Genomic DNA, 227,990 nt, shown 5'->3' with positions numbered 1-227,990 from the left:
TACTCTAGCTCAGTAGTTTTGGATGCAGTTCCCAGGTTGAGCCCAGGGCTTTCACATTCAACTTGCTGAACCACCTACGCGCGCTTTACGCCCAGTAATTCCGATTAACGCTTGCACCCTTCGTATTACCGCGGCTGCTGGCACGAAGTTAGCCGGTGCTTATTCTGTCGGTAACGTCAAAATTGCAACGTATTAGGTTACAACCCTTCCTCCCAACTTAAAGTGCTTTACAATCCGAAGACCTTCTTCACACACGCGGCATGGCTGGATCAGGCTTTCGCCCATTGTCCAATATTCCCCACTGCTGCCTCCCGTAGGAGTCTGGACCGTGTCTCAGTTCCAGTGTGACTGATCATCCTCTCAGACCAGTTACGGATCGTCGCCTTGGTGAGCCTTTACCCCACCAACTAGCTAATCCGACCTAGGCTCATCTGATAGCGCAAGGCCCGAAGGTCCCCTGCTTTCTCCCGTAGGACGTATGCGGTATTAGCGTTCCTTTCGGAACGTTATCCCCCACTACCAGGCAGATTCCTAGGCATTACTCACCCGTCCGCCGCTAAATCAGAGAGCAAGCTCTCTTCATCCGCTCGACTTGCATGTGTTAGGCCTGCCGCCAGCGTTCAATCTGAGCCATGATCAAACTCTTCAGTTCAATACTGCTTGGGTTTTGAGAAAACCCTAAACTTGGCTCAGCAATCGCAAATAAACTCTCGAATTCACGAGTGTTACTTGTGTTGCTGACAATCATTTGACTATCAGTCTTACATCACAAGCACCCACACGAATTGCTTGATTCAAGTTGTTAAAGAGCGTTTCGATCAAGCCTTTCGTCTCAACCGAGGCCGCGCATTCTACAGCAGCCTTTCAATCTGTCAAGCTGTTTTTGAAGAATTTTTCGTTTCTTCTCAACCGCCTGCGCTTCGGATCAGCAGAGCTTCTCATCAGCGGGAGGCGCATTCTACAGCGTTACAAACCGCTGTCAACACCTCCTTTCCAGCATCTTCAGTCGCTCCCGACTGAAGCGCTGACAGGTCTAAACCACCACCTTGTCAGCCCGGCGCATTCTACTTGAATCCGCCACCGTTGCAACCTTTATTTTCGTCTAACTTCTTGTTTATCAAGGAGTTTTTCGATCCGACTGCACCGGAAGTGGTGCGCATTATAGGGGACCAAAATTTAACGTCAACCCTTAAATGACAGTTTGTTGTCATATATGCCCGAAAGACTGAAATCCTTGGCCGAAAACACGGAGCCCAACCCTCGTAGCTATTTAACAACGCTGTTTTTGCCTTCTGCAGCAGCACCCCCCCTCCTCCATCGCGAGCCTCTGCCCTAACAAAGCAGCACGCCCTGCGCCTCCTCCTTATAGATAGAAGAGACCATGTACCAGGAGCATCACAGATGCATGCAGCGGCGACGCCCCCAACCAAAAGGAGAACAGGAAAGTTATTAATGCAGAGAAGGAGTCGCTGAGAGCTGGCATGAGGCAGGACGCCTCAAGAGGTATAAAGGACTCATGCCTCGCCAACCGAAGCATGAGCCTGAAAGCTCCGTGCACACTACAGGACACAGAGCGGAAGGACAGGATTACTCGGCCGTACGCCGACGACGCATCTGCAGCAGATACTGAACCGGGCCGGAGGCGGCATAGGCAACGAAGATCAGCAGCAGGATACGTGGCGGATCGCTGAACACCACAGCGAACACTAACACCACCACCAAGATGGCCACGAAAGGCACACGTCCTTTAAGGTCCAAATCCTTGAAGCTGTTGTACTTGATGTTGCTGACCATCAGGGTTCCGGCAGCTGCCACCAACAGCGCGACAACAAAAGCCATATTGGAGCCCTTGATACCGAAATCACTGAATGCCCAGACCGTACCCGCCACCAGCGCTGCAGCTGCAGGACTGGCCAGACCAATGAAGTAACGCTTATCAGCCTTGCCGACCATGGTATTGAAGCGCGCCAAGCGCAGTGCAGCACCCGCCACATAGATGAAGGCAACCATCCAGCCGACCTTACCCAAGCTACCCAGCGCCCACTCGAAGGCGACCAGGGCAGGCGCCACGCCGAAAGCGACCATATCAGACAGCGAGTCATACTCGGCACCGAAGGCACTTTGCGTGTTGGTCAGTCGCGCCACACGTCCATCCAGGCCATCGAGTACCATGGCCACGAAAATGGCGATCGCCGCGTGGTCGAACTGGCCGTTCATACCATTGACGATGGCATAGAACCCGGAGAACAACGCCGCGGTGGTGAACAGATTGGGCAGTAGATAGATACCGCGATGGCGAACCTTGCGGCCTTCGGCATCATGCCCCTCCTCCACATGCTCATCGATGGGCAGGAGACTTTCCTCGTCGGGCGCTTTGCCGGGTTCCTCGGGACGTTCGTTCATGAACACTACCTTGCAGCGATTTGAATGATTTTCGACAGAAACGGCTGACAGAGGTTCGTCGGCCGCTCCATGCAAACGAATGGGCTTTATACCAGAAGCCCGCCGCGAGCATAAAAAAACGCGGCCTAGGCCGCGCTTTTTCTCACATCGACGTCCTTAGTTCTTGGACTTGTCGACGATCTTATTGGCCGAAATCCACGGCATCATCGAGCGCAGTTGCTCGCCGATGATTTCGATACCGTGTGCGGCGTTGTTACGACGCTTGGCAGTCATCGACGGGTAGCCCGTAGCGCCTTCGCTGATGAACATCTTCGCGTATTCACCATCCTGGATGCGCTTCAGGGCGTTACGCATGGCTTGTCGGGATTCGGCGTTGATGACTTCAGGACCCGTCACGTACTCGCCGTACTCGGCATTGTTGGAGATCGAGTAGTTCATGTTGGCGATGCCGCCTTCGTACATGAGATCAACGATCAGCTTCAGCTCGTGCAGGCACTCGAAGTAGGCCATTTCCGGCGCATAGCCGGCTTCGACCAGAGTCTCGAAACCAGCTTTGACCAGCTCGACGCAACCGCCGCACAGAACAGCCTGCTCGCCGAACAGGTCAGTTTCGGTCTCGTCTTTGAAGGTCGTTTCGATGATGCCGGTACGACCACCACCAACGCCAGCAGCGTAGGACAGGGCAACGTTCTTGGCATTGCCCGAAGCGTCTTGGTAGATGGCGATCAGGTCAGGGATACCGCCGCCCTTGACGAACTCGGAACGCACGGTGTGGCCCGGGGCCTTCGGCGCAATCATGATCACGTCGAGGTCGGCACGCGGTACGACCTGGTTGTAGTGGATGGCAAAACCGTGGGAGAACGCCAGGGTTGCGCCCTTCTTGATATTCGGCTCGATTTCGTTCTTGTACAGCTGGCCCTGGAACTCGTCCGGGGTCAGGATCATGACCAGATCGGCAGCAGCAACGGCGCTGGCAACATCGGAGACTTTCAGGCCGTGGGCCTCAGCCTTGGCGACAGTAGCCGAACCTTTGCGCAGACCAATGGTAACGTCGACGCCCGAGTCCTTCAGGTTGCACGCCTGGGCATGGCCCTGGGAGCCATAGCCGATGATGGCGACTTTCTTGCCCTGGATGATCGAGAGGTCGCAGTCTTTGTCGTAAAACACTTTCATGGGAATTCCCCTGGTTTGTCTGGCCTCGTGGGCCGTTCGCTAAAGAGTTAGATGCTGAGTACTTTGTCGCCACGGGCAATGCCGGTGACGCCACTGCGCACAGTTTCTAGAATCGACGCGGTGCCGATGGCCTGGATGAAGCTGTCCAGCTTGTCGCTCGTGCCGGCCAGCTGAATGGTGTAGACGCTGCTGGTCACATCGACGATCTGCCCGCGGAAGATGTCAGTGGTGCGCTTGACCTCGGCGCGCTGAGCGCCGGTGGCCTTGACCTTCACCAACATCAGCTCACGCTCGATGTGAGCGCTTTCCGACAGGTTCACCAGCTTGACCACTTCGATCAGCTTGTTGAGGTTCTTGGTGATCTGCTCGACCACATCGTCATGGCCGATGGTGGTCAACGTCAGACGCGACAGAGTCGGGTCTTCGGTCGGCGCTACCGTCAGGCTTTCAATGTTGTAGTTGCGCTGGGAAAACAGACCAACGATGCGCGACAGGGCGCCCGGTTCGTTTTCCAGCAACAGGGAGATGATATGGCGCATGTTCAGGTCCGCTCCGTCTTGCTCAGCCACATATCGCGCATCGCACCGCCGCGGATCTGCATTGGGTAGACGTGCTCACTGGTATCCACGGCGATGTCGAGGAACACCAGACGGTTCTTCATGGCGAAAGCCTCTTCCATTTTCGGCTTGAGGTCTTTCAGGTCGGTGATGCGGATACCCACATGGCCATAGGCTTCGGCCAGTTTGACGAAGTCTGGCAACGACTCCATGTACGAGTGCGAGTAGCGGCTGCTGTATTGCATGTCCTGCCATTGGCGAACCATGCCCAACGCACCGTTGTTGAGGTTGATGATCTTCACCGGCAGGTCGTACTGCAGGCAGGTCGACAGCTCCTGGATATTCATCTGGATGCTGCCCTCACCGGTCACGCAGGCCACATCGTTATCCGGGAAGTTCAGCTTGACGCCCATCGCGGCAGGGAAACCGAAGCCCATGGTGCCCAGGCCACCGGAGTTGATCCAGCGATTGGGCTTGTTGAACTTGTAGTACTGCGCGGCGAACATCTGGTGCTGGCCCACGTCCGAGGTGATGTAGGCATCGCCCTTGGTCACTTCGTACAGGGTTTCGATGACGGTCTGCGGCTTGATGATGCTGCCGTCGCCCTTGTCATACGGGAAGATGCCGCGGTTGCCACGCCATTCCTCGATCTGCTTCCACCAGGCAGCCTGAGCATCCTTGTCCTGGGTCTCGTCGATTTCCTTGAGCGTGGCAACCATCTCGGTCAACACGCTATCGACCGGACCGACGATTGGGATATCAGCCTTCACGGTCTTGGAGATCGAAGCCGGGTCGATATCGATGTGGATGATCTTAGCGTTCGGGCAGAACTTGGCTGCGGTCTCGCCATTGATCACGCGGTCATCGAAACGTGCGCCGACAGCGAGGATGACATCCGCATGGTGCATGGCCAGGTTGGCGGTGTAGCTGCCGTGCATACCCAGCATGCCAACGAACTGACGATCATCGCCAGGGTAGGCACCCAGGCCCATCAGGGTGTTGGTCACGGGCACATTGAGTGTACGAGCCAGCTCGGTCAGTTGCGCCGAAGCACCACCGAGGACCACGCCACCACCGGCATAGATGATCGGGCGCTTGGCCGCCAGCAACATTTCTGCTGCTTTACGGATCTGCCCCGAGTGCCCGCGCAAAGCCGGGCTGTACGAACGCAGCTTCACCTTCTTCGGATAGCTGTATTCGAACTTCTGGGTCGGATCGCCCATGTCCTTCGGAATATCAACGACCACCGGGCCAGGGCGCCCGGACTGGGCGAGATAGAAGGCCTTCTTGATCACCTCAGGGATTTCCGAGGGATGCTTGATGATGAAGCTGTGCTTCACGATCGGACGTGACACACCCACCATGTCGGTTTCCTGGAATGCATCGGTACCGACCACGGTGCTAGGCACCTGACCGGAGATGATTACCATGGGAATCGAGTCCATGTAGGCAGTAGCAATGCCTGTGATGGCATTGGTCGCACCCGGGCCGGAGGTCACCAGCACCACGCCGGCTTTGCCGGTCGCGCGCGCATAGCCGTCAGCCATGTGGGTAGCGGCCTGTTCATGACGCACCAGAATATGGGTCACTTCCGGTTCTTTGAACAGGGCATCGTAAATATGCAGGAGAGCACCACCCGGGTACCCATAGATATACTTAACGCCTTCGTCACGCAGCGAGCGGACGACCATTTCAGCGCCGGATAAAAGCTCCACGTTTTTCACCTCTAGAACGCCAGATTACCGCCCGCAAACAAGAGCGGTTCGTTAGGTTTACTGCCAGGCAGAGCATGAGCGACGGTGGTCGCCGACTACGTCAGCTACTGAACTGAGCAAGTATTGGGAATGCCCCTGAATGTTGCGGAGTATTCCCACCCAGCGCGAGGTAACGCGTTGCGGGTGAAACAAGTCGGCGCGGGTGTGCACCTCATGGTCTGCTGAGAAAAGCCTGCTTGCGGCGGACCCACTACAGCGGACTCCGAATTCTTCGGATTCATGGCCCGCAAGTCAAGTAATCCGTTACAGAATCTTCCATCTATAGCTGTGACACGGCGCAGGATGACGTTCCACGAGTTTTGGTTATAGTAACCACCAGGTCCCGCAGCCAATAAAGGAAACACCATGCGTCGCATGATTCTCACGGGCAGCCTGCTGCTCGCCCTGAGCGCAACAGCTATGGCAGGCCAGGTTTACAAATGGGTAGATGACCAGGGTCGCACTCACTTCGGCTCACAGCCACCGGAAGGTCAGCCGGCCACCTCGATCAACACTGCCGTCCCGCCAGCCAAACCCGCTACACCACCACCGAGCCTGACCACACAGACCGAAGGGGAAAAGGAGCAGGAGGCCATTGACAAGAAGGTGAGGCAGGACGTGGCCAAGCAGGAAGCCGAGCGCAAGCAGTTCTGCCAGACCGTCAGAACCAACCTTGCCCAACTGCAGAACAATCCACGCCTGCGCGCAGAGGTCGGCGGCGAAACGCGTCGCCTGACCGAGGAAGAACGCCAGGCACGCATCGCCGAGAACGAGAAGGCTATTCGCGAAAACTGCAAATAAGGGTGTCTACCTGCCCGGAGTCCCGGGCAGGTCTTAAGACGACAACAGCCGGTCGAAGGCGGCCAACGCCTGCAACAAAGGCGCGACTTGCCGCTCCTGCCCCCGGTAGACCTCTTCAGCCATGTCATGAATACCGGAAGCGGTGGGCAGCGACTGCTCAGCCTCGATCAGCAGTTTCATCCGCGGCAGCATTACCCACTGCAACCATTGCTCGAACGACAGCGTATCGATGCTGAACGGCTGCGTGCTGGCCAGCGCCTGTGCGGAAGGCGGGACATGCTCCCACCAGCCCAGCGCCCGTAGCTCCCGCTCGATCAGCAGCAGCTGCTCAGCCAGCAATGGCAAGCGCCCATCCATCAGAGACTCACTCGCGCCCGCTCACGCGCCTGCGCGGCACCTGCCGCATCGCCCTGCCGCTCCAGCGACTGAGCAATCAGCCCCCACAGGCTGGCCTGCAGTGTGGGACGGCCATTGGCCAGGGTCAGCCCACGACGAGCCAATTGCTCGGCCTGGGCTGCATCCCCCTGAGCCAGACGCACCTCAGCAAGTCGGTACAGCACTTGCGGCTCACGTGGCGCAATACGCTGGGCCCGCTCAAGACTGGAAGACGCACCATTCAGATCACCGCCGCTCTGTTGCTGCTGAGCAGTACTCAGCAATGCCAGGATCGGTCCATCCAGTTGCTCATCGGCAGACAACCCACCCGCCGACGGGATACCACTCGGCGTGCTTGGCGCACTGTAGGTACCCGCACTGGAAATTGGCCCGATGGTCAGCGGCGCACTGGTGATCGGTGCAGGCTGCGCCGCACTGCCCGCAGGGAAGCTCTGGATCGGCGTGGACGATGTGCCACCCGGCACCATCACCACAACGCCGGAATCCTCAGGCAAGCTCCGAGGTTGGGTGGCGCGAGCCGGCTGCTGATAACCGCCACCACCTTCCAGTTGATCATCCGCCGCGAGCGAACCGCTGGAGTCGATAACAGGAATGGAACCCCGCGGCACAGTGGCGCAACCGCTCATCATTACCGACGCCATCACGGCGCACATCCACCACTTGCCCATTTGCATCCTCTCTGTAGGCGAACTCAATTGAGCCAGCCTTTTACCCAATCCATAACCGACTCAGATGGCGACTCTGGGCCGCCACATGCAGCACCCTGTACGGGCTCACTGCCGCGAATATACGGTATCTGTACTGCATTCGGGCAGCCGGCCGCCGAGCCCTGCCCACTGCTCGCATCCACCCAGGCCTGCGTCACGTTATCCGGTTGCGGCATGTCCAGCGGCAGCGGGTCCGCCTTGACCATGAAGCTGGTCCAAACCTGCAATGCCCCGCTCGCACCGGTCAGTGGTGTCTTGCCATTGTCATCACGCCCCAACCACACCACGGCCAGCAGATCCTGGCTGAAACCAGCGAACCAGCTGTCCCGCGAATCGTTGGTGGTGCCCGTCTTGCCCGCCAGCGTCAGATTACGCGGCAGTTGGCTGTACACAGAGCGCCCAGTCCCTTCGCGCATGACGCGCTGCATGGCGTTCTGTACCAGGTAGATCGCACCGGTATCGAAGCGCTGCTGAACCTGGAACGGATAACGCTTGAGCGGCTGCCCCTCAGCGGTCAACACACTACGGATCCCGCGCAATGGCGTGTTGAACCCGCCATTCGCCAACGTTTGGTACATCGTCGCCACTTCCATCGGCGTCAATGCCCCAGCCCCCAGCAGCATCGACGGATACGCTGGCCACTCGCGGCTGACACCCAGTCGCTCAAGGGTTTTGAGCACATTGGGCACCCCCAGTTCCAAACCCAGCTTGGCGGTCGACAGGTTGTAGGAGTTGGCGAGCCCCTGATAGAGATGAATGGTGCCATGGGCCTGGCGATCATAGTTCTGGGGGGTCCAGACCTGTCCATCCTGGCCCTTCACGGAGAACGGTTCATCCGCAATCCAGGTGGTCAAGGTGTACTGGCTCGGCCGCTCGAGCGCCGTGAGGTAGACCGCTGGTTTGATCAACGAGCCAATCGGCCGCACCGCATCGAGTGCACGGTTGAAGCCGGCAAAGCGCGGCTGACGGCTGCCGATCATGGCCTGTACTTCGCCATTCTCCGGATTGGTTACCACCATCGCGGCCTCAACCTCATCCACCCCCTTGCGCCCGCCCAGGCGCTTGAGCGTCTCACTCAGGGCTGCCTCGGACTTGATCTGCAGGATCGGATCGAAACTGGTGAAGATGCGCAGCCCTTCCTCGGTCAGGTCTTCGTCGCGGTAGTCCTGGCGTAACTGGCGCTTGACCAGATCCAGGAAACCGGGGAACGAGCTGTCCGCCAGACTGCCACGCGTCGTAACCCCCAGTGGCTTCTGCTTGGCGGCCTCCGCCTCGGCTTCGGTAACCGTGCCCTGCTGCGCAAGGAGGTCGAGTACCAGATTGCGCCGCTCCAGCGCACGCTCGGGATAACGCCGCGGGTTGTAGTAGGTCGGCCCCTTGACCATGCCGACCAACAGCGCCACTTGATGCAGTTTCAGCTCACTCAATGGCTGGCTGAAGAAATACTGACTGGCCAGGCCGAAACCGTGCACGGCACGCTGCCCGTCCTGCCCGAGGAACACCTCGTTCAGGTAAGCCTCAAGAATCTCCCGCTTGTCGTAATGCAACTCCAGCAACACCGCCATCATGGCTTCGGTAGCCTTACGCGACAGGCTGCGCTCGTTGGTCAGGTAGAAGTTCTTGACCAACTGCTGGGTCAGGGTACTGCCACCCTGACGTAACTGACCGGCAGTCGCGTTGATCCAGACGGCACGGGCGATCCCTTTCGGCGACACACCGAAATGATTGAAGAACTCACGGTCCTCAACCGCCACCAGCGTTTCCACCAGGTAGGCCGGCGCCTGTTCCAGCTTGATCAGGATGCGATCTTCGTGGTGGGCCGGATAAAGCCCGCCGATCAGCAGGGGCTCCATGCGCGCGACATCCAGCTTGCTGCCATTGGCCTGGTCGAGGCCCGCCACGTAGTCGCCGGAGAAGCGCACGCGCAAACGCTGTGCTGGCTCGGCGCCTTCGTAGAACTGGAAGCCGCGTGTATGCAGGTCGATCACATTGCCATTGACCACCGCCGCGCCCGGACCGTCAGCCGCACTCTCGCGGCGATAGCCCAGCGCATCGAGTTCAGTGAGGAAATCCTGCTTGGCCAGTTTTTGTCCGACGAACAGCTCCAGCGGCCGCGCATAAACCTTGGCCGGGACCGTCCAGCGCTTGCCGGAAAACTTCTCCTGGACCACCGCATCCAGATAAACGGCAAAGCCGGCGAGCACCACCAGCCCGACCAATGCGAGTTTCAGGACCCAGCCAAGCCAGGGACGAGAGCCACCAGAGCGGCGTTTGGCGCGAGCGCGCGGAGTTCGGGAACGTGTCATGGCCGCGCATTATACGCACTTTACCCTGGGTCGACAGGCACGCACCGGCGGTTTGCACTGCGCCGCACAGCAGCCATAATGCGCCCTCCGAAATACCAGAACAAAAGGATTGACCGTGAGCCAAGCACTGATTGCAGCCCTGCAAAACCCGGCCCTCTATCCGCATCCGGTAGACGGTTTCCAGGTTATCGAGACGCATATCTCCTGGGTTCTGCTCACCGGCCCCTTTGCCTACAAGATCAAGAAGCCGGTCAACTTCGGCTTCCTCGACTTCTCGACACTCGACGCTCGCCAACATTTCTGCGGTGAGGAACTGCGCCTCAACCAGCGCCTGACCACCGACCTGTATCTGGACGTGCTACCGATTACCGGCAGTGAAGCCGAACCACAGCTCAACGGCACCGGCCCGGCCATCGAATATGTACTGAAGATGCGCCAGTTCCCGCAGAGCCAACTGCTCAGCGACGTGCAAGCTCGCGGCGAACTGACACCCGCGCATATCGACGCACTGGCCAAGCAGATCGCTGACTTTCACGTCCAGACGCCGGCAGTCCCTGCTGATCATCCCCTCAGTGCTCCACAGTCTATCGTCGCCCCCATGCGGCAGAACTTCGAGCAGATCCGCCCCCTGCTCAACGATGCCAACGACCTGCTGCAGCTGGAGGCACTGGAAGCCTGGACCGAAGCCAGCTTCAGCCGGCTGGAACCTCTGCTGGCCAAGCGTGCCGAAAACGGTGCCATTCGCGAATGCCATGGCGATATCCACCTGGGCAACGCCACGCTGCTCGATGGCCAGGTTGTACTGTTCGACTGCATCGAGTTCAACGAACCCTTCCGCCTGATCGACACCGCATCCGACGCCGCCTTCCTGGCCATGGACCTGGAAGACCGTGGGCTCAAGCCGCTGTCGCGCCGTTTTGTCAGTGCCTGGCTGGAGCGCAGCGGTGACTACGCCGCACTCGAGCTGCTCAACTTCTATAAGGCATATCGGGCACTGGTGCGCGCCAAGGTCAATCTGTTCCGCATCGGCCAGGAACAGGATGCCGTGCAGCGCGCCGTGATCCTGCGCGTCTACCGCAGCTATGCCAACCTGGCTGAAAGCTATAGCGCCATCCCTTCGCCCTTCCTGGCCATCACCCACGGCGTTTCAGCGGTAGGCAAGAGCAACGTCGCCATGCGCCTGGTCGAAGCGCTGGGTGCCATTCGCATTCGCTCCGATGTCGAGCGCAAGCGCATTTACGGTGAGCAGCCCTCCGAGCAAAAAGGCGAGCTGCAGGCCGGCATCTATAGCTCCGATGCCAGCACCGCAACTTATGAGCGCCTGCATCAACTGGCAGACAGCGCACTGCAAGCCGGCTTCCCCGTCGTACTCGATGCAGCCTATCTGAAGCGCGAACAACGCGCCGCCGCCTGGCAGGTTGCCGAGAACAATGGTGACCCGTTTCTGATCCTCGACTGCCAGGCACCGCAGGAAGTGCTCGTCGCCCGCCTGCAACAGCGCCAGACCGAAGCAGACGATCCATCCGATGCAACGTCGGCAGTGATTGATGCCCAACTGGCCAGCCGCGAGCCATTGAGCGCAGACGAACAGGCCTACAGCAAACTCGTCAACACCCATGACAGCGGCAGCCTGGACGGCCTGGTCAGCAGCATTCGCCTGCGCCTACCCGGGCTCTGAAGGTGATCGGTCAGGCTTGCGTGGAGCTTCTATACTCAGCGCAAGCCCTGACCGGATGCCTGCCATGAGCCAACCACGCCAGCTCGACAATCCGCTGTATCGCTTGCTGCGTAGCGAAGACATTGCCAGCTTCAATACCAGCAAGCCTGCCGAGGGGCTGATCGACCTCCGTGGCGGCGACTTCCGGGGCCTCGATCTTCGCCTGCTGGACGCCGCCCAGATCGACTTTACCGACGCCTACTTCCGCGGTGCCGACTTGCGCGGGCTGGACTTGCGCCACGCCTGCCTGGAAGGAGCCAGCATTGCCCATGCGCAGATCTCCGGCGCCTACTTCCCGGTAGAGCTGACAGCCGACGAAGTGCTCATGTCGCTCAATTTCGGTACCCGGCTGCGCTACAAAACCCACTGAGCCTCCCCCCTTCCTCCGCGCATCGTGGAACAGACACTGCCGATCAACCGCCGTGCATGAGCACGCGCTTGCGCCAACGCCAAATGATGCATGCCCCGGCGTTTTATCCACAGCCCGCTACACTTGCACGCAGAGTCACCCAAGCCGCAGAGCAATGCAGGGAGGCGTAATGACCGATGAACTGCAACACCTGAAGAACCTGGGCAAGACCTCAGCGCAATGGCTGCATGCCGTCGGCATCCACAATGCCAGTGATTTGCGGCGGCTGGGTGCCGTGGACGCTTACCGCGCCGTTCGCGCCCGTGGCTTTCGGGCCTCGAAGGTACTGCTGTATGCCATCGAAGGCGCCCTGCTCGACATCCACTGGAATGATCTGCCCCCTGCCCATAAAGCCGAACTGAACGGTCAGGTTGACTCATCGCAAGCGAGCAACAAGAGCTAGCTCACAACCTCCAGTCGCCGAGATTTACCTGGATCGCGGCGCGCCCTATTGTTGGCAGGACGTGCGTGCCTTATCGTCAGCCCAGCCAGTTCAAGGAATCAGAGTCATGTACCTACTCGGGGAGCAACCGGCCTACGCCGATCAGTTGATCCAACGCCTGCAGAGCATTCCCGCACAATTGCTCGAGGGCCTGCAGCCTAGCGGTCCGCCCCTGCGCTTGGAACAGGTCGATGATCTGGCGAAGACCCTGCCTGGCAACCAACTGTTCATCATCGAAAATGGCTTGCTGCACGCGCTGGTCGACGAACGCCCGCTGTTCTATCTCCAGGAAGGTGATCTGGTGGGTCTGCGCCAAGGCATCGACCTCCCGACCTGCCGCTACAGCAGTGAGGAAGCCCTCAGCCTGGTGCCCTACTGCCGCGCCGAGGTGTTCAAGCACATCTACAGCAGCGAGGCACGTCAGGAACAGTTCGTTCAGTACCTGATCGGCCATACCGCCCTGCTATCCGATGCGCTGGCCCGCCTCAAGCAGCCGGAAATCCGCCCGGCCACCGGTTTCCAGCATTTTGCGGCCGGGGAAGAACTGATCCATCAAGGCGATGATGCCGACCACGTGTTCGTCATCATCGAGGGCCATGCCGAAGCCCATGTCGACGGACAAAAAGTCGGTGACGTGCAGAAAGACGAGATTTTCGGCGCCATGGCCGTGTTCACACGTGAGAAGCGCAGCGCCACGGTCATTGCCAGCGAACCCTGCACGGTCATGGTGATTCCCAAGGAACAATTCCTCAGCCTGATGCAGAGCAATCCGCGCATCGCGCACAGCCTGATCGAAAGCATGGCGCGGCGCATTGACCTGCTGAACAAGGAAGTCACTCAACTGCGCGTACCGCACGAGTCAGCCTGACCAACACGCACGACAACAGACCCCGGCCATGCGCCGGGGTCTTTGTTTCCGGGGCCTCGCGAGCCAATCGAAAATAATTCTCAAAAAGGCATTGACCAAATAATGAGAATTGTTATTATTACCACAACTGGTCGCGAGATCAGTCGATAAGCTGGAAATCCAAGCAGTCGGGCTTTCAGATTATCTCCTCATCAGGCTAATCACGGTTATTGACCCGGCATCTTTGCCGGGTCTTTTTTTTGTGCCGAATTTACCTGCCCCGCCAGGTTTGAAGCCTGTGCGGTAGCGCGTCGAAGCGCATCCAGACGATTTCCACACCAACACCTGCGCCTGGGCACGGTCTACCTGATAAATCTCAACAGGAAGCCCGCCATGCCATTGCTACGTCTTGCTCTTGCAATGCTGCTTGCCAGCACCTTGTTCGGTTGCAGCAGCTTTGCCCTGCGCGACCCGGTGCGTATCGATCTGGTCGGCCTGGAACCACTGGCGGGTCAGGGACTGGAAGTACGCTTTGCCGCCAAGCTGCGCGTGCAAAACCCGAACGACCAGACCATCACCTACAACGGCGTGGCCCTGGAGCTGGATATCAATGGCCAGCCACTGGCGCGTGGGGTGAGTGATCAAGGTGGAGAAGTGCCACGCTTCGGGGAAGCAGTCATCAGCGTGCCCATCTCCATCTCCGCCTTCTCGGTTGTGCGCCAGGCCTGGGGCGCAGCAGGCCACACGCCGGGGCAGAGCATCCCGTATGTGCTGCGCGGCAAACTGGCCAGCGGCCTCTTCGGCACCACACGCTTCAGTGATAGCGGCATGCTCGACTGGCCCCAGCCACTCGAAGGGCCTTATGCCCCCTGAGCCTGCTCCTCAGGATCAGCAGCTTTCTCGCCCAGGTTCTTGCCGCCCCTGGCATGGTGCTCGATGACTGCATTCAGCTCGGCGCCGAATAACAGCACAGCGGAAGAAATGTACAGATACAGCAGAAAGATGATGATCGCGCCGATGCTGCCGTAGGTGGCGTTGTAGTTGGAGAAGTTCTGCGCGTAATAACCGAAGCCCAGAGACGCCAGAATCCACACCACCACCGCCAGCACCGAACCGGGCGTAATGAAGCGAAACTTCTGCTGCACGTCCGGCGCCAGGTAATACACCGCAGCCACCACCGCGATCAGCATGGCCACGGCTACCGGCCAGCGCAGCCAGGCCCACAGCACCAGCACCGTATGCTCAAGCCCGACCTGATGCGCCAGCCAGGCCATCACCTGAGGCCCGGTGACCATCAACGCCGCAGCGCTCAACAGTAGCCCGGCCACCACGATGATGTAGATCACCGACAGCGGGATGCGCTTCCAGGCCGGCCGAGCATCCACCACGCCATATGCCTTGTTCATCGCCGCCATGGTTGAGCGCACCGCTGCGGACGACGTCCACAGCGCCAACAGGATACCTACGGAAAACAGCCCGGCCTTCTGTGTCTGCAACTGATCGATGACCGGGTTGACCAACTCCAGCGCCGCCTGTGGCAATACCAGCTCGGCTTGCTGACGCAGCCAGTCGAAGAACGGCTGCATGTCGAGCACGCTGATGATGGCGATCAGGAACAGCAGAAAGGGGAATAACGAAAAGAACAGCTGAAAGGCCAATGCCGACGCGTAGGTCGGCAACTCGTCATCAATGAACTTGGTGACCGTGTCCTTGGTGATCGCCCATAGGGAAACACCGCGTAGATCAGGAAATAACATGCCGCCTCCACGTATCCATACCCATCAGTCTGCTGGATTGGAACGGCATGATGGCAGATCGGTTCGACCGAAAACGCCCGCGCTGCAACGCGGCCAGAACAAGGACGGCCCGAAAGCGGTTAAAACCCTATACACTACGCGGCTTTTCCAGCCACCCGAGGACCCGCCGTGAGCACGCTGCCCCCCTGCCCTGCTTGTAACTCCGAATACACCTACGAGGACGGCGCCCAGCTGGTTTGCCCTGAATGCGCCCACGAGTGGTCGGCTACCGACACGGCTGACGCAGCAGCAGAAGGCGAAAAAGTGATCAAGGATGCCGTCGGCAACGTGCTGCAGGACGGCGATACCGTCAGCGTGATCAAGGACCTCAAGGTCAAAGGCTCGTCATTGGTGGTCAAGGTTGGTACCAAGGTCAAAGGCATTCGCCTGTGCGATGGCGACCACGATATCGACTGCAAGATCGACGGGATCGGCGCGATGAAGCTCAAGTCCGAGTTCGTGAAAAAGGTCTGAGCCACTCAGCCAAAAAAAGCTCGGCACATGCCGGGCTTTTTTATTTTCCGCAGGGTGCGCCCTACTGTACGGGCAGGAAGTTGAGAAACAGCAGGCTCTGCGCGTAGTTCACGCTCAGGCGGCGGTAGCGCTCGTCGAGCACATCGGTGACCAGGTCAAGCCGCGCGACGATCTTGCCGAACTCCACGGCGAAGCTCAGGTTGCGCCCGTCCACCGATATCTCGTTGGACAACAGCCAGGGCTTGCCCTGCTGGTCCATGCGCGTCGCCAGCATCCAGGTGGCCTTCTCGATATTACGGGCGGCGTTGTGGATGAACTGCGCATCCAGCGAATCGGTCATGTAGAACTCGGTGCGCCCGCCATGGGCAGTAACCAGCATGCTACCCAGCGCATAGATGAAGGCGCCGACCCGGTCGCCCTGGTACTCGGGGCTTAATGCATAGCTGAGTGCCGCCACATCCTTGCGGTCACCCAGATCGGGCAGCGGCCTGTTCTGCTCGATGGCCATCTGCACTTCATGCTCGGCAGCCTCGATGCTCGGCAGCCCGGTCTTGCGCCACTCGCGGGGATTACGCCGGTACAGCTTGTCCATCAGGCGATAGAGGCTATTGAGGTTGTTGCGCATGCCGATGGTCGCCATGCGGTCGGAGTGGGTCTGGAAAAACTCCGTGGCCTTGATCGGGCTTTTGTTGCCGACGATGGCGGCATGATCCTGGTGCCGGGCACAGCCGCTGGCACCGGCAAAAAGCAGAAGGAACACCAGCCAGGACGGCAAATAACGGGCCGTCCGCAGCGGGTAGACAACGCGACAGGCACCGGCCAATACCCCGTATCCAGGCATCACCCGCCAAATGGCTCGAGCACTTCTGTTCCCACACTCCATGAATAGAACAACCATCCGCGCCTGGGCAGTAGGGTCAAACTAACCATAAAAATATGTCGCTTGGGAATCTTCTTGCCGCAGAGCGCAACCACCATCACAGCCTGAAAGCCTGCTTGCAGCTGACTTGCCAACCACTCGATACGCCGCCAAGCCGCCACACGACAGTGCATCGCTCATCGGGTTTACACAGGATTTACACTGCCCCTTGCGATGCCGAGATCGGCGCATGGTCGAACGCAGTAACCGGACAACCACCGGTTTTGCAGAGGAGTTTCGATCATGCGTGCGCGTAATGCCCTACTTACGGTAGTGGTCGCCGGGCTGGCCTTGGTAGGCCAGCAAACCGTCCAGGCTTCAGACCGCAATGCGGCGATTGCCGGGTTGGCGGTCGGTGCCGTGGTCGGCGGCGCTATCGCCAGCCAGCATAGTCGGTCGGTACAGGTCTATGCGCCACCGCCGGCGTATTACCCGCCGCCCCAGGTGGTCTACTACCCGCCGCCAGCGGCTTACTATCCACCACCGGTTTACTACCAACCGCAACCGATCTATTACCAGCCACGGCCGGTCTACTATCGACCTGCCCCGGTGTATTCCCGCCCGTACTACGGGCCACGCTATGAACGCTGGCAGGGCCGCGACGGCGGCCGCTGGTAATCCACACAAGCCCCGCCACGGCGGGGCTTCTCTTTGCTGGTGACGGGCTCATGTGCCACATCGCCACGCACCTTTCCCTTTAACACCCACCTATTTTCAGGAAGCCGTACATGTTCAAGACCACGCTGTGTGCCCTGCTGGTAGTCAGCTCATTCTCGGTAATGGCCGACACCACGGTCGATGTCTCGAAGATTTACGGCAAGATAAAATTCGTCGACAGCTTTCCCGACTACAAGGTGAAAGTGGTGGACGCGTTCCCGGACCTGAAGGTGAAGAAGGTCGACGCCTTCCCTGATTCGGCTGGGAAGTGGAAGACAGTCGACAGCTTCCCCGATTACAAAATACAGATCGTCGACTCCTTTCCCGACTTCACCATCAAGTACGTGGACGCCTTTCCCGGCGTGAACTGAGGCGGGTCGCTCCCAAGCCACGCACATGAGCCCATCGGACTCGATAACAAGCCCCGCTCTGGCGGGGTTTGTCGTTTTCGGAACCAGAGGTTTCATCGACTCACACAGAAACACAGGCTCCACTTTGGAACTATGGCGTTTGGCCAGCAAACCGCAGTATGGTCGACCTATTCTTCAAGGACGAAACCATGGCAGCCAAACCCACCCTCCCTCGCCAGCAGAAACACCTCGCCGTATTGATCGACGCCGACAACGCCTCCGCCGCCATTGTCGAAGGCCTGTTCGAGGAAATCGCCAAGTACGGCATCGCCAGCGTCAAACGCATCTACGGTGACTGGACCGGCCCGCAACTGGGCGGCTGGAAGAAGGTGTTGCTCGACTACTCCATCCAACCGATGCAGCAGTTCGCCTACACCACCGGCAAGAACGCCACCGACAGCACACTGATCATCGACGCGATGGACCTGCTCTACACCCGCCGCTTCGACGGCTTTTGCCTGGTTTCCAGCGACAGCGACTTCACCCGCCTGGCAGCGCGCCTGCGTGAAGAGGGTTTGGAGGTGATTGGTTTTGGTGAACAGAAGACGCCGAAGCCGTTCGTATCCGCCTGCGACAAGTTCATCTATACCGAGCTACTGCGTGCCGATGCCGAATCGCACAGCGTGGATGCACCAAGCACGGTGGCGCCTGTTACGTCACAGGCGCCCGCCGTTATCACCGAGGCCAAACCCGTTACGCAGCCTGCTGTGGCCAAAGTGAAACCACAGAAAGTGCCAGTCGACTTCATCGCCAAGGTAATCGACGACAACTCGGATGAAGATGGTTGGTGCCACCTCGGCGCTCTCGGCACCAATATCAGCAAACTGCGCTCGGACTTCGACTCACGCCTATACGGCCACAAGAAACTCAGCGACCTGATCAAAGCACAGAAAGCGCGCTTTGAATTGCAGGAGCGCGGCGCCACTGCCACGGGCGGCAAATCGCTGTATGCGCGCAATCGTAAGTCGAGCAAGTAGCCTTGGGGATGGAAGCGTTAGTGCGCAGGCTCATTACTGAAGGTGGCTGGCAGCATGGTTTCGCCCTGCTGGGCGACTCACTTGGCTCTGATCGTTCCCACGCTCCGCGTGGGCATGCAGCTACAGACGCTCTGCGTCTGCGGGACGCAGAGCGTCCCCGGATGAGTTCCCACGCAGAGCGTGGGAACTATCGAACACACCCCGACATACGGGTCTCGCTACGCTCGACTTCCTTCCCTCCGGTGCCGCTCCGGGGCCGGCTTACAAGGGCCATCCCTGGCCCTTTAAGCCTCTCGCCGCATCCATGCGGCTCGCCCCCTACACAACACCTCCGCTCGGCCTACTGACGGGGGAGTTTGCGCGCATGAAGGTTTTGCGTTTCAGGCAGCCTGGAGTTGTTTATGGACCTCGCCGTAGGGCGGGTGAAAGCTGCGGAGCAAGCCCACGCGGGCTCCACCCGCCCTACTCACTTGATCGTTCCCACGCTCCGCGTGGGCATGCAGCTACAGACGCTCTGCGTCTGCGGGACGCGGAGCGTCCCCGGATGAGTTCCCACGCAGAGCGTGGGAACCATCTAAAAGAGATGAAATCGATGTTAGCCGAAGTTTCGTTAGGCTCCATTGGTGGACAAGCGAAACGTTGTCCATCCTAAGGATGCTCAAGCCTTTATCCACCCAGCCCTGCCATAACAAGCATATTTATAAATCAACCAACCAAGGAGGATCCCACATGCAGTATTTTTCTACCGACTTTCCACTGCGTCGTGGAATTAAAAAGGAAGACCTATTAGGGGAGTGCTTGAACTGGATCACAGATTCCCCTCATACATCTATCTCTCAAGAAGAAGCATCAGCACTGAACGGCAAAAGAGAATTTCAATTCAAAAAGGGAACCGAGAACCTAGAATACAACTCAGCGCACGACAATGATTGCGAGATAATTTCTTTTCGATACACAAAAACCGACAACCAACTCCATTGGATAACAACAATCAGCTTCCTCCTCATGGAGGCTAGTCAAGAAGTTTGGACCAACGTAAAATCCACATGCGAATCAAAGGACGCTTTCACTAATCTACCCACTGTTAAAAAGCCAGTCATAGCAATCCGCCTAATAGATAGATTTGGCGGAGGAATAGATGATGAGCTCTATGTAAATCATAACCCATTCATCCTTAGCGATGACGAAAGTGGATACCAACAAGCAACTCACCTTATTACCGGACAAGGCTCAAACAGATTACCTATTGTATATGTTAGCTGCGGTTACAATGGACGCCACGCTCTAATCCCTGGGCGTTTAGCTAGAAAATTGTCAGGCCTTGCCCACGTTCTTGTAGAACCCTCTCGAAGCTTCTCGGTAAAAATCAGATCAAGATCCTCGTCCAGAAATGTCTACGGGGGAGTCGTAGGTGTATATTGGCCAAATAATCAGGGTATTACACTGCATAGATATGACCGCTTATGGGGCTCTGTAAAAGAATTCGAAGAAGAAATTTATTCTCAAATAAGCAGCATTCTGTCCAAGCGCATGCCTTTAATGAAATGCACTTGGGAAGCAGTGAAAGACATAAAAAACAGAGCATCAATTGAAAAACTAAAAGCAGGAGAAACAACAACAAATGAACTAGTGGAGCTCTACGACAACGAAATACGCCAAAAGGAATACGAACTAGCAAAGGTCCGCAGTGAAGTACTTAGACTAGAAGCGACAGTCCGTTCTCTACAAGCCAAAAGCCCAGTACAAGGCGGCATTACAATCAAGACCGGAGATGAGGACGACTATTTTCCTAATGAAATATCTGAGATAGTCCTAGACGCTATCAAAGACTACTCGAGCCGTGTAAAGCAAGGAAGCAGACGTCAGCACGTAATAACCTCGATACTTGATAACAATGCACCCGAGAGAACAGCCGATGGGATTTCCAGAACCATAAAAGAAGCCTTGCGCGGCTATCGAGAAATGACCCAAAAAGTAAGATCAGCACTTGAAAGCTGCGGATTCGAGATAGATGCAGACTCTCGTCACTGGAAAATAACTTACCAAGGGGACGAGCGTTATACTTACATCCTACCTAAATCAGGAAGTGACAACAGAGGCGGACTAAATGCCGTATCAGACATTTGCGGATTAATTCTATAGCTCTCGCCCTGTAAGATAAATTTTCTTTATGAAAGAGGACCCGAAATTACGGGCCCTCTTGTCACCATGCACTCACCCAGCAGATTCACGCCACCGCTATATCCTGCTTCTTAGCAGCCTTGGCCTTCTGATACTCCCTCGCCGCCTCATGAAACGCCTGCAGCAGCGCGTTGTAATCCGCCTTCTCCCAATACCGATATTCCGGGTGCCACTGCACGCCAACAGCAAAGGCCTTCGCGCCAATCACACTGACCGCTTCGATCTGCCCATCCTCAGCCACGGCCTCGACCTGCAGGCCTTCGCCTAGGCGGTCGATGCCTTGCCCGTGCAGGGAGTTGACCCGTAGTTCGCGATCACCGAGCAGTTGATGCAGTACGCCGCCTTCGGTGAGGGTGACGCCGTGCATGGGGCCGTAGGCCACGTCGTCCGGAACGTCCTTGACCTCGCGGTGGTCGAGGCGGCCGGGGACTTTGTGCACTTCGCGGTGCAGGGTGCCGCCGTACAGTACGTTCAGTTCCTGCACGCCGCGGCAGATGCCGAGGAAGGGAATGCCGCGCTCGATGCAGGCGCGCATCAGGCGCAGTACGGTGGCGTCGCGGGGTTTGTCGGCGAGGCCGAGGCCGGGGTGGTCGTCGCCGTAGAAGCTCGGGTGGACGTTGGAAAGCGAGCCGCCAAACATGATGCCGGAGACGCTGTCGAGCACGGTTTCCATGTCCAGCTCATCGGCGAACGCCGGGATCATCAGGGGGAAGGCATCGAAGCCGGTGACAGCGCTGATGTACTTCTCACCCACCAGGTGAAACCAGCCGATGTCGCGATCGGTCAGCTGCCAGCGACACAGGGGAAGGCCAATCATGGGTTTGCTCATTGCAAGGAGTCCTCTTCATAGTCAGTTGAAGTGGGCTGCCCTTGGGAGAGCGGGCTTACGAATCACGCTAACCGTGAACTCGCTCGCCCAAGGGGTGCCGTAACCTGTGGTCACTGCACCAATGCCGCGCCCGCGCGGCTGGTTGTACGGAGTAACGCTGTTGCTTGTGTAGGAGCTGGCGGGGATGTCCAGGCCATGCCCTCGATAAAGACCAATGCCACTATCGCGGGCCTGGCCCGCACCTACAAGATAATTGCACCGCTGTATGCATCAAAAAAGGGGGCTGATCCTGCGATCAGCCCCCTTGGGGTGTTACTTAACCGTTACTCGGGAAGGCGAACTGCGCCGCCTCGTGGCTGGCACGCTGCGGCCAGCGCTGGGTAATGGCTTTGCGGCGGGTGTAGAAACGCACACCGTCCGGGCCGTAGGCATGCAGGTCACCGAACAGCGAGCGTTTCCAGCCGCCGAAGCTGTGGTAGCTCACCGGCACCGGCAGCGGCACGTTGACGCCGACCATGCCGACCTCGATCTCGTCGCAGAACAGGCGCGCCGCTTCACCGTCACGGGTGAAGATGCAGGTGCCGTTGCCGTACTCGTGATCGTTGATCAGTTGCATGGCCTCTTCCAGGCTGGCAACCCGCACGATGCACAGCACCGGGCCGAAGATCTCGTCGGTGTAGATGCTCATCTCGTTGGTGACCTTGTCGAACAGCGTGCCGCCGACGAAGTAGCCATTCTCGTTGCCGGCGACGCTGTAACCACGGCCATCGACCAGCAGCTCGGCACCAGCAGCAACGCCTGCGTCGATGTAGCCGACCACTTTGTCACGCGCGGCGGCGGTGACCAGCGGGCCCATGTCCAGGCCGCACTGAGTGCCGGCACCGATCTTCAGGGCTTTGATCTGCGGAGTGATTTTTTCGACCAGGGCATCGGCAATCTGATCACCGACGCATACGGCGACGGAGATGGCCATGCAGCGCTCACCGCAGGAACCGTAGGCCGCGCCCATCAGCGCGTTGACGGCATTGTTGAGGTCGGCGTCGGGCATCAGCACGGCGTGGTTCTTCGCGCCGCCCAGGGCCTGTACGCGCTTACCGCGTTTGGTGCCTTCGCTGTAGATGTATTCGGCGATCGGCGTCGAGCCGACGAAGCTCAGGGCCTTCACTTCCGGCGCTTCGATCAGCGCGTCGACCGCTTCCTTGTCACCGTGCACCACGCTCATGACGCCCTTGGGCAGGCCGGCTTCGAGCAGCAGCTCGGCGATCAGCAGGGTCGAGCTGGGGTCACGCTCGGATGGCTTGAGGATGAAGCAGTTGCCGCAGACGATGGCCAGCGGATACATCCACAGCGGCACCATGGCCGGGAAGTTGAACGGGGTGATACCGGCGACCACGCCCAGCGGCTGGAAGTCGCTCCAGGCGTCGATGTTCGGGCCGACGTTGCGGCTGTACTCGCCCTTGAGGATTTCCGGGGCGGCGCAGGCGAATTCGACGTTCTCGATGCCGCGCTTGAGCTCACCGGCAGCGTCTTCGAGGGTCTTGCCGTGTTCCTGGCTGATCAGCTCGGCGATGCGTGCTTCGTTCTGCTCCAGCAGTTGCTTGAAGCGGAACATCACCTGGGCGCGCTTGGCGGCCGGAGTGTTGCGCCAGGCCGGGAAAGCGGCCTTGGCCACGTCGATGGCCTGCTGCACGGTAGCACGGTCGGCCAGGGCAACCTTGCCGGTGACGGCACCGGTAGACGGGTTGAAGACGTCAGTGGTGCGGCCGTTGCCGGCAATGCGCTCGCCGTTGATCAGGTGCGGGATAGTGCTCATTGTCATCTCTCTTGAAAGGCTGTGTTCGTGTGGGCCTTGGGAGGGTTGCTCCCTTCACCTCTCCCTCCTCCGAGGGAAGAGGGGCAGGCCGTTCGTTGTTCGATTCTGGTGTCGCCGGGGTTGTAGGAGGGAGGCGCTTCATCCATCCACCGTTCGGAACCGAGGCGGATGAATAGAGCGTCTGCTCCCAATGTTCTCAGTCGATTTTGCCGAGGGTCTCGCCAACGGCGTCGAACAGGCGGTCCAGCTCTTCGGGCTTGGTGTTGAAGGTTGGCCCAAACTGCAGGCAGTCGCCGCCAAAGCGTACGTAGAAGCCAGCCTTCCACAGTTGCATGCCGGCCTCGAACGGACGGATCGACGGGTCACCATCACGCGGCGCCAGTTGCAGCGCACCGGCCAGACCGCAGTTACGGATGTCGAGAATGTGCTGGGCGCCCTTCAGACCGTGGATCGCGCTTTCGAAATGCGGGATCAGGTCAGCGGCTTGCTGCACCAGGTTTTCCTTCTCCATCAGCTCCAGGGTGGCCAGGCCAGCGGCGCAGGCAACCGGGTGGCCGGAGTAGGTGTAACCGTGGGTGAACTCGATCATGTGCTCGGGCGTGGCCTGCTGCATGAAGGTGTTGTAGATCTCGCTGGAGGCGATGACCGCGCCGAGCGGGATGGCACCGTTGGTGATCTGCTTGGCGGTGTTCATGATGTCCGGGGTGACGCCGAAGTATTCCGCGCCGCTCCACGTGCCCATGCGGCCGAAGGCGGTGATCACTTCGTCGAAGATCAGCAGGATGTTGTGCTGCGTACAGATTTCACGCAGGCGCTGCAGGTAGCCAACCGGCGGCACGATGACACCGGCCGAACCGGACATCGGCTCAACGATCACCGCGGCAATGTTGGAGGCGTCATGCAGCTCGATCAGCTTGAGCAGTTCGTTGGCCAGCTCCACGCCACCGGTCTCCGCCATGCCCTTGGTGAAGGCCAGGTGCGGTTGCAGGGTGTGTGGCAGGTGGTCGGCGTCCATCAGTTGGCCGTACATCTTGCGGTTGCCACCGATGCCGCCCAGGGCGGTGCCGGCGATGTTCACGCCATGGTAGGCACGCGCCCGGCCGATGAACTTGGTCTTGGCCGGCTGGCCTTTCAGGCGCCAGTAGGCCTTGGCCATTTTCACCGAGGTGTCGGCGCACTCGGAGCCGGAACCGGTGAAGAACACGTGGTTGAGGTCGCCTGGCAACAGGTTGGCGACTTTCTCGGCCAATTGGAAGGACAGGGCATGGCCATACTGGAAGCCTGGCGAGTAATCGAGGGTGCCGAGCTGCTTGGCCACGGCCTCCTGGATTTCCTTGCGCGAGTGACCGGCGCCGCAGGTCCACAGACCAGAGAGGCTGTCGAACACGCGACGGCCCTGGTCGTCGACGAGGATGTTGCCTTCGGCCGCGACGATCAGGCGCGGGTCGCGCTTGAAGTTACGGTTGGCGGAGAACGGCATCCAGTGCGCATCCAGCTTGAGCTGGCTGGCCAGAGAAGGGGTGGTGGTCTGCGGCATGTTCATGGCGGCACTCGCGAGCAGGGGCTTGTCAGGAAACAGCGCGGGGTAAACCCACGCCGTGGTTGCAGTGAAAGGTGCCACGGGCATAAAGTCACTAAAACCCAAATCTTCCTATCTTCAGTTTAAAGATAACTAAACAATGAGCACGCGTCGTTCCGAACCTCTGGCCCAGGTCAGTGACTTTGAAATCCGCCTGCTGCGGCTGTTCCGCAGCGTGGTCGAGTGTGGCGGCTTTTCCGCTGCGGAAACCGTGCTGGGCATTGGCCGCTCGGCCATCAGCCAACAGATGAGCGACCTGGAGCAACGCCTGGGATTACGCCTGTGCCAGCGCGGGCGTGCCGGCTTCGCGCTGACCGAGGAAGGTCGCGAGGTCTATCGCTCGACCCTGCAATTGTTCGGCGCCCTGGAAAGCTTTCGCGGTGAGGTCAACGGCCTGCACCAGCAACTGCGTGGCGAGCTGCATATCGGCCTCACCGACAACCTGGTTACCGTGCCGCACATGCGCATCACCCATGCGTTGGCGCGGCTCAAGGAACGCGGCCCGGAGGTGCGCATCCAGATCCGCATGATTCCGCCGAGCGAAGTGGAACAAGGTGTGCTCGACGGCAGCCTGCACGTTGGCGTAGTGCCGCAGAGCCATGCGCTGTCGGGGCTGGAGTATCAGACGCTGTACGAGGAGCGCTCGCAGCTGTACTGCGCCGTCGGCCACCCGCTGTTCTATGTGGACGACCGCCAACTGCCGGATGAGCGCCTGAACGCCCAGGACGCCATCGCCCCGACCTTTCGCCTGCCGCCGGAAATCCAGGCGCTGTACCAACCCCTCCATTGCACCGCCAGCGCCTCGGACCGTGAAGGCATGGCCTTCCTTATTCTGACGGGGCGTTTCATCGGCTACCTGCCGGACCACTACGCCCAACAGTGGGTGCAGCAAGGGCGCCTGCGCGTGCTCAAGCCAAACCAGCGCTTTTATGACCTGAACATGGCAGCGGTGACGCGCAAAGGGCGTCGCCCGCAGCTGATTCTGGAGAGTTTTCTCGAAGCGCTGGAAGCCACCAACACATAGGCTGGAACGCACGTGCCACTAGACCATCGGCCTCTAACAGCTGGGTTCGGGGCCGAGAAAGAATCCGATGAAAAGACGGTTTTCTGACGTTCGCGGCAGAAACGAACTCAATCACTCAATTTCATACACGTTTTTGACACCCAAGGCTTGTTTCGTGACCCGCCGTGGGGTATCTGTTCGCAATTGACCACTGCCTTGTATGGAAACATTTGATGCCCGCTGCGACTCCTCTCCTCCAATCGAATACCGGGAAACCGGCCGGACGCATTCGTCAGAAGAATGAGAAGGCGATCATCGCCGCTGCCGAGGAGCAGTTCGCTCGTCATGGTTACAAGGGCACCAGCATGAACACCATCGCCCAGGCGGTGGGGCTGCCCAAGGCCAATCTGCACTACTACTTCAATAACAAGCAGGGGCTGTACGTAGCGGTGATGGCCAGCATCCTTGAGCAATGGGACGGTTCGTTCAGCCACCTCACGGCCAAGGATGATCCGGCCACCGCGCTGGGCGGATACATCCGCGCCAAGATCGAGTTCTCGCGTACCCGTCCGCTGGCATCACGTATCTTCGCCATGGAAGTGATCAGCGGCGGGGAATACCTGAGCGGCCATTTCAATCAGGATTACCGCGACTGGTTTCGGGGCCGCGCGGCCGTGTTCCAGAGCTGGATCGACGCCGGCAAGATGGACCCGATCGACCCGATGCACCTGATCTTCCTGCTGTGGAGCAGCACCCAGCACTACGCCGACTTCGCCAGCCAGATCTGCCGCCTGACCGGCAAGAGCAGCCTGCGCAAGGCCGACTTCGAGGAAGCCGCCGACAACCTCGAACGCATTATCCTCAAAGGCTGCGGGCTGACGCCTCCAGTGCTCGGCTGAGCCTCGACCTCAGCCCAATGCGCACCCGCCCGACACACCCTGCGCATCGCCACCTAGCGCTGCAACCAGGGCGCCTGCGCCAGCAACACTGCACAGCGCTGCTGAAGGAACTCACGCAATAACAGCACCGGCTTGCTCAGCTGAGCCCGGTGCGCGCAAATCAGGTTGAGCGGCGTTGCCTCGCCGGCATAGGACGCCAGCGCCAGCTCCAGACGCCCAGCCTGCACGTCCGCCGCCACATCCAGCCAGGACTTGTAGGTAATCCCCTGCCCGGCCAGCGCCCAGCGGCGCACCACATCGGCATCATCGCTGATCCGGTTTCCGGCCACCGTGACGGTGTGTTTACGCCCGAAAGCCCAGCGGTCATGCACGCGCCCGCCCAGCATGTACAACAGGCAGTTGTGCCGCACGAGCTCATCCGGCTGCTGCGGTTTTCCGTGACGAGCGAAATACTCGGGCGTGGCGCACAAGACACGGCGATTGCCCGGCGCAACCGGTAGCGCCACCAGGGTGGAATCTTCCGGCTCACCATAGCGCAGGGCGATATCGACCGGCTGGCGGAACAGATCGGTCACCCGGTCACTGAGCAACACACGCAGGTTGAGCTGCGGGTGTTCCGCCTGGAAGGCATCGAGCCAGGGCAACAACACATTACGCCCAAAGTCGGAGGGCGCCGATAGCTGCAGAACACCACTGATGGTCGCCTTGCCCCCTGCCAGCACCTGTTTTCCATCGGCAAGGCTCTGCAAGGCTGCACCAGCATGCACGAGGAACTGCTCGCCCTCGGCAGTCAACCGCAAGCTACGCGTGGAGCGCACGAACAAACGGGTTTCCAACTGCTGCTCCAACCGCTTGAGCGCGGCGCTGGCCACCGCAGGCGAGCAATTCAACTCCCGCGCAGCGGCCGACAGGCTGCCCAGCGCTGCGGTACGTACAAACAGAGCAAGGTCATCCAGGCGAAGCATGGGGTCTCTACTTTCAACCATTTATTGAAAGAGACTCTACTTGCCGATGGTTTTTCTCGCCAGACGAATAAACGACCATGGCATCACTGTCAGAGCCTGTTCACGATCTCCTGAAGTAGAGCCAGACAAGGGCTAGGCGCCCCCGCGAAAATGACTGAGGAACGGACGGGGCCCGCACTCGGGTTTATTCCGACCGGGGGCGATCCAGGACATTTCGCCGTTTGGCTGACAGTCAGGCGATCGTGAACAGGTTCTTAAAGCCCCCTGTAGGCGAGAGCCGACTACGCTGGTGTTTCGCCTTTCTGATTCTGTGTCCTGCCCGGAGACCCGCATGAAAGCCATTGCCTATTACCAATCCCTGCCCATCGACCATGCCGAAGCCCTGCTGGATGTCGAACTGGCAGAACCAACCCCTGGCCCACACGATCTGTTGGTCGAAGTGCACGCCATCTCGGTCAACCCGGTGGATACCAAGATTCGCCGCAATGTCGCCCCCGCAGGCGGTGAGGCCAAGGTGCTGGGCTGGGACGTGGCCGGTGTCGTCAAGGCCGTAGGCGACGAGGTGCGGCAATTCCGTCCCGGTGACCGGGTGTTCTATGCCGGCGCACTCGACCGTCCTGGCGCCAACAGCCAATTGCACGTGGTCGACGAGCGCCTGGTCGGGCGCATGCCCGGCTCCCTGGATTTCGCCCGCGCCGCCGCCCTGCCACTGACTGCCATCACCGCCTGGGAGCTGCTGTTCGAGCGCTTGCAGGTGAATGAAACCAACCGCCGCGACGCCCAGAGTGATTCGCCACAGAGCCTGCTGATTGTTGGAGCAGCCGGCGGTGTCGGGTCGATTCTCGTGCAACTGGCCCGCCAGCTCACCGGGCTGACCGTGATTGGCACCGCCTCCCGCGCCGAAACCCGTGACTGGGTCCGCGAGCTGGGCGCACACCATGTGATCGACCACAGCCAGCCACTGGCCGATGAGCTCAAACGCCTGGGCATCGATCAGGTGACACACGTCGCCAGCCTGACCCATACCGACCAGCACTACGACCAGTTGATCGAGGTGCTCGCGCCACAGGGCAAGCTGGCGCTGATCGACGATCCCGCCCAACTCGACGTGGTCAAGCTCAAGCGCAAGAGCCTGTCGCTGCATTGGGAGTTCATGTACACCCGCTCGCTCTACCAGACCGCAGACATGAACGAGCAGCACCGCCTGCTCAACCGGGTCAGCCAACTGATCGACGATGGCGTGCTGAAAACCACTGTGGCCGAGCACTTCGGCACGATCAACGCCAGCAACCTGCGCCGCGCCCATGCCCTGCTGGAGAGCGGCAAATCGCGCGGCAAGATCGTTCTTGAAGGTTTCTGAGCCCTCGCGTCCGGCCTGGTAACGGGCGCTCCGACGAAGGGCCGGCAGAGCGTGCAGCAGTGGCTAGACTCAACAGGGGCGCCAGGCCATTCCCGTGGTCGGCGCCCAGCCACTCGCACCACCAGGGGGGCAAGGAATGCGCCAGGTACTGTTCTCACGGCCCATGCGTCTGGCCGGCGCCTATATCGTCTTCAGCATCCTGTGGATCGTCCTCAGCGACCGCATTCTCCTGCTGTTCACCCTTGATCCGCATACCCTGGCCAACGGCCAGACCTACAAGGGTGTGCTGTTCGTCATTGCCAGCAGCCTGCTGATACTGGCCATCGCCCGCCGCGACCAGCGAGCCCAGCGCCAGCTCGAGGAGGCCCTGCAGCAGCGCACGGCCCAATTGCAACAAACCCAACGTGAAGCCGGTCTGGCGACCTGGCGCTTCGACGGCGACGTCCACTGTTCCGCCGAAGCTCTGGCCCTGCTCGAACAGCCCGCCGCCAACCCCACCTGCAGCATCGATGAACTGCTCGCCCGGTTTTATCCGGCCGACCGCAATGCCCTGCAACGCGCGCTGAACAACCTGCTGAACGATGGCTACCCCTTGCGCGTCAATGCCCGCCTCAACCGCGCCCACAACGAGCCCTCGCTATGGCTGATGCTGCGGGCCTCGCGCCAAGCGGATGGGCAGATACAAGGCACCTTGCAGAACATCAGCACACAGAAACGCGACGAGCAGGCCCTGCGCGAAAGCGAGCAGCGTTTCCGCCAGCTGTTCGAGCAAACGCCTCGCATCGCCGTACAAGGCTACGACCGCGAACGGCGGGTGATTTTCTGGAACCAGGCCAGCAGCCAGCTCTATGGCTACAGCGTCGCCGAAGCCATGGGCCGACGCCTGGAAGAGCTAATCGTGCCACCGGCACAACGTGCGCAGGTGATTCGCGATATCGACACCTGGATGATCGGCGGACGCACCATCCCAGCCTCGGAGCTGACCCTGCAGCACCGTGACGGCCAGGAGGTGAATGTCTATTCCAGCCACCTGCTGCTGCGTAACAGCCGCAACCAGATGGAGCTGTATTGCGTCGACATCGACCTCAGCCAGCAACAACGCGCCCACCGCGAGCTGGAGGCCAGCGAGGCGCGCTATCGCGAGTTGGTCGAACACCTGCACGAGGCCATCTTCCTTACCGATAGCGATGGGCGGCTGACCCTGCTCAACCCGACGTGGGAAGCCATCACCGGGTTCAGTATTAGGGAAAGCCTGGGCCGCCCCCTGCTGGACTTCATCGAGGACAACCAGCAACGCCAGGTCGGCCGCACGATCACCCGGATACTCAGTGCTCAGGGCAATAGCTGGAAGGGGGAAACCCGCCTGCGCGAAAGCGATGGCCAGTGCCGCTGGATCACCTTGCGCCTGGACGCCGGAACACAACCCGGCCAAGGCATCCGCGGCAGTTTCAGCGACATCCACGAACGCAAGCAGACCCAGGCCCTGCAGGAAGCACGCAACGCCGTGCTCGACCAATTGCTCGCGCAACAACCCCTGCAGCGTACCCTGGATGACATGGCGCAACGCCTGGAACGCCTGAACCCCGAGTTGGTGGTATCGATCATGCTGCTGGAACAGGGCAACCTGCACCTGGTCGCCGGCCCGAGCCTGCCAAGCCTCTACAGCCGCGCCCTCGAGTCCATACCTGTGCAGGAAGGCCTCGGCAGTTGCGGGCACGCCGCGGCCACCGGCGAACTGGTGGTGGCGGAAGACCTGCAGACCCATCCCTTCTGGGCTGATTACCGGGAGCTGACCGCACAAGCCGGGCTGCATGCCTGCTGGTCTCTGCCGTTCAAGGGCGACCAGGGTGAAGTGCTGGGCACGTTCGCCATCTATTACCGCCATGTCGCCCACCCGGCGCCCGACGATGTCGTGCTGGTGACCGAATTCACCCGCCTGGCCGGCCTGGCCGTGCGTCAGCATCAGCGTGAGGGCGAACGCCTGCAGAGTGAACTGCGCTTTCGTGCGACCTTCGAACAGGCCGCCGTGGGCATCGCCCATCTGGCACCCGATGGGCACTGGCTGCGGGTCAACCAGCGCCTGTGCCGGATGTTCGGCTACAACCGCGACGAGTTGCTGGGGCTGACCTTCCAGGAGCTCACCTACGCCGAAGACCTCGACAGCGACCTGGAGCACCTGCACCGCCTGCTGTCCGGCGAGGTCACCAGCTACAGCCTGGAGAAGCGCTATCGCCGCCATGACGACAGCCTGTTCTGGGCCAACCTCAGTGCCACCCTGGTACGCCACACCAATGGCGAACCCAACTACCTGATTGCCGTGGTCGAAGACATCAGCGTGCGCAAGCAGCAGGAACAGGCTCTGCACCAGGCGGCCACGGTCTTCGCCAGTACCCAGGAAGCGGTGGCGATCATCGACGCGCGTGGACGCATCATCACCAGCAACCCAGCCTTCAGCGCCATCACCGGGCTCACTGCGCAACAGGCCATCGGCCGCCGTCTGCCACTGCGCACCGGCAACGGTCTGGAACGCACGCGCTACCGCAGCCTGTGGCGCAAGGTCGAGGAAAGTGGTCACTGGCAGGGTGAACTGAGTGGCACCCGGCAGGACGGCTCGCCCTTCCCCTTCTGGCTGACCATCAGCCGGGTGCGCGATGGCGACCCGCAACAACCGCAGTACGTGCTGACCTTCACCGATCTCAGCCAGCACCGCGACAGCCAGGAGCGACTCGCCCACCTGGTGCACTACGACACCCTCACCGACCTGCCTAACCGATTGCTGGCCAACGAACGTCTGGGCCACGCCTTGGAGCATGCCCAACGGCATAACGAACGGGTCGCGGCGCTGGTGTTCGACCTCGACCACTTCAAGACCATCAACGAAAGCCTCGGCCACAAGGTCGGTGATGAGTTGCTGATCGCAGTCGCTCGCCGTCTGCAACAGCGCTTGCGCAACGAGGACACCCTGGCGCGCCTGAGCAGCGACGAATTCCTCGTGGTATTGGAAAACCTGCAACACCCCGAAGAAGCCGCAACCATCGCCCGGACCCTGCTCGAACTGCTGGAGCGCCCGGTGCAACTGAGCAATGGCCGCGAGGCCTACCTGGGCGCCAGCATCGGCATCAGCCTCTACCCGAATGATGGCGACAGCGGCGAAGCCCTGTTGCGCAATGCCGATGCCGCCCTGCACCAGGCCAAGCAGGAAGGCCGCAACACGTACCGGTTCTATACCGAAAGCCTCACCCACCAGGCCCACAACCGCCTGACCCTGGTCAACCAACTGCGCCAGGCGCTCAAGCGCAACGAGTTCATCCTGCACTACCAGCCCCTGCTGGAAAGCCACAGCGGCCAGCCCGTAGGCGTCGAAGCGCTGCTACGTTGGAACACCGAACATGGCATGGTGCCGCCCGCTACCTTCATTCCACTGGCCGAGGAAACTGGGCTGATCGTCCCCATTGGCACCTGGGTGCTTCGCGAGGCCTGTCGGCAGATGCAGTTCTGGCGTCAGCAGGGCGTGACTCTAACGACCCTCGCGGTCAACCTGTCGCCCCGCCAGTTCCGTCAGGCCGATCTGCTCAAGCAGGTACGCGAAGCCCTGCACGACAGTGGTCTGCCTGCGCACTACCTAGAACTGGAGCTCACCGAAGGGGCGTTGATGGAAAACGTCGAGCAAGCCAGGGCCACGCTCAATGCCCTGAAAAGCCTGGGCATCCGCCTGGCCATCGACGATTTTGGCACCGGTTACTCGTCACTCGCCTACCTGCGGCGCTTCCCGCTGGACAAGCTGAAGATCGATCAGAGCTTCATGCAGGGCGTCCCCGAGGACCAGGGCAATCTGCAGATCGTCTCCACCATCATCGGCCTGGCGCGCAACCTCAAACTGCATGCCCTGGCCGAGGGTGTGGAAACCGTCGAACAGCTACAGGCCTTGCGCCAGCTGGGCTGCGATCAGTGCCAGGGGTATCTGTTCAGCCGCCCCCTGAGCGCCATCCAGTTGCTCAACTGGCTACGCAACGACCACCAGTCGGTGGGTTGACCGGGATCAGCATCACACTGGAGCACAGGTCTACACTGGAGCTTCCCCCGTGATCGTCCGGAGCCTGCGATGAACATCCTCGTCCATTCCATCACCACCGCACAGGGCACGCTCTGGAAGGTGCAACTCGATCAACACGGCGTCACCTTCCGCAGCGAAGCCGAAGCCAGAGCCTTCGTCACCACCCTGGAAGACCGCCTGCGAGCACCGCACCCGCTACCGGAACAGCGACGAGCGGGCTAGGGGCTTGGACGCCTCGCTTCACCTCAGTGAGCCACGTGGAAATATATTTCCAACCCAGCCCTTCGAAATGGCCTCTTTGAGGCAATGGCAGGCATTGCAACTGGTGGGCTGAAGCCCACCCTACAAAGTCTGAATCTCACGTAGGGTGGGCTTCAGCCCACCAATTGGCGCGTCATAAAACGCAAAAGGCGAACGTTTGCAACTGCCTCGATCCGGTCATCTATATCGAAACGTCAACAGCTCCAGGTAGCCACACGTTCAGTAATCCAGCGATGACTTGGCTGCAAACCGTGACGTATAGAGCGCCAGCAATACCGTGCCGATGCCGCACAGGAAGATGACCAGCGCCATGGGCCGCGCGCTGCCATCGTGCAGCACACCAACCAGAGAGGACGCGCCAGCGGCCACGCAAAACTGCAACGAGCCGATCAAGGCAGAGGCACTGCCCGCATGCGCGCCCTGCCCGGCCATGGCACAGGCCGTGGCATTCGGCAGGATGCACGAGAGGCTGGCCATGCAGATGAACAGCGGAATCAGCAACGGCCACAATTCCGGCAACTGCAGGCTGGCGACGCCCAGCATGCCCGCTGCCGCCAGCAGATAGAGCCATACGCCGCGCTTGAGCCAGTAGTGAGGCCCACGATGACGCAGCAGCCAACCATTGAGTTGGGCGCAGAGGATGAAGCCTGCGGCGTTCATGCCGAACAGCCAGCCATAGTGCTCCGGCGAAACGCCATAGAGGTTGATGAACACGAACGGCGAACCGGAGATGTAGGCGAACATCCCCGCCATGGCGATGCCGCCTGTCAGGCCATGGCCGATCAACTGTCGGTCCCCCAGCAGCTCGACATAACGCTTCAGCGCGCCACTCAGCGGCAAGTGCGGCGTGCTCTGATCCATCGTCTCCGGCAGCCACATGAAGACGCCAAGCAGGCACAGGCCGCTGAACACCATCAGGGCATAGAAGATCGACTGCCAGCCGAACGCTGCCAGCAGAAGGCCGCCGCCCAACGGCGCGAGAATCGGTGCCACGCCCATCACCAGCATCAGCTTGGAAAACACCTTGGCCGAGGCCAGCGGATCGCACAGGTCACGCACCACCGCGCGGGAAATCACCATGCCGGCACAGCCACCCAGCGCCTGCACGAAGCGCATGGCGATCAAGGCATCCAGGCTCTGCACCAGCGCACAACCCAGCGACGCCAGCGTGAACAGCAATACTCCCGCCAGCAGGGGTTTGCGACGGCCATAACGGTCCGCCAAGGGTCCGTAGATCAACTGGCCGAAGGCGATACCCACGAAGTAGGACGCCAGCGACAGCTGCACATGTTCGACATCGGTGGAGAAGACGTCCGCCAGTGTGGGGAAGCTCGGCAGGTAGAAATCGATGGCCATGGGGCCGAATGCGCTGAGCGCACCCAGGATGAGCAGAATGCGTAATTTCATCGTTGTTCCAAAGCAGCCACCGGGCACGTGCGACCGGCGTAAGACAACAGCGCCGCCCCGAGTTCCAGGCGGCGCCAAACAAGTCATTCACTGCTGGCGGGAGGGTTTTTTGCGACGTGCATCCAGCTTGTCGGCCAGTGATTCGACCAGCAAGTAGAACATCGGGATGACGAACGTCGCCAGCAATGTGGCCGCTAGCATACCGCCAATTACCCCGGTACCGATGGAATGACGGCTCGCCGAGCCTGCTCCGGTGCTGATTGCCAAGGGCACGCAACCGAGGATGAAGGCCAACGAAGTCATCACGATGGGGCGGAAGCGAAGACGCGCCGCTTCATACGCCGACTCGAAGATCCCCATGCCCTGCTGCCGGCACAGCACGGCGAACTCGACGATAAGAATGGCGTTCTTCGCCGCCAGGCCAATCAGGGTGATCAGGCCAACCTGGAAGTACACGTCATTCTGAATGCCGCGCAGCCACACCGCGAGAATCGCCCCGAACACCGCGAACGGCACCGCGGTGACCACCGCAATGGGTAAGGTCCAGCGCTCGTACTGCGCGGCGAGAATCAGGAACACCATGATCAGGCCGAAGACGAACGCGGTGCTGCCCGAACCCTGGGTTGCCAGCTCCTGATAGGCCGAGCCGATCCAGCCGAGGGTGTAGTCCTTGCCGAGCACTTCGTCGGCAACCTCCTGCATCGCCTCCAACGCCTGCCCGGAGCTGTAGCCCGGAGCCGGGCCGCCGAGCACCTTGGCCGCGGGATAGACGTTGAAGCGCGCATAGGTGTCCGGGCCGAGAATGCGCCGCACCTTGATCAACGAGGTCAGCGGCACCAGGTCACTGGTACTGGAGCGGACATAGACCTGCGACAGATCCTCCGGCTTACGGCGGAACTCCGACTCCGACTGCAGGCTGACCTGCCAGGTACGTCCATACAGCGTGAAGTCGTTGACGTAGTAGCTGCCGAAAGTCGACTGCATGGCCGTGAATACATCGCTGATGGACACACCCAGCGCGCGTGCCTTGGTGCGGTCCAGGTCGATGTAGTACTGCGGCACGCTGGCATTGAAGGTGCTCTGCACACCGGCCAGTTCCGGGCGTTTGGATGCCGCACCGATGAATGTCTGAACCTTCTCGGAAAGCTGCTCGACCGAACCGCCGACACGGTCCTGGATGTAACCTTCGAAGCCGCCCGTGGTGCTCATGCCAGTAATCGGTGGCGGATTGAAGGACATCACCACGCCATCCTTCTCGCTCATGCCCATGCCCATGAATTCGCGGGTCAGGTTGCGGGCATCGAGTTCGCTGGTTGTGCGCTCGGACCAGTCCTTGAGCGGCACGAAGGAAACCCCGGCATTGGTGCGGTTACCGAAGGTCAGCACATCGAAGCCGGCAAAGGTCACCACATCCTGCACGGCCGGATGTTTCATCATCTGATGGGTGAAATCGTTGGTCAGCGCATCGGTACGGGTGACCGACGCGGCCGGCGGCAGGAAGTAGGCGTTGATCACATAGCCCTGGTCCTCATCGGGCACCAGCGAACCCGGCACCCGGGCGAACAGCACCATGATCAGGGCAATCATGCCGCCAAACAGCAGCAGGCCGATCAGCGAGCGACGCAGGAAGAAACTCACTCCCGCGCTGTAGCCTGCCGTGACCTTGTCGAAGAAACGGTTGAACACCCGAAACGGCGCAATCGGCTCGCTGTGACCGGGCTTGAGCAGCAAGGCACACAAGGCCGGTGACAGGGTCAGCGCGACGATGCCCGAAATCACCACCGACACGGCAATGGTGATGGCGAACTGTTTATACATCTCCCCCGCCAGACCACCGAGAAAGCCCACCGGCACAAATACCGCACACAGCACCAGCACGATGGCGACGATAGGCCCGGTCACCTCCTCCATGGCCTTGATCGATGCCTCACGCGGGCCAAGTTTTTCCGTACGCATGACCCGCTCGACGTTCTCGATCACCACGATGGCATCGTCCACCACGATGCCGATGGCCAATACCAGGCCGAACAAGGTCAACAGGTTGATGGAAAAACCCAGCACATACATACCGGCGAAGGTGCCGATCAGCGACACCGGAATGGCCAGCACGGGGATCAGCGTGGCGCGCCAGTTCTGCAGGAAGATGAACACCACCAGCACCACCAGCAGCAGCGCCTCGAAGAAGGTCTTGATTACCTCCTCGATGGAGATCTGCACGAACTTGGTGGTGTCGTAGGGAATCTTGTAGGTGATGCCTTGGGGAAAGCGCTCGGACAGGCGCTTCATTGCCGTCTGTACCGATTCGGCCGTATCCAGGGCATTGGCGCCGGGCTGCAGGTAGATGCCGAACGCGGCGTTCTGCTGGCCGTTGAGCGAGGTGATCAGCGAATAATCCTGAGCGCCCAGCTCGATCCGCGCGACATCCTTGAGCAGCAGGCTGGCGCCGGTTTCATCGCTACGCAGGATGACGCTCTCGAATTCCTTGGGGTCCTTGAAGCGCCCTTGGGTCGTAACGGTGTAGGTAAAGTCCTGTTCAACCTGCAAAGGCTGCTGGCCGAAGCTGCCCGCGGCGAACTGCGAGTTCTGTTCGCGAATGGCATTGACCACATCGGTGGGGGTCAGGTCGTACTGCGCCAGTTTGTCCGGGCGCAGCCAGATGCGCATGGAATAGTCCTTGGAACCGAACTGGTTGACCGCCCCGACGCCGGGCAGGCGCTTGAGCTCATCGATCACGTTGATCAGCGCGTAGTTGGAGATGAACACCGGGTCCTGGCTGTTATCCGGCGAATACAGGGTGACCACCTGGAGAATGTCGGATGATTTCTTCTCCACCTTGACGCCTTGGCGGCGCACTTCCTCGGGCAGCTTGGCCAGTGCTGCCTGCACCCGGTTGTTGACGTCGATGGTGGCCTGGTCCGGGTCGCGCCCCACCTCGAAGTACACCGACAGGCTCATCGCCCCACTGGCCGCCGAGTTAGACAGCTGGTAGATCATGCCCTCGACGCCGTTGATCTGCTGCTCCAGCGGCGCGGCCACGGTCTCGGCAATGACCTGGGCGCTGGCACCGGGATAGCTGGCCGACACCGACACCTGCGGCGGCAGAATCTGCGGGTACTGGGCAATCGACAATGCACGCATGGCAGCAAGGCCGGCGAGCACGATGACAATCGAGATAACGGCGGCGAACACCGGCCGGTCGATGAAGAATTTCGAGATCACAGGCCGCGCTCCTTATTGTGGCTGCGCGGCGGGCGCCGGCTTGTCACTCACCTTTACAGCGGCATTCGGACGCACTTTGGGCAAGCCCTCGACGATCACCCGATCACCCGCGGAGATACCGGACTCGACCACCCAGCGCCCTTGCGCCGTATGCGCAGTGGTAACCGGGCGTATCCGCGCCATGCTCTCGTCATCGACGATGTAGACGAACGTGCCCTTGGGTCCTTGAGAAATGGCTCGCTCGGGCACCGTCACTGCATTGGGTTTGGTGATGCCCTTGACCCGTACCCGGATGAACTGGCCGGGTAGCAGTTTCTGGTCCGGGTTGGGCACGACGGCGCGCGCGCTGACCGTGCCGGTGCCGCGGTCGACCAGACTGTCGGTAAAGTCGACCGTGCCCTCGAGCGGGTAGCTGCTGCCGTCGCCGAAGAGGATGTCGATGCTCATGTGGCCACTGGTCGGCGCAATCAGCGTGCCGTCCTTGAGGCCGCTGCGCACCCGTTCGACGTCACGGTCAGGCGCAGCGAAGTTGACGTAAATCGGATCGAGTTGCGTGATGTTGGTCAGCAGGCTGGCGTTCGGGTCACCCGCCACCACCAGGCTGCCTTCGGATACGGTTTCCTTGCGGGTGATACCGGAAATCGGTGCCTTCACGGTGGTGTAGTCGAGGTCGATCTGCTTGGACTGCACCTCGGCCTGAGCCGCCTCGATATTGGCTTTGCTCTGCTCGAAGTTGGAGATCGCGTTGTCCAGCTCGCTCTCGCTGGCGAAGCCTTTTTTCTGCAACTCGCGGATGCGCCGCAGATCGCGCTCGGTCTGTCGATAGCGCGCCTGCTCCTGCGCCAGCGCGCCCTTGGCTCGGGCCAGTGCAGCCTGGTAAGGGCGAGCATCGATACGGAACAGCACCTGCCCCTGCTTCACCGAGCTGCCTTCCAGGTAGGTGCGCTCCTGCAGGATGCCACTGACCTGGGCACGCACTTCCACTTCACGAAAACCCGCCGTGCGCGCCGCATACTCCAGAACGATCGGCAATGACTCGACCTTGGCGACTTCCACCACCACCTCGGGCGGCGGCATGGCGGCGCCACCCTGTTCGGCAGCGACGATTCCACCACAGACAGACAGGGCCAACAGGGCAACACCGAACACAGGCGAGAGAGAGCGAAGCGGCATGGGCATCTCCGGTACAGAGCAGTCGGGCATCAGGACAGGAAGCCGGTGTTACATACATTCACGCATGTAAAAGCACATACCAAGAGTAAAAACATTACACTCAGCCTCCCCAAGAGAGCCTAGACGTAATCGTCCCGTCCGCCATGCGCAGAACCAAAGAACAAGCCGAACAAACCCGCAGCGCCATTCTCCTGGCCGCCGAGCAGCTATTCCTGGATAAAGGCGTGGCCAGCAGTACCCTGGAGCAAATCGCGCGGGCGGCTGGCGTAACGCGGGGTGCGGTGTACTGGCACTTCCAGAACAAGGCGCATCTGTTCCACGCCCTGCTCGACCAGGTGCGTCTGCCGCCGGAGCAGTTGGCGGAACGTTTGTGCGGGTGCGGCGGCAGCGACCCGCTGCTGTCACTGCGCAACCTGTGCATCGAGGTAACGGAAAACCTCGTGCGCGATCAGCAACGCCAACGCATCCTGACCATCCTCCTGCACCGCTGCGAGTTCACCGAAGAGCTACGTGAAGCCGAACTGCGCCACAACGACTTCATCAATCAGTTCATCAACCTGATGGAAGAACTGTTCAGCCGCGAAGAGTGTCGCGTTCGTCTGTATGAAGGAGTAACCCCGCGCCTGGCGGCGCGGGCAATGCATGCGCAGATCATCGGCCTGTTTACCGACTGGACGCGCGACCAGAGCCTGTTCGACCCATTGCAGGACACTGCCTGTCTGATCGACGCACAACTGCGCGGCCTGCTGCGGGATTGGCAGCCTTAGCCGCGTTCGACAATCCGCTAGCCAATCTCGGCGCCGTAGCCACTGCCACGAATCGCCTGCAGCACCTGCTCCTCGCTCTGCTTGCTGGCCACCCGTACTTCCTTGGCACCGAGATCGACCTGCACCTCGGCAGCCGGATCGTTCGCCTGCACGGCCTGGGTGATGGCGCGGATGCAGTGACCACAACTCATACCGCTGACCTTGAATACCTGCATGATGCTGTCCTCGTGTTGGTGAGCCTGCAGTTTCAAGCTTGCCATGGCGGCAAGGTCAAGCCCTTGCGACTTGTTCTCTTGCCATCCTTCAGCCACGCTGCCTGTAGCCCTTGGCGAGGAAACCATCATGCGCTCATGCATCCCCGGCCTGCTTGCCCTGCTCTGCCTGCCGTTGCTGGCTGCGGAAACACCTGCCACGGCGACCTCAACGCCTGCGCTTTCACTGTCGCCGATGACCCTGTCGACACCCATCGACTACGGCATCCTGATCGTTTCGCGCGAGCGCCTCGAAGTCTCTACGCCCTGCGATATCGGCCTGTACCTGCAAGGCAACCTTGCCGCCCGTCTGTATCAGGGGCAGTCCGTCACCCTCAACCTGCCGCCGGGCGAAGTCCGCGTTCGGCTCGGCTTGCTGGGCGGCGGACACTGCCAGCCACGCTTCGAACAACTCAATAGCCAGAACGTGCGCCTGAGTGCCGGCCAGGTGAACAAATACCGGATTGCCATGGGCGACAGCGGCCTGCAGTTGATCCCCGCGCCACTCAACTATTGAGACTGCGACAACCCACCGCTTGACCTTACCCCAGGGGCAAGGTTGATCCTGTAGACGAATCCAGTGAGGGAACCGTCTATGTCCGCCCTGCAAACCTTCGATCTACCGATTCGAGGCATGACCTGCGCCAGTTGCGCGTCTCGCATCGAACGCGCCCTCAGCCAGGTACCTGGCGTGCAACAGAGCAGTGTCAACCTGACCACCGAACAGGCGCGAGTCCAGGCCCCGGCAGACAGCCTCGACAGCCTCCTCGCCGCGGTGAACCAGGCGGGCTATCACGTGCCTCTGCAACGCATCGAACTGGCTATTGGCGGCATGACCTGCGCCAGCTGCGCCGGGCGTATCGAGCGGGCGCTGGGCAAGGTGCCGGGCGTACATCAGGTCAGCGTCAACCTCGCCACCGAACGGGCGCAGCTCGACGTGGTCGATGGGTTGCCCGTGGCCGACCTGATCGCTGCCGTGGACGCCGCCGGCTACCGCGCCAGCCAACTGACCCCGGACAAACCCGTGGACCGTGAAGCGGGCCTGCGTCGCGAGCGCTGGGCCGTGTTGTTCGCCCTGCTGCTGGCGGCCCCGCTGGTACTGCCGATGTTCGGTGAATGGTTCGGCCTGCACTGGATGTTGCCAGCCTGGGTCCAATTCGCCCTGGCCACCCCTGTGCAGTTCATCCTCGGTGCGCGCTTCTACATCGCCGCCTGGAAAGCCGTGCGTGCCGGGAGTGCCAACATGGACCTGCTGGTCGCCCTCGGCACCAGCGCCGGCTATGGTCTGAGCCTGTACCTGTGGGCCACCGCCGGCCACCACGAAATGCCGCACCTGTATTTCGAAGCCTCCGCCGTGGTCATCGCCCTGGTGCTGCTCGGCAAATACCTAGAAAGCCGCGCCAAACGGCAGACCAGCGCCGCCATTCGCGCACTCGAAGCCTTGCGCCCCGAACGCGCAACCCGGGTGATCTATGGCCATGAGGAAGATGTCGCGATCACCGCGCTGCGCCTCGGTGACCTCGTTGCAGTGAAGCCCGGCGAGCGCTTTCCGGTGGACGGCGAAGTGGTCGAAGGCAACAGCCATGCCGACGAAGCCCTGATCAGCGGCGAAAGCCTGCCCGTGGTCAAGCAACCGGGTGACCGCATCACCGGCGGCGCCATCAATGGCGAAGGCCGCCTGCTCGTGCGTGCCACCGCATTGGGGGGAGAAACCGTGCTGGCGCGGATCATCCGCCTGGTCGAAGACGCCCAGGCCGGCAAGGCTCCGATCCAGAAGCTGGTCGACCGGGTCAGCGCCGTGTTCGTCCCGGTGGTCCTGCTGATTGCCCTGGTTACCCTGTGTGGCTGGCTGATTGCCGGAGTCGGCGTGGAAACCGCCTTGATCAACGCCGTCGCCGTACTGGTAATCGCCTGTCCCTGTGCGCTCGGCCTGGCCACACCAGCGGCCATCATGGCCGGTACCGGAGTCGCCGCACGGCACGGCATCCTGATCAAGGACGCCACCGCCCTGGAGCTGGCGCATAAGGTCAGCGTGGTGGCCTTCGACAAGACCGGCACCCTGACCTCTGGCGAGCCACGCATCGTTCATCAACAGGCCGCCGTTGGCACCGATAGCGATCTGCTGCGCCTGGCGGGCGCACTGCAGCGCGGCAGCGAACACCCGCTGGCACGCGCCGTGTTGCAGGCCTGCGCCGATGGGCAGATCACCACCGCCACGCTGGAGAGCAGCCAGGTCCTCAGCGGTCGCGGCATCCAGGGTCAGGTCGAAGGCCGCACCCTGGCACTGGGCAACGCTCGGTTGCGCGATGAGCTGGCCCTGCCGGCCGGCGAACTGGCAACCCAGGCGCAAGCCTGGGAGAACGAAGGACGCACCGTGTCATGGCTGCTGGAGTTGGCACCGCAAGCGCGGGTGCTTGGCCTGTTCGCCTTCGGTGACAGCCTCAAGGTCGGTGCGGTCGAGGCGATCCAGGCCCTGCGCGAACGTGGCATTCAAAGCCACCTGATCAGCGGCGACAACGCCGGTAGCGCCAATGCCGTAGGTCGGACCCTGGGCATCGACGAGGTGCATGCCCAGGTGTTGCCAGCCGACAAGGCCGCTCACGTCGCGGCCCTGCATACCGACGGCACGTTCGTGGCGATGGTGGGTGACGGCATCAACGATGCGCCGGCCCTGGCAGCGGCGGATGTCGGCATTGCCATGGGTGGCGGCACCGATGTGGCCATGCAGGCCGCCGGCATCACTCTGATGCGGGGCGATCCACGCCTGGTCCCCGCGGCCCTGGAGATCAGCCGGCGCACCTGGAGCAAGATCCAGCAGAACCTGTTCTGGGCTTTCATCTACAACCTGATCGGCATTCCGCTGGCCGCCTTCGGCCTGCTCAATCCGATGGTCGCCGGGGCGGCAATGGCCTTGTCCAGCGTCAGCGTGGTCAGCAATGCTTTGCTGCTCAACACCTGGAAGCCGGAGAAGAACGACGATGCCTGAAGCCAGTGCACGAGAGGTGGTTGCATGAACATCGGCCAAGCCGCACGCAAGAGCGGCCTTACCGCGAAGATGATCCGCTATTACGAATCCATTGGCCTGCTAAAAGCAGCCGGACGTTCGGAGAGTGGCTACCGCCGCTATTCGGACAACGACTTGCACGGCCTGGCATTCATCAAGCGCTCACGCGACCTGGGTTTCTCTTTGGAGGAGGTCGGCAAGCTGCTGGCCCTGTGGCAGGACCGCCAACGGGCCAGCGCCGACGTCAAGGCCCTTGCCTTGGCTCATATCGGCGAACTCGACCGCAAGATCGCCGAGCTGAGCAGCCTGCGCGACACCTTGGCTGAGCTGGTCGATCACTGCCAGGGCGATCACCGCCCTGACTGCCCGATCCTCAAGGACCTGGCCTCGGCCTGTTGCAGCAGTGCATCGCAGAAAGGCTGAGCCTCAGGTACACGGCCTGCACACCTGAGGCTCGCACGGATGCGCGTGGCGCATCTCACGGAAACGAGGCTGGGTTCAGCCTTGCGACTGCAGGTAGTTTTCCAGACCGATGCGGTCGATCAGACCGAGCTGCTGTTCCAGCCAGTAGGCATGGTCTTCTTCGGTGTCCTTGAGCTGCAGCGCGAGGATGTCACGGCTCTGGTAGTCCTTGTGCAGCTCGCACAGGGTGATGCCCTTGCTCAGTGCCGCCCGTACTTCGTACTCCAGCTTGAGGTCGGCACGCAGCATGTCCGGCACCGTGGCACCGGGGGTGATCGCCTTGGGCGTCATGTCCGGCGTGCTTTCCAGGAACAGGATGCGCTGCAACAGGGCATCGGCATGCTGGGTCTCCTCCTCCATCTCGTGGTTGAGGCGCTCGTAGAGCTTCTCGAAGCCCCAATCCTGATACATGCGCGAATGCAGGAAATACTGATCACGGGCAGCCAGCTCCCCGCGCAGCAGATCTTTCAGGTATTCGATGACTTCAGGTACGCCTTGCATGTGCGGATTCCTCGGAATAAAGCGGATCAGGTGCAAAGCTTCGACCGTGAAAGGGCAACGGTCAAGCTCGAATATGCCGCACCTGGCGGAGCGATTCGCATTCCGCCAAAGCCGCATGGTTGCTAGGCCACAGGCTTTTTCAACAGCGCTGAAAACGACCGTGTCATCACACGTCTTCCAAGCCGATGACCATCAGGAGAAATGCCTCTCCATCCGCAATCATTCGGCGCAGGCGCACGCTGACATTGCACAAAATAATTGAGAATGCGTCTCACCTGAATTAATCTCATCATCCTCTTATTCCCATCCGGCTTCCAACGCCCACCATGAGCAAGCCGTCCCCCTTCCTGTCTCTTTACCTGCGCGAGCAAACGCGTCTGCTGCAACTGATCCGGCGCATCGTGGGCGATCGGAATACGGCAGAAGACCTGGCCCAGGACACCTTTCTACGCCTCTGGCACCACCCGCTGGGCGAAGGCGACCGCAGCCTGCTATTTCGCACCGCGCAAAACCTGGCCATCGATCACCTGCGGGCACGCCAGGTACGTAGCCGCCACACCCACCAGCAACAGGCGCTCGACGAGCCGTCCAGCCCCGATCTGGAAGAACAGGCGATTGCTCGCCAGGAGCTTGAGACACTGATGCAGCGCCTGCGCAAACTGCCTCGGCGGACCCAGCAGGTGTTCCTGCTCAGCCGTGTCGATGGCTTACCCTATGCCACCATCGCCGAACAGCTCAGGGTTTCCATCAGTACCGTGGAGAAGGACATGATTCGGGCCTTGCAACACTGCCAGCGGGGTGCAGCCCAATGAGATACCGCCCCACGAGATGTCGCCCAGCGAGAATGTCACAATGAGGAATGACCTCACCTCATCCGTTGTAACGGTACCGGCCTGCGGAACCCAGCCATCGTGAAGAATTCTCCCGAGCAGCAAGCCCGCCAACAGACGGCCACCGAGTGGTACGTGCGCCTGCAGAACCCGCAATTACCACCGAGCGAACGCATTGCCTTTCGCCGCTGGCTGGACAGCGAGCCGCTCAATAGCGAAGCCTTCCATGAGGTCGAATTGCTCTGGAAAAAGCTGCATGCGCCGGCGCAACAACTGGCCCTTAGCGGTTGGCACCGGCCCTCACGCCATGCTGCCCGAATGCATGGGCTACGCCGCCCGGCGCTGGCACTGGCCTGCAGCCTGCTACTGGCCCTAGGGATTGGTGTGTGGCGCGATCCCGGCCTGCTGCAACGCGCCGGGGCTGACTACGCCAGTGCGCCGGGCAAGCAGCAAACGCTGACCCTGGCCGATGGCAGCCATGTGCTGCTCGATGCCGACAGCGCACTGGATATCGACTTTCGCGCGGACCAGCGCGAGGTCCACCTGCGCCGGGGGCGTGCCTGGTTCGATGTCAGCCACGATGCGCAACGGCCATTTGTGGTGCATGGCCAACACATGCGCACACGGGTACTGGGTACTGCGTTTGCCGTGGATCGCAGCGGTCGGGAAGAACAGGTCACGGTATCGCGTGGACGGGTCGAGGTACGCGACGATGGCTCGGGGCAAACCCTGACCCTGGCACCCGATCAGCAGGCGCGCCGACACGATGGTCACCTCCAGGGCCCGCTTGCCGTGGACAGTGCGCGCACCCTCGCCTGGCAGAACGGTTTGCTGTTGTTCGACCGCGCCACGGTCGGCGAGGTGGTCAGTAGCCTGCAGCGCATGGGTTTCCCCCCGGTGGTGATCCTCGATGAGGACCTGCGCCAGCAGCGCCTGTCCGGCACGTTCCGCAACGACGATCCACAGACGTTGCTGGAGGCCCTGACGAGCAGCATGCAACTGAAAACCACCCGTATACCCGGACTGGCCGTGCTGATTCACCGTTGAGGGGCCAGCGCCTCGGTCTTTTCTAAAAAAAAGTATGAGGGAATCTCCAGGCTCGCCCGTTGTGTTGGCAGCGAATAGTTCGCATTTGCCAGACTGACCTCTTGGGGGAGACCATCATGTACAACCACCGCGCCCTGGGCAGACCGCTGTCCCGATCACTATTGGCCAGCGCTCTGCTGGCTGTAATTGCGGCACCTGGCTACGCCCAGACGCCGGTTGCAGAGACCACCACTGGCCAGCAGCATGACAGCGATCAGCGCTTTACCTTTGCCATCGCTGCCCAACCCCTGCTCGATGCCCTGGGCGAATTCACCGCCATCACCGGCATCGCCGTACTACGCACCAGCGATGAACCGCTGACCGGCTCGGCTCCCGCCGTGCATGGCCAACTTACGGCCGAACAGGCCCTGCAACGGTTACTCGCCAGCAGCGGTCTGACCTACAGCCGCACTTCGCCGCGCGCTGTGACCCTGCTGCCCGTTCCGTCGGACGGCGTGCTCAACCTGTCCGATGTCAATATCGATGCCAATCGCCTGCAGTCTGCCTGGGGCCCGGTGGATGGCTATGTGGCCAAGGCCGGCAGCACCGCGACCAAGACCGATACGCCGATCATCGAAACCCCGCAATCGATCTCGGTGGTAACCCGTGACCAGATCACCGACACCCACGCTCAAAGCCTGCGTGATGTCCTGGGCTACACCGCCGGGGTCATCGCAACAGAGGCCGACGACCGCACCACCGACACCTTCGTTCTGCGCGGTTTCCAGATCGCCAACAGCACCTACCGTGACGGCATGCGTTACATGAGCAACATCTACGACGGCACCCAGGAGCCCTATGGCATGGAGCGCGTGGAGGTACTGCGCGGGGCCGCTTCCGTGTTGTTCGGCCAAGCCGCGCCTGGCGGCATCATCAACGTCGTGAGCAAGCTGCCGACCACGGAAGAACGGCATGAGATCAAGGCCGAAGTCGGCAGTAACAACCGCCGGCAACTGGCCACCGACCATGGCGGCTCGCTGACCGAGGATGGCAGCCTGTCGTATCGCCTCACCGCGCTCCAGCGTGACAGCGACACCATGGTCGACCATGTCCCGGATGATCGTACCTACATCGCGCCCGCCCTGACCTGGCGCCCGGACGACGCCACGTCGGTGACGCTGCAGGCCACCTACCAGAAAAGTCGTACCACCTATGTCTACGGCCTGCCCGCCGAAGGCACCATCAACGGCACGCCGTTCGGCCATATCTCACGCCACCTGTTCACCGGCGTGCCTGGCTACGACAAAGCCGACGTGACCTTCTGGAACATCGGCTACCTGTTCGAACACGCCTTCAGCGATACCCTGAAGGTGCGGCAGAACCTGCGCTACTTCGAATCGGAAAACGACATGCCGGCGGTCTCGCTCGAGGCCTACGATGCCGCCACCGGCACGATCAGCCGGACGGCCCAGGACCGCCAGGACAATTCGCACAACATCCTGGCCGACACTCAACTGGAATGGCGCCAGCACAGCGGACGCTTCGAGCATGTGCTCCTTGGCGGCCTCGACTACTCAAATAAATACCATCGCAGTGAACGCTATCTCCGTACCGCCAGCCCCCTGAACCTGTACGGCCCCAGCACTGGCAGCGTGTCCAGCACCGCGACGCCGAACCTCTACAGCTCCAGGACCCGCGTAGAACAGACCGGCCTCTACCTGCAGGACCAGATCAAGTTCGACGGCAAATGGGTGCTATTGCTCGGTGGGCGTGAGGACCGGGCGCGCTCCGTCGATGAAGGCTTGTTCGTGGCGGAAAAATACACCAGCCAGGACAGTGTCTTCACAGGTCGCGCCGGGCTGGTCTACCTGGCCGATAATGGCTTGGCTCCCTTCATCAGCTACAGCGAATCCTTCGAGCCCCAAAGTGGCAACGATAATGGCAGCGCCTTCAAGCCTACCGAAGGCGAGCAATACGAACTGGGTATCCGCTATCAGCCGGCAGGCAGCAACACCCTGCTGTCCGCGGCGGTTTATCAACTGACGCAAAAGAACGTGCTGACTCCCAACCCGGTCGACGCCACTCGACAGGTACAAACCGGTGAGGTGCGGTCCCGCGGCCTGGAGCTGGAAGCCAAGACCGACCTCGGCGACCACAGCAGCATCACCGCCTCCTACGCATACACCGATGCTGAAGTAACCAAGAGCAACAGCGCCAACCTCGGCCAGAAGAATGCCGGCATGCCGCGCAACATGTTCTCCGTGTGGGGCAACCACCGTTTCGGCGAAGTCGGCCCCGGTCAGTTGCGCGTTGGCGCAGGTGCGCGTTACGTCGACAAGGTAAGCGGCCTGTTCGACAGCGCAGTCGTCTCCCCGTCCTACACGCTATTCGACGCAATGCTCGGCTACGAGATAGGCCCCTGGGACCTGACCCTGAATGCCACCAACCTGACCGATGAAGACTACGTGAGCTACACCTACGCGGCTTTCTATGGTGCAGAGCGCACACTCACCGCTGGCGTCGCTTACCGCTGGTAAGCCATACGAAAACGCCCGCAGGCGCGGGCGTTTTCATCAGACGATCCTCACGTGGCCCAAGGCGGCGGTGGCGGCTCGTCGCGGGGCGCATCCTCGGCGTTACGCAAAGCTTCCAGGCGGGCCTGCTCAGCTAGCGCGGCCTTGATCTCGCGCATGACCGCATCGACATCCGCGCTCTCCTCCGGCTCATCGAACTCGCCAGTGAGCGGGCTTTCCGGTGTCAGCTTGCCCTCTTCGTACAACGCCCACATTTCCTTGGCGTACTTGGTATAGCGCAGCTCAGGCGCGAACTGGCCGAAGTACTCGGCCATATTGCGCACATCGCGATCAAGCATGCTGAAGGCATGGTTGTTGGCGGCCGCATCCACCGCCTGCGGCAGGTCGATGATCACCGGCCCCTCCGGCCCCAGCAGCACGTTGAACTCGGACAAGTCACCATGTACCAGCCCGGCACAGAGCATCTTGACGATCTCACCGATCATGAATGCATGGAATTCGCGGGCATCTTCGGGTAACAGGTCGACATCGTTGAGACGGGGCGCGACATCCCCCCGACCATCACCGACCAGTTCCATGAGCAACACGCCATCCATGTAGTCATAGGGCTTGGGAACTCGCACACCGGCATTGGCGAGGCGGAACAACGCCGTCACTTCAGCGTTCTGCCAGGCCTCCTCCTGCTCCTTGCGCCCGTGTTTACTGCCTTTGGCCATGGCCCGCGCATCGCGGCTGTTGCGCGTCTTGCGGCCTTCCTGATACTCGGCGGCCTGGCGAAAGCCGCGTTTGTTCGCCTCCTTGTAGACCTTGGCGCAGCGCAGTTCATTGCCGCAGCGCACCACATAAACCGAGGCTTCCTTACCGCTCATCAGCGGGCGGACAACCTCGTCGATCAATCCATCTTCAAGCACGGGTTCCAGGCGTTTCGGGGTCTTCATTGCGCTGACTGAGGGTCCTATCGATGGGGGCATGGAATGGTGTCGTTATACGGCAATCCGACCGTCTCGCCCAGATTAGCGGGTCAGCAGGCTTCGCCGCAGGGCTTCGATCGCATAACGGACCTTGGCCGGCTGGGCATCTCGCCGGGGCGTGACGATATGGATGCCCAGCGGTTCGGCCTGCCAGTCCGGGAGCAGCACGAGCAATTCGCCACGCGCCAGCTCTTCACGCACCTCCGGCTCCGGCTGAACCGAGACGCCCATGCCTGCCAAGGTGAACTGGCGTACGGACAGGATATTGTTGCAAGCGACCCGGCTCTCCACGCGCAGCCGCTGCACGCTACCGTCCGGTCCCTGGAGAACGAGCTGCTGGGCACGCTCGTGGTTCAGGGTCAGCCAATCCAGCGCTGACAGATGCTCTGGCCCTTGCACAGGGCCGCAACGTGCCAGATAGGACGGTGCCACGCAGAGCAGCATGCGCCAGTCGCCCAGGTGTCGCGCCACCAGGCTGGAGTCCTCCAGTACACCAGCGCGGATGGCCAGGTCGATACGCCGCTCGACCAGGTCGATCTGTTCATCATGGAAGAACAGACGCAGGCTCAACCCCGGATGCGCGCGCAACAGCGGCACCAGCGCCTCGGTGACCATTCGCCCGGAAAATCCGACAGGGGCAGCAATGCGCAACTCACCCACCGGCGCATCCCGCAGTTCGGCCAGGCGCTGCTCGGCCTGTTCGGCCAGGGCGAGTATCTGCGCACAGCTCTGGTAGAAGCTGGCACCCGCTTCGGTCAGGGTCAGCTTGCGCGTGGTGCGGTGCAGCAGGTTGACCTGGGTCGCTTCCTCCAGCTTGCGGATCTGCTGACTGACGGCAGAGGGTGTCATGCCCAGCTCGTCAGCAGCCGCCACCATCGACCCCTTGTCGACCACGGTGGCGAACAGCGCCATACGCTTAAGCTGTTCCATTATGAAGCCCTGCTTAATTGTTCATGCTCATTTAGGCTCTTTTTCTGGCCTTTATCCAGCTGGGATGATTCATCCACCTCATCCCACCCAGGAAATACCGCCATGAAAATTGCCTTGATCGGTGCCACTGGTTTTGTCGGTACCCCGTTGCTGCAAGAAGCCCTGAACCGTGGCCACCAGGTCACCGCACTGGTGCGCCATCCGGAGAAAATACCCCAGCACGCAGCCCTGAAAGCCGTGAAGGTAGACGTACGCGACACCGACGCACTGGCCAAAGCCCTGGCCGGTCACGATGTCCTGCTCAGTGCCTATAACCCGGGCTGGGGAGAAACGGACATCCGTGCCCAGTTCATCGCCGGCAGCCGCAGCATCCTCGCCGCGGCCAAACAGGCCGGCATCAAGCGCGTCCTGGTGGTCGGCGGCGCCGGCAGTCTGTTCGTCGCACCGGGCCTGCAGCTGATCGACACGCCTGACTTCCCGGCGGCCTACAAGGAAGGCGCCGAGGGTGCGCGCCAGGCGCTGAATGATCTGCAGAGCGAGAAAGACCTGGAATGGACCTTCCTGTCCCCTCCCGCCCTCCTCGAACCGGGAACACGCACTGGCCAGTTCCGCCTCGGGGGTGATCAGTTGCTGATGAGTGGCGAGCAGCCGGCGCGCATTTCCGTCGCCGACCTGGCCGTGGCCCTGCTGGATGAAGCCGAGCAGCCACAGCACATCCGCCAGCGCTTCACCGTTGCCTACTGACAGGTCCCCGGCCCGGCCCCATGGGGCTGGGCTCTGCCCTGGAGCACCGCATGTCCCAGAGTTCATCCACCTTCATTGCCACGCTCACGCCGGGCCGTTACATCGCTCGCCTGTGCCAGCACTTTGCCCACAAACTTCCGGTCACGTTCGACGAGAAGCACGGGCGAATCGACTTCGCCTTCGGCACCTGCCTGCTGCGTGCCAGTGCAGATGGGCTGACACTGCAGGTACGCAGCCACACCACCAGCGACCTGGAAAAACTGCAGCACCTCATCGCCAGCCATTTCGAGCGTTTTGCCTGGCAGGCGTTACTTACCCTCGAGTGGCGTTGAGAACCCGGTTTGAAAGTCAGATGTGCATTGGCAGGCTGACGGGCGCGATGGAGAATTGCCCCATAGCCGTTCCGAGGAAAGCGCCATGCTCGACATCAACCACTGCTGGCAAGCCGTCTGCGACCGCGATGCTGCACAGGATGGGCAGTTCGTCTTCGCCGTGCGCAGCACCTCCATCTATTGCCGACCCAGTTGCCCGGCGCGCCGCCCGAAGCGCGAAAACGTCGACTTCTACGCCAACGCCTCCAGCGCCGAAGCCGCCGGCTTTCGTCCGTGCAAACGCTGTTCACCACAAGGCACCAGCCCGGCCGAGCAGGTAGACGCCCTGGTTATCGCGACCTGTCGCCTATTGCAGGAGCACGATGGCGCGCTGACGCTCGAGCAACTGGCCACACGCATCGGCTTGTCTGCTTCGCACCTGGCCCGTGCGTTCAAAGCACGCACCGGGCTGACACCCAAGGCCTGGGCCAACGCCCAGCGCCGCCAACGCCTCGATGCGCGTTTGCCGCAAGCCGATTCGGTGCTGGAGGCGGCACTCGAGGCCGGGTTCTCCGGTACCCGAGCGCTCTATGAGCAACCGACTGCACTCAGCCCTGCGCAACGACGCCGGCAAGGTGCGGGCGAACAACTGCGCTATGCCATCGCCCCCTGCGAGTTGGGCCAGTTGCTGCTCGCCGCCAGTGACAAGGGCGCCTGTGCCCTGCTGTTCGGTGACGATGAACAAAGTCTGGAGCAGGAGCTGCACCAGCGTTTCTCCGCCGCGACACTCCAGCGTGACCAGCAAAGCCTGCAACCCTGGCTGCAGCAAGTGCTCGCCCAGGTAGCTGAACCTGATCGAGCGGCACACCTGCCGCTGGATCTGCGCGGCAGCGCCTTTCAGCAACGGGTCTGGCAAGCCTTGCGGGAAATACCGCTCGGCCAGACTCGGCGTTATGGCGAACTGGCCGTGCAGATCGACAGCCACGCCCGTGCCGTGGCGCGGGCCTGCGCCAGCAATCCGCTGGGGCTGTTAATCCCCTGCCACCGCGTGGTCGGGGCCAACGGCAACCTGAGTGGCTACCGCTGGGGCATCACCCGCAAGGCCGCGCTGCTGGCTGCCGAGGCAGCGGTGCGAACCAGGGCTCATTAGCCCCTCTTGGCGTTTATCGTGCGGAACGCTACTGTGGCGCCCACCAAACTCCGCTCACCGGCGCCGGGGTTGGCCAAACGCCTACCGCACATACAGGATTGCACCCATGAAACAGGGAATCGCCCTCGCGTTCACCGCGGCCCTCGTCGGCTTCACCAGTCAGGCTCATGCCGTTGACCCGGTCGGTCAGCGCTATATCGACCAGTTGCTGCAAGGTGGCCCGGTATCGGTCAGCCAAGCGGCGCAGAGCATCTATCACACCGGTTACCGCGATCAGGAAGTACTCGATGTAGCTGCCGAAATCCTGGCCCAGCGCTACACCACTGCCACCAGCAACAGCGAAGCCGATGCCTACGCCTGGGTCTGCAAGGCCATCGGCAACTCCGGCAATGGCCGCTACAAGAATCTGCTGACCACGGTAGCTGAATCCGGCAACCGCAAACTGTCGCGCCATTGCGGCAAGGCCGCCGGCAGCCTGAGCGCCAGCAACCCCAGCTTCGCTGCCGGCTCGGTCAACCTCGATCGCTACCGCTCCGGCGCAGCCTCGTCAGGTGCCAAACCCGTAGCGCAAGCCGCCAAACCTGCCACTCAGCAGGCCAAGGGTTCCTTCGGCAGCGTGGTCAATGGCATGACCATGGATGAAGTCAACGCCATTCTCGGCGCCCCAACCGCGACCTACTCGCACCAGACCGGCAAGGCCTGGGTGCCTTTCAACTTCAAGGGCAAGGACATTGCACGCGTGGTCAATCTGTACAAAGGCCAGGGTCGTGTAACCTTCTCCCAGGAAAGCGTCTACTCGTCCATCTGGCGCGTAATCGAAGTCCTGCCGAACGCCAACGAGAGCGGCTACCCGTAACCGCTGCGTGACCGGGTATGCTCGCCGGTCGAGCGTACCCGTCCTGCCAACGTCTCCAGGCCCGCTTTAGCCTGACCGGAGCCTGCGATGAACATCACCGAATTTACCCAGCGACTGCATGCCATTCGCGACCGTAACGACTGGCGCCCCTTCCATTCGCCAAAGAACCTGGCGATGGCCGCCAGCGTGGAAATGGCCGAGCTGGTGGAAATCTTCCAGTGGCTCGATGAACCGCAGTCACGCAATCTCGATGCAGCTCAGTTGGAACACGCCGGCCAGGAGGTCGGTGACATCGTCCTCTACTTGCTGCTGTTCTGCGCCGAACTGGGCATCGACATGGACCAGGCGGTACGCGCCAAACTGGCCGACAACGAACGGCGCTTCGCCTAATGAGCTTCCAATGACCGACCGCCACTTCGACGAGCTGGCCACCCGTTTTGCCGAAAAGATCTACGGGGGCGCCAAGGGTGCCATCCGCCTGGCTGTCCTGCAGGCCGACCTCAAGGAAACCCTGCCTGAACGCCCGTTGCGGGTACTGGATATCGGCGCGGGCCTGGGGCACATGTCACTGTGGCTGGCCGAACGCGATCATCAGGTAACCCTGGCCGAACCCGCCGCCCCGATGCTTGAAGGCGCGCGCCAACGCTTCGCCGAAGCCGGCATCACGGCCACCTTCATCCAGGCACCGTGGCAGGAACTGCTCGGCCAACTCGACCAGCCCTATGACCTGGTGTTGTGTCATGCCGTCCTGGAATGGCTCGCCGAGCCGCATGCCATCCTGCCGGTATTGCATCAATTGACCGTACCCGGTGGCTGGCTGTCGCTGGCGTTCTACAACAAGGACGCGCTGATCTACCGCAACCTGCTCAAGGGCCACTTCCGCAAGCTGCGCAAGGCTCGCTTCGCTGGAGAGGGCCAAAGCCTGACCCCACAACAACCGCTCGATCCGCGTGAACTGGCGACGCAACTCGACGGCCACTGGACGGTCGAAACCAAGAGTGGCGTGCGCGTATTTCATGACTACATGCCGGTGGAGTTCCAGGCCAAGGCCGACCTCACCGACCTGCTGGAAATGGAGTTGGCGCACCGCCGTCACCCAACGTTTGCCGGTCTCGGCCGTTACCAGCACTGGATGTGCCGACCGCTGACCACCGACGACTAACCTACCGGCCCGTTCAAGACGCTACAGGGGGCATCCCATGCGCTACCTACTGCCGCTGTCCCTGACCATGCTGCTCGGCGCCTGCGCCAGCAGCAATCCCTATGTCGAAGAATCACTTCCCTTGCCGCCGGCACCGCCGGGTATCGAAAACCATCTCGATCTCAGCGCCTACCCAGCCGCCCCCCGTGATTATTCACGCTACCGCAACTGGAGCTGGCGCAACGGCCAACTGCCGCCGGGCAGCGCCTGGGCAGACAGCGCACTGCTCGCCGAGGCGGTAAGCAACGCGCTCGATCAACGCGGCCTGCGCCCCGCAGCCTCCAGCACGACTGCCGACGTGCAGGTGACCAGTGACCTGCGCCTGGAGCGCCGTCAGTACCAGGTTCGTGATGACTATGGCAGCTACTACGGCAGCGGCCCCTATGGTGACCGCTACGGCATGTACGGCCGTGTACCACTGACCCGCACCTACGAACAGGAAGTGGCCGTGGTGCGCATCGACCTGTTCGATGGCCGCAATGGCCAGCCCGTCTGGAGCAGCTCAGCCGAGGCACTCAGCAAGGGCAGCCAATCCGAGCGCGCTGACGCGCTGCGCGAGGCAGTGAAGAAAGCCCTGCAAGGCTTTCCTCCGTCGTAGCATCAGGATTGCCTAAGAACCTGTTTACGCTCTCCTGACTGTCGGCCATACGACGTTAAAACTAGCCTCGGATGCTCATTTACAGCTCGTAAACTCCACTTCCTCGGCCACTTTCGCCTTGCCTAGCTCTAATTCATAAGATCGTAAACAGGTTCTAAGTCGCTTGCCGAGGCGCTCGGAATACGTTTCGATAGCGCTCTAACCCGGAGGTTCTAACCATGCTCTCGCGTCTGCTGCTGATCCCTGCCCTGTTGCTGCTGGCCGCCTGCCAGAGCACCCAGATCGATCACGACTTCGACATTACCCGCGACTTCGCCGCTTACCGCGACTGGACCTGGCAAACACCAGCGCTGTCCTATCGCCCGGATGATCCACGCATCAAGAGCGACCTCACCGAGCAGCGCATTCGTGAAGCAGTCAGCCAACAACTCGACCAGCGTGGCCTGCGCCCGGTCCAGGCTGGCAAGACGGCCGACCTCAAGGTGCAGGTCTATCTGATCGTCGACCAGCGCCAGGAACAGGTCAGCACCAATTACGGCGGCGGCTATTGGGGAGGATACTGGGGTGGCTATTGGGGCGGCCCGATGATGCAGACCGAAACCCGCACCATCGAGTACAAGGTCGCCACCCTGCAGATCGACCTGCTCGACGGCAAGGATGGCAAGCTGGTCTGGCGCGGCAGCTCCGAACAGATCATGCGCAGCATGCCGCCAAGCCCGGCCGAACGCGAAGCCGCCATTCGCGAAACAGTTGCCAAGGTATTGAGCCAATATCCACCGCAATGAGCGAGGCATTCAGCCAACGCCCCGCGACTGCCGACGATCTCCATGAGGTCGTTGGTTTCGTGCAGAACGCCGACGAGCTGTTCTTCGCCTTTCCCAGAGCCACCTGGCCACTCACCGTCGGCCAACTCGAAACGGCTCGCCTTGGCCGACGCAATGCAACGGTAGCCCTGCTCGGTGGCCAGTTGGCTGGCTATGCCAATTTCTATCAATGGCAGCAAGGTGCCAGTTGTGCACTGGGTAACCTGATGGTCGCGCCATGGGCTCGCCGTCATGGCGTGGCGCACTACCTGATCGGCAGCATGGAGCAACAAGCCCGACATGACTTCGCCGCTACCCATCTTCAGGCGTCGTGTTTCAACGGCAACAGCGCCGGGTTGCTGCTTTATACCCGCCTGGGTTATGCGGTGAATGCCATCGTCGAACGCCAACATCCCAATGGCGAGCGGGTGGCTCTGGTGCAGTTTTCCAAAGCGCTAAACAGCTGACCCGCCGGATAATCTCCCCCATACTGGCCCGTCCCTTTCCCCACGGAGATAGCCATGCATCCCTGGTGGTTGCTTGCCCTGCCCTTGCTGGCGGGTGCTCTGATGCCCCTGCAGGCCGGTATCAACGGCCAACTGGCGAACAACCTGTCCAGCGTAATGAGCGCCGCATTAGTGTCGTTCGTGGTTGGCACCCTGGCCTTGCTGGCGATCGTCATCGTTCAGCGTGACCTGCCAACTCTTGCTGCACTCAAGAGCCTGAGCTGGTGGCACCTGGGTGGCGGGCTGATGGGCGCGTTCTTCATCGCCACCGCCGCCTTCACCGGTCCACGTATTGGCGCGATGCTGTTCATGTCGCTGATCCTGGCCGGGCAAATGGTCATGGCTCTGCTGCTCGACCATCAGGGCTGGGCGGGCTTTCGCGAAGCACCGATCAGCCTTGGCAAACTGGCCGGCGTTGCGCTGATCATCGGCGGTGTATGGCTGATCAGGCGCGGCTGAAGGCTTGGCCCGCTACCAAAAGGTGCCTCCCTTTGTAGCCCCTTTGAGTGTCCGAAACTTTACGACCAACGTGCTGGCAACTGGCTTCCATCGCCCATATCCCGGCGCTATGCTCAGGCCGTCGTATTTGTGATCACAGCACATGCCAAATTCAGCTCTGCCCCGGCAGACCCAGGCCTTCGCCATCTGGCGCGAAGCACAGGACACCCGCGTCCGTACCCGTCTGGGAGGTATCTATTACCTGTTGGCGTGGCTGCTGACCTGGCTGTTCAGCAGCGCGCCGAGGGACCTGCTGGCGAGCGGCCTGCTGTTCGCTGCGTTCTTTGCCCTGATGCTGACCCTGCGCTGGCTGCACAAGCTCCCTGAACAGGACAGTCCCACGGCCCAGCAACGCTGGATCGACCGTCACTGGAGCCTGATCCTTATCACCTCCCTGACGTGGGGCCTACTTCACGCATGGGCCTGGTCGGCCCCTCAATTCGAACCATCACGCCTGATCGCCACCTTGAGCACGGTTGCCTTCAGCACAGCCATGGCCTTCAACTTCCCCATGCGTAAAGGCCGCGGCATCAGCGCCATTTTCCTGCTCTATCTGCCGGGGCTGATAGCGCTGGGCGTGAACTGGGGCGAGCACCATGCACTATTGATTACCCTGGCCGTCTACCTCAGCTACCTGCTGCTGGCCCTGAATCGCAGCCATCGCGAATATCACGCCACCCTGAAAATGGAACAACAGCTGATTGAACAGCGTGAACGCTTCGACCTGCTCAGCCGCACCGATAGCCTGACCCAGCTTGGCAACCGTTTCGAATTCAACAACCTGTTCCCCGTGCTGGTTGCCAATGCCCAGCGCCAACAAGGCCAACTGTCGCTGGTGCTACTGGACATCGACTTCTTCAAGCGCATCAATGACGAATACGGTCACACCATCGGTGACCGGTGCCTGAATGCCTTTGCCGATCGCATGCGCCAGGTGTTCCGCCGAGACAGCGATGCCCTGCTACGCCTCGGCGGCGAGGAGTTCGGTGTACTGATGCTCGATACCTCGCAGGAGCAGGCCAGAGAACTGGCCGAAGAGTTTCGCCAGAACCTGGCCTGCAAAGGCCTCGCCATAGAGGAGCACCACCTCCCCCTGACAGCCAGCCTGGGGCTGGGCAGTTATGATCCCGAGCATGACAGCAGCGCCGAAGCCTTTTTCAAACGAGTCGACGATGCGCTGTATCGCGCCAAGGAAGAAGGTCGTGATCGGCTGGTGCTGGCCGGCTGAACGCATCCGACCGCGACCATGAACAGCGGAGCACGAAATGAGCTCGGCGATCACTGAGCCCATCCTGCCCGTCAGAACTTCGCCCGTAATGCCAGGTTGAAATTGCGTGGCTCGCCGTAGAAGTTCCAATAGTTGTCGTTGCCGATGGTCTGGATGTATTTCTTGTCGAAGACGTTATCCAGGTTGTACTGCAGCTCCAGGTTCTCGTTGATCTCGTAGATCGCATGCAGGCTGGTGAGCGTGTAGCCACGCTGCTGGATCTTGTAATCCTCATCGTGGTTGGTGATCTTGCTCTACGCATGGAAACTGCCGCCCACTCGCGCCTTGTTCAATATGCCCGAGAAACGATAGTCAGTTGCGATCTTGAACAGATGGCGTGGCGCCAGCGATGAGTAGTCCTCGCCCTTCTGGCTGCCTGCGATGTATTTGGACTGGGTGTAGGTGTAGCCGGCAGACAGATTCCAATCCGTCGCCAGGGCACCGTTCACTTCCAGTTCGAGACCACGGTTCCTGACCTTGTCAGAGGCTTCGTAGCAATCGTACGGGGCAAGTACTCCGCCCGCCCATTCTGATCAGCCTGGAATAGTGCACCATCGAAATCGTCCTGACGAATGGTGGCACCCACCACCAGCTCATGCCGTCTGCCGAACAGCTGGAACGGCTCGCTAACGAGCCATCGGCGCGGGTAGGCAGGGCCGACCAGTCATAATCCGAATTGCGGTCTTTCTGGTAGGTAAAGCCCAGCGTGGCGAGTGTCCGAGGCGCCAGGTCAGCCTCGAAGATGGCGTAGAAGAGCGCACCCTCCTTCTTCACATTGTCCATGTAACCACTGGCATCGTTGTAGCAGTTCACGCGCATGAGCCTTGAAGGCCAGTTTCAGTTCTTCGGTGGTCGTGTTCTATAAGGATGGCAGCCCCAGTTGCAGGGCAAGCGCGGACCCCATACGAGAATACTTTGCGTCTGTAACCTATTCCGCGCTGATCGCAGCCCTGCACCGTTCGCCGCCAGGAGCCAGCGGCTTATACTGCCGCCTCACTGCGGAGCACCCGATGAACCTCTTCAAAGACGCCTGGCGTCATACCCCGACTCATCACCGGGTCTGGGCGCTCGCCGCGCCAATGATTCTCTCCAACCTCTCAGTGCCCATGGTCGCCCTGGTCGACAGCGCCGTGGTCGGCCATCTGCCCCATGCCCATCAGTTGGGTGCCGTCGCCGTCGGCAGCAGCCTGTACACACTGCTCGTCTGGGCCATGGGTTTCCTGCGCATGGGCACCACCGGTTTTGCCGCACAGGCCTGTGGCCGTGGCGACGGCGGCGCATTGCGGCAGATTCTGCTGCAGGCCCTGTTGCTAGCCCTGGGCTTCGCGCTTCTGCTGGGATTGCTGGCCATTCCTTTCAGCGGCTGGGCACTGGGCCTGATGAACCCGTCAGCCGAGCTGGACACCCTGACCCGCGAGTTCTTCCAGGTGCGTCTGCTCGGCCTGCCGGCTGCCCTGGCCAGCTATGCACTGGTCGGCTGGTTTCTCGGCAACCAGAACGCACGCGCGCCGCTGGCCATTCTGCTGTGCACCAACCTGCTCAATGCCGCCCTGGCCCTGTGGTTCGTACTCGGCCTGGAATGGGGCGTGCTCGGTGCGGCACGTGCCTCGGTGATCGCCGAATGGAGCGGCGCCCTGCTCGGCCTGGCCCTGACGCGCCGTGCACTGCGCCGCACACCCGGACGACCGGACTGGCCAGCCCTGCGCCGCTGGGTGAGCTGGCAACCGCTGCTGGGTGTCAACCGGGACATTTTCATCCGCACCCTGGCGCTGGAGTTGGTGTTCTTCCTGATTACCGTGCAGGGCGCCCGCCTGGGCGATGCCACGGTGGCGGCCAATGCCCTGTTGCTCAACGGCCTGCTGCTGACGGCTCATGCGCTGGATGGCCTGGCCCATGCGGTGGAGGCATTGTGCGGCCACGCCATCGGTGCACGCGACCGCGATGCGCTGCGCCGCTCGCTATTGGTATCGGGCGGGTGGTCGCTGTTGGCCAGCCTGGCTTTCGCCCTGCTGTTTCTCGTCGGCGGGCACCAGTTCGTCAACCTGCAGAGCGATATCAGCGAGGTGCGTGAGGTGGCCTATCACTACCTGCCCTACCTGGCGCTGCTGCCACTCCTGGCGGTCTGGGGTTACCTGCTTGATGGCTTGTTCATCGGCGCCACCCGGGCGCGGGAAATGCGCAATGCCATGCTGCTGGCGGTTGCCCTGGCGGTACCCGTTGGCTGGCTGAGCCAGGGCTTGGGCAATCACGGTCTGTGGCTGGCGTTTTTATGTTTTATGCTGTTCAGAGGTATCAGCCTGGGAGCAATGGCCTGGCGCCTGCACCGCCGCGATGCCTGGATACCCTCGGACGTCAAACGGAGTTTTTGATGCTTTCAGCCCCTCGCCTCGCAGACGAACAGGATCGCCAACGCGCACTCGATGAACTCGAACTGCTGGACACCCCGGCCGAACACTACCTCGATACGCTGGTGCGACTGACCCGCGAACTGTTCCAGGTGGAGAGCGTGTTGATCAGCCTGATCGATCACGACCGGCAGTGGTTCAAGGCCCGCATCGGCCTGGATGCCGCGCAGACCAGCCGCGACATTTCCTTCTGCGACCATGCCGTGGCCGCGCACAGCCCACTGGTGGTCGAGGACGCCCGAACCGATCCGCGCTTTGCCGACAATCCGGTGGTTACCGGCGCACCGTTCGTTCGTTTCTATGCCGGCCAACCGCTCTACAGCCGAGACGCCCAGCCCATCGGTACGTTATGCCTGCTGCACCCGCAGCCACGTCAGTTGAGCCAGGCCGAACGCACGCGCCTGAGCGACCTGGGCACCCTGACCGAAGGGTACCTGCAGTTGCGCAGCGTCAGTCAGCACGCCGAAAAGCTGCGCTGCGATGTCGACCGCGAACAGCGCCGCGCCCTGCTCGACCCCCTGACCCAGCTGTGGAATCGCGCCGGGCTCAACCAGTTTTTCCCACGCGAATATGCCAGTGCAGTGGCGATGGGGCGGCACCTCGGGGTGATCTTCTGCGATCTCGACCACTTCAAACAGGTCAATGACCAACATGGCCATGCCGGAGGCGATCAGGCCTTGTGGCAAAGCGCGCGGCGAATGGCCACCGCATTGCGCCCGGACGATCTGCTGGTTCGCCTGGGTGGTGAGGAGTTCGTCGCCCTGGTCAGTGTCAGCGATGCCCATGAACTGCAGCTGATTGCCGAACGCATTCGGCATGAGATCGCCAGCCCACCGATGCTCCTGGGCCAGGTCGAGCACAGCATGACCACCAGTATCGGCACCGCCATCACCGAGCCGGGAGAAAGCCAGGACAGTGTGCTTCACCGCGCCGACCAGGCGCTCTACCAGGCCAAGCAGCAAGGCCGCAATCGCGTGATCCACCACAACGACTCTGTCTGAGGAGAAGCGCCATGGCCATTGCCATCGCCGCCAGCCTGCACTACCTGTCGATCTTCATCCTGTTCGCCCTGCTGACCGCCGAGCACCTGCTGTTCAAACCGCTGATGGACGCTGCCGGGGCCAAGCGTTTGCTGCGGATCGACATCGCCTATGGCATCAGCGCCGGCCTGGTGCTGGCCACCGGGGCCGCGCGCATGCTGTGGTATGGCAAGGGGCTCGACTACTACCTGAACAACGGGCTGTTCCACGCCAAGGTCGGGCTGTTCATTCTGATCGGCCTGCTCTCGATCATACCGACGCTGACCTTCTTCAACTGGCGCAACGACCTGCTCGCCGGCCGTGCGCCAACCATCACCCCGGCACAAGCCAAACGCACGATCTGGGTGATTCGCATCGAACTGCTGCTTCTGTTGTGCCTGCCAGTGCTCGCCAGCCTGATGGCGCGTGGCTACGGGATGATCGGCGCAGGCGTTTGAAAGCCACCCAGGCGTTGGCTCGATACAGCAGGGGCGCCGTGCGCCCCTTAAAGACGCATGCCCACGGCCAGACGATTGAGGCCATTCATCAGGGCAACAGCGACAGTCAGGTCGGAGATTTCCTTATCGCTGAAGTGCTCCTTGAGCGGCAGGTAATCGGCATCGGCGGCGTTGCTGCGCACCACATCGGTCAGTGACTCGGCCCAGGCCAGGGCGGCACGCTCACGCGCATCGAAGAACCGGCTCACCCGCCAACCCGCCAGGCTGTCCAGCTTGGGCTGTTCGATACCGTCCTTGCGCAGGGAGTTGCTGTGCTTTTCCAGGCAGAAAGCACAACCATTGATCTGTGAAATTCGCAGGTAGACCAGCTCGATCAACGGCCTGCCCAATGGGCTCTTTTCGAGGGCCTTGTTGGCCGCTTGCAGGCCCTGTACCGCCTCGGCGGAGAGCTCGTAATAGGGTAAGCGCAGGATGCTCATGGATGTTCTCCTAAGGACAGGGAAGAAAAGAAGGGAGCCAGGCTCAGCTCGCGGCGTGCTTCGGCAAGCGCCGCCTTGACCTGCTCGGGACCGTGGGTGAGGCCCTGCAGGTGGATGAACTCGATCTGGTGGATGCCGATGGTGCCCAGCACGTGACGCAGATACGGGCTGAGGAAGTCCGGCTGGCGTGCCTGCTCACCGCGGTAGAAGCCACCGGCGCTGACTACCACGAAGGTGGGCCGGTCGTGCAACAGCCCCACCTTGCCCGTCGCGGTGGCCGTGAAACTGCGGGATATGCGCACCACATGATCGAGCCATAGTTTGAGCGCCGCCGGTACGGTGAAGTTGTGCATGGGCGTGGCGATCAGCAGGCAATCACTGTTTTCCAGCTCGGCGATCAGTTGCTCGGAGAGTTGGAAAACCGGTGACTCGGCATCAGCCCGCCCGGTGATGGCCTGGGCAAACTCGGCCGCCAATGCGGGCAGTGGATCACGCGCCAGGTCACGCTCCAGCACCTGGGCCTGGGGATGGCGACGCAACAGGCAGCCGGCCATATCCCGTGCCAGGTGACTGCCCACACTGGAACCACCATGGGGACTGCATTCGAGCAGCAGGATGCGCCGCATCTCAGAGCGCCTCGCGAAAATGCATGCCGGCCGCCAGCAGGCCTTGGCGGAAATAGAAGCGCTGGGCCAGTGCGTTGCCAAGGCCGGTGTCCAACACCAGGTTCTTGCACCCGAGGCGCCGCGCCTCGTCTCGTGCCGTAGCGAGCAGACGCTCGCCAATCCCGGTGCGACGCTGGTCCTCGCGGGTCACCAGATCATCGACATACAGGAAGCGACCGTAGATGAGGTTCTCCTGCAACCGGCAACCAGCCAGGCCCAGCACCTCTTCTCCCTGGCGTGCGGCCAGCAGGCGGTAACCCTGCTCGGCTTGTCGCTCGACCTGGCGAACGAATTGCCCGGCATCCGCCAGGTGCGGGCGCAACTCACGCATCAGGGGGAAACAGGCGAGCAGATCGCGTTCATCGGCAAGCCAGTCGAAATGGTAGTCAGGGGCATGGGGCATGGCAGTTCTCCAGAAACGTGCTGCTACTCTAGAGGCGCAATGGCATAGTCAATAGAGCCAAGAATCAACAGAATGACTGGGACATGAGCCATGCATGACATCCGCCTCGACCCGGACCGCAACCAGGCCACCCCGGTCTACCAGCAGCTTTATCAACGTGTGCGTGATGCCATCGCCGACGGCCGTCTGCGCCCCGGCGAGCGCGTGCCGGCGATACGCAGCCTGGCCAGCGAGTTGAACATTGCCCGCGGCACGGTGGAGGCCGCCTATCAGTTGCTGATCGGCGAAGGCTATCTGCTCGCTCGTGGGCCGGCGGGTACCGTGGTGTCGCCCCAGCTCGTCCATGCACCGACCAGCAACTCACCGCTGCCCCCGGCACGCCCAGCAACGCACCTCCGGAGTTCCGTCGAAGCACAACCCTTCCAGCTCGGCCTGCCGGCACTGGATGCCTTTCCTCGTAAAGTATGGAGCCGCCTGGGGGCCCGCCATCTGCGCCAGCTCAGCGCCAACGAGCTGGATTATCCGGCACCTGGTGGCCTGTCGCAGCTACGCCGCAGCATCGCCCGTTACCTGGGCGTGTCGCGTGGCATTGCCTGCGAGCCCGAGCAGATATTCGTCACCGCCGGTTACCGCAGCGCCTTGCTGCTGATTCGCCACAGCCTGTTGCAGGAAGGCAATACCTGCTGGTTCGAAGACCCCGGCTATTTCCAGGCCCGGCAGTTGCTGGAAGGTGTCGGCATACGCCTGGCAGCCGTACCGGTGGATGACCAAGGCCTGTGTGTGGACGCCGGCATGGCGCATGCGGCGAATGCCCGCTGCGCGTTGGTTACACCGTCGCACCAGAGCCCGCTGGGCGTATCGCTCAGCCTGCCACGGCGTCTGGCGCTGCTCGACTGGGCCGAGGCTCATCAGGCCTGGATCATCGAGGACGACTACGACAGTGAATACCGCTACGTCGGCCGCCCGCTGCCGGCGCTGAAGAGCCTCGACCGCAGCGGCCGGGTGCTCTATTGCGGCACCTTCAGCAAGGTATTGTTCCCCGGGCTACGACTCGCCTATCTGGTCGTGCCACCCGCCGAAGTGGAGCGTTTCACCCACACTGCGCGCCTCTTTGACCATGGCTGCCCGGCGCTACCGCAGGCGACGACTGCGGACTTCCTCGACCAGGGCCACTTCGCCCGCCACCTGAAAAGAATGCGCAGCCTCTATGCCGAACGCCGCACGTATCTGGCCGACGCTCTGACGACGGTGTTCGGCTCACGCTTGCACGTGGAGTTGCAGGCCGGCGGCATCCATCTCCTGGCCCGGCTCGCCGATGGTGAAGATGATCGCGCCCTGGCCACGCGGGCACACGCAGCCGGGCTGGCCGTTTCGCCGCTATCCAGCTGGGCACTGCAGAAACCGTGCGGGTCGGGGCTGTTGCTTGGCTTCACCAACATCGTCAGCGCCGAGCAGGCATTGCACCTGGCTCGGCGGCTGCGTGAAGCGTTGGAGTAAACCTGCGTTACGAGGACAGGTAGGAAGAACGCGTCAGTCCCAGGCGCAAGGCGTCCAGGTATGACGTGCGCTCACGGGCGCTGAGCTTGGCGCTGGCGACCTTGTCGCGGTAGTAGTTCATCAACTCCTCCGGCGACAGGTGCACGTAGCGCAGCATGTCCTCGATGGTGTCGTGGGTTTCCACCCCGGCGTGGTACGCGCTGCCATCGGCGTTCTGGTAGATGTTCACCGAATCGGTGTCGCCGAACAGGTTGTGCATGTCGCCGAGGATTTCCTGGTAGGCGCCGACCAGGAAGATACCCAGCAGGTAGTCCTCGCCCTCGCGCACTTCGTGCACCGGCAGACTGGTCTCGATGCTCTGCTCGTCGACGTACTGGCGGATCTTGCCATCGGAGTCGCAGGTCAGGTCCTGCAGCACAGCGCGGCGCAGCGGCTCCTCGTTCAGGCGGTCGAGCGGCAGGATCGGCAGGATCTGGCCAATGGCCCAGGTGTCCGGCAGGCTCTGGAATACCGAGAAGTTGCAGATGTACTTGTCGGCCAGTTTGTCGTTGAGCTCGTCGAGCACCGCGCGGTGCGAACGCTGGCGTGCCTTGAGCTGGTTGTGCAGGCGCCGGCAGATGGCGAAGTAGCACTGCTCGGCCAGCGCCTTCTGCGCCAGCGAGAGCTTGCCGGCGGAATACTGCGCGGCCACTTCCTCGATGAAGTGGGTCGCGCGCCAGTAGCTCTCGGCAACCATCTCCGGATCGGTCGGACCCAGCAGTTCGATTAGCGCCTGCAGCACTTCGGGCTGCTCGACAGCAGGATCGATCTCCGGCTCATCGTCGTTGTGCCGCTCCACATCGGTCACCTGCACCACCAGCACGGCGTGGTGGGCGGTCATGGCGCGGCCGCTTTCGGAGAAGATGTGCGGGTGCGGCAGCTCCTGGCGATCGCAGAACTCGCGCAGCATGTCGACCACGGTGGCCGCGTAGTCGTCCATGTCGTAGTTGATCGAACTGGCGTTGCGCGAATGGGTGCCGTCGTAGTCGACACCCAGGCCACCACCGACATCGATGTGATCGACCGGCAGGCCCAGCGCGCGCAGCTCGCCGTAATAACGAATGGCCTCGCGGAAGCCCTTGCGATAGTCGGCGATATTGGCGATCTGCGAGCCCATGTGGAAGTGCAGCAGGCGAATGCCCTGATCCAGGCCCGCCTCACGGAAGCGTTCGACCACCGAGAGGATCTGCGCCGCCGACAGGCCGAACTTGGACTTCTCGCCACCGGTGTCGGCCCACTTGCTTGAGGCCAGCGAGGACAGGCGCACACGCAGGCCGATCTGCGGCTGCACCTTGAGCTCGGCCGCCTCTTCGATCACCAGCTGCACTTCGGATTCTTTCTCGATGACGATGAACACGTTGTGGCCGAGCTTCTGCCCGATCAGCGCCAGCTTGATGAATTCACGGTCCTTGTAGCCATTGCAGACAATGGTCCCACCCTTCGGCGCCAGCGCCAGCACGGCCAGCAGCTCGGGCTTGGAACCGGCTTCCAGGCCAATGGAAACATTCTGCGTGGCGATGATGTTTTCCACCACCGCTTCCTGCTGGTTGACCTTGATCGGGTACAGCGCGGTGTAGCGGCCCTGGTATTCCAGGCGCGCAATATTGGCGTCGAACGCGCCGGTGAGCTGGCGCACGCGGTCCTGCAGGATGTCGGGAAAACGCACCAGCAACGGCAGGCTCAAACCGCTTTCGCGCAACTGGTCGAGTTCGGCATACAGGTCGATGGGCGCGCTCTGCGGGCCGTTCGGGCGCACTTCCACGCGCCCGGCATCATTGATCGAGAAGTAGCCGGCGCCCCAGTGGCGAATGCCATATACGCTGCGGCTATCCGCGACTGTCCACTGGCTTCCGTCATCTTTGCGTGTACGTCTTACGGCCATCGAGGTCTCCCTGAAACAAAGGATCTGCAGCGAGCCGGATGCACCGGACCGCGCCGCAGGTTAAAGCCATAACATGACGAATGACGCAGTGTTGACCGCCCATCTCGCCGAGAAGTTTAGAAGCTGTTGCACTGGCCGCCCTGAGCCGCCACCACACGACGGCGTTTCAGCCGCCGGATTTCTTCGCCTTGAAACCGCGCTTGGTCAGCTCGTCGAGCAGCAGGTCGACATGGTCACCCTGGATCTCGATAACGCCATCCTTCAGGCCACCGCCGCAACCGCAGCGTTTCTTCAACGCGCTGGCCAGGTCCTTGAGCGGGTCAGCAGCCAGAGGCACGCCGGTGATGGTGGTGACGGTCTTGCCGCCCCGCCCCTTGGTTTCGCGGCGCACGCGGGCAATGCCGTCGCCTTCGGGAATCTGGTTCTGTTTGCAGGCACAGGCATCCACGGGCTGGCCACAGTCGGGGCAATGCCGACCACCATCGGTGGAGTAGACGAGTCCGCCCAGGGCGGCAAAGGACGCAGCTTTCTTGACCACCGGCTTTTCCTCTTGGGTTGGTCAGGATAGCGACTGGCTGACGGCTGTCAGCCGCGAGGCCCCACTCTGGCAGGGGCAGCGCAACGGGCGGGAGCCCGGTCATGAGCGCCGAGGACGGCGATCAGAGGCCGCGCAGTGTAAAGGCAAAGACGGCCCGTGCTAAGTGCCAAATTGCGCCATTGTTCAACGGATTGGCGACCTCGTTCGGCATCCTGAACGCATCGTCCGAATTCCTGCACAAAGGCACGCCATCAGGACGTTTGGCGGCTCGCTAGGTAGAGCTGCAGGGCCTGCAGTGAATCAGGGCAATAGGGGCGCTGGTCGAGGTCGGCCAGGACCTGTTCAAGACCCACGAAACGCGCCTCCAGCACTTCCTCCGGCTGCACCTGCACCGGAGCGTCGGAGACAGCGGAGAACACCGCGCCCCATAGGCGATTACCCGGTTCATCGAACAGGAAACGACCATGCGCCTCTAGCGTGGCCGCCTGAATGCCCAGCTCTTCGGCCAGTTCACGCTCGGCCGATTGCACATAGCTTTCATCGGGCCCGACCATGCCGCCAGCGGTCACATCCCAATAACCGGGATACACCGCCTTGCTCAAGGTGCGCCGATGCACGCACAGTTGCCCGGCACTGTTGAACAGCAGGATGAAGGTGCCACGACCGATCAGGCCGCGCTCACGCAAGTCGGACCGCGGCAGGCTGCCCAGCACACGATCCTGCTCATCGACCCAGACCACTTGCTCGCGGTCGGAGGCGGCACGGTGCGCCGCCTCTTGCACGGAAATGCTCAACCCTGGCTCAGCAGGGTACGCAGGTCGATGATCGCCGCGTTGGCACGGGAGATGTAGTTGGCCATCACCAGCGAGTGGTTGGCGAGCATGCCGTAGCCGCTGCCATTGAGCACCATCGGGCTCCACAGCGGCTCCTGGGCGGCCTCCAGCTCACGGATGATCTGGCGCACGCTGACGGTGGCATTCTTCTTCGCCAGCACGTCGGCGAAATCCACCTCGATGGCACGCAGGATGTGCGACAGCGCCCAGGCCTGGCCACGGGCTTCGTAGAACACGTTGTCGATCTGCAGCCAAGGCGTCCTCACCTCTTCCTCACGCACCGGAATGGCTTCGCCCTGCGGGATCGGCTGGTCCGGCTGCACATCGGTATTCAAACGCACCCGCCCGACACTGGCAGACAAGCGCTGCGACAACGAGCCCAGACGCGTGGCGGTATCGCCCAGCCAATTATTCAGGTTATCGGCACGCGCATAGAACTGTGCGTTGGATTGATTGGGGTTGCTGAGGCGAGCCAGGTAACGGTCCAGCGACTTGATCCCCTCAGCGTACTCGTCCTCGGAGGCCGGCAGCACCCAGCTCTTGTTGTCGAAGTTGAAACGCGGTTCGGCCTTGGCCAGATCCGGGTCTTCGGTGGACTGCGACTGGGAACGGGCGAAGTCCTTGCGCAGCGCACGCGACAGGTCGCGCACCTGCACCAGCACGCCATATTCCCAGCTCGGCATGTTGTCCAGCCACAGGCCGGGCGGGGCGATGTCGTTGGTCAGGTAGCCACCGGGTTTGTGCAACAGAGTGCCGGCCACTTCCTTGAGCGTTTCCACCGTGGTGTAGCCAGTCACCAGCTTGCGCTGGGCTTTTTCGGCAGCCGCCTGGGCATGCTGTTGCACCGGGAACAACGCCGGCTCCTGGCTCCAGTACCAGCCCACCAGCAACGCGGCCAGCAGGTACAGAGCAATCAGGATGCCCAGCGAGCGGGCCAGCCAGCGACCACTGGATGCGCGGCGCGGCACACTGGTGGTGCCACCTGCGCTGGCGAGAGGGTCTTCGGTGCGTGTCTTCCAATCCAGCATGGTCATGTCCTTAATCGTCGTTGAACGCCCTGGCCGATCTCTCCACGGCAGGATCGAGCCAGAAATGCGAAGCAGTGCCTGAGCCATGAAGGGGATACCGTGCAGTATCCCGGCCCGGGCACACATGCCCCGATGAATAGTCCGACCACACATTGGGCCATGCGTTGCGGTAATGCACTATAAGTCAGCCTCGGCCATTGCGCAGCGCCAAGCAGGGCTCGTCCGCCAAAAGCAACGCTCTATTGGCGCCAGATGATCGTCGGTAGTGGCAATAAAAAAACCCAGTGGTAGCATGAGGCCATCATTCAGCCGCGACGTCGAATAGCAGAAGATCAGGCCATGACCGAGCAAGAAGATCCAAGTCGCGACCGTCTCAAGCAACACTTCGCCAAGCGGGTGATCAACCAGGCTCGCCAGGTGCTGGAAGTGTGGCAGCGGCTGCAACAGGTCGAGTGGAATGCCACCGACATGGCCGAACTGGTCGAGGTCAACCTGGGCCTGCTGCGCTATGCCGAGCGCTTCGAGCAGCAAGGCCACGCACAACTGGCCGAATCCATCGGCAACTGCCTGACGGCGGTCGAGGCCAATCGCGGGCGCCTCACCAGTCACCTGATCACCGAGCTCAACCAGCTTATGCAGCGCCTCTCGCGTACGGGCCTGCGCCACGGCGACCAGTACGAGCAGACCTTCCTGCCGCCGCTGCGCAAGCCGGTATACCTCGCCCTGCAGGACGAGGAGCGCGCCGAACGCCTGGCCCAGCAACTGGAGTTCTTCGGTCTGACCGCTCAGGCCCTGGCCACCGCCAATGCCTTCCGCTCGGCGATGGTCGAGCGCCACCCGGCGGCGATCCTGATGGAAGTTGACTTCTCCGGTCCCGGCATGGGCCTGCAACTGGCCAGTGATGTGCAGCAGGGTCTGGAGCAGAAACTGCCGTTGCTGTTCTTCAGCCATGAAGACACCGACACCCCGACCCGCCTGGCCGCCGTGCGCGCCGGTGGCCAGGAGTTCTTTACCGGCAGCCTGGACGCTTCCAGCCTGATCGAACGTATCGAAGTGCTCACCCACGTGTCGCAGTACGAGCCGTACAAGGTGCTGGTGGTCGACGACTCGCGCGCCCAGGCCATCCATACCGAGCGCGTGCTGAACAGCGCCGGTATCGTCACCCGCACCCTGACCGAGCCGATCCAGGCCATGGCCGAGCTGGCCGACTTCCAGCCCGACCTGATCATCCTCGACATGTACATGCCTGACTGCAGCGGCACCGAGCTGGCCAAGGTGATTCGCCACAACGACCGCTATGTCAGCGTGCCGATCATCTATTTGTCAGCCGAGGACGATCTCGACAAACAGCTCGATGCAATGAGCGAAGGCGGCGATGACTTCCTCACCAAGCCGATCAAGCCGCGCCACCTGATCTCCACCGTGCGCAACCGCGCCGCCCGCGCGCGCAACCTCAAGGCACGCATGGTGCGCGACAGCCTCACCGGCCTGTACAACCACACCCACACTTTGCAATTGCTCGAGGATGCGCGTTTCCGCGCGCGCCGCGATGGCGAGCCGCTGACCTTCGCGATGATCGATATCGACCACTTCAAGAAGGTCAACGACACTTACGGCCACCCCATGGGCGACCGCGTGATCAAGAGCCTGGCCCTGTTTCTCAAGCAGCGCCTGCGCAAGACCGACCATATTGGTCGCTATGGTGGCGAAGAATTCGCCGTGGTCCTGCCCGATACCGATGCGGTAACCGCCGCCCGCGTACTCGACGAAATCCGCCAGCGCTTCTCGGAAATCCACTACCCCGCGCAGCCGCTCGACCTGTCCTGCACCTTCAGTTGCGGGATCGCCGAGATGAATGACGGCATGGACAGCAACACCCTCTCCAAGCAGGCTGACGAAGCGCTTTACGTCGCCAAACATGGCGGCCGTAACCGGGTGGAAATCCACCGTGACTGATCCAGTCTGAAAGCGTGACTCCCGTCACGCTGTCATCAGCCTGCAATCAAACCGCAATAACCTTCAGGACACCGCTCAAGCATTACGGTGGCCCCTGCCATGCGCCTCAAGCTGCTTACCAACCTGTCTACCGCCCTGCTGGTCGCCGCCTGCCTGGCGCTCGGCGTCACGCTCTGGTGGTCGGAGCAGGCACTGGAACGCCCCTACCTGCTGATGCAGCGCTACATGAGCTTGTCTCAACAGTTTCAGCAGCAGATTGCCGACAACATCAGCGGCTACCTGGCCAGTGGCAACGCCGTGCGCCACAACGAAGCCAGCCAGGCCATCGCCCGCCTGGAACAGGAACTTGGCGAGCTGCCCAGCGCGTTGGCAGACGAACTGCGTCCCAGCCTCTCCGACCTCAGTCAATTTGTCGCCAGCGACCTGCTCGCCGCCGGCAAGCTGGCGGGTGACCCGCAAGGCCTGCTGTTGCAAGCCGAACGCGAAATCGGTGCCAGCCTCGACCAGCTTGCCCAGTACAGCCAGGAAGGGAATACCGCTGACGCTGCACGCTACCAGCCCCACCTGTTCAAGGCCGCCCAGCATCTGGCCCGCCTGGGCCATGCCCGCGACAAACTGGTCAGCAGCGGACGCAGCGAACTGGCCGCGGACGTCGACCGCGAACTGGCCGCTCTTGGCCAGCAGGCCAGCCAGATCGACAGTCTGCCGCTGCTCGGCGTGAGCGCCAGCCAGGACAGTGCGAGCAGCTCTTTCGCCGACCTGCTGGGCCTGGACACCAGTAACCAGGACGAACAGGCGGAAGACCGTGGCATCGCGCTCAAACGCGAATTGGGCAGCCTGCTCAAACGCTACCCAACCGAACTGCAACGCACCCGGGAACTGATCGAAACCCGTGGCGAGCTGACGCGCAGCACGACCGCCAAGGTCGACCACCTGCAGCAGGCACTGGCCGCGCTCGAGCCTGCGGTACGCGCCGAACAGCAACGGATACAACGTGAAGTACGCCTGGTTCAGGGCCTGATGATCGGCCTGATTCTGCTGGTAGCCTTGATGCTCGACCGTATCCAGCGGCGCCTGAGCACCGTACTCAGCCAGTTGGCGCCGGACCTGTCGGCCTGGGCCGCTGGCGACTTCGCCACGCCGATCGCCCTGAACTCGACGACCCGCGAGATGCGCGATATCGAAGACTCGCTGAATCACCTGCGCCGCTACCTGGTCGAGCTGGTCGGCACCATTCATCAGCATGCCGAACAAGTTGCCGGCAGCAGCCGCACCCTGGCCGACCTCAGCCAGGGCCTGCATGGCGGCGCTGAACGCCAGCTTGCCGACACCGCGCAGATCCGCGATGCCCTGGGTGAACTGGAAAACACCATCCAGCAGGTTGCCGACGACGCCAGCGAAACCGCCACCGCCAGCCGCTCGGCCAGTCGCGCGGTCGAACAGGGGCAGCAGGTGATCGAGCAGAGCCTGACAGGCCTGCACGCGCTGGTCGACGAAGTGCAGAGCAATGCCCTGTCGATCGAACAACTGGCTGAAGAAACCGCCACCATCGGCCAGGTGCTGACGGTAATTCGCAGCGTGGCCGAACAAACCAACCTGCTCGCGCTCAATGCCGCCATCGAAGCTGCCCGCGCCGGAGAAATGGGCCGTGGCTTCGCCGTGGTCGCCGACGAAGTGCGCTCACTGGCGCAACGCACCAGCGGCGCCACCGATGAAATCCAGCAACTGATCACCCGCCTGCAACATGCCGCGCAGAAGTCCGTCTCGGCCATGCGCGCTCAGGTCGAGCATGCCGAAGCCACCGCCAGCCAGGCCGAACAGGCTGATGGCGCACTGGATGAAGTGGTGGCGTCGATCCGTACCATCACCAGCATGGCCGAACGCATCGCCGAAGCCACCGCCCAGCAGGGTGGCGCCGCCAGCGAGATTCGTGGACACAGCGAACGCATCCACCAGCTCGGTGGCGCCAACCTCGCACGCATCGGCGAAGGCCGTAGCCAGGGTGAACAGTTGCTGGAGCTGGGCGGCCAATTGCATACCGCCGTACAGGCATTCCGGTTATGACGGCGCGGCCAGGCAATATCTGCTGACAGGCTGCGCCAACCCGCCGCCTGGGGTCGCCCCGCCAACTTGGGTATGATGCGGACCAAGTCCGTCGTGCGAGGCCATCATGCGCCGTCTGCTGCCCCTGTTATTACTTGTGCTATTCACCCTGCCGGTCCAGGCCGGCCTGTTCGACAAGCTGCCCAGCGCACCACTGGGCGCACCGTTGAACAACAGCACCGACTTTCTCCCGGTGCGCGAAGCCTTCCGCCTGAGCGTGGCCGATAGCTCGGCCACTTCGGTAAAGCTGCGTTTCACCGCCGCCGAAGGCTATTACCTGTACCGGCATAGCTTCAAATTCCGCATCGAGCCAAGCGACCTGGCCAAGGGCGAGGCCGTGATTCCGCCCGGCGAAGCCAAGCACGATGACTATTTCGGCGATGTCGAGGTGTACTACGGCATCACCGACATCGAACTGCCGCTGAACAATCCCTACGACCTGCCGCTGACCGTGCATGTCACCTATCAGGGCTGTGCGGACAAGGGCCTGTGCTATCCGCCGGAAACCGAACGTCTGGAGATTGGTGATGCCGCCCCGCAGACCGCTGCCGCAGCGCCCGTCACCCGGCAGTCGGCTGCTGTCACCTGGAGCTGGCGTGACCTGGCGCTGTTCTTCGCTGCCGGGCTGGGCCTGACGTTCACCCCTTGCGTCTTGCCGATGCTGCCGATTCTCTCCGGTGTGGTGTTGCGTGGCCGTCCGAGCAACCGACGCGGTCTGGTGCTGTCGCTGGCCTACGTCTTGCCGATGGCCGCCTGCTATGCCGTGCTGGGCGCACTGATGGGCCTGTTCGGCGCCAGTCTCAACCTGCAAGCCCTGCTGCAATCCCCCTGGATACTGGGGCCGTTCGCCCTGTTCTTCACCCTGTTCGCCCTGGCCATGTTCGGGGTATTCGAACTGCGTCTGCCCGCGTTCATCCGTGATCGACTGGATCGACGTGCAGCCCAGACCCAAGGTGGAACCATTGCCGGCGCCGCCACCCTCGGCGTGCTCTCCAGCCTGATCGTCTCACCTTGCATCACCGCGCCTCTTACCGCCCTGCTGCTGTACATCAGCAGCACCGGCGATGCCGTCGGCGGCGGCCTGCAGTTGTTCGCCCTGGGGCTGGGCATGGGCACACCATTGGTACTGTTCGGCGCCGGCGGCGGGGCCTTGCTGCCGAAGTCAGGGGCCTGGCTGGTCACTGTGCGCAACGCTTTCGGCGTGTTGCTTCTGGGCGTTTCCGTGTGGTTGCTCGAACGCATCCTGCCCGGCCCGCTCAGCCTGGCGCTCTGGGGCTTGCTGGCAGCGGGCGTGGCGGTGTTCCTCGGTGCTCTGGAGTTCACCCCCAAGGAAGCCGGGCGCAAGCTTGCCCAAGTGGCCGGCCTGGCCCTGCTCGTTTATGCACTGGCGGCCTGGTTCGGCGCCCTGCAGGGTAACGACGACCCATTGCGCCCACTGGGCCAGTTCACCGGCGTTGCCGCCTCCAGCTCCAGCACAGCAACCGCCGGCTGGCAGACCGTGAACACACCGGCAGACCTGGACGCCGCCCTGGCCGCAGCCAAAAACGCCGGCCAACCTCTACTGCTCGACTGGTATGCCGACTGGTGCATCAGTTGCAAGGTCATCGAGCGTGAAGTGTTCACGGCTCCACAGGTCACCAGTCAGTTCGGCGCCTACCGCCTGATCCGCTTCGACATCACCGACAGCACCGCGGAACAACGCGCCCTGCTCGATCGCTATCAACTGTTCGGACCACCGGCGATCCTGCTGTTCGACGCCCAGGGCAACGAGATGCAGGACCTGCGGGTAATCGGTGAAATCAATGCCGATAACTTTGCCGAACGCCTGCAACAGGCTGCAACAAGACTGAAGTAACCTTTCAGTCATCTCCGGCAAAAATCGTCCATCGTGCAGGTGACTGGACAGTCTCCTGCACTTTCGGCAAAGTGCCGCCTTTCACGCTTTCCGCTTGGCGCCCATAACAAGGACACACACATGGCCACCTTCCTGGTGCTGCACGGCCCCAACCTGAACCTGCTGGGCACTCGCGAACCGGACGTCTATGGCGCCGTGACGCTGGCCCAGATCAATCAGGACCTCGAACAACGTGCCCGCGCCGCAGGCCATCACCTGCTTTATCTGCAGAGCAACGCCGAGTACGAACTGATCGACCGCATCCATGCGGCCAGGGACGAAGGCGTCGACTTCATTCTGATCAATCCGGCCGCTTTCACACATACCAGCGTTGCATTACGTGACGCATTGCTGGCGGTGAGCATCCCATTCATCGAAGTGCACCTGTCCAACGTGCACAAACGCGAAGCCTTCCGCCATCACTCCTACTTTTCCGACGTTGCCGTTGGAGTGATCTGCGGCCTTGGCGCCAGCGGTTACCGGCTGGCCCTGGAGGCCGCGCTCGAACAACTTGAACGACCCTGACCCAACTGGGAGTTGAACACCAATGGATATCCGTAAAGTCAAAAAACTGATCGAACTGCTGGAAGAGTCCGGCATCGATGAACTGGAGATCCGCGAGGGCGAAGAGTCCGTGCGCATCAGCCGCCACAGCAAGCAGCCAGCCTACGCCCAACCGATCTACGCACCGGCACCCGCTCCAGTTGCCGCCGCCGCTCCAGTTGCCGCTCCGGCCGTCGCCGATGCCGCGCCCGCCGCTGCCAAGCTGAATGGCCACGTGGTGCGCTCACCGATGGTCGGCACCTTCTATCGCGCCGCCTCGCCAACCTCGGCTAATTTCGCCGAAGTCGGTCAGACCGTGAAGAAAGGCGACATCCTGTGCATCGTCGAAGCCATGAAAATGATGAACCACATCGAGGCCGAAGCCAGCGGCGTGATCGAGTCCATCCTCGTGGACAACGGCCAGCCGGTTGAGTACGACCAACCCCTGTTCACCATCGTTTGATGCGCGGGGAGCCTGCGATGCAGAAGCTGGAAAAAGTACTGATCGCCAACCGTGGCGAAATTGCCCTGCGTATCCTGCGTGCCTGCAAGGAACTGGGCATCAAGACGGTGGCCGTTCACTCCACCGCCGACCGTGAGCTGATGCACCTGGGCCTGGCCGACGAATCCGTCTGCATCGGTCCGGCGCCCGGCAATCTGTCCTACCTGAACATCCCGGCGATCATCAGCGCCGCCGAAGTCACTGGCGCCACCGCCATCCACCCCGGCTACGGCTTCCTCGCGGAAAACGCCGACTTCGCCGAGCAAGTGGAAAATTCCGGTTTCGCCTTCATCGGCCCGAAAGCCGACACCATTCGCCTGATGGGCGACAAGGTGTGTGCCAAGGACGCCATGATCAAGTCCGGCGTCCCCGTGGTGCCCGGCTCCGAAGGCCCGCTGCCGGAAGACGAGGAAACCGCACTGGCCATCGCCCGTGAGGTCGGCTACCCGGTGATCATCAAGGCCGCCGGCGGCGGCGGTGGTCGCGGCATGCGCGTGGTGCACAAGGAAGAAGACCTGATCAAATCGGCCAAACTGACCCGCACCGAAGCCGGTGCTGCGTTCGGCAACCCGATGGTCTACCTGGAAAAATTCCTCGGCAACCCGCGTCATGTCGAAGTCCAGGTGCTGTCCGACGGCCAGGGTAACGCCATCCACCTGGGTGATCGCGATTGCTCGCTGCAACGTCGCCACCAGAAGGTGCTGGAAGAAGCGCCTGCCCCGCTCATCGACGAGAAGGCCCGCGCCGAAGTGCTCAAGCGCTGCGTCGACGCCTGCATCGAGATCGGTTATCGCGGCGCCGGCACCTTCGAGTTCCTCTATGAAGACGGCCGTTTCTACTTCATCGAGATGAACACCCGCGTGCAGGTCGAACACCCGGTCACCGAAATGGTCACCGGCATCGATATCGTCAAGGAAATGCTCAGCATCGCCGCTGGCAACAAGCTCTCTTACAAGCAGAGCGACGTGGTCATCCGCGGCCATGCCCTGGAGTGCCGGATCAACGCCGAAGACCCGGATAACTTCATGCCCTGCCCAGGCAAGGTCAAGCACTTCCACGCCCCAGGCGGCTTCGGCGTGCGCGTCGACTCGCACCTGTACAGCGGCTACTCGGTACCGCCGAACTACGACTCGCTGATCGGCAAGCTGATCACCTACGGCAAGGATCGTGACGAGGCCATGGCCCGCATGCGCAATGCCCTGGACGAGATCGTCGTCGACGGCATCAAGACCAATATCCCCCTGCACCGCGACCTGGTCGTGGACAAAGGGTTTGCCAAGGGCGGCGTGAATATTCACTACCTGGAAAAGAAACTGGGTATGGATAAGCACTGAGCCTGATCGGCTATGCTGCATGACAAGGGCTGCCACTTCGGCAGCCCTTTTCGTTTCCGGCCAGCGCAGGCGCTGGTAGCCCACTCACCCCTCAAGTAAGCTTGCCCGCCCATTACGCCGGCCCCGGCCCGCCGCACCACCGAAGAGGTTCCAGCATGCCCTGGTTACAAGTCCGTCTCGCCATTACCCCCGAACAGGCGGAGACCTACGAAGATGCCCTGCTGGGCGTTGGCGCGGTGTCGGTGACCTTCATGGATGCCGAAGACCAGCCAATCTTCGAGCCGGACCTGGGCACCACGCCCCTGTGGAGCAACACCCACCTGCTCGCCCTGTTCGAGGCCGATACCGACACCAGCAACCTGGTCGCCCACCTGGAGCTGCTGACTGGCGCGCCCCTGCCAGAACACCAGATCGAGCACATCGCCGACCAGGACTGGGAACGCAGCTGGATGGACAACTTTCAGCCGATGCGTTTCGGCCAACGCCTGTGGATCGTCCCAAGCTGGCATGCCGCACCGGAGCCCAATGCCGTCAACCTGCTGCTCGATCCCGGCCTGGCGTTCGGCACCGGTACCCACCCGACCACCGCGCTGTGCCTTGAATGGCTGGACGGCCAGGAACTGACAGGCTGCACCGTGCTGGATTTCGGCTGCGGCTCGGGCATCCTCGCCATTGCCGCCCTGCTCCTTGGCGCGCCCCATGCTGTGGGCACCGATATCGACCCGCAAGCGCTGGAAGCTTCGCGCGACAATGCTTCGCGCAACGGCATCGACCCGGCACGTTTCCCGGTCCACCTGCCGGCCGACCTGCCGCAGCAGACAGCCGATGTCGTAGTAGCGAACATTCTCGCAGGCCCACTGGTCGCTCTGGCACCGCAGATCATCAGCCTGGTCAAGCCTGGCGGACGCCTGGCGCTGTCGGGCATCCTGGCCGAACAGGCGGAAGAGGTACGCAGCGCCTACCAGAACGCCTTCACGCTCGACCCAACCGCCGAGAAAGACGGCTGGGTGCGCATAAGCGGCATCAAACGCTGAGCGGCGCGCACAGTCTTGCACTTTCCTCTGTCTGCTTGGGTAAACTAGCGCCTCGCGCCACCCGGACCACCGCATGACCGACAGTTTCGTCACCCAGTGCCCACATTGCCGCACCAGCTTCCGCATCAGCCGCGCTCAATTGAACGCGGCACATGGTGCGGTGCGTTGTGGCGCCTGCATGCATGTGTTCAACGCAGCACAGCAGCTACTGGTTGACCAGACTCGCGCAAGCAAACCAGCGCCTCAGGCAGCGAGACCCACAGCACCGACCGCTCATCCTCGCCCGCCTGCGGCAACAGCGACGACCAGTACACCGCCACCGCCTGCCGTCCCCACCGCCAGCAAGGTTGCCGTTGAGCCGCGCACCAGCGAACCCAAGCAATCGGTCGATACCCTGTGGATTCACGACGATCTCGATCTCGACAACCTTGACCTCGACGAAGAGCTGGCCAAGCTGGAAGAGCAAGAAATGCAGCTCTCCCAGGACTTTCTGTCGCTCAAGGATGCACCCGAATCACCCTCTCCCCTGCTCGATACGCAGGAAGAGACCCGCGACCCGCACAATGAAGACTGGGCCGAGTCCCTGCTACGCGCCGAACAAGGTGACGTACGCCTGGAAACCCGCCCCTTGTCGCCCGCTCGTCCGGCGTCAGTCGCCAGTGCAACAGTCGCCAGCCCGCCGCCCCGCACGGCACCGTCGATTACCCTCGACAACGCACGGCACCTGGATGATCTCGACGAAGATCCACCCCTTACGCCGCTGAAGGCGGAACGCGAAGAGGCCGAACTCAGCGCCCGCGATGCTGATGAAATCGACGACCGGGACTACAGCCTGCCGAACGAGCCGACCAGCAAAGGCAAGCGCAATGAGCCTGCACTGCGCAATGACAGCCTGCTCGACCTGGAAGAAGAGCCCCTGCAACTCGACTGGCAGGAAGTGAAAAAGCCCTGGGGACGCTGGTTCGGCTGGGTGTTGCTCAACCTGCTGGCCGTCCTGGCCCTGGGCAGCCAGTACGTCACCTACCATTTCGAGGAACTGGCCCGACAAGACCAATATCGCCCCTGGTTCGAACAGCTGTGTCCAGAGATCGGTTGCACGCTGCCCTCCAAGGTCGACATCGAACAGATCAAGAGCAGCAACCTGGTGGTGCGCAGCCACCCGGACTTCCGTAACTCGCTGGTGGTCGATGCGATCATCTACAACCGTGCATCGTTTGCCCAGCCGTTCCCGCTGCTGGAACTGCGTTTCGCCGACATGAGCGGGCAGCTACTTGCCAGCCGTCGCTTCAAGCCCAGCGATTACCTGGGCGGCGAACTCGCCGGACAGGCGGAAATGCCACCGCAAACACCGATTCATGTGTCCCTGGAAATCATCGATCCGGGCACCAAGGCCGTGAATTACAGCCTCAGCTTCCACTCGCCGGAATGACCCTCAGGCGCCGAATTTCCGGCACCTGAAGCGTCCAACCTGCCTATCGGCGATAACCGGACAGCTGCTCATAATTTGTTCAAAACAGCCTTTATCCGGTCATCGAGAGCGGGTATCATGCCCTCCCTTTTTCGCACTCCCCTGAAGCCGTTTTCCGTGAACAGGCAGGCATCGCCATTCCCGTGACGGCTTCAACACAACAGGGATGATCCCATGTCGGTGGTACGCATCGGCCCATACACGCTGCCCAACCCGCTGATCCTCGCCCCCATGGCGGGCGTCACCGATCAGCCGTTCCGTCAGCTGTGCCACCGCCTCGGCGCTGGCCTGGTCGTATCGGAGATGGTCACCAGCGACGTACGCCTGTGGAACAGCCGCAAATCCCGCCTGCGCATGGTCCACGATGGCGATGCCGAACCCCGTTCCGTGCAGATTGCCGGCGGTGACGCCGAGATGCTCGCCGAAGCCGCCCGTCGCAATGTCGAGATGGGCGCGCAGATCATCGACATCAACATGGGCTGCCCGGCCAAGAAGGTCTGCAACAAGGCCGCCGGCTCGGCGCTGATGAAAGACGAAGCCCTGGTCAGCGCGATTCTCGATGCCGTGGTCAAGGCCGTCGATGTGCCCGTGACCCTGAAGATCCGCACCGGCTGGGATCGGGCCAACAAGAATGGCATCACCGTCGCCAAAATCGCCGAGCAGGCCGGCATTGCTGCCCTGGCCGTGCATGGCCGCACCCGCGCCGACCTGTACACCGGTGAGGCAGAGTACGAGACCATCGCCGCGATCAAGCAGGCGGTGTCGATCCCGGTGTTCGCCAACGGCGACATCGACTCGCCGCACAAGGCCAAGGCCGTGCTCGAAGCAACGGATGCCGACGCCCTGCTGATCGGCCGCGCCGCCCAGGGTCGCCCGTGGATCTTCCGCGAGATCACCCACTTTCTCGCCACCGGTACCGAGTTACCGGCCCCGAGCCTGTTCGAAATAGAACGCATCCTGCTGGAGCACATGATTGCCCTGCATGCGTTCTATGGTGATGTGATGGGCGCGCGCATCGCTCGCAAGCATGTTGGCTGGTACCTCGCCACCCTGCCTGGCGCCAGAGCATTCCGAGCCGATTTCAACCGTCTGGAAACCCCGGACGAGCAGTGCGCCAGTGTTCGGCTGTTTTTCGCCGAGCGTCATAACAAGGGAACCGAGGTGGCCGCATGACAAGGATGACCGAGCTGACTTTTGATGCATCTACATTTGATGGGGCCGTACCCGTGAGCGACAACGCCAATCTCAAGCAGCACCTGAGCACGCCCAGCGAACAAGGGCACACCCTGCGCGGCAGCGTGGAAAAGGCGCTGCACAACTACTTTGCCCACCTCGAGGGAGCGGACGTCACCGACGTCTACAACTTGGTTCTCACCGAGGTCGAGGCGCCGCTGCTGGAAACCGTGATGAACTACGTCAAGGGCAACCAGACCAAGGCCTCCGAACTGCTCGGCCTGAATCGCGGCACCCTGCGCAAGAAGCTCAAGCAATACGACCTGCTGTAATCCTCGAATGCATGAAAAAGGGCGGCCCCGCAGGTCGCCCTTTTTTACTGATTTCCCTGCTCTGATGGACTCTGCAATGACCGACCAGACCACCCGCCTTCCCGTTCGCCGCGCGCTGATCAGCGTTTCCGACAAGACCGGTATTCTCGACTTCGCCCGCGAGCTCGTCGCTCTGGGCGTCGAGATCCTGTCCACCGGCGGTACCTACAAGCTGCTCAAGGACAACGGGATCGCTGCCGTGGAGGTCGCCGACTACACCGGCTTTCCGGAGATGATGGACGGTCGCGTGAAGACCCTGCACCCGAAAATCCACGGCGGCATTCTCGGCCGCCGCGCCCTCGACGGCGCAGTAATGGATGAGCACGGCATCAAGCCGATCGACCTGGTCGCGGTCAACCTGTACCCCTTTGCAGCCACCGTTGCCAAGCCGGACTGCACCCTGCCGGACGCCATCGAGAACATCGATATCGGCGGCCCGACCATGGTTCGCTCCGCCGCCAAGAACCACAAGGACGTGGCCATCGTGGTCAACACCAGTGACTACGCCGGTGTACTGGAGGCGCTGAAAGACGGCGGCCTGACCTACGCCCAGCGCTTCAACCTGGCACTCAAGGCCTTCGAGCACACCTCGGCCTACGACGGCATGATCGCCAACTACCTGGGCACCATCGACCAGGATGCCGACACCCTGTCCACCGCCAACCGCGGCCAGTTCCCGCGCACCTTCAACGCCCAGTTCATCAAGGCGCAGGAAATGCGCTACGGCGAGAACCCGCATCAAGACGCAGCGTTCTACACCGAGCATGCTGCCGAGGCTTGCATTGCCACCGCCGTCCAGCTGCAGGGCAAGGAGCTGTCGTTCAACAACGTCGCCGACACCGATGCCGCGCTGGAATGCGTGAAGAGCTTCGTCAAGCCGGCCTGCGTCATCGTCAAGCACGCCAATCCCTGCGGCGTGGCCGTGGCCCTGGACAGCGAAGGCGGCATCCGCCAGGCCTATGAACTGGCCTACGCCACTGACACCGAATCGGCCTTTGGCGGCATCATCGCTTTCAACCGCGAACTGGACGGTGCCACTGCCCAGGCCATCGTCGAACGCCAGTTCGTCGAAGTGATCATCGCGCCGAAAGTCAGCACCGAGGCCCGTGCTGTGGTCGCTGCCAAAGCCAATGTGCGCCTGCTCGAATGCGGTGAGTGGCCAGCCGAGCGCAGCGCCGGCTGGGACTTCAAACGCGTCAACGGCGGCCTGCTGGTACAGAGCCGCGACGTCGGCATGATCACCGCCGATGACCTGAAGATCGTCACCCAGCGCGCGCCGAGCGAGCAGGAAGTGCACGACCTGATCTTCGCCTGGAAAGTGGCCAAGTTCGTCAAGTCCAACGCCATCGTCTACGCCAAGAATCGCCAGACCATTGGTGTCGGCGCCGGCCAGATGAGCCGCGTCAATTCCGCACGCATCGCCGCGATCAAGGCTGAGCACGCCGGCCTGCAGGTGCAGGGCGCGGTCATGGCCTCGGACGCCTTCTTCCCGTTCCGCGATGGCATCGATAATGCGGCCAAGGCTGGCATCACTGCGGTGATCCAGCCGGGCGGTTCGATGCGCGACGCGGAAGTCATCGCCGCGGCCGACGAAGCAGGCATCGCCATGGTGTTCACCGGCATGCGTCACTTCCGCCATTGATTGGCATGGCCGCGCTGGAGCAGGCGTCTGCGTTGTTGCGGACGACTTCGCTAATGCTCATTGCCAGTCGGCAACTGCGCTTATCGAAGCCATCCGCGCCTAGCATCCACCAGCTCCATCGCGGCCCGATAGCTTGTTAGCAGCAGAATTTCGTAGGGTGGATAACGCTCTGCTTATCCACCGAACGGGCCACCGGCCCGCCTCCACAAGGAGCCAGCAATGAACGTATTGATCATCGGCAGCGGCGGTCGTGAACACGCCCTGGCCTGGAAAGTCGCCCAGGACTCACGTGTCGCCAAGGTGTTCGTCGCACCAGGCAACGCCGGCACCGCCACAGAGGCCAAGTGCGAGAACGTCGCCATCGACGTGCTGGCCATCGAGCAATTGGCCGACTTCGCCGAGAAGAACGTGCAGCTGACTATCGTTGGCCCGGAAGCGCCGCTGGTGAAAGGCGTGGTTGACCTGTTCCGCTCGCGCAATCTGGATATCTTTGGCCCTACTGCGGCCGCTGCCCAGCTGGAAGGCTCCAAGGCCTTCACCAAGGACTTTCTCGCCCGTCACGCGATCCCTACCGCCGACTACCAGAACTTCACCGAAGTCGAGCCGGCCCTGGCCTACCTGCAAAAGGTCGGCGCACCGATCGTGGTCAAGGCCGACGGCCTGGCGGCCGGTAAAGGCGTGATCGTCGCGATGACCCTGGACGAAGCCGAAGACGCCGTACGCGACATGCTCGCCGGCAACGCCTTTGGTGAGGCCGGTTCGCGCGTCGTCATCGAGGAGTTCCTTGACGGCGAAGAGGCCAGTTTCATCGTCATGGTCGACGGCGAGAACGTGCTGCCGATGGCCACCAGTCAGGACCACAAGCGTGTTGGCGACGGCGACAGCGGCCCGAACACCGGCGGCATGGGCGCCTACTCGCCGGCACCCGTGGTTACCGCCGAGGTGCACCAACGCGTAATGGACGAAGTGATCTACCCAACCGTGCGCGGCATGGCGTCCGAAGGCAATGTCTACACCGGCTTCCTGTATGCCGGCCTGATGATCGACAAGGCTGGCAAGCCGAAAGTCATCGAATTCAACTGCCGCTTCGGCGACCCGGAAACCCAGCCGATCATGGTGCGCCTGGAAAGCTCCCTGGTGCTGCTGGTCGAGGCCGCGCTGGCCAAGGCACTGGACAAGGTCGAGGCGACCTGGGACCCGCGCCCAACCGTGGGCGTGGTGATCGCTGCCGGTGGCTACCCGGCCGACTATGCCAAGGGTGATGTGATCGACGGCCTGGCCGATGCTGCCGCCCTCGAAGGCAAGGTCTTCCATGCCGGCACTGCGCTGAACGCCGCAGGTGAGATCATCACCGCCGGTGGCCGGGTCCTGTGTGCTACGGCAATCGGCAAGAGCGTGTCCGATGCCCAGCAGCAAGCCTACCGTCTGGCGGAAAAGATTCGCTGGAATGGCAGCTTCTACCGTAACGACATCGGCTACCGTGCCATTGCTCGTGAACGCGGCGAAGGCTGAGACCACGACTGTCTGGCAAAAGGCAGCCCAGCGGCTGCCTTTTGTCCATAGCCCGTGGCTATAATCAGGTACTCACCATCGAAGGGATTTCGCCAGTGCAACGGCTCAGGATCGCCACCGGATTCATCGCCAGCCTGTTGCTGGCAGTGCTCTGCTTGCCAGCTGCGCATGCAGACACAGCCCTGAGCGAGCCACAACCGCAAGAAGTCTGGTCCATTCTGGTCGACCCGACCGCACAGCTCGGCTTCGAGGACATTCGCAACCAGTCCTCTCACTTCCAGCCTATCGACAAACGCGCCATCACCTTTCCGTCCTCGACGCAGGCCATCTGGCTGCATATCAAGACCCCGCCCTACCAGCAGCCGCATTGGCTTTGGCTGTTCGCACCACGCGTGCAATTCCTGGACTACTACCTGCTGCGCAATGGCGAGCTGGAACAACAGATCAACACGGGTGAATCACGCTCGGTCAACTCACGCCCCCTGCCCTCGCGAGCCTACCTGTTCTCCCAACCCAATGACGGGCAACCGCGTGAAGCCTATATCCGCATGACCTCGAATCATGTGGTGATGCTGTGGTTCAAGGCCATCGACGAACGCGGCCTGGTCATGCAGGAACGGCCTGCCTACCTGTTCGGCGCCCTGCTCGGCGGCTTGCTGCTGCTGACGCTGTTCAATCTGCTGCGCCTGGCCTACTCACGTAACGCCAGCCACTTCTGGCTGGCCTGCCTGCATGTTGCGCTGGCCCTGTGCGCCACCTGTAACGTTGGCTTGCTGGCCGTATGGATTCCCGAGCTGGGCTACAACCAGTCGTTGATCGCCGACCTGTCGGCGTTGAGTACCGCCATCTGCCTGCTGGCCTTCACCCTCTGCTTCTTCCACAACACCCCAGCACAGCACAGCCGCCTGCGTTATCTATTGATCGTCGAATTGGTGGCAATCATCGGCGTGTCGCTGCTGATCCTGTTTACCGGGCTGTTCTGGTACAACTGGCTGGTCTATCTGCTGATGATGGTGTCCGCCATCACAGTACCGATCATCGCCTTCGTACACTGGCGCAGTGGCTATCAACCAGCTCGCCTGGTGGCGATCGGGCTCACCATCTTCAACCTGGGTTTCGCCTGCTTCGCCCCGATTCTGCTGGGCTTCGACCAGCTCAATCCAGGCTGGCTGGTACTGGGTCTGTTCAGTGTGGCCATGCTCTGCGGCCTGATCCTCAGCACTGCGATGACAGAACGCCAACGGCAGATCCAGCGCGAAACCCTGGCCCTGCGCACCAGCGAAGCCGCCACCAGCGCCGAGCTACGCGCCAAGGCGGAGTTCCTGGCCAAGATCAGCCACGAGATCCGCACACCCATGAACGGCGTGCTGGGCATGACCGAGTTGCTGCTCGGCACGCCGATGTCAGCCAAGCAGCGTGACTATGTGCAGACCATCCACAGCGCCGGCAACGAGCTGCTGGCCCTGATCAACGAAATTCTCGATATCTCCAAGCTGGAATCCGGACAGATCGAACTGGACGACGTGCAGTTCGACCTCAACGCCCTGGTCGACGACTGCCTGGATATCTTCCGCGCCAAGGCCGAACAGCAGAAGGTCGAGCTGATCAGTTTCATGCAGCCGCAGGTGCCGCGCGTCATCAGTGGCGACCCGACCCGCTTGCGCCAGGCCCTGCTCAGCCTGCTCGACAATGCCTTCCGGCAGACCAACGAAGGCGAAGTGCTGCTGGTCGTCGCCCTTGATACGCAACATGAAACCCCGCGCCTGCGCATTGCCGTACAAGACAGCGGCCGGGCACTGGAGGCCAGCGAACAGGACGCGCTGCTCAACGCCGAGCTGCACAGCACCGACTTCCTCTCCGCGAGCAAGCTGGGCGGCCGACTGGGGCTGATCATCGCGCGGCAACTGGTACGTCTGATGGGCGGCGAGTTCGGTATCCAGAGTGGCGACAAACAGGGCAGCACCCTGTGGCTGAGCCTCCCCCTGGACAGCGCGCGCCTGGAACACCATAACGCCGATCTCGACAGCCCGCTGCAAGGCGCTCGTCTGCTGGTGGTGGATGACAACGAGACCTGCCGCAAGGTCCTCGTGCAGCAGTGCAACGCCTGGGGCTTGCAGGTCAGCGCCGTACCGTCGGGCAAGGAAGCACTGGCCCTGCTGCGGACCAAGGCGCACATCCGCGAGTTCTTCGACGTGGTCCTGCTCGATCAGGAAATGCCCGGCATGACCGGCATGCAGCTGGCGGCAAAGATCAAGGAAGACCCCAATCTCAATCACGATATCCTTGTGATCATGCTCACCGGCATCAGCAATGCGCCCAGCAAGATCATCGCGCGCAATGCCGGAATCAAACGCATCCTGGCCAAGCCCGTGGCCGGCTACACGCTCAAGACCACGCTTGCCGACGAGTTGGCGCAGCGCAAGAGCGGCAGTTTCCCGCAGTCCTCCAGCCCGAGCAGCGAAGCACCACCGCTCACCGTTCCGGCCGACTTCAAGATCCTGGTCGCCGAAGACAACAGCATCTCCACCAAGGTCATCCGCGGCATGCTGAACAAACTCAGTCTGCAGCCGGACACCGCCAGCAATGGCGAGGAAGCCCTGCGCGCCATGCAGGCCACGCAGTACGACCTGGTACTGATGGACTGCGAAATGCCCGTGCTCGACGGTTTTTCCGCCACGGAACAACTGCGCGCCTGGGAGTTGCGCGAGCATCGCCCACGCACGCCGGTGGTGGCGCTTACCGCCCACATCCTCGCCGAGCATAAGGAACGGGCACGCCTGGTCGGCATGGACGGCCACATGGCCAAGCCGGTGGAAATGTCGCAACTGCGCGAACTCATCGGCCAGTGGGTAGCGGAAAAGGAACGTAACCGCACACCGGATGCTCTCCCTAGCTGATACGGCCTCCAGGCCGTTATGCTGACGCCCACTGCCCCTGTCGAGCTCAACCCATGTCATCCGAGTTGTTTAGTCTGTACCTGAAGATGCTGGTGCTCTACAGCCCATTCTTCGTGTTGTCCTGCTTCATCAGCCTGACCCCGGGCTACACCACTCGGGAGCGCAAGAAGCTGGCCTGGAAAGTGGCCCTCGGCACCCTGATCGCCAGCACCCTGTTGTATCTCTTCGGGCAAATCATTTTCGACCTGTTCGGCATCACGGCCGACGCATTCCGCATCGGTGCCGGCAGCGTGTTGTTCATCTCGGCACTGGGCATGGCCCAGGGCAAGTCAGTGGTGCAGAGCGACAACATTCACCAGGACGTCACCATCGTGCCACTGACCATTCCCCTCACCGTCGGCCCGGGAACCATCGGCGCCCTGCTGGTGATGGGCGTCAGCCATCCACACTGGGACGACAAACTGGTCGCGGTCGGCGGCATCACCCTGGCCAGCCTCACCGTCGGCTGCATTCTGTACCTGTCCCATGGTTTCGAACGCTTGCTCGGCGAGAAAGGCCTGCAAATCGTCAGCCGCCTGATGGGGTTGTTCGTCTGCGCACTGGCGGCGCAGATCATCTTTACTGGCGTACGCGGTTACCTGCTTCCCGCCTAGGTGTAACAGCGCACCAGCAATGCGCGAATTCGCGTGCATGCTGGGTCGCTCAGATATTTTTTGCACCAGAACAGCGCACACCTTGGGCCCCACGAGCGCCTAACTCCGCTTACCCCAAGGTCTGCGTTGCTTGGCATGGATACTGCGAAAGAGACCTGCCAATAGCATGGTCGTCCTTTATCCCACCATGAATGCTCCCGTCACTCCTGCGCTGTTTACTCCCAACTGGCATGCCGAGCTGGAACTGGGCTATGCCCGCGTAGCAGACAGCACCCGGCCGATACATCGGCGCCATTGTGGTCCGCTGCGGGTGCAGAAGCACCTGTATGCCGAGGGCCCTGAAGTCTGCCAGCACATCATCGTCCATCCACCCGGCGGCATTGCCGGCGGTGATCGACTGAATATCAGCGCCAACGTTGGCGAAAACGCCTGGGCACAACTGACCAGCCCCGGAGCAGCCAAGTGGTACCGCGCCGGCGGGCCGGCCTTCCAGCAGGTCGAGCTGCGTGTCGCCGCCGGTGCGACCCTGGAATGGCTGCCCCAGGAAAGCATCGTCTACGCTGGAGCCCAGGCCGAGCTGAGCACACGCATCGACCTCACCAGCGACGCCCGCCTGTTCTACTGGGACATGATCGCCCTCGGCCGGCCTGCCGCAGGCGAGCGCTTCGACAGCGGCTATTTCCAATCGCACCTGGATATCCGCCGCGACGGCCAGTTGCTCTGGCACGAACGCCAGCGCATCACGGGCGACGACGGCCTGCTCGACTCGCCCATCGGCCTGGACGGCCACCCGGTGTTCGCCACGCTGCTGCTCAGCGGCACACTCGACGCCGACCTGCTGGAGCGCTGCCGCGAGCTGTCGGCAGTCACCAGCGGCCAGTTGCGCGGTGACCTCAGCCAGTTGCCTGGCCTGATCGTTGCACGTTGCCTGGCCAGCGAAGCCCTGCACGCACGGGCCTGGCTGATCGAACTGTGGCGCCTGCTGCGTCCGACACTGCTCGGCCGCGAGGCCGTGCCACCCCGTATCTGGAGTACCTGATGGATCGCACTACGCAGGGTGGAAAACCGCGCAGCATTTTCCACGGGGTGACCATCCACCACCGCACGGTGGATAAGAACAACGACATCCACCCTACGCCGCACCTCACAACGAATTCAGGCGCTGCACAGCACGCGCCCGCACCACTGGAGCAAGACGATGGATCTGAGTCCACGCGAGAAAGACAAACTGCTGATCTTCACTGCCGGCTTGGTCGCCGAACGCCGCCTGGCGCGCGGGGTGAAGCTCAACTACCCGGAGGCCATGGCCTACATTTCCGCCGCCCTGCTCGAAGGCGCCCGCGATGGCCGCAACGTGGCCGACCTGATGCACTTCGGCACCACCCTGCTCAGCCGCGAACAGGTAATGAAAGGCGTACCGGAGATGATCCCAGAGATCCAGATCGAAGCCACCTTCCCCGACGGCACCAAGCTGGTCACTGTCCACCAACCGATTGCGTAACCCGTAGAGCGGGGGTACCCGCCCTACCGCGCATGACCTTATGGGTTCCTGGAATTACCGATGACCATCCACGACGCAACGCAAGCCGACCTGCCCGGCATCCTGGCCATCTATAACGACGCGGTGCTCAACACCACGGCGATCTGGAACGAGACCGAGGTCGGCCTGGCCAACCGCCGCGCCTGGCTGGCCGAGCGCCACGCCACCGGTTTTCCCGTGCTGGTAGCGACCAACGACGCCGGCGAGGTGCTCGGCTACGCCAGCTATGGCACCTGGCGCAGCATCGAGGGCTTTCGCCACACCGTCGAACACTCGGTCTATGTGCGCAACGACCAGCGCGGCCAGGGCCTCGGCCCGGCGCTGATGCAGGCACTGATCGAGCGCGCCCGCGCGGCCAAGCTGCATGTGATGGTCGCCGCCATCGAGCGCGAAAACGCCGCCTCCATCCACCTGCACGAACGCCTCGGTTTCGTCACCACGGGGCAGATGCCCCAGGTCGGGCGCAAGTTCGGCCGCTGGCTGGACCTCACCTTCATGCAACTCATCCTGGAGTGAAACGCAGATGATTCCCGGCGAATACCAGATCCAGAACGGCGAGATCGAACTCAACGCCGGACGCCGCACCCTCAGCATCAACGTGGCCAACAGCGGCGACCGACCGATCCAGGTTGGCTCGCATTTCCACTTCTTTGAAACCAACGACGCGCTGACCTTCGACAGGCCGAGTACGCGGGGCATGCGTCTGAATATTCCGGCCGGCACCGCAGTGCGCTTCGAGCCAGGGCAATCGCGCGACGTCGAGCTGGTCGACCTGGCCGGCGAGCGCCGGGTATTCGGCTTCGCCGGGCGAGTGATGGGGGAGCTTTAGCGCCACGCTGCGCCCCTGCGCCCCTGCGCCGATAGTTCCCCACGCACCGCGTGGGAACTTATAACGGGACGCTCTGCACCCCAGCGACGCAGAGCGTCGCAAGCTGCATGCCCACGCTCCGCGTGGGCACGATCAATCCTACGAATCCGAGGACCGGGATGAAAATCAGCCGCCAAGCCTACGCCGACATGTTCGGCCCCACCGTCGGCGACAAGGTGCGCCTGGCCGACACCAACCTGTGGATCGAGGTGGAGAAGGACTTCACCACCTACGGCGACGAAGTGAAGTTCGGCGGCGGCAAGGTCATCCGCGACGGTATGGGCCAGAGCCAGCTCTGCGCCGCCGAGGTGGTCGACACGGTGATCACCAACGCGCTGATCATCGACCACTGGGGCATCGTCAAGGCCGACGTCGGCCTCAAGGACGGCCGCATCAAAGCCATCGGCAAAGCCGGCAACCCAGACATCCAGCCCGATGTGACCATCGCCGTCGGCGGCGCCACCGAAGTCATCGCCGGCGAGGGCATGATCCTCACCGCCGGCGGCATCGATACGCACATCCACTTCATCTGCCCGCAGCAGATCGAAGAGGCGTTGATGAGCGGCACCACCACCATGATCGGTGGCGGCACGGGCCCGGCCACCGGCACCTTCGCCACCACTGTGACCCCCGGCCCGTGGCACATGGCCAATATGCTCAAGGCCGCCGACGCCTTCCCGATGAACATCGGCTTCACCGGCAAGGGCAACGTCTCGCTGCCGCAGCCGCTGATCGAGCAGATCGAAGCCGGCGCCATCGGCCTCAAGCTGCACGAGGACTGGGGCACCACGCCCGCGGCCATCGACAACTGCCTGAGCGTGGCCGACCAGTACGACATCCAGGTGGCGATCCACACCGACACGCTCAACGAGTCCGGCTTCGTCGAGACCACCCTCGGCGCGTTCAAGGGCCGCACTATCCACACCTACCACACCGAGGGTGCGGGCGGCGGCCACGCCCCGGACATCATCAAGGCCTGCGGTTTCCCCAACGTGCTGCCCAGCTCGACCAACCCGACCCGGCCGTTCACCCGCAACACCATCGACGAGCACCTGGACATGCTCATGGTCTGCCACCACCTGGACCCGAGCATTGCCGAGGACGTAGCCTTCGCCGAGAGTCGCATCCGCCGCGAGACCATCGCCGCCGAAGACATCCTGCACGACCTCGGCGCGTTCTCGATGATCAGCTCCGACAGCCAGGCCATGGGCCGCGTCGGCGAGGTGATCACCCGCACCTGGCAGACCGCCGACAAGATGAAGAAGCAGCGCGGCGCCCTGCCGGGCGACGGCCCGGGCAATGACAATTTCCGGGTGAAACGCTACATCGCCAAGTACACCATCAACCCGGCGATCACCCACGGCATCAGCCACGAAGTCGGTTCCATCGAAGTGGGCAAGTTCGCCGACTTGGTGCTCTGGCGCCCGGCGTTCTTCGGCGTCAAACCGACGCTGATCCTGAAAGGCGGGGCGATTGCCGCCAGCCTGATGGGCGACGCCAATGCCTCGATCCCGACCCCGCAGCCAGTGCACTACCGCCCGATGTTCGGCAGCTACGCCGGCATGCTGCACGCCACCAGCCTGACCTTTATCAGCCAGGCGGCGATGGACGCTGGCGTGCCGAAGAAACTCGGTTTGCAGAAGAAGATCGCTGTAGTCAAAGGCTGTCGCGAGGTGCAGAAAGCCGATCTGATCCATAACGACTATCTGCCGACTATCGACGTCGACCCGCAAAACTACCAAGTCAAGGCCGACGGCCAGTTGCTCTGGTGTGAGCCGGCAGAGGTGCTGCCGATGGCGCAGCGCTACTTCCTGTTTTGAGCTATCAACAGGATATACATCAACCACCATAACCAGCAGAGAACAACAGCCCCAGCACTATCGGCATCACCGCCACGCTACCCAGGTTGCCGATCAGCACCATGGCAGCCACCTTGTGCGGTTCCTGCTGGAACTGTTCCGCAAGAATGTAATTGAGCACGGCCGGCGGCAGTGCAGCGAATACCCAGAGCGTGGCCAGTTGCACGCCCTGAAGATCGAGCAGATGGATCATTGGCCAGGCCAGCAGCAGACCACTGGCAGGGCAGGCGATGGCGCCGAGCAGGCCCAGGCGCCAGGCACTGAAATCCACATCCAGCAGGCGCACGCCCAGGGCGAACAGCATCAGTGGCACGCTCACCTGGCCTAGCATGTCGCATGAGGTCAACAGCCACCCTGGCAAGGGCACACCACCCAGGTTGACCGACAGGCCGGCGATACTGGCAATCACCACCGGCACACGCAGTAGGCGCCAGAGCGGCACCTTCGGGTTGAGCACATACAGCCCCACCGAGAAGTGCAGCAGCATTTCCACGACGAACAGCACCACCGCCGCCGGCAACGCTTTTTCGCCGAAGGCCAGCACCATGAGCGGAATACCCATATTGCCGGTGTTGTTGAACATCATCGGTGGCAGGAACGTGCGCAGGTCCAGCTTCAAGACACGCGTCAATGGCCACAACAACAGCCCCGAGCCCAACACGATAACCGTCCCGGCCAGGGCGAGATCGGCATAGTCCTGCAGCGGTGCCTTCTGGTCCGCCAATACCGCGAAGACCAGCAGTGGCACGAACAACTCCATGTTCAGGGTGTTCAGTACACGGATATCCGGGCTGCGGAAACGCCCGTAGAGCGCACCGCACCCGGCGATAAGGAACACGGGCAGCAACGTGGAAAGGATTTGCGCGAACATCAAGGCTCCGAACGGCAAGGCAGGCAGCGGCAAAGTTCGTTAGCTTCGCAAGTAGTTCGCCATTCGGGCAATGACAATCTGCCTGAAACACGCGCCCTCAAGCGCCTGCACGCTAGCAGCAAACGCTGGGTGGCATGGCTGCGAGCAAACTCAACGCAGTTGGCTGTCCTTGCTGCCCCGACGGTTATAGCCGCTGTAGCTGGCCTCTTTATCGTGCTCGCTCTGACAGGTCACGCACAGGTGGACACCTGGCACGGCCTTGCGCCGCGCCTCGGGAATCTCCACCCCACACACCTCGCAGTGCCGCAGGCTCTCGCCCTTGTGCAACTGGCTGCGGGCGCGCTGCACGGCATCCTCGATGCTGTTGTCGATCTGCTCTTGCACTGCCCCGTCGCTGGTCCAGCCACCGGCCATGACAACCTCCACATTCATGGTGCCTACCTGATCTAGACAGGCACCCCGAGGGATGGTTTTACACGCGTGACTACTCCTTCACATCCATGTATTCACGCGCCCAGACGATGTAGTCCTCGGGCTGGGTGTACTTGTGAGATAGTTCGGAGGCGCTGAGATTGGACGTGCCGGCAGTGATCTGACGCTGCTCGCGCAGGCAGTCGTAGGTCGCCTTGATCGCGGCGAAATAGGCGGCGTGACCGTCCACGGCAACGCGCACACCGAGGTCCGCGAGACGCGCATCGTCGCGCAGTGATGGATTGCCGTAGGTCACCAGCATCAGCGGCACGCTGAGGTGTTCGGCGATCTGCTCGAGATGCTCGAAGTCACGCACGCCGACCATGCAGATGCCATCGGCGCCGGCGGCCTGGTAGGCCTTGGTCCGGTTGATCACTTCCTCGACATCCAGCATCCCGGCGTGTGTGCGGGCAATGATCGCCAACTCGCTGTCGACCCGGGCCTCCAGCGCCGCACGGATCTTGCCCACGCCTTCGCCAACACTGATCAGGTCAGTGGACTTGCGCCCAAACTGGGCCGGCAACAGGGTGTCTTCGATGGTCAGCGCAGCGATACCGGCACGCTCCAGTTCGACCACCGTGCGCATCACGTTCAACGCGTTGCCGTAGCCATGGTCGGCATCGGCGATTACCGGCAGACGGGCGACTCGACCGATACGCGTGGCCTGCTCGACGAATTCGCTCAGGGTGATCAGGGCGAAGTCCGGCGCAGCCAGTACCTGCAGAGACGCCACCGAGCCACCAAGGATGCCCACCTCGAACCCCAGATCAGCGGCAATACGCGCCGACATTGGATCAAAGACGGAAGCCGTGTGATAGCAGGCACGCGCGGCGAGCAAGGCACGGAAGTCGCTGCGCAGTTGGTGATGGGAGGCTCTTTGCATAGTGAATTCCAACTACATGTGAAGTCTGGCGAGGTGAAGTCTGGTCTGTACGACCAAACGTACTAGCAAGACACATACCGAATGTGTCCAATCAGTTTGACAGGCGCCTGTTACGGCTTGTCAGTGAATAAGCCATGGCGGATTCACGCCGCCAGAACGCACGGAGTGGCGATACGCCGCCACTACATGGGGAGTGCAGGGGTGAACACGCTGGCCCCAGCCAACAAGCCGTAGGCCATCCATAGCGCCACCAGGGCATAGCCCAGGCGCGGCATCCACGTGGCGAATTGCGTCTGAAAGCTGGCAAGGGCCTGGCTTTGCCGATTGGCATAACCGAGCAGTGCAGCCGGTAGCGTACCGCTTGCCTCGCCCGTATGCACCAGGCCTACGAGTTGCGCCCTGTCGGGAACATCAAGGGACTGCAGGGCCGCCACCAGTGAGGCACCTGCCAACACACGTTGCTGCAGAGTCATGAAGTCGCGCCGCAAGCTGTTGCTGCTCAACGTCGCCGCGGCCTTGGGCAACGCATCGAACGTCGACACACCAGACTCCAGCATCAACCCCAGGCTTTCACTGTAATCACGCAGATTGCGCCGCACGTACAGCGCCCCAAGCAGCGGCAGACGCAGCAACCCCTCATCCAGCAGGCTGGCATGCGCCGCAGCAGGTTGTTCCGCGCGCTGGATAAGATGACGCACCACAAACCACAGCCCGCCGAGAACCAGCAACGGCTTGAGGACTCCCCAGACATATCCGCCCAGGGTCAGATCGCCGGCGACCAGACTGGGCAATGGCTGGACCAGCAAGGCCAACAGCAAGACCGCCGCAGGCAGCAGCAATCGCGCATGCAGGGCCTTGGCCTGCTCGGCGCGCTGTGCGTAGCCATCCGCCAGGCGTTGATAAAGTCGCGCCGGGCTGCCGGCACTCTGCGCCGCCTGAACCAGCGTCACTTCCAATGGCGAAAACAATCCCGCCAGTTGGCCGGCACGCGCCAGATCGCGCCCCTGCTGTAGATGGCGCAGCATAATGGCCACCCGCGACTGCATCTGTGGGCGCAACTGCACGATGGCCAGCGCACGTTCCACCGACACGCCAGCCTGCTCCAGCGCACCAAGCTGAGCGAACAGCTGGGCACGCTCGGCATAACTCAGCGCGGCGGCGGGTGACGGCATGGGACAGGTCCGGTTGAAACAATCCCGCAGTGTAACGGCAGAGCCTGTTTCGAGACACTGCGACGGGATCACCATGCCGACCTGCTGCCAGACTGGCTCAACACCGATGATCGGCATACAAATGCACGAGCACGCGGCGCGACTCTCGCATAAACTGCGCGGCCGTTTTTTTCACCGGAACCGCAGCAGCATGAGTCACGATCTTTCTGCCAATGCCCTGGGCATCGACTTCGGCACCTCCAACTCCACCGTCGGCTGGTGGCGGGCCGGCGTGGAGCCCCTGCTGGAACTGGAAGACGGCAAGATCACCCTGCCCTCCGTGGTGTTCTTCAACACCGAAGAGCGCCGCCCGGTCTATGGTCGCCAGGCGCTCAACGAATACCTGGAGGGCTATGAAGGCCGCCTGATGCGCTCGCTGAAGAGCCTGCTCGGCTCGAAACTGCTGAAGAGTGAAACCACGGTGCTCGGCAGCGCCCTGCCGTTCCGCGATCTGCTGGGCTTCTTCATCGGCGAGCTGAAGAAACGTGCCGAAGCCTTCGCTGGCCGCGAGTTCGAACAGGTGGTGCTCGGTCGCCCGGTGTTCTTCGTCGACGACGACCCCATCGCCGACCAGGAAGCCGCCAACACCCTGGTCGCCGTGGCGCATAAGCTCGGCTTCAAGGATGTGTCCTTCCAGTTCGAGCCCATCGCCGCGGCCTTCGACTACGAGCGCACGATCACCCGCGAAGAACGTGTACTGATCGTCGACATCGGTGGCGGTACCTCGGACTTTTCGTTGATCCGCCTGTCGCCCGAGCGCCGCGACGTGGCCGACCGCCAGAGCGATATCCTCGCCACCGGCGGTGTGCACATCGGCGGCACCGACTTCGACAAACAACTGAGCCTGGAAGGCGTGATGCCGCTGTTCGGCTATGGCAGCCGGATGAAGAGCGACGCCTTCATGCCCACCAGCTACCACCTCAACCTGGCCACCTGGCACACGATCAACGCGGTCTATGCACAGAAATCTCAGCTGGCCCTGCAGAACATGCGCTACGACATTGTCGATCCGACCGGCATCGACCGCCTGTTCAAGCTGATCGAGCAGCGCGCCGGACACTGGCTGGCCATGCAGGTGGAAGAAAGCAAGATCGCCCTGACCGAACAATCGCAGCACCGTATCGATCTCGGACGCGTCGAGAGCGATCTCGCCGTGCTGCTCGACCGCACGCTGTTCGACCAGTCCATCGCCGGCCTGCTCGAGCGCGTGCGTGATGGCGTCAGCGCACTGCTGGCCCAGGCCGGGGTTAAGGCTGAAGACATCGACACGGTGTTCTTCACCGGTGGCTCCAGCGGCATTCCAGCGTTGCGTCAGAGCATTTGTGCCCTGCTGCCCAATGCCCGCGCCACCGAAGGCAACACCTTTGGCAGCATCGGCAGCGGCCTGGCCATCGAGGCCAAGAAGCGCTACAGCTGAGCAGCGGCAATCTGTTCGCGCCGATCACGCTGCGCTATGGTGGCGGCTTCTCGCTCAAGGAGCCGCCATGCGCGCCATTACCTCGCCCCTGCTTATCGCCACCCTGCTGATCCTGAGTGCCTGCGACGGCGGCGTGACCCAAGCCAGCCTTCAGGCCGAACAGGCCAAGCAGGCGCAGCAGCAGATGACTCAACTCAAACAGCAGATCGATGCGGCCAATGCCGTGGGTGAACAGCGCCTGAAGGACCTAGAAGGCGCCACGCAATAGTTCGGGGACGGACCCAGATGAAAACGGCGCCCTCAGGCGCCGTTCTTGTCTTCAGCGTATCTGCCCCAGGGCATCCAGCAATGCCTGGTTCTGCTCCGGCGTCCCGATGGTGATCCGCAGGAACTGGGCGATACGGGCCTGCTTGAAGTGGCGCACGAGCACGCTGCGTTCGCGCAGACCAGCAGCCAGCTCCGCCGCATCATGCTCCGGGTGCCGGGCGAAAACGAAGTTGGCGGCCGAGGGCAGCACCTCGAAGCCCAGCGCCTGCAACCCCGCCACCACTGATTCACGGCTGGCGATGACCTTGGCACAGGTGGCCTCGAAGTACTCACGGTCATCGAAAGCCGCTGCAGCGCCGACGATGGCCGCGCGATCGAGCGGGTAGGAGTTGAAGCTGTTCTTGACCCGTTCCAGCGCCTCGATCAACTCAGGCTGCCCAATCGCCAGCCCCACGCGCGCGCCGGCCAACGAACGCGACTTCGACAAGGTCTGGCAGACCAGCAGGTTCGGGTACTGGCTGACCAGGCTGACCGCCGACTCGCCGCCAAAGTCGACATAGGCCTCATCCACCAGCACCACGCTGTCCGGGCTGTCCTTGAGCAACTGCTCGACGGCGGCCAGAGGCAGTAAACAGCCAGTCGGGGCATTCGGGTTGGGAAAAATGATCCCGCCGTTGGGCCGCGCATAGTCTTCGACGCGTATCTGGAACTGCTCGTCCAGGGCGATCTGCTCGAACGACACGCCATACAGCCCGCAATACACCGGATAGAAGCTGTAGCTCACATCCGGGAACAGCAGCGGCGCCTCGTGCTGGAACAACCCATGAAAGGCGTGGGCCAGCACCTCATCGGAGCCGTTGCCGACGAACACATGGTTGACCGGCACATCGTAGTAACGCGCGACCGCCTGCTTGAGCACATCGCAGTTGGGGTCCGGATACAGACGCAGGGTGTCGCCGAGTTCAGCCTGCATGGCAGCAATCGCCTTGGGCGACGGACCATAAGGGTTCTCGTTGGTATTGAGCTTGACCAGATTGGCGATCTTGGGCTGCTCACCCGGCACGTAAGGCACCAGGTTCTTGACGAAGGGGCTCCAGAACTTGCTCATTTACCCTTCTCTCCTCGAATTCGTTGGTTTACGCAGGTGGAGGCCACGAAGCCCCACCTGGCCACCGGATAATCACAAGGTGCGCACGACGCACCCTACCTTCAGGACTTGATGCGGTACTCGGCGCTGCGTGCATGAGCGGTCAACGACTCGCCACGGGCCAGCACGCTGGCGACCTTGCCCAGCTCAGAAGCACCGTCCGCCGAGCAATGGATGATCGACGAGCGTTTCTGGAAGTCGTACACACCCAGCGGCGAGGAAAAGCGCGCCGTGCCGGAAGTCGGCAGCACGTGGTTCGGCCCGGCGCAGTAGTCGCCCAACGCTTCGGCGGTGTAGCGGCCCATGAAGATCGCCCCGGCATGACGGATCTGCGGCAGGTACTGTTCGGGGTTTTCCACCGACAGTTCCAGGTGCTCCGGCGCGATGCGGTTGGCCACCTCGATGGCCTGGGCCATATCGGCGACCTGAATCAACGCACCACGGCCTTCGAGGGATGTACGGGCAATCGCTTCGCGCTCCAGGCTCGGCAGCAGGCGCGCAATGCTCTCGGCGACCTTGTCGAGGAACGCCGCGTCCGGACTGACCAGGATCGACTGCGCGTCCTCGTCATGCTCGGCCTGGGAGAACAGGTCCATGGCGATCCAGTCCGGGTCGGTCTGGCCGTCGCAGACCACGAGGATTTCCGACGGGCCGGCGATCATGTCGATGCCGACCTTGCCGAACACGTGGCGCTTGGCGGTGGCCACATAGATATTGCCGGGACCGACGATCTTGTCCACCGGCGGCACGCTCTCGGTGCCGTAGGCCAGCGCCGCCACGGCCTGGGCACCACCGATGGTGAACACGCGGTCGACACCGGCGATGCAGGCGGCAGCGAGGACAATCTCGTTGATCTCGCCACGCGGGGTCGGCACCACCATGACCACTTCCGGCACGCCGGCGACCTTGGCCGGAATGGCGTTCATCAATACCGAGGATGGATAGGACGCCTTGCCGCCGGGTACGTACAGACCGGCGCGATCCAGCGGCGTGACCTTCTGCCCCAGCACCGTGCCGTCGGCCTCGGTGTACTGCCAGGAATCCTGTTTCTGCCGCTCGTGGTACAGGCGCACGCGCTCGGCAGCGATTTCCAGCGAACCACGTTGCTCCGGCGTGATACGCGTCAGAGCCAGTTCCAGGCGCTCACGCGGCAGGATCAGGTCGGCCATCGAGGCGACATCGAGGCCATCGAATTTCTGGGTGAACTCCACCAGCGCCGCATCACCGCGCTCGCGCACGGCCTTGATGATGTCGAGCACACGCTGATTGACGCCATCGTCCGACACACTTTCCCAGCTCAGCAGATGATCCAGATGACGAGCGAAGTCCTGGTCAGCGGCGTTGAGTCGACGGATGGCGATGGGACTGGTCATAGCGGGCCTCTTGATTGGCAAATGCTCAGGCGCCCGTAGAGTACCAGCCGCTCCGTGCGGGCACCTGAGAATTCTGGCTATGACACGGATAGGCGGGCCGAAAAATGCTCCTGCATGTTCGGCATTTCCGCCGTCCTTGGCGGTCGCGCGACGCGATGTCGCGCAAAGGTATCAGCTAGGGTGTCGGGACTCGACGGCGTTGCGCAGGGTGTCGATCAGCGCCTGAATACGGCTGTGCTGCATCTTCATCGATGCCTTGTTGACGATCAGTCGCGAACTGATCGTGGCGATCAGTTCCTGGGCTTCCAGACCATTGGCACGCAGGGTGTTGCCGGTATCGACTACGTCGATGATCTTGTCGGCCAGCCCAACCAGCGGTGCCAGCTCCATGGAACCGTACAGTTTGATCACGTCGACCTGACGACCCTGTTCGGCGTAGTAGCGCTTGGCGACATTGACGAATTTGGTCGCCACGCGCAGGCGGCCCTTGGGCTCCGGCGCACCGACCTTGCCGGCAGTCATCAGCTTGCACTTGGCGATACGCAGGTCGAGCGGCTCGTACAGGCCCTGACCACCGTACTCGAGCAGCACGTCCTTGCCGGCCACGCCGATATCGGCAGCACCATGCTCGACGTAGGTCGGCACGTCGGTGGCGCGGACGATCAGCAACTGCACATCATCCAGCGTGGTTGGGATGATCAGCTTGCGGCTCTTGTCCGGATTCTCGGTCGGTACGATACCTGCCTCGGCCAGCAACGGCAGGGTGTCGTCGAGAATGCGGCCCTTGGACAGCGCGATGGTCAGCATGAACAATCCTTACTAGCCCGGCACACGGCGGATCTTGGCGCCGAGCAGCTGCAGTTTTTCCTCGATGCACTCGTAACCACGGTCGATGTGGTAGATGCGGTCGATCAGGGTTTCGCCTTCGGCCACCAGGGCCGCGATCACCAGGCTGGCCGACGCACGCAGGTCAGTCGCCATGACAGGCGCGCCCTTGAGCTCGGTGGTGCCGGTAACGATGGCCGTGTTGCCTTCGACCAGAATCTGCGCGCCCATGCGGTTCATCTCGTAAACATGCATGAAGCGGTTTTCGAACACGGTCTCGATGACCGTGCCGGTACCCTGGGCAATCGCATTCAGCGAAATGAACTGGGCCTGCATATCGGTCGGAAAGGCCGGGTACGGCGCAGTGCGCACGTTGACGGCTTTCGGCCGCTTGCCCTTCATGTCCAGCTCGATCCAGTCCTTGCCGGTGGTGATTTCCGCACCGGCTTCCTGCAGTTTGGACAGGACAGCTTCGAGGATGGTCGGATCGGTGTCCTTGAGCTTGACCCGGCCCCCAGTAGCAGCAGCAGCCACCAGGTAGGTACCAGTTTCGATACGGTCGGGCATGACGCTGTAGCGACCACCACCGAGGCGCTCGACGCCGTCGATAGTGATGGTGTCGGTACCGGCACCGCTGACCTTGCCGCCCATCGCGTTGATGAAGTTGGCCAGGTCGACCACCTCCGGCTCACGCGCGGCGTTTTCCAGCACGGTGCGGCCACGAGCCAGCGCCGCAGCCATCATGATGTTCTCGGTACCGGTCACGCTGACGATATCGAAGAAGAAGTGCGCACCGCGCAGACCGCCCTCCGGCGCCTTGGCCTTGATGTAGCCACCTTCGACGTCGATCTTCGCGCCCATGGCCTCCAGGCCACGAATGTGCAGGTCAACCGGGCGCGAGCCAATGGCGCAACCACCAGGCAAGGCCACTTCGGCTTCGCCGAAACGGGCGACCATCGGACCGAGCACCAGGATAGAGGCACGCATGGTTTTCACCAGTTCGTACGGCGCGATCAGGGTCTTGATACTGCTGGCGTCGACTTCGACACTCAGTTTCTCGTCGATGATCGGCTGCACGCCCATGCGACCGAACAGCTCGATCATGGTGGTGATGTCGTGCAGGTGCGGCAGGTTGCACACGGTAACCGGCGTATCGGCCAGCAGCGTGGCGGCCAGGATCGGCAGGGCTGCGTTCTTCGCCCCGGAAATGCGGATTTCGCCATCAAGGCGAATGCCGCCGGTGATAATCAGTTTGTCCATTCGGATCTCGTTGCCCGCAGGCTCAGGAGCGCTCGGCCCAGGCGGCCTGGCTGAAAAATTTCATGGTTACCGCGTGGATGGTGCCATCGGCAATCCAGGCATCGAGGTGGGCGTAGATCTGTTGCTGGCGCTTGACCGGGCTCAGGGCCGCCAGCTCATCGCTGATCAGGTTCAGCTGGAAATTGCAGCCTTCGCCTTCTACCTCGACGCGGGCGCCCGGCAATTTCTCTTCCAGAAGGCTTTTAACTTCGACGGCCTGCATGCTCAACCTCGGTCAACGCTGGGAATCATGGGCGAGCCAGGGCTCGCGAGCCGGCCATGATACAAAAAACCCCCTCACCTGCGAAGCCCGCTACCGGGATCACTGACGGAGGCCACCTTCAAACACGCACGATCTAGCAGTGCAGGTCGTGAGCGCCCAAGCCTCAAGCCTGCGGATTCAGCAGCTCCAACAGTCCGGAGACCCGGGCAATGCCCTGCATGTCCTCGGGAATACCCCGCACGGACAGTGATTTCTTTGCCGCACGGGCCTCGCGAATGAACGCCAGCACCAGCGAAAGTCCGACACTGCTGGACTTCACCACGCCTGAACAATCCAGCTTCAACGATCCCGCCGTGCTATGTCGAATCAGCTTGAGGCCGGCCTCAAGCAGCGCCGGGCCGGTGCGGTAGTCGAGCACGCCCTGCAGCTTCAGCTCGCCCGCCGCGCCCTCGACGATTCGAGCCTCCTCAGTCATGACCGGCAGCCTTCTGGCCTTCCTCGGTGTCCTTGGCCTTGGCGACGACTTCAGCCCATCCATCGATGGTCTTGTCGAGGTTGTTGCCATTGCGCTGCATGGTGTCCGCGAACTGGTCACGGAACAGCTTGCCGATATTGATGCCATTGATGATCACGTTACGCAGCATCCACTGGCCGTTGATCAGCACCATGGTGTAGGACACCGGATAAACGGTGCCTTTGCTATCCTTTACTTCCATGCCAACGCTGGCACGGTCAGCGCCTTCATTCTTGGCCGGCAGGACGCGAATACCCTGGTTGTCGTACTCGAGCAGGGCATTGCCGTAGAACTGCATGAGGCTGCGCTTGAAATTTTCCTCGAAGCGCTTCATCTGCTCCGGGGTGGCGCTGCGCGAGTACTTCACGGTCATGATGCTGCGCGAGATGCCATCGCTGTCGACGACCGCTCCCAGGTTCTCGTTCAAGGCGTCATAGAACGCCTGCGGATTTTGCCGATAAGTCGCCTTGTTGGCCTTGAGGTCAGCCAGCAGCTTCTCGGTGGTCTGCTGCACCACATCATGTGCGCTACCAGCTGCCTGGGCGAAGAAAGGCAGGCAAGCCAGTACGACCAGCAAGCCGCGACGCAGGATTGTCATCATGGTCCGAGTCCTCATTTGCTTTCTTTATTGACCGAATTCATCAGGAACTTGCCGATCAGGTCTTCCAGAACCAGCGCCGACTGCGTGTCATGAATGGTGCCGCCATCGGCCAGCACGCGCTCATCGCCGCCCACGCTGAGACCAATGTACTTCTCGCCCAGGAGCCCGGAAGTGAGGATCGACGCGGTGGAGTCGTCCGGCAGGTTATTCACGCGTTTTTCGATCTCCATGGTCACTCGTCCAGTGTAGCTATCGCGGTCGAGATCGATCGCCGTGACCTTGCCGATGGTCACGCCAGCCATGGTCACCTTTGATCTGACCGTCAAACCGGAGATATTGTCGAAATGCGCGTAAAGCTTGTAGGTATCGCCCGAGCTTACGGTCGACAGCCCACTCACACGCAGGGCCAAGAGCAGCAGCGCCAGCAGTCCGGCCAGGAGGAACAGGCCGACGCCGATTTCCAGGGAACGGCTTTGCATCAGAAATCTCCAAACATCAGGGCGGTCAGAATAAAGTCCAGGCCGAGAACGGCCAGCGAGGCATACACCACGGTCTTGGTGGTAGCGCGACTGATACCTTCCGAAGTCGGCTCACAGTCATAACCCTGAAACACGGCGATCCAGGTCACCACGAAGGCGAACACCACACTTTTTATTACGCCATTCAGTACATCCGTACCGAACTGCACACTGTTCTGCATGTTGGCCCAGTACGAGCCGTCATACACACCCAGCCAGTCCACAGCTACCATTGCCCCGCCCCAGATACCGACCACGCTGAAGATGGCGGCAAGCAACGGCATGGAGATGAAGCCCGCCCACAGGCGCGGCGCAATGATGTACTTGAGCGGATCCACGCCAATCATTTCCAGGCTGGAAATCTGCTCGGTGGACTTCATGTTGCCGATCTCGGCCGTCAGGGCGGAGCCGGCGCGACCGGCAAACAGCAGCCCCGTCACCACCGGCCCCAACTCACGCAGCAACGTCAACGCCACCATTTGCCCGACAGCCTGTTCCGAGCCATAGCTGGCCAAAATACTGAACCCTTGCAGGGCAAGCACCATACCGATGAACAGACCCGCCACGACGATGATCGGCAGCGACAACACGCCTACTGAGTACAACTGGCGAATCAGCAGTTGCGTACCATTGCGCAGGCCGCTGCGGCCAAACAGCGAACTGACCAGGAACAGCACCGAACGGCCGAGCACCTGAACGATATCGATGCCCGCACGCCCCAGTAGCGCGATGCGCTCCAAGAGAGACTTCCTGCGCATCAGCGCCCCCCTAACAGATCGTTTAGATAACCCGGCGCCGGGTAATGGAAGGGAACCGGTCCGTCCGGAATGCCTTTCATGAATTGCTGGATGCGGGGGTTATCGGAATTCATCAGCTCTTCTGGCGTCCCCTGCCCCAGCACCTGGCCGTCGCCAACCACATAGATGTAGTCGGCAATACTGGCTGTTTCGGCCAAGTCATGGGACACCACGATACTGGTAATGCCCAATGCATCATTGAGCAGGCGAATCAGCCGCACCAGCACACCCATGGCAATGGGGTCCTGACCGACGAACGGTTCGTCATACATCAGAATCTGCGGATCCAAGGCAATCGCCCGAGCCAACGCAACGCGTCGCTTCATGCCACCGGACAGCTCGTCCGGCATCAGCTCGATGGCACCGCGCAGACCAACGGCCTGCAGCTTCATCAGCACGATGTCGCGGATCATCTCTTCGGGCAGGCGGGTATGCACCCGTAGCGGAAAGGCAACATTCTCGAACACATCAAGGTCGGTAAACAGCGCACCGCTCTGAAACAGCACACCGAACTGCTTGCGCATGTCGAAGAGTGCGGAGCGAGAAAGGGTCGGCAGGTTCTGCCCATTGACCCACACTTCGCCGGCAGATGGCTTGAGCTGGGCAGCGATCAGGCGCAACAGGGTCGTTTTGCCACAACCAGACGGCCCCATGATCGCAGTGACCTTGCCACGGGGGATGTGGATATCGACGTTTTCAAAGATGGTGCGTGCGCCCCGCTTGAAGGTCAGCCCCTTCAACTCGACGGCGTAAGCGTTATCGGCGCTCATCCAAACTCCTTGTGCTACAGCCTGCCAAGCAATTGCGCAGAATTCCGGAAACGGCGCCGGAATGGCTGGCTGGCCGAACAGGGGGCGAAATATACCACTGCCAACCTGTCTGCCCAATGAACGGTAATGAATTCAGGCAATTTAAAGCTCCATGGCCAGGCAAACCTCGCAGGGGTGAGGTGAAGCGGCTTTCCCGGTATAATCGCCCCCTTTTCTGCCGGCTATCCTATCCGTCATGAGCCAGTCCAGCGATCTGATCCAGTCCGCCCAACGCACCATCCGCCTCGAACTGGAGGCGATTCAAGACCTGCTCGCGCGCGTCAATGGCGACTTCGTTCGCGCCTGCGAATTGCTGCTCGCCTGCAAAGGCCGCGTCGTGGTGGTTGGCATGGGCAAGTCCGGGCACGTCGGCAACAAGATCGCCGCGACGCTGGCCAGCACCGGCACCCCGGCCTTCTTCGTTCATCCGGCCGAAGCCAGCCACGGCGACATGGGCATGATCACCCGCGACGATGTGGTAATCGCCCTGTCGAACTCCGGCTCCACGGCTGAAATCGTCACCCTGCTACCGCTGATCAAGCGCCTGGGCATCACCCTGATCAGCATGACCGGCAACCCGGAATCGCCGCTGGCCCAGGCTGCCGAGATCAATCTGGATGCGCGCGTAGCCCAGGAAGCCTGCCCGCTCAACCTGGCGCCGACCTCCTCGACCACTGTCTCGCTGGTCCTGGGTGACGCCCTGGCCATCGCCCTGCTCGAAGCACGCGGTTTTACCGCTGAAGACTTCGCCTTCTCTCACCCTGGCGGTGCCCTCGGCCGACGCCTGCTGCTGAAGGTCGAGAATGTCATGCACACCGGCGACAACCTGCCCTTGGTGGCACGCGGCACATCGCTGCGTGATGCCCTGATGGAAATGACACGCAAGGGCCTCGGCATGACCGTTATCGTCGAAGAGGATGGCACCCTAGGCGGGGTCTTCACCGACGGCGACCTGCGCCGAACCCTGGACCGCGACATTGATGTCCGAACCGCCAACATCGACCAGGTCATGACCGCGCACGGCAAGACTGCACGCCCGGAAATGCTCGCGGCCGAAGCGCTGAAGATCATGGAAGACCACAAGATCAGCGCCCTGGTGGTGGTCGATGAGCAGGATCGCCCAGTCGGCGCCTTCAACCTGGGTGACCTGCTGCGCGCAGGGGTGATGTAAATGAACACGGACCTGCTGCAACGCGCCGAAGCCATCAAGCTGGCAATCTTCGATGTCGACGGTGTACTGACCGACGGCAAGCTGTATTTCCTCGTCGACGGCAGCGAATTCAAGACCTTCAACACCCTCGACGGTCATGGCATCAAGATGCTAATCAACAGCGGCGTGCGTACGGCCATCATCAGCGGCCGCAAGACCCCTGTGGTCGAACGCCGGGCACAGAATCTGGGGATTCAGCACCTGTATCAGGGGCGCGAAGACAAACTGGTGGTGCTCGACGAACTGCTTGGCGAACTCGGACTACGCTATGACGAAGTCGCTTACCTGGGCGACGATCTGCCGGATCTTCCGGTAATCCGTCGTGTAGGCTTGGGCATGGCCGTCGCCAGCGCCGACGGCTTCGTTCGCCAACATGCCCACGGAGTCACAAGCGCCCGCGGAGGCGAAGGTGCCGCCCGCGAATTCTGCGAATTGATCATGCGCGCCCAAGGCACGCTCGACGCCGCCCAAGCGGCTTATCTGTAAGGTCCACCATGCTCGCCAAATTGCGCCTGCCATTGATCGCCTGCTTCGTCGCCGCCCTGCTGGCGGCCATCGGCTACTGGAATATCCGGCCAGAAACCTTCATGGACAGGGCCGCCACGGCGGAAGCCGAAAACGCCGTGGACTTCTACGTGATCAATGCCAGCACCCGACAGTTCCAGGAAGATGGCCGAATCCACTACGACATGACGGCCGACAAACTGGACCACATGAAAGCCACGGATACCACGCTGGTAAGCAAGCCGGATATGCAGCTATATCGAGGCACCGAGTACCCCTGGCACATCCGCAGCGACAGGGCCGAGGTTGCCCCGGAGGGCAAGGAAGTCGAGCTGATCGATGCAGTGCGTATCGCGCGCACCGATGCCAAGGGCCGCCCTACCGTGATCACCAGCAGCCGCATGACCCTATTTCCGAACGAGGAATATGCGCAAACCCGGCAAGCCGTTAGAATCGAGGCCGCCAACGGGGTTACCACGGCACAAGGAATGAAAGCGTACATGAATGACAGCAGGATACTCCTACTGTCCAACGTAAGAGGCCAGCATGAGGTTCGTTAAAACCCTCCCCCTACTGATCATCAGCCTGAGCGCCGCACTGGGAAGCGTGAGCGCATGGGCTCTGCCGAGCGACCGCGACCAACCCATCCGGGTTCAAGCCGACAGTGCCGAGCTGGATGACAAGCAAGGTGTAGCCGTATACCGCGGCGGCGTCGTCATCACCCAAGGCACCATGAAGATCACGGGTGACACCGTGACCATCACCCAGAACAAGGATGGCGAGGTCGATGTCTTTACCTCGATCGGCAAGCCCGCCTATTACGAGCAGAAACCCTCTGTCGACAAGCAGATCGTCAAAGCCTACGGCCTGACCATCCAGTATTTCGCCAGCAATGACCGCATCGTGCTGATCGATCAGGCCAAGGTGATCCAGGAAGGTAACACCTTCGAAGGCGAGAAGATCGTCTATGACACCCAGCGCCAGATCGTCAACGCCGGCCGCGCCAATGGTGCCTCGGTGAGCACACCGCGCCCACGCATCGACATGGTCATCCAGCCGCGCAAGAAAGCCGGCGAGCAGGAGCAGCCTCAGTAATGGCGACACTCAAGGCGCAGCATCTGGCGAAGAGCTACAAAGGCCGGCAAGTCGTGCGCGACGTCAGCCTGTCCATCGACAGCGGCCAGATCGTCGGCCTGCTCGGCCCTAACGGCGCCGGCAAGACCACCTGCTTCTACATGATCGTAGGCCTGGTCCAGGCCGACCAGGGGCGCGTACTGATCGACGACCTCGACGTCAGCCATCAGCCCATGCATGGCCGCGCTCGCGTGGGTATTGGCTACCTGCCTCAGGAAGCATCGATCTTCCGCAAGCTTTCGGTGGCCGACAACATCATGGCCATCCTGGAAACCCGCAAGGACCTCGACCGCGCGGGCCGGCAGAAGGCGCTCGAAAGCCTGCTGCAGGAATTCCATATCAGCCACATCCGCGACAACCTCGGCATGAGCCTGTCCGGCGGCGAACGCCGTCGTGTGGAAATCGCCCGCGCCTTGGCCACCGAACCCAAGTTCATCCTGCTGGATGAACCTTTTGCAGGTGTCGACCCGATTTCCGTGGGTGATATCAAGCAGATCATTCACCACCTGAAAGCCAAGGGCATCGGCGTTCTGATCACCGATCACAACGTCCGTGAAACCCTCGACATCTGTGAAACCGCCTACATTGTCAGCGATGGCCAACTTATCGCCGAGGGCGATTCGGCCAGCATCCTGGCTAACCAGCTGGTGAAAGAAGTCTACCTGGGCCACGAATTCCGCCTCTGACACAAACACGCACTCATTGCGCGGATATTGTCAAGCCTAGGCAAGGCCATCAGTTTCGGGCATATAATTTGCTTATTGGCGGCGCTCCGGCGCCCTGTAGTGAATGGCGCACCAGCGCCGGCAAATAAGGTGCAAAGCTTCCTGCCATGAAACCCTCGCTAGTCCTCAAGATGGGCCAGCAGCTGACGATGACGCCGCAGCTGCAACAGGCCATTCGCCTTCTCCAGCTTTCAACGCTGGACCTGCAACAGGAAATCCAGGAAGCGCTGGAGTCCAACCCAATGCTGGAGCGCCAGGAAGAAGGCGAGGACTTCGACAACTCCGACCCACTGGCCGATGGTGAAGAACAACCGCGCCAGGTCGAGCAGGAACCCAGCTATCAGGAAACCACTACTGCCACCGTCGAGAATCTCGAAGAAGGCGAGTGGCACGAAAGCATTCCCAACGAACTGCCAGTCGACACCGCCTGGGAAGACGTCTACCAGACCAGCGCCAGCAGCCTACCAAGCAACGACGATGACGAATGGGACTTCACCACCCGCACCTCGGCCGGCGAAAGCCTGCAGACCCACCTGCTATGGCAGCTCAACCTCGCACCGATGTCAGACACCGATCGCCTGATCGCCGTGACGCTCATCGACTGCATCAACGACCAGGGCTACCTGGAAGAGTCGCTCGAAGAAATCGTCGAAGCCTTCGATCCGGAAATGGACGTCGAGCTGGATGAAGTCGAAGCGGTTCTGCGGCGCATCCAGCACTTCGAACCCGCTGGTGTAGGCGCACGCGACCTGCGTGAATGCCTGCTCCTGCAATTGCGCCAGCATGCCGCCGATACGCCATGGCTCAGCGAAGCCCAGCGCCTGGTCAGCGACCATCTCGACCTGCTCGGCAGCCGCGACTACAGCCAACTGATGCGGCGCATGAAGCTCAAGGAAGATGAGCTGCGCCAGATCATCGAGCTGATCCAGAGCCTCAACCCACGCCCTGGCTCGCAGATCGAATCCAGCGAACCGGAATACGTGATCCCGGACGTCATCGTGCGCAAACACAACGAACGCTGGCTGGTCGAGCTGAACCAGGAAGCGGTCCCGCGCCTGCGGGTCAACGCGCAGTACGCCGGCTTCGTCAAACGCGCCGACTCCAGCACCGACAACACCTTCATGCGCAACCAGTTGCAGGAAGCCCGCTGGTTCATCAAGAGCCTGCAGAGCCGCAACGAAACCCTGATGAAGGTTGCCTCGCAGATCGTCGAGCACCAGCGCGGCTTTCTCGAATATGGTGACGAGGCGATGAAACCGCTGGTGCTGCACGACATTGCGGAAGCCGTCGGCATGCACGAGTCGACCATTTCCCGCGTGACCACGCAGAAATTCATGCATACACCCCGTGGCATATACGAGTTGAAATACTTCTTCTCCAGCCACGTCAGCACCTCGGAAGGCGGTGAATGCTCCTCCACCGCGATCCGCGCCATCATCAAAAAACTGGTTGCTGCGGAAAACGCTAAAAAGCCGTTGAGTGACAGCAAGATCGCTGGTTTACTGGAGGCACAGGGCATTCAGGTGGCCCGTCGCACAGTCGCCAAATACCGCGAATCCCTCGGGATAGCGCCTTCGAGCGAACGCAAACGACTGATGTGACCCGCCCCTGAGGGAAGGCTTTTGCAGAACTGTACAGACATCCGACCGGATCTCCAGAACAGTCCTGCAAAAGCCTTCCAAGCCAGAGTGTTACGGTGGCAGGCCCGCTAGCCTGTCTCTTACACACGGCAACAAGGAGAAGCGGTATGCAAGTCAACATCAGTGGACATCAACTGGATGTGACCGACGCCCTGCGCGACTATGTCGGCGAGAAACTCAGCAGACTGGAGCGCCATTTCGACAAGATCACCAACGTGCAGGTGATAATGGAGGTCGAAAAGCTCAAGCAAAAAATCGAAGCGACGCTCCACATCGCCGGCGGCGAGGTGGTAGCGAACGCCGAACACGAAGACATGTATGCAGCGATCGACCTGCTCGCTGACAAACTTGACCGTCAACTGATCAAACATAAGGAAAAGCAGCTCGGACGCCTACAAGGTGCAACCGCGCGCTAAAACCTAACCCTGACATGATCCGACTTGAAAACATCCTGACCCCCGGCCGTTCCCTAGTGAACGTGCCGGGCGGCAGTAAAAAGCGCGTTCTGGAACAGATTGCCAACCTGATCGCGCGCGAATTGCCCGACCTTGATGCGCAAGACATTTTCGAAAGCCTGATTGCCCGCGAAAAACTCGGCTCCACCGGGTTCGGCAACGGCATTGCCATTCCCCACTGTCGCTTGCCCGGCTGTGCTGCGCCGATCAGCGCGGTATTGCGTCTGGATGCGGCAGTTGATTTCGACGCCATCGATGGCGCACCAGTCGATCTGTTGTTCGTTCTGCTGGTCCCCGAAGCGGCGACCGACGAACATCTGGAGCTGCTGCGCCAGATTGCCAGCATGCTTGACCGTGCCGAAGTGCGCGAGCGTCTACGCCAGGCTCAAAGCAGTGAAAGCCTCTATCAGGTCGTCGTTGCCGTGCAAAACGGCCAATAACCCCAGGGTAGGAATACTGTCATGCGCCTGATCATCGTCAGCGGTCGCTCCGGCTCGGGAAAGAGCACCGCCCTCGACGTTCTGGAAGATAACGGCTTTTACTGCATCGATAACCTGCCCGCCGGCCTCTTGCCGGAACTGGCCGAGCGACTGCTACTGCAAACAGAATTGCTGCACCCGCAGGTCGCGGTGTCCATTGACGCCCGCAACCTGCCCAGCCAGCTCCAACGTTTTCCCGAACTGCTCGACGAAGTCCGCGCCCGACATATCCTCTGCGACGTGCTGTATCTCGATGCGGAAGAAGACACCCTGCTCAAGCGCTTCTCGGAAACCCGTCGTCGCCACCCGCTGACCAACGAGAATCGCTCGCTGGCCGAGGCCATCCGTGATGAGGCGCAGTTGCTCGGCCCGATCATCGACCTGGCCGACCTGAAGATCGATACCACCAACCTGAACCTCTATCAGCTACGCGACACACTGAAGCTACGTCTGCTGAACAAGCCGGAGCCAGGCACCGCCTTCCTGATCGAGTCTTTCGGTTTCAAGCGCGGCATGCCAGTGGATGCCGACCTGGTATTCGATGTGCGCTGCCTGCCAAACCCCTACTGGAAACCTGATCTACGGGAGATGTCCGGGCTTGAGCAACCAGTGGCCGAGTACCTGGCAGCCCAGCCGGATGTCGAAGAGATGTACCAGGATATCCATACCTACCTGAACAAGTGGCTGCCGCGCTTCGCCGCCAGCAATCGCTCCTATGTCACCATTGCCATCGGCTGCACCGGCGGTCACCATCGGTCGGTCTATCTGGCCAACCGACTGGGCGAAGCGCTCAAGCCGGTTCTGAAAAACGTCCAGGTTCGCCACCGCGACCTCAGCTAAGGATTTTCTGCTTAATGCCCGCCTGTGAAATCACCATCATCAACAAACTCGGCCTGCACGCCCGTGCAGCGGCCAAGTTCGTCGGCGTGGCGGGACGCTTTCCCTGCCAGATTCGCGCCGGGCGCACGCCCGAGAGCCTCGTCGACGGCAAAAGCATCATGGCGGTGATGATGCTCGCTGCCGGCAAGGGCACCAACCTGCACCTGCATACCGAAGGCGAGCGGGAAGACGAAGCGCTGAAGGCGCTGATCGAACTGGTCAACAATCGCTTCGACGAAGGCGAGTAAGCCCCCCACCTGCAACGATCCAGAAAGCACCTGAGCGTCAGCTCAGGCCAGCGCCGTATCCAGCACCATCATCAGACAGAACCCCGCCGCCAGCCCCAGGCTCGCTTCGGTCGCGAAACCCTTGCGATGCGACTCGGGGATGATTTCATGGGTTACCGCGAACAGCATGGCGCCAGCAGCCAGCGCCAAGCCCCACGGCAACAGCAACGCCGAAATACCCACCAGCCAGGCGCACAACACGGCGAACAGCGGCTCGACCAGACCGGAAGCAGCAGCAAGCAGCAGCGCGTTGCGGCGCCCCGTCCCCGCCGCCACCAGCACCAACGCAATAATCAGGCCCTCCGGCAGGTCCTGCAGGGCGATCCCCATCGCCAGACTGTCCGCCCCGGCCAACCCTGCCCCCGCGGAGACACCCACTGCCATGCCTTCAGGAATGTTATGCAGAACCACGGCAATCACGAACAGCAAAACCCGTGGCGGCAGCGGAGGACTATCACCGGCTGCGACCTCGAATCCGGGCTGCGGCAATAAACGCCCCAAGCCGAACAATGCACTGGCACCCAGCAAAAGGCCGAGACTGACCAAGCACCCTGCGCCCCATTTGGAAAATCCTTGATCACCCGCTGATTCCAATGCCGGAATCAGCAGGGAGAACACCGTGGCAGCCAGCATCACGCCGCCACCGAAGCCCAACAGCATGTCGGTGACGCGCGGCGAAACACCCCGCATCAACAGCACCGGCAGCGTGCCCAGTGCGGTGCCCAGCGCGCACAACAGACCACCCTGCAGGGCCCGCCAGATCTGCGGCTCGATAACCTGGGTGACGAATGACGACGCCTGCACCAGTAGCAAGGTGCTGCCACCCAGCACCACGGCAAAGCCGATGACATAACGCAATGCTCGACCCTGAGCACTGGAAAAACCTTGAAGCAAGGTGCGCATGGCGGCCCTTATCTGCTGATCAGCGGCCACCTGGCACGCGGAAAGGAATAGACGATGCCAAATCAGTTCAGCGTCGCGTGATAACGCCGAGCTACCTCAGCCCAATCGATGACGTTGTAGAACGCCCCGATGTATTCAGGACGGCGGTTCTGGTAGCGCAGGTAGTACGCGTGCTCCCACACATCCAGGCCAAGAATCGGGGTATTGCCGTGCATCAGCGGGCTGTCCTGATTGGCACTGCTCTCCACGATCAGGGTTTTCTCCGGCGTCACGCTGAGCCAGGCCCAACCACTGCCGAAACGACTCAGAGCCGCCTTGGTAAAGGCTTCCTTGAAGCTGGCAAAGCCGCCCAACTGCGTCTCGATGGCATCCGCTAGCGCCCCCGCCGGTTCACCACCGCCTTGCGGCGACATCACGGCCCAGAACAGGCTGTGATTGGCATGCCCCCCACCCTGGTTGATCACCGCAGCACGCAATGCCTGCGGCACCTGGTCGAGACGACCCAGCAATGCCTCGACCGACAGCTCGGCGAGCACATTGCCTTCCAGCGCGGCGTTGAGGTTGTTGATGTAGGTCTGATGATGCTTGCTGTAGTGGATCTCCATGGTCTGCGCATCGATATGCGGCTCCAGGGCATCGTAGGCATAGGGCAACGCAGGCAAGGTGTAGCTCATGTCAAACTCCTCAGTGACGGTAACGGGCGAACTGGCCCGGTGTATGGGCAAGGCCCGCCATGGACCCCAACAAGCGGTCGGTGCGCGGATAGGCACCGTACTCACCGATGAACTGCAGCAGCTCGGTATAGGTGCGCTGGCTATGGCGCATGGCCGCCGCACGCAGGGGCTGCGGCAAGCGGTTGTCAGCCATGGCCTGTAGCAAGCGCTCATGGCTGGCGCAGAGGTTTTCTGCCGTTTCTTCCGGCTGGCCCAACTGCAAATGCAGGTCGGCCAGGTTGTGGTGGGAAATGACGAAGGCCGCCACTACCGCCTCGACGTCCTGCCAACGCTCGAACAACAGCTGCACCTCGGCCAGGGCCTGCAGGTAATACTCGCGAGCCGCCACCCAATCACCGTCGTGGAAACAGCGGTTGCCTGTTTCGATGGTTCTTTTCCAGTGCTCCATTCGAGCCACCTCCTCGGCGACATATCTGTACCGAGGCGCCGTTACAGGCCACCCTGGGTAAGCTTTTCCGGGTTGAGCAACTGTTCGAGCTGCTCACGCCCCAGGTCGGTTTTTTCCAGGGCCACGTCAATGACCGGCCTACCCTGCTGATAGGCCTGCTTGGCGATTTCCGCCGCCTTGAGGTAGCCGATCAGCGGATTCAGCGCCGTGACCAGAATGGGATTGCGCTCCAGCGCCTCGCGGAGCTTGGGCTGATTGACCTTGAATGTGGCAATGGCCCGGTCGGCCAGCAGACGACTGACATTGCTCAGCAGCTCGATGCTGTGCAGCAGATTTTGCGCGATCACCGGCAGCATCACGTTCAGTTCGAAGTTGCCCGACTGGCCGGCGATCGCGATGGTCGCATCGTTGCCAATGACCTGGGCCGCCACCATGGCGGTGGCTTCCGGGATCACCGGATTGACCTTGCCCGGCATGATCGAGGAACCCGGCTGCAGCGCCTCCAGCTCGATCTCGGCGAGGCCGGCGAGTGGTCCGGAATTCATCCAGCGCAGGTCGTTGGCGATCTTCATCAACGACACGGCCGTGGTCTTGAGCTGGCCGGACACCGCCACAGCGGTGTCTTGCGAGCCGATCAGGGCGAAGAAGTTGGCGCCAGGCTGGAACGGCTGACCAGTCAGCCCCTTGAGTTCGACGCAGAAAAGCTCGGCGAAGCGCGGGTGGGCGTTGATCCCGGTACCCACTGCCGTCCCGCCCTGTGCCAGAGCCTGCAGGCTCGGCAAGAGCATGCGCAGGTGTTCGATATTGGCCTGGATCTGCTGCGCCCAACCATCGAGCACCTGGCTCATGCGTACCGGCATGGCATCCATCAGGTGCGTGCGGCCGGTTTTCACGTAGGGCTGCACCTCTAGAGACTTCTCGCAAAGCACGGTCAGCAGATGACCGAGTGCCGGCAGCAGGCGCTCACCGATTTCGATGGCAGCACTGACGTGAATGGTCGTCGGGATGATGTCGTTACTGCTTTGTCCGCAATTGACGTGGTCGTTGGGACTGACTTTCTCGCCAAGAACTCGGCTGGCCAGGGTGGCGATCACCTCGTTGGCATTCATGTTCGAGCTGGTGCCGGAGCCGGTCTGGAACACCTCGACCGGGAAATGCTGCATGAAATCCCCGGCCAGCAGCTCCTGGCAGGCCGTGACGATGGCATCGCCCTGCGCCGGGCTGATCTGCTCCAGGTCGACGTTGGCCCGCGCGGCAGCGGTCTTCGCCAGGATCAGAGCACGAATGAATGCAGCCGGCATGCGCTGCCCCGATACCGGGAAGTTATTCACCGCGCGCTGGGTCTGCGCGCCATACAACGCGTCGAGCGGCACGGCGAGCTCACCCATGCTGTCGTGTTCGATGCGGGTGCGAGTGTCAGTCATAGGGATTTCCTTCTGCCAGTTCGGACAATGAAAGGGAGGGCAGCATGTGCAGGGTGGCCAGGCGATTACGCAGGCGATTCAGCGTGTGCTGCTGCGCACGGCCATCGGCCAGGTGCTGCAGGGCGTAAAGGGAGCGGTAGGCGTTATCCAGGCACAGGTTGCGCCAATGCCAAGGCAGCGCCGGGTCACAAGCGCTGTCGAGCAACAGGTTGAGTGTGGTCAGCGCCATGCGCCAGGGACTCAACAGGCCGTGCTCGACCAGTTGCCGACCCAATGCCCAGTGCTGCTCCAACTGACGCGGTTCATCCGGCAACAGGGCGCAGCGGATACGGAAGCCCTGCCAGTGCCAGCAGTTCAGGCAAGGCATAGTGCGGGATCGAAACATGGGAAATGCCTCACTCGACGAATATGACATTAATTCTTATTTGATAAGAATAATCAATACTGTTTGAGTGATGGCGCGCAAAAGTGCGGCGGCGAGTAGGCTCGCCGATGTTTCGTGAGGGCGTGAGGGAAGTAAAAGCCCCGGAAGATACCGGGGCTGGATGACAAGCAACGCGTACTGAACCGCTGAATCAGTAAGCACCGAAGCCTTCTCCGGTGTGTACTGGCTTGCCTTGGGCGATGCGAGCGCGGCGTTACGGAGACGACGCGAGTCAGCTACCGGCGACGGTCATCCTCTCGATCAACACCGAGCCGGTCCGCACGTTGCCGCGCAGCTCCAGGTCATTACCCACCGCGACGATCTGTTTGAACATGTCGCGCATATTGCCGGCAATGGTGACTTCCTGGACCGGGAACTGGATCTCGCCATTCTCCACCCAGAACCCAGCCGCACCGCGCGAATAATCGCCGGTGACCATGTTCAGGCCATGCCCCATGAGCTCGGTGACCAGCAGGCCACGCCCCATGCGCCGGATCAGTGCCTGCTGATCCTCGTCGCCATGGCTGACGAACAGGTTATGCACCCCGCCGGCGTTGGCAGTACTTGGCATGCCCAGCTTGCGCCCCGAATAAGTGCCGAGGACATACGACACCAACTCGCCGCCTGCGACGAAAGGCTTGGCATACGTCGCCAGGCCATCGCCATCGAAACCGGAGCTGCCCATGGCCCGCGGGATATGCGGACGCTCATCGAGGTTTACCCATTCAGGAAACAGTCGCTCCCCCAGGGTACCTTCGAGGAACGACGACTTGCGGTAGAGGCTGCCACCGGAAATCGCCCCGAGAAAACTGCCCCATAGCCCGGTGGCCAGCTCGGCGGCGAACAGCACCGGCACATCGCAGGTCGGCACCGGGCGCGCGCCCAGGCGAGCAGCCGTGCGGGTGGCCGCTCGATGCCCGATCAGGGCTGGATCAGCCAGCAACTCGCCCTGGCGGTTGACGTCATACCAGTAGTCGCGCTGCATCTGCCCGTCCACCTCGGCAATCATCACGCAGCTCAGGCTATGCCGGGTGCTGGCGTAACCACCGATGAAGCCATGACTGTTGCCGTACACCCGGCAGCCCTGGTGTGTGTTGAGCGTGGTGCCGTCGGCATTGCTGATACGTGAGTCGGCAGCAAACGCCGCCTCCTCACAGGTCAGCGCCAGCTCGATGGCCCGCTCCGGAGCCAGGGCCCAGGGGTGATACAGGTCGAGTTCCGGCAGTTCACGGGCCATCAGCGCCGCATCAGCCAGGCCGGCACAATCGTCTTCCGAGGCATGCCTGGCGATGGCCAGCGCCGCGGCAACCGTCTCGCGAATCGCCGCGGCACCCGTGGCAGAGGTGCTCGCCGACCCCTTGCGCTGGCCGAGGTACAAGGTGATGCCAAAGCCCTCGTCACGGTTGAACTCGACCGTCTCCACCTCACGCTGGCGGACCGTGGTCGACAAGCCCTGCTCCATCGACACCGCCACCTCACAGGCGCTCGCACCCTGCCGACGGGCTTCGGCGAGGATCTGCTCGACCTGCTCCTGCAAGGCCGGCAACGCCTGCGGACCTACCCCTTCTGCTGCACTCATACATCACTCCAAAACGTCAGACCGGCCGCTCATCCCACAAGCACACTGCTTGCGGCGTGAGGCTTGCCGTTACCCTTGCTGCTATCATGACGGCGTTTCCATCTGGACCGCCCCCATGGCTGATTCTTACGACGAAGACTTCTCCGGCGAGAAGAGCAAAACCCAGGTCAAGCGCGAGCTGCATGCCCTGCAGGACCTCGGTCAACGCCTGACCACCCTCAAACCCGATCTGCAGGCCAAGCTGCCGCTCACCGACGCACTGCGTAAAGCCCTGGCCGAAGCGCCGAAACACACGGCCAACGCAGCGAAAAAGCGCCACGTCCAGTTCATCGGCAAGCTCATGCGTGAACAGGACATCGAGGGCATCCTCACCCTGATCGACCAGGTCGACAGCTCCACCCGCGAATACAACGAGCGCTTCCACAACCTCGAGCGCTGGCGCGACCGCCTGATCACCGGTGACGACAACACCCTGGAGAGCTTCGTCGTCGACTACCCGGAAACCGACCGCCAGCACCTGCGCAGCCTGATCCGTCATGCCCAGCACGAAGCAGCGCGGAACAAACCGCCAGCCGCCGCGCGCAAGGTCTTCAAATACATCCGCGACCTCGATGAAACACAACGCGGATTGCGTTGACCCTACAGGTCGGGTGACGAGATAACGCCTCCAGCCCGACCATTTCTACGCATACAGCCACCAAACAAAACCGCCGACCACCACGGTCAACAGCTCAATCCCCCCGAGGGCAATCAACCAGCGCTCGCTGCGGACAGTCCTCACGGGACGTATCCGGCCCAGCGTCACGGCGATCACCGTCCAACGTCCCAACGCGAAGCAACACACGTCGAATAGCCAGTCGCACAACGCCCAAAAAGCCAGCGCAAGCGCTTCCTGCACCATCAGCCGCCCGTGCCGCCCACGGTAATCGCATCGATCTTCAAGGTCGGCTGGCCGACGCCCACCGGCACTGACTGCCCATCCTTGCCGCAGGTGCCGACGCCACTGTCCAGGGCCAGGTCGTTACCGACCATCGAGACCTTGCTCATGGCCTCCGGACCATTGCCAATCAGGGTTGCGCCCTTGACCGGCGCAGTGATCTTGCCGTCCTCGATCAGGTAGGCCTCGCTGGTGGAAAAGACGAACTTGCCGCTGGTGATATCGACCTGGCCACCGCCGAGGTTGGCGCAGTAGATGCCCTTCTTCACCGAGCGGATGATTTCCTCCGGGTCGCTCTCGCCGGCCAGCATGTAGGTATTGGTCATGCGCGGCATCGGCAGGTGCGCATAGGATTCGCGACGACCATTGCCGGTACGCGCCACGCCCATCAGGCGCGCGTTGAGCTTGTCCTGCATGTAGCCCTTGAGCACGCCATTTTCGATCAGAGTGGTGCACTGGGTTGGCGTACCTTCGTCGTCCATGCTCAGCGAACCACGGCGCTCGGCCAGGGTGCCGTCGTCGACGATGGTGCACAGGCTGGACGCCACTTTCTGGCCAATCTTGCCGCTGTAGTTCGAACTGCCCTTGCGGTTGAAGTCGCCCTCCAGGCCATGGCCCACCGCCTCGTGCAGCAGCACCCCGGACCAACCAGCGCCCATCACCACCGGCAGCGTTCCGGCTGGCGCAGCAACGGCTTCGAGGTTGACCAGCGCCTGGCGCAACGCCTCACGGGCATAACCCATGGCACGGTCTTCTGCGAGAAAATAACGGTAATCGGTGCGTCCGCCACCACCATGCCCGCCCCGCTCACGACGGCCATTCTGCTCGACGATAACGCTGACATTGAAGCGCACCAGCGGGCGGATATCCGCCCCCAGGCTACCATCGCTGGCAGCGACAAGGATGCGATCCCACACACCGGCGAGGCTGACGGTGACCTGCTTGATCCGTGAGTCGAGGGCGCGAGTTGCTACATCGATACGCTTGAGCAGCTCGACCTTCTCGGCGCGGTCGATCACATCCAGCGGATTGCCTGGCGCGTACAGCGCGGTGACCTGTGGGCTGTCGAACGCCTGCACACGCCCTTCCTGTCCGGCGCGGGAGATCGAACGGGCAGCCCGCGCGGCCTGGCTCAGCGCCGTTACGCTGATGGCGTTGCTGTAGGCGAATCCGGTTTTCTCGCCAGACTGTGCACGCACACCAACACCCTGATCGAGATTGAAGCTGCCCTCCTTGACGATGCCATCCTCGAGCACCCAGCTCTCGGAAATCTGACTCTGGAAGTACAGATCGGCAGCATCGATGCCCGGCCCGGACAGTTCGCCGAGAATCGCCGGCAACTGCTCGATGCTCAGGCCGCCGGGAGCCAGCAGGTGTTCGCTGACCGATAACAACAGGTTACTCATAACATCTCCGTAGGCGCCGGCCCAGGATCGGCCGGGGCAAAAAATCGTCGGTGGGCCAGCACCGGCATGCGCTGGCGGATGGCCGCCTGCTCGGCAGCATCCGGCGTGGTCAGCAGCAGCCCCTCGCCACTGGCTTGCTCGGCAAGCACCCGCCCCCAAGGGTCAATGATCGCCGAGTGACCGAAGGTTTCACGGCCACCCGGGTGAAAACCACCCTGCCCGGCCGCCAATACATAACATTGGGTTTCAATGGCCCGCGCACGCAGCAATACCTGCCAGTGCGCCGCGCCGGTGACCGCGGTAAAGGCCGCCGGTGCGGTAATCAATTCGGCGCCTGCCATACGCAGAGCGCTGTACAGTTCGGGGAAGCGCAGGTCATAGCATACGCTCAAGCCAAGCCGCCCAACCGGCGTGTCGGCAACCACTACGCGAGCGCCGAACGCATAGTCATCCGACTCGCGGTAACGTCCACGGCTATCTGCTACGTCAACATCGAACAGGTGCAATTTGTCGTAGCGTGCCACTCGCTCGCCCTGGTCGTCGACCAGCAAGGAGCAGGCGTAGGCCTTGCCCTGCGGCTGGTCATCGGCTGGCAGCGGCAAGGTGCCGGCGACTATCCATAACCTGAGGTCACGCGCGGTCTGTTTCAACCACGGCAGTATCGGGCCCTGACCGATGGCTTCGAGCCGGCCGATCTCGGCAAGGTCGCGACGGCCCATGGCGGCAAAGTTCTCCGGCAGCACGGCCAGGCGCGCCCCTGCAGCGGCGGCCTGTTCCAGCAAGCGTCGCGCCGAGGCGAGGTTGGCCAGCACATCGTCCTGGCTGACCATCTGAATCACCGCAAGGGACATGGCAACTCCTGGAAATGACTACGCCGCAGGACACCTGCGACGCGCTGACTAGAGCTTATCGTGCGTGGCTGAGCGTTCAATTGGGTTTTTCGAACGGCTTGTCGAATGTGATTTCCGGGTTTTGCCACGAGCCCTTGACCTCGTACTGCACACTGGCGAAACGCGCGACGCGATCCCCCAGCAGCTTGTCGACCACGAACAGCGCACCGCCGATGGCCGGCGCACCGACAATCAGGGCCGCCAAAGGCAAGTTGTTGGTCACTGGCAGAGTCACCAGCAGCTTGGCATCGATCTGGTCACGCGCCATGTCCAGCGTGCCATTGAGCTCAAGCCCGGTAGACGGGCCCTCCATCTTGATCGGCTCACGGGTCACGAATACGCCCTTGTTGGCGGACAACACCCCTTTGACCCGGTCATAGCTCAGGCCTTTGCCCAGCAGATCGGAGAAATCCAGGCGCAGCCGCCGGCCAATGGAATTGAAGTTGAGCAGGCCGAAAACCCGCAGCGCTGATGCAGAGCCCTGCACCTCGACGAACTGGCCATTACGCAGGCTGGCATCCATGGTGCCGCTGAAGCGCTTGAGGCTGAACCAGGCTGGAGAGCCAGGCCAGCGCCCGTTGGCATCCAGATGGAAGCGTTCGCTGGTCGCCGTTGGTGCGAAGCGCCAGGCCAACAAGACATCGGACAGATTCTTGCCCTCCAGGCGCCCCATGAACCAGGTATCGAACGCGCCCGGCGTACCCTCCCAACCGAGCTGCCCCTTGATGTGCAAGCCCTTGAGCTCCACGTTCAGGTCATTGAAGCGCGCACCTTGCGCGGTGGGTCGCACTTTCAGCGCCCAGGCGCCCAGGCGCTCGCTGCCCTGCATGACCCGAGTGATACGCACGTCCATGGCGGGAATCTGTCGGGGGTCGAAACCGGCCAGAGGGTCAGGCTTGTTCTCATCTTCAGCGTTGGCTTCCTTGGCTGCCGGGAAGGTCAGGTGCAACAGATCGACCTGGATCGGCGTGCCGTCGCTATCCGGCAAGCCGATATCGCCCGCCAGGAGGTCACTGTCGAGCCCGATGGTCCAGCCTGCATCCCGACGCGCCAGTTGCACCAGCAGGTTATCCACCTGAGTACCGAAGCCGTCGAAGCGACCGATCCGTACACTCGCGCCCCGGAACAGCCCGAGCGAGCCTTTCGCTTGCTGCTGCACGGAATAGCGCTTGATCACCTCCTGCCAAGCACTCAGGTCAAGCGCATCGACACGTCCGTCGACACGCAGACCGGTACTGACCGGCAGGCTGGCAGAACCTTCCCCCAAATGCAGGCGCCCACGCCCCTGCATGACCTGACCTGGCGGCGCAGCGAAAGCCAGGCTGGCCTGGTCCGCGTAATCCAGCCAGTAGCGGCGCTCGTTGCCCTGCAAGGTCATCCGCCAGACAGCGGCACGGCTGTCACCAGCAGCCTTGCCGAAGGGCGCAGGCAGATCAATGGTCGTGCCCTTGAGATCCGAGCTGATGCGCAACTGACTGTCGACCCCGTCCAGGGTCAGCCCCAGTGCGTAGGGCAGTTCCCCCTTGAGCGGCAACGCCTGGGTCACGCCCAGCCACTTGGTCAGCGTCGCCACGGGCACCCGACCATTGGCCTCGATGCGGCTGCGCGGTTTGCCACGACTGCCTTCGGCCACTGCCCGACCACGTACCGCACGACCAAAGACCTCGGCACGAATGTCGGGAGCGCTCAGTCCCTTGGCGGTATCGAAGCGAAACGCCCCCTTGAGATGGTTCAGCTCCAGCGCCGGGCTGCTCAGTTTCAGGCGCGCCTCATCGGTGGCGAAATCCACCTGCACATTGGGCGCCAGGCCTTGTGCCAATGGAATATCGAGCTTGAGCGCGCCGTTCACCGATCCTTGTCCTTCCCAGCCGGCAAAGGTCTCTGCGGTGCCGATTGGGGTTTCCTGAAGAATCTTCAACGCATCCGGTACGCTGCTTTCCAGCTTGCCGTCGAGCAGCAGGCGAGTCGTCTGTCCAGGCTGCACATGGGGAATATCCACCGCCACATCCCGCACCCGGCTATCGAGAATTTGCCCCTCGGGCGCCCTCACTCGCACCCCGGTCGGTTCGATCAGTACCTCACCACGGGCTTCGCGCAGCGCCGGCCAACCTGGCTGGAAGGCCAGCTCGGCATCGTGTACCCGGAAGAACAGGCTGATAGCGTGCGCCGCCGGATCGGCACCCTTGGCCAGAGAACCCTGGTACTGGAAGTAGCCCTCGTCGATACGCCCACCGCGAATGGCCGTGTTCAACCACTCGGCCAATTTCGGACTCATGGCCGGCGATACAGTGGGCAGGTACTTGCTTGTGAAACGCGCATCGCCATCGCTCAGGCCGACGCGCAGGTCCATGTAGTCTTCACGCTCCGGGTCCTTGAGCAGGCGGATGAGGAAGTCACCGGCGATCTTGCCCTCCTCCCCATCTACCTGCAGATACGGGCTGCGCAGGGTGAAGCCCTCCGCATCGATGTGCCAGAACAGCTGCGCCTTGGCATGCCGATACCGCCACGTTTCCGGAAACAGGTGATCGAGGTACAGACCGAAGTTCTCGCTATCAGCGCGCCCTTCACCATCGGCCAGGTCGCCGGTCACGCTACCGCTGGCATTCTCCACACCGGGAATGCCATGCCAGGGGCTGATACTCACCTGGCTCAGGTTGGCCGAATAGCGCAGGCGTCGGGCATCGCTCAGTTGCGGGCGGTAATCCAGCTGGATATTGCTCAGGGTGCCGCGTGGTTTCAGCTCGCGCAGTGCCTCAGCGGCCTTTTCCGGCAATGGCGCCAGCGCCTGGATTACCGGACCAAGGGGGTCGAGCTCCAGGCGATCGGCACTGAGCAACCACTGTTCATCGCCCTCATCACCTTTCAGCTTATGACTGAGCTTCAGGTGCACTTCGCCCCAACGTGTTTCGTCCAGGTTCATGGCCAGGGAATCGAGCAACACATCAAAACCGGCCTTGCTGCGGTTAAAGAAGGCATTTACGGCGACGTTATCGACCTTGACCGGCTTGCGTTCCTGATAAGCAGCCGTTACTTCGGGCGCATGCACGCGCAGCGCGGCACGCTGGACCTGCTCATCCTTCCAGTCCAGCCAGACTTCACCGCCGGCGCGCAGCTGCTCCAGGCGCCAGTCCCGCGTCAGATTTTTAGGTAACAACTTGGCCCAATCGCTTTGCGGCAGGCTGAGGTAGACCTCGGCCGTACTGGCGCGCCAATTCTCGGCATGCAGGCGGCTGCGTACCTGCAGGGAAACAGGCTGGCCATCGGGCAACAACAGGCGCGCATCGAGCCGTTGGCGATTGACGCCGTTGCGCAAGGTCAGATTGGCGTAGGTGAAACTCAGCGGCGGCTGTTCGAACGGTTCCAGGGTGAACTGGCTGTCGAGCAATGACAGCTGCGCAATGCTCTGCAAGGCCTGAAAAGCCTTGGCCGGGTCCATGGGTTTATTGGGGTCACTCGCCGGCAACCCTTCGACCGACCACTTTCCCTCGGCATCCTGGCGCAGGCTCAGTTGCAAGCCATCCAGCTCCAGGTTGGCAATACGCAGCTGGCGCGCCAGCAGGCTGGCCAGCAGATCAGGCACCACGCGCACCTGATCGAGACGCACGCTGCTGTCACCGCTGCCAATCAGCACGTCATGCGCCAGCAGCACCGGCGTCATGCCACGCCAGCGGCCTTCCAGACTGCCGATGCCGACCGGCATGTGCAGCGCAGCCTCGGCCTTCTCCTGCACCTCGTCACGGTACTCGGCTACCAGCGGCACCAGCTCGCGCCCCAGGCTGACGTACAGCGCCGCGCCAATCAGCAATAGCGCACAGAAGCCGAGCAGCAGCCGTAGCAAACTGGCGAAAAACCGCGCCAGCCTATTCATGCCACCCCGTTAACGAAGGTGATTGCAGCGCACTTTCGTAGGGTGCGCCGTGCACACCAGAAAGCCCGCGCAGGGTGCGGCGTACCCGAGCCTGCAACGGCATCAGAGCAGAACCACATCGTACTGCTCCTGCGAATACATGCTTTCCACCTGGAATTTAATGGTCCGACCAATGAAGGCTTCCAGCTCGCCGACGTTGCCCGACTCCTCGTCCAGCAAGCGGTCCACCACCTTCTGGTTGGCCAACACCAGGTAGCCCTCGGCCTGGTAGGCACGGGCCTCACGCAGGATCTCGCGGAAGATTTCGTAGCAGATGGTTTCCGCCGTCTTCAGCTTGCCGCGCCCCTGGCAGTGCTCACAGGGTTCGCACAGCACTTGTTCAAGGCTTTCGCGGGTGCGCTTGCGGGTCATCTGCACCAGGCCCAGTTCGGTGATGCCGATGATGTTGGTCTTGGCATGATCGCGCTCAAGCTGTTTCTCCAGCGTGCGCAGGACCTGACGCTGGTGTTCTTCATCTTCCATGTCGATGAAGTCGATGATGATGATGCCGCCCAGGTTACGCAGGCGCAGTTGCCGGGCAATGGCCGTGGCCGCTTCGAGATTGGTCTTGAAGATGGTTTCTTCGAGGGTGCGATGGCCGACGAAAGCCCCGGTATTGACGTCGATGGTGGTCATCGCCTCGGCCGGGTCAACCACCAGGTAACCGCCGGATTTGAGCGGCACCTTGCGCTCCAGCGCACGCTGGATTTCATCCTCGACACCATACAGATCGAAGATCGGCCGCTCACCCGGATAGTGCTCCAGGCGGTCGGCAACTTCAGGCATCAGTTCACCGACGAACTGGGTGATCTTCTGGAAAGTCTCCCGCGAGTCGATACGGATCTTCTCGATCTTCGGGTTGACCAGGTCACGCAGGGTGCGCAATGCCAGGCTGAGGTCTTCGTAGATCACCGACGGGGTACTGGCGCTGTTCATCTGCCCGGCAATCTGTTCCCACAGCCGGCGCAGGTAACGAATATCGGCAACGATTTCGTCAGCCCCCGCGCCCTCGGCAGCGGTACGCAGGATGAACCCGCCACTTTCCTCGATGCCTTCGGTGGCGATGCAGTCGGCAACCACCTGTTTCAGGCGCTCGCGTTCGGTTTCTTCTTCGATCTTCAGGGAAATGCCGACATGGCTGGTGCGCGGCATGTAGACCAGGTAGCGCGAGGGGATCGACAGGTGCGTGGTCAACCGCGCGCCCTTGCTGCCGATCGGGTCCTTGGTCACCTGCACGATCAGGCTCTGCCCGTCATGCACCAGAGCGCTGATGCTTTCCACCGCGCTGCCTTCACGGGTGGAGATTTCCGCAGCATGAATGAAGGCCGCACGGTCCAGGCCGATATCGATGAATGCCGCCTGCATCCCCGGCAGCACACGAACCACCTTGCCTTTATAGATATTGCCGACAATGCCACGGCGCTGGGTGCGCTCGACGTGCACTTCCTGCAAAACACCGTTTTCCACCACCGCCACGCGCGATTCCATCGGCGTGATATTGATCAGAATCTCTTCGCTCATGCATCCCACTCTGCGCGATGACGCTACCGCCCACGGCCTCGTGCCGGACTGGCAACCTCTAACTGTTGACTGACAACGACTGCCAGCAGGAAATTCCGAATGCTTCGAGCATCTGCGCCGTTTCGCACAAAGGCAAGCCGACCACGGCCGAATAGCTGCCTTCTAACTGCGTGACGAACACGCCCGCCAATCCTTGAATAGCATAACTGCCCGCCTTGTCCTGCGGCTCACCAGTTTCCCAATAGGCCTGCGCCTCACCAGGCGCCAGGGCACGCATGCGTACACGGCTGGTTACGACGTGTGCATCTTCACGCGCCACACTGACCAGCGCCACAGCCGTGAGCACCTCATGTTCGCGCCCAGACAAAGCGTCCAGCATGGCCAGGGCATCAGCACGGTCCACCGGTTTGCCAAGGATTCGCCCATCCACCACCACCGCCGTGTCGGCGCCCAGCACCACGGCAGCGTCCGTACGCTCCAGCGAGGCCAGGCCGGCCCGCGCTTTCTCCAGCGCCAAGCGTTCTACATAGCCGCTGGCTGCCTCGGCAGGCAAAGGGGTTTCATCGATGGAAGCAGACAGGGTAATGAAGGGCACGCCGATCTGCGTCAGCAACTCACGTCGACGCGGGGAACCCGAAGCCAGATATAGCGTGGCCATGCAGACATCTCCCTGTCGAAGAATGGCGGTCGCCGAAGACAACGACCGAATCAGTGAACGCCGAAACGCTGTTGCACACCACGCAGAACGGCATACACCCACGGCCAGAGCAGTGCGCTGACCACTGCAGGAAAGACGAACTCGAGGGTCGGCTGACGATTGCCGGTCAGGGCATTGAGCCATAGCTGTACCAGCTGGGCCAAGCCGAACACCACCAGCAGCACCAGGCTTTGCTGCCACATGGGAAACATCTGCAGCCGCCGATGCAACGTCAGCACCAGGAAAATGATCAGCGTCAGCACCAGGGCACTCTGCCCCAACAACGTACCATTGAGCACATCGGACAACAGGCCGAACACCCAGGCCGTCACCATGCCCACGCGGCTAGGCACAGTCAGCACCCAATACGTCAGCAGCAGCGCCACCCACAACGGGCGGCCAATGGCCATGAACTCCGGCATCGGCGCGACACTGAGCAACAGTGCCAGCGCCAGGCTGAACCAGATCACCCAGCCATTACGGGAACGCGAACCAGCCATCAGCGGGCCTCCTGATTACTGGCTGGCGCCTCAGGCCCAGCGGCAGCCGGCGCGGGTTGAGCAGGCGCTTCGTCTGGCTTGCCGTCCTGACCCGCCTGGCTGTCCGCAGCCTGCTGAGCCTCAGCGGCAGCAGTGGCGCGCTCCTCGGCAGAGCGCAGATCGGTCTCGACCAGCAGCATGTGTCGGCTGCGATTGAGGGCTGCGGTCGGCACGGCACGCACGATGGCGAATGGCTGGCCGGAATCGTGGATCACCTCGCTGACCATCGCCACCGGGTAACCCGAAGGAAAGCGCTGGCCCATGCCAGAGCTGACCAGCAGGTCGCCCACCTTGATGTCAGCGGTATCCGCCACATGGCGCAGCTCGAGGCGCTCTGGGTTGCCAGTACCGGTGGCGATGGCGCGCAGGCCATTGCGGTTCACCTGCACCGGAATGCTGTGACTGGTATCGGTAAGCAGCAGCACGCGAGCCGCGTAGGGCATGACCTCCACCACCTGCCCCATCAGCCCGCGTGCATCGAGCACCGGCTGACCGAGGAACACGCCATCCTTTTCGCCCTTGTCGATCAGGATGCGGTGGGTGAAGGGGTTGGGATCGACGCCAAGCAACTCGGTGGCGATGACCTTTTCCTCGACCAGGGCGGACGAGTTGAGCAGTTCACGCAGGCGTACGTTCTGCTCGGTCAACGCGGCGAGCTTCTGCAAGCGGCGCTGCAACAGGAGCATTTCGGTCTTGAGCTTCTCGTTCTCGGCGGCCAGCTCGTTGCGGCTACTCAGCTCCTGAGTGGCGCTCTCCCACAACCGCGTCGGCAACCCGGCCAGCCAGAACACCGGCTTGACCAGCAGGCCCATCTGCGTGCGCGCAGGTTTGAGCACCTCGAACCGCGCATCCACCACCATCAGCGCAGCCGAAAGCACGACCAGCACAAGCAGTCGCACGCCCAGCGAAGGCCCTTTGGCGAATAGCGGTTTGATGGCTGGCCCCCTGGGAACGGATTGGCGACAGGACGAAAGTAACGTAATCCGGCGACGGGCATTGCGTCGCCCACAAAACCGAAAGCCGGAAGATCAGGCTTCCGGCTTCGTTTCACATCTTGAGACTCACTCGGTGGAGAGCAGGTCCATGGTGTGACGGTCGATCATTTCCAGGGCCTTGCCACCACCACGCGCCACGCAGGTCAGCGGGTCCTCGGCGACAATCACCGGCAGGCCGGTTTCCTGGCTCAGCAGTTTGTCCAGGTCTCGCAGCAGGGCGCCACCACCGGTCAGCACCAGGCCGCGTTCGGCGATATCGGAAGCCAGCTCCGGCGGCGATTGCTCGAGGGCGCTCTTCACTGCCTGGACGATGGTCGCCAGGGATTCCTGCAGGGCTTCGAGCACTTCGCTGGAGTTGAGGGTAAAGCTGCGCGGTACGCCTTCGGCCAGGTTACGGCCACGAACGTCCACTTCGCGAACTTCGCCGCCCGGGTAGGCGGTACCGATTTCCTGCTTGATGCGCTCAGCGGTGGATTCACCAATCAGCGAACCGTAGTTACGGCGCACGTAGGTAATGATGGCTTCGTCGAAACGGTCACCACCGACCCGCACGGATTCGGCGTAAACCACACCGTTCAGCGAGATCAGGGCGATTTCCGTGGTACCGCCGCCGATATCGACGACCATCGAACCACGGGCTTCTTCGACCGGCAAGCCGGCACCGATGGCAGCCGCCATCGGCTCTTCGATCAGGAACACTTCACGGGCGCCTGCGCCCAGGGCCGACTCGCGAATGGCACGGCGCTCGACCTGGGTCGATTTGCACGGCACGCAGATCAGTACGCGCGGCGACGGCTGCAGGAAGCTGTTTTCGTGAACTTTATTGATGAAGTACTGCAGCATCTTCTCGCAGACGCTGAAGTCGGCGATCACGCCGTCCTTCATCGGACGAATGGCGGAGATATTGCCCGGCGTACGGCCCAGCATGCGCTTGGCTTCAGTACCGACGGCCACGACGCTCTTCTGGTTGTTACCGCTGGTCCGGATGGCGACCACGGATGGCTCATTCAGGACGATGCCGCGTTCACGCACATAAATAAGGGTATTGGCAGTGCCCAGATCGATGGACAGATCACTGGAAAACATGCCACGCAGTTTCTTGAACATGGGATAAGAACCCTAGGCAGAGCGTGGGGAAAACGCTGGGTAAAAAAGTGCGGCAAACTCTAACAACGCCCAGCCTTTTGGGCAAGGCGCGTGTTGTGCTAAATTGCCAGCTTTTCCGGGCTTTACGGCCCAAAATTCGCGGCGTTCGACCGCAGCATGCGGCATCTGTTCCCGCCCGCCTTCCGTAGAACCTGCCAGCCCCCTGGAGAACCCCGATGGCGCTTGAACGCACCGACGTGGAAAAGATCGCCCATCTCGCCCGCCTGGGCCTGAACGAAGCCGATATCCCGCAAACTACCGATACCCTCAACAATATCCTCGGCCTGATCGACGCCATGCAGGCCGTCGACACCCAGGGCATCGAACCACTTGCCCACCCGCTGGAAGCCACTCAGCGCCTGCGCGCCGACCAGGTCACCGAGCGCAATCAGCGCGAGGCCTACCAGGCCATCGCCCCGGCCGTGCAGGACGGCCTGTACCTCGTGCCGAAAGTCATCGAATAAAAGGAAAGGGTTCCCATGCATCAACTGACCCTGGCCGAGATCGCCCAAGGCCTCGCCGCCAAGCAATTCTCCGCCACTGAGCTCACTCAGAACCTGCTCGCCCGGATCAACCAGCTCGATCCGCAACTGAACAGCTTCATTACCGTGACCGAGGACCTGGCCCTCGCCCAGGCCAAGGCCGCCGACGCACGCCGTGCCGCTGGCGAGAATGCGCCCCTGCTGGGCGCGCCGATCGGCCACAAGGACCTGTTCTGCACGCAAGACGTGCTGACCAGCTGCGCCTCGAAAATCCTCACCGGCTTCAAGGCGCCCTACAACGCCACCGTGGTCGAAAAACTGGCCGCTGCCGGCACCGTGACCCTGGGCAAGCTGAACATGGACGAATTCGCCATGGGCTCGGCCAACGAATCCAGCCACTACGGCCCGGTGAAAAACCCCTGGGACCCGACCCGCGTACCGGGCGGTTCCAGCGGTGGTTCGGCCGCCGCCGTGGCTGCACGCCTGCTGCCCGCCGCCACCGGCACCGACACCGGCGGCTCGATTCGCCAACCGGCTGCACTGACCAACCTCACCGGGATCAAGCCGACCTACGGACGCGTTTCCCGCTGGGGCATGATCGCCTACGCCTCCAGCCTCGACCAGGGCGGCCCGCTGGCGCGTAATGCAGAAGACTGTGCCCTGCTGCTGCACGCCATGGCCGGTTTCGACGAACGCGACTCGACCAGCGTCGACCAACCAATCGACGATTACCTCGCCGCGCTCAGCCAGCCGCTGGCCGGCCTGCGCATCGGCCTGCCGAAGGAATACTTCGGTGCCGGCCTCGACAGCCGCATCGCCGACGCCGTGCTGGCGGTGGTCGAGGAGCTGAAGAAGCTCGGCGCCACGGTCAAGGAGATCAGCCTGCCGAACATGCAGCACGCGATCCCGGCCTATTACGTGATCGCCCCGGCCGAAGCCAGCTCCAACCTGTCGCGCTTCGACGGCGTCCGCTTCGGCTATCGCTGCGAAGACCCGAAAGACCTGCAGGACCTGTACAAGCGCTCGCGTGGCGAAGGCTTCGGCGCGGAGGTGAAGCGCCGCATCATGGTCGGCACCTACGCCCTGTCCGCCGGCTACTACGATGCCTACTACATCAAGGCCCAGCAGATTCGTCGCCTGATCAAGAACGACTTCGTTGCCGCCTTTAAAGACGTCGACGTGATCCTCGGCCCGACCACCCCGAACCCGGCGTGGAAACTCGGCGAAAAAGCCAGCGACCCGGTGTCGGCCTACCTGGAAGACATCTACACCATCACCGCCAACCTCGCCGGTATTCCGGGGCTGTCCATGCCCGCCGGCTTCGTCGACGGCCTGCCGGTGGGCGTGCAACTGCTCGGCAACTATTTCCAGGAAGGTCGCCTGCTCAACGTGGCGCACCAGTACCAGCAAGTCAGCAACTGGCACACTCGCGCCCCGGCCGGATTCTGAGGATTATCAAGATGCAATGGGAAACCGTAATCGGGCTGGAAATTCACGCACAGCTCGCCACCCAGTCGAAAATCTTCTCGGCCAGCTCCATTACCTTTGGCGCCGAGCCCAACACCCAGGCCAGCCTGGTTGACCTCGGCATGCCCGGCACGTTGCCGGTGCTGAATGCCGAAGCGGTGCGCATGGCCTGCAAGTTTGGCCTGGCGATCGACGCCGAAATTGCCGAGCGCAACGTCTTCGCACGCAAGAACTACTTCTACCCGGACCTGCCCAAGGGCTATCAGACCAGCCAGATGGATCATCCCATCGTCGGCAAGGGCTTCCTCGACATCACCCTGGAAGACGGCACCAGCAAGCGCATCGGCATCACCCGCGCGCACCTGGAAGAAGACGCCGGCAAGAGCCTGCACGAAGACTTCCACGGCATGAGCGGGATCGACCTCAACCGTGCCGGCACGCCACTGCTGGAGATCGTTTCCGAGCCGGACATTCGCTCAGCCAAGGAAGCCGTGGCCTACGTCAAGGCGATCCACGCGCTGGTGCGTTATCTCGGCATCTGCGACGGCAACATGGCCGAAGGTTCGCTGCGCTGCGACTGCAACGTCTCGGTTCGGCCCAAGGGCCAGGCCGAGTTCGGCACCCGCGCCGAGATCAAGAACGTCAACTCGTTCCGCTTCATCGAAAAAGCCATCAACCATGAAGTGCAGCGCCAGATCGAGCTGATCGAGGACGGCGGCAAGGTGGTCCAGGAAACCCGCCTGTACGACCCGAACAAGGACCAGACGCGCTCCATGCGCAGCAAGGAAGAAGCCAACGACTACCGTTACTTCCCCTGCCCGGACCTGCTGCCGGTGGTGATCGAGCAGAGCTTCCTCGACGACGTACGTGCCAGCCTGCCGGAACTGCCGGTGCAGAAGCGCGAGCGTTTCGAGGCGCAGTTCGGCCTGTCGGCCTACGACGCCACGGTGCTAGCCGCCAGCCGCGAACTGGCCGATTACTTCGAGGCGGTGAACGCCGTGTGCGGCGATGCCAAGCTGGCCGCCAACTGGGTGATGGGCGAGCTGTCCAGCCTGCTCAACAAAGACAACCTGGAAATCGAGCAATCGCCGGTATCCGCCGAGCAACTGGGCGGCATGATCCTGCGCATCAAGGACAACACCATCAGCGGCAAGATCGCCAAGATGGTCTTCGAAGCCCTGGCTGCCGGTGAAGGCGCAAGCGCTGACGAGGTGATCGAGAACAAGGGCCTCAAGCAGGTCACCGACTCCGGCGCCATCGAGGCGATGCTCGACGAAGTGCTGGCGGCCAACGCCGAACAGGTCGAACAGTACCGCGCCAGCGACGAAGCCAAGCGCGGCAAGATGTTCGGCTTCTTCGTCGGCCAAGCGATGAAAGCCTCCAAGGGCAAGGCCAACCCAGGGCAAGTGAACGAACTGCTGAAGAAGAAGCTCGAAGGCTAGGCCGTTCCTGTTCCACCAATCAGCGCCGGGCTTGCCCGGCGTTGTGCCATCTGCTCATTGGAATGTCATAACGCATGCCTCTGCCCATTACCCGCAAGTGCGACCGGAGCCCCCATGCTTAGAACGATCTCGCTGTTCAGCCTGACCGTCCTGCTCACGGGCTGTTCCATCTTCGGCGGCGGCAGTGGCAGCTACGACGAAACCGGCAAGGCCTCCTATTACGGCCGCGCCCACCACGGCAACAAGACCGCCAGCGGCGAGCGTTTCGACCAGAACGCCCTGACCGCCGCCCACCGCACCCTACCCTTCGGCAGCCAGGTGCGGGTCACCAACCTGGACAACAACCGTTCCGTGGTGCTGCGCATCAATGATCGCGGCCCCTACGGACGTGGACGCATCATCGACGTATCGCGCCGCGCCGCCGAACAGTTGGATATGCTGCGCAGCGGCGTGGCGCCGGTACGCGTACAACGCCTCGACTGAGTAATGGAGAAACCCATGAGCGAATCACAGAAATCCGGCGAACAGGTCCGCCGCCAGGTCATGGGCGACAGTTTCGTCGACCGCGCCCTGAACAACGCCACCGACTTCAGCCAGCCGCTGCAGGAATTCGTCAACCAGCATGCCTGGGGTGGCGTATGGAACCGTGAAGGCCTGCCCTTGAAAACCCGCAGCCTGATCACCCTGTCGGCGCTGACCGCATTGAAATGCCCGCAGGAACTCAAAGGCCACGTACGCGGCGCGCTGAACAACGGCTGCACGGTGGAAGAGATACGCGAAACCCTGCTGCACTGTGCTGTGTACGCCGGCGTACCGGCCGCCATCGACGCCTTCCGCGCGGCGCAGGAGGTCATCGATGCCTGGCGGGCCGACAACGCCTGATCAGAGTTTCCAGCAAACGCCGCGTGCCTTGGGGCCTAACGGTCACGCTTCAGCGACCCACCATGCACGGCCCCCGACTGATGAATGAAGCGCTCGCTATGCACCTCGGCCCCTGTGCTTGACTGCACAGGCGCCACACCTGCAATCAGGGGTAGCTGAAGCTCTTCACCAGCGTCAGCTCACCCGGGGTGCGCATCGGCACGATGAACGACTCCTGCTTCTCGTTCACCGTACCCTCTTCGCTGATCACCGTGATCTGGCCAGTGGTCAGCGGTTGCGCGGCCTCGCCTTCGCTGTAGCCGCCGCCGTAGTAGTTCACGTAGACCAGGTACTGGCCCTTCAGCGGAGTTGGCGAGGCGATCATTTCCGGGCCGTAGCCGGTGGTGACGTCGACATCCAGTGCCGCACCGTTGGCCAGGCTGCGACCGCCGTACCAGACATGGCCGCCGTCCGGTGTGACCAGGTGCAGGTCAAGGTCGGTGTTATCGGTATCCCAGGACAGCACCACCCGCAACTTGGCAGCCGTCTGGCCATTGCCGCCACTGTTGTAGAACTGCACGCGACGCGCCTGGCTACGGTCGGCGCTGCGCACTTCCACGCTGTTGCTGCCGGCGGAGAACACGAAGGGCCGGTCGAAGCTGCCGTCCTCCTGCACCTTGAGCGGCATGCTGATGCCATTCACCACCAGCCGCGCCGGCTCATTCGCGGACTTTGGAGAGGCCTTGATCTGCCCGCTGATACGCGCGGTATCCGCCTGGTCAGGCGCACTGTTGACCGAAGAGGCGGGGTAATTGACCTGCTGCATGAAGTGCGCGCCCTCACCAGAGCCCTGGCGCCAGCCGCTGACTGGCGTATCGAAACGCGCACCCTCAGCGGCCAGGGCTGTCGACAACGGCGCGGCCAGAAGCCATGCGATGGCGGGAAGGCGAAAACTCATGGGGTTAGCTCCAGAAGCAGATGACGGGCAAGGGACTCGACGAACACCTCGTCCTGTCCGTTGGGGTGGGCCTCGAAGGCCAGGTGCAGGTATTCGTGAGTCAGGTCCAGGCGGTCCTGCAGGGAAAACAGGCCACGGACGAAAATCCGGCGCCGCTCACGGTCGACGTAGGGTTTACCGGAAGCCAACTGACAGACGCTGAAATCCCGAGCCTCACTGTAGCCAGGCTCGGCATCCAGGGTCGGGCGCCAGCGGCGCTGCTGCGCCTGCAGCCAGGTCTGCGCCGCCGGTAGCGGCTGACAGGCGGCAACCGGCTTGTCCCAGCGACTCAGACTGGCACGGGGGAAGGCACGCAGCAGGATACTGTCGTAACGCAGGCCTGACCTGGCCTGCTCCACCGCCTGGGTCCAGGCCAGGCGATCAGGACCAGGCATCGAGGTGTGGTAGTTGACCGCACTGCCGGCCAGCACCAGATCTTCCGTCCAGGCCGCGACCTCGCGCGCATCGGCCGTAGCCGGGCGCGGCGCAACCCGCTGGCTGGCACTGCTGTCGGTGATGGCCAGGCAGTCGCCACGGCGCTCGGCGCTCTGCAACAGATAGGTGCGAATGGTCACCGCCAGTGCCCGCGCCGCCTCGACTGGCTGCGCCATGGCTTCACGATCCAGCACCCGAGCCACGTACTCTTCACGCGACAGGCGTGCGGTCAGCTGCAATGCGCTGGCAGAGCGTTCGAGAAACAGTTCGCCGGTGCTCTCGATACCCAGGCGATTGCCATTGCTGAATTCGACGTCGTAGTGCCCCTGCAAGACGCCAGGCGCTGCTGGCTGGGCATTCGGTGTACGCACTTCACGTACGGGATAGCGACTGAACAGATTGACCTCGACACAGGCGCCAGGGTCCTTGGGCCAAGGCGTCGGCAACACCGATCCGAGCACCTCGGCATGGCTGCCAAACAGCGCCATGCTGGTCCCCGGCCCACCCGCCCAGACGGGCGTGCCATCGACCAGCCAACCAGCGAAGCCACCCTGGCGCGCCTGCTCGTCATGGTCGGCCAGCCAGCTCCAGGTCTTCGCCCGCAACCGGCCACCGAGCGCAGCCACCGCCTTGCCATCCGCCGCATGCAAGACCACGTCGAGCAACACCTTGCGCGCCTGTTCCTGTGCCGGCAGCTGGGCCAGCGCAGCGAGCAGTTCGCTCACCGGCACGCGCTGTTGCGGCTGCAAGCGGTTAAGATCCTTCAACCAATCCGGCGCCTGGCGCTGGCGCCAGTAATCGGTCCAGCTGTCGGCACTCAGATCGAGTCGCGCCGGTGCGAAATACAGCCCGCAGGATTTGACCAACGCCTGCTCGCGGTCGATACGTTCGCCCGGGTTGCAGCAATACACCTCATCGCGATCCTGGCCGGTACACAGGTACGGCTCTTCCGTGCGCTGGTTGTCCACCAGGTAGGCATAGACGAACAACTTCCACAGGCTGCCCAGCGGCGCCTGCAGCGTCGCCGGCAACGGCCCCTGGGACAGCTTCTGGCTACGACTGAGCTGCATCAGCTCGGCCTGGGCACCACTGCCAACGGCCAACTGCAGCGGCGCCTCCCCCGCTCGCGCGAGCAGGGGCAGCAACGCCAGCAGCAGCCAGTACCTGCGCACGGATCAGTCGACCTTGAAGGTCGCGAACGCCGGCTTGCTCTCTACGGCCTGCTCCTGCGGTGCATACATGCGCTGGTAACGCACAGGCGGCAGGTTGAACTCGCCCTTCTGCGAGAAGCGCACCAGGTGGCGCAGCACTACTTTGCCCTGCAGGCTGTCGAGCGGCACGGCATAGAGCAGTTGACCCGGCTCATGCCGCGCCTTCTCCAGCGGTGCTGCTTCGTCAGAGCCCAGACCACTGACCTGGATACCCCAAGTGGTGCGCTCCACATCGGCACCCGGCGGCAACGGCACTTCCAGCAGACCGTAGCGCAGCGGACGCTCGGCTTCGGTTTCCAGTGTCACCTCATCGAGGTACAGCTGGTCGCTGGAAACTTCGCCATCACCCACCTTCTTCACGCTGAAGGTGAACGCTTCATCACCCGGCACCAGACGCAGCAAGCGGCGCGTGACCTTGACCGGCAACTCGCCAGGCGCGGCCTGGGCGCTGCGATAGCTGAGCGTCGCGCGCTGTTCGCTCGCGGACTCCGGCAGTTCCAGCGCCGCCGGTTGCCCTGCGCCCTGCCACTGCCAGTAGCGCTCACCTGTCGCACCGGTACGCACCAGCCAGTTCTTGTCCAGCTCGATGGCCTCATTCGCCGTCGTCTTGCCAACGGCATGTTGCAGCCAGGTCAGCGCCAGGGCGCGTTCCAGGGTCGACTGCTCGGGCGCCAGGCTTTTCAGCAGGCGCGCAGTGCGCTCGGCATCGGGCGCGGACTGGGCCAGGATCACGGTCTCAGCGAACGGGTGCACGCTGTCGGCGACCTGCACCCGGGCCAGGTCAATCTCTTCCGCGAAGTCCCTCGGCAGTGCCACGTTGGCCTCGCGTGCCAGATCGGCCGCCAGGACACGGGCGATGGCCAGGCCCAGTGAGGAATCCGGTGCGGCCATGACCAGGCTGGTTTCACCGGTGTAGTCCGGCGTCCACTCGTCATCGATAACCGCGCTGGAGAAGTCGCTCAGCAGCCCCTGCAGCAGGCTGTTGATTGGCAGTTTCATCTCCTGGGCAAAAGACAGGATCAGCGCACGCTGCAGCAACGGCGTCGTAGTCGCCTTGCTGGCATACACTTCCATGACGCGCTGCCAATGCTCGGGCGGCAGGGCGATATTCAGCGCACGGCTGGCGTGCCAGTCAGCGTAATAGGCATAGGCGGTGAGGAAGGCATCCGGCTCGGTATCTTCGCCCCACCAGGTGAACGCCGCTTGCGGGCCGGCCATCTGCACCAGGCGCAGGCGGCTGTTCTGCATGATCAGGCGCAGGCGATCACCGATGCGTGCCTCACCGGCGGCCAGTGTCGGGTAGGCCAGACTCAGCGGCAACAGGCGGCTGGCGGTTTGCTCGACGCAACCGTAGGGGTAGTCGAGCAGCTCATCCAGGCTGCCATTGAACAGGCCACGGACACTGCTATCGAGACGCAGGCGAATATCGCTGGCATCCGCCGGCAGGTTCAGCGGATTGCTGCCAGCGGCAACGCTCACGCCCTCGGTCTGCAGGTCCTGCCAGCCGGCACCCCTGGTGCGCAGGGTCACGCTCAGGGCGTCCACGGCCTTGCCGTCCTGCTGCAGCTCAGCGCTCCACTCACCGGCGGTGAGCGCGGCGGAGGGCAGCGGCAGGTAGTTGATGCCCTTGGCCAGTTTTACCTCGCGGCGCTGTTCCTCACCGGCATAACGCGTCAGCAATTCGGCCTTGGCACCGTCCTCGCCCTGGTTGAAGGCAAACACACCGAGGGTCGGTTTATCGCCGGCGCGGAAGGTGGTTGGCCCACTCCACTTCAGGTACAGCGGCTTCTCCGAACGCACGAACTGGCGTTTCTGGCCGACCTGGCCACTGTCACTGACCGCCCGCGCGGTGATGCGCCAGCGGGTCAGCGAGTCGGGCATGCGGAAGCTGAAGCTCACCTTGCCATCGGCATCGGTGACCAGATCCGGCTGCCAGGAAGCGGTATCGACCTCTTCGCGGCGCGGACGCTCGAGCACCTTGACCCCACGCTCACTGCGGTTGGCGCGGCCCGGCGCGGCTGGCGAGCCCGGCAGGGCCACGTCGTAGCTGATAAACGCCAGGCTGGCGCTGGTGCGCACGTTGTTGCGGCGCGGGTGATAGAAGAACTGATCGATGCCTGGAGCGATTTCCGGCTGCAGGGCATAGATCATCTCGTCCACCACGCTGACCGTCAGGCGCGTGGGCACCGGTTTGCCCGCGAAACGGGTGGTCAGGTCGACGGTGACCGTATCCCCCGGACGATACTGTTCCTTGTCGGCGACGATATCGATCTCGACCTGCGGCTGCGCCACCTTGATGCCAGCGTTCTGGAAGCTGTAGTCACCGCCCTTGGTGTACAGCACCGAGAAAGTCAGGTTCGGCGAGAATGCCTCCTTGACCGGAATGCGCGCGCGGTACTGGGTATCGTTGAGCTTCTCCAGTTTGAGCCAGTCAGCGCCCTTGGACAGCAGCGCAGTGGCCTCGACGCGGTCGCGCTCCAGGCTCAGCAGGGCATCGCTGATCGGCTCGGGGAAGGTGATCAGCGCCAGGGCCTCATCACCGCTGAGGTACTCGGTCTTGTCGAGGACGATTTCCACGGTGCCGGCGACCGAACGCACGCCCTCGCCGCTGACCGAATGGCCGGTGGCGCCGAGGATCAGGCCATTTCGATCCTTGAGGGTGATGCTGTAGGTGCCAGGGCGCTCGAAGGTCAGGCTGAAGTCCGGCTTGTCGGCGTCCAGTTCGGCGCTGCCTTTGCTCTGGTCTTCCAGGCGCACCCATTCGTAGCTGGCTGGCTTGAGCGTTGACGTGCCCTCGCTGCGGTAGTTGAACGACACTGCTTCACCGACGGCACTGAAGCGTTGCGGCGCACTCAGGCGATAGCGTGCGGCACCACGCTCGATGAGGATTTCCTTGCTGGCCTTGACCCGGTAGGCCGCACCGTCGCTGGCGAACACGGTCAGCAGGTAACGGCTGGGTTTGTCGGCGGCAGGCAGGTTAATGGCGGCGCGGCCCTGGCCATCGGTGGTCAGTTCAGTACTGGTCAGCTCCACCGGGAATTGCCCGAGGTACTGCAGTTCATTGTCGACCATCGACAGCTGCTGGGCGCGCAGACTCAGTTGCAGACGCGCGTCCTTGACCGGCTTGCCGTCCGGGTAGAGCAGCACCAGGTTACCGGTCACGGCTTCGCCGGTACGGAAATCGGTTTTGCTCAGGTCGAGGGCGATCTCGAAATGCGGCTTGATGTATTCGGCAACGCGGAAGGCGCTGCTGTACAGCTGGTCACGGTAGGCAAAGCGCAGCTCGTAACCACCGGCCACGGCGTTTTCCGGCAATTGGAAACGCCCCTGGCTGCCAGCCTTGGTGTCCATGTTCAAGGCCAGGGTCTGCAGTTCGGTACCGTTGGCATCAAGCACGCTGAGGCGTACCGGCGCGCTGGCCGGTGCGACCGAGTCGCGGGCATTCTTGAATTCACGACCGACGATCTTCACCTCGACCCAGTCGCCCGGACGGTACAGCGGACGGTCGGTGAAGGCATACAGCTTGGTGTCGTAGATTTCGCTGTCGTAATAGAAGTTTTCGGAGACGAACACGCCACCCTCGGCATCCTCGCCGAGCACGTAGGAGCGCTCTGGGCTGGCGTGTTTCAGGCGCAGCAGGCCGTCTTTGTCGGTGCTGCCGCTGCTCATCACGCCCAGGCCGTCGCTCCACAGCACCTTGGCATCGGCAACCACGCTGCCTTCATGCTTGCGCGCGGTCCACACCAGCAACTCGTCGCCGGCAATCTTGCTCACCGCCACGGTGTTGGAGACGAACACCACGGTGGTTGCACGGTATTTGCCGACCAGCGCCTCGACCAGGTACAGACCCGGCTTGAGCTTGCCCAGCGGGATGTACACGTTACCCGGCATCACGTTGATGAACTGGCTGGACGAGCCAGACAGGTCGACGCCCTTCGGCGGCTCGATCGACTTGGCGTCCCACAGTGGATAACGGAACTGGCTGATCATCGGCAGGCCCTTCATCGGGGCGAACTGCGGCTGAGCATCGAACTGGGTCGGCTCGGCAATCGCACGGCCCATCTTCAGTTCCGGCACTTCTTCGGTGACCTGCTGGCGCGACTCGAAAGAGAAGGCCCGCTGCATCACCCGACGCGACTTGCGGTACCAGTTGTCCCACAGATAGGCGACAGTGTTGGACAGGCCCTCACCCTTGAACTGGCCTTCGGCGACGACCCGGTGCAGGTTCTTCTGGCGCTTGAGGAATTCAAGCGGCTGCTCGATGCGGTACACCCGCACATCGACCCCGCCATAGCCTTCCATGCGATAGCGACGGTAATCGCGCCCCGGCGCTTCCAGGCGCACCTGGGCCACCTCGTCGGTGGCGAAGCTGCTGTCGGCGAGCAGGAAGAACGACTCGCCCGACATCGGCGAGTAACCGCTCGGCTCGACCGTGTCTTCGGCGTGGCTGCTGGCGAATGGCAGCAGCAATGTGGCGCACAAGGCCAACCCACCCAGCTTCGAAACAGCACCCACGGCGTTCAGCGCGCGAGGAAATGCAGTCGATAGATGCCGATAAAGTTGGGATTGGAGGCGTCGGGTATCCATCGGGTGTCCTTCCATGTCATGAGTTGTTGCACGCTGACCGAACGCATGCCGTTATCGGTCGGCGTGGTGGTGCCGGTGTGGTAAGCGATGTTGCGCCCCATCCAGATCATCAGATGTTGCTCATCGCCCTGGTCGAAGAAAATCAGATCGCCGGGGCGCGCCTGGTTCAGGTCGCGCCCGGTGAAAATACTGTTGTGCTGGATCAGCTTGATCGCATTGACATAAGGGCCGACCTTGCCGCCCCCCTGCTGCCATTGCTGGGCCAGCCGGCGCTGGGCGTCGGTCAGTTCAAGCTCGGGCGGCAGGTAGCGGTTGGACAGGCCATTGGCGCGCAGCCATTTGTCGTCGTGGACCTTGAGCGCCTCGTTGGCGGCAAAGCGCACCAGGCCGGCACAGTCCTGCTGATGCCAGCGCGGACTCGGCCCCTGGCGCAGTTGTTCCTGGGCAATGCGCACGAACCAGGCACGGAATACCTGGGTCTGCGCATGGTCCAGGGACGGACTGTCCGGCGTCGCCACGCTATCGGTCGCACGCGTCACCAGGCTGCTCAGCAGGAGCAGTATGGCAACGCCGACTTGCAAGATTCTCACAGCGGGCGCCACTCCAGTGGCAGCCATTGCCAGGCGTCGTCAGGCTTGCTGCCGGCCGGCAGGCTCAGGGCATATTGCTTGTGGCCAGCCAGGGCCCGCAGTTTGGGCAGCAGCAGCGTCTGTGCAGCGTTGCGGAATACCGGTTCCATATCGCTCGGCAGGCTGTCGAGGGTTTCCCGTTCGAACAGTGCCGCCAGGGTTTGTGGTGCCATGTAGGCCGGTACCAGGGCATCCTTGGGCAACACATCGGCCAGCGGCGGGAAGCGCTTGTCGAGGGTGGCGATGGCCTTGTCTACGAGACGATCATCCAGCGAGAACAGCACGGTCGTACCCTGGCGCGCCAGGCTGGTGCGGAAGAATCCGCGCGCGGCCAGGGCATCGGGCTCCTGAGCCTGGCTGGCCGGGTACTGGCCGAAATTGGAACTGCTGATGCGCTGCCACTTGCGCAGCTCGCCCTTGGTGGTCGACTCGATCGGGAACTTGCCGGACTCGGCATAGGGCTCCCAGGCACCGATCACCGAACCGAACAACTCGCCGATCACTTCATCCATGGCCTCGTCAGCCGGCTCCTTCAACTGACCGACCAGCAAAGGCGTATGCAGACGCGACTCGGCATACCAGCACAGCCCCGCCGCGCCACTCAGGCGCTGACTCAATGCCTTGGCCACCTCGGCTCCGGCACCCACCTTTTCCATCATCCGCTGCGCCATGTCCGGTGCTGTGGGTAACGCCACACAAGCGCTCGCTCCCATCGGCATGGCCTGCCAGACCGGGGTGAAGTCCAGCGCCGACTGATCGTCGGCCTCGTTCAGCGCCAGGTAGCTGTGCCAGCCCTTGTCGTCCATCTCGAAACGGACGCCGGCAAATGCCGGGATGAAGCGCTGGTAACCGAACGCCAGGGCTTCGGCACCCAGGGAGATACGCTGCTTGGTTTCGCCACGTTCCTTCAGGCCGAAACGCTTGGCTAGACGGTTATCGCCGTCGAGCAGCGCTTCGATGGCTTCAGTGGACACGCGAGCCTGGGTGGCACCGTCATAGTCACCTTCGAACAGCATGCCGGGGCTGGATAGCACCAGCAGCTTGTCGCCATGGCTGGCGAACAACAGCGCACGGTTGGCGTTGTAACGCAGGCGGTAGAGCGCCACGGCATCACCATCGACCCGCAACTCGCCAACCTGGCGCAACTGGGTGTCGTCAGCGGCTGCGCGAGCCAGCGGTTCGAGCACACGGGCCAGGCCACCGCGATCGAGCAGCAACAGGAAGTGCTTGAGCTTGCCGTCGGCACCACGCCACAGGGCGACATCGGCCGGTTGGTCGAGCAGTTCGTCGATCAGGCTGTCCTTGAGGGTCAGCTCATGTTCGAAGACGATCCGCCGCAGGCTGCCGGTCAGACCGAGGCGATCGGCGTTGTTCTCGTAATAGAAGACGAAGTCCTCGGTCAGGGTGTCGCGCAGCAGCGGCACGGCCAGCAAGTCACGCGGCAGGCGGCTCAGCGAGGCACTCTCGATCAGCGCATCCGGGCGCATCAGGTCGAGTTCCAGCTCGCTCTGTTCGCCCAGTTCGCGTGGCGGCTGCGGCTCGTACATCAGCCAACCGATGAACCCCGCAGCCCCCAGCGGCACGGCAATCCCCAGGCCGATCAGCCAGCCACGCAGCCCACCCGTGGACTTGGCCGACGCCGCAGTACTGGTGCCGCTTGGCTGGGCGTCAGGTGTAGTGTTCTCGCTCATGTAAACCCCAATTCATCCGTGCGACGGGAAGCTTCAGCCGCGCCTCTGGGCGCCGCATCAATAAGTGAATGTCTTGACCAATTGCAGATCGCCGATGCCACGCAATGGCACGACGAAGGTCTCGCGCTTTTCGTTCGGGGTGTTCTCGTTGAACACCAAGCTGATCTGCGCAGTAATGATTTCGTTCTGGTTGCTGCCGGCCTCGAAGTTGTAGCCCTGGCTGTTCAGGTTGCCCCAATAGTTGACGTAGACCAGGTAAGTGCCTTGCAACGGAGCCGTTATGGTGAACATCTCCGGCCCCGGGCCATCGACGCTGTCCACATCCAGGCCACCGCCATTGCTCATCACCGGCCGCGCCCAATAGGCATGCTGACCATCGGGTGTGACAACATGCAGGTCGAGCTCGGCTTTCGGGTCATCCCAGCCGAGGGCGACACGCACCCGTGCTGGCGTCTTGCTCTGATTGGCCTCGTAGAACTGCACCCGCTTGAGCGACTGCCCATCGGCGCTGACCAGCTCAACACTGTTGGACCCGGCCCCGAAATTGTACGGCCGCACGAAGCGCCCCTGCTCATCGGTGTACAGCGGCAGCGGATTGCCATTGACCACCAGCCGATGCGGCTGGCGCACACCGCCCTGCGCCTTGATCACACCTTCGATCAGGCTGCGCCCGCGCTGTGCGCCCCGGTCGATCGGCGGCGTGGGATAGGCCACCCGCGCTTCGGCATCACGGTCGACGATGCCGGAATGCCGCCAGCCGCCTACCGGCCCGTCGAGCACAGCCGCAGGATCAGCGAAAACCAGGGAAGGCGACAGCACCAGGCACGTCAGCAACAACAGGCCGCGCATGATTCTTCCTTTATCTACGGGCGCAAAGAGCGAAAGGCTATCGACTCCCATGGACGCTGACAATCGAAGCCTGCTGCAATCCGACGAAGTTTCCGAATCGGTCACAACTCCCATGCGCAGGGCTTGCGTGATGCAGCAATGGCCAGCCCTGCTCCAGGCTCATTCGAAGGCATGACAAAGCCTATCAGCATCGATGCCCACTGCCCGTTTAGACCTTGCTGCCAGCCCCCTCGACAGCCACACCAGCAACACGCTCACAGGCCTGCGTCATAACTTGCCATGTGGCTGGGTCCGCCGGGATCAGATGTTCGATACGCAGGGAGGCGACGGTGATATCCAGTGGCATGCCAAAGGTGGTGAAGGTCGACAGGAACCTCAACTCGCCCTGGGAATAGTTCAGTCGGGTAAGCAGCAACGGCGGCAATGCCTCGTCACGCAGAGTCATTGCACTGCCCTGAGGCGGTGATATTCCGAGCAGTAGTTCGGCCAGCACGGGGTTACTCAGCGCCTCACGTGCAGCACGTTGCCAGGCGACCTGGCGAATCTCTTCGGCATTGATCAGGTAATCACCCAGTCCACCAGGCACGAGCAGGGTTCTCAACAGGTTGAGTTCGCCCTCTCCGGAGTCAGCAGGCAGCCCGACCAGGTCGAAAAGCGCCCCCACGGCCGCATTGGCCGCCAATACCTGCCAGTTGCTATCCAGCACGATCGCCGGGGCCGGGTTATTGGCATGCAGGACATGCACGATGGCCGTGCGCACCACCTCCATTTCCGGATCAGCCAAGGGCAATGCGTCATAACGTGGGGCATAACCGGCCGCCAGGAAAACCGCATTGCGCGCCTCCAGCGGCGTATCCAACGCGGTGAGCACGGCGTGCAGCGTGACAGGGCTAGGCCTCGAGCGCCCCGTTTCGATACAACTCAGGTGGCGCTGCGAGATACCCGAATGCAGGGCCAGAGCCATCTGGCTCATGCGTGCGCGCTGGCGCAACTGGCGCAATTGGGCGCCAACCGCGTCAGTCTCGGAAGGTCGAATCGGGGAAGGTCTGAGCATGCCGCGACTGTGGCAGTTGCCTGCGCAGGTGTCTATGACCTCCCAGGTCATTGAGCGCCGCCAGCCACCCAACTAGCCTGACGCCATCGATCATCACGCCAGAGCACCAGGCATGAAGAACCTCCTGTTCATACTGTGTTTCAGCTTCTTCGTCGGTCATGAACTCGATGCCGTCACCCAGGCCGAATGGCAGTTGCTATACGGCTTCCGCGACTTGGATCAGGCCATCGCCGAGCCGCTCTTCGTGGGGCTGCATGTACCGATGTTCGCGCTGCTGATCGCGCTGGCGTGGAGCGATAGAACGCCAATACGCGAAGGCTCGCGACTGCTGTTGGCTGGCTTCACCGTGATCCATACCGGGCTGCACCATGCCCTGCGCCAGCACCCGCTCTACAGCTTCGACTCAGTGCTGTCGCAGGCATTGATCATCGGCTGCGGTTTGCTGGGGTTGGCCTACGTGCTGGTGTATTGCATGAGCCTGACCAAACCTCGCCGCCCGCTGCCTGCCCTGTAACCAGGCCGGCAGCACGGCAATGCTTTCCAGAACGTTCACCGGTATATCCAGATGAAAAAGCCCTACCTCGCGCTCACCGCCCTACTCGGCTTTACGGCCTACACCCTGTTCACGATGTTCCAGGCCGAGCAGTCGTTGCTGCAATTCGGTATCCAGTTGATGTCCCGCCCCGACACCGCCCAGGTCGTTATCGATCTCTACCTGATGGCCGCGCTGGCCGGCGTATGGATGGTGCGCGACACCCGCGCCAAGGGGAAATCCTTCTCCAGCGTGCTGCCCTACCTGTTACTGACTGCCGTCTTCGTCTCCATCGGTCCTTTGCTGTACATCGTGGTCAATGGCTTCAGCAAGCCGGCAGTGCGCGCAGCCGATACGTATCGATAGGCCTGAAAGTCGAACGCTCAGCGCCGTCAGATCCAACCGCCCCATTGCAGGACAAACAACCCGATGTTGGTCGACACCACCGCGAGCAAGGTGGTGATGACGATGATCGCCGCCGCCAGCTCATAGTTACCACCGGCGGCCCTGGCCATGACGAAGCTCGCGGCAGCAGTAGGGCTGGCGAAATAGAGAAACAGAATTCCCAGCTCGGCATTGCGGAAACCGCAGAGGAACGCACCCAGGGTTGCCAATAGCGGTAACACGGCGACTTTCAACAGGCTTGCATCGATAGCCAAACGCCCACTGTTACGCAGGGAGGCCAGGGACAAGGTGCCGCCAATGCAGATCAACGCCAGCGGCAAGGTCAGTTGGGCAAGGTACTCGCCTGAGGTGAGCAGCCAGCCTGGCAATGAGATGCGCCAATAGGCCAGCGGGATGGCCGCCAGCACGCCGATGATCAGCGGGTTGCTCAGCATGCTCTTGAGCAGACGCCACGGTCGCACCTGGCCGTTCGGGTTGTAGACCTCCAGCACCACCACCGACAGGCTGTTATAGGTAAGGATCACCACTCCGCCGAGCACCCCGCCGAGCGAGAGCCCGTAATCGCCATACAGGCTGGTCGCCAGGGCCAGGCCGATGATGCCGTTATTGCCGCGGAAACAGCCTTGCACGAAGACTCCGCGATCGGCATGCGGGCAGCGCCAGATCGCCCAACCCCAGCAGAACAGAAACCCCAGCAGCGTAGCTAGGACGAAATAGCCGATGACCGCAGGCTGCAACGCGGTATTCAGGTCGGCATGCAGAATTGCCAGGAACAGCATCACCGGCATGCTGACGTTGAAGACCAACGAGGAGGCGGTATTGATGAAGTGTGCGTCGATCAGCGCCAGGCGTTTGAGCAGAACGCCCAGGAACAGCATGGCGAACACCGGGACGGTGATGGCGAGGGTTTGCAAGAAAACGGCGAGCATACAGCCCTCTGACCAAGCGATTTGCTTAGGGCGCTAATGATAGCAAGCAAATCTCACTGAATCAGCGTGGCCGGAGGTAATTCTCGCCGCCAGTCAGCTCGTGCGATTGAAGGCTAGCCGCCCCAATCGTCTCCAGCGTGTCGCAGGTGCGGGATTAACTGTGCCCCCCAACCTGGACCACCTTGACGACTTTCAAGCCACTGTTCAGGTCCAGGGTCACCCGGTTGAAGCCATCCAGCCGGAACTGGAAGAGGTTGCTACCGTTCAAGCACTTGTAGTCGGAGTCGCCTACAAGCTCTGCAGCGTGCTTGGGGTGCATCCCCTGTTGATGGATTGCATTCTGAAAGCGGTCGAACTTCTCCTGGGCAGCGGCAGTAAGGGTGTTGAGCTTGTACAGGGCATCGGATTTATCGAGCGTCCAAACCATTGCGGTGTCTCCCATCCATGGCAAGAAAAAACCGGGCATCACCCTGAGTGATGCCCAGCCTGAGATCAGGAAGCGATCGGCGTACGCCAGTCATCAGAACCGGACGTGCCGGAGACTTCATGGGTCCAGACGATCTTGCGGTAGGTGAAGTAGACGTCTTCCAGGTGGGTGAAGTGCGACATGTTCGGGTCCTGGCAGTTGGGCATGCGCGACTGCACATCGACGATCACCGCATCTTCCAGTTCGATGGTGAAGTAATGCTCCTGGGTACCGGTGGATGAGGTGCGGTACCACTCCAGGCGGCACTTGTTCAGGCGCTCGCCCGAGGTGAGGGCATTGAAGATCAGCGGCGAGGACTTGTCGAAGACCTTGGTGATCATCAGCGGCTTGTGCACGCGCTGGCCGGTCGGCTGACCGGATTGCGGATCACGCGGGATGATGACCTGGTGATTGAAGGCCTGGACCAGGATCTGGTCTTCATGACCTTCCTGGAAGATGTTGCCGACCGAGTCTTCGGTGAAGGTGCCAGCGGTGATCAGGCCTTGCTTGGTGCCTTCAAGGGCCAGGTACGCGGGGGTTGGCATGGGAGCTCTCCTTGCTTTGAGTCATGGATCAACAGTGATCCGGAACCCTGCAGAGAGCGATATCCATGCCAGCAGCCATTTAGGACATAAGAATCAATCAGTTAGGAATAACTAGAAGCAAAGCTGTGGGCGGGATGCGCAGGCCATCACGAGAAAGTGCGCAACGCCTTGCGCAGCGCCCGGCGAAGAGTTGCGCATTGGCATGCAACGCCGGTCACCCAAGGTACAGGCAGCTCCGGCTACCAAGTTATCCACAATTGGCTGCGCAAGGAGTTGCGCAACTGGCTATGGCCTGCGAATGCATGAGAGCGCCGATGCCGTGCAGCTCAGCGACGCACCGGGCGCTTCTGCAATTTGCGCTGCAGGGTGCGGCGGTGCATACCCAGAGCCCGTGCCGTGGCCGAAATGTTGCCTTCGTGTTCGGCAAGCACACGCTGAATGTGCTCCCACTGCAGACGGTCCACCGACATGGGGTTTTCCGGCACCAGGGTTTCCAGATCCGCATGCTGGGACAGCAGGGCCGTCAGCACGTCGTCAGCATCCGCCGGCTTGCACAGGTAGTTGGTTGCACCGCGCTTGATGGCCTCGACAGCAGTGGCAATGCTCGAATAACCAGTGAGGATCACCACGCGCATCTCGGGGTCGAGTTCGAGCAGCTTGGGCAGCAACACGAGACCCGAGTCGCCTTCCATCTTCAAGTCGACCACCGCGTAGTCCGGCAGGTCTTCCTTGGCCAGGGCCAGGCCCTCGTCGGCGGAACCGGCACAACTCACGCGCAGGCCACGGCGGCTCATGGCACGCGCCATGACACGGGTAAAGGTGGCGTCATCATCCACCAGCAACAGGTGGGGCTGGTCTTCGCTTTCGATCAGGGGTTCGTCACTCATGGTCATCTCCCGGGGCCGGCCTGGGCAGGCGCAATTCAGTCAGCGTACCGCCGTCTTCGTGGTTGTAGAGTTTTACCGAACCGCCGGCCCGCGTCACGCTTGCCTGGCTGAGGAACAGGCCAAGACCGAAACCCTTGCCCTTGCTCTTGGTGGTGAAAAACGGTTTGCCAAGCTGCTCGGCGATGGCCAGCGGCACACCGGCACCACGGTCGAGAATGCTCAGCACGATCCATTGCGGGTCCCAGTCGATGCGGATATCCAGCTTGTCGGGACAGGCATCGGCGGCATTGTTGAGCAGGTTGAGCAGCGCCTGGGTCAGGTCCGCCGGCGGCAGGATCAGCGGCGCGGCGCCATGGCCCAGACGCTGGTAGCGATAGGTTGCCTCGGGGCGCATCAGGTGCCAGCGATTGAGCGTCGACTCCAGCCATTGCACGGCACTCTGCTCCATCACCGCCTGACGGCGGTCGGCCTCGGCGGCGCGCACCAGTTGCTGCAGGGTGTCCTTGCACAGCTTGACCTGCTCCTGCAGCAGCGCCAGGTCATCCTGCAGGGCAGGCTTGTCGCGGTATTCCTGACGCAACTCCGTGAGCAGCACACTGATGGTCGCCAACGGCGTACCCAGCTCATGGGCCGCACCAGCCGCCTGGGTGGCCACGGCCAGCAATTGCTGGTCACGCATGGCCTCCTCGCGGCGCAAGGCCTGCAGTTCATCCTGGCTACGCAGCGCACCGGCCATCTTGACCACGAAGAAAGTGATGAAGGCCGCCGACAGGGCGAAATTCATCCACATGCCGAACAGGTGCAGGCTGATCAGCATCGCCTCGTGCTGCACATTGTGCAGGTGCAGCGGGTGGTACCAGATCAGCAGGGCGGTGTAGCCGGTCAGGGCCAGACCACTGAGCACCATGGAGTAGAGCCAGGGCAGCGTCGCAGCGGCGATGGTCAGCGGCACCAGGTAATAGGATACGAAGGGGTTGGTCGAGCCCCCGGAGAAATACAGCAGCACACTGTGGATGATCAGGTCGCACGCCAGCTGCACCGCGTACTCCAGCTCGGTCACCGGCCAGGGCCCGCGCAGGCGCAGCAGGGTCAGCAGACACAGGCAGGCAGAGATGCCGAGCACGATGCTCAGCGCCAGCCAGGGCAACGGCAACAGGTCGGAGAGATAGGCAATGCCCACCGAACCAGCCTGCGCGGCCAGCACCAGCAGGCGAATCAGGGTCAGGCGCCAGAGGTTCTGGCGGCTGGCGGAAAACAGTTGAACAGGGGCGTACATGGCGGCTCCGTAGGTCTGCGCGGAGTATAACCACCCTCTACCCATGCCCGCCCCTATGCGGCAACTCGCCGCAGTCGCCAGGCTGCCGTAACCTATCGCGCAAAATCTGGAACCGGGTTTAACCCGAATAGTCAGAGAGCAACGTCTACCCTTACAGACAGTTCAGGATCGCGCGATCCGACGCCGGTACTGGCGCTCGATCACGACCCTGAACTCGCTTCAGGACAAACCACACTAGGAGCTTCTCCATGCATGCTTTCAACCGTCTCGCTGTAGCCCTTTCCCTGAGCCTGGCCTCCCTTGCCAGCCTGCCGGCCCTGGCTGACGACGCGCGCTACAACCAGGTTTCCCTGCGGGCCGAAGTCAATCAGGAAGTGGCTCACGATCGCATGGTCGTGACCCTGTACACCGAGGCCCAGGACAAGGACCCGGCCAAACTGGCCAGCGGCATCACCACCGCGCTGAACAAAGCCGTGGAGCAAACGCGCAAGGTCAAGGATGTGACCATCAGCCTGGGCAACCGCAACAGCTACCCGGTTTACACCAATGATGGTGACAAGATCACCGGCTGGCGCGAGCGCGGCGAGATTCGTCTGGAAAGCGCCAACTTCGCGGCCCTGTCGCAGCTGACCGCCGACCTGCTCGGCGAGCTGAAAATGGGCGAGATGAACTTCGCCGTGGCAGATGCTACCCGCAAGAAGAACGAAGACGCACTGATCAAGGATGCCGTGGCCGCCTTCAAAGCCCGCGCCCAACTGGCCACTGAAGCGGTCGGCGGCAAGGGTTACAAGCTGGTCAGCCTGAACCTCAACAGCGGTGGCTTCCAGCCGATCATGATGCGCGCCATGGCCATGGACGCCGGCTTCAGCAAGTCCGCCGCACCGCCCCAACAGATCGAAGCCGGCACCAGCCGCGTGAGCATGTCGGCTGATGGCATCATCGAAGTGCAGATGCCGTAATCGATAAAAGCGCTGAAGGCTGAAAAGCCAGGAGCTGTTGTCGTTTCGGCATGGATGACCGGTTCGAGGCAGTTGCAGGGATCGCAACGGTGGGCTGAAGCCCACCCTACGCTTAGGCTCATGTCCTGTAGGGTGGGCTTTAGCCCACCAATAGGGCAAAAGCCGAATATCGACAACTGCCTCAAAGAGGTCCACCTGAAGGGCCGGATTGGAAATATATTTCCATCTAACTCAATGGGTCAGAGCGAAACAGCAACAGCCCCCTGGACACAAGGCATCACTCCCGTTCCGGCGTGACCCGCTCGCCAGATAGCCTCAGCCGTTTCGGCGCTTCAGGCGCATGGTGCGATCCGCCCGCATGCCCTGCAGCCTCCAACCATAGACTTGGCGTAAACACAGCCCAAGGCTTTACACTGCCGGCTCCCCCGCTCGGAGTCATCGCGCGTGCTGTCCTTCCTCGCTCGTCGCCTGGGCCTGCTGTTGCCCACCCTGATCGGCGTCACCCTGCTGACGTTCAGCCTGATCCGCCTGGTCGACGGCGATCCGGTGGACGTGATGATGGGCGAGCGCGGCCTCAGCCCGGAACAACACGCCCTTGCCCTGCAAGAGCTTGGCCTGGACCGCCCCCTGGCGGAACAATACCTGCGCTACCTCGGTGATCTGCTACAGGGCGACCTCGGCCATTCACTGCGCAGCCGCGAAGCCGTGTGGGATGAATTCCTCGTGCTGTTTCCCGCCACCGCGGAACTGGCGCTGGCCGCGTTGCTGTTCGCCACCCTGTTTGGCCTGCCCGCCGGCATCCTGGCCGCCCTACGACGTGGCAGCAGCGTCGACCACGGCGTGATGGGCCTGGCCCTGACCGGCTATTCGATGCCGATCTTCTGGTGGGGGCTGATGCTGATCCTGCTATTCTCGGTCGGCCTCGGCTGGACGCCGGTGTCCGGCCGCACCGATCTGATTCTCTACGATATAGAACCCGTGACCGGCTTCATGCTCATCGACGCCTGGCTCAGCGGCCAGGACGGCGCGGTGCTCGACGCCCTGCACCACCTGCTGCTCCCGGCGATCGTCCTCGGCACCATCCCGCTGGCGGTGATCGCGCGGATGACCCGCTCGGCAATGCTCGACGTGCTGCGCGAAGACTACATTCGCAGTGCCCGCGCCCGTGGCTTGTCGCCGCTGCGCGTGGTGCTGGTGCATGCCCTGCGCAATGCCCTGGTGCCAGTGCTCACGGTGTTCGGCCTGCAGGTCGGCACGCTGCTCGGTGGTGCGGTCCTCACCGAGACGCTGTTCTCCTGGCCCGGCATCGGCAAGTGGCTGATCGAAGCCATCGGTGCGCGTGACTACCCCGTGGTGCAAAGCGGCATCCTGCTGATCGCCTGCTTGGTGATCCTCAGCAACTTCGTGGTCGACCTGCTGTACGGGCTCGCCAACCCTCGCCTGCGCCGCCAGTAGGGACACAGCATGACCGCCACCGCCCTCGCCAGCGTACCCGCCTCGCCCCTGAGCGAGTTCTGCCGTGCCTTCCTGCGCAACCGCGCCGCCTGCGCCGGTCTGCTGTTCCTGCTCCTGTTGCTGATCGGCGCCTTGTTCGCCCCCTGGCTGGCGCCCTTCGACCCAAGCCAGCAGCAACGTGACGTCGTGCTGCTGCCACCGATCTGGCTGGATGGCGGCCACTGGCCGTTCCTGCTCGGTACCGACGAAGCCGGCCGCGACGTGCTCTCGCGCCTGCTATACGGCGCGCGCCTGTCACTGCTGATCGGCCTGGCCTCGGTGCTGCTGGCCCTACTGCCCGGCGTGCTGCTCGGATTGCTCGCCGGTTTCTACCCGCGCCTGCTCGGTCCAGCATTGATGCGTTTGATGGACATCATGCTGGCGCTGCCGGCGCTGCTGCTGGCCGTGGCGGTGGTGGCCATTCTCGGCCCGGGGCTGATCAACACCGTGCTGGCCATCGCCATCGTCTCGCTGCCGGCTTACGTGCGCCTGACCCGCGCCGCGGTACTCGGCGAGATCGGCCGCGACTACGTCACCGCCGCGCGCCTGGCTGGCGCAGGCACCTGGCGGCTGATGTTCGTCACCGTGCTGCCCAACTGCCTGGCACCGCTGATCGTGCAGGCCAGCCTGAGCTTCTCGGCGGCGATTCTCGATGCCGCCGCGCTGGGCTTCCTCGGCCTCGGCGTGCAGCCGCCCACCCCCGAATGGGGCAGCATGCTGGCCGGCGCCCGCGACTACATGGACAGCGCCTGGTGGGTGGTGACCCTGCCCGGCTTGGCGATTCTGCTCACCGTGCTGTCGCTCAACCTGATTGGCGACGGCCTGCGTGATGCCCTTGATCCCCGACTCAAGCAGGTAGGCTGAAGCAGATGACCGACACCCCTCTGCTGACTCTGCGCAACCTCTGCGTGCGCTTTGGCCAACGCGCCGTGGTCGACGGTCTCGACCTCGACCTGCAAGCCGGGGAAATCCTTGGCCTGGTCGGCGAGTCCGGCTCAGGCAAGTCGCAAAGCATGCTGGCCCTGCTCGGCCTGGTGGACGCACCCGGCACGGTGAGTGCCGATACCTTGCAGTTCGCCGGCCAGGACCTGCAGCGCCTCTCGCCGCGGGCGCGTCGGCGCCTGCTCGGCAAGCACATTGGCCTGGTCTTTCAGGACCCGCTCAACGCGTTGAACCCGGCTCTGACCATCGGCTACCAACTCGGCGAGGTGCTGCGCCAACACCACGGCCTGCGTGGCAAGGCTGCTCGCCAACGCGCCGTGGAACTGCTCGAACAGGTACAGATCCCCAACCCGGCGGCGCGCCTGCGCGCTTACCCGCACCAACTCTCCGGGGGCCTGGCCCAGCGCGTGGCCATCGCCATCGCCCTGGCCGGTGGCCCGCAACTGCTGATCGCCGACGAGCCGACCACCGCCCTGGATGTCACCACCCAGGCGCAGATCATCCAGTTGCTGCTCGACCTGCAGCGTGAACGCGGCATGGCGCTGATCCTCATCAGCCACGACCTGGCCCTGGTCGCGCAAACCGCCAGCCGCGTCTGCGTGATGCAACATGGCCAGTTGCGTGAACAAGGACCGGTCAGCCAGGTGCTGTACCACCCGCAGCACGCCTACACCCGCCAGTTGCTCGCCGCCCTGCCGGAAAACCAGCCGCTGCGCCCACGCCCGCAAGGCGACAGCCCGCTGCTGCTCAGTGCCCGCGAACTGTCGCGCCAGTACCTGCTGCCCGGTGGCCTGCTGCGCCGGGCGCAGCGTCTGCAAGCACTGGATGGCGTGTCGTTCGACCTGCATGCCGGCCGCACCCTGGCGATCATCGGCGAATCGGGCAGCGGCAAGTCGACCCTGGCCCGCCTGCTGACCCTGATCGAAACACCGGACGGCGGCAGCTTGCGTATCGCCGGGCACGACCTCGCCAGTGCCGATCCGACCGCCCGCCGGCAGTTGCGCCGCGCTGTGCAGATGGTCTTCCAGAATCCATTCGCCTCGCTCAACCCGCGCCAGACCATCGGCGCGCAACTGGCTGAACCGCTGCTGCTCAACACCGACCTCGACACCACGCAGCGCCGCCAGCGCGTGGCGCAGATGCTGCAACGGGTCGGCCTGCCCGCCGAGCATGCCGAGCGCTACCCGCACATGTTTTCCGGTGGCCAGCGCCAGCGCATCGCCATTGCCCGGGCGATGATGCTGCAACCGAAAATCCTCGTGGCGGATGAGCCGACCTCAGCCCTGGACGTATCGATCCAGGCCCAGGTGCTCGAGCTGTTCCATGAACTGCAGGCCGAGTTCGGCACCGCCTACCTGTTCATCTCCCACAACCTGGCCGTGGTCCGGCAGATCGCCGACCAGGTGCTGGTGCTGCACCGTGGCGTGGCCGTGGAACAGGGCAGCGCCGAGCAGGTCTGCGAACACCCGCAGCATCCCTACACGCAGAAGCTGCTGGCGGCGACGCCCAGACTGGATGTGCCTGAGCAGGCGCTATAGATCACGCAGCAAGGCCAGGCGCAGGGCAAAGCCGATCAGCACCGTGCCAAACAGCCACTGCTGGATACGCTGCACCGTGGGCCGCTGCCCCAGCCACTGGCCGAAGCCGGTCCCGAGCAGCGCATATGTGCAGTCGAACGCCAGCCCCACAACGACCAGCACAACACCGAGCAAGGCGAACTGCACGGCCAGTGGCCCCGCTTCGGGTGTGATGAACTGCGGCAACAGCACTGAGCAGAACAGCAAGGCCTTGGGGTTGAGCAGGTTGGTCAGCAAGCCGCGTTGTACGGCAGCCCCGTACCGCCGTGAGGCGCCCTGCCGAGAAATGCCCGAAGCAACCAGCAGCGGTGAAACCGGCGCCCGCAAAATCGACACGCCCACCCACAGCAGATACAGCGCACCCACTACCCGCACGCCATCAAGCGTCCAAGGCGCGCTCTTGAACAGCACGGCCAATCCCGCCCCCGCCAACAGCACATGAACGCTACGCGCCAGCGCCAGCCCCAGCGCAGTGGCCAGAGCCTGAGCACGCCCCTGCCGGGCACCGGTCTGCAACAGCAGAATCATGTCCGGGCCTGGCAACAGGTACACCACGGCAAGCGCCACCAGAAATACACCCAACTCGGCCATATATCACTCCCAGAAAGCACTGAGGCAAAGTCTATGGTCAAAGGCACTGGCAGGTGCTTGCGTATTACGCCAATAAACTCATGATAATGAGCATATCTGCAACGCATTCACCGAATTAGAGACGCACTTATGCCAACCATCTCACTCGATGCATTCGATCAACGGATTCTGGACGCCCTGCAGCAGGATGGTCGCCTGAGCAATGTGCAACTGGCCGAGCAGATCGGTCTATCACCGTCACCCTGCCTGCGCCGGGTGCGCCTGCTGGAGGAAGCCGGCGTTATCCGGCGTTATCAGGCCGATCTGGATCGCGACAGCATTGGCCTCGGCCTGACGGTCTTCGTCGGCATCAAGGTCGAACGCCATCATGAGGAGCAGGCCGAGAGTTTCCGCCAGGCGGTAATCGGTTTGCCGGAAGTGATCTCCGTGCACCTGGTCTCCGGCGAGGCCGATTTCCTGTTGCAGGTGGTGGTCCCGGACTTGCGCGCCTACGAGCACTTCCTCACGGGCACCCTGCTCAAGCTCCCCGGCGTACGGGATATCCGCAGCAACTTTGCTATCCAGACCGTGAAAGCGCCCGGCCCGCTGCCGCTGCACCACCTGCCCCGCTAAGGCCGCCCGAAGAAGCGGTAGAACACCCGCAACTCATCCTGCGCCCGTTCCAGGCTGACCTGGGTGAAGCGCAGTGCCTGTCGCGCCGTGCACTGGGCCAGGCGCCCGAGGTCGAGCGGATGCACAAAGCCAAGCAATGGATAACCACCCATGGTCTGGTGATCGGCCAACAGGATGATCGGCTGGCCATCCGGTGGGATCTGGATCGCTCCGCGGGTCACACCCAGTGACCACTGCCGCAGCGGTGCCTGCAGCGCCTCGCCCTGCAGCCGCACGCCCATGCGGTCGGAATTGGGGCTGAGGCACCAGCGCTGGGTGAAGAACGCCTGCCGTGCCACGGCGGAAAACTGCGCCGCATCGCCACCTGTGATCACTCGCAACTCGGCGTCGGCGCGGTAATCCGGACGATAGGGCCAGGGCACGCTGGCCGCCCGCTGTCCCGACAAGGTCGCGGCACAGGGCAGCAGATCGCCCTCGCGCAGCGCGCTACCCTGCCCATCCAGCCCACCCAGGCCTTCGCGCACTTGAGTGCTGACGCTACCCAGCACCGGCCTGGCGGCAAACCCACCGGCAACCGCCAGGTAGCCGCGCTGGCCACTGCGCGCGTAGCCCAGGCGCACACGCTGTCCCGCGCGCAGGGAAAACCGTGACCAGCCCATCTGCGCTCGATCATCGACGGTCAGTGGCATATCGGCCCCGGTAAATGCCAGCCAGGTATCGACCTGGCTGCGCAGCTCTACATCACCCAGGGCGACTTCCAGCAGCGGCGCGCCCCAGGCATTGCCCAGCAACCGGTTGGCCCAGGCGGCTGCGTGCACGTCCAACGGTCCGCTTGGCGATACGCCCAGGTGTTGCCAGCCCTGCCGCCCGGCATCCTGCAGCAGACTCAGCGGCCCCGGTTTGGCCACCTGCAAGCCCCTCATGGACGACCACTCAGGCGGCGATAGGTCGACTCGTCGACCGGCACGAAACGCACCCGATCGCCAATGGACAGCGGGCAAGGTGGCGTTCGACCAGCCTCGAACACAGGCTGCGGACAGAGACCCAACAGGTGCCAGCCACCCGGCGAGGCCTGTGGGTACACCGCCGTCTGCCGCTCGGCAATGGCCAGGCTGCCAGCCGGCACGCGCGTGCGCGGGGTGGCCCGACGCGGCAGCGCCAGGCGCACATCCAGCTCGCCGAGGTAGGCGAACCCCGGCGCGAAACCGATGGCCCCGACGCGGTAGTCGATATCGCTATGCAGCGCGATCACCTCCGCCACCGAGATGCCACAAGCCACCGCGACATCCGCCAGGTCCTCGCCGGCATACCACACGGGTAGTTCGTGCACGCGGCCCAACTCCTCGCCAGGTGGCGTGCTCTGCCAGCGCTCGATGAGTGGCGTCAGGCGCTCGATCAGTTGCTCCGGGTGGGTACGCATCAGGTCGTAGTGCAGCAGCAGGCTGGTCCAGCTCGGCACCAGATCGCTTACCAACTCGCCACACTCATCACGGATACAGGCGGCCAGGGCGGCGATACGCCCTGGCAGATGAACGTCCGGCGTATCCGCGAGGTCCAGCAGCAGCGCTTCGGCACCGAAGGGTTCGATGCGGATCATGCCGCGTCCAGGTGCGCTCGCAGACGCCGCAACACGGCCAGGGACTCAGCGTTGTCGCCGTGCACGCAGAGGCTGTCCGCCTGCAGGCAAAGCGGCTGCCCGTGCAGATCGGCGAACGGCTCGCCACGGGCGATGGCCAGCGCCTGCTGCAAAATACGCTCGCCATCCTGGTGCACCGCCCCCGCCTCACGGCGCGGGGCCAGTTGCCCATCGGCAAGGTAGGCGCGGTCGGCGAAGGCTTCGAACAGCAACGGCACCCCGGCCATCTCGGCCAGGCGGCGTTCGCGGCTGTTGTCGGCCAGGGCCAGCACCATCAGCGGCAGGCCGGGGCGAAATACCGCACAGGCCACCAGCACGGCGCCGAGCAACTCGTCGCTGCGCACCAGGTCGTTGTACAGCGCGCCATGGGGTTTGACGTAGGCCAGCTGGGTGCCGGCCGCGCGGCAGAAGGCATCCAGCGCGCCGATCTGATACAGCACCAGCGCGGTGACTTCTTCCGCCGAGCAGGCCAGATGGCGGCGGCCGAAGCCTTGCAGGTCCGGGTACGAAGGATGGGCGCCGATGCTGACGCCATGTTTCACCGCCAGCGCAACGCTGTGCTGCATGATCGATGGGTCGCCGGCATGGAAGCCGCACGCCAGGTTGGCCTGGTCGATCAGCGGCATGGCCAGGGCATCGTCGCCCATGCGCCAGGCGCCGAAACTTTCACCCATATCGCAGTTGAGGAGGATTCTGTTCATGGGCATAGCTTCCGGCCTCGACGCGCAGGCTGCAACCTTTCAGTCAGCGTAACCCGCCCGGTCCCACGAAAATCTGGCGTTGAGCCGACCTGTCATTCGGGGTGCGCCCCTAGTACACGTCGCGGCGGTAGCGACCCTCTTCCAGCAGGTGCTCGACAGTTGCCTCGCCCAGCACGTCGCGCAGCACCTGGTCGACGCCACCGGCCATGCCTTCCAGGCTGCCGCAGACGTAGATCGCCGCGCCCTGCGCCACCCATGCCTGCAAGGTCTCGGCGGCCTCCCGCAGCCGATCCTGCACGTAGACCTTGTGCGTCTGGTCTCGGGAGAACGCCAGGTCCAGGCGGGCCAGGTCACCACGCGCCAAAGCACCATCCAGTTCATCCGCACAGTAGAAATCATGGGCTCGGTTGCGTTCGCCGAACAACAACCAGTTGCGCTGATGACCCGTAGCGATACGGGCCTTGAGCAGGCTGCGCAGCCCAGCGAGACCCGTGCCGTTGCCGATCAGGATCAGCGGGCGATCATCCTCCGGGGCATGGAAGCCGTTATTGCGCCGGACGCGGGCAAGCACCTGCCCCTGCTGCGACGCATGCTCGGTCAGCCAGCCGGAGCCCAGTCCCAGGCTGCCGTCAGGGTGCCGTTCCTGGCGCACGATCAGTTGCAGCACGCCGTCGGCGGGCAATGAGGCAATGGAGTATTCGCGGGGGCTCAGCGGCACCAGCGCCTCCAGCAGCGCCTGGGCATGCAGGCCGACCAGATGAGCGAAGCTGTCCGGCAGTTGCCGCGTGGTCAGGGCCTCGTGCAGCGGCTGCGCCAGCGGACCGACATTGACCCACTCCGACGCATCCAGACCGTGCTGCTGCAGCCAGTCGCGCACCCGGGCGTCAGCATTGCGCGGCAGCACTTCGAGAATATCGCCGGCTTGCCACTGCACGGCATCGCTGCTGTTCAGGCCGAGCAGGAAGGTCGGTTCCCCCTGGCTGCCGGGATTCAGTCGCTCGCGTTGGCTCAGGCTCCAGCTCGTGAAGGGCACCTGTTGTACGTGCTGGGGTTGCAGCCCTGTCAACTCGCCCAACTGGTGTTGCCAGTGGTCGAGCGCCACGGCGTCGCCACCGTCCACTTCGACGGGAGCGAACAGGCTGCGCGCGCCCTGCTCGCCGAGCCAGGCATGCAGGCGCCGGGCAAAACCACAGAACTGGCTGTACTGGCGGTCGCCCAGGGCAAGTACCGCATAGTTCAGGTGCTGCAGACCCAGCGGACGCCCCAGCAGCTTGCGCTCGAAACCGCGCGCACTGTCCGGCGCCTCACCATCACCGAAGGTGCTGACCACGAACAGGGCCTTGCTCGCCTGCTGCAAGGCCTGCTCGCTCAACCGCGCCAGCGACTGGACCTGCACCGGATGCCCCGCCGCCTGCAACTGCCCGGCGGTCTGCCAGGCCAGTTGCTCGGCAAAGCCGCTCTGACTGGCGAAGCCGATTAGCCAGCCCTCGCCGCTCGCTGCCGCCCCCACATCGCCACGAGCCGCCCGTACCGCACGTTTCTTGCGCCGGCGATCGAGGTAGAGCAACCAGCCGGTGACGAAGAACAACGGCATGGTCAGGCTGGCCAGCATCATCAGGATGCGCCCCGGCAGGCCGAAATACTCGCCCACGTGCAGGGCATACACGCTGGTCAGCAGCTGCGCCTTGAAGCTCTTGTCGACATACCGCTCGTGACGGCTCACGGCACCACTGGCCGGGTCGATCTGGAACTGGTTGAGCGCCCTCGGGTGCGCGGCGTCCTCAAGCAGGTAGAACACCGTGGCCGGCTGGCCCCCCACCGGCGGCAGGCGCAGGTTGTACTGGCTCAGTTCAGGCCCTGCCGTGTTGCGAATGGAGTCCCATACCGCGTCGTAGTCGACCACCAGAGGTGGGCCGCCGGGTGCTTGCTGGCCAGGCCGCCCGCGTCCACCTTCACGCCGTTCGCCAGGTTTGCCGGCTTGCACGGCCGGGGCGTCGCTGAGCAGAGCGGTCAGCCCGCTGCGGTACCAGTCATAAGACCAGTACAGCCCCGTGAGCCCGGCGCAAAGGTAGAACACCAGGCACCAGGTGCCGAACACCGCGTGCAGGTCCCAGTTGAAGGCGCGCCCTTTCTTCGCCCAGTCCAGGGTCAGCCAGGTTCGCCAGCTCAGGGCCTTGCGCGGCCAGCGCAGATACAGGCCGGATAGGCAGAAGAAGATCAGGGCCAGGGTACTGGCGCCGGTGATCTGCCGGCCGACATCACCGATGGTGAGGAAGCGGTGCAGTTGCAGGATGAAGTTGAACACCTCCTGCCCCTGCGGTTCGGCGAGTATCTCGCCACTGTAGGGGTCGACGAAACGCACCGCGCCACGTCGCTGACCCGCTTCCGGCTGGAGGAAGACACGGGCGGCCTTGCCATCGAGCACGTTCACCCAGACACCGGAAACGCCCTTGCCCTCTGCTGCCTCGACCTTGGCCGCCAGCTCGCCGGGCGGCAACACGCCCTCCTCGCGTACCGCGAGCTGCATGTGAGGATTGAGGACACCGATGATTTCCGGCTGAAAGGTATACAGCGCCCCGGTAACGCCCATCAGTGCCAGCACCAGCCCGGCGGTGATGCCAAAAAACCAATGCAGTTGAAATATCGCTTTCTTGAACACGTACGTCGTCCTGAACTGCTTGCCAGCGCCGGCATAGGCCGACCGAATTAAACGAGAAGTATTCTAATTTGATCCCAAGGCTCACGCGCCGCTTTTACACTTTCCTTACCAACGCCTCAATAAATGCCCCTGCCGCTGGGAGGTCGAGCGGCAAAACGCCAAGCCGCACGCTCGAATACAGCGCCATAAAAAAGCCCCGGACATGCCGGGGCTTGGTACGCGAGTGACGCCTTACAGGTAGAACGCCTTCAACGGCGGGAAGCCGTTGAACTCCACCGCGCTGTAGCTGGTGGTGTAGGCACCGGTGGACAGCCAGTACAGGCGGTCGCCGCTGGCCAGGTTCAACGGCAGGCCGTACTTGTAGTTCTCGTACATGATATCGGCGCTGTCGCAGGTCGGACCCGCGATGATGACTTCTTCCATCTCGCCTTTGCGCTCGGTCCAGATCGGGAACTTGATGGCTTCATCCATGGTTTCGATCAGGCCGCTGAACTTGCCCACGTCAGTGTAGATCCAGCGCTCGACGGCGGTGCGCGATTTACGCGCGATCAACACCACTTCGCTGACCAGGATGCCAGCGTTGGCGATCAGCGAACGGCCTGGTTCGAGGATGATTTCCGGCAGTTCCTCGCCGAAGTCTTCCTTGAGGAAGCGAATGATTTCCTCGGCGTAGGTTTCCAGACTGTTGGTGCGGGTGATGTAGTTGGCCGGGAAGCCGCCACCCATGTTGATCATCTGCAGCTGGATGCCGTCTTCTTCCTTGAGGCGCTCGAAGATCACCTTGACCTTGGCGATGGCGGCGTCCCACACGTCGATGTCGCGCTGCTGCGAGCCAACGTGGAAGGAGATGCCATACGGCACCAGGCCCAGTTGCTTGGCCAGGATCAACAGGTCCAGGGCCATGTCCGGGTTGCAGCCGAATTTACGCGACAGCGGCCAGTCAGCCGACGTCGAGCCTTCGGTAAGGATGCGCACGTAGATCTTCGAGCCAGGGGCGGCCTTGGCGATGTTGCGCAGGTCGGCTTCCGAGTCGGTGGCGAACAGACGCACACCCTTCTCGTAGAAGTAACGCACGTCGCGGGCTTTCTTGATGGTGTTGCCGTAGCTGATGCGCTCCGGGCCGACGCCACGGCTCATCACCTTGTCCAGCTCATAGATCGAGGCGATATCGAAGCTCGATCCTTTGTCCTTGAGCAGGTCGATGATCTCGACGGCTGGGTTGGCCTTGACGGCGTAGTACACCTTGGCGAATTCGAAACCGGCGCGCAGGTCATCGTAGGCCTGGCTGATGATCGCGGTGTCGATCACCACGAACGGGGTTTCTTGCTTGTCGGCGAATGCCTTCATTTTGTTGAAGGTTTCGCGCGGGTAATAGTCTTCGACCTCGATCGACATGCGGGGGCTCCATTGGCAAAACAAACAAAGGTATTGAAGGGATGGTTCCTGTGTTGGAACCGCGAACGTCTAATCCGTTTCCCCACTTTGGTTCGCCTACTTCCCAAGGCATGTCGCCGAGGATTGCCAGATGTGCGGGCAACCTCTCGTCGTCAGTACTTGAGCCGGATGGATCGTTTCCAGCATGGACGTTCGGGCGCGAACTTTAGGACCATGCTTCCCGTATATCAACCAAAAATTACCCTCGTTTTACAGGCGGACGCCAAGTGTTTCTAATCCTCAACAAAACGTCCTGAATGCTGCACAAAAAACCATGCAAGAGCCTTGCTGGATCAGCGAGCCAATGCATCTCAGCACGGGCGAGAACGGATTGTTGCCCCCGGCAGGCATTACCCCTGAAATCGAAGCTTCCGCCTCAGCCCCGAACAGGGTTCATCCAGCGCTAAAACGTGACCGCCAGCCGACGCCTGCGCACTTACACATTCGCTTACATCCCGTATCATGAGCGCCCTTCAATGGCCCAGCACCGGGCCTGGCAACGTCAAGGAGGATCGCGTGCTCGATCTGGTCGCGGCATTCATCGCACTCACCACCCTGCTCACCTACGTCAATTACCGCTTCATTCGCCTGCCTCCGACCATCGGTGTGATGGCCACCGCGCTGGTGTTCTCACTGCTTATCCAGGGCCTGAGCGCACTCGGCTATCCGCTGATCGAAGTGGAGATGCAGGAGATCATCCGTCGTATCGACTTCTCCGACGTGTTGATGACCTGGTTCCTGCCGGCGTTGCTGTTCGCTGGCGCCTTGCACGTCAACCTGGGCGACCTGCGCAGCTACAAGTGGCCCATCGGCCTGCTCGCCACGGCTGGCGTGTTGATCGCTACCTTCGTAATCGGCGCGCTGGCCTACACCATCTTCGGCCTGTTCGGCTGGCATGTGGATTTCATCTACTGCCTGCTGTTCGGCGCGCTGATCTCGCCGACCGACCCTATCGCCGTCATGGGTATCCTCAAGTCCGCCGGCGCGCCCAAGCCGCTGGCGACCACCATCGTCGGCGAGTCGCTGTTCAACGACGGCACGGCGGTGGTGGTGTTCAGCATCCTGCTCAGCATTTTGCTCAGCGGTGCGACACCAACCATCGGCACGGTGAGCTGGATGTTCGTGCACGAGGCCATCGGCGGCGGGCTGTTTGGGGCCGCCATCGGCTTCGGCGTGATCCTGATGATGCGTGGCATCGACCAGTATCAGGTGGAGGTCATGCTGACCCTGGCCCTGGTGTTCAGCGGCGCGGCACTGGCCAGCAAGCTGCATGTGTCCGGCCCGATCGCCATGGTGGTGGCCGGCCTGATCATCGGCAACTACGGCCGCAACTATGCGATGAGCGACGAAACCCGCCGCTACATCGACAAGTTCTGGGAGCTGGTGGACGAGATACTCAACGCCCTGCTGTTCGCCCTGATCGGCCTGGAACTGCTCCTGCTGCCGTTCTCCTGGCTACACGTGGTCGCCGCCCTGACCCTGGGTGGCGCCGTGCTGATCGCACGTTTCCTCACCGTTGGCCCGCCGCTGCTTCTGCTTCGCCAGTTCAAGCGCCAGGCACCGCTGGGCACCACCCGCATCCTGGTCTGGGGCGGCCTGCGTGGCGGGGTGTCGGTAGCCCTGGCGCTGTCGCTGCCGCTGGGCCCGGAGCGCGACCTGTTGCTGAGCCTGACCTATATCGTGGTGCTGGTGTCGATCCTGGCCCAGGGTCTGACCATCGGCCCGCTGGTCAAATACATCTATAAAGACCAGCCGCTCTCGCCAGAAGACAAGGACGACGCGCACCACTGAGGCGGAATCGGCCACTGTTTATCGTGGCCGCCCGCGATCATCGCCCCCGTGTGTCCGGCAGCAGGTTGGCACACAGGTGGTCGATGAATACCCGCAGCTTGGCCGCCGCATGCCGACTCGACGGCCATAGCACCCAGAACGTGCTGCAGTGGTCGAGGTGGTCGTCGAGCACCCGCTGCAACTCGCCACGCGCCACCGCCTCGCGGACCATGAAATCCGGCAGGCAGGCAATGCCCAATCCTCGCCGCACCACATGATCCACCGCCTCGATGGATGAGCTGACCAGGCGCGTCGGCAGCACCACGTCGGGCTCATCGACCTCGCGCCGCAAGGGCCAGGGCTCGAGCTTGCCGGTCTGATGAAAAACGTGCCGCAGGCAGGCATGATCAGCCAGATCCTCGGGCAACTGCGGCACGCCGTGCTCGCGGAAATAGCCCGGCGTGCCCACCAGCACCATATGGAACTGCCCCAGTTGCCGAGCCATCAGCCGCGAGTCCTTGGGATTGCCGGTGCGCACCACGGCATCGAAGCCTTCCTCGACCACCTCGACCATGCGGTCGGTCAGGTCGATATCCAGTTCGATCTGCGGATAGCGCTGCATGAAATCCACCAGCACCGGCATCACCAGGCCATGCACCTGCGGCAGGCTGATGCGCAATCTGCCACGCGGCGCACTGGATGCCGCGCACAGCTCGAACTCGGCCGCATCCGCTTCGGTGATGATCCGCCGGCAGCGTTCAAGAAAGCCCGCGCCCTCGGCCGTTAGCGTGATGCTGCGAGTGCTGCGGTGAAACAGCCGGGTGTCCAGTCGCGCTTCCAGACGGGCGATGCTTTTGCCCACCGCCGACGAAGACACCCCCAGCACGCGCCCTGCCTCGGTGAAACTACGCGTCTCTGCCACCTGCACGAAGACCGAGATGCTGCCCAGCCAATCCATCCTGCGCCCCAACGATTAAGGACATAGATGTCCGATAAGCTCGGAACCTTAGCCTATTTTTCTCACGGCAGCAGCGCCCTACGATCAGCGCCTCTCTCTGTAACCAGCCCGGGCTGCCTTCATGACCGATTCCATCTGCTCCACCGACCTGCCGTCCTCCGCGGCCACGGACCGAGGCCGCCTGCCACTCGGCGGCTTGCTGGCCCTGGCCACCGCGGCGTTCATCACCCTGCTGACCGAAGCCCTGCCCGCTGGCCTGCTACCGCCGATGAGCCGCGATCTGGACGTCGCCCCGGCGCTGATCGGCCAACTGGTCACGGTCTACGCCATCGGTTCGCTGCTGGCGGCCATCCCGCTGGTGATCCTTACCCAGGGCTGGCGGCGGCGGCCCTTGTTGCTGATCGCCATCGGCGGCTTCGCCATCGTCAACAGCCTGACCGCCCTGTCCACTGACTACAGCCTGACATTGGTCGCCCGCTTGTTCGCCGGGGTCTTCGCCGGACTGCTCTGGGCGCTGCTGGCCGGCTATGCCAGCCGCATGGTCGCGCCGCACCTGCAAGGCAGAGCCATTGCCGTGGCGATGATCGGCGCACCGCTGGCACTGTCACTCGGCATTCCGGCGGGCACCCTGCTTGGCAATCTGCTGGGTTGGCGCCTGAGCTTCGCCATCATGACCGGGCTGACCCTGATACTGATCGCCTGGGTGCGCTGGCAGGTGCCGGACTTCCCCGGTCAGCGCGCGGAAAAACGCCTACCGCTGCTACGCGTGCTGACCCTGCCTGGCATCCGCCCGGTGCTGTTCGTCACCTTCGCCTATGTCCTGGGCCACAACATTCTTTACACCTACATCGCGCCGTTCCTCGAAACGGCAGGCATCGCCGAACAGATCGAACAGGTGCTGCTGGTCTTCGGCCTGGCCGCCTTGCTGAGTATCTGGATTGTCGGCCTGCTGATCGACCGCTGGTTGCGTGAGCTGGTGCTGATCAGTTGTGCGCTGTTCACCCTGTCCGCACTGGCGCTGATGTTCTGGAGCCAACACGCGACCCTGCTTTATGCAGCCGTGGCGGTCTGGGGGCTGGCCTTTGGCGGTTTGGCCACGCTGCTGCAGACTGCCCTGGCCAAAGCAGCGGACAGCCACGCCGATGCCGCCCAGTCGATGCTGGTGACCGCCTGGAACCTGGCCATCGCTGGCGGTGGCTTGATCGGCGGTGTCCTGCTGGAAGGCTTGGGCGTGCTGGCGTTTCCCTGGGTGATCGCCGCGCTGCTGCTCATGTCGCTGCTGGCGACTGCCAATGCCAGGCAACACGGCTTCCCCAGCCTGCGCTAAGAGCCTGTTTACAATCTTCTGGATTAGAGTCAGACAAGGGCTAGGTGCCCCGGCGAAAACGCCTGGGGAACGGACTGGGCCCGGACTCGGGTTTACACATGGTAAATGAGCATTCTGACTGGGCTCGCATCCAAGGGCGTTTCTTAATGCCGCATGGCCGCGAGCCAGGAGATCGTAAACAGGCGCCAAGACGCCCGGACTGGCTGCCGGCGCGCTCTTCCATCGGTGCCCTGCCGGCTCACGCGGTTTTGCCGGTATAATTGCCGGCTTTTCCGGGCCGATGTCGCCCGCAACCGTTTCCAGCCAGGCACGCATCCATGACCACCCAGGCCATCGAAGTCGGCAAACGCCGCACGTTCGCGATCATCTCCCACCCCGACGCCGGTAAGACCACCATTACCGAGAAGCTGCTGCTGATGGGCAAGGCGATTGCCGTCGCCGGTACGGTGAAGTCGCGCAAGTCCGACCGCCATGCGACCTCCGACTGGATGGAAATGGAGAAACAGCGCGGCATCTCCATCACCACCTCGGTGATGCAGTTCCCCTACCGCGAGCACATGATCAACCTGCTCGACACCCCCGGTCACGAAGACTTCTCCGAAGACACCTACCGCACCCTGACCGCGGTGGACTCGGCGCTGATGGTGCTCGACGGCGGTAAAGGCGTCGAGCCGCGCACCATCGCCCTGATGGATGTGTGCCGCCTGCGCGACACGCCCATCGTCAGCTTCATCAACAAACTCGACCGCGACATCCGCGACCCGATCGAACTGCTCGACGAAATCGAGGCGGTGCTAAAGATCAAGGCCGCGCCGATCACCTGGCCGATCGGCTGCTACAAGGACTTCAAGGGCGTCTATCACCTGGCCGACGACTACATCATCGTCTACACCCCGGGACACGGCCACGAGCGCACCGAGGTGAAGATCATCGAAAAGCTCGACTCGGACGAAGCCCGCGCGCACCTGGGCGACGAGTACGAACGCTTCATCGAACAGCTTGAACTGGTACAAGGCGCCTGCCACGAATTCGACCAGGACGAGTTCATGAATGGCCAACTGACCCCGGTATTCTTCGGTACCGCGCTGGGCAACTTCGGCGTCGACCATGTGCTCGACGCCGTGGTCAACTGGGCACCGAAGCCCTTGGCCCGTGTCGCCAACGAGCGCACCGTTGAGCCCGTGGAGGAGAAGTTCACCGGCTTCGTGTTCAAGATCCAGGCAAACATGGACCCCAAACACCGCGACCGTATCGCCTTCATGCGCATCTGCTCGGGCAAGTACAGTCAGGGTATGAAGATGCGCCATGTACGCTTGGGCAAGGACGTGCGCATCGGCGACGCCCTGACCTTCTTCTCCAGCGAGCGTGAGCAATTGGAAGAGGCCTACGCTGGCGACATCATCGGCCTGCACAACCACGGCACCATCCAGATCGGCGACACCTTCACCGAAGGCGAGGCACTGGGCTTCACCGGCATCCCGCACTTCGCCCCTGAACTGTTCCGCCGCGTGCGCCTGAAAGACCCGCTTAAATCCAAGCAACTGCGCCAGGGCCTGCAACAGCTCGCCGAGGAAGGCGCCACCCAGGTGTTCTTCCCCGAGCGCAGCAACGACATCATCCTCGGCGCGGTCGGCGTGCTGCAGTTCGACGTGGTCGCCAGCCGCCTGAAGGAGGAATACAAGGTCGAGTGCGGCTACGAGCCGATCAACGTCTGGTCCGCACGCTGGATCGAGTGCGACGACAAGAAGAAGCTCGAGGACTTCAAGGTCAAGGCCTTCGAGAACATCGCCATCGACGGCGGCGGCCACCTGACCTACCTGGCACCAACCCGGGTCAACCTGAGCCTGATGGAAGAACGCTGGCCAGACGTGAAATTCCGCGCGACGCGCGAGCATCACTGACTTCTGTCTTTGTAGGAGCAACGGGAGCTGCAGGCGACCAACCGCAATCGGCAAAAGCGTCGCCAGCAAGCCGGCTCCTACATACGCATCTCCCTGGGAGGTCTGGAATGGATTCCGACCGTTTGGCCCATCGTGACCACGCCTTGCGTCACGGACGCTTCTCCGAATCCAGCCGCGTCTATCTGCTGACGGCCGTCACTCATGATCATCAAGCGATCTTCCGCTCGCCTGCTGGTAGCGGAAATGCGGAGTCTGCGTGAGGCAGATTCATTCGAGTCGTTGGCCTAATGCCGGATCACTTGCATTGGCTGCTCTGCGTGGGGCCGATCTCGCGAAGCGCGATTGCTATCAACAGATACTCCGGAAGGCCAGGTGAGCAAATCTGGCAGAAAGGCCAGCGCACGCTACGTCGTCGCCAACCCGCTACGTGCAGGGCTGGTCGAGCAACTTGGCGACTATCCGTTGTGGGATGCTATCTGCTTGTAACCTGAGCGCCCTGGGCGCCAGCACGCACTGGGCGTGCCTCTGGCTCCTATGCAACTGCTTTCGTAGTAGCCAGCTTGCTGGCGATCAGGAGCATCTCGGCGATCAGACCTACCCATCCCCCCGCACCACCAGTTGCCCATCCTCCACCACCGCCAGCATGCGAATCACCGCCGGGTCGCCCAGCAGGCACTCGGCCAGCGCCGGTTCCAGCTCGGTACGCACCCGCCGCGCCAGCGCCCTGGCCCCAAAGCGCGGGTCATGTTCACGGCAGAGGAAAGCCAGTGCACTTTCATCGAGCAGTAGCCCTCGCCCCTGCTTGCCCAGGCGCTGGTTGAGCTTGCCCAGTTCGATCTCCAGCAGCGCCTCCAGCCATTGGCTGTCGATGCGCTCGAAACCCAGGATGCGGTCGATGCGGTTGAGGAACTCCGGTTCGAAATGAGCATGCAATGCCCGCTCCAGCAACGCCGGCTCATCGCGCGGTGCCAACCCCAGCCAATTGCGCCAGCCACGCTGGAAACGCTCGCGATAACGTCGGGCATCCTGCGCGCCGATGTTGCTGGTCATGAAGATCAGGCTGTTGCGGAAGTCAATCTTCCGGCTGCCAGCGGCCAGGGTCAGCTGGCCTATCTCGAGCACGCCGAGCAGGCTGCGCACCACTTCCTTGCCGGCCTTTTCCAGCTCGTCGAACAGCACGATGCCGGGGCGCCCGTAGCTGCCCTGGATCGCCTCGATGTCGAACAGCGTGGTGCCCTCCTTGCTGCCGACATAACCGGGCGGCGCTCCGGTCAGGGCGGCAGCGTAGTGTTCCTGGGCCAAAGTGTGCATGTCGATGCGGCAGAAGGCATCGGCGCGACCGTGGATGGCCTGGGCCAGCAGGCGCACGATCTCGGTCTTGCCGACCCCGGTGGGGCCCATGAACAGGTTCACCGCCAACGGTCGCTCGCGCTCACCTATATCGGCCTTGACCACCTTGAGCAGGGACTCGATCTGGTCAAGCACGGCATCCTGGCCGACGATGCGTGAGCGCAACAGCGCCATCACCTGGGACGGCTCGAAGAGGAAGCGCGACTGCAGCGAGCCGACCGGCAGCGTAGTGGTTACCGTCTGGGCCAGTTGCTCACGGTTATGGTCGAGCAGGTCGTTGACGAAGGGCATGCCGAGGTTCCTGATGGCGCAGGGCCTTCTAGTGGGATGGCGCGTTCGCGAGCGCCAATGAACAGCGGGTTATCCCGCCGTCTTTTCCTTGCCCGGATGCGGCAACTCGCCGACCGGACAATCCGCCACGCCGATGGTCGTGCGGGTCATCTTCTCCACGTCTTCCCTGGCCTTCTGCGCGTCCAGCACCCAGGTGCGGTAGAAATCGAACGGGCAGTCGGCCACGCCCTTGTCGCCGTCACTGGAGTTGAACATGCCGGTGTAGCCACGGTGCAGCAGCTTGAACAGGTGGTTCTGCGACTGGTCGTTGGCGCGCGCGTCGCGGATCTGCGAGACCGACAGCTGGGCATACTGGATGCCCATTTCCTCCTCACCGCATTCGCCGAGGGTGCGCCCGTCGAAGCCGATGATCGCCGAGTGGCCGAAGTAGGAATACACACCGTCGAAGCCGGCGGCGTTGGCCACCGCCACATAGCAGTTGTTGGCCCAGGCCATGGTCTTGGACATCAGCACCTGCTGTTCCTTGGCCGGGTACATGTAGCCCTGGCAGCGCACGATCAACTCGGCGCCCTTCATCGCGCAGTCACGCCATATCTCCGGGTAGTTGCCGTCGTCGCAGATGATCAGGCTGATCTTCATGCCCTTGGGGCCTTCGGAAACATACGTGCGGTCGCCCGGGTACCAGCCTTCGATCGGGCACCAGGGAATGCACTTGCGGTACTTCTGCACGATTTCGCCCGCATCGTTGATCAGAATGAGGGTGTTGTACGGCGCCTTGTACGGATGCTCCTCGTGGCGCTCGCCGGTGAGCGAGAAGATGCCCCAGGTCTTGGCCTCGCGGCAGGCGGCGGAAAAGATCGCCGTCTCCTCGCCGGGGATGGTCGCGGCGGTGGCCATCATCTCGTCGTGGTCGTACATGATGCCCATGGTGCTGTACTCGGGGAACACCACCAGATCCATGCCCGGCAGGCCGAGTTTCATGCCCTTGATCATCCCGGCGATCTTGCGCGCGTTGTCGAGCACTTCGGCCTTGCTGTGCAGGCGCGGCATCTTGTAGTTGACGACGGCGACGCCGACGGTGTCCGGGCTGCTGGAAATATCGCCGTGACGCATAAGAGACTCCTCCACTCGTTACGTAGGGTGGAAAACCGCGAAGCGTTTTCCACCAAGGGTATGCAACGGTGGACAAGCAGAGCGTTGTCCACCCTACGGTTCCGCGATCAGTGGCTGATCATCCACGGTCGACCGGCCGGTTTGCCTTTCATGGCATGCGGGTTGGCCTTGGTCGGCGCGACGGGTTTGTTCGGGGTGCAGCAACTGCAGCCGCTGGCGTGCTTGCGCTTGCTGGCGTACTCGGCCAGGCTCTGCGGCGCGTGGCTGCTGCGCTCGTTGGTCTCATGGGCACGACGCTGTTCGCCAGCCATGGTGGAAAAGCGCGGGGTGGACAGGATCACCCGCCGGCTCGGCTCGCCACAGCCAGGGCAGGCGCAAGCCTCGGTGCACTGGCTCATCGGGCGGATCGCCGTGAAGTCGCCACAGCTATCGCAGTCATATTCATAGATCGGCATGGCATGTCTCCTCGCGAAGCAGGTGCGCACGGTGCACCCTGCGGTGGCCGTGCGCGCTCGCTTCACTTGTCGTAAGCGATAGGCAGGTCGATGCTGCCGTCCAGCTGTTTGATCGGGCCGCTGGCGCTAGGGTTGATATCGAAGTCGAAGATGTCGGTCGGTAGCCACAGCGTGGCGCAGGCGTTGGGAATGTCGACCACCCCGCTGATATGCCCCTGCACCGGCGCAGAGCCAAGCAGCGAGTAGCCTTGCGCTGGGCTGTAGCCAAACTTGGTCAGGTAATTGATGGCGTTGAGGCAGGCCTGCTTGTACGCCAGATTGACGTCCAGGTAATGCTGCTTGCCAGCCTCATCCACCGAGATGCCTTCGAAGATCAGGTAGTTGTTGTAGGTGGGCACGATCGGGCTGGGCTTGAAAATCGGGTTCTTGATCCCGTACTTGGCCATACCGCCCTTGATCAGCTCGACCTTCATGTGCACCCAGCCGGCCATTTCGATGGCGCCACAGAAGGTGATCTCGCCGTCACCCTGGCTGAAGTGCAGGTCGCCCACCGACAGGCCCGCGCCGTCGACATAGACCGGGAAGAAGATCTTCGAGCCACGCGACAGGTCCTTGATGTCGCAGTTGCCGCCGTGCTCGCGCGGCGGCACGGTGCGTGCGCCCGTGGCGGCGGCCTTATCGCGGGCCTCGCCTTTGAGCTTGCCCATGTGCGCGGTGTCCGCTTTCGGCGGATTAGCTAGCGGTGGCACCCGGGTCGGGTTGGTGTCGATCAGTTCCTGCTCGCGCTGGTTCCAGTCGGCGAGCATCTTGTGGTCCGGCAGGCAGCCGATCAGACCGGGGTGGATCAGGCCGGCGAAGTTGACGCCTGGGATGTGCCGCGAGCTGGTGAACATGCCCTTGAAGTCCCAGATCGACTTCTGCGCATGAGGGAAATGGTCGGTGAGGAAGCCACCGCCATTGGTCTGCGAGAAGAAGCCGTTGAAGCCCCACAGAGAGTCCTGGCGCGCGCCGATGTCGAGCAGGTCGACCACCAGCAGATCGCCCGGCTCGGCACCATGTACCCCGACCGGGCCGGACAGGTAGTGGACGGTGGACAGGTCGACGTCGCGCACGTCGCTGGCGTCATCGTCGTTCTTGATCGCACCGGCGGTCCAGTCGTAGGTCTCGAGGATAAAATCGTCACCCGGCTTGACCCAGCAGGCCATCGGAATGTCCGGGTGCCAGCGGTTGTGGATCTGCTCATTCTCGGTAGCGGCCTGGTTGAGGTCGACCTTGATCAGGGTATCGGTCATGACAAAGCTCCTGGGGCGATCATGGGGGGGTAGATGAGATGGATGGAGCGACGCCGCAGCGCCGGTACGGAGCTAGTCTTGAACGACAGGAAAAATCGGAAAATACGTTGGATGACGTAGGCGCCAGAACCGGAAACGACGAGCCTTTCAGGGTATTTTCGCGGACGAGAAAAAGCCGATACGCCCAGGCGTACCGGCTTGCAGACAATGGCCTGACGCGTGCGGGAATGCGCCGGGAACAGTCCGCTCTTAAACCGAGAGGTAGCGACTGATCGTCGCCTCATCCACCTTGTCGCGTGTTTCCTCCACCACGAACTTGCCCTTCTCGATCACCAGGAAGCGATCGGCGATTTCCATGGTGAACGACAGCACCTGCTCGGAGACGACAATGGTCAGATCGCGCAGGTTGCGGATCTCCTTCAGCTTGTGAGCGATGTCCTTGATGATCGACGGCTGAATTCCCTCGGTCGGCTCGTCCAGCAGCAGCACCTTGGGGTTGGTCGCCAGCGCGCGGGCGATGGCCAGCTGCTGTTGCTGGCCGCCGGAGAGGTTGCCGCCCTTGCGTGCACGCATCTCGTGCAGCACCGGGAACAGCGCATAGAGATCGTCCGGCACCTTGCCGCCGGCGGAGGCCGGCAGGCCGGTCTGGATATTCTCCAGCACGGTCATGTGCGAGAAGATCATCCGCCCCTGCGGCACGTAGGCGATACCCTGCTCGACACGCTGGTGGGTCTCCAGTTTGGACACATCCTTGCCGTCGACGCTGATCTGCCCGCCCCACTGCGGCAGCACGCCCATCAGGCTCTTGAACAGAGTGGTCTTGCCCATGCCGTTGCGGCCCATGACCGCGACGATTTCCTTCTTCGCCACGTTCAGGTTGAGCTCGTGGAGGATCTGGCTCTGGCCGTAGCCGGAAACGAGGTTGCTGATCTGGAACATGAATGAACTCCTTGCCTCGATGCTGCCCGCTGCTCGCAGGGGTGCGCCGTGCGCACCTCTACCTTGGCGCTGCAGATTCTTCGGTGCGCGCGGCGCACCCTAAAAAAGCCTGCATCCCGGACATCAATGCCCCAGGTACACCTCGATCACCTTCGGATTGGTCTGCACAGCGTCCATGCTGCCCTCAGCCAGCACCTTGCCCTGGTGCAGCACGGTGACGCGGTGGGCGATGCTCTTGACGAACTCCATGTCGTGCTCGATGACCAGCACCGAGCGACCCTTGCTGATGCGATTGAGCAGGTCGGCGGTCTGTACCCGCTCGCTGACGCTCATGCCGGCCACCGGCTCGTCGAGCATCAGCAGCGCCGGGTCCTGCATCAGCAGCATGCCGATCTCCAGCCACTGCTTCTGGCCGTGGGAGAGCAGGTCAGCCTGCTTGTCGAGGAAGTCACTGAGGAAGATCTCCCCGGCCACTTCCTCGACCCGCGCGATGACCTCGGACGAGCGTTTGAAGAACAGCGCGCCGAACACCTTGCGGCCCTTGGGGTAGGACATTTCCAGGTTCTCGAACACCGTCAGGTTTTCGTAGATCGACGGGTTCTGGAACTTGCGCCCAACCCCGGCGCGGACGATGTCGTACTCGCGCATCTTGGTCAGCTCGCGACCATCGAAATCGATGGTGCCGGCAGTGGACTTGGTCTTGCCGCAGATCAGGTCGAGCACGGTGGTCTTGCCGGCGCCATTGGGGCCGATGACCACGTGAACCTCGTTGCGGTCGACGTACAGGTTGAGGTCATTCACCGCCTTGAAGCCGTCGAAGGACACGGTCAGACCTTCGATGGCCAGGACCGGTTTGGCGGCCTGGAATCCTGCTGGGCTGTTCATGGCGTGGTCTCCAGTTCACGGGCGGGTTGCGGGGTGACGGGCTTGCTGGCGAGCACCCGGGCCTTGGGCACCGGCTGGCCGAACAGTTTGTTGCCCAGGGAGAAGCGCGAGACCCACTTGCGCCCGTGGCTTTCCCACAGGCCGGCGATGCCGTTGGGGAAGTACATGACCACGACGATGAACAGGCCGCCCATCAGGTACAGCCACAGCTCGGGGAAGCTCTCGGAGAAGTAGGTCTTGCCGAAGCTCACCAGCAGGGTGCCGTACACCGCGCCGAGCAGCGACATGCGCCCGCCGACTGCGGCGAAGATGACCATCTCGATCGACGGCACGATGCCGACGAAGCTCGGCGACATGAAGCCGACCTGCAGAGCGAACATCGCCCCGCCGATGGCCGAAAAGGCCGCCGCCAGGCAGAACACGAATATCTTGAAGCTGGCCACGTCGTAGCCGGAGAAGCGCACGCGCTCTTCCTTGTCGCGCATGGCCATGAGCAGGCGGCCGAGCTTGGAGGTGAGCACGAAGCGGCCGATCAGGATGCAGCCAAGCAGCAGGAAGGCGTTGACGAAGTAGAGGATGATCTTCGAGCTGTCCGGACGGATGTCCCAGCCGAGCAGGGTCTTCAGGTCGGTGATGCCGTTGACGCCACCGGTGAGGCCTTGCTGACCGATGATCAGGATAGTCAGGATCGCGGCGATGGCCTGGGTGACGATGGAGAAGTACACGTCACCCACGCGGCGCTTGAACATGGCGATGCCGATGATCAGCGCAAGCAGGCTCGGTACCGCGATCACCGCCAGCACGGTGAAGCTGAAACTGTGGAATGGCTGCCACATCATCGGCAGTTCGGTGATCTGGTTCCAGTCCATGAAGTCCGGAATGCCGGGGGTCGACTGGATCTTGGTGCTCTCAGGGTCCGATGCCTCGAGCTTGAGGAACATCGCCATGCAGTAGCCGCCAACCCCGAAGAAGATGCCCTGGCCGAGGCTGAGGATGCCGCCATAGCCCCAGCACAGCACCAGGCCGACGGCGACGAAGGCGTAGGTCAGGTACTTGCCGACCATGTTCAAGCGGAAGGTGTCCAGCGCCAGGGGGAACACCACCAGGATCAGCGTGGCCAGCACCAGCAGGCCAATGGCCCCCTGCTTGCCACCCAGCAGGCTTTCGTATGCGTTTTTCATCAGTTAATCCCCCAGCGCACAAAAAGTCGCTTTGAACCGTAGCGAGCAGCTCCAGCTGCAAGAAGCCCGGAGCGCAGTGACGAAGGCGTACACGTAGTACGTCGAGGAAACGAGCACCGCGCGACGCCGCAGATGGAGCGCGCAGTAGGTTGAAAGTGGCTTTTCACTTACGCACCTTGATCGAGAACAGTCCTTGCGGACGCAGCATCAGGATCAGGATCACCGCCGACAGGGTCAGCACCTTGGCCATCGAACCGGAGAGGAAGAACTCCATGATCGATTGCGCCTGGGCGATGGTGAACGCCGAGGCGATGGTGCCGAGCAGGCTGGCCGCACCGCCGAAGACCACGGTGAGGAAAGTATCGACGATGTACAACGAGCCGGCGGTAGGGCCGGTCGAGCCGATGGTGGTGAACGCCGCGCCAGCCACACCAGCCACGCCACAGCCGAGGGCGAAGGTCATACGGTCGACGCGCTTGGTGTTGATGCCCACAGCACGGCTCATCACCCGGTTCTGCATGGTTGCGCGGACCTGCAGGCCCCAGCGCGAGCGGTACAACATGAGGAAGATGGCGGCGGTGCAGAACAGGGTCAGCGCCATGACGAACAGGCCGTTCTTGGGAATGTCGATGCCCTCGACGGGGTTCCACGAACCCATGATCCACGCGGGCATTTCCGCGCCGACCTCACGGGCGCCGAAGATCGAGCGGAAGGTCTGCTGCAGCACCAGGGACAGGCCCCAAGTGGCAAGCAGGGTGTCCAGCGGACGGTGGTAAAGCTTGCTGATCATCAGCCATTCCACCAGCCAGCCGAGGGCGCCGGCGATGAAGAACGAGGCGATGATCGCGAAGAAGAAATAGTACGGCTGCATGGCCGGGAAGTACTGCAGGGTCAGCGTCGAAATCACATAGGTGGTGTAGGCGCCAACAGTGAGGAATTCGCCGTGGGCCATGTTGATCACGCCCATCTGGCCGAAGATGATCGCCAGACCCAGTGCCATCAGCAGCAGCACACAGAACACCGACAAGCCGTTGAAACCCTGCATGACGGCAATTGCGCCGAAGTCGGATAGCCATTCCATGATGATGGTCTCCTGATAGTGGGAGGTGGTTCGTAGCCTCGTGCGAGGCTGGTCACGCGGACCTTTGTGTAGGAGCCTGGGGCACGCCTAGTGCTTGCTGGCGATCGATACCGGCACTCGATCGCCCGCTGGCAGAGCGATCGCCAGCAAGCTGGCTCCTACAGGAAGGAAACATGCGCAGGGCAAGGCCCTGCGCACCGGGCGCTTACTGGTAGCCTTTGGGGAACGGGTTCGGCTCGATCAGCTCGGACTCGTAGACCACTTTGAAAGTACCGTCGGCCTGGATCTCGGCGATGCGCGACTTACTCCACAGGTGATGGTTGTCATGCACCTTCACGTAGCCTTCCGGCGCGGTGGTCAGCTCGATGCCTGGGGAGGCGGCAACCACTTTGTCGACGTCGAAACTGCCGGCCTTCTCGACCGCGGCCTTCCACAACCATGGCCCGAGGTAGCCGGCCTGGGTCACGTCACCGATGACCGAATCCTTGCCGTACTTGGCCTTGAACTCTTCAACAAATTTCTTGTTGTTCGGGTTGTCCAGGGTCTGGAAGTACTTCATGGAGGAGTAGAAGCCCTTCATGTTCTCGCCGCCGATGCCGAGCATTTCATCCTCGGTCACGGAGAGGGTCAGCAGGGTCTGCTTGTCGGCGGTGATGCCGGCGGCTTTCAGCTGCTTGTAGAAGGCCACGTTCGAGCCACCAACCACGGCCGCGAAGACCACGTCCGGCTTCTTCAGCTTGATCTTGTTGGTCAGCGAGCCGAATTGGGTGTTGCCGAGCGGGTAGTACTCTTCGCCGACCACCGTGCCACCGAGCACGTTCTCGATGTGCTTGCGGGCGATCTTCATCGAGGTGCGTGGCCAGATGTAGTCGGAGCCGAGCAGGTAGAAGGTCTTGGCGCCCTTCTCCTTGGCGATCCAGTCGAGGCTGGCGAGGATCTGCTGGGTCGCTTCCTGGCCGGTGTAGATGACGTTCTTCGATTGCTCCAGGCCTTCGTAGAAGGTCGGGTAGTAGAGCAGGCCGTTGTCCTTCTCGAAGATGGGTAGAACCGCCTTGCGCGAGGCTGAAGTCCAGCAGCCGAAAACGGTGGCGACCTTGTCGCTTTCCAGCAGCTTCTTGGCCTTCTCGGCGAAGGTCGGCCAGTCGGAGGCGCCATCTTCCTGGATCACCTTGATCTGCCGGCCGAGTACGCCACCCGAGGCGTTGATCTGGTCGATGGCCAGCCGCTCGGCCTGGATCGCGCCGGTTTCCGAGATGGCCATGGTGCCGGTGGCCGAGTGCAACTGGCCGACCGTCACGGTGGTGTCGGTTACGGCAAGCCCGGTGGTATTGACGTCATCAGCGGTCGCCGTCTGGCTGAATACACTGGCAGCCAGCAACGAGAGTGCCGCGGCACCCAGCGTCAGCCGGCGGGGAAGAAAGCGTTTCGCACCCGTCAGTCGTTGATCCATGGTCTTGCTCCTCTGGTGATGTTTCCGCACCGGCTCGCCTTTCGGGTACCAGATTGGGTCGCAGCAAGAATGCGTTTATCGGCTAACGGCGCGGTATACGCAGGTTGACGTAAGGGCATACGTCATCTGACGTAGACACTCGAACCCCACGCCCCAGACCTGGGCGGCATACCGGAAACGCGCCAAGACAGTGCAGTTTTATCGCGCCAGAGGACTTGCCCGCCACACTACCTCATATCTAAAAAACAAAAGACAAGTCATTGATATATAAATATATATTCATATATCAATGAAGGCATACAGCGGCGCAGCGTACCCGTTAAACTCCGAAATCCGCCGCACGGTTCCCGCTACGGAGGGCTCTACCTGAAGGCAATTGCCGCAAGGGCGATAGAGCACGCAGGACGCATCACACTTGAGGCATGGAAGTTGCTATTTCACCGGCAATCGTCATCAGGAACCTCCTCCGTGCAACCAACCGGTACCCAGCGCATCGTCAAGATCCGCCGCGACTACAACAGCTGGGTCGCTGACGAGACCATGGAGGACTATGCGCTGCGGTTCACGCCCAAGTCGTTCCGTAAATGGTCGGAGCTGCGCATCGCCAACACGGCGCTGGGTGCGGTGTCGTTCCTCGCTCTGGAGGCCATCGGCGGTGCCCTGGCAATCAGCTACGGCTTCACCAACACCCTGTGGGCCGTACTGGCGATCGCGTTGATCATCTTTCTCACTGGCCTACCGATCAGCTACTACGCCGCGCGCTACGGCGTGGACATGGACCTGCTGACCCGGGGCGCTGGTTTTGGTTACATCGGCTCGACCATCACCTCACTGATCTACGCCAGCTTCACCTTCCTGTTCTTCGCTCTCGAAGCAGCAATCATGGCCCTGGCCCTGGAGCTGTACTTCAGCATTCCACTAGCGCTGGCCTACGTGATCTGCTCGGTACTGGTGATCCCCCTGGTGGCTTTCGGCATTACCCTGATCAACAGGCTGCAGACCTGGACCCAGCCACTGTGGCTGGTGCTGTTGTTCCTGCCCTACCTGTTCGTGATGATTAAGAACCCTGAAGCGTTGAGCGACTGGACCAGTTTCAGTGGCCGCGAAGGTGATGCTGGTGCCTTCAATCTGCTTTACTTCGGCGCCGCCTGTACCGTGGCCCTCGCCCTGGTGACCCAGATCGGCGAGCAGGTCGACTACCTGCGCTTTCTACCGGAAAAAACACAGTACAACCGCAAACGCTGGTGGGCCGCACTGCTCATGGCCGGGCCGGGCTGGATCATCCCCGGTGCACTGAAAATGCTCGCCGGTGCCTTTCTCGCCTTCCTCGCCCTCCAACACGAAATCCCCATCGACCGCGCCGCCGAGCCGACGCAGATGTACCTGGTAGCGTTCAACTATGTGTTCAGCTCTCCAGAATGGGCGCTGGGGGCAATGGTGCTGTTCGTGATCGTTTCACAGATGAAGATCAACATGACCAATGCCTACGCCGGCTCGCTGGCCTGGTCGAACTTCTTCGCCCGTATCACCCATAGTCACCCCGGCCGCGTGGTGTGGCTGGTGTTCAACGTGGCTATCGCCCTGATGCTGATGGAGCTGGGCGTGTTCGAGGCCATCGAGCAGGTGCTCGGCCTGTACGCCAACATAGCCATCGCCTGGATCGGCGCGTTAGTTGCCGACCTGGTGATCAACAAGCCCCTGGGCCTGTCGCCCAAAGGCATCGAGTTCAAGCGCGCGCACCTATACGATATAAACCCGGTCGGCGTTGGCGCCATGCTGATCGCTTCCCTGCTGTCGATCCTGGCCTATGTCGGCCTGTTCGGCAGGCTGGCCGAAGCCGCCTCGCCAATGGTGGCATTGGCCGCCGCCTTCATCAGCGCGCCGCTAATCGCCTGGCTGACCAAGGGCCGCTACTACATCGCCCGTGCCAGCGAGCCCCACCTGCTCTACACCACGAGCCCACGGGAAACCGTGCAGTGCGGTCTGTGCAGCAATGCCTTCGAAGCGCCAGACATGGCCTTCTGCCCGGCATACAGCACGCCGATCTGCTCGCTGTGCTGTTCGCTCGACGCCCGTTGCGGTGACGCCTGCAAACCCCAGGCACGACTGGTCGAGCAACTGGACGACTTCGTTCGGTGGGTCTACCCGAAAGCCTCGATTCCACGCCTGCACAGCCGCCTGGCGCAGTACATGAGCCTGCTCGCCCTGCTGATGCTGATGATGTTCGGCGCCCTGGCGCTGATCTACGGCCAGGTTTCTCATGGTTTGGTACCACATTCGCCCGAGGTCCAGCAGACGCTCTACCAGGCCTTCCTCAAGGCTTTCCTGACCCTGTCTCTATTCGCCGGAATCCTCGCCTGGTGGCTGGTGCTGACCCGCGAAAGCCGCCAGGTGGCGCAGAAGGAATCGGACCGGCAGACTCTGCTGCTGATGCAGGAAATCGAGGCCCACCGGCGCACCGATGAAGAACTGCAGAAAGCGAAGGAGGCCAGCGAGGCGGCCAATGCGGCGAAGAGCCGCTACGTCACCGGACTCTCCCACGAACTGCGCACACCACTCAACAGCATCCTCGGTTATACCCAGATCCTGCAGCGCGATGCGGCCATGCCCGGTCAGCACAAGGACGCTCTGGCGACCATCTTCCGCAGTGGCTCGCACCTGCTATCGCTGATCGACGGGTTGCTCGACGTGGCAAGGATCGAAGCCGGCAAGCTCAACCTGGAACTCTCGGAAATTCCCTTCCCTGAGTTCATCCATCAGATCGACCGCATGTTCGCCCCGCAAGCGGCAGAAAAAGGCTTGCTCTTCCGCCTCGAAACCAGCGGGCGCATGCCTGCGGTGGTCCGCGGCGACGAGAAGCGCGTGCGGCAGATCCTCATCAACCTGCTGGGCAATGCCGTGCGTTTCACCGACAGTGGCGAAGTCTGCCTGCGAGTCAGTTACCTGCGTGAAACAGCCAGCTTCGAGATCATCGATACCGGGATCGGCATCGACCCGCAGCAGATCGAGCGAATATTCCAGCCGTTCGAGCGCGGCGACCTGATGCGCCAGGACAACGGCGTCGGCCTGGGCCTGACCATCACCCGCATGCTCACCTCGCTGATGGGCGGCGAACTCTCGGTGACCAGCGTGCTCGACCATGGCACCCGCTTCCAGGTGCGCCTGTTTCTCTCCGAGGTGCGCGTGCCGCAGGCGGTCGTACACGTGGAGCACGACATCATCGGCTACCAGGGGCCACGTCGGCTGATCCTGGTAGTGGACGACCATATCGAGCACCGACGTGTACTGGCTGGCATGCTCGAACCACTGGGTTTCAACATCGCCCAGGCCGCCAGCGGACAGGAAGCGATTCGCCAGGTGGCGCTACTCAACCCCGACCTGATCTTCATGGACCTGTCGATGCCACAGATGGATGGCTGGGAAACCAGCCGTCTGATCCGCCGCAATGCACTGTCCCAGGCGCCGATCATCGTGCTTTCGGCCAATGCCTTCGCCGACGACCGAGAGCGCAGCCTGGGCGCTGTCTGCAACGACTACCTGGCCAAGCCAGTGCACACCCCGGCTCTGCTCGAGCGCATCCAGAAGCAGCTGGATCTGCAATGGCTACGTCGTACCCAGAATGGTCCTGTGACGCAGGAGCTCGTCCGCGTGCTGCCCAGCGACATCGACCTAGACACATTGCGCGAGCTGGCCGCTCTCGGCTACGTGCGTGGCATTCAGGAAAAACTCGACGCCATCGACCGGCAGACGCCCGACTGCGCCAGCTTCACCGCAGCATTGCGTGCCCTGGTGAAGGGCTTTCGTCTGGATGAATTCACCCGACAACTCACAGAGGCCGACCTTGAACGCGCTGCCCCCCCATCCTGACCGCGCGGTAGCCGACCGCGGCGTGATTCTCATCGTCGACGATACGCCGGACAACCTGGCCCTGCTCTCCGATGCCCTAGACGATGCCGGCTACATGGTGCTGGTGGCTCTCGACGGCCTCAGCGCGCTGAACCGCATCCAGCGCCGGCGCCCGGACCTGATCCTGCTCGACGCGATGATGCCCGGCCTGGACGGTTTCGAAACCTGCCGGCGAATCAAGGCACAGCCGGAAACCGCAGACATCCCGGTGCTGTTCATGACCGCCCTGACCGACAGCGAGCACGTGGTCGAGGGCTTCGAGGCTGGTGGCATCGACTACGTGACCAAACCGATACACCCGGACGAGGTGCTGGCCCGCGTCGCCGCCCACCTGCGCACCGCACGCATCCTGCAATCGGCCCGAGCCGCCTCGCAGCCACTGGACATCAGCCTGAGTAACGAGCCAGCGTATGAGGCACTGTCGTCGCGCTTCGCCCTCACCGAACGGGAAGTGGAAGTACTAAGCTGGGTAGCCTGCGGCAAAACCAACCGCGACATTGGCGACATCCTCGGCCTCAGCCCGCGCACGGTGAACAAGCATCTGGAACACGTGTACGTGAAGCTCGGCGTGGAAACCCGCACCGCCGCTGCGGCCGTGGCGATTTCGGCCAGCGTGGCGCGCTAGAGATTTTGATGTTTCAACACGGTGGCCGGATCGAGGCAATTGCCGACGTTCGACTTTGCCGTTTCATGATGCATTGATTGGGTGGGCTGCAGTGGGTCGCCGCCTGGCCACCCTACAACACCTGAACCCCACGCAGAGTAGGCCTCAGCCCACTAGTTACGGTATCCGCAATTGCCTCAGCGTTTGCTGCTTTGAATCTGCTTGAGCAACGACTCACACTCGTTGGGTTGGTCACCACTCGGCGCCACCAGAGCCAGCAACCCTGCGGCGGGTGCTACAACCGCGCCCAAAGCCAGCATGCCAGCACCACGCAGAACCAGCGGCGTCGCGTGCACCCCCGCAGACGGATTCTTGAAGCTGCCGCGCACATACAGCGGCGAGCGCAGGGAAAACACCCGAAGCCCCTTCGACTCGGGCGTGATGTCCATATTCAGCTGCTCGCTGGCGAAGTTGGCCGTGCCATCGACGGTAATGATGGCGTTCTCCGTATCCACCACGAACAGTCGCGTGCTCAGCACCCCCTGCTTGATTCCCACATCCGCCGCCGCGCAGTTGATTTCGACCTCGTCGTCACCAAACAGACGGTTGACCACATAGTTACCGACATTCAGTCCGGCGATTTCCATCAGGCCACGGCTCACCGCGCCATCGTTCATCAGCATCTTCAGCTCGCCATTGGCGCTGCCCAGCAATGCCGCCACCGAGTTGCCGGTGCCGGAAATATCGGCGTCGCCGTTCAGTTCACCCAGGCTGGTTTGCATCGGTGCAAAGGTCGGAAACAGCTGCTTGAGCTTGAAATGCCGCGCCTTTATCTGAGCCCGCCCCTGTAGCGGCACCCGGTTGCCATCCAGCTGAATGGTCGACTCCAGAGTCCCGCCGGCCATGCCGAAACGCAGCGGCTCCAGGCTGAGACGACCGTCATTGAGCACCAGATGGGTATCGAGGTCACTGATCGGCAACTGGTCGCTGTGCACGATGCGCTTTCCCGTGAAGCGCACATCGGCATCCATTGCCCGCCAGCGCTCGGTGCGAAACACCTCGACTGGCAGCACCTTGTCGCCAGGCTGATTGGCCGGTGCGCCACGCGCCTTTTTCTCCGCATTCGAGTCAGCACCGATCAACGGTGCCAGGTCGCTGAACAGCAGTTGGTTGGATACCAGCGTGCCGGACAGTTTCGGCCGGGGTTGACGGGCAACGAAGGTCAGGTCGCCATGAATATCGCTGTCACCGATGCGCCCGTTGAACCCCTGGTAGAGAAAGGTCGCGCCACTGTCATCGTGCAAACGCGCCACCAATCGACCATCAGTGGAGTAGGCCGGCGTATCCGGCAGGGTCACGCCGGTCAGCGGGTAGAGATTACCCAGGCTGCTACCAGACAAACGCAGGCGTAGATCCAGCGCCCCCAGGTTCTGTGGGTCGGTCAGGGTGCCGGCCAGTATTATCCGTGTACTGCCGGCGCGTACGTCGGCCTGCACCGGAAACGGCAAGGCCGTATCCTGCAGCGCCAACAGACCGCCAACCTTGCCGCTGCCCTCCAGTGCCTGCCCCTGGTATGCGCCCTTGGCGCGCCAGGCGAAGGCATAGTCCTGCGGTGTCGCATCCTGATCGGCAGCCTTCTGCGCAGCCGCCTTGCCGACGATCTCACTGAAGGCAATCGGCTGCCCCAGCGGATCGACATGCACCTCCAGGCGGGTTTTCAGGGGCTGGTCGTCCAGCCGCACACGGCTCTGATCGAAACCGATGGTGCCGATATCCAGCGTCCAGGGCGTCGGCTCATCCTCTTCGGTCGCGGTCTGCTCACCCAGGTCGAAGGTCCAGTTGCTGCGTCCATCGGCCAGACGTTGCAGATTGGCATCGGGCCCCGTGAGGTCGATACGCGGGATACGCACGGTCTTCCATAACAGGGGAAGCGGCGCCAGGCGGAGCTCGACCTTTTCCAGGTGAACAAACGGATCGCCCTTGATCCACTCCGGATTACCCAAGGTCAACCGTTCGGCAGCCACATGTGGCCAGGGCACCCAGGCGTGCCAACCGCCCTCACCGTCCTCGCGTCGCCAGACAACCGCCAGGTTGCCCTCAATGGCGAAAGGTCGATTGAGGGCCTCAGAGACTTTCTCGTTGAGTGTCGGCTTGATCAGGTTCCAGTCGAACAGCACCAGAAACAGCATCAGCGCTGCCACCAGCAAGAGCAGACTGGCCAGGCACCACCCAAGCACCCTACCGACGCGCGTCATGCGACCGTTCCATCATGGCAAGCTCCAAAACTGCTGTACGTCATGATTTACGACTGACAGAAACGCCGAATGACTCAACAAGGTTGGCAGGCGAGTCGAAAATGGCTGATTCTGCGCACTTGGCCACCCAGGAACTTTTACAGCCCCATGCGCCTGATCGACACCCACACGCACCTGGACTTTCCCGACTTCGACGCCGATCGCGCTGACGTGCTGCAACGCGCCAAAGCCGTCGGCGTAGAGCGGCTGGTGGTGCTCGGTGTGTACCAGGAGAACTGGCAGCGTTTGTGGCAATTGGCCCTGGACAACGACGCCATTCATGCGGCGTTCGGCCTGCATCCGGTGTACCTGGCACAGCACCGCCCCGAACACCTCGTCGCACTGCGTGACTGGCTGTTGCGCCATGCCGGACATCCAAAGCTGTGTGCGGTCGGTGAGTTCGGCCTCGACTACTACATCGACAATCCCCAGCCCGAACGCCAGCAGGCTCTGTTCGAGGCGCAACTGAAACTCGCCATCGAATTCGAGTTGCCCGTGCTGCTGCATGTGCGCCGCGCCCATGCAGCAACCATCGCCACGCTGAAACGCCTCAAGGTGCCACGCGCCGGTATCATCCATGCCTTTGCTGGCAGTTACGAAGAAGCCCGCGAATACCTCAAGCTGGGCTTCAAGCTTGGCCTCGGCGGCGCGGCGACGTGGCCTCAGGCCAAACGCATGCACAAGGTCATCGGGCAACTGCCACTGAACGCGGTGGTCCTGGAAACCGACTCGCCCGACATGGCCCCAGCCATGCATCCGCAGCAACGCAACAGCCCGGAATACCTGGGGGATATCTGCGCAAGCCTGGCCGAGCTGTTGCGCACCGATGCCGACAGCCTGGCCAGCGCCAGCAGCCGCAACGCGGCAGACCTCTTTGGTTGGGCCATACAGTGCCCAGGGCGTAACCTGGATTAGCCGAAGGCGTAACTTGCATCAGCAGCCAGGCGATGGATTTCGCCTACGGCTAATCCGCCCTGCAGACTGCCGTCCTCAGGAAGCAGGGTGGATCACGCTTTATCGATCCACCAAGGGATGCCGGTAGACGAGAAGAGCATCAGCTACGCGTTCCGATTCCTCGTTACGAGGTGTAATTTCATCGCAATGAAAAAGCCCGCCAAATGGCGGGCTCTCGTCAGGCAGGTTATTTAGACACGGAAGGCGCTGATCAACTCCTTGAGGCGTGCCACCTGGTCAGACAGTTGCCGGCTGGCCTGCTCGGTCTGCACCGCGCCTTGCGCCGTGCGCTCGCCGGCCTGGTTGATTTCCACGATGTTCATGTCGATATCGTGGGCAACTGCCGTCTGCTGCTCGGCCGCTGCAGCGATCTGCTGGTTCTGGTCAACGATCATGCCGACTGCACCCAGGATATTCTCCAACGCCTGTTGTACCTGGCTCGACTGGCTGACAGCGTTCTCCACCATCTGGTGGCTGCCATTCATCGCAGTGACCGTCGCCCCAACTCCATTCTGCAAGCGGCCGATCATCTGCTCGATTTCCTCGGTGGACTGGTGCGTGCGCTTGGCCAGGTTACGCACCTCGTCGGCCACCACGGCGAAACCACGGCCCTGTTCACCAGCCCGCGCGGCCTCGATGGCAGCGTTGAGCGCCAACAGGTTGGTCTGCCCCGCAATGCCCTTAATCACCTCCAGTACCTGGCTGATCGAGGCACTGTCGGCCGCCAACTGATTGATCACGCCGACCGACTGGTCGATCTCGTTGGCCAGCCGCTGGATGCTACCCACCTGGGCCTCGACCGTAGCCCGACCGCTGACGGTTTCCTGGTTGACGCTATGGGCGCTATCCACGGCCGCAGAAGCGCTACGTGCCACTTCCTGCGCGGTGGCCGACATCTCGTTCATCGCCGTGGCGACCTGTTCGATCTGTCCACGTTGCGCAGTGACGGCCTGGCTGCTTTCACCGGAAACCAGCTCCACGCGATCAGCCTGACGCTCGACTTCTGTCACGGTCTGCCCGACCAATTCGATCAGGTCACGGATCTTCGCCACGGTGCCGTTGAACACCTCGCCCAACTCGCCCAACTCGTCCTGACTGCTGACATTGACCCTGACGGTCATATCGCCGGCCGCTACCTGCCCCAGGGTCTTGCCAAAACCTTTCAGCGTTGCCCGGGTAGACACGTAGAAACCGCCATACAGGTAGCCGATCAACACGAACACCAGTACCAGTGCCACAACCAGCAGCACCATCTGCGTACGCTTCTGCTCCAGGCGCTGGCCCAGTTCCTGATCGAGGTACTGCAATACCGCATCGTTCAGGGCATAGGTCTTGTCGATACCTGTGGTCATCTGGGTGAAGAAGTCTTCCCACGGGGCATCCAGAGAGTCTGCCATGAGGATATTTTCCTCAAGCAGCGCCCCGGCATCGGGCAAGGTCTTGCGGCTGGCTTCCGCTGCAGCGGACAGCGCGCGTTGCGCCTCGGCACTGCCTTCCAGGGCGTTTTGAATCTTGAAGCCGTATTCGGCGTGCAGCTTTTCCAGCTCCTGCAACAGTTCGTCGAGACGAGTGCTGTCGGCAGAGCCGAGAATGCCCTGTCCCAGGGAATACGTACCCAAGGCACGGCCCTTGCTCAGCGCCTTGGTTACTGGCGGCGTGACGGTCGTCATCAGTTCTGTCATCTGCCGCACGGTCAGGTCGCTGTCCTGACTCAGACCGGACTGGCTGGCGACAAACTTGATGAACACTTCGGCGTTATCCAGCGCCTTGGTCGCCATGCTCGACTTGCTGCGCTGCGAACTCTGCTGCTTCACCTCTTCCAGCGCACTGCGGACCGCATCCCGCTGCACGTTGAATTCCGCAATCTTCTGCGCGTCGCTGCTGCTGGATTGCAAAGCGTCCAGGGTCTTGCCGACGCTGGCTTCCAAATCGCCAATCTGCACGAGCAGTTTATCGGCCATACCGGATTGACCAAGCACCGCATTGACTTCAGCGAGGTCATTGAGCCGCTCGAGCTCCTGACGCATGTTCAGGCTCTGCTTGAGCAGTTCGAGGCTCTGCAGCTCAGACCGGGTATCGACGAACTCGTTGTACGAGTCGCGCACCAGATAGAAATTGGTGATGAGCATGGGCAGGAAGAAAAGCACACTGATCAAGCTGAACTTCATGCCGAAGCTCATGCGATTCATCAGGGCGATGGCGGGATACAACACGCTATTCACTAGACGTCTCCTGTTGCCATTATTGTTATATGCCTAGGCTGGAGTAGCCGGGCAATGGAACGGCAAGGTGCTTACTGGAACTGCAATGCGGGTAGATCACGCCCATCTGAAACAGACGCCTACCCTGAGGTTTTTCATCAAAAAGCGGCCTCAACAGGCACTTTTCGCGTAATCCCCAGACAACCGTATACCCGATATCGGCCCCTACCTCTGTAACTTAAGGTTAAGGATATGCCGTTCAGTGAACATTCGTATTGATCTGCCTCAGGCAGGATGAGGCTCCGCCGCCTGGAGATACCCCGGCCACACGGCGAAAGGTCCGGTGAACGGATTGTAGGAGGGGAAGAAGGTCAGGCACACCTGTGCAGATGTGCCTTGATGCTGCCGGGGCGACTAGCGCCCCTATCAGTCAGCTGAATATCAGAGAAAAAGTATCCAGACTGCGAACGCGGCGTACCAAAGCACCGCGGCACGCACCAGCAGTTGCCACAACGCATCGAGGCTGCTGACCCCTGACTCTCCGGGCTGTGGCTCCGGCAGCTCACCCGCAGCACGGCCGGCACTGACCAACAACTGTGCAGCGGGGATGTCCCAGCTGAGCAAGTCATGCAGGACCACTCGACTCACCGCGGCAAAGTTGCCGACCAATGCAAAACTTGCCGCCAATACCCGTACCGGCAGCCAATCAAGCGCATGACGAAGCTGAGCGGCACGCTCGACCAACGGCGCCTGCTGGGAATGCTCGACCACCAGAGCCAGCAGACGATAGGCCAATGCCACCAGCGGGCCGAGCAGGGCATACCAGAAGATCACCACGAAGAAGCCCTGATAGGCCTGCCATAGCTGATAGCGCTGTACGTTCAGCAGCAACTCAGCCTCGCCATCGGCGACAACACCCAGGTCACGCTCGGCCACATGCAGGGCTGCCTGGTCATCGCCACGTCGCCAGGCATCACGGAAAGGCCCTAACGCCGTCAATACGTCGCCACGACCCAGGCTGTAGATCAGGATCAACAGATGCACAGGCAACGCCAACCAACCGTAGGCCAACGGCTTGATCAACAGCAGCAGAATACCGAGTACCACCACCGGCAACAGGACCAGCACCAGCAAACGCCCCCACGGCGATGTCTGCTCGCGCCCCTCGCCACGCGCCAATAGCTGAAGCCACGGACCGTCCTTCTGAATACGCTGACGCCAGGCCGAGAACTTCTCGACCCACAGCACCAACAACAGCACCAGAAAACTCATCTCTCGCTCTCCTTGGTCAACAACGCGGTACGCAAGCGCGACCAGTCGAAACAGGGGCCCGGATCGGTCTTGCGTCCAGGAGCAATATCACTGTGGCCGCAAATTCGCTCGACGCTCATCGCTGGATAAACCCGCAGCATTTCGCTCGCCAGGGTCGTCAGCGCAGCATATTGGGCATCGCTGAAAGGCAGCTCATCCGTACCTTCCAGTTCGATACCCACGGAAAAGTCGTTGCAGTTCTCACGCCCATCGAACAGGGAAACGCCTGCATGCCAGGCACGCTCATTACAGGAGACAAACTGGATGACCGTGCCGTCACGCTCAATCAGGAAATGCGCAGAAACCTGCAGGTGGGTAATCGTGGCGAAGTACGGGTGCTCGTCGTACGGCAGGCAGTTCTGGAAGAACTGCTGCACCTTGCCCGTACCAAACTGACCAGGTGGCAGGCTGATATTGTGAATGACCAGTAGCGACACCTCATCCAACGGACGGGCATTGCAATTGGGCGATGGGCAATGCTGCACATCACGGCACCAGCCACTGATGGGGTCCAGCTGCATATTGGCTCCTTGAACACTGACCACACTCTAACAGGCCCATTGCTGCCCTGAAACGACAACGCCCGGCATTGCCGGGCGTTGTCGTTACTGGTTGTGCTCAGGCGCCTTTGAGTCGGCGCAGGTTCCCGATCACGGACTCCAGAGCCCGGTCGAACAGCAACGCATCGTCGAGCATGCGAATAGCGCCACGGCGGAACTCCACTGCCAGCCCCATCCGGGTCTTCTCCTGCACCTTCATCCCCGTACGGTTGACGAAGATGTACTTGCCCGTCGGCTTGATAACCGCAGCCAGCTTGCAACGCAACTTGTGCTCCTCATCCTCCATGATCTCGACCCAGCTACCGACACGCAGGCTATCAACCTGCTGCAACGCTTCGTCATCATCCGGCAGGGAAGCCTCAGGCTCACGCTCACGGTTCTCACCTGGCGCCAGCAGCACGATTTCCTCGATGACCTCGACCATCACCGGCGCCTCGCGCTCAGGCTCCAGATCGATCACCGGGATATCCAGTGCGCCCACCTCGATGAGCGCCTCGGCGACTGCTTCGCCATCGACCGCAGCCTCCGCGACAACCGGCGGTTCCTCGACTACTGCGCGCTTGAAGCGCTGGAATGCCTGCACATGCACGGATTCCAGCTGGCTGAAGAATTCACTGGTAACAAAAGGATCAATCGCCGCGCTGGCCAAGCCTTCACGCAGGGCCTTGAGCAGGTTGGGCACCAGTTCCAGCAGGCGCAATCGATCCTCGGGTTCTTCGTGCTGCTCGACACTCCAAACGAGGTCGTCCATCACCGCCAAGGCAACCTGCCATTGCTCGGAATCCACGCCATGCTTCAGGCAGGTCAGTTGCAGCACCTTGCTCCAGCCTTCCTGTAGCAGACGTACCACTACCTCTGGCAGCGTCTTGCCCAGCAGGCGAGCATTCAGCGCCTGCTCGACGTGCTGGCGAGCCAACTCGGCCTTGGCGCGCCCCTCTTCCGCATCCCGTGTCCGCTGTTCGAGCAGATCACTGCGGCGACGCTCATCACCAGTAAAGGCCAGGAACTCGGCGAGCAGGTCAGAGAAGATCGTCGGGTCATCGGTAAAGTCATTCAACAGGCGTTGTACCACCTGCTCAATACGCTGGTAGAGGCTATCGCGCTGCGCATCATCGTGCGCACTCCAACCCAAGGCAGCGGTACCGACTTCGTTGAGCAGACGGCGTGCAGGGTGGCTGCCGCGACTGAAGAAGGTCTTGTCCAGCACCGCAACCTTGAGCATCGGAATCTGCAGACGTCCGATCAACGCCTTGAGCGAGTCTGGCAGCGTCCGGTCATCGAGGATGAACTCGAACAACATGGACACGAGGTTGATGACATCTTCATCGACTTCGCCGACGACACGTGCCTTGCCGCTTTTAGCACTGGCACGGGAGAGTAATTGCTCAAGCTGATTGCGCAAGTCGAAATCGTCACCGTCATCGACTACGCCGACCGGCAACCGCTGCTGCATATGCGACAGCAAACGCATCAGGTCATTACTGGAGATGGGCACAGCTCCGGCCGGCAGTTCGCGACGCGGCATTCCCGCCGAACCACGCACCTCCGACAGCAGTTCCTGCAGCGCACCAAATACCTCCTGCATGCTCTCCTCGGAGTAGCTGGCAGCAGGCTGACCTTCAACAGAAACCTCCCGCGAACCACGACTGACAGCTGGGATACGCCCTGCCGGCCTCCGAGCTGGCGGCGTTGACTTCAACTCGGGAAGTACCCCTGCCTCGATCAGCTGGGTATTGGCCACGGCGTAAAGCTGATCCAGATCCGCCAGTACATACTTCTCGAACAGTTTGAGAATGATCAGCTTGACGCGGATCTCTACACCCAGACAGGTACAGGCATCCAGAAACTGCTCACATAGCCGACGCGGACCCAGTGGATTGCTCTTGTCATCCACCTTCTGGGTGAGCATGGCATTGAAACGGGTCGTCAAATGACTCAGCGCGGTTGCATCACGATTCATCACACGTGCAACCATGGAATCCAACGCCACTGTTTCTTCGAGTGTGTCGTTGTTGACCAGGCTCAGGCTGTCGACAGACGCCACGTCAAGCTGCGGTGCCTTGCCGATTTCATACTGATTGAGAGTGGCGAAGCTTTCGAAGACTTTTTGCAGAAACCCGCGTTCGATGGTTTTGCGCTTCAGACGCAACTCGCGCATGGCTTCGAAGAACGCATTTTGCTCGGCGTTGCTGGTTGCGCGGTCGGCCATTTCGAACAGCGTGTCATCCGCATTATCGAACAGTGCCTGGAGCGTTTGTTTGAGCTGCTGGGCAGCCTTGTCGCGCACGTGAGTCAACGCCACGGGTAGCCTTCCTGCCGGCGAATTTGGCGAATGCGGGGAGGAGACCTTGTTCAGGTGCACCACTTTCGCGTCGGTCTGCATTACGAGTCTCCCGCAGGTAGCCCATCTTCAAGGCTGTTTGACCTGCAAACGATCAACGAGTGCGTCATCCGTAACGTCAAGGGCTTGGCGTCAAACTTCATGGCCAATCTCATTATAGGGAGGAGTAGAGCATGACCAAGTCACCTTTGCCATAGACATGACCCAGATCACAGATGAGCAAGTCAGTCCTACAAAATACACCTGGAGCGCCGATAGATGCCAAATCCACGTACAGCTGTAACACAGACTGCGCGCACTCCTTATAATCGCCGCACCTGAACGTGGAGGCCGCGATGCCCAACCTCATCCTTGCCGATCTCGGCGCAGAAATAAACGCCAACGTCCGCCGCGCCCTACGCGAAGATATCGGTAGCGGCGACATCACTGCCCAGCTCATCCCTGAAGAACGCCTGGCCCACGCCACCATTATCACCCGCGAAGACGCAATTATCTGCGGCACAGCTTGGGTCGACGAAGTGTTTCGTCAGCTGGATCCACGTGTCGCGGTGCACTGGCAAGTCGCCGACGGAGAGCAAGTCAGCGCCAATCAAGCCCTCTTCCATCTGGAAGGCCCCGCTCGCGCCCTGCTCAGCGGCGAACGCACCGCGCTCAACTTCCTACAAAGCCTATCCGCCGTCGCCACCCGCGCTCGCCACTACGCAGATATGGTCAAAGACACCCAGGTCAAACTGCTTGATACCCGCAAAACCCTACCCGGCCTGCGCCTTGCACAAAAATACGCAGTAACGTGCGGCGGATGCCACAACCATCGCATCGGTCTTTACGACGCCTTCCTTATAAAGGAAAACCATATCGCCGCTTGCGGCGGCATCGCCCAAGCCATTAACGCCGCGCACAAGATTGCACCGGGTAAGCCGGTAGAAATTGAAGTAGAGAGTCTGGATGAGCTGAAACAAGCTCTAGAGGCAGGCGCCGACATCGTCATGCTCGACGAACTTAGCCTGGACGATATGCGCACCGCGGTAGCCCTTACTGCAGGCCGCGCAAAGTTGGAGGCCTCTGGCGGCATCAACGAAAGCACCTTGCATGCTATCGCCGCAACGGGAGTGCATTATGTATCCATTGGTGCTATGACCAAGGATGTGAAGGCGGTGGATTTGTCGATGAGATTAAGTTTATAGCCAAACCCCTAGCGCACAAGGAGGGCGGGGGGGGGGATTCTACCCCGTTAACACGGACACTTTTGTAGTGGTCAACTAATCCTGGACACTGCGTTAAGTTTTTCTTCCGCAACGGCGGGCGGTAGCCCGCCATTGAATTGATGTGGCCGCTGCCAGTTGTACCGCTGCATCAAAAATAGACCGATATCCTGCTGTGCCAGCGCAGCACTCATGTAACCCACGCTTGGCACCCACTCCGTTTTCAAGCTACGAAACAACCGCTCCATTGGCGCATTGTCATGACAGTTTCCGCGTCGGCTCATGCTCTGCTTGAACCGGTAACGCCACAGTCGCTGACGGAAACCTCTGCTCCCATATTGGCTGCCTTGGTCGCTGTGGAACAGCACATTTTGCGGTCGACCTCGTTGCTCATAGGCCACGTCCAGCGCTTTGATAACCAGGTCGGTATCAGGCTTCGATGAAAGCGCCCAGCCCACTACGCGCCGGGCAAATAGATCAATCACAGCGGCTACATAGTGCCAACGACCTAGGGCCCAAACGTATGTAATGCCACCGCACCAGACCTGGTTCGGTGCCGATACGGTGAATGCACGATCCAGTACGTTCGGGATATCCGGCCTCTCCACCGTCGCCTTTTTGTAAGCATGCGAACCGGGCTGCTTGCTGATCAATTTCATCTCGCTCATCAGCTTGCGCACCTTGAATCGCCCAATCTCGACCCCGTCTTCACGCATCATGAACATGATGCTCCGGCTACCTGCTGCGCTTCGGCTTTGGGTGAATAGTTCGTTCACACGGCTGCGCAAAACCAGCCGTTCAACGTCCGGAGATCGGTGCTTGCAGCAGTGCGCGTAGCAGCAGGAACGGGAGACTTCAAATATCGAGCACAACAGATCCACCGGCTCTTCGGCGCGGAGTTGATCAATCAACGCGAACGCTCGTGCTCCTCGGCCATCAAGAGCGCGGTGGCCTTTTTTAGAATCGACTTTTCCCGTTCCAGGCGATTGATCCGGGCTTCCAGTTCCTGAATTTTTTGCTGCTCGGGCGTCAGCGCTTTGCTGGCCGGGGTAATACCGTTTCGCTCTTCTTGGAGCTGGCTAACCCATCGGCGCAGGGCCGACTCAACCAGCCCAAGCGAACGGGCTGCTTCGATATGGCTGTAGCCCTGGTCGAGCACCAGGCAGGCTGCCTCGTGCTTGAACTCGGGCGTAAACGTACGACGTTGCTTGGTCATCAGACACCTCTTTATGGCGAGTATTCTCGCCATAAATGGGTGTCCGGGGTCAGTAGACCACTACAACAGACCATACAGCGTTCTGCACAGACAAAGCCTCAGAATGATCGCAATCTAGTCCCAAGGCTTAGCATCAACAATAGCAATCACTTCACCACTACCTTTTTTAAGCAGGACCACCATATCTCGCTGACTAGCCTTTAAGGGTACCCAGCCATCTACCTCAGGATAAGCGCCAAGAATAGCCTCGACAGAAGATTGAGTGTTGTACTCCTTAAGTAGAGCCAAAGGCTTTCTTGCCTTTTGCACAAAAAATTCAGCAAGACTCAGGGGCTGATAGAGATTGGGGCGCTGCGCAATTCCTACACCAGCAAACACGGATTCAAAAAGTAGATCATTTTTCTCGGCAATGTTTTCAGGCTCGACGGCAAATACCCACCTCGGCCCCGCCCATGATGGATCTCGATACTCCGCTTTGGCCTCGCTCAGCCTGCGCCCATCAACCTCATTGGCACGCACCAACTGGAAGTGATCATCAACGAACACCAGCCATGCAGGACGCCCCTCAGCCATGGCATGCAACCCATACAGCAACGCTCCAAACTGGAGCGCACAAATTATCGAGAGATCCATAGCCAGAGACTTCTTGCCCCGCTTATAAACCAGCAGGGTAAGGCAAGGCCCTAAAACCACATCAATGCCCATCAACAATAGAAATATCTTGGTGACCCCTACCGCGGCGTGCAACGGGGCGGGGTACCAAACAAAGAACACTAGATAAACAACTGCCAGACCCAAGCACGCCGAAAGCAGCAGGTGGATAACAAACGCCTTGATACGCGGATTGATCATGCAGACCTCACATGGGGATCCAGCCCTGATCCCAGAATCTGGGCGGACTACCAATACTGTACCGCTCATAGAAACTCATAGCGCTCGCATGCAGCACCGGGACATCCACAAGCAAAACCCTTGCAATGATCGGTATTGCCAGCAGTAATAGCATGCAAAATATGCCACGCCGTAACGAGCGCGCCATGCCGCCCCTTCCCATAAGCCCCCCCCAACGCGCCAAGGCCAAGCCAGCTATAACAGCCAGCCAGCCTTCAGTGTAGGGCATGGCGAATACTCCATCGACCTGGGCCAGTGCCAATGAAGCCAGCAACACCATCCATAGCGCCGCATCCATTCCACACATATCTTTACGGATCACCTGCAACCCGCGAAGCATGCCCACCACCACACTGAATAAGAACAGTAATGTTGCAGCCCCTCCCCATTCAGCAAGGAATTGTAAAACTACCTGATGCGGGTGAGCAGCAATGTGATTCCACACAGAAGCGTAATGCAAAGGTCCAACACCAAAGAAAGGATCCGCACGGATCATTTCCCAAGCGCCCAACCACAATATATCTCGCTTAGAAAGATCAAACCTCAAATCGAAGGGTATATCCCTAGCCAGACCAGCCCACCCCGGAATGCAAAAGAACAATAAGAAGTAAAGCACCACCCCTGCTATGGAAAATGCCAAAAACTGCAACAGCAATGCCTTATATCGTGCCCCCGTCATTAATAACATGGCAAGACAAGCCATACCCAACCCCACGACAACCCCACGCCCCCCCAGCGCCCAGACAATACTCCACTGAAGCAAAAGCACTAGATAAATAATTTGGTGACTAAATAACTTTTTGCTCCAGCCTTTTTGAAATGAAAGACCGTGCAAAATGGGAATCATAATTACTTGGAACTGGCCATAAAATCGAGGATTATCGAATCCGGGATACATCAAATAAGGACTGACATGACGAGTACCGGCAAAAAAAGAGGCTAGATAAAAAGCCAAAAACTGCAGAGCCAAGACGGCAGAAGTGAATAGTAAAATAAAAAGCACTACCTGCTGAGCAGCAGTTTGGCGTAAAACATGGCCAAGATATACAATCAATGCAATACTTGCAGTGTACTTAGCCCATTCTTTTAACGCCCACTCTGGATACTGAGAAAAGAGAGCAGAAATCAGCCCCAGAAGAAGCGCCACCAGCAGCGAGCCCCCTGGCAAGCCAATGTTTTCGGATTGACGGACATAGCCAAACAGGAGAGCAATTGCAGCAAAAGTTATTAGCAGTAACTGGGTGATTCTTTGCTGCTCAAGCCAACTATAATCAAGCAACCAATAACTAAGGCTAGTACTAGAGAAAACAAGAAAAAAAAAAGTCGCGGCCAGAACTTCCTTATTTTTGATCAGGATCATTTTGCGCCGCTCAATGTATCGTTAACATAGTTCAAAGAAATTTTCCGACTTACATTGACCGCCTAAATCAGCATACCCCTATATACACTAGGGGACACCCTCAGCTTATTGTTGAGCCCTCAAAAAAAGCCCACCTCAATAGCCAGCAACCACACCAAAACTGATAAAAACCTCATCAGCGACTAACTCGAAGACATCAGACAGTAGAACAATTTTAGTTAAGCAGAAAAACGGTTACTACAGAATATTAATGACTAACCTTGCGCCACCAGAGAGAAATCACACCACCTAAAACGAGCGCTAATAAAAAAAGAGCGGTCTAAGCCGCTCTTTCTCTACCGAATTAAATCAGGAGCACTTACCAGGCTTATATTTTGCGTCAAGCGTGGAAGCACATGTCCACGTACCGGTTGCCGCATCGCGGTTCAAGTCGATTCTCTTCGTGTTAAAATTCGTAGCATTACCACCTATCGTGGCACATTGAATAGCGGTAGCGGTCACGGTCACGTTGCAATAAGAAGTAGCAGCACCGATGCCAATATAGCCTGGATCAGTCGCAGTAGTTGTTGGTGTTTTACCTTCATTCACAGCCTGCTCAAAACCAATTTTGCCGGGGGTGATTTCGGCCAAGGCAGCAGCAGCGTTGGAGCGAACGGTGTAATCCTGATAAGCAGGCAGTGCGATAGCAGCCAGAATACCGATGATAGCAACTACAATCATCAGTTCAATCAGGGTAAAACCCTTTTGCATTTGAGCTTTCATGTAAGACTCCTAAGAAAGTGTGCAGGCAGAGAGCCTAATCAATTGGCTAGCAGAATGTGTGCCAAGCCTCAATACCGCTTACATGCCAGACTTTGCTGCCAACACACATGCGGTAAGATCACCTTAATTCGCACCTTGTGACATTTTACGTCACCCCCAGCCTCGACGTTTGGCAGGACTGTCCATCTAGGCTATAACGCAGGTCTACTTCAGGACCCCTCACGCGCATGAATGACATTGCCCTGACTGGCCTGGCCAAGCAACTGGTGCTGGCCAACCTGCTCGACGAAAATACCGCCCAGCAAGCCCACCAACAGGCTCAGCGTAACAAACTGTCGCTGGTCACTTATTTGGTGCAGAACAAATTAGTGAAAAGTCGTGACCTTGCCAGCCTAACGGCCGAACAGTTCGGCATCGCACTGCTCGACCTTTCCAGTGTCGACAAAGAAGCTCAACCCCGTGACCTGGTCAGTGAGAAGCTGATTCGCCAACACCGCGTGCTGCCGCTATGGCGCAGGGGCAACAAGCTGTTTATCGGTATATCCGACCCCAGCAACCACCAAGCAGTTACTGACATTCAATTTAGCACCGGCCTGACCACCGAAGCTCTGCTGGTGGAAGACGACAAGCTGGGCGATGCCATCGAGAAATTCTTTGACAGTGCCAATAGTGGCCTGGAAGACCTAGGCGATGTCGACTTAGATGGAGTGGACGTAGAAAGTGTCGATGAGAACAAGCAGGATAACGGGCCCAATAACGACGCTGATGACGCTCCCGTGGTGCGCTTTGTCAATAAAATGCTACTGGATGCCATAAAGGGTGGCTCGTCCGATCTACACTTTGAGCCCTACGAGAAAGCTTATCGAGTGCGCTTCCGTACTGACGGAATTCTGCATGAGGTTGCACGCCCCCCGATTCAATTGGCGCCCCGCATTTCAGCACGCCTAAAGGTCATGGCCAGCTTGGATATTTCCGAGCGACGCAGGCCACAGGACGGGCGTATCAAGATGAAAATCTCCAAGACCAAGTCCATTGATTTTCGCGTCAACACCCTGCCTACCCTGTGGGGTGAGAAGATAGTGATGCGGATTCTGGACCCCACCAGCGCACAGATGGGTATTGATGCCCTGGGTTACGAGGACTTCCAGAAAGAACTGTACATGAATGCCCTGAAGCAACCTCAGGGCATGATTCTGGTCACCGGCCCCACAGGTTCGGGCAAAACAGTGTCTCTGTATACAGGCCTAAACATCCTCAACACTGTGGATGTGAATATCTCTACAGCCGAAGATCCTGTAGAGATAAATTTAGAAGGCATCAACCAGGTTAATGTCAACCCCAAGCAGGGTATGGACTTTTCTCAGGCATTACGCGCTTTTTTGCGGCAGGACCCTGACATTATCATGGTCGGCGAGATCCGCGACCTGGAAACCGCCGAAATTGCCATCAAGGCCGCGCAAACTGGTCACATGGTTATGTCTACCTTGCATACCAATAGTGCAGCAGAGACCCTGACCAGGCTACGCAACATGGGTGTACCCGCGTTCAACATCGCTACTTCGGTTAACCTGATCATTGCACAGCGCTTGGCGCGCAAGCTCTGTCCGGGATGCAAGAAAACAGTGGACGTACCCCATGACGTACTGCTGAAGGAAGGCTTTAGCGAAAGCGAAATCGGCAGTTTCAAGATATACGGGCCGGTAGGCTGTGATAATTGCAAGGGAGGTTATAAGGGGCGTGTCGGGATTTATGAAGTAGTTAAAATCACGCCCGCTCTCCAGCGCCTTATTATGGAGGAAGGGAACTCTATCGATATTTCCACCCAGGCACGTAAGGACGGCTTTAATGATCTGCGTCGCTCAGGCCTGCTCAAAGCAATGCAGGGCATTACCAGCCTCGAGGAAATCAACCGCGTGACCAAGGACTAACCCATGGCGGAAAAAGCTTTAAAAACCAGTATTTTTAGCTGGGAAGGCACAGACAGAAAAGGCGCCAAAGTCAAAGGGGAGCTCGGCGGGCAAAATCCTGCCCTGGTCAAGGCGCAACTGCGCAAGCAAGGGATCAATCCAACCAAGGTCCGTAAGAAGTCCATGTCCCTGTTCAGTACAGGGAAAAAGATCAAGCCCATGGATATTGCTCTGTTCACACGACAGATGGCAACCATGATAAAAGCTGGGGTTCCCTTACTGACCGCTTTCGAAATCATTGGAGAAGGCTTCGAAAACCCCAGCATGCGCAAGCTGGTTGACGACATAAAACAAGAGGTTGCGGCTGGTAACAGCTTCGCAGCTTCCTTACGTAAGAAACCTCAATACTTTGACGATCTGTATTGCAACTTGGTGGACGCAGGTGAACAAGCTGGTGCCCTGGAAACGTTACTAGACCGTGTAGCTACCTATAAAGAGAAAACCGAAGCCCTCAAAGCTAAGATCAAGAAAGCAATGAATTATCCCATTGCAGTCATCTTGGTAGCACTGATTGTCTCAGCCATCCTACTAATTAAGGTTGTACCGCAGTTTGAGCAGGTTTTTTCAGGGTTCGGCGCCGAACTACCAGCATTTACCCTTATGGTGATAGGTCTTTCTGAGTTTCTTCAACAATGGTGGTTCCTGATTATTCTTGGCATGGGTGCTTCTATATTCACCCTGAATACAGCACATAAAAAATCTGAGCGATTCCGCAACAGCGTCGACCGTGGAACACTAAAACTCCCAATCGTAGGGGACATTATCTATAAGTCCTCAGTTGCTCGCTTCGCTCGCACACTAGCCACAACCTTCGCTGCAGGCGTTCCTTTAGTTGACGCATTAGATTCAGTAGCCGGGGCGACAGGCAATGTAGTGTTCAGGAATGCAGTAAATAAGGTAAAGCAGGATGTTTCCACAGGAATGCAACTGAACTTCTCCATGCGTACTACCAATGTATTTCCCAGCATGGCACTGCAAATGACCGCAATAGGGGAAGAGTCAGGAGCGCTAGACAGCATGCTAGACAAGGTGGCTACTTTCTATGAGGAAGAGGTTGATAACATGGTCGATGGACTCACCAGTCTGATGGAGCCGTTGATCATGTCGGTGCTTGGCGTACTGGTCGGCGGCCTTGTCATCGCCATGTATTTGCCAATTTTCCAAATGGGCTCTGTTGTTTAATCATGCAAGTGATCGACTTTATGGCCGGCAACTTACCGGCCTTTGTTTTATGCGTATTGATTCTGGGCCTATTAATAGGCAGCTTTCTCAATGTAGTGATCTACCGCCTACCAAAGATGATGCAGTTAGACTGGCGCGCTCAGGCTCGGGAAATTCTCGAATTACCTGCCAAACCCAGAACTGAGCAGTTCAACCTTATCTTCCCCCACTCCACCTGCCCGAACTGTTCGCATCAGATCAAGGCCTGGGAAAACATTCCGGTCATCAGCTACCTGTTCCTGCGTGGAAAATGCTCAAGCTGTAAAACTCGCATCAGCAACCGCTACCCGCTGGTCGAGCTGGCTTGCGGCCTGCTGTCTGCCTATGTGGCCTGGCACTTCGGCTTCGGCTGGCAGGCAGCAGCGATCCTTGTACTGAGCTGGGGCCTGCTGGCGATGAGTCTGATTGATGTCGACCATCAGTTGCTGCCCGACGATCTGGTACTACCCCTCTTATGGCTGGGGCTGATCGTTAACGCCTTCGGCCTGTTCGCCAACTTGGAAGATGCCCTGTGGGGAGCCGTGGCGGGCTATCTGAGCCTGTGGTCGGTGTACTGGCTGTTCAAATTACTGACTGGCAAGGAAGGCATGGGTTATGGCGACTTCAAGCTATTGGCCATGCTTGGCGCCTGGGGTGGCTGGCAGATTTTGCCGCTGACCATTTTGTTATCCTCCCTGGTGGGCGCAGTGCTGGGCGTCATAATGCTGCGGCTGCGCAACAAGGAAATCAGCACCCCGATCCCCTTCGGTCCGTATCTGGCCATTGCCGGCTGGATTGCGCTGCTCTGGGGTGATCAAATAACGGCAACTTATCTGCAATTTGCCGGATTCAAATGAGCAACCCCTGGATTCTTGGGCTGACCGGCGGTATTGGCAGCGGCAAAAGCGCAGCAGCACAGCATTTTATCGACTTGGGCGTACACCTTGTCGATGCGGACCACGCCGCGCGCTGGGTCGTCGAGCCGGGGCGGCCTGCCTTGGAGCGCATCGTCGAGCATTTCGGACCTCAGGTGCTGCAAGCCGACGGCCATCTGAACCGAGCGGCGCTACGACAATTGATCTTCGAAGATGCCGAACAGCGACATTGGCTGGAAAGCCTGCTGCATCCGCTGATCGGCAACGAGATTCGCGATTACCTGGCTAAGGCGACATCACCCTATGCCATCTTGGTGTCGCCGCTGCTGATCGAGTCGGGACAGAAGCAGATGACTCAGCGCGTTCTAGTGGTGGATGCCCCAGAACACCTGCAGGTACAACGCACCATGCAACGCGACCAGAGCCCGGAAGAGCAGGTCCGAGCCATCCTGAAGGTGCAGGCCAGCCGCGAGGAACGCTTGCGCCATGCTGACGATGTGCTGCTGAATGACCGCGATGCAGCCTGGCTACGCAGTGAAGTCGAGCGGCTTCATCGCTTCTACCTGACCCTGAGCGGAGGACAATCATGAGTACCACCGTGGACTGCCCAACCTGCGGCGCTCCCGTCGAATGGGGCCCGAAAAGCCCAAGCCGCCCTTTTTGCAGCGAGCGCTGCAAGCTGATCGACCTCGGCGCCTGGGCCGCCGAGGCCCATGCCATTCCAGGTGATCCACTCGAGGATGAACTGTTCTCTGGCGAGTTGCCTCCACGCGAGCATTGAGTTCGCCTATTACTGCCAGTGCAGCGCACGATCACAGTGCGCCGACAACTGGTGAGTAACGCAGCCTACGGCCTCATGAAGCTGTAATCTCGGTCATCCAGGTTCTCGGCGAGATACTGCAGCTCAGCCGCCAGATCACCAACCTCTCGCACAGATCCATTACTCGCCACGATGGCGCTGAGTAGCGCACGCAAGCTCATTACCGTGTCGAAGCCCTGCTCTCGGGCCCGCGCAACGCTTTGTTCGATCTCCTGCCTGGCCCAGTCATGCACACCCATCTCGTCACCTCCGCACTTTTCATCAGGGTGACGTTATAGCGGACAAAGCCGTTGATCTGTATCAAGCAGAGCCCACCGATAGAAACGCTGAAGCTCTCACCATCAACGCGGCTTGTTGTCGTCCTTCCAGGGGGCAGCCAGGTAGCGGGTACGATTGAAGGTTTCCAGCCAATCCGGGTAGAACACCACCAGCCCCGTAACCACCATGCCGTTGATGAATGCCTCAGGAAACATCACCAGCCACAGGTAGCCGATGAAGTCCTCGAGCCAGGGCGGCATTACATACAGGCCATCGAGCCACAGCACCCCAAGCCCGGCCAACAAGCACAACAACGCAGCCAGTGCTGCCGGAAAGAAGCCGCAGCAAAAAATGTAGACGAACAGGTTGCGCGGCTGCCGACGCTCCACCTGCACAGCGAAGAACTCGGTGACCGCCACCGGAATCAAGACGAGCAGAATGCCATTGACGCCCAGCGCGGCCAGCTCCTGCCGGCCAACGAGCAACAACGCCAACTGGGCAGCGAACCCGCCAAGCACGGCCAGCGGCCAATCCAGCAGCAACGTGACAGCCGTCATGCCAATGAAATGGAAGGACAGGCCCGAAGCAAAATCCCGCCGCACCAGCCAGAGCAGGAACAGCGCAAGTACGGTACCGAATAGCAGATGCTGTCGACGCTGATCACTGAACAGCTCTACCCAGGGCGTGCGCCAGACCGCCCAGAACAGTGCCGGCACATAGATCAGCCAACCCAGCCAGAGACTGAACGAGGACAACAGCTCGGCGGCGATCATTCCCCGGCCTGCTCCAACGCGCCAGCCAGGGCGTTCACGTCGGTGAAGCTACGCAGCGCCTCAATCTGTCCATTGCGCACATCAAGCCAGAGCACGGTATCTGCCTCAACAGGGTAGCGAACGGCAACCCTGGCCTGACGATCCAGCAGAACCCGGTAGTCGTATTTACGCATGGCGGGAACCGCGAACAGGCTGGCAATGGGTTTCGGCATGCGGCTGATATCCGCGAGGAAGATGGCATGACGTGCATCCAGATAGCCGGCGGGCTTGCCCTGCAACGCGCCATCCACCAACTTGGCGCCGACCATGTTGCGCGCCACCAGCAGTACGCGCGCATCATCATCAAGGCTATAGGGCTGATCGAACTGGTCCAGCAGCGTCCAGGGCGCGAGCCTATCGCCCACCTGCACGGCCTGCGCCAGACCAGCGATCATGCACAACACTGTGACCAATAACGCCTTCATTGATGACTCTCCGTGGAAAATACCTGGATATCCGTCCGCACCAGCCACCCGCACTGGTGTTGCCAAAAGGCCAGCGCCTGGGCGGCATCGTCCAGTACGAAAACATGGCTCTTCGCTATACCCAACCCGGCCAATCGCGACAGCGCCTCATCGAGCAAGACACGAGCATATCCCTGTCCGCGCCATGGCTCGTCCACGACCAGGTGATGCAGATAACCTCGACGACCGTCGTGCCCTACAAGCACGCAACCGACCACCCGCCCATCCTGCTCGTGCAGCAGGCTAAGACCCGGGTTGCGCGCCAGATAAGCGGCAAAAGGCCCACACTCATCCTCGGCTCGAAGCTGAATCCCCGGTGTCCGCTGCCACAAGGCAAACAACGCCGGATGATCGGCGGGAACGACTGAGCGAATTGGCATTACACGTATCCTGAACGGGAGGCGCAGTGTACACCGGCCAATAATCGTCTTCAGTGGCGCCGAACTTTGCCGTTATGCTGACCCCATGGATGACTCCGACTACCTACGCCTGCTGACTCGGCAGGCCGAGCAGGCCAACGCCTTCCTTTCCAATGCGCGCAAGTGGGAGCGTGAGCGCTGGGTCTGCCAGCGCCTGCTATCCAGCCTCAACGTACCTTACCGAGAAGAAGAGTTCAGCACCGCGCAGGAACCGCCTGACGTGCAATTTCGCGACGCCAACTTCGAAGTATTTTTCGTACTGGACCAGGGACGGCGCCTGAATGACGAATGGCGCGCCGAGCTGGAACGCCGCCGCAGCGCCCTGAGCCTCAGCCAACTATTACGGCGCGAGCCACGCCAACGGCATATCTCCACCGCCGAACTGCAGGCTCGGCTGGCACCTACGCTACGCAAGAAGGCACACAACTACCAGGAGCGCGGCATCGACCCAGGCGAGCTGGATCTGCTGGCCTACATCAACTTCAAGCGTGAAATCCCTGACTTCAACACACACTTCCCTCCACCTAGTGAATACCTCCGTCAAGGCTGGCGTTCGCTAGCACTGGTCGGGCCGACCTATGCGCGCGTGCTGTTTGCCCATGCTGATGCTCCCAGCTTCCTACGCCACAACCTGGGCCGCAGCATCCTGCTCGATGTGGGTGTCGGCCTGTAGACGCGTCATCGCGGGCATGGTCCGCTCCCACAGGCACTCATATATCGAGGGAACGGGCAGGGACACCTCGCTGGTGCCCACGGATGAATCCAGCAGCTTGGCATGCGCACTTCGCGTTATCCGGCCTACGGGCTAGAATGACTGCATATTCTTGCGAGGCACCGCCATGACCAGCCGCTTGAACCCCGAAGACCAGCAACGCGTCGACCAATACCTGAGCACACCTCAGCATCAAGTCGAACGTCAGCCCTTCCGCGTCTGGCGCCTGCTGCTGGTGATCCTCCTCTCGGTCGTTGCGCTCGGCATACTGAGCCGCCTCCTTGCCAGACTGGTGCTATGAGCCGCTTAGCGCTCGCCCTGTTGGCGCCCAGGATTTCCTAGCCTTATGAGACACCCCCATGACCCATCGTATCGTGATCGTCGGCGGCGGCGCCGGCGGCCTGGAGCTTGCTACCCGCCTGGGTAGAATCCTGGGCAAACGTGGCCGAGCCAACATCACCCTGGTCGACGCCAACCTGACCCACATCTGGAAGCCCCTGCTGCATGAGGTCGCCTCCGGCTCGCTGAACTCATCGGAAGACGAGCTGAACTACGTCGCCCAGGCCAAGTGGAACCATTTCGAATTCCAGCTGGGGCGCATGAGTGGACTTGATCGCGCGCAACGGCGCATTCGCCTGGCTGCCACATTGGACGAAGAAGGTGTGGAGCTGCTCCCCGAGCGCGAACTGACGTATGACAGCCTGGTCATCGCCATTGGCAGCACCACCAACGATTTCGGCACACAGGGCGCAGCGCAAAACTGCATCTTCCTCGATACCCGCGAACAGGCCGAGCGCTTCCACCGGCAACTGCTCAACCACTATCTGCGCGCGCATGCCGGCAAGACCGACGACGGGCAGATCAGCGTGGCGATCGTCGGCGCTGGCGCAACCGGTGTAGAACTGGCTGCTGAGTTGCACCACGCCGCCCACGAACTGGCCGCCTACGGCCTGAACAATATTCAGCCGCAGAACATGCGCATCACACTGATCGAGGCCGGACCACGAGTGCTTCCCGCCCTGCCGGAGCGCATCAGCCAGCCGGTACACCAGACCCTGGAAAAACTCGGCGTTACCGTCCTGGTCGGCACAGCCGTTAGCGAAGTAACCGAGCACGCCCTGCTTACCGCCAATGGCCTTGAGGTGACAGCAAGCCTCAAGGTCTGGGCAGCCGGCATTCGCGCACCCGCTCTGCTCAAGGAGCTGGACGGACTGGAAAGCAACCGTATCAACCAGCTACTGGTACGCCAGACCTTGCAGACCACACTGGATGACAACATCTTCGCCTTCGGTGACTGCGCCGCCTGCCCAGTGGGTGACGGCAGTGACAAGACCATCCCACCGCGCGCCCAGGCAGCCCACCAGCAGGCTTCACTGCTGGTCAAATCGCTCACCCATCGCCTGCTGGGCAAACCACTGCCAACCTTCCACTACAAGGACTATGGCTCGCTGATTTCGCTGTCACGCTTCTCGGCGGTCGGCAACCTAATGGGCAACCTGATGGGCAGCGTCAAACTCGAGGGCTGGCTGGCGCGGATGTTCTATATCTCGCTGTACCGCATGCACCAGATGGCCCTGTACGGCACTTTCCGCACCCTGCTACTGATGCTCAGCGACCGCATCGGCCGCAGCACGGAGCCGCGCCTCAAGCTGCACTGACCCAAAGCGCCGCGCATGCCTGTCATGCGCGGCACAACTCAACGACAAAATCGAGACAACAAAAAACCCGCACTTGGCGGGTTCTTTGTTTCCCGGTTAAACCGGGATACATGGTGGGTCGTGTAGGATTCGAACCTACGACCAATTGGTTAAAAGCCAACTGCTCTACCAACTGAGCTAACGACCCAAAAATGGTCGGGGTAGGGGGATTCGAACTCCCGACATCTTGCTCCCAAAGCAAGCGCGCTACCGGACTGCGCTATACCCCGATAAGAAAGTTGGCTCCGCGACCTGGACTCGAACCAGGGACCCAATGATTAACAGTCATTTGCTCTACCGACTGAGCTATCGCGGAACTTATCACTTTCCAGCTCTTCTACTGGCTTGTGGCTTTCGCCGTTTCCCGTATCAGAGGCGCGCCATTTTACGGTTCCGCGCGCCCCTGTCAACCCTCAAAATCACTTTCTTAACAAAGCCTTGCCGTCTTACCTCAAGCGACTATATGTCTATATCATGTTGTTCATCACATAAGGATGCGTGGGCATAGGAGCCCTGCACAGGATCGTCAATGAGCGCCTCCGACACGCCAGATAATCGGCACAGGCCTGCGAGCCTTGCCAGCCGCGGTATACAGCCCCGCTTCGGTGAGCTGGTGCAGGACTGCAGAAAGCTGGTGATGAACCGGCTTGCAGAGCACCTGACGGGCCTGTTCGGCCAGGTCGACGACACACTCTTCGAGTGCGCGGAAAAAGCCGAAAACAATGGCGTACAAACATTGTTCTTCGACAACATGCGCGAAATCCGCAAGCAGCGCCCTCTCATCGAGCGCAGCTACCACCAGCGCATCGCCCAGCATTTCTCTGACTTCCTCGATGGAAAGCTCAAGCCCATCGAAGCACCCACGGCCCTGGATGCCGAGCAACTATCGCTGGTGCAGAACGAAGATTATGAAGAAAGCCTGCAGGTGACCAACATGGTCAGCCGGGTAAAGGCCCGCAGCGCTCAACCACTCTTCGCCCTCGAACAACGCCTGGCCCTGCTCAACAACGGCCAGAAACTGAGTGAAGGCACCAACCCATTCGGCCCGGTCGCCATTGCCCAGGCGTTTCGCGAAGCGCTGGCTCCTCACCCCTTCCCGCTGCAAATCAAGATCGTGCTCTATACGCTCTTCGATCAGCATGTAATGCAAAATCTGGAATCGCTGTACGACGCGCTGAACAAGCGACTGATCGATGCAGGCATCCTGCCCAATCTGAAATTCAGTGCTCTGCGCAATCCCAACCCAGCTCGCCCCAGCACAAATGCACTGCCCAAGGGCGACCAGACGGACAATTCGGGGGCTCGCCTGTCGCCAACCACGTTGGCAGGTAGCGATAACCTGGCCAACCTTGCCGACAATGCCAGCAACCTAGTCGACCTCAACGGCCAGCCACCCCTGGACCCAGCGCAACTGCTCAGCGGCCTGGCGACCCTGCTCCGTGAGCGTCGCGAACGTAACGCCGACGCACCACTGCTTGGCGGCACACGCAGCATGGCCAGCTTCTCGCCAAGCGGGGCAAAGAGTACCTACAGCGCTAGCGAACTGCTTGATGCCTTGAACCGCCTGCAACAACAATCGGCTCATGACCTCAGCCAACTGATGCAACGCCCGCAATCCGTTGACGTATTCAAGGCGGACCTGCAACAGCAACTGGATACCCACAGCCCCAAACCGGGCCAGCAGAAGCTGTCCAACCAGGAAGCTGACGTGATCGACCTGGTCGGCATGTTGTTCGACTTCATCCTCGATGACGAAAACCTGCCGGACACCTGCAAGACCGCACTCTCCCACCTGCACACGCCTTACCTGCGCGTAGCCCTGCAAGACAAGGAACTGTTCACCCAGCACCACCATCCAGCCCGCCGCCTGCTCAACGCCATGGCCCAGGCCGGTGTGCTCTATGGCAGCGAGGGCGATGAGCGCGGCCTGCTGGCAAAGATGCACTGGGTGGTCGAACGGGTCATTCATGGTTTCACCGGCGAACTGCAGCTATTCGACACCCTGCTCGAAGAGTTCAATGAGTATGTCGCCACCCTCAAGCACAAGGTCGAGCTGCGCGAACGCCGTGCGGTGGAAGCGGCCAAAGGCCGCGACAAGCTGCTCGGCGCACGCCAACAGGCCGTCGATGTCATCAATCAGGCCCTGGCGAACCGCGAGCTGCCTGGCATCATCCGCAACTTCCTCGAACTCACCTGGAGCGATGTGCTGGTCTTCGTGCTGCTGCGCCATGGCGAACGCAGCAATGAGTGGCAAAAAGCTGGCGCGGTAGCGGAGCAGCTTGCCTGGAGCGGCACCCTGCTGGATAACGAAGGTCGCGCGCGCCTGCAGTCGATTCGCGTGAGTCTGCTAGACGAATTGCGCAAGGGCCTGGAGCTGCTCGGCGGATACCACGAGGACGGTATACGTCGTCTGCTTCAGGATATCGTGGCCTGCCAACATGCCGTGCAAGCCAAACAGCCACAGATTGCCGAACAGATCCGTACCAAGCTGCTGGAAAGCCCGCTGGGCGCCATGCTCGGCGAAGATGCCGCACTGGCAGCCCCTATCAAGACTGACGGGCGTTTATCGGCACGAAGCCAGGCACTGATCAAAGAACTGCAGCAAGTCGAGTTCGGCACCTGGTTCGAGTTCGTCCAGGGCGACGAGGTACAGCAACTGAAGCTGTCCTGGTTCAGCCCGACCACCCACAACTATATGTTTGTCGACCATAGCGGCCAGCGTGCGACGCTCAAACCGATCAAGCAATTGGCCAGTGAAATGGAACAGGGGCTGGCCCGCATCGTTACCCTCGAGCGTGAGTCGCCCCTGGTGGACCGCGCACTGAATGCCATCTATCGCGTCCTGCAACGTTTTACCGGACGCGCCACCGAAGTCGGCCAAGGAGCCTGAATGGACGATCGTCGCCAGAACAGTCGCCACACCCCCGAGCTGAACATGGAGCTGTACGACCTGCACTCGGGCAGACGCCTGGGCCGCATTGTCGACCTATCCGCCGAAGGCCTCATGCTGTTCAGTGATGCACCACTCGAAGTGGACTCGGTCTGGGAGTGCCGCTTGGTGCTTGACGAGCCGGTCGACTCCATTGGTGAAATTCGACTGGGCGCCGACTGCCTGTGGAGCCGCCCTGGCGCCAATGGTCAGCATGGCTGGAGTGGCTTGCACATCATTGACCTGGCGGACGATCAGGCCGCCGCCCTTGATACCGTACTTCACTTCATGCGCCCCGCCCACTGAAGCGCCCACACCGTTCACTTGACCGCAGTTGATGCCCTCTTCCGAGGCCCATCAGCCATAAAAAAGCCCCGCAAAAGCGGGGCTTTTTTATGGCGAGCAACCATTACTCGAAGACGACTTCCTCGCCCTCCACACGCGCCTTGATCTGCGCACCCGGCGCGAATGTCCCGGCCAGTATCTGCTGCGCCAGCGGGTTCTCGATCCAGCGCTGAATGGCACGTTTGAGCGGTCGCGCGCCATACACCGGGTCATAGCCAACCGCCACCAGCTTGTCCAGCGCCTCGGTGGTCAGCTCCAGACTCAAGTCACGCTCTGCCAGACGCTGGCGCAGACGCTGCAGCTGGATTTCCGCGATGCCGGCGATCTGCTCGCGACCCAGCGGCTCGAACACCACCACTTCGTCGATACGGTTGACGAATTCCGGACGGAAATGACTGCCGACCGCATCCATCACCGCCGCACGTTGCGCTTCGCGGTCGCCCACCAGTTCCTGAATCTGCGCCGAGCCCAGGTTGGACGTCATCACGATCACCGTGTTGCGGAAGTCCACGGTACGCCCGTGGCTGTCGGTCAGGCGGCCATCCTCCAGCACCTGCAGGAGGATATTGAACACGTCGGGATGCGCCTTCTCCACCTCGTCGAGCAGCAGCACGGCGTAGGGTTTACGGCGCACGGCCTCGGTCAGGTAACCGCCCTCTTCATAGCCGACATAGCCCGGAGGCGCACCGATCAGGCGTGCCACCGAGTGCTTCTCCATGAACTCGGACATGTCGATGCGCACCATCGCCTCCTCGGTATCGAAGAGGAATTCGGCCAGCGCCTTGCACAGCTCGGTCTTGCCCACGCCGGTCGGGCCGAGGAACAGGAACGAGCCACTCGGCCGGTTCGGATCAGACAGCCCCGCACGCGAACGACGCACGGCGTTGGCCACCGCGACCACGGCCTCATCCTGGCCAATCACGCGCTGGTGCAGCAGCCCTTCCATCTTCAGCAATTTGTCCCGCTCGCCTTCGAGCATCTTGCTCACCGGAATGCCCGTCCACTTGGACACCACTTCGGCAATCTCTTCCTCGGTGACCTTGCTGCGCAGCAACTGGTTTTCCGGCTTGCCATGCTGCTCGGCCATCTGCTGGCTACGTTCCAGATCAGGAATGATCCCGTACTGCAGCTCCGCCATGCGGTTGAGGTCACCCTTGCGCCGGGCCGCTTCCAGCTCTAGCTTGGCCTGCTCGATTTTTTGCTGGATCTGCGCCGAACCCTGTACCTCGGCCTTCTCCGATAGCCACACCTCTTCCAGGTCGGCGTACTCCAGTTCCAGGCGCGCGATGTCTTCCTGGAGTTTCTCCAGGCGCTTGAGCGCGGCCTCGTCGTCCTCCTTCTTCAGCGCCTGCACCTCGACCTTGAGCTGGATCAAGCGCCGCTCCAGGCGATCGAGCGCCTCGGGCTTGGAGTCGATCTCCATACGAATACGGCTGGCTGCCTCGTCGATCAGGTCGATGGCCTTGTCAGGCAACTGCCGATCAGCGATGTAACGGTGCGACAACTTGGCCGCCGCGATGATTGCGCCATCGGTGATGGTGACCCGGTGATGCACCTCGTAGCGCTCCTTCAGGCCACGCAGGATGGCGATGGTGTCCTCTTCGCTCGGCTCGTCGACCAGCACTTTCTGGAAGCGGCGCTCCAATGCGGCATCCTTCTCGACGTACTGGCGATACTCGTCCAGGGTGGTCGCGCCCACACAATGCAACTCGCCACGGGCCAGGGCCGGCTTGAGCATGTTGCCGGCATCCATCGCGCCCTCGGCCTTGCCGGCACCGACCATGGTGTGCAGCTCGTCGATGAACAGGATGATCCGGCCCTCCTGCTTGGACAGCTCATTGAGCAGCGCTTTGAGACGCTCCTCGAACTCGCCACGGAACTTGGCCCCAGCGATCAGCGCGCCCATGTCCAGCGACAGCAGACGCTTGTCCTTGAGGCCATCCGGCACTTCGCCGTTGACGATGCGCTGCGCCAGGCCCTCGGCGATGGCGGTCTTGCCCACACCGGGTTCGCCAATCAGTACCGGGTTGTTCTTGGTGCGACGCTGCAGCACCTGGATAGTGCGGCGGATCTCGTCGTCACGGCCGATCACCGGGTCGAGCTTGCCCTCTTCGGCCCGAGCGGTGAGGTCGACGGTGTACTTGTCCAGCGCCTGACGCGACTCCTCGACGTTCGGGTCATTTACCGCCTGGCCACCACGCAGGTTGACGATGGCGTTTTCCAGCGCCTTCTTCGATACGCCCTGGGCCAACAGCAGTTTTCCGAGTTTGGTGTTCTCGTCCATCGCCGCGAGCAGAACCAGCTCACTGGAAATGAACTGATCGCCCTTCTGTTGCGACAGGCGGTCGGCCTGATTGAGCAAGCGCGCCAGATCCTGCGACAGGTTCACGTCGCCGGTCGGGTTCTGGATTTTCGGCAGTTGGTCGAGTTCCTTGGTCAGCGCCTGGCGCAGGTTATTGACGTCGAAACCGACCTGCATCAGCAGAGGCTTGATCGAGCCGCCCTGTTGATCAAGCAAGGCCTGCATCAGGTGCTGGGGCTCGATGGCCGGATGGTCGAGGCCGACGGCCACTGACTGGGCGTCGGAAAGAGCAAGCTGCAACTTGCTGGTCAAACGATCGATACGCATGGTTGGTCCTTCCTATATGAGGCGGACCGGAGCAATGAGCGCCCCAGAAACGAAAAGCCCGCCGAGATGAAGAGTAGATGAGGACAGTTTTCCGTGATTCAAGCGCAGAGCGCTTGATATGGATCAGTCGGCCAGCCAGATCAGCGAAGCAAAGCGCCCGGTGCGTGACGCACGGCGATAGGAATAGAAGCGCAGATCACTGACCGTGCACAGGCCACCACCGTATACGGCATCGACGCCACAGGCAGCCAGGCGGATGCGCGCCAATTGGTAGATGTCCGCCAAGTACTTGCCCGACAGGACACCTGGACGAAATGCCACGCCTGCTTGCGCATGCTCGTCGACAAAGGCTGCCCGAACCTCCGCGCCCACCTCGAAGGCATCCGCACCGATAGCGGGTCCAAGCCAGACCAGCACCTCGCCAGGCGGAACGGCCAACGCATCCAGGGTTTTCTCCAGCACTCCCGAAGCCAAGCCACGCCAGCCGGCATGTGCCGCCGCCACGCGTGTGCCGGCACGATCACAAAACAATACGGGCAGGCAGTCCGCCGTCAGCACGGCACTGGCAATGCCGGGAGTGGCACTCCAGCTGGCATCGGCCTCGGCCACCACGGTGACATCCGCCTCGACTACCCGAGTGCCGTGCACCTGACGCAGCCAGGCAGGCTGGCAACCCAGGGCTTTCTTCAGACGGAGGCGATTCTCCGTGACAGCCAGCACGTCGTCGTCAACATGATCACCCAGGTTCAGGCTGTCATACGGCGCGAGACTGACGCCACCTGCACGGGTGGTGACACAGGTACGTACTCGCGCTGGTGCCGGCCAGTCGGGCTGCAACAGATGCTCGTGCAGCAGAGGCGTGTGCATCAGACGAAGGCTTCGTTGTCCTGGCGCAGCAGGCTGAGCAGCCAGACCAGGTCATCGGGCAGGGGCGATTCCCATTTCATGCGCAGGCCAGTGATTGGATGATCCAATTCGAGGAAGCGAGCATGCAGCGCCTGGCGTGGGAATTCTTTGAGCGTTTGCACCAAGGTCTGACTTGCTGCTGGCGGAATACGGAAACGCCCGGCGTACAGCGGGTCGCCCACTAGCGGAAAGCCGACATGGGTCATGTGCACGCGAATCTGGTGGGTACGCCCGGTCTCCAACTTGACCCTTGAATGGGTATGGGAGCGGAAGCGCTCGAGCACACGATAGTGGGTAACAGCCTGTTTGCCGCCATCGATCACCGCCATGCGCTGGCGATTCGCAGAACTGCGGCCGATCGGTGCATCGATCTTGCCACCCGAGGTGATCACGCCAATGACGATGCATTCATAGATCCGGCTGACCGTGCGCTTCTGCATCTGCTCGACCAGGCGAGTCTGCGCCTGCAGGGTCTTGGCGACCACCATCAGGCCCGTGGTGTCCTTGTCCAGACGGTGAACGATGCCCGCGCGCGGCACATTGATGATGTCCGGCACATGGTGCAGCAAGGCATTGAGCAGGGTGCCGTCGGCATGCCCCGCTGCCGGATGCACCACCAGCCCGGCGGGCTTGTCGATCACCAGCAGGTGCTCGTCTTCGTAGACGATATTCAACGCGATATCCTGCGCCACCCACTCGCCTTGGGCTTCCTGCTCGGCGTCCAGGGTCAACACGGCACCGCCGTGGACCACGTCACGCGGGCGCATGACGGCGCCATCGACCGTGAGGCGGCCGTCCTTGATCCAGCTGGACAGGCGCGAGCGCGAATACTCGTCGAACAGTTGGGCGGCGACCTGATCGAGGCGTTGCCCGCCCAGTGCGGAAGGCACTTCGGCGGTAAGTTGGATGAGCTGAACGGCGTCTTCGGACATGGGCTACTGCGGAGGGTGGTGCAGCTTTTGGTTTCGGCTGCACGCTGTGGTTAAATACGGCGTCTTTGTCCCGGAGTTTCCGGGGCGCCCATCATAACAGGACGGTCCAGGCCAAGACAGCCAGCCGTCACAGGGACGCTAGCCGCCATGCAAGTGAAACACCTGCTGCTGATCGCAATCCTCGCAGTCACCGCCGCGTGCTCCTCCAACAAGCCGGAAGTCGACGAGAACCTGAGCGAAGCCACGCTGTACCAGCAGGCCCAGGACGATCTGAACAACAGCAGCTATACCAATGCGGTGGCCAAGCTGAAGGCTCTGGAGTCCCGTTACCCGTTCGGTCGCTATGCCGAGCAGGCGCAGCTGGAACTGATCTACGCCTACTACAAGAACAGCGAGCCGGAAGCTACCAAGTCCTCGGCAGAGCGCTTTATCCGCCTGCACCCGCAGCATCCCAACGTCGACTACGCCTACTACCTCAAAGGCCTCGCCGCCTTCGACCAGGACCGTGGCCTGCTGGCTCGCTTCCTACCGCTGGACATGACCAAGCGCGACCCCGGTGCAGCCCGTGACTCGTTCAACGAGTTCGCCCAGCTCACCAGCCGCTATCCCAACAGCCGCTACGCCCCCGACGCCAAGGCACGTATGGTCTACCTGCGCAACCTGCTGGCTGCGTACGAGATTCATGTCGCCCACTACTACCTGACCCGCCAGGCCTATGTTGCCGCCGGCAACCGCGGTCGCTATGTCGTGGAAAACTTCCAGGAAACCCCATCGGTCGGTGACGGTCTGGCCGTCATGGTTGAGGCCTACCAGCGCCTGGAAATGAATGATCTGGCTGCCACCAGCCTGGAAGCGCTGAAACTCAACTACCCGGATCACCCAAGCCTGGTCGACGGCAACTTCGTACCGCGTGAGAAAGAAGCCGACAACCGCTCCTGGCTGGCCAAGGCCACCCTGGGCCTGATCGAATCCGACACCCCGCTGCCACCGGGCGAAACCCGTGCCAGCCAGGATGTGATCCGCCAGTACGAAGATGCCGAAAACGAGATCCCGGACGACCTGAAGCAGAACAGTAGCGAAGTTGAAGAGCAACGCAACGAAGCTGAAGGCAATTCCAGTGATCGTTCCTGGTTCAGCTACATGACCTTCGGTGTATTCGACTGAAAACGTAGCAAATAAAAAGGGAGGCTCAGGCCTCCCTTTTTCATGCCTGTCCTGCGGGCCGGGTGGAAACAATCGACAAGGTGTAACGGCAACTGCTGCACTCGACCTGCGTCCTTGGCTAAACTGCCCGCTTACCCTTACAAAGAGCACGCCATGGTCCGCCTGTTGTTCTGGATAGCCTTGATCGCAGCAGCCGTATGGTTGTGGCGACGCTTCAAGGCCTCGCAGCGCCGCCCCAATCCACCAACCGAGCAGGACGCCACACCCATGGTGCGCTGCGCACATTGCGGCGTACACATTCCCCGCCACAAGGCCCTACCCCAGCAACAGCACTGGTACTGCAGCCAGAATCATCTGCAGCTAGGCGCCAAGCACGGTGGATAAAGACGCCCTGGCCTTGAGCGGTGCACAAGGTCGCCGCGCCTTCTGGCTCTATCACCTGTATCGCCTGACGGTGGGCCTGGCCCTGGTGATACTGGTCTCCAGCGACCTGGACAACGACCTGCTCGACCTTGCGCATGCCGATGTATTCCGCGCTGGCAGTTGGGCCTATCTGATCAGCAGCGCACTGCTAGCCGCCCTGGTCCGACGCCCCCATCACCTGCTGCAGGTGTTCAGCCTGGCACTGATCGACGTGATCCTGCTGTGCATGCTGTTCTATGCAGCCGGCGGCACCCCCAGCGGTATCGGCAACCTGGTGATCGTATCGGTAGCGATCTCGAACATCCTGCTGCGCGGCCGAATCGGCCTGCTGGTCGCTGCAGTCGCCGCCAGTGGCATGATCTACCTGACGTTCTATCTCAGCCTGCGCCAGCCAGCCGCCGTCGCTCAATACGTGCAGGCTGGGGCGCTGGGAGCGCTTTGCTTTGCCGCGGCCTTCGTCCTGCAATGGCTCAGCAAACGCTTGCAACAAAGCGAAACCCTGGCCGAGCAGCGCGCAGCCGACGTCGCCAACCTGGAGGCACTCAACGCGCTGATTCTGCAACGCATGCGCACCGGCATTCTGGTGCTGGACAGCCAGCATCGCGTTGTCCTGGCCAACCAGGGTGCACTGACCCTGCTGGGCAAGAATGACATCGAAGGCAAAGCCCTGGCCCTGCGCAGCCCCGAACTGTTCAAACGCCTGCACCAATGGCTGCACAACCCCACCTTGCGCCCGCAAAGCCTGCAGGCCGCAACCGATGGCCCCTTGTTGCAACCCAGCTTCGTACCCCTGCAGCGCGCCCACCAGTTGCACACACTGATCTTCCTCGACGATATCTCGCAGATCACCCAACAGGCTCAGCAACTCAAGCTTGCCGGCCTGGGCCGCTTGACCGCAGGCATCGCCCACGAGATCCGCAACCCGCTCGGCGCAATCAGCCATGCGGCGCAGTTGCTTCAGGAGTCAGATAGCCTGGAGGGCGCAGATCGCCGCCTGGCGCAGATCATCCAGGATCATTCGCGGCGAATGAATTTGGTGATCGAAAACGTTCTGCAACTCTCTCGCCGACAACAATCCGAACCACAACTGCTGGACCTGAAATACTGGCTGCACCGCTTCGCCAGTGAGTTCCGCAACTCCGCATCACTGGACCAGACTCTCCACCTGGAAGCCCATGGCAGTGGCCTGCAAACCCGGATGGACCCCCACCAACTGACCCAAGTCTTGACCAACCTGGTGCAAAACGGCCTGCGCTACAGCGCCCAGACCCACCAGTTAGGCCAGGTCTGGCTCAGACTGTTTCGTGATGCGCAGAGCGACCTGCCAATCATCGAGATACTCGACGATGGTCCGGGCGTCTCGCCAGACCAGTTGCAACACATCTTCGAGCCCTTCTACACCACCGATAACAAAGGCACTGGCCTGGGCCTGTATATTTCCCGTGAATTGTGCGAGAGCAACCAGGCCCATCTCGACTACAAGCCACGCGATGGCGGCGGCAGTTGCTTCCGCATCACCTTCGCCCACCCACGCAAACTGAGCTGAACATGAGCATCCGGCAAAGAGCCCTGATCGTCGACGACGAGCCCGACATCCGCGAACTCCTGGAAATCACGCTGGGCCGGATGAAGCTCGACACCCGCAGTGCGCGTAACGTCAAGGAAGCCCGCGAGTGGCTGGCGCGTGAGCCCTTCGACCTGTGCCTGACTGATATGCGCCTACCAGATGGCACCGGACTGGAGCTGGTCCAGCACATCCAGCAACGCTATCCGCAGGTACCTGTGGCGATGATCACCGCTTACGGCAGCCTGGACACTGCAATCAATGCACTGAAAACCGGCGCCTTCGACTTCCTCACCAAACCTGTCGACCTCACCCGCCTGCGCGAACTGGTCGCCACGGCCTTGCGCCTGCGCACCGCAACGGATGACGATGGCCCGGTCGACACCCGTCTACTGGGTGATTCACCACCCATGCGCGCACTGCGCAACCAGATCCAGAAGCTCGCACGCAGCCAGGCACCGGTCTACATCAGCGGCGAGTCCGGCAGCGGCAAGGAACTGGTCGCCCGCCTGATCCACGAACAGGGACCACGCAGCGAACAACCCTTCATTCCGGTCAACTGCGGCGCCATTCCCTCAGAACTGATGGAAAGCGAGTTCTTCGGCCACAAAAAAGGCAGCTTCACCGGCGCCATCGAAGACAAGCAGGGCCTGTTCCAGGCGGCCAATGGCGGCAGCCTGTTCCTCGACGAAGTGGCCGACTTGCCACTAGCCATGCAGGTCAAGCTGCTGCGTGCCATTCAGGAAAAGGCCGTGCGCAGCGTCGGCGGGCAACAGGAGCTGGTGGTCGACGTGCGCATCCTTTGCGCCACCCACAAGGATCTCGCCGCCGAAGTGGCAGCCGGGCGCTTTCGCCAGGACCTGTTCTATCGCCTCAACGTCATCGAACTGCGGGTGCCGCCCTTGCGCGAGCGCCGCGAAGACATCCCCCAACTGGCTGAAACCATCCTCCGCCGCCTGTCCGAAGGCTCCAGCCAGTCGCCAGCTCGCCTGAGCGATAGCGCCTTGGAGAAGCTCAAGAGCTACCGCTTCCCCGGTAACGTTCGCGAGCTGGAAAACATGCTGGAGCGCGCCTACACCCTCTGCGAAGGCGAAAAGATCAGCGACAGCGACCTGCGCCTGGCAGACGCCAACTGCTCTGCCGATCTCGGCGAGGGCTCGCTAGCGCAGATCGACAACCTGGAAGACTACCTGGAAGACATCGAGCGCAAGCTGATCATGCAGGCTCTCGAAGAAACTCGCTGGAACCGCACCGCTGCGGCACAACGATTGGGCCTGACCTTCCGCTCGATGCGCTACCGCCTGAAAAAGCTTGGCCTGGACTGATCAGACCAAGCTCATCAGCCTTCGCCTTTACCCCAAACGTCCCTGCGGAGAATAAGGCGCCGGATCGATGATCGGCTCCCGCCCCAGCATCAAATCCGCCAGCAGGCGACAAGATGCCGGTGCCAGTACCAGCCCATTACGGTAATGCCCGCAGTTCAGCCACAAGCCCGGATGCCCAGGCACTTCGCCAATGAATGGAATGCCTTCGGGCGAACCCGGTCGTAAACCGGCCCAGTGCCCAACCACCTCGGCATCCGCCAACGCCGGTAGCAATTCCTGCGCCGATGCCTTGAGGCTGTTCAGCGCAATGTCGGTCGGCGTCTTGTCGAAACCGGCATGTTCCAGCGTGCTGCCCACCAGCACATGCCCATCACGCCGAGGGATGGCATAACGTCCCTTGGCGAGGACCATGGCCGGAAGGAAATCCTCTGCGCACTTGTACAGAATCATCTGACCTTTGACTGGTTCAACGGGGAGCTTGATGGCAAGGCGCCCCAACAACTCACCACTCCATGCACCTGCCGCGATCAGAACATGCTCAGCCTGAATATCCCCCTGCTCAGTCCTTACGCCGCGAATCCGGCCATCCGCACGGAGAAAGCCACTGACGCCAGACTGCTCAACAATATGGACATTGCTCATCAATTCTAACGAGGCCCGGAGCGAGCGAACCAAACGCGGATTTCTCACATTGGCCACATCCGGCATGTAAATCGCGCTGGAAAACCCAGAACCAAGTGGCGGCACCGTGGCATAAACATCCTTGATGGGAATAGGTTGCAGAGATCGCCTCTGCTGCCCAGCCCAAGCCAATGCGGGTTCTTCGTCATCAAGATCAAGCCAATACAACCCCGTTACATGCACCTCGGGATCGATAGTCGTTTCGCTGCGAAGCTGCCCCGCAAGAGCGGGGTAATAGTCCTGCGACCAATGAGCCAATGCCGTTACCGCCGGACTATACCGCCATGGGTAGAGCGGGGAGACGATGCCCCCTCCCGCCCAGGACGCCTCACGTCCGACCGCCCCCTGCTCTACGAGAAGTACCTTTCGACCACCTGCTGCCAGCATACGGGCACTCAGCAACCCGATCACCCCAGCACCAACCACCACGACATCTGCCTTGGAAAAAAACTTGCTGCCTGCCACCCCAAACCTCTTCTCTGAGCACACGTCATGACCACAGCGCACCGAGCCAGCTCAACGCGCTTCACCTATTACCCACTCATTACACCCGGATAGGCTGAACCAGCAGAACGCCCTCAAAAGCAGCAACCCCAGTTTTAGGGCATCACAAAAAATCGCCTAAAGCGAAGCAGCTCACATAACACGATGTCGGCCTCACCAAAGCAAAAGCCCCATCTAAACTGTGATCGCGCCCACCGCAGGAAGCGAAGGGCATCCTCATGAACGCAAGGACGCGTAGACAATGCCAAAGTCACAAGGCCATACCCTGCCCGAGCTTATGATCTGCCTGTTGATCGGCAGCCTACTGCTAGGGCTAGCGACCCCCTCATTCAGCTCGTTACTGCAAAGTAATCAGAAAACCCAACAAACCAACCATTTACTCGGGCTGCTGCATTATGCCCGCGGCACTGCCGTCTTGGACAAAAGAACAGTCACGCTCTGCACGGGTACCACCCAATGCGTCAAAACAGAAAAATGGAGCGACTCTCTTCTGATTTTCGTGGATGCCAATGGCAATGGTGTTCGGGATGATGGAGATATCCTTCTGCACCAAGCCACATTGGAGAAGGGCTATTCATGGCACTGGGCAAGCTTCCGTAAACGCCCTCACCTCACCTATCAGCGTGATGGATCAACGCGGGCGCTGAACGGCACCTTCACACTCTGCAAAAACAACACGCCACTTCATCAGATAGTCATCAGTCTCTCTGGACGAGTACGTACGCAACCCGTCGAGTCAGGCCGATGTTTCTGACCGGCAACTCGTCGCCCCATCGGCTCGTCTGTCTGCCATAACCAGCTACTTCCACAACCTTGGGTTAGATTTCCATTGCATCTACCAAGGAACACAGCATGCGGCCCGATAAAGGATTCACCCTGATCGAACTGATGATCGTCTTGGCCATCATCGCGATTCTGGCAACTGTTGCAGCACCGAGCTTTCGCGGCTTGATACTCGACAATCGTTTGAGCGGAACCTCAAACAATATATTGGGGGCTTTGCAGATGGCTCGCAGCGAAGCTGTAACGCTACGCTCCGCAATCAAGGTTTGCGCTGCGAACACCGCACAAACAGCCTGCGAAAACAGTACCGACTGGTCCAAAGGGGTGCTGATCATGCGGGGCACTACGCTTTTGCGAGTCATCCCCTCCGCTAATACCGATGTCAGCGTAGCCGCCTCATTGAAAGAAATTGTTTACCAGGGCAACGGCACTACCCATGCGGCCACTGTTACTGTGAGCGATAGTCGCCCCGCCCAGCGAGTCATCAAAGTCAATGCCATTGGCCAAGCCTGTAGCGGAAGCGCTTGCTCATGAAGAATCTACACAACGCCCGTGGTTTCACCCTGGTTGAAGTCCTGATTGCCCTTGTCATCCTTGCTATTGGTCTACTTGGAATGGCGACACTGATGATGAGCAGCCTGCAGTCGAGCCAAGGCGCATACATGCGCAGTCAGGCCAGTCTATTAACGTATGACATCGTCGAACGGATGCGCGCCAATCGCGAGCAAGCGCTTACCAGCGATGCGTACGTAGTGACTAAAAACGCTGCAGCAACCAGTAACCCTAATTGCAAAGGCAGTGGCTGCACCCCGAGCAACCAAGCTCGGCAAGACCTTTACGACTGGCGAAAAGCCCTGGAAGACAATATTCCCGGCTCAAAAGCCAGCATCGCTCGCGCAAACACCAATGAATACACCATCGAGATAGAGTGGTCGGATGCAGGCCGAGCACTCGAAAAGAACGGTGACGCGGACACTCCCTCATCCTTCAACTTGAGGGTCAATCTATGAAGCAGCAGCAGGGCCTTTCCCTTATCGAGTTGATGGTCGCCATCGTCATCAGCTCGCTACTCATTCTCGGTGTCGTGCAACTGTTCAGTAATTCAACAGCATCTGATCGCACCAATACAGCCGTTGCCAGGGTACAGGAAAGCGGCCGAGTAGCGCTCGAGATCATTGGTGCCGATGCCCGAAGGACTGGCTATCAAGGTTGCAGCTCTGCGGCCAACGAGCTCACTGTTGGCGGAATAAAATTCCCCAGCCAAGCGCTAAAAGCTTCCAACAAAAGCGTCACCTTTAACTACGCCAGCACGGAAAGTGGCGGAACTGCGTTTGGTACCAACAAGACCTGTGATGGCAATGCCCTTTATCTGAAGTCGGTGACCTATAAGCAGTGCGCTAACGGCACCAGCATCTGCATGAATGACGACCCAATCCTGGATAACAGCACAATCACGGCAATCGATTTCGGTATTACTGCGTCCGGCTCCACCTCCTGGAAAGAAAGCGCCAGCGTCAGTGCAGCCGAGCTTGCCGACGCTCACTCAGTACGGATCACTCTAGAAATAAAAGAACCCCGTAACGAAGTGACACGCACGTTCACCAACACTTACGAACTCAGGAATCGCCTCTGATGAATGCCCGCTCCCAACAGTCCGGCATGGTGTTGTTGATCAGCCTGGTACTGCTTCTGATGCTGACACTTATAGCCATTGCGGCTGCCCACCAGTCGTCTCTGCAAACCCGTATGGCTGCAAATAGCCAACAGCAGAACATTGCCTTCCAGGCGGCAGAAAGCGGTCTCAGTGCCTGGATAAAAACTTATGAAAGCTCCCCACAGATTGCCGCGATTTCAACCAGCGGAAATCTCGACGACGGCAATAGAGTTCCCTATCAGGCCAGCGCAGCAGCGCCAAGTAATTGCTGGGATGTAGTGCCCGCCTACTCGCTGAACGCGGCAGAGGGCGACACAAGTTTCCAATACGCCTGTTTCAATATCGAAAGCCGTAGCAAAGCCTGCGCAGATGCGGCCTGCAAAGACATCGACAATCCGGCTCGCGCCGAACACTTCCAGGGACACCTGGTGCGTTATTAAGCACGGAGAGATTCAATGAACGCACATCATTTTCTACGTAGCGTCGCGGCTTCTGCGCTCGCTTCGACCTTGATACTTCAGGCTGCTATTGCTCACGCCGACGATACCGAGATTTTCTTTGGTGGCTCAGCCATCGATGAAGGCATTCGCCCCAACGTGCTCTTCATTCTTGATGACTCGGGCTCCATGCAAGGCACACGGATGACCCAGCTGAAGACTGCCTTCGGCACCATCATCAACAACGCCGGCAACATCAACGTCGGGGTCATGGCCATGAATACCAAATCCGGGGGCTCTCGCCTGCTTTCCCCGGTACAGAACATCAATGACTCCATCAACGTCAAGCTGGCCACTCCCGCGATCATCGCCAGCGGTGATGATGCCAGCCGCATCAATGGCTCAACGAATATTTCTGATGCCACTCTGGTGATGGGCCAAATACCTGGTGCAGGCGCCACCTACACTCAAGACTTGGGAGTAGGAAACGACAACTCTACCTATTACATCAAAGGCGGCTACAGTTGCTCAGCGAAGATCACCACTGCTCGCAGTAATTGTGACGCCGGCGGGAAAACCCAGCTCAATGCGCGTTCAGGAAGCGGAGCCGAGCGTTACACAGGCCTGTTTCTTTTTCGCAACCTCAATATCCCCAATGGGGCGACTATTACCTCCGCCAAGCTAACACTGACCGCTGTCAACACGCAAAACAGCAAGCCAGCTGTCACGGTGTCCTTCGAGAAAAGCAAGACTCCTGCCGCCTTCAACGACGCCAGTACATTTGCCGATCGCGACTTTTCCATTACTGCAACATTAGCCAATAGCAGCAACAAGCTCCTGACTCCCTGGACTAAAGACCAGCCTTTCGAGATCGATATAACCGACCAACTGACGCTGCTAAAAAGCCCGGAGCCAAGCGCCAATCCGATTGGCGACCTAGCTTTGCAGTTTCGCTCCACGACCAACAGTGACTATATCTACTATGTCGGCGACGCCCTCAATGCGCCGAAGCTGACAATTACCTACAGCACCACTACTGACACCTCCCGTGCGACCGGCTTGCGCTTCCAGAACGTTGCCATTCCTAGCGGCGCAACCATCACCTCAGCACGTATCGACTTCGTGCCAGCCTCATCAGATGACCGCACGGTGGTCTTTGACGTCTCGGCAGAAGATACAAGCGATGCCGCCGAGTTCACCCCAAGCAACGATTTCGTTAATCGAGCCAAGACCGCCCCTATCGACTGGAAACCAGAAGAATGGCGCACAGCTAGCCCACAGGTTCATGTCGAAGGCCCTACTGTTACTTCGCTGGTACAAACCATCGTCAACCGCAATGGCTGGTGCGGTAACAACTCCATGGCGTTTATCTTTAACCCCAAAAGCGGAACAGGCAGCCGTACTGCCTTCAGCGTTGATGCAGGGCTCGACCTGCAGCCGGTACTGAACGTGTCCTACACGGGTGGCACTAACGGCTGCCTTGACCCCATCCTTGACATCTCCGTGATCGACGGAAAGGACGATGCTCACCAGTCAGGCACTACCGTCAACCTGACGTCGACCACAATGCCCTTTTCCGCCAGCCATATTGCCACCCGCTATCAGAAGGTACCGGTCAAGCAAGGGGCCACGGTGAAGAGTGCTCAAGTTTTCGTAACTCCCAACAATACGACCACAGGGTCGACGACCATACAGTTCCAAAATATCGGGAACTCCGCGGCACTCACCACTGCCAACAACAATCTGAGTAACCGCACGCTAGGCTCGTCAACTACTTGTACCATCAGCCCCAGCACGGCTGGCACGCCCGTTGAAGCCAACTGCGGCACAGATGGAGTCAAAACACTGCTCCAAAGCGTTTTCTCACGCAGCGACTGGGCAGACGGCAACGCCCTGACCATGATGCTCAAGCCCACCACGAGCAACCTAGCCCTTCGCTCGCGCGACGCAGGTGCAACAAACGGCATTACCCTGCGTATCAAGCTCGCCTCTGGTGGCCTTGGGGCCAATAGCTACACCGTTCGCGACTATACCAACGGCATCGTCCAAGCACTCGCAGCCAATGGCGGCACCCCTATCGTGCCGACCCTGTATGACGCAGCTGGCTATCTGGTACAAAAGTCTGGCAAGCACGTCAGCAATGTGCCGAGTCCCATTACCAGCTCCTGCCAGGCCAACTACCTGGTGCTGCTCACCGATGGTGAGGCCAATGGCACCGACAAC

The 227,990-nt window shown here is 61.5% G+C and carries 212 protein-coding genes, 3 tRNA genes, 1 rRNA gene and 1 pseudogene (2 of these 217 only partly in view); 110 read left to right on the top strand and 107 right to left on the bottom strand.

All coding sequences use genetic code 11. The annotated features are described in order from the left end of the window. From ACWPW0_RS05110 to ACWPW0_RS05090, 5 genes are all read right to left on the bottom strand, one after another. Positions 1–652, bottom strand: a 16S ribosomal RNA gene (locus ACWPW0_RS05110); it reaches 885 nt to the left of the window's first position. A gap of 935 nt (positions 653–1,587) precedes the next feature. Next, positions 1,588–2,403, bottom strand: coding sequence for a CDP-diacylglycerol--serine O-phosphatidyltransferase (gene pssA / locus ACWPW0_RS05105; protein WP_447589615.1), 816 nt, complete (start codon positions 2,401–2,403; stop codon positions 1,588–1,590). Positions 2,404–2,559: 156 nt separating this feature from the next. After that, the gene (ilvC, locus tag ACWPW0_RS05100) at positions 2,560–3,576 is read right to left on the bottom strand and encodes a ketol-acid reductoisomerase (RefSeq protein ID WP_447589613.1); all 1,017 of its coding nucleotides are present in this window, start codon (positions 3,574–3,576) and stop codon (positions 2,560–2,562) included. A 47-nt stretch (positions 3,577–3,623) separates the two neighbouring features. After that, positions 3,624–4,115, bottom strand: a complete 492-nt coding sequence (ilvN, locus tag ACWPW0_RS05095) for an acetolactate synthase small subunit (protein ID WP_447589611.1) — start codon at positions 4,113–4,115, stop codon at positions 3,624–3,626. Positions 4,116–4,117: 2 nt separating this feature from the next. Continuing rightward, the gene (locus ACWPW0_RS05090; RefSeq protein WP_447589609.1) at positions 4,118–5,848 is read right to left on the bottom strand and encodes an acetolactate synthase 3 large subunit; all 1,731 of its coding nucleotides are present in this window, start codon (positions 5,846–5,848) and stop codon (positions 4,118–4,120) included. 405 nt (positions 5,849–6,253) lie between these two features. On the opposite strand from ACWPW0_RS05090, the gene ACWPW0_RS05085 reads away from it, so the two are divergent. Continuing rightward, positions 6,254–6,688: a DUF4124 domain-containing protein gene (locus tag ACWPW0_RS05085; RefSeq protein WP_447589607.1), complete on the top strand. Its 435-nt coding sequence runs from the start codon at positions 6,254–6,256 to the stop codon at positions 6,686–6,688. A 33-nt stretch (positions 6,689–6,721) separates the two neighbouring features. Here ACWPW0_RS05085 and ACWPW0_RS05080 read toward each other — a convergent pair whose 3' ends face one another. The 3 genes from ACWPW0_RS05080 to mrcB are packed head-to-tail and all read right to left on the bottom strand — an operon-like array spanning position 6,722 to position 10,097. Beyond that, positions 6,722–7,045 carry a YqcC family protein gene (locus ACWPW0_RS05080; protein WP_454254626.1) on the bottom strand — a complete coding sequence of 108 codons (324 nt, stop codon included), beginning with the start codon at positions 7,043–7,045 and terminating at the stop codon, positions 6,722–6,724. Then, on the bottom strand, positions 7,045–7,752 hold the full coding sequence (locus ACWPW0_RS05075) for a tetratricopeptide repeat protein (protein WP_454254625.1): 708 nt from the start codon (positions 7,750–7,752) through the stop codon (positions 7,045–7,047). The genes ACWPW0_RS05080 and ACWPW0_RS05075 overlap by 1 nt, the downstream gene beginning before the upstream one ends. A gap of 23 nt (positions 7,753–7,775) precedes the next feature. Beyond that, positions 7,776–10,097, bottom strand: coding sequence for a penicillin-binding protein 1B (gene mrcB / locus ACWPW0_RS05070; protein WP_454254624.1), 2,322 nt, complete (start codon positions 10,095–10,097; stop codon positions 7,776–7,778). Positions 10,098–10,212: 115 nt separating this feature from the next. Between mrcB and ACWPW0_RS05065 the strand changes: the two genes are divergently transcribed. From ACWPW0_RS05065 to ACWPW0_RS05045, 5 genes are all read left to right on the top strand, one after another. Beyond that, a complete protein-coding gene (locus ACWPW0_RS05065) occupies positions 10,213–11,775 on the top strand; it encodes a bifunctional aminoglycoside phosphotransferase/ATP-binding protein (RefSeq protein WP_454254623.1) in 1,563 nt (520 codons plus the stop codon). Between the two features lie 64 nt (positions 11,776–11,839). Continuing rightward, the gene (locus ACWPW0_RS05060) at positions 11,840–12,184 is read left to right on the top strand and encodes a pentapeptide repeat-containing protein (protein ID WP_447589597.1); all 345 of its coding nucleotides are present in this window, start codon (positions 11,840–11,842) and stop codon (positions 12,182–12,184) included. 169 nt (positions 12,185–12,353) lie between these two features. Continuing rightward, positions 12,354–12,626: a TfoX/Sxy family protein gene (locus tag ACWPW0_RS05055; RefSeq protein WP_447589595.1), complete on the top strand. Its 273-nt coding sequence runs from the start codon at positions 12,354–12,356 to the stop codon at positions 12,624–12,626. Positions 12,627–12,732: 106 nt separating this feature from the next. Further along, positions 12,733–13,533: a cyclic nucleotide-binding domain-containing protein gene (locus ACWPW0_RS05050; protein ID WP_447589594.1), complete on the top strand. Its 801-nt coding sequence runs from the start codon at positions 12,733–12,735 to the stop codon at positions 13,531–13,533. 372 nt (positions 13,534–13,905) lie between these two features. Beyond that, positions 13,906–14,385: an LEA type 2 family protein gene (locus ACWPW0_RS05045; protein ID WP_454254622.1), complete on the top strand. Its 480-nt coding sequence runs from the start codon at positions 13,906–13,908 to the stop codon at positions 14,383–14,385. Here ACWPW0_RS05045 and ACWPW0_RS05040 read toward each other — a convergent pair. Continuing rightward, positions 14,373–15,269 carry a YihY/virulence factor BrkB family protein gene (locus ACWPW0_RS05040; protein WP_447589590.1) on the bottom strand — a complete coding sequence of 299 codons (897 nt, stop codon included), beginning with the start codon at positions 15,267–15,269 and terminating at the stop codon, positions 14,373–14,375. The two genes, ACWPW0_RS05045 and ACWPW0_RS05040, sit on opposite strands and share 13 nt — an antisense overlap. A 168-nt stretch (positions 15,270–15,437) precedes the next feature. Between ACWPW0_RS05040 and ACWPW0_RS05035 the strand changes: the two genes are divergently transcribed. Continuing rightward, positions 15,438–15,782, top strand: coding sequence for a zinc ribbon domain-containing protein YjdM (locus tag ACWPW0_RS05035; RefSeq protein ID WP_454254621.1), 345 nt, complete (start codon positions 15,438–15,440; stop codon positions 15,780–15,782). 61 nt (positions 15,783–15,843) lie between these two features. Here the strand turns inward: ACWPW0_RS05035 and ACWPW0_RS05030 are convergent, their stop codons facing one another. Continuing rightward, the gene (locus ACWPW0_RS05030; protein WP_454254620.1) at positions 15,844–16,623 is read right to left on the bottom strand and encodes a hypothetical protein; all 780 of its coding nucleotides are present in this window, start codon (positions 16,621–16,623) and stop codon (positions 15,844–15,846) included. A gap of 321 nt (positions 16,624–16,944) precedes the next feature. On the opposite strand from ACWPW0_RS05030, the gene ACWPW0_RS05025 reads away from it, so the two are divergent. The 4 genes from ACWPW0_RS05025 to ACWPW0_RS05010 all read left to right on the top strand — a co-directional run bounded on the left by ACWPW0_RS05025 (position 16,945) and on the right by ACWPW0_RS05010 (position 20,887). After that, entirely contained in the window at positions 16,945–17,319 is a 375-nt protein-coding gene (locus ACWPW0_RS05025) for a hypothetical protein (RefSeq protein WP_447589584.1), read from the top strand. A gap of 110 nt (positions 17,320–17,429) precedes the next feature. Then, positions 17,430–17,729, top strand: a complete 300-nt coding sequence (locus ACWPW0_RS05020) for a hypothetical protein (protein WP_447589582.1) — start codon at positions 17,430–17,432, stop codon at positions 17,727–17,729. A gap of 188 nt (positions 17,730–17,917) precedes the next feature. Next, complete coding sequence (locus ACWPW0_RS05015; protein WP_454254619.1) at positions 17,918–18,745, top strand: NYN domain-containing protein; 828 nt, start codon at positions 17,918–17,920, stop codon at positions 18,743–18,745. A 729-nt stretch (positions 18,746–19,474) separates the two neighbouring features. Continuing rightward, complete coding sequence (locus tag ACWPW0_RS05010) at positions 19,475–20,887, top strand: hypothetical protein (RefSeq protein ID WP_454254618.1); 1,413 nt, start codon at positions 19,475–19,477, stop codon at positions 20,885–20,887. Between the two features lie 85 nt (positions 20,888–20,972). On the opposite strand, the gene ACWPW0_RS05005 is transcribed toward ACWPW0_RS05010, so the two are convergent. From ACWPW0_RS05005 to ACWPW0_RS04995, 3 genes are all read right to left on the bottom strand, one after another. Then, complete coding sequence (locus ACWPW0_RS05005) at positions 20,973–21,743, bottom strand: gamma-glutamyl-gamma-aminobutyrate hydrolase family protein (protein WP_454254617.1); 771 nt, start codon at positions 21,741–21,743, stop codon at positions 20,973–20,975. 328 nt (positions 21,744–22,071) lie between these two features. Next, on the bottom strand, positions 22,072–23,568 hold the full coding sequence (locus ACWPW0_RS05000) for a CoA-acylating methylmalonate-semialdehyde dehydrogenase (protein ID WP_454254616.1): 1,497 nt from the start codon (positions 23,566–23,568) through the stop codon (positions 22,072–22,074). A gap of 196 nt (positions 23,569–23,764) precedes the next feature. After that, entirely contained in the window at positions 23,765–25,111 is a 1,347-nt protein-coding gene (locus ACWPW0_RS04995) for an aminotransferase class III-fold pyridoxal phosphate-dependent enzyme (RefSeq protein ID WP_454254615.1), read from the bottom strand. Between the two features lie 136 nt (positions 25,112–25,247). Between ACWPW0_RS04995 and ACWPW0_RS04990 the strand changes: the two genes are divergently transcribed. Next, positions 25,248–26,171, top strand: coding sequence for a LysR family transcriptional regulator (locus tag ACWPW0_RS04990; protein ID WP_447589573.1), 924 nt, complete (start codon positions 25,248–25,250; stop codon positions 26,169–26,171). A gap of 212 nt (positions 26,172–26,383) precedes the next feature. After that, positions 26,384–27,049, top strand: a complete 666-nt coding sequence (locus ACWPW0_RS04985; protein WP_454254614.1) for a TetR/AcrR family transcriptional regulator — start codon at positions 26,384–26,386, stop codon at positions 27,047–27,049. A 53-nt stretch (positions 27,050–27,102) separates the two neighbouring features. Here the strand turns inward: ACWPW0_RS04985 and ACWPW0_RS04980 are convergent, their stop codons facing one another. Next, positions 27,103–28,014, bottom strand: coding sequence for a LysR family transcriptional regulator (locus ACWPW0_RS04980; RefSeq protein ID WP_454254613.1), 912 nt, complete (start codon positions 28,012–28,014; stop codon positions 27,103–27,105). A gap of 331 nt (positions 28,015–28,345) precedes the next feature. On the opposite strand from ACWPW0_RS04980, the gene ACWPW0_RS04975 reads away from it, so the two are divergent. The 3 genes from ACWPW0_RS04975 (at position 28,346) to ACWPW0_RS04965 (ending at position 33,650) form a co-directional block, all read left to right on the top strand. After that, entirely contained in the window at positions 28,346–29,374 is a 1,029-nt protein-coding gene (locus tag ACWPW0_RS04975) for a zinc-binding alcohol dehydrogenase family protein (protein WP_454254612.1), read from the top strand. A 136-nt stretch (positions 29,375–29,510) separates the two neighbouring features. After that, positions 29,511–33,407: a PAS domain S-box protein gene (locus ACWPW0_RS04970; protein ID WP_454254611.1), complete on the top strand. Its 3,897-nt coding sequence runs from the start codon at positions 29,511–29,513 to the stop codon at positions 33,405–33,407. Between the two features lie 69 nt (positions 33,408–33,476). After that, positions 33,477–33,650: a hypothetical protein gene (locus tag ACWPW0_RS04965; RefSeq protein WP_447589563.1), complete on the top strand. Its 174-nt coding sequence runs from the start codon at positions 33,477–33,479 to the stop codon at positions 33,648–33,650. A gap of 258 nt (positions 33,651–33,908) precedes the next feature. Here the strand turns inward: ACWPW0_RS04965 and ACWPW0_RS04960 are convergent, their stop codons facing one another. The 3 genes from ACWPW0_RS04960 to ACWPW0_RS04950 form a co-directional block, all read right to left on the bottom strand. After that, the gene (locus tag ACWPW0_RS04960; protein WP_454254610.1) at positions 33,909–35,096 is read right to left on the bottom strand and encodes a Bcr/CflA family multidrug efflux MFS transporter; all 1,188 of its coding nucleotides are present in this window, start codon (positions 35,094–35,096) and stop codon (positions 33,909–33,911) included. 87 nt (positions 35,097–35,183) lie between these two features. Next, on the bottom strand, positions 35,184–38,315 hold the full coding sequence (locus ACWPW0_RS04955) for an efflux RND transporter permease subunit (protein WP_454254609.1): 3,132 nt from the start codon (positions 38,313–38,315) through the stop codon (positions 35,184–35,186). Between the two features lie 12 nt (positions 38,316–38,327). Beyond that, positions 38,328–39,488: an efflux RND transporter periplasmic adaptor subunit gene (locus ACWPW0_RS04950; RefSeq protein ID WP_447589557.1), complete on the bottom strand. Its 1,161-nt coding sequence runs from the start codon at positions 39,486–39,488 to the stop codon at positions 38,328–38,330. Between the two features lie 143 nt (positions 39,489–39,631). On the opposite strand from ACWPW0_RS04950, the gene ACWPW0_RS04945 reads away from it, so the two are divergent. Beyond that, the gene (locus ACWPW0_RS04945) at positions 39,632–40,255 is read left to right on the top strand and encodes a TetR family transcriptional regulator (protein WP_447589555.1); all 624 of its coding nucleotides are present in this window, start codon (positions 39,632–39,634) and stop codon (positions 40,253–40,255) included. A 17-nt stretch (positions 40,256–40,272) separates the two neighbouring features. On the opposite strand, the gene ACWPW0_RS04940 is transcribed toward ACWPW0_RS04945, so the two are convergent. Next, positions 40,273–40,470 (bottom strand): heavy-metal-associated domain-containing protein, encoded by a 198-nt coding sequence (locus ACWPW0_RS04940; RefSeq protein WP_447595548.1) that lies wholly within the window; start codon positions 40,468–40,470, stop codon positions 40,273–40,275. A 127-nt stretch (positions 40,471–40,597) separates the two neighbouring features. On the opposite strand from ACWPW0_RS04940, the gene ACWPW0_RS04935 reads away from it, so the two are divergent. The 3 genes from ACWPW0_RS04935 to cueR all read left to right on the top strand — a co-directional run bounded on the left by ACWPW0_RS04935 (position 40,598) and on the right by cueR (position 43,933). Further along, positions 40,598–41,023, top strand: a complete 426-nt coding sequence (locus ACWPW0_RS04935; protein WP_447589553.1) for a hypothetical protein — start codon at positions 40,598–40,600, stop codon at positions 41,021–41,023. Positions 41,024–41,101: 78 nt separating this feature from the next. Continuing rightward, complete coding sequence (locus ACWPW0_RS04930) at positions 41,102–43,492, top strand: heavy metal translocating P-type ATPase (RefSeq protein WP_454254608.1); 2,391 nt, start codon at positions 41,102–41,104, stop codon at positions 43,490–43,492. Between the two features lie 24 nt (positions 43,493–43,516). Then, positions 43,517–43,933 carry a Cu(I)-responsive transcriptional regulator gene (gene cueR / locus ACWPW0_RS04925; RefSeq protein ID WP_454254607.1) on the top strand — a complete coding sequence of 139 codons (417 nt, stop codon included), beginning with the start codon at positions 43,517–43,519 and terminating at the stop codon, positions 43,931–43,933. Positions 43,934–44,008: 75 nt separating this feature from the next. On the opposite strand, the gene bfr is transcribed toward cueR, so the two are convergent. After that, positions 44,009–44,473: a bacterioferritin gene (gene bfr, locus ACWPW0_RS04920; RefSeq protein WP_447589547.1), complete on the bottom strand. Its 465-nt coding sequence runs from the start codon at positions 44,471–44,473 to the stop codon at positions 44,009–44,011. 326 nt (positions 44,474–44,799) lie between these two features. Between bfr and ACWPW0_RS04915 the strand changes: the two genes are divergently transcribed. The 3 genes from ACWPW0_RS04915 to ACWPW0_RS04905 all read left to right on the top strand — a co-directional run bounded on the left by ACWPW0_RS04915 (position 44,800) and on the right by ACWPW0_RS04905 (position 48,866). Then, complete coding sequence (locus tag ACWPW0_RS04915) at positions 44,800–45,285, top strand: RNA polymerase sigma factor (RefSeq protein ID WP_454254606.1); 486 nt, start codon at positions 44,800–44,802, stop codon at positions 45,283–45,285. Positions 45,286–45,384: 99 nt separating this feature from the next. Then, positions 45,385–46,350 (top strand): FecR family protein, encoded by a 966-nt coding sequence (locus tag ACWPW0_RS04910; protein ID WP_454254605.1) that lies wholly within the window; start codon positions 45,385–45,387, stop codon positions 46,348–46,350. 116 nt (positions 46,351–46,466) lie between these two features. Further along, positions 46,467–48,866, top strand: a complete 2,400-nt coding sequence (locus ACWPW0_RS04905) for a TonB-dependent siderophore receptor (protein ID WP_454254604.1) — start codon at positions 46,467–46,469, stop codon at positions 48,864–48,866. A 47-nt stretch (positions 48,867–48,913) separates the two neighbouring features. Here ACWPW0_RS04905 and ACWPW0_RS04900 read toward each other — a convergent pair whose 3' ends face one another. Then, positions 48,914–49,801 (bottom strand): PA4780 family RIO1-like protein kinase, encoded by an 888-nt coding sequence (locus ACWPW0_RS04900; protein WP_447589539.1) that lies wholly within the window; start codon positions 49,799–49,801, stop codon positions 48,914–48,916. 75 nt (positions 49,802–49,876) lie between these two features. After that, the gene (locus ACWPW0_RS04895) at positions 49,877–50,764 is read right to left on the bottom strand and encodes a LysR family transcriptional regulator (protein ID WP_447589537.1); all 888 of its coding nucleotides are present in this window, start codon (positions 50,762–50,764) and stop codon (positions 49,877–49,879) included. A gap of 102 nt (positions 50,765–50,866) precedes the next feature. Here ACWPW0_RS04895 and ACWPW0_RS04890 point away from each other — a divergent pair, with 102 nt between their 5' ends. The 11 genes from ACWPW0_RS04890 (at position 50,867) to ACWPW0_RS04840 (ending at position 58,659) form a co-directional block, all read left to right on the top strand. Continuing rightward, on the top strand, positions 50,867–51,508 hold the full coding sequence (locus tag ACWPW0_RS04890) for an NAD(P)-dependent oxidoreductase (RefSeq protein ID WP_454254603.1): 642 nt from the start codon (positions 50,867–50,869) through the stop codon (positions 51,506–51,508). Positions 51,509–51,558: 50 nt separating this feature from the next. Continuing rightward, positions 51,559–51,840 (top strand): DUF2218 domain-containing protein, encoded by a 282-nt coding sequence (locus tag ACWPW0_RS04885; RefSeq protein ID WP_447589533.1) that lies wholly within the window; start codon positions 51,559–51,561, stop codon positions 51,838–51,840. An 85-nt stretch (positions 51,841–51,925) separates the two neighbouring features. Then, positions 51,926–52,969 (top strand): bifunctional DNA-binding transcriptional regulator/O6-methylguanine-DNA methyltransferase Ada, encoded by a 1,044-nt coding sequence (ada, locus tag ACWPW0_RS04880; RefSeq protein ID WP_454254602.1) that lies wholly within the window; start codon positions 51,926–51,928, stop codon positions 52,967–52,969. Positions 52,970–53,075: 106 nt separating this feature from the next. Next, on the top strand, positions 53,076–53,825 hold the full coding sequence (locus tag ACWPW0_RS04875; protein WP_447589529.1) for a hypothetical protein: 750 nt from the start codon (positions 53,076–53,078) through the stop codon (positions 53,823–53,825). A gap of 87 nt (positions 53,826–53,912) precedes the next feature. Continuing rightward, positions 53,913–54,215 (top strand): nucleotide pyrophosphohydrolase, encoded by a 303-nt coding sequence (locus tag ACWPW0_RS04870; protein WP_454254601.1) that lies wholly within the window; start codon positions 53,913–53,915, stop codon positions 54,213–54,215. A 10-nt stretch (positions 54,216–54,225) separates the two neighbouring features. Beyond that, the gene (locus ACWPW0_RS04865) at positions 54,226–54,987 is read left to right on the top strand and encodes a methyltransferase domain-containing protein (RefSeq protein ID WP_454254600.1); all 762 of its coding nucleotides are present in this window, start codon (positions 54,226–54,228) and stop codon (positions 54,985–54,987) included. A 37-nt stretch (positions 54,988–55,024) separates the two neighbouring features. Beyond that, complete coding sequence (locus tag ACWPW0_RS04860) at positions 55,025–55,624, top strand: DUF4136 domain-containing protein (protein WP_454254599.1); 600 nt, start codon at positions 55,025–55,027, stop codon at positions 55,622–55,624. 218 nt (positions 55,625–55,842) lie between these two features. Continuing rightward, positions 55,843–56,409, top strand: a complete 567-nt coding sequence (locus tag ACWPW0_RS04855) for a DUF4136 domain-containing protein (protein ID WP_447589521.1) — start codon at positions 55,843–55,845, stop codon at positions 56,407–56,409. Further along, positions 56,406–56,894: an N-acetyltransferase family protein gene (locus ACWPW0_RS04850; protein WP_454254598.1), complete on the top strand. Its 489-nt coding sequence runs from the start codon at positions 56,406–56,408 to the stop codon at positions 56,892–56,894. The genes ACWPW0_RS04855 and ACWPW0_RS04850 overlap by 4 nt, the downstream gene beginning before the upstream one ends. Positions 56,895–56,948: 54 nt before the next feature. Beyond that, the gene (locus ACWPW0_RS04845) at positions 56,949–57,392 is read left to right on the top strand and encodes a DMT family transporter (protein ID WP_454254597.1); all 444 of its coding nucleotides are present in this window, start codon (positions 56,949–56,951) and stop codon (positions 57,390–57,392) included. A 142-nt stretch (positions 57,393–57,534) separates the two neighbouring features. Further along, entirely contained in the window at positions 57,535–58,659 is a 1,125-nt protein-coding gene (locus tag ACWPW0_RS04840; protein ID WP_454254596.1) for a GGDEF domain-containing protein, read from the top strand. A gap of 293 nt (positions 58,660–58,952) precedes the next feature. Here the strand turns inward: ACWPW0_RS04840 and ACWPW0_RS04835 are convergent, their stop codons facing one another. Together ACWPW0_RS04835 and ACWPW0_RS04830 are read right to left on the bottom strand one after the other, a co-directional pair. Further along, the gene (locus tag ACWPW0_RS04835; RefSeq protein ID WP_454254595.1) at positions 58,953–59,147 is read right to left on the bottom strand and encodes a hypothetical protein; all 195 of its coding nucleotides are present in this window, start codon (positions 59,145–59,147) and stop codon (positions 58,953–58,955) included. 31 nt (positions 59,148–59,178) lie between these two features. Beyond that, positions 59,179–59,511, bottom strand: a complete 333-nt coding sequence (locus tag ACWPW0_RS04830; RefSeq protein ID WP_454254594.1) for a hypothetical protein — start codon at positions 59,509–59,511, stop codon at positions 59,179–59,181. 197 nt (positions 59,512–59,708) lie between these two features. Between ACWPW0_RS04830 and ACWPW0_RS04825 the strand changes: the two genes are divergently transcribed. Genes ACWPW0_RS04825 through ACWPW0_RS04815 form a run of 3 tightly spaced genes read left to right on the top strand, consistent with a single transcriptional unit; the run spans position 59,709 to position 62,580 of the window. Further along, on the top strand, positions 59,709–61,067 hold the full coding sequence (locus ACWPW0_RS04825; protein WP_454254593.1) for an MATE family efflux transporter: 1,359 nt from the start codon (positions 59,709–59,711) through the stop codon (positions 61,065–61,067). Next, positions 61,067–62,104, top strand: coding sequence for a diguanylate cyclase domain-containing protein (locus tag ACWPW0_RS04820; protein WP_454254592.1), 1,038 nt, complete (start codon positions 61,067–61,069; stop codon positions 62,102–62,104). Before ACWPW0_RS04825 ends, ACWPW0_RS04820 begins: the two co-directional genes overlap by 1 nt. A gap of 11 nt (positions 62,105–62,115) precedes the next feature. Then, complete coding sequence (locus ACWPW0_RS04815; RefSeq protein WP_454254591.1) at positions 62,116–62,580, top strand: DUF2214 family protein; 465 nt, start codon at positions 62,116–62,118, stop codon at positions 62,578–62,580. A 47-nt stretch (positions 62,581–62,627) separates the two neighbouring features. On the opposite strand, the gene ACWPW0_RS04810 is transcribed toward ACWPW0_RS04815, so the two are convergent. The 3 genes from ACWPW0_RS04810 to ACWPW0_RS04800 are packed head-to-tail and all read right to left on the bottom strand — an operon-like array spanning position 62,628 to position 64,127. Beyond that, positions 62,628–63,059, bottom strand: coding sequence for a carboxymuconolactone decarboxylase family protein (locus ACWPW0_RS04810; protein WP_447589506.1), 432 nt, complete (start codon positions 63,057–63,059; stop codon positions 62,628–62,630). Continuing rightward, complete coding sequence (locus ACWPW0_RS04805) at positions 63,056–63,685, bottom strand: FMN-dependent NADH-azoreductase (RefSeq protein ID WP_454254590.1); 630 nt, start codon at positions 63,683–63,685, stop codon at positions 63,056–63,058. The genes ACWPW0_RS04810 and ACWPW0_RS04805 overlap by 4 nt, the downstream gene beginning before the upstream one ends. Position 63,686: 1 nt before the next feature. After that, entirely contained in the window at positions 63,687–64,127 is a 441-nt protein-coding gene (locus ACWPW0_RS04800; protein ID WP_447589502.1) for a GNAT family N-acetyltransferase, read from the bottom strand. Positions 64,128–64,217: 90 nt separating this feature from the next. Between ACWPW0_RS04800 and pdxR the strand changes: the two genes are divergently transcribed. Continuing rightward, on the top strand, positions 64,218–65,624 hold the full coding sequence (pdxR, locus tag ACWPW0_RS04795; RefSeq protein ID WP_454254589.1) for a MocR-like pyridoxine biosynthesis transcription factor PdxR: 1,407 nt from the start codon (positions 64,218–64,220) through the stop codon (positions 65,622–65,624). Between the two features lie 7 nt (positions 65,625–65,631). On the opposite strand, the gene speA is transcribed toward pdxR, so the two are convergent. From speA to ACWPW0_RS04775, 4 genes are all read right to left on the bottom strand, one after another. Continuing rightward, positions 65,632–67,545 (bottom strand): arginine decarboxylase, encoded by a 1,914-nt coding sequence (gene speA / locus ACWPW0_RS04790; RefSeq protein ID WP_447589498.1) that lies wholly within the window; start codon positions 67,543–67,545, stop codon positions 65,632–65,634. Positions 67,546–67,711: 166 nt separating this feature from the next. After that, the gene (locus ACWPW0_RS04785; RefSeq protein ID WP_454254588.1) at positions 67,712–68,083 is read right to left on the bottom strand and encodes a translation initiation factor Sui1; all 372 of its coding nucleotides are present in this window, start codon (positions 68,081–68,083) and stop codon (positions 67,712–67,714) included. Positions 68,084–68,334: 251 nt separating this feature from the next. Next, positions 68,335–68,877 carry an NUDIX hydrolase gene (locus tag ACWPW0_RS04780; RefSeq protein ID WP_454254587.1) on the bottom strand — a complete coding sequence of 181 codons (543 nt, stop codon included), beginning with the start codon at positions 68,875–68,877 and terminating at the stop codon, positions 68,335–68,337. Beyond that, positions 68,874–69,944 (bottom strand): DUF2333 family protein, encoded by a 1,071-nt coding sequence (locus tag ACWPW0_RS04775; protein ID WP_454254586.1) that lies wholly within the window; start codon positions 69,942–69,944, stop codon positions 68,874–68,876. Before ACWPW0_RS04775 ends, ACWPW0_RS04780 begins: the two co-directional genes overlap by 4 nt. Positions 69,945–70,283: 339 nt before the next feature. On the opposite strand from ACWPW0_RS04775, the gene ACWPW0_RS04770 reads away from it, so the two are divergent. From ACWPW0_RS04770 to ureC, 19 genes are all read left to right on the top strand, one after another. Next, on the top strand, positions 70,284–71,900 hold the full coding sequence (locus ACWPW0_RS04770) for a GGDEF domain-containing response regulator (RefSeq protein WP_447589491.1): 1,617 nt from the start codon (positions 70,284–70,286) through the stop codon (positions 71,898–71,900). Positions 71,901–71,999: 99 nt separating this feature from the next. Beyond that, positions 72,000–73,964, top strand: a complete 1,965-nt coding sequence (locus ACWPW0_RS04765) for a methyl-accepting chemotaxis protein (RefSeq protein ID WP_454254585.1) — start codon at positions 72,000–72,002, stop codon at positions 73,962–73,964. A gap of 106 nt (positions 73,965–74,070) precedes the next feature. Further along, positions 74,071–75,858, top strand: a complete 1,788-nt coding sequence (locus ACWPW0_RS04760) for a protein-disulfide reductase DsbD (protein WP_454254584.1) — start codon at positions 74,071–74,073, stop codon at positions 75,856–75,858. Between the two features lie 120 nt (positions 75,859–75,978). Then, a complete protein-coding gene (gene aroQ / locus ACWPW0_RS04755; protein WP_447589485.1) occupies positions 75,979–76,422 on the top strand; it encodes a type II 3-dehydroquinate dehydratase in 444 nt (147 codons plus the stop codon). Between the two features lie 22 nt (positions 76,423–76,444). After that, positions 76,445–76,903 carry an acetyl-CoA carboxylase biotin carboxyl carrier protein gene (gene accB, locus ACWPW0_RS04750; protein ID WP_454254583.1) on the top strand — a complete coding sequence of 153 codons (459 nt, stop codon included), beginning with the start codon at positions 76,445–76,447 and terminating at the stop codon, positions 76,901–76,903. Between the two features lie 17 nt (positions 76,904–76,920). Next, positions 76,921–78,276, top strand: coding sequence for an acetyl-CoA carboxylase biotin carboxylase subunit (accC, locus tag ACWPW0_RS04745; protein WP_454254582.1), 1,356 nt, complete (start codon positions 76,921–76,923; stop codon positions 78,274–78,276). A 155-nt stretch (positions 78,277–78,431) separates the two neighbouring features. Next, the gene (prmA, locus tag ACWPW0_RS04740) at positions 78,432–79,310 is read left to right on the top strand and encodes a 50S ribosomal protein L11 methyltransferase (protein WP_454254581.1); all 879 of its coding nucleotides are present in this window, start codon (positions 78,432–78,434) and stop codon (positions 79,308–79,310) included. A gap of 73 nt (positions 79,311–79,383) precedes the next feature. After that, positions 79,384–80,739: a DUF3426 domain-containing protein gene (locus ACWPW0_RS04735; RefSeq protein ID WP_454254580.1), complete on the top strand. Its 1,356-nt coding sequence runs from the start codon at positions 79,384–79,386 to the stop codon at positions 80,737–80,739. Positions 80,740–80,952: 213 nt separating this feature from the next. Further along, positions 80,953–81,951 carry a tRNA dihydrouridine synthase DusB gene (dusB, locus tag ACWPW0_RS04730; protein WP_454254579.1) on the top strand — a complete coding sequence of 333 codons (999 nt, stop codon included), beginning with the start codon at positions 80,953–80,955 and terminating at the stop codon, positions 81,949–81,951. Further along, positions 81,948–82,283 (top strand): DNA-binding transcriptional regulator Fis, encoded by a 336-nt coding sequence (gene fis, locus ACWPW0_RS04725; protein ID WP_447589473.1) that lies wholly within the window; start codon positions 81,948–81,950, stop codon positions 82,281–82,283. The genes dusB and fis overlap by 4 nt, the downstream gene beginning before the upstream one ends. Positions 82,284–82,359: 76 nt before the next feature. Next, the gene (purH, locus tag ACWPW0_RS04720; RefSeq protein WP_454254578.1) at positions 82,360–83,964 is read left to right on the top strand and encodes a bifunctional phosphoribosylaminoimidazolecarboxamide formyltransferase/IMP cyclohydrolase; all 1,605 of its coding nucleotides are present in this window, start codon (positions 82,360–82,362) and stop codon (positions 83,962–83,964) included. Positions 83,965–84,183: 219 nt separating this feature from the next. Continuing rightward, positions 84,184–85,476: a phosphoribosylamine--glycine ligase gene (gene purD, locus ACWPW0_RS04715; RefSeq protein ID WP_447589467.1), complete on the top strand. Its 1,293-nt coding sequence runs from the start codon at positions 84,184–84,186 to the stop codon at positions 85,474–85,476. Between the two features lie 95 nt (positions 85,477–85,571). Continuing rightward, positions 85,572–88,373 carry a response regulator gene (locus ACWPW0_RS04710; RefSeq protein ID WP_447589465.1) on the top strand — a complete coding sequence of 934 codons (2,802 nt, stop codon included), beginning with the start codon at positions 85,572–85,574 and terminating at the stop codon, positions 88,371–88,373. A gap of 53 nt (positions 88,374–88,426) precedes the next feature. Beyond that, positions 88,427–89,026: a MarC family protein gene (locus tag ACWPW0_RS04705; protein ID WP_454254577.1), complete on the top strand. Its 600-nt coding sequence runs from the start codon at positions 88,427–88,429 to the stop codon at positions 89,024–89,026. A gap of 187 nt (positions 89,027–89,213) precedes the next feature. After that, positions 89,214–90,065 (top strand): urease accessory protein UreD, encoded by an 852-nt coding sequence (locus ACWPW0_RS04700; protein ID WP_454256693.1) that lies wholly within the window; start codon positions 89,214–89,216, stop codon positions 90,063–90,065. Positions 90,066–90,224: 159 nt separating this feature from the next. Next, the gene (gene ureA / locus ACWPW0_RS04695; protein WP_454254576.1) at positions 90,225–90,527 is read left to right on the top strand and encodes an urease subunit gamma; all 303 of its coding nucleotides are present in this window, start codon (positions 90,225–90,227) and stop codon (positions 90,525–90,527) included. Positions 90,528–90,587: 60 nt separating this feature from the next. Then, positions 90,588–91,082: an N-acetyltransferase family protein gene (locus ACWPW0_RS04690; protein ID WP_454254575.1), complete on the top strand. Its 495-nt coding sequence runs from the start codon at positions 90,588–90,590 to the stop codon at positions 91,080–91,082. Positions 91,083–91,089: 7 nt separating this feature from the next. Continuing rightward, positions 91,090–91,395, top strand: coding sequence for an urease subunit beta (locus ACWPW0_RS04685; RefSeq protein ID WP_454254574.1), 306 nt, complete (start codon positions 91,090–91,092; stop codon positions 91,393–91,395). Positions 91,396–91,553: 158 nt separating this feature from the next. After that, positions 91,554–93,254: an urease subunit alpha gene (ureC, locus tag ACWPW0_RS04680; RefSeq protein ID WP_454254573.1), complete on the top strand. Its 1,701-nt coding sequence runs from the start codon at positions 91,554–91,556 to the stop codon at positions 93,252–93,254. Positions 93,255–93,273: 19 nt separating this feature from the next. On the opposite strand, the gene ACWPW0_RS04675 is transcribed toward ureC, so the two are convergent. From ACWPW0_RS04675 to ACWPW0_RS04660, 4 genes are all read right to left on the bottom strand, one after another. After that, positions 93,274–94,164 carry an AEC family transporter gene (locus tag ACWPW0_RS04675; RefSeq protein ID WP_454254572.1) on the bottom strand — a complete coding sequence of 297 codons (891 nt, stop codon included), beginning with the start codon at positions 94,162–94,164 and terminating at the stop codon, positions 93,274–93,276. A 150-nt stretch (positions 94,165–94,314) separates the two neighbouring features. Then, a complete protein-coding gene (locus ACWPW0_RS04670) occupies positions 94,315–94,578 on the bottom strand; it encodes a DksA/TraR family C4-type zinc finger protein (RefSeq protein WP_454256692.1) in 264 nt (87 codons plus the stop codon). Positions 94,579–94,648: 70 nt separating this feature from the next. Next, on the bottom strand, positions 94,649–95,518 hold the full coding sequence (locus ACWPW0_RS04665) for an isocitrate lyase/PEP mutase family protein (protein ID WP_447589451.1): 870 nt from the start codon (positions 95,516–95,518) through the stop codon (positions 94,649–94,651). 182 nt (positions 95,519–95,700) lie between these two features. Then, a complete protein-coding gene (locus tag ACWPW0_RS04660) occupies positions 95,701–96,690 on the bottom strand; it encodes a type II secretion system F family protein (RefSeq protein ID WP_454254571.1) in 990 nt (329 codons plus the stop codon). 190 nt (positions 96,691–96,880) lie between these two features. Here ACWPW0_RS04660 and ACWPW0_RS04655 point away from each other — a divergent pair, with 190 nt between their 5' ends. Beyond that, complete coding sequence (locus tag ACWPW0_RS04655) at positions 96,881–98,146, top strand: Hsp70 family protein (protein WP_447589447.1); 1,266 nt, start codon at positions 96,881–96,883, stop codon at positions 98,144–98,146. Between the two features lie 67 nt (positions 98,147–98,213). Then, a complete protein-coding gene (locus ACWPW0_RS04650) occupies positions 98,214–98,414 on the top strand; it encodes a hypothetical protein (protein WP_454254570.1) in 201 nt (66 codons plus the stop codon). A 51-nt stretch (positions 98,415–98,465) separates the two neighbouring features. On the opposite strand, the gene hisC is transcribed toward ACWPW0_RS04650, so the two are convergent. The 10 genes from hisC to ACWPW0_RS04600 form a co-directional block, all read right to left on the bottom strand. Further along, positions 98,466–99,521 (bottom strand): histidinol-phosphate transaminase, encoded by a 1,056-nt coding sequence (gene hisC / locus ACWPW0_RS04645; RefSeq protein ID WP_454254569.1) that lies wholly within the window; start codon positions 99,519–99,521, stop codon positions 98,466–98,468. Positions 99,522–99,622: 101 nt separating this feature from the next. After that, positions 99,623–100,933, bottom strand: coding sequence for a histidinol dehydrogenase (gene hisD, locus ACWPW0_RS04640; protein WP_454254568.1), 1,311 nt, complete (start codon positions 100,931–100,933; stop codon positions 99,623–99,625). A 171-nt stretch (positions 100,934–101,104) separates the two neighbouring features. Further along, positions 101,105–101,740, bottom strand: coding sequence for an ATP phosphoribosyltransferase (hisG, locus tag ACWPW0_RS04635; protein ID WP_447589441.1), 636 nt, complete (start codon positions 101,738–101,740; stop codon positions 101,105–101,107). A gap of 12 nt (positions 101,741–101,752) precedes the next feature. Beyond that, positions 101,753–103,018, bottom strand: coding sequence for a UDP-N-acetylglucosamine 1-carboxyvinyltransferase (murA, locus tag ACWPW0_RS04630; RefSeq protein WP_454254567.1), 1,266 nt, complete (start codon positions 103,016–103,018; stop codon positions 101,753–101,755). Positions 103,019–103,040: 22 nt separating this feature from the next. Beyond that, the gene (locus ACWPW0_RS04625) at positions 103,041–103,280 is read right to left on the bottom strand and encodes a BolA family protein (RefSeq protein WP_447589437.1); all 240 of its coding nucleotides are present in this window, start codon (positions 103,278–103,280) and stop codon (positions 103,041–103,043) included. A gap of 163 nt (positions 103,281–103,443) precedes the next feature. Continuing rightward, the gene (locus ACWPW0_RS04620) at positions 103,444–103,755 is read right to left on the bottom strand and encodes an STAS domain-containing protein (protein WP_454254566.1); all 312 of its coding nucleotides are present in this window, start codon (positions 103,753–103,755) and stop codon (positions 103,444–103,446) included. Continuing rightward, entirely contained in the window at positions 103,748–104,395 is a 648-nt protein-coding gene (locus ACWPW0_RS04615) for an MlaC/ttg2D family ABC transporter substrate-binding protein (RefSeq protein ID WP_447589433.1), read from the bottom strand. Before ACWPW0_RS04615 ends, ACWPW0_RS04620 begins: the two co-directional genes overlap by 8 nt. A gap of 11 nt (positions 104,396–104,406) precedes the next feature. Continuing rightward, positions 104,407–104,874: an outer membrane lipid asymmetry maintenance protein MlaD gene (gene mlaD / locus ACWPW0_RS04610; RefSeq protein WP_447589432.1), complete on the bottom strand. Its 468-nt coding sequence runs from the start codon at positions 104,872–104,874 to the stop codon at positions 104,407–104,409. Continuing rightward, the gene (mlaE, locus tag ACWPW0_RS04605) at positions 104,874–105,671 is read right to left on the bottom strand and encodes a lipid asymmetry maintenance ABC transporter permease subunit MlaE (RefSeq protein WP_447589430.1); all 798 of its coding nucleotides are present in this window, start codon (positions 105,669–105,671) and stop codon (positions 104,874–104,876) included. Before mlaE ends, mlaD begins: the two co-directional genes overlap by 1 nt. Continuing rightward, positions 105,671–106,480, bottom strand: coding sequence for an ATP-binding cassette domain-containing protein (locus ACWPW0_RS04600; protein WP_447589428.1), 810 nt, complete (start codon positions 106,478–106,480; stop codon positions 105,671–105,673). Before ACWPW0_RS04600 ends, mlaE begins: the two co-directional genes overlap by 1 nt. Before the next feature lie 235 nt (positions 106,481–106,715). On the opposite strand from ACWPW0_RS04600, the gene ACWPW0_RS04595 reads away from it, so the two are divergent. The 10 genes from ACWPW0_RS04595 (at position 106,716) to ACWPW0_RS04550 (ending at position 113,793) form a co-directional block, all read left to right on the top strand. After that, positions 106,716–107,690, top strand: a complete 975-nt coding sequence (locus tag ACWPW0_RS04595; protein ID WP_447589426.1) for a KpsF/GutQ family sugar-phosphate isomerase — start codon at positions 106,716–106,718, stop codon at positions 107,688–107,690. Then, positions 107,691–108,215 (top strand): KdsC family phosphatase, encoded by a 525-nt coding sequence (locus tag ACWPW0_RS04590; RefSeq protein ID WP_454254565.1) that lies wholly within the window; start codon positions 107,691–107,693, stop codon positions 108,213–108,215. A gap of 8 nt (positions 108,216–108,223) precedes the next feature. Continuing rightward, complete coding sequence (gene lptC / locus ACWPW0_RS04585; protein WP_447589422.1) at positions 108,224–108,793, top strand: LPS export ABC transporter periplasmic protein LptC; 570 nt, start codon at positions 108,224–108,226, stop codon at positions 108,791–108,793. Further along, complete coding sequence (lptA, locus tag ACWPW0_RS04580) at positions 108,780–109,328, top strand: lipopolysaccharide transport periplasmic protein LptA (protein ID WP_447589420.1); 549 nt, start codon at positions 108,780–108,782, stop codon at positions 109,326–109,328. The genes lptC and lptA overlap by 14 nt, the downstream gene beginning before the upstream one ends. Next, a complete protein-coding gene (gene lptB, locus ACWPW0_RS04575; protein WP_447589419.1) occupies positions 109,328–110,053 on the top strand; it encodes an LPS export ABC transporter ATP-binding protein in 726 nt (241 codons plus the stop codon). Before lptA ends, lptB begins: the two co-directional genes overlap by 1 nt. A 146-nt stretch (positions 110,054–110,199) precedes the next feature. Further along, complete coding sequence (locus ACWPW0_RS04570) at positions 110,200–111,693, top strand: RNA polymerase factor sigma-54 (protein ID WP_454254564.1); 1,494 nt, start codon at positions 110,200–110,202, stop codon at positions 111,691–111,693. 146 nt (positions 111,694–111,839) lie between these two features. Further along, positions 111,840–112,148 (top strand): ribosome hibernation-promoting factor, HPF/YfiA family, encoded by a 309-nt coding sequence (hpf, locus tag ACWPW0_RS04565; RefSeq protein ID WP_447589417.1) that lies wholly within the window; start codon positions 111,840–111,842, stop codon positions 112,146–112,148. Positions 112,149–112,162: 14 nt separating this feature from the next. Continuing rightward, positions 112,163–112,627, top strand: a complete 465-nt coding sequence (gene ptsN / locus ACWPW0_RS04560; protein WP_447589415.1) for a PTS IIA-like nitrogen regulatory protein PtsN — start codon at positions 112,163–112,165, stop codon at positions 112,625–112,627. A 21-nt stretch (positions 112,628–112,648) separates the two neighbouring features. Then, entirely contained in the window at positions 112,649–113,506 is an 858-nt protein-coding gene (gene rapZ / locus ACWPW0_RS04555; protein ID WP_447589413.1) for an RNase adapter RapZ, read from the top strand. A 14-nt stretch (positions 113,507–113,520) separates the two neighbouring features. Continuing rightward, positions 113,521–113,793, top strand: coding sequence for an HPr family phosphocarrier protein (locus ACWPW0_RS04550; protein ID WP_447589411.1), 273 nt, complete (start codon positions 113,521–113,523; stop codon positions 113,791–113,793). 42 nt (positions 113,794–113,835) lie between these two features. Here the strand turns inward: ACWPW0_RS04550 and ACWPW0_RS04545 are convergent, their stop codons facing one another. The 6 genes from ACWPW0_RS04545 to pmbA all read right to left on the bottom strand — a co-directional run bounded on the left by ACWPW0_RS04545 (position 113,836) and on the right by pmbA (position 119,284). After that, positions 113,836–114,735 (bottom strand): ZIP family metal transporter, encoded by a 900-nt coding sequence (locus ACWPW0_RS04545; protein ID WP_454254563.1) that lies wholly within the window; start codon positions 114,733–114,735, stop codon positions 113,836–113,838. 62 nt (positions 114,736–114,797) lie between these two features. Next, positions 114,798–115,409, bottom strand: coding sequence for a superoxide dismutase (locus ACWPW0_RS04540; RefSeq protein WP_454254562.1), 612 nt, complete (start codon positions 115,407–115,409; stop codon positions 114,798–114,800). Positions 115,410–115,419: 10 nt separating this feature from the next. Further along, positions 115,420–115,857: a hypothetical protein gene (locus ACWPW0_RS04535; RefSeq protein ID WP_447589405.1), complete on the bottom strand. Its 438-nt coding sequence runs from the start codon at positions 115,855–115,857 to the stop codon at positions 115,420–115,422. A 41-nt stretch (positions 115,858–115,898) separates the two neighbouring features. Next, positions 115,899–117,281, bottom strand: a complete 1,383-nt coding sequence (locus ACWPW0_RS04530) for a class II fumarate hydratase (protein ID WP_454254561.1) — start codon at positions 117,279–117,281, stop codon at positions 115,899–115,901. Beyond that, a complete protein-coding gene (locus ACWPW0_RS04525; RefSeq protein ID WP_447589401.1) occupies positions 117,274–117,666 on the bottom strand; it encodes a FagA protein in 393 nt (130 codons plus the stop codon). The genes ACWPW0_RS04530 and ACWPW0_RS04525 overlap by 8 nt, the downstream gene beginning before the upstream one ends. Positions 117,667–117,937: 271 nt before the next feature. Next, positions 117,938–119,284 carry a metalloprotease PmbA gene (pmbA, locus tag ACWPW0_RS04520; RefSeq protein WP_454254560.1) on the bottom strand — a complete coding sequence of 449 codons (1,347 nt, stop codon included), beginning with the start codon at positions 119,282–119,284 and terminating at the stop codon, positions 117,938–117,940. A 115-nt stretch (positions 119,285–119,399) separates the two neighbouring features. On the opposite strand from pmbA, the gene yjgA reads away from it, so the two are divergent. Continuing rightward, on the top strand, positions 119,400–119,921 hold the full coding sequence (gene yjgA, locus ACWPW0_RS04515) for a ribosome biogenesis factor YjgA (protein WP_447589398.1): 522 nt from the start codon (positions 119,400–119,402) through the stop codon (positions 119,919–119,921). A gap of 45 nt (positions 119,922–119,966) precedes the next feature. Here the strand turns inward: yjgA and ACWPW0_RS04510 are convergent, their stop codons facing one another. From ACWPW0_RS04510 to mreB, 9 genes are all read right to left on the bottom strand, one after another. Next, positions 119,967–120,185 (bottom strand): hypothetical protein, encoded by a 219-nt coding sequence (locus tag ACWPW0_RS04510; RefSeq protein WP_447589397.1) that lies wholly within the window; start codon positions 120,183–120,185, stop codon positions 119,967–119,969. Further along, positions 120,185–121,627, bottom strand: coding sequence for a metalloprotease TldD (tldD, locus tag ACWPW0_RS04505; protein ID WP_454254559.1), 1,443 nt, complete (start codon positions 121,625–121,627; stop codon positions 120,185–120,187). The genes ACWPW0_RS04510 and tldD overlap by 1 nt, the downstream gene beginning before the upstream one ends. Further along, positions 121,624–122,478 carry a carbon-nitrogen hydrolase family protein gene (locus ACWPW0_RS04500; RefSeq protein WP_454254558.1) on the bottom strand — a complete coding sequence of 285 codons (855 nt, stop codon included), beginning with the start codon at positions 122,476–122,478 and terminating at the stop codon, positions 121,624–121,626. The genes tldD and ACWPW0_RS04500 overlap by 4 nt, the downstream gene beginning before the upstream one ends. Before the next feature lie 76 nt (positions 122,479–122,554). Further along, positions 122,555–126,385: a YhdP family protein gene (locus tag ACWPW0_RS04495; RefSeq protein WP_454254557.1), complete on the bottom strand. Its 3,831-nt coding sequence runs from the start codon at positions 126,383–126,385 to the stop codon at positions 122,555–122,557. Positions 126,386–126,487: 102 nt separating this feature from the next. Continuing rightward, positions 126,488–127,945, bottom strand: coding sequence for a ribonuclease G (rng, locus tag ACWPW0_RS04490; protein ID WP_447589389.1), 1,458 nt, complete (start codon positions 127,943–127,945; stop codon positions 126,488–126,490). A gap of 58 nt (positions 127,946–128,003) precedes the next feature. Continuing rightward, positions 128,004–128,603: a Maf family protein gene (locus ACWPW0_RS04485; RefSeq protein WP_454254556.1), complete on the bottom strand. Its 600-nt coding sequence runs from the start codon at positions 128,601–128,603 to the stop codon at positions 128,004–128,006. Positions 128,604–128,653: 50 nt separating this feature from the next. Further along, entirely contained in the window at positions 128,654–129,142 is a 489-nt protein-coding gene (gene mreD, locus ACWPW0_RS04480) for a rod shape-determining protein MreD (RefSeq protein WP_447589385.1), read from the bottom strand. Beyond that, on the bottom strand, positions 129,142–130,116 hold the full coding sequence (gene mreC / locus ACWPW0_RS04475; protein ID WP_447595543.1) for a rod shape-determining protein MreC: 975 nt from the start codon (positions 130,114–130,116) through the stop codon (positions 129,142–129,144). The genes mreD and mreC overlap by 1 nt, the downstream gene beginning before the upstream one ends. Positions 130,117–130,242: 126 nt before the next feature. Next, positions 130,243–131,283: a rod shape-determining protein MreB gene (gene mreB / locus ACWPW0_RS04470; protein WP_447589383.1), complete on the bottom strand. Its 1,041-nt coding sequence runs from the start codon at positions 131,281–131,283 to the stop codon at positions 130,243–130,245. A gap of 215 nt (positions 131,284–131,498) precedes the next feature. Here mreB and gatC point away from each other — a divergent pair, with 215 nt between their 5' ends. From gatC to ACWPW0_RS04445, 5 genes are all read left to right on the top strand, one after another. Further along, a complete protein-coding gene (gatC, locus tag ACWPW0_RS04465) occupies positions 131,499–131,786 on the top strand; it encodes an Asp-tRNA(Asn)/Glu-tRNA(Gln) amidotransferase subunit GatC (RefSeq protein ID WP_447589381.1) in 288 nt (95 codons plus the stop codon). 15 nt (positions 131,787–131,801) lie between these two features. Further along, positions 131,802–133,253, top strand: a complete 1,452-nt coding sequence (gatA, locus tag ACWPW0_RS04460; protein WP_454254555.1) for an Asp-tRNA(Asn)/Glu-tRNA(Gln) amidotransferase subunit GatA — start codon at positions 131,802–131,804, stop codon at positions 133,251–133,253. A gap of 11 nt (positions 133,254–133,264) precedes the next feature. Further along, positions 133,265–134,713 (top strand): Asp-tRNA(Asn)/Glu-tRNA(Gln) amidotransferase subunit GatB, encoded by a 1,449-nt coding sequence (gatB, locus tag ACWPW0_RS04455; protein ID WP_454254554.1) that lies wholly within the window; start codon positions 133,265–133,267, stop codon positions 134,711–134,713. Positions 134,714–134,827: 114 nt separating this feature from the next. Further along, positions 134,828–135,196 carry a septal ring lytic transglycosylase RlpA family protein gene (locus ACWPW0_RS04450; RefSeq protein ID WP_447589375.1) on the top strand — a complete coding sequence of 123 codons (369 nt, stop codon included), beginning with the start codon at positions 134,828–134,830 and terminating at the stop codon, positions 135,194–135,196. A 15-nt stretch (positions 135,197–135,211) separates the two neighbouring features. After that, complete coding sequence (locus ACWPW0_RS04445) at positions 135,212–135,595, top strand: carboxymuconolactone decarboxylase family protein (RefSeq protein WP_454254553.1); 384 nt, start codon at positions 135,212–135,214, stop codon at positions 135,593–135,595. Between the two features lie 145 nt (positions 135,596–135,740). On the opposite strand, the gene ACWPW0_RS04440 is transcribed toward ACWPW0_RS04445, so the two are convergent. The 7 genes from ACWPW0_RS04440 to ACWPW0_RS04410 form a co-directional block, all read right to left on the bottom strand. Then, positions 135,741–136,532 (bottom strand): YfaP family protein, encoded by a 792-nt coding sequence (locus tag ACWPW0_RS04440; RefSeq protein WP_454254552.1) that lies wholly within the window; start codon positions 136,530–136,532, stop codon positions 135,741–135,743. Next, positions 136,529–138,178, bottom strand: a complete 1,650-nt coding sequence (locus tag ACWPW0_RS04435; protein ID WP_454254551.1) for a DUF2300 domain-containing protein — start codon at positions 138,176–138,178, stop codon at positions 136,529–136,531. The genes ACWPW0_RS04440 and ACWPW0_RS04435 overlap by 4 nt, the downstream gene beginning before the upstream one ends. Before the next feature lie 3 nt (positions 138,179–138,181). Beyond that, positions 138,182–142,732: an alpha-2-macroglobulin family protein gene (locus ACWPW0_RS04430; RefSeq protein ID WP_454254550.1), complete on the bottom strand. Its 4,551-nt coding sequence runs from the start codon at positions 142,730–142,732 to the stop codon at positions 138,182–138,184. 5 nt (positions 142,733–142,737) lie between these two features. After that, the gene (locus tag ACWPW0_RS04425; protein WP_454254549.1) at positions 142,738–143,421 is read right to left on the bottom strand and encodes a DUF1175 domain-containing protein; all 684 of its coding nucleotides are present in this window, start codon (positions 143,419–143,421) and stop codon (positions 142,738–142,740) included. Beyond that, positions 143,391–145,124, bottom strand: a complete 1,734-nt coding sequence (locus ACWPW0_RS04420; RefSeq protein WP_454254548.1) for a DUF2138 domain-containing protein — start codon at positions 145,122–145,124, stop codon at positions 143,391–143,393. Before ACWPW0_RS04420 ends, ACWPW0_RS04425 begins: the two co-directional genes overlap by 31 nt. A 57-nt stretch (positions 145,125–145,181) precedes the next feature. Next, positions 145,182–145,973 (bottom strand): YfaP family protein, encoded by a 792-nt coding sequence (locus tag ACWPW0_RS04415; RefSeq protein WP_454254547.1) that lies wholly within the window; start codon positions 145,971–145,973, stop codon positions 145,182–145,184. 208 nt (positions 145,974–146,181) lie between these two features. Then, complete coding sequence (locus tag ACWPW0_RS04410; protein ID WP_454254546.1) at positions 146,182–147,027, bottom strand: helix-turn-helix domain-containing protein; 846 nt, start codon at positions 147,025–147,027, stop codon at positions 146,182–146,184. Positions 147,028–147,139: 112 nt separating this feature from the next. On the opposite strand from ACWPW0_RS04410, the gene ACWPW0_RS04405 reads away from it, so the two are divergent. Next, entirely contained in the window at positions 147,140–147,541 is a 402-nt protein-coding gene (locus tag ACWPW0_RS04405; protein ID WP_454254545.1) for a DUF6713 family protein, read from the top strand. Between the two features lie 51 nt (positions 147,542–147,592). Then, positions 147,593–147,925, top strand: coding sequence for a DUF2834 domain-containing protein (locus ACWPW0_RS04400; RefSeq protein ID WP_454254544.1), 333 nt, complete (start codon positions 147,593–147,595; stop codon positions 147,923–147,925). A 26-nt stretch (positions 147,926–147,951) separates the two neighbouring features. On the opposite strand, the gene ACWPW0_RS04395 is transcribed toward ACWPW0_RS04400, so the two are convergent. From ACWPW0_RS04395 to ACWPW0_RS04375, 5 genes are all read right to left on the bottom strand, one after another. Next, a complete protein-coding gene (locus ACWPW0_RS04395) occupies positions 147,952–148,893 on the bottom strand; it encodes an AEC family transporter (protein WP_454254543.1) in 942 nt (313 codons plus the stop codon). Positions 148,894–149,047: 154 nt separating this feature from the next. Continuing rightward, positions 149,048–149,320, bottom strand: coding sequence for a hypothetical protein (locus ACWPW0_RS04390; RefSeq protein ID WP_454254542.1), 273 nt, complete (start codon positions 149,318–149,320; stop codon positions 149,048–149,050). A 65-nt stretch (positions 149,321–149,385) separates the two neighbouring features. Continuing rightward, positions 149,386–149,904, bottom strand: a complete 519-nt coding sequence (locus tag ACWPW0_RS04385) for an Hcp family type VI secretion system effector (RefSeq protein WP_447589351.1) — start codon at positions 149,902–149,904, stop codon at positions 149,386–149,388. Between the two features lie 326 nt (positions 149,905–150,230). Further along, positions 150,231–150,791, bottom strand: a complete 561-nt coding sequence (locus ACWPW0_RS04380; protein WP_447589349.1) for a response regulator transcription factor — start codon at positions 150,789–150,791, stop codon at positions 150,231–150,233. Continuing rightward, on the bottom strand, positions 150,784–152,067 hold the full coding sequence (locus tag ACWPW0_RS04375) for an ATP-binding protein (protein WP_447589347.1): 1,284 nt from the start codon (positions 152,065–152,067) through the stop codon (positions 150,784–150,786). Before ACWPW0_RS04375 ends, ACWPW0_RS04380 begins: the two co-directional genes overlap by 8 nt. Before the next feature lie 248 nt (positions 152,068–152,315). On the opposite strand from ACWPW0_RS04375, the gene ACWPW0_RS04370 reads away from it, so the two are divergent. From ACWPW0_RS04370 to ACWPW0_RS04355, 4 genes are all read left to right on the top strand, one after another. Then, complete coding sequence (locus ACWPW0_RS04370) at positions 152,316–153,026, top strand: SIMPL domain-containing protein (protein WP_454254541.1); 711 nt, start codon at positions 152,316–152,318, stop codon at positions 153,024–153,026. Between the two features lie 444 nt (positions 153,027–153,470). Continuing rightward, complete coding sequence (locus ACWPW0_RS04365; RefSeq protein WP_447589343.1) at positions 153,471–154,481, top strand: ABC transporter permease subunit; 1,011 nt, start codon at positions 153,471–153,473, stop codon at positions 154,479–154,481. A gap of 9 nt (positions 154,482–154,490) precedes the next feature. Continuing rightward, positions 154,491–155,384, top strand: a complete 894-nt coding sequence (locus ACWPW0_RS04360) for an ABC transporter permease subunit (RefSeq protein WP_447589341.1) — start codon at positions 154,491–154,493, stop codon at positions 155,382–155,384. 5 nt (positions 155,385–155,389) lie between these two features. Next, on the top strand, positions 155,390–157,000 hold the full coding sequence (locus tag ACWPW0_RS04355; protein ID WP_454254540.1) for an ABC transporter ATP-binding protein: 1,611 nt from the start codon (positions 155,390–155,392) through the stop codon (positions 156,998–157,000). Here the strand turns inward: ACWPW0_RS04355 and ACWPW0_RS04350 are convergent. Further along, positions 156,995–157,630: a LysE family translocator gene (locus ACWPW0_RS04350; RefSeq protein WP_454254539.1), complete on the bottom strand. Its 636-nt coding sequence runs from the start codon at positions 157,628–157,630 to the stop codon at positions 156,995–156,997. The two genes, ACWPW0_RS04355 and ACWPW0_RS04350, sit on opposite strands and share 6 nt — an antisense overlap. Positions 157,631–157,768: 138 nt before the next feature. Between ACWPW0_RS04350 and ACWPW0_RS04345 the strand changes: the two genes are divergently transcribed. Next, complete coding sequence (locus tag ACWPW0_RS04345) at positions 157,769–158,242, top strand: Lrp/AsnC family transcriptional regulator (RefSeq protein WP_447595541.1); 474 nt, start codon at positions 157,769–157,771, stop codon at positions 158,240–158,242. Here the strand turns inward: ACWPW0_RS04345 and ACWPW0_RS04340 are convergent. The 5 genes from ACWPW0_RS04340 to ACWPW0_RS04320 all read right to left on the bottom strand — a co-directional run bounded on the left by ACWPW0_RS04340 (position 158,239) and on the right by ACWPW0_RS04320 (position 164,633). Next, positions 158,239–159,165 (bottom strand): 5-oxoprolinase subunit C family protein, encoded by a 927-nt coding sequence (locus ACWPW0_RS04340; RefSeq protein WP_454254538.1) that lies wholly within the window; start codon positions 159,163–159,165, stop codon positions 158,239–158,241. The two genes, ACWPW0_RS04345 and ACWPW0_RS04340, sit on opposite strands and share 4 nt — an antisense overlap. Then, complete coding sequence (gene pxpB, locus ACWPW0_RS04335; protein ID WP_454254537.1) at positions 159,162–159,839, bottom strand: 5-oxoprolinase subunit PxpB; 678 nt, start codon at positions 159,837–159,839, stop codon at positions 159,162–159,164. The genes ACWPW0_RS04340 and pxpB overlap by 4 nt, the downstream gene beginning before the upstream one ends. Further along, entirely contained in the window at positions 159,836–160,579 is a 744-nt protein-coding gene (locus tag ACWPW0_RS04330) for a 5-oxoprolinase subunit PxpA (RefSeq protein ID WP_447589331.1), read from the bottom strand. Before ACWPW0_RS04330 ends, pxpB begins: the two co-directional genes overlap by 4 nt. A 109-nt stretch (positions 160,580–160,688) precedes the next feature. Beyond that, complete coding sequence (locus tag ACWPW0_RS04325; protein WP_454254536.1) at positions 160,689–163,238, bottom strand: PepSY domain-containing protein; 2,550 nt, start codon at positions 163,236–163,238, stop codon at positions 160,689–160,691. Positions 163,239–163,469: 231 nt separating this feature from the next. Beyond that, complete coding sequence (locus tag ACWPW0_RS04320) at positions 163,470–164,633, bottom strand: type III PLP-dependent enzyme (RefSeq protein WP_447589327.1); 1,164 nt, start codon at positions 164,631–164,633, stop codon at positions 163,470–163,472. A 555-nt stretch (positions 164,634–165,188) separates the two neighbouring features. Here ACWPW0_RS04320 and ACWPW0_RS04315 point away from each other — a divergent pair. Continuing rightward, positions 165,189–166,463 (top strand): cation:proton antiporter, encoded by a 1,275-nt coding sequence (locus ACWPW0_RS04315; RefSeq protein ID WP_447595539.1) that lies wholly within the window; start codon positions 165,189–165,191, stop codon positions 166,461–166,463. A 37-nt stretch (positions 166,464–166,500) separates the two neighbouring features. Here the strand turns inward: ACWPW0_RS04315 and ACWPW0_RS04310 are convergent, their stop codons facing one another. Next, positions 166,501–167,400: a LysR family transcriptional regulator gene (locus tag ACWPW0_RS04310; RefSeq protein WP_454254535.1), complete on the bottom strand. Its 900-nt coding sequence runs from the start codon at positions 167,398–167,400 to the stop codon at positions 166,501–166,503. Positions 167,401–167,521: 121 nt separating this feature from the next. Between ACWPW0_RS04310 and ACWPW0_RS04305 the strand changes: the two genes are divergently transcribed. The 3 genes and pseudogenes from ACWPW0_RS04305 (at position 167,522) to ACWPW0_RS04295 (ending at position 171,114) form a co-directional block, all read left to right on the top strand. Next, positions 167,522–168,727, top strand: coding sequence for an MFS transporter (locus ACWPW0_RS04305; RefSeq protein ID WP_454254534.1), 1,206 nt, complete (start codon positions 167,522–167,524; stop codon positions 168,725–168,727). Between the two features lie 317 nt (positions 168,728–169,044). After that, positions 169,045–170,628 carry a peptide chain release factor 3 gene (locus tag ACWPW0_RS04300; protein ID WP_447589322.1) on the top strand — a complete coding sequence of 528 codons (1,584 nt, stop codon included), beginning with the start codon at positions 169,045–169,047 and terminating at the stop codon, positions 170,626–170,628. 107 nt (positions 170,629–170,735) lie between these two features. Then, positions 170,736–171,114: pseudogene (locus ACWPW0_RS04295) on the top strand (transposase). 108 nt (positions 171,115–171,222) lie between these two features. Here the strand turns inward: ACWPW0_RS04295 and ACWPW0_RS04290 are convergent. The 9 genes from ACWPW0_RS04290 to urtA all read right to left on the bottom strand — a co-directional run bounded on the left by ACWPW0_RS04290 (position 171,223) and on the right by urtA (position 180,665). After that, positions 171,223–172,269 (bottom strand): AAA family ATPase, encoded by a 1,047-nt coding sequence (locus ACWPW0_RS04290; RefSeq protein WP_447589320.1) that lies wholly within the window; start codon positions 172,267–172,269, stop codon positions 171,223–171,225. A gap of 69 nt (positions 172,270–172,338) precedes the next feature. Continuing rightward, the gene (locus ACWPW0_RS04285) at positions 172,339–173,382 is read right to left on the bottom strand and encodes an aliphatic amidase (RefSeq protein WP_447589318.1); all 1,044 of its coding nucleotides are present in this window, start codon (positions 173,380–173,382) and stop codon (positions 172,339–172,341) included. 107 nt (positions 173,383–173,489) lie between these two features. Beyond that, positions 173,490–173,837, bottom strand: a complete 348-nt coding sequence (locus tag ACWPW0_RS04280) for an FmdB family zinc ribbon protein (RefSeq protein ID WP_447589316.1) — start codon at positions 173,835–173,837, stop codon at positions 173,490–173,492. 62 nt (positions 173,838–173,899) lie between these two features. Beyond that, positions 173,900–175,129 carry a formamidase gene (gene fmdA, locus ACWPW0_RS04275; protein WP_447589315.1) on the bottom strand — a complete coding sequence of 410 codons (1,230 nt, stop codon included), beginning with the start codon at positions 175,127–175,129 and terminating at the stop codon, positions 173,900–173,902. Positions 175,130–175,378: 249 nt separating this feature from the next. After that, positions 175,379–176,068, bottom strand: coding sequence for an urea ABC transporter ATP-binding subunit UrtE (gene urtE, locus ACWPW0_RS04270; RefSeq protein WP_447589313.1), 690 nt, complete (start codon positions 176,066–176,068; stop codon positions 175,379–175,381). A 123-nt stretch (positions 176,069–176,191) separates the two neighbouring features. Continuing rightward, positions 176,192–176,953, bottom strand: coding sequence for an urea ABC transporter ATP-binding protein UrtD (gene urtD, locus ACWPW0_RS04265; RefSeq protein WP_447589311.1), 762 nt, complete (start codon positions 176,951–176,953; stop codon positions 176,192–176,194). Next, positions 176,950–178,134 carry an urea ABC transporter permease subunit UrtC gene (urtC, locus tag ACWPW0_RS04260; RefSeq protein ID WP_447589309.1) on the bottom strand — a complete coding sequence of 395 codons (1,185 nt, stop codon included), beginning with the start codon at positions 178,132–178,134 and terminating at the stop codon, positions 176,950–176,952. Before urtC ends, urtD begins: the two co-directional genes overlap by 4 nt. Before the next feature lie 163 nt (positions 178,135–178,297). Further along, positions 178,298–179,215, bottom strand: coding sequence for an urea ABC transporter permease subunit UrtB (urtB, locus tag ACWPW0_RS04255; protein WP_447589307.1), 918 nt, complete (start codon positions 179,213–179,215; stop codon positions 178,298–178,300). A 205-nt stretch (positions 179,216–179,420) separates the two neighbouring features. Continuing rightward, positions 179,421–180,665, bottom strand: a complete 1,245-nt coding sequence (gene urtA / locus ACWPW0_RS04250) for an urea ABC transporter substrate-binding protein (RefSeq protein ID WP_454254533.1) — start codon at positions 180,663–180,665, stop codon at positions 179,421–179,423. 468 nt (positions 180,666–181,133) lie between these two features. Here urtA and ACWPW0_RS04245 point away from each other — a divergent pair, with 468 nt between their 5' ends. Next, positions 181,134–184,532, top strand: coding sequence for an ATP-binding protein (locus tag ACWPW0_RS04245; protein ID WP_454254532.1), 3,399 nt, complete (start codon positions 181,134–181,136; stop codon positions 184,530–184,532). After that, positions 184,507–185,196: a response regulator gene (locus tag ACWPW0_RS04240; protein WP_447589301.1), complete on the top strand. Its 690-nt coding sequence runs from the start codon at positions 184,507–184,509 to the stop codon at positions 185,194–185,196. Before ACWPW0_RS04245 ends, ACWPW0_RS04240 begins: the two co-directional genes overlap by 26 nt. Positions 185,197–185,372: 176 nt before the next feature. On the opposite strand, the gene ACWPW0_RS04235 is transcribed toward ACWPW0_RS04240, so the two are convergent. Beyond that, a complete protein-coding gene (locus tag ACWPW0_RS04235) occupies positions 185,373–187,430 on the bottom strand; it encodes an AsmA family protein (protein WP_454254531.1) in 2,058 nt (685 codons plus the stop codon). 147 nt (positions 187,431–187,577) lie between these two features. Here ACWPW0_RS04235 and ACWPW0_RS04230 point away from each other — a divergent pair, with 147 nt between their 5' ends. After that, on the top strand, positions 187,578–188,384 hold the full coding sequence (locus ACWPW0_RS04230) for a TatD family hydrolase (protein ID WP_454254530.1): 807 nt from the start codon (positions 187,578–187,580) through the stop codon (positions 188,382–188,384). Positions 188,385–188,614: 230 nt separating this feature from the next. Here ACWPW0_RS04230 and ACWPW0_RS04225 read toward each other — a convergent pair whose 3' ends face one another. From ACWPW0_RS04225 to ACWPW0_RS04210, 4 genes are all read right to left on the bottom strand, one after another. Then, positions 188,615–190,645, bottom strand: coding sequence for a methyl-accepting chemotaxis protein (locus ACWPW0_RS04225; RefSeq protein WP_447589295.1), 2,031 nt, complete (start codon positions 190,643–190,645; stop codon positions 188,615–188,617). Between the two features lie 420 nt (positions 190,646–191,065). Next, a complete protein-coding gene (gene ampE / locus ACWPW0_RS04220; protein WP_447589293.1) occupies positions 191,066–191,896 on the bottom strand; it encodes a regulatory signaling modulator protein AmpE in 831 nt (276 codons plus the stop codon). After that, the gene (gene ampD, locus ACWPW0_RS04215; RefSeq protein ID WP_454254529.1) at positions 191,893–192,456 is read right to left on the bottom strand and encodes a 1,6-anhydro-N-acetylmuramyl-L-alanine amidase AmpD; all 564 of its coding nucleotides are present in this window, start codon (positions 192,454–192,456) and stop codon (positions 191,893–191,895) included. The genes ampE and ampD overlap by 4 nt, the downstream gene beginning before the upstream one ends. Before the next feature lie 97 nt (positions 192,457–192,553). Then, positions 192,554–194,878: a DUF1631 domain-containing protein gene (locus tag ACWPW0_RS04210; protein ID WP_454254528.1), complete on the bottom strand. Its 2,325-nt coding sequence runs from the start codon at positions 194,876–194,878 to the stop codon at positions 192,554–192,556. A 293-nt stretch (positions 194,879–195,171) separates the two neighbouring features. Between ACWPW0_RS04210 and nadC the strand changes: the two genes are divergently transcribed. Then, the gene (gene nadC / locus ACWPW0_RS04205; RefSeq protein ID WP_454254527.1) at positions 195,172–196,020 is read left to right on the top strand and encodes a carboxylating nicotinate-nucleotide diphosphorylase; all 849 of its coding nucleotides are present in this window, start codon (positions 195,172–195,174) and stop codon (positions 196,018–196,020) included. Between the two features lie 71 nt (positions 196,021–196,091). Here the strand turns inward: nadC and ACWPW0_RS04200 are convergent. From ACWPW0_RS04200 to ACWPW0_RS04185, 4 genes are all read right to left on the bottom strand, one after another. Next, positions 196,092–197,254, bottom strand: a protein-coding gene (locus ACWPW0_RS04200; RefSeq protein ID WP_454254526.1) for an IS3 family transposase whose coding sequence is annotated in 2 segments (ribosomal slippage) — positions 196,092–196,999 and positions 196,999–197,254 — 1,164 coding nt in all. Because the reading frame shifts where the segments join, the coding sequence is not laid out codon by codon here. Positions 197,255–197,368: 114 nt separating this feature from the next. Beyond that, positions 197,369–198,106 (bottom strand): TfpX/TfpZ family type IV pilin accessory protein, encoded by a 738-nt coding sequence (tfpZ, locus tag ACWPW0_RS04195; RefSeq protein WP_454254525.1) that lies wholly within the window; start codon positions 198,104–198,106, stop codon positions 197,369–197,371. A 7-nt stretch (positions 198,107–198,113) separates the two neighbouring features. Then, complete coding sequence (locus tag ACWPW0_RS04190) at positions 198,114–199,505, bottom strand: O-antigen ligase family protein (RefSeq protein WP_454254524.1); 1,392 nt, start codon at positions 199,503–199,505, stop codon at positions 198,114–198,116. A gap of 348 nt (positions 199,506–199,853) precedes the next feature. Then, positions 199,854–200,267, bottom strand: a complete 414-nt coding sequence (locus tag ACWPW0_RS04185; protein WP_454254523.1) for a pilin — start codon at positions 200,265–200,267, stop codon at positions 199,854–199,856. A gap of 227 nt (positions 200,268–200,494) precedes the next feature. Here ACWPW0_RS04185 and pilB point away from each other — a divergent pair, with 227 nt between their 5' ends. From pilB to yacG, 5 genes are read left to right on the top strand one after another with little or no spacing between them, the layout of a single operon-like run. Then, positions 200,495–202,195 (top strand): type IV-A pilus assembly ATPase PilB, encoded by a 1,701-nt coding sequence (pilB, locus tag ACWPW0_RS04180; RefSeq protein ID WP_454254522.1) that lies wholly within the window; start codon positions 200,495–200,497, stop codon positions 202,193–202,195. Positions 202,196–202,198: 3 nt separating this feature from the next. Next, positions 202,199–203,416: a type II secretion system F family protein gene (locus ACWPW0_RS04175; RefSeq protein ID WP_454254521.1), complete on the top strand. Its 1,218-nt coding sequence runs from the start codon at positions 202,199–202,201 to the stop codon at positions 203,414–203,416. A gap of 2 nt (positions 203,417–203,418) precedes the next feature. Next, entirely contained in the window at positions 203,419–204,291 is an 873-nt protein-coding gene (locus tag ACWPW0_RS04170; RefSeq protein ID WP_454254520.1) for a prepilin peptidase, read from the top strand. Then, a complete protein-coding gene (gene coaE, locus ACWPW0_RS04165; RefSeq protein ID WP_454254519.1) occupies positions 204,288–204,899 on the top strand; it encodes a dephospho-CoA kinase in 612 nt (203 codons plus the stop codon). Before ACWPW0_RS04170 ends, coaE begins: the two co-directional genes overlap by 4 nt. Further along, positions 204,896–205,090: a DNA gyrase inhibitor YacG gene (gene yacG, locus ACWPW0_RS04160; RefSeq protein ID WP_447589275.1), complete on the top strand. Its 195-nt coding sequence runs from the start codon at positions 204,896–204,898 to the stop codon at positions 205,088–205,090. The genes coaE and yacG overlap by 4 nt, the downstream gene beginning before the upstream one ends. Before the next feature lie 65 nt (positions 205,091–205,155). Here yacG and ACWPW0_RS04155 read toward each other — a convergent pair whose 3' ends face one another. The 4 genes from ACWPW0_RS04155 to ACWPW0_RS04140 form a co-directional block, all read right to left on the bottom strand. After that, positions 205,156–205,368, bottom strand: coding sequence for a hypothetical protein (locus ACWPW0_RS04155; protein ID WP_454254518.1), 213 nt, complete (start codon positions 205,366–205,368; stop codon positions 205,156–205,158). A gap of 102 nt (positions 205,369–205,470) precedes the next feature. Further along, positions 205,471–206,160, bottom strand: coding sequence for an energy-coupling factor ABC transporter permease (locus ACWPW0_RS04150; protein WP_454254517.1), 690 nt, complete (start codon positions 206,158–206,160; stop codon positions 205,471–205,473). Next, complete coding sequence (locus ACWPW0_RS04145) at positions 206,157–206,624, bottom strand: FAD/FMN-containing dehydrogenase (protein ID WP_454254516.1); 468 nt, start codon at positions 206,622–206,624, stop codon at positions 206,157–206,159. The genes ACWPW0_RS04150 and ACWPW0_RS04145 overlap by 4 nt, the downstream gene beginning before the upstream one ends. Then, positions 206,621–207,043 (bottom strand): GNAT family N-acetyltransferase, encoded by a 423-nt coding sequence (locus ACWPW0_RS04140; RefSeq protein WP_454254515.1) that lies wholly within the window; start codon positions 207,041–207,043, stop codon positions 206,621–206,623. The genes ACWPW0_RS04145 and ACWPW0_RS04140 overlap by 4 nt, the downstream gene beginning before the upstream one ends. 85 nt (positions 207,044–207,128) lie before the next feature. On the opposite strand from ACWPW0_RS04140, the gene ACWPW0_RS04135 reads away from it, so the two are divergent. From ACWPW0_RS04135 to ACWPW0_RS04125, 3 genes are all read left to right on the top strand, one after another. After that, complete coding sequence (locus ACWPW0_RS04135; protein WP_454254514.1) at positions 207,129–207,755, top strand: DUF1780 domain-containing protein; 627 nt, start codon at positions 207,129–207,131, stop codon at positions 207,753–207,755. Positions 207,756–207,921: 166 nt separating this feature from the next. After that, the gene (locus tag ACWPW0_RS04130; RefSeq protein ID WP_454254513.1) at positions 207,922–208,095 is read left to right on the top strand and encodes a DUF3094 family protein; all 174 of its coding nucleotides are present in this window, start codon (positions 207,922–207,924) and stop codon (positions 208,093–208,095) included. Positions 208,096–208,153: 58 nt separating this feature from the next. Then, the gene (locus tag ACWPW0_RS04125; protein ID WP_454254512.1) at positions 208,154–209,452 is read left to right on the top strand and encodes an NAD(P)/FAD-dependent oxidoreductase; all 1,299 of its coding nucleotides are present in this window, start codon (positions 208,154–208,156) and stop codon (positions 209,450–209,452) included. A gap of 111 nt (positions 209,453–209,563) precedes the next feature. On the opposite strand, the gene ACWPW0_RS04120 is transcribed toward ACWPW0_RS04125, so the two are convergent. The 3 genes from ACWPW0_RS04120 to ACWPW0_RS04110 all read right to left on the bottom strand — a co-directional run bounded on the left by ACWPW0_RS04120 (position 209,564) and on the right by ACWPW0_RS04110 (position 209,807). Continuing rightward, positions 209,564–209,639 (bottom strand) — tRNA-Lys (locus ACWPW0_RS04120). Positions 209,640–209,644: 5 nt separating this feature from the next. Next, positions 209,645–209,721: transfer RNA gene (locus ACWPW0_RS04115), tRNA-Pro, on the bottom strand. Between the two features lie 10 nt (positions 209,722–209,731). Further along, positions 209,732–209,807 (bottom strand) — tRNA-Asn (locus ACWPW0_RS04110). Positions 209,808–210,020: 213 nt separating this feature from the next. Here ACWPW0_RS04110 and ACWPW0_RS04105 point away from each other — a divergent pair. Together ACWPW0_RS04105 and ACWPW0_RS04100 are read left to right on the top strand one after the other, a co-directional pair. Next, positions 210,021–212,381, top strand: a complete 2,361-nt coding sequence (locus ACWPW0_RS04105; RefSeq protein ID WP_454254511.1) for a DUF1631 domain-containing protein — start codon at positions 210,021–210,023, stop codon at positions 212,379–212,381. Continuing rightward, positions 212,382–212,726, top strand: a complete 345-nt coding sequence (locus ACWPW0_RS04100) for a PilZ domain-containing protein (RefSeq protein ID WP_447589259.1) — start codon at positions 212,382–212,384, stop codon at positions 212,724–212,726. A 103-nt stretch (positions 212,727–212,829) separates the two neighbouring features. On the opposite strand, the gene clpB is transcribed toward ACWPW0_RS04100, so the two are convergent. From clpB to rluD, 3 genes are all read right to left on the bottom strand, one after another. Further along, positions 212,830–215,394 (bottom strand): ATP-dependent chaperone ClpB, encoded by a 2,565-nt coding sequence (gene clpB, locus ACWPW0_RS04095; RefSeq protein WP_454254510.1) that lies wholly within the window; start codon positions 215,392–215,394, stop codon positions 212,830–212,832. Positions 215,395–215,517: 123 nt separating this feature from the next. Continuing rightward, positions 215,518–216,261, bottom strand: a complete 744-nt coding sequence (gene pgeF, locus ACWPW0_RS04090) for a peptidoglycan editing factor PgeF (protein ID WP_454254509.1) — start codon at positions 216,259–216,261, stop codon at positions 215,518–215,520. Next, positions 216,261–217,232, bottom strand: coding sequence for a 23S rRNA pseudouridine(1911/1915/1917) synthase RluD (rluD, locus tag ACWPW0_RS04085; RefSeq protein ID WP_454254508.1), 972 nt, complete (start codon positions 217,230–217,232; stop codon positions 216,261–216,263). Before rluD ends, pgeF begins: the two co-directional genes overlap by 1 nt. Positions 217,233–217,379: 147 nt before the next feature. Here rluD and ACWPW0_RS04080 point away from each other — a divergent pair, with 147 nt between their 5' ends. The 4 genes from ACWPW0_RS04080 (at position 217,380) to ACWPW0_RS04065 (ending at position 221,708) form a co-directional block, all read left to right on the top strand. Beyond that, entirely contained in the window at positions 217,380–218,396 is a 1,017-nt protein-coding gene (locus tag ACWPW0_RS04080; RefSeq protein ID WP_447589253.1) for an outer membrane protein assembly factor BamD, read from the top strand. A gap of 153 nt (positions 218,397–218,549) precedes the next feature. Continuing rightward, positions 218,550–218,780 (top strand): PP0621 family protein, encoded by a 231-nt coding sequence (locus ACWPW0_RS04075; RefSeq protein WP_447589251.1) that lies wholly within the window; start codon positions 218,550–218,552, stop codon positions 218,778–218,780. Continuing rightward, positions 218,773–220,365 (top strand): ATP-binding protein, encoded by a 1,593-nt coding sequence (locus ACWPW0_RS04070; RefSeq protein WP_447589249.1) that lies wholly within the window; start codon positions 218,773–218,775, stop codon positions 220,363–220,365. Before ACWPW0_RS04075 ends, ACWPW0_RS04070 begins: the two co-directional genes overlap by 8 nt. A 2-nt stretch (positions 220,366–220,367) precedes the next feature. Then, positions 220,368–221,708, top strand: coding sequence for a sigma-54-dependent transcriptional regulator (locus tag ACWPW0_RS04065; protein WP_454254507.1), 1,341 nt, complete (start codon positions 220,368–220,370; stop codon positions 221,706–221,708). 27 nt (positions 221,709–221,735) lie between these two features. Here the strand turns inward: ACWPW0_RS04065 and thiO are convergent, their stop codons facing one another. Then, on the bottom strand, positions 221,736–222,854 hold the full coding sequence (thiO, locus tag ACWPW0_RS04060) for a glycine oxidase ThiO (RefSeq protein ID WP_454254506.1): 1,119 nt from the start codon (positions 222,852–222,854) through the stop codon (positions 221,736–221,738). A gap of 280 nt (positions 222,855–223,134) precedes the next feature. Here thiO and ACWPW0_RS04055 point away from each other — a divergent pair, with 280 nt between their 5' ends. From ACWPW0_RS04055 to ACWPW0_RS04030, 6 genes are all read left to right on the top strand, one after another. Then, positions 223,135–223,647, top strand: a complete 513-nt coding sequence (locus ACWPW0_RS04055; RefSeq protein WP_454254505.1) for a GspH/FimT family pseudopilin — start codon at positions 223,135–223,137, stop codon at positions 223,645–223,647. Positions 223,648–223,745: 98 nt separating this feature from the next. Beyond that, the gene (locus tag ACWPW0_RS04050; RefSeq protein WP_454254504.1) at positions 223,746–224,210 is read left to right on the top strand and encodes a GspH/FimT family pseudopilin; all 465 of its coding nucleotides are present in this window, start codon (positions 223,746–223,748) and stop codon (positions 224,208–224,210) included. Further along, a complete protein-coding gene (pilV, locus tag ACWPW0_RS04045) occupies positions 224,207–224,686 on the top strand; it encodes a type IV pilus modification protein PilV (protein ID WP_454254503.1) in 480 nt (159 codons plus the stop codon). Before ACWPW0_RS04050 ends, pilV begins: the two co-directional genes overlap by 4 nt. Further along, complete coding sequence (locus ACWPW0_RS04040) at positions 224,683–225,309, top strand: PilW family protein (protein ID WP_454254502.1); 627 nt, start codon at positions 224,683–224,685, stop codon at positions 225,307–225,309. Before pilV ends, ACWPW0_RS04040 begins: the two co-directional genes overlap by 4 nt. Further along, positions 225,309–225,770: a pilus assembly PilX family protein gene (locus ACWPW0_RS04035; protein WP_454254501.1), complete on the top strand. Its 462-nt coding sequence runs from the start codon at positions 225,309–225,311 to the stop codon at positions 225,768–225,770. Before ACWPW0_RS04040 ends, ACWPW0_RS04035 begins: the two co-directional genes overlap by 1 nt. Positions 225,771–225,785: 15 nt before the next feature. Then, positions 225,786–227,990, top strand: partial view of a hypothetical protein gene (locus tag ACWPW0_RS04030; RefSeq protein WP_454254500.1) — the 5' portion only. The gene runs 420 nt beyond the window's last position; 2,205 of the gene's 2,625 nt are visible here — the first part of the coding sequence; its start codon is at positions 225,786–225,788; its stop codon lies beyond the right edge, outside the window.

It is taken from the genome of Pseudomonas sp. Marseille-Q8238 (assembly GCF_965111915.1).
Note: the sequence above shows the minus strand (reverse complement) of the source record. Positions and strands in the feature narration are given on the sequence as shown.

What these genes read in the sequence shown, in the direction of transcription:
- pgeF (WP_454254509.1), bottom strand. Translation starts at nt 216,261, where the DNA reads ATGCACACGCCTCTGCTGCACGAGCATCTGTTGCAGCCCGACTGGCCG.
- accB (WP_454254583.1), top strand. Translation starts at nt 76,445, where the DNA reads ATGGATATCCGTAAAGTCAAAAAACTGATCGAACTGCTGGAAGAGTCC.
- purD (WP_447589467.1), top strand. Translation starts at nt 84,184, where the DNA reads ATGAACGTATTGATCATCGGCAGCGGCGGTCGTGAACACGCCCTGGCC.
- ACWPW0_RS04190 (WP_454254524.1), bottom strand. Translation starts at nt 199,505, where the DNA reads ATGATCCTGATCAAAAATAAGGAAGTTCTGGCCGCGACTTTTTTTTTT.
- lptA (WP_447589420.1), top strand. Translation starts at nt 108,780, where the DNA reads ATGAGGTTCGTTAAAACCCTCCCCCTACTGATCATCAGCCTGAGCGCC.
- rluD (WP_454254508.1), bottom strand. Translation starts at nt 217,232, where the DNA reads ATGTCCGAAGACGCCGTTCAGCTCATCCAACTTACCGCCGAAGTGCCT.
- nadC (WP_454254527.1), top strand. Translation starts at nt 195,172, where the DNA reads ATGCCCAACCTCATCCTTGCCGATCTCGGCGCAGAAATAAACGCCAAC.
- ACWPW0_RS04570 (WP_454254564.1), top strand. Translation starts at nt 110,200, where the DNA reads ATGAAACCCTCGCTAGTCCTCAAGATGGGCCAGCAGCTGACGATGACG.
- ACWPW0_RS04080 (WP_447589253.1), top strand. Translation starts at nt 217,380, where the DNA reads ATGCAAGTGAAACACCTGCTGCTGATCGCAATCCTCGCAGTCACCGCC.
- ACWPW0_RS04890 (WP_454254603.1), top strand. Translation starts at nt 50,867, where the DNA reads ATGAAAATTGCCTTGATCGGTGCCACTGGTTTTGTCGGTACCCCGTTG.
- ACWPW0_RS04280 (WP_447589316.1), bottom strand. Translation starts at nt 173,837, where the DNA reads ATGCCGATCTATGAATATGACTGCGATAGCTGTGGCGACTTCACGGCG.
- ACWPW0_RS04765 (WP_454254585.1), top strand. Translation starts at nt 72,000, where the DNA reads ATGCGCCTCAAGCTGCTTACCAACCTGTCTACCGCCCTGCTGGTCGCC.
- ACWPW0_RS04875 (WP_447589529.1), top strand. Translation starts at nt 53,076, where the DNA reads ATGAAACAGGGAATCGCCCTCGCGTTCACCGCGGCCCTCGTCGGCTTC.
- ACWPW0_RS04495 (WP_454254557.1), bottom strand. Translation starts at nt 126,385, where the DNA reads ATGAATAGGCTGGCGCGGTTTTTCGCCAGTTTGCTACGGCTGCTGCTC.
- aroQ (WP_447589485.1), top strand. Translation starts at nt 75,979, where the DNA reads ATGGCCACCTTCCTGGTGCTGCACGGCCCCAACCTGAACCTGCTGGGC.
- ACWPW0_RS04175 (WP_454254521.1), top strand. Translation starts at nt 202,199, where the DNA reads ATGGCGGAAAAAGCTTTAAAAACCAGTATTTTTAGCTGGGAAGGCACA.
- ACWPW0_RS04660 (WP_454254571.1), bottom strand. Translation starts at nt 96,690, where the DNA reads ATGCCGTCACCCGCCGCCGCGCTGAGTTATGCCGAGCGTGCCCAGCTG.
- ACWPW0_RS04650 (WP_454254570.1), top strand. Translation starts at nt 98,214, where the DNA reads ATGCGCGCCATTACCTCGCCCCTGCTTATCGCCACCCTGCTGATCCTG.
- ACWPW0_RS04970 (WP_454254611.1), top strand. Translation starts at nt 29,511, where the DNA reads ATGCGCCAGGTACTGTTCTCACGGCCCATGCGTCTGGCCGGCGCCTAT.
- hisG (WP_447589441.1), bottom strand. Translation starts at nt 101,740, where the DNA reads ATGCTGACCATCGCGCTGTCCAAGGGCCGCATTCTCGACGACACCCTG.
- pilB (WP_454254522.1), top strand. Translation starts at nt 200,495, where the DNA reads ATGAATGACATTGCCCTGACTGGCCTGGCCAAGCAACTGGTGCTGGCC.
- ACWPW0_RS04285 (WP_447589318.1), bottom strand. Translation starts at nt 173,382, where the DNA reads ATGCGTCACGGCGATATTTCCAGCAGCCCGGACACCGTCGGCGTCGCC.
- ACWPW0_RS04410 (WP_454254546.1), bottom strand. Translation starts at nt 147,027, where the DNA reads ATGCTCAGACCTTCCCCGATTCGACCTTCCGAGACTGACGCGGTTGGC.
- urtB (WP_447589307.1), bottom strand. Translation starts at nt 179,215, where the DNA reads ATGGAATGGCTATCCGACTTCGGCGCAATTGCCGTCATGCAGGGTTTC.
- ACWPW0_RS04860 (WP_454254599.1), top strand. Translation starts at nt 55,025, where the DNA reads ATGCGCTACCTACTGCCGCTGTCCCTGACCATGCTGCTCGGCGCCTGC.
- ACWPW0_RS04945 (WP_447589555.1), top strand. Translation starts at nt 39,632, where the DNA reads ATGCGCAGAACCAAAGAACAAGCCGAACAAACCCGCAGCGCCATTCTC.
- ACWPW0_RS04445 (WP_454254553.1), top strand. Translation starts at nt 135,212, where the DNA reads ATGAGCGAATCACAGAAATCCGGCGAACAGGTCCGCCGCCAGGTCATG.
- ACWPW0_RS04615 (WP_447589433.1), bottom strand. Translation starts at nt 104,395, where the DNA reads ATGATGACAATCCTGCGTCGCGGCTTGCTGGTCGTACTGGCTTGCCTG.
- urtC (WP_447589309.1), bottom strand. Translation starts at nt 178,134, where the DNA reads ATGAAAAACGCATACGAAAGCCTGCTGGGTGGCAAGCAGGGGGCCATT.
- ACWPW0_RS04170 (WP_454254520.1), top strand. Translation starts at nt 203,419, where the DNA reads ATGCAAGTGATCGACTTTATGGCCGGCAACTTACCGGCCTTTGTTTTA.
- ACWPW0_RS04485 (WP_454254556.1), bottom strand. Translation starts at nt 128,603, where the DNA reads ATGGCCACGCTATATCTGGCTTCGGGTTCCCCGCGTCGACGTGAGTTG.
- ACWPW0_RS05020 (WP_447589582.1), top strand. Translation starts at nt 17,430, where the DNA reads ATGTTCAAGACCACGCTGTGTGCCCTGCTGGTAGTCAGCTCATTCTCG.
- ACWPW0_RS04385 (WP_447589351.1), bottom strand. Translation starts at nt 149,904, where the DNA reads ATGCCAACCCCCGCGTACCTGGCCCTTGAAGGCACCAAGCAAGGCCTG.
- pdxR (WP_454254589.1), top strand. Translation starts at nt 64,218, where the DNA reads ATGCATGACATCCGCCTCGACCCGGACCGCAACCAGGCCACCCCGGTC.
- ACWPW0_RS04540 (WP_454254562.1), bottom strand. Translation starts at nt 115,409, where the DNA reads ATGAGCTACACCTTGCCTGCGTTGCCCTATGCCTACGATGCCCTGGAG.
- ACWPW0_RS04105 (WP_454254511.1), top strand. Translation starts at nt 210,021, where the DNA reads ATGAGCGCCTCCGACACGCCAGATAATCGGCACAGGCCTGCGAGCCTT.
- ACWPW0_RS05050 (WP_447589594.1), top strand. Translation starts at nt 12,733, where the DNA reads ATGTACCTACTCGGGGAGCAACCGGCCTACGCCGATCAGTTGATCCAA.
- ACWPW0_RS04305 (WP_454254534.1), top strand. Translation starts at nt 167,522, where the DNA reads ATGACCGATTCCATCTGCTCCACCGACCTGCCGTCCTCCGCGGCCACG.
- ACWPW0_RS04900 (WP_447589539.1), bottom strand. Translation starts at nt 49,801, where the DNA reads ATGAAGACCCCGAAACGCCTGGAACCCGTGCTTGAAGATGGATTGATC.
- ACWPW0_RS04300 (WP_447589322.1), top strand. Translation starts at nt 169,045, where the DNA reads ATGACCACCCAGGCCATCGAAGTCGGCAAACGCCGCACGTTCGCGATC.
- fis (WP_447589473.1), top strand. Translation starts at nt 81,948, where the DNA reads ATGACAAGGATGACCGAGCTGACTTTTGATGCATCTACATTTGATGGG.
- ACWPW0_RS05025 (WP_447589584.1), top strand. Translation starts at nt 16,945, where the DNA reads ATGCGTGCGCGTAATGCCCTACTTACGGTAGTGGTCGCCGGGCTGGCC.
- gatA (WP_454254555.1), top strand. Translation starts at nt 131,802, where the DNA reads ATGCATCAACTGACCCTGGCCGAGATCGCCCAAGGCCTCGCCGCCAAG.
- ACWPW0_RS04850 (WP_454254598.1), top strand. Translation starts at nt 56,406, where the DNA reads ATGAGCGAGGCATTCAGCCAACGCCCCGCGACTGCCGACGATCTCCAT.
- ACWPW0_RS04500 (WP_454254558.1), bottom strand. Translation starts at nt 122,478, where the DNA reads ATGTCCCTTGCGGTGATTCAGATGGTCAGCCAGGACGATGTGCTGGCC.
- ACWPW0_RS04950 (WP_447589557.1), bottom strand. Translation starts at nt 39,488, where the DNA reads ATGCCGCTTCGCTCTCTCTCGCCTGTGTTCGGTGTTGCCCTGTTGGCC.
- ACWPW0_RS04870 (WP_454254601.1), top strand. Translation starts at nt 53,913, where the DNA reads ATGAACATCACCGAATTTACCCAGCGACTGCATGCCATTCGCGACCGT.
- ACWPW0_RS04100 (WP_447589259.1), top strand. Translation starts at nt 212,382, where the DNA reads ATGGACGATCGTCGCCAGAACAGTCGCCACACCCCCGAGCTGAACATG.
- ACWPW0_RS05040 (WP_447589590.1), bottom strand. Translation starts at nt 15,269, where the DNA reads ATGTTATTTCCTGATCTACGCGGTGTTTCCCTATGGGCGATCACCAAG.
- ACWPW0_RS05005 (WP_454254617.1), bottom strand. Translation starts at nt 21,743, where the DNA reads ATGATTGGCCTTCCCCTGTGTCGCTGGCAGCTGACCGATCGCGACATC.
- mrcB (WP_454254624.1), bottom strand. Translation starts at nt 10,097, where the DNA reads ATGACACGTTCCCGAACTCCGCGCGCTCGCGCCAAACGCCGCTCTGGT.
- tldD (WP_454254559.1), bottom strand. Translation starts at nt 121,627, where the DNA reads ATGAGTAACCTGTTGTTATCGGTCAGCGAACACCTGCTGGCTCCCGGC.
- ACWPW0_RS04665 (WP_447589451.1), bottom strand. Translation starts at nt 95,518, where the DNA reads ATGCAAAGAGCCTCCCATCACCAACTGCGCAGCGACTTCCGTGCCTTG.
- ACWPW0_RS04130 (WP_454254513.1), top strand. Translation starts at nt 207,922, where the DNA reads ATGACCAGCCGCTTGAACCCCGAAGACCAGCAACGCGTCGACCAATAC.
- ACWPW0_RS05045 (WP_454254622.1), top strand. Translation starts at nt 13,906, where the DNA reads ATGCCATTGCTACGTCTTGCTCTTGCAATGCTGCTTGCCAGCACCTTG.
- tfpZ (WP_454254525.1), bottom strand. Translation starts at nt 198,106, where the DNA reads ATGATCAATCCGCGTATCAAGGCGTTTGTTATCCACCTGCTGCTTTCG.
- ACWPW0_RS04360 (WP_447589341.1), top strand. Translation starts at nt 154,491, where the DNA reads ATGACCGCCACCGCCCTCGCCAGCGTACCCGCCTCGCCCCTGAGCGAG.
- ACWPW0_RS04390 (WP_454254542.1), bottom strand. Translation starts at nt 149,320, where the DNA reads ATGGTTTGGACGCTCGATAAATCCGATGCCCTGTACAAGCTCAACACC.
- ACWPW0_RS04510 (WP_447589397.1), bottom strand. Translation starts at nt 120,185, where the DNA reads ATGGTGCAGGAAGCGCTTGCGCTGGCTTTTTGGGCGTTGTGCGACTGG.
- ACWPW0_RS04375 (WP_447589347.1), bottom strand. Translation starts at nt 152,067, where the DNA reads ATGTACGCCCCTGTTCAACTGTTTTCCGCCAGCCGCCAGAACCTCTGG.
- ACWPW0_RS05010 (WP_454254618.1), top strand. Translation starts at nt 19,475, where the DNA reads ATGCAGTATTTTTCTACCGACTTTCCACTGCGTCGTGGAATTAAAAAG.
- mreD (WP_447589385.1), bottom strand. Translation starts at nt 129,142, where the DNA reads ATGGCTGGTTCGCGTTCCCGTAATGGCTGGGTGATCTGGTTCAGCCTG.
- ACWPW0_RS04355 (WP_454254540.1), top strand. Translation starts at nt 155,390, where the DNA reads ATGACCGACACCCCTCTGCTGACTCTGCGCAACCTCTGCGTGCGCTTT.
- mreB (WP_447589383.1), bottom strand. Translation starts at nt 131,283, where the DNA reads ATGTTCAAGAAACTGCGTGGCATGTTTTCCAGTGATCTGTCCATCGAT.
- speA (WP_447589498.1), bottom strand. Translation starts at nt 67,545, where the DNA reads ATGGCCGTAAGACGTACACGCAAAGATGACGGAAGCCAGTGGACAGTC.
- accC (WP_454254582.1), top strand. Translation starts at nt 76,921, where the DNA reads ATGCAGAAGCTGGAAAAAGTACTGATCGCCAACCGTGGCGAAATTGCC.
- ACWPW0_RS04685 (WP_454254574.1), top strand. Translation starts at nt 91,090, where the DNA reads ATGATTCCCGGCGAATACCAGATCCAGAACGGCGAGATCGAACTCAAC.
- ACWPW0_RS04705 (WP_454254577.1), top strand. Translation starts at nt 88,427, where the DNA reads ATGTCATCCGAGTTGTTTAGTCTGTACCTGAAGATGCTGGTGCTCTAC.
- hisC (WP_454254569.1), bottom strand. Translation starts at nt 99,521, where the DNA reads ATGAGCAAGTTCTGGAGCCCCTTCGTCAAGAACCTGGTGCCTTACGTG.
- ACWPW0_RS04935 (WP_447589553.1), top strand. Translation starts at nt 40,598, where the DNA reads ATGCGCTCATGCATCCCCGGCCTGCTTGCCCTGCTCTGCCTGCCGTTG.
- ACWPW0_RS04075 (WP_447589251.1), top strand. Translation starts at nt 218,550, where the DNA reads ATGGTCCGCCTGTTGTTCTGGATAGCCTTGATCGCAGCAGCCGTATGG.
- ACWPW0_RS04135 (WP_454254514.1), top strand. Translation starts at nt 207,129, where the DNA reads ATGGATGACTCCGACTACCTACGCCTGCTGACTCGGCAGGCCGAGCAG.
- ACWPW0_RS04690 (WP_454254575.1), top strand. Translation starts at nt 90,588, where the DNA reads ATGACCATCCACGACGCAACGCAAGCCGACCTGCCCGGCATCCTGGCC.
- ACWPW0_RS04620 (WP_454254566.1), bottom strand. Translation starts at nt 103,755, where the DNA reads ATGACTGAGGAGGCTCGAATCGTCGAGGGCGCGGCGGGCGAGCTGAAG.
- ACWPW0_RS04965 (WP_447589563.1), top strand. Translation starts at nt 33,477, where the DNA reads ATGAACATCCTCGTCCATTCCATCACCACCGCACAGGGCACGCTCTGG.
- coaE (WP_454254519.1), top strand. Translation starts at nt 204,288, where the DNA reads ATGAGCAACCCCTGGATTCTTGGGCTGACCGGCGGTATTGGCAGCGGC.
- dusB (WP_454254579.1), top strand. Translation starts at nt 80,953, where the DNA reads ATGTCGGTGGTACGCATCGGCCCATACACGCTGCCCAACCCGCTGATC.
- ACWPW0_RS04825 (WP_454254593.1), top strand. Translation starts at nt 59,709, where the DNA reads ATGAACCTCTTCAAAGACGCCTGGCGTCATACCCCGACTCATCACCGG.
- fmdA (WP_447589315.1), bottom strand. Translation starts at nt 175,129, where the DNA reads ATGACCGATACCCTGATCAAGGTCGACCTCAACCAGGCCGCTACCGAG.
- ACWPW0_RS04405 (WP_454254545.1), top strand. Translation starts at nt 147,140, where the DNA reads ATGAAGAACCTCCTGTTCATACTGTGTTTCAGCTTCTTCGTCGGTCAT.
- ACWPW0_RS04670 (WP_454256692.1), bottom strand. Translation starts at nt 94,578, where the DNA reads ATGGCCGGTGGCTGGACCAGCGACGGGGCAGTGCAAGAGCAGATCGAC.
- lptC (WP_447589422.1), top strand. Translation starts at nt 108,224, where the DNA reads ATGCTCGCCAAATTGCGCCTGCCATTGATCGCCTGCTTCGTCGCCGCC.
- ACWPW0_RS04770 (WP_447589491.1), top strand. Translation starts at nt 70,284, where the DNA reads ATGACCGAGCAAGAAGATCCAAGTCGCGACCGTCTCAAGCAACACTTC.
- ACWPW0_RS04980 (WP_454254613.1), bottom strand. Translation starts at nt 28,014, where the DNA reads ATGCTTCGCCTGGATGACCTTGCTCTGTTTGTACGTACCGCAGCGCTG.
- ACWPW0_RS04370 (WP_454254541.1), top strand. Translation starts at nt 152,316, where the DNA reads ATGCATGCTTTCAACCGTCTCGCTGTAGCCCTTTCCCTGAGCCTGGCC.
- ACWPW0_RS04805 (WP_454254590.1), bottom strand. Translation starts at nt 63,685, where the DNA reads ATGCGGCGCATCCTGCTGCTCGAATGCAGTCCCCATGGTGGTTCCAGT.
- ACWPW0_RS04855 (WP_447589521.1), top strand. Translation starts at nt 55,843, where the DNA reads ATGCTCTCGCGTCTGCTGCTGATCCCTGCCCTGTTGCTGCTGGCCGCC.
- ACWPW0_RS05085 (WP_447589607.1), top strand. Translation starts at nt 6,254, where the DNA reads ATGCGTCGCATGATTCTCACGGGCAGCCTGCTGCTCGCCCTGAGCGCA.
- ampE (WP_447589293.1), bottom strand. Translation starts at nt 191,896, where the DNA reads ATGAGTTTTCTGGTGCTGTTGTTGGTGCTGTGGGTCGAGAAGTTCTCG.
- clpB (WP_454254510.1), bottom strand. Translation starts at nt 215,394, where the DNA reads ATGCGTATCGATCGTTTGACCAGCAAGTTGCAGCTTGCTCTTTCCGAC.
- ACWPW0_RS04290 (WP_447589320.1), bottom strand. Translation starts at nt 172,269, where the DNA reads ATGCCCTTCGTCAACGACCTGCTCGACCATAACCGTGAGCAACTGGCC.
- gatB (WP_454254554.1), top strand. Translation starts at nt 133,265, where the DNA reads ATGCAATGGGAAACCGTAATCGGGCTGGAAATTCACGCACAGCTCGCC.
- ACWPW0_RS04140 (WP_454254515.1), bottom strand. Translation starts at nt 207,043, where the DNA reads ATGCCAATTCGCTCAGTCGTTCCCGCCGATCATCCGGCGTTGTTTGCC.
- ACWPW0_RS04320 (WP_447589327.1), bottom strand. Translation starts at nt 164,633, where the DNA reads ATGTCGATCGAGGTCGAAGACTATTACCCGCGCGAAACCTTCAACAAA.
- ACWPW0_RS04600 (WP_447589428.1), bottom strand. Translation starts at nt 106,480, where the DNA reads ATGAGCGCCGATAACGCTTACGCCGTCGAGTTGAAGGGGCTGACCTTC.
- ACWPW0_RS04050 (WP_454254504.1), top strand. Translation starts at nt 223,746, where the DNA reads ATGCGGCCCGATAAAGGATTCACCCTGATCGAACTGATGATCGTCTTG.
- ACWPW0_RS04350 (WP_454254539.1), bottom strand. Translation starts at nt 157,630, where the DNA reads ATGGCCGAGTTGGGTGTATTTCTGGTGGCGCTTGCCGTGGTGTACCTG.
- ACWPW0_RS04865 (WP_454254600.1), top strand. Translation starts at nt 54,226, where the DNA reads ATGACCGACCGCCACTTCGACGAGCTGGCCACCCGTTTTGCCGAAAAG.
- ACWPW0_RS04065 (WP_454254507.1), top strand. Translation starts at nt 220,368, where the DNA reads ATGAGCATCCGGCAAAGAGCCCTGATCGTCGACGACGAGCCCGACATC.
- ACWPW0_RS04535 (WP_447589405.1), bottom strand. Translation starts at nt 115,857, where the DNA reads ATGGAGCACTGGAAAAGAACCATCGAAACAGGCAACCGCTGTTTCCAC.
- hisD (WP_454254568.1), bottom strand. Translation starts at nt 100,933, where the DNA reads ATGACCAGTCCCATCGCCATCCGTCGACTCAACGCCGCTGACCAGGAC.
- ACWPW0_RS04235 (WP_454254531.1), bottom strand. Translation starts at nt 187,430, where the DNA reads ATGACGCGCGTCGGTAGGGTGCTTGGGTGGTGCCTGGCCAGTCTGCTC.
- ACWPW0_RS04040 (WP_454254502.1), top strand. Translation starts at nt 224,683, where the DNA reads ATGAAGCAGCAGCAGGGCCTTTCCCTTATCGAGTTGATGGTCGCCATC.
- ACWPW0_RS04820 (WP_454254592.1), top strand. Translation starts at nt 61,067, where the DNA reads ATGCTTTCAGCCCCTCGCCTCGCAGACGAACAGGATCGCCAACGCGCA.
- ACWPW0_RS04340 (WP_454254538.1), bottom strand. Translation starts at nt 159,165, where the DNA reads ATGAGGGGCTTGCAGGTGGCCAAACCGGGGCCGCTGAGTCTGCTGCAG.
- ureA (WP_454254576.1), top strand. Translation starts at nt 90,225, where the DNA reads ATGGATCTGAGTCCACGCGAGAAAGACAAACTGCTGATCTTCACTGCC.
- ACWPW0_RS04960 (WP_454254610.1), bottom strand. Translation starts at nt 35,096, where the DNA reads ATGAAATTACGCATTCTGCTCATCCTGGGTGCGCTCAGCGCATTCGGC.
- ACWPW0_RS04035 (WP_454254501.1), top strand. Translation starts at nt 225,309, where the DNA reads ATGAATGCCCGCTCCCAACAGTCCGGCATGGTGTTGTTGATCAGCCTG.
- pilV (WP_454254503.1), top strand. Translation starts at nt 224,207, where the DNA reads ATGAAGAATCTACACAACGCCCGTGGTTTCACCCTGGTTGAAGTCCTG.
- ACWPW0_RS04525 (WP_447589401.1), bottom strand. Translation starts at nt 117,666, where the DNA reads ATGTTTCGATCCCGCACTATGCCTTGCCTGAACTGCTGGCACTGGCAG.
- ACWPW0_RS04425 (WP_454254549.1), bottom strand. Translation starts at nt 143,421, where the DNA reads ATGGCTGCCACTGGAGTGGCGCCCGCTGTGAGAATCTTGCAAGTCGGC.
- ACWPW0_RS04210 (WP_454254528.1), bottom strand. Translation starts at nt 194,878, where the DNA reads ATGCAGACCGACGCGAAAGTGGTGCACCTGAACAAGGTCTCCTCCCCG.
- ACWPW0_RS04420 (WP_454254548.1), bottom strand. Translation starts at nt 145,124, where the DNA reads ATGAGCGAGAACACTACACCTGACGCCCAGCCAAGCGGCACCAGTACT.
- mlaD (WP_447589432.1), bottom strand. Translation starts at nt 104,874, where the DNA reads ATGCAAAGCCGTTCCCTGGAAATCGGCGTCGGCCTGTTCCTCCTGGCC.
- ACWPW0_RS04845 (WP_454254597.1), top strand. Translation starts at nt 56,949, where the DNA reads ATGCATCCCTGGTGGTTGCTTGCCCTGCCCTTGCTGGCGGGTGCTCTG.
- ampD (WP_454254529.1), bottom strand. Translation starts at nt 192,456, where the DNA reads ATGCAGCTGGACCCCATCAGTGGCTGGTGCCGTGATGTGCAGCATTGC.
- ACWPW0_RS04905 (WP_454254604.1), top strand. Translation starts at nt 46,467, where the DNA reads ATGTACAACCACCGCGCCCTGGGCAGACCGCTGTCCCGATCACTATTG.
- rng (WP_447589389.1), bottom strand. Translation starts at nt 127,945, where the DNA reads ATGAGCGAAGAGATTCTGATCAATATCACGCCGATGGAATCGCGCGTG.
- pxpB (WP_454254537.1), bottom strand. Translation starts at nt 159,839, where the DNA reads ATGATCCGCATCGAACCCTTCGGTGCCGAAGCGCTGCTGCTGGACCTC.
- ptsN (WP_447589415.1), top strand. Translation starts at nt 112,163, where the DNA reads ATGATCCGACTTGAAAACATCCTGACCCCCGGCCGTTCCCTAGTGAAC.
- purH (WP_454254578.1), top strand. Translation starts at nt 82,360, where the DNA reads ATGACCGACCAGACCACCCGCCTTCCCGTTCGCCGCGCGCTGATCAGC.
- urtA (WP_454254533.1), bottom strand. Translation starts at nt 180,665, where the DNA reads ATGGATCAACGACTGACGGGTGCGAAACGCTTTCTTCCCCGCCGGCTG.
- ACWPW0_RS04815 (WP_454254591.1), top strand. Translation starts at nt 62,116, where the DNA reads ATGGCCATTGCCATCGCCGCCAGCCTGCACTACCTGTCGATCTTCATC.
- ACWPW0_RS04155 (WP_454254518.1), bottom strand. Translation starts at nt 205,368, where the DNA reads ATGGGTGTGCATGACTGGGCCAGGCAGGAGATCGAACAAAGCGTTGCG.
- ACWPW0_RS04800 (WP_447589502.1), bottom strand. Translation starts at nt 64,127, where the DNA reads ATGCCCCATGCCCCTGACTACCATTTCGACTGGCTTGCCGATGAACGC.
- ACWPW0_RS04775 (WP_454254586.1), bottom strand. Translation starts at nt 69,944, where the DNA reads ATGCTGGATTGGAAGACACGCACCGAAGACCCTCTCGCCAGCGCAGGT.
- yjgA (WP_447589398.1), top strand. Translation starts at nt 119,400, where the DNA reads ATGGCTGATTCTTACGACGAAGACTTCTCCGGCGAGAAGAGCAAAACC.
- ACWPW0_RS04415 (WP_454254547.1), bottom strand. Translation starts at nt 145,973, where the DNA reads ATGCGCGGCCTGTTGTTGCTGACGTGCCTGGTGCTGTCGCCTTCCCTG.
- ACWPW0_RS04700 (WP_454256693.1), top strand. Translation starts at nt 89,214, where the DNA reads ATGAATGCTCCCGTCACTCCTGCGCTGTTTACTCCCAACTGGCATGCC.
- ACWPW0_RS04915 (WP_454254606.1), top strand. Translation starts at nt 44,800, where the DNA reads ATGAGCAAGCCGTCCCCCTTCCTGTCTCTTTACCTGCGCGAGCAAACG.
- ACWPW0_RS04895 (WP_447589537.1), bottom strand. Translation starts at nt 50,764, where the DNA reads ATGGAACAGCTTAAGCGTATGGCGCTGTTCGCCACCGTGGTCGACAAG.
- ACWPW0_RS05055 (WP_447589595.1), top strand. Translation starts at nt 12,354, where the DNA reads ATGACCGATGAACTGCAACACCTGAAGAACCTGGGCAAGACCTCAGCG.
- ilvC (WP_447589613.1), bottom strand. Translation starts at nt 3,576, where the DNA reads ATGAAAGTGTTTTACGACAAAGACTGCGACCTCTCGATCATCCAGGGC.
- ACWPW0_RS04125 (WP_454254512.1), top strand. Translation starts at nt 208,154, where the DNA reads ATGACCCATCGTATCGTGATCGTCGGCGGCGGCGCCGGCGGCCTGGAG.
- ACWPW0_RS04940 (WP_447595548.1), bottom strand. Translation starts at nt 40,470, where the DNA reads ATGCAGGTATTCAAGGTCAGCGGTATGAGTTGTGGTCACTGCATCCGC.
- prmA (WP_454254581.1), top strand. Translation starts at nt 78,432, where the DNA reads ATGCCCTGGTTACAAGTCCGTCTCGCCATTACCCCCGAACAGGCGGAG.
- ilvN (WP_447589611.1), bottom strand. Translation starts at nt 4,115, where the DNA reads ATGCGCCATATCATCTCCCTGTTGCTGGAAAACGAACCGGGCGCCCTG.
- ACWPW0_RS04440 (WP_454254552.1), bottom strand. Translation starts at nt 136,532, where the DNA reads ATGAGTTTTCGCCTTCCCGCCATCGCATGGCTTCTGGCCGCGCCGTTG.
- ACWPW0_RS04185 (WP_454254523.1), bottom strand. Translation starts at nt 200,267, where the DNA reads ATGAAAGCTCAAATGCAAAAGGGTTTTACCCTGATTGAACTGATGATT.
- ACWPW0_RS04310 (WP_454254535.1), bottom strand. Translation starts at nt 167,400, where the DNA reads ATGGATTGGCTGGGCAGCATCTCGGTCTTCGTGCAGGTGGCAGAGACG.
- ACWPW0_RS04985 (WP_454254614.1), top strand. Translation starts at nt 26,384, where the DNA reads ATGCCCGCTGCGACTCCTCTCCTCCAATCGAATACCGGGAAACCGGCC.
- ACWPW0_RS04995 (WP_454254615.1), bottom strand. Translation starts at nt 25,111, where the DNA reads ATGAACATGCCGCAGACCACCACCCCTTCTCTGGCCAGCCAGCTCAAG.
- ACWPW0_RS04150 (WP_454254517.1), bottom strand. Translation starts at nt 206,160, where the DNA reads ATGATCGCCGCCGAGCTGTTGTCCTCGTTCAGTCTCTGGCTGGGTTGG.
- ACWPW0_RS04930 (WP_454254608.1), top strand. Translation starts at nt 41,102, where the DNA reads ATGTCCGCCCTGCAAACCTTCGATCTACCGATTCGAGGCATGACCTGC.
- bfr (WP_447589547.1), bottom strand. Translation starts at nt 44,473, where the DNA reads ATGCAAGGCGTACCTGAAGTCATCGAATACCTGAAAGATCTGCTGCGC.
- ACWPW0_RS04675 (WP_454254572.1), bottom strand. Translation starts at nt 94,164, where the DNA reads ATGTTCGCGCAAATCCTTTCCACGTTGCTGCCCGTGTTCCTTATCGCC.
- ACWPW0_RS05030 (WP_454254620.1), bottom strand. Translation starts at nt 16,623, where the DNA reads ATGCCTGGATACGGGGTATTGGCCGGTGCCTGTCGCGTTGTCTACCCG.
- ACWPW0_RS04810 (WP_447589506.1), bottom strand. Translation starts at nt 63,059, where the DNA reads ATGAGCATCCTGCGCTTACCCTATTACGAGCTCTCCGCCGAGGCGGTA.
- ACWPW0_RS04735 (WP_454254580.1), top strand. Translation starts at nt 79,384, where the DNA reads ATGACCGACAGTTTCGTCACCCAGTGCCCACATTGCCGCACCAGCTTC.
- ACWPW0_RS04550 (WP_447589411.1), top strand. Translation starts at nt 113,521, where the DNA reads ATGCCCGCCTGTGAAATCACCATCATCAACAAACTCGGCCTGCACGCC.
- ACWPW0_RS05060 (WP_447589597.1), top strand. Translation starts at nt 11,840, where the DNA reads ATGAGCCAACCACGCCAGCTCGACAATCCGCTGTATCGCTTGCTGCGT.
- pssA (WP_447589615.1), bottom strand. Translation starts at nt 2,403, where the DNA reads ATGAACGAACGTCCCGAGGAACCCGGCAAAGCGCCCGACGAGGAAAGT.
- ACWPW0_RS04655 (WP_447589447.1), top strand. Translation starts at nt 96,881, where the DNA reads ATGAGTCACGATCTTTCTGCCAATGCCCTGGGCATCGACTTCGGCACC.
- ACWPW0_RS04625 (WP_447589437.1), bottom strand. Translation starts at nt 103,280, where the DNA reads ATGCAGGCCGTCGAAGTTAAAAGCCTTCTGGAAGAGAAATTGCCGGGC.
- pmbA (WP_454254560.1), bottom strand. Translation starts at nt 119,284, where the DNA reads ATGAGTGCAGCAGAAGGGGTAGGTCCGCAGGCGTTGCCGGCCTTGCAG.
- urtE (WP_447589313.1), bottom strand. Translation starts at nt 176,068, where the DNA reads ATGTTCCAGATCAGCAACCTCGTTTCCGGCTACGGCCAGAGCCAGATC.
- ACWPW0_RS04400 (WP_454254544.1), top strand. Translation starts at nt 147,593, where the DNA reads ATGAAAAAGCCCTACCTCGCGCTCACCGCCCTACTCGGCTTTACGGCC.
- ada (WP_454254602.1), top strand. Translation starts at nt 51,926, where the DNA reads ATGCTCGACATCAACCACTGCTGGCAAGCCGTCTGCGACCGCGATGCT.
- ACWPW0_RS04230 (WP_454254530.1), top strand. Translation starts at nt 187,578, where the DNA reads ATGCGCCTGATCGACACCCACACGCACCTGGACTTTCCCGACTTCGAC.
- ACWPW0_RS04055 (WP_454254505.1), top strand. Translation starts at nt 223,135, where the DNA reads ATGCCAAAGTCACAAGGCCATACCCTGCCCGAGCTTATGATCTGCCTG.
- ACWPW0_RS04590 (WP_454254565.1), top strand. Translation starts at nt 107,691, where the DNA reads ATGAACACGGACCTGCTGCAACGCGCCGAAGCCATCAAGCTGGCAATC.
- ACWPW0_RS04450 (WP_447589375.1), top strand. Translation starts at nt 134,828, where the DNA reads ATGCTTAGAACGATCTCGCTGTTCAGCCTGACCGTCCTGCTCACGGGC.
- ACWPW0_RS04975 (WP_454254612.1), top strand. Translation starts at nt 28,346, where the DNA reads ATGAAAGCCATTGCCTATTACCAATCCCTGCCCATCGACCATGCCGAA.
- cueR (WP_454254607.1), top strand. Translation starts at nt 43,517, where the DNA reads ATGAACATCGGCCAAGCCGCACGCAAGAGCGGCCTTACCGCGAAGATG.
- ACWPW0_RS05015 (WP_454254619.1), top strand. Translation starts at nt 17,918, where the DNA reads ATGGCAGCCAAACCCACCCTCCCTCGCCAGCAGAAACACCTCGCCGTA.
- ACWPW0_RS05080 (WP_454254626.1), bottom strand. Translation starts at nt 7,045, where the DNA reads ATGGATGGGCGCTTGCCATTGCTGGCTGAGCAGCTGCTGCTGATCGAG.
- lptB (WP_447589419.1), top strand. Translation starts at nt 109,328, where the DNA reads ATGGCGACACTCAAGGCGCAGCATCTGGCGAAGAGCTACAAAGGCCGG.
- ACWPW0_RS05075 (WP_454254625.1), bottom strand. Translation starts at nt 7,752, where the DNA reads ATGGGCAAGTGGTGGATGTGCGCCGTGATGGCGTCGGTAATGATGAGC.
- ACWPW0_RS04840 (WP_454254596.1), top strand. Translation starts at nt 57,535, where the DNA reads ATGCCAAATTCAGCTCTGCCCCGGCAGACCCAGGCCTTCGCCATCTGG.
- ACWPW0_RS04990 (WP_447589573.1), top strand. Translation starts at nt 25,248, where the DNA reads ATGAGCACGCGTCGTTCCGAACCTCTGGCCCAGGTCAGTGACTTTGAA.
- hpf (WP_447589417.1), top strand. Translation starts at nt 111,840, where the DNA reads ATGCAAGTCAACATCAGTGGACATCAACTGGATGTGACCGACGCCCTG.
- ACWPW0_RS04760 (WP_454254584.1), top strand. Translation starts at nt 74,071, where the DNA reads ATGCGCCGTCTGCTGCCCCTGTTATTACTTGTGCTATTCACCCTGCCG.
- ACWPW0_RS04545 (WP_454254563.1), bottom strand. Translation starts at nt 114,735, where the DNA reads ATGCGCACCTTGCTTCAAGGTTTTTCCAGTGCTCAGGGTCGAGCATTG.
- mlaE (WP_447589430.1), bottom strand. Translation starts at nt 105,671, where the DNA reads ATGCGCAGGAAGTCTCTCTTGGAGCGCATCGCGCTACTGGGGCGTGCG.
- ACWPW0_RS05000 (WP_454254616.1), bottom strand. Translation starts at nt 23,568, where the DNA reads ATGAGCACTATCCCGCACCTGATCAACGGCGAGCGCATTGCCGGCAAC.
- murA (WP_454254567.1), bottom strand. Translation starts at nt 103,018, where the DNA reads ATGGACAAACTGATTATCACCGGCGGCATTCGCCTTGATGGCGAAATC.
- gatC (WP_447589381.1), top strand. Translation starts at nt 131,499, where the DNA reads ATGGCGCTTGAACGCACCGACGTGGAAAAGATCGCCCATCTCGCCCGC.
- ACWPW0_RS04380 (WP_447589349.1), bottom strand. Translation starts at nt 150,791, where the DNA reads ATGAGTGACGAACCCCTGATCGAAAGCGAAGACCAGCCCCACCTGTTG.
- ureC (WP_454254573.1), top strand. Translation starts at nt 91,554, where the DNA reads ATGAAAATCAGCCGCCAAGCCTACGCCGACATGTTCGGCCCCACCGTC.
- yacG (WP_447589275.1), top strand. Translation starts at nt 204,896, where the DNA reads ATGAGTACCACCGTGGACTGCCCAACCTGCGGCGCTCCCGTCGAATGG.
- ACWPW0_RS04330 (WP_447589331.1), bottom strand. Translation starts at nt 160,579, where the DNA reads ATGAACAGAATCCTCCTCAACTGCGATATGGGTGAAAGTTTCGGCGCC.
- ACWPW0_RS04395 (WP_454254543.1), bottom strand. Translation starts at nt 148,893, where the DNA reads ATGCTCGCCGTTTTCTTGCAAACCCTCGCCATCACCGTCCCGGTGTTC.
- ACWPW0_RS04530 (WP_454254561.1), bottom strand. Translation starts at nt 117,281, where the DNA reads ATGACTGACACTCGCACCCGCATCGAACACGACAGCATGGGTGAGCTC.
- ACWPW0_RS04145 (WP_454254516.1), bottom strand. Translation starts at nt 206,624, where the DNA reads ATGAAGGCGTTATTGGTCACAGTGTTGTGCATGATCGCTGGTCTGGCG.
- ACWPW0_RS04885 (WP_447589533.1), top strand. Translation starts at nt 51,559, where the DNA reads ATGTCCCAGAGTTCATCCACCTTCATTGCCACGCTCACGCCGGGCCGT.
- rapZ (WP_447589413.1), top strand. Translation starts at nt 112,649, where the DNA reads ATGCGCCTGATCATCGTCAGCGGTCGCTCCGGCTCGGGAAAGAGCACC.
- ACWPW0_RS04595 (WP_447589426.1), top strand. Translation starts at nt 106,716, where the DNA reads ATGAGCCAGTCCAGCGATCTGATCCAGTCCGCCCAACGCACCATCCGC.
- urtD (WP_447589311.1), bottom strand. Translation starts at nt 176,953, where the DNA reads ATGAACAGCCCAGCAGGATTCCAGGCCGCCAAACCGGTCCTGGCCATC.